The organism is Streptomyces sp. NPDC054872 (assembly GCF_053610705.1).
Genome location: NZ_JBSGYY010000004.1, coordinates 54,893 through 280,443, shown reverse-complemented (window position 1 = coordinate 280,443; position 225,551 = coordinate 54,893). Strand labels below are relative to the sequence as shown.

The 225,551-nt window shown below is 70.0% G+C and carries 208 protein-coding genes, 3 tRNA genes and 1 riboswitch (2 of these 212 running past the window's edge); of the genes, 91 read left to right on the top strand and 120 right to left on the bottom strand.

The window, feature by feature from the left end:
- Positions 1 to 549, top strand: the 3' portion of a protein-coding gene (locus ACWGIH_RS07145; RefSeq protein WP_453449973.1) for an AIM24 family protein. The gene continues 258 nt to the left of window position 1, outside the view; the window shows 549 of its 807 coding nt (coding positions 259–807); its start codon lies off the left edge, out of view; its stop codon occupies positions 547 to 549.
- Positions 550 to 669: 120 nt separating this feature from the next.
- The gene (locus tag ACWGIH_RS07140; RefSeq protein WP_363209318.1) at positions 670 to 1,146 is read left to right on the top strand and encodes a MarR family winged helix-turn-helix transcriptional regulator; all 477 of its coding nucleotides are present in this window, start codon (positions 670 to 672) and stop codon (positions 1,144 to 1,146) included.
- Between the two features lie 3 nt (positions 1,147 to 1,149).
- Here ACWGIH_RS07140 and ACWGIH_RS07135 read toward each other — a convergent pair whose 3' ends face one another.
- Both ACWGIH_RS07135 and ACWGIH_RS07130 read right to left on the bottom strand, forming a co-directional pair.
- Positions 1,150 to 2,583 carry an ATP-binding protein gene (locus ACWGIH_RS07135; RefSeq protein ID WP_453449926.1) on the bottom strand — a complete coding sequence of 478 codons (1,434 nt, stop codon included), beginning with the start codon at positions 2,581 to 2,583 and terminating at the stop codon, positions 1,150 to 1,152.
- The gene (locus tag ACWGIH_RS07130; protein WP_453449925.1) at positions 2,580 to 3,266 is read right to left on the bottom strand and encodes a response regulator transcription factor; all 687 of its coding nucleotides are present in this window, start codon (positions 3,264 to 3,266) and stop codon (positions 2,580 to 2,582) included. Before ACWGIH_RS07130 ends, ACWGIH_RS07135 begins: the two co-directional genes overlap by 4 nt.
- 146 nt (positions 3,267 to 3,412) lie before the next feature.
- Here ACWGIH_RS07130 and ACWGIH_RS07125 point away from each other — a divergent pair, with 146 nt between their 5' ends.
- The gene (locus ACWGIH_RS07125; protein WP_453449924.1) at positions 3,413 to 4,141 is read left to right on the top strand and encodes a PepSY domain-containing protein; all 729 of its coding nucleotides are present in this window, start codon (positions 3,413 to 3,415) and stop codon (positions 4,139 to 4,141) included.
- A 347-nt stretch (positions 4,142 to 4,488) separates the two neighbouring features.
- Here the strand turns inward: ACWGIH_RS07125 and meaB are convergent, their stop codons facing one another.
- Both meaB and ACWGIH_RS07115 read right to left on the bottom strand, forming a co-directional pair.
- Positions 4,489 to 5,445, bottom strand: a complete 957-nt coding sequence (gene meaB / locus ACWGIH_RS07120) for a methylmalonyl Co-A mutase-associated GTPase MeaB (RefSeq protein ID WP_453449923.1) — start codon at positions 5,443 to 5,445, stop codon at positions 4,489 to 4,491.
- 61 nt (positions 5,446 to 5,506) lie between these two features.
- Positions 5,507 to 6,709, bottom strand: coding sequence for an acetyl-CoA C-acetyltransferase (locus ACWGIH_RS07115; RefSeq protein ID WP_453449922.1), 1,203 nt, complete (start codon positions 6,707 to 6,709; stop codon positions 5,507 to 5,509).
- Between the two features lie 136 nt (positions 6,710 to 6,845).
- Between ACWGIH_RS07115 and mce the strand changes: the two genes are divergently transcribed.
- From mce to ACWGIH_RS07090, 5 genes are all read left to right on the top strand, one after another.
- A complete protein-coding gene (mce, locus tag ACWGIH_RS07110; RefSeq protein WP_135330222.1) occupies positions 6,846 to 7,286 on the top strand; it encodes a methylmalonyl-CoA epimerase in 441 nt (146 codons plus the stop codon).
- Positions 7,287 to 7,518: 232 nt separating this feature from the next.
- Positions 7,519 to 11,436: a polarized growth protein Scy gene (scy, locus tag ACWGIH_RS07105; protein ID WP_453449921.1), complete on the top strand. Its 3,918-nt coding sequence runs from the start codon at positions 7,519 to 7,521 to the stop codon at positions 11,434 to 11,436.
- A 182-nt stretch (positions 11,437 to 11,618) separates the two neighbouring features.
- A complete protein-coding gene (locus tag ACWGIH_RS07100) occupies positions 11,619 to 12,554 on the top strand; it encodes a coiled-coil domain-containing protein (protein ID WP_190081912.1) in 936 nt (311 codons plus the stop codon).
- Positions 12,555 to 12,626: 72 nt separating this feature from the next.
- Positions 12,627 to 13,619 (top strand): ABC transporter ATP-binding protein, encoded by a 993-nt coding sequence (locus ACWGIH_RS07095; RefSeq protein ID WP_453449920.1) that lies wholly within the window; start codon positions 12,627 to 12,629, stop codon positions 13,617 to 13,619.
- Positions 13,620 to 13,622: 3 nt separating this feature from the next.
- The gene (locus tag ACWGIH_RS07090; protein WP_453449919.1) at positions 13,623 to 14,393 is read left to right on the top strand and encodes an ABC transporter permease; all 771 of its coding nucleotides are present in this window, start codon (positions 13,623 to 13,625) and stop codon (positions 14,391 to 14,393) included.
- On the opposite strand, the gene ACWGIH_RS07085 is transcribed toward ACWGIH_RS07090, so the two are convergent.
- Positions 14,374 to 15,246, bottom strand: a complete 873-nt coding sequence (locus tag ACWGIH_RS07085) for a hypothetical protein (RefSeq protein WP_453449918.1) — start codon at positions 15,244 to 15,246, stop codon at positions 14,374 to 14,376. The genes ACWGIH_RS07090 and ACWGIH_RS07085 overlap by 20 nt on opposite strands.
- 276 nt (positions 15,247 to 15,522) lie before the next feature.
- Here ACWGIH_RS07085 and ACWGIH_RS07080 point away from each other — a divergent pair, with 276 nt between their 5' ends.
- The 3 genes from ACWGIH_RS07080 (at position 15,523) to ACWGIH_RS07070 (ending at position 18,653) form a co-directional block, all read left to right on the top strand.
- Positions 15,523 to 16,410, top strand: coding sequence for a hypothetical protein (locus tag ACWGIH_RS07080; protein WP_453449917.1), 888 nt, complete (start codon positions 15,523 to 15,525; stop codon positions 16,408 to 16,410).
- Positions 16,411 to 16,521: 111 nt separating this feature from the next.
- Positions 16,522 to 17,709, top strand: coding sequence for an ABC transporter ATP-binding protein (locus tag ACWGIH_RS07075; RefSeq protein ID WP_453449916.1), 1,188 nt, complete (start codon positions 16,522 to 16,524; stop codon positions 17,707 to 17,709).
- A gap of 107 nt (positions 17,710 to 17,816) precedes the next feature.
- Positions 17,817 to 18,653 (top strand): ABC transporter permease, encoded by an 837-nt coding sequence (locus ACWGIH_RS07070; RefSeq protein ID WP_453449972.1) that lies wholly within the window; start codon positions 17,817 to 17,819, stop codon positions 18,651 to 18,653.
- 37 nt (positions 18,654 to 18,690) lie between these two features.
- Here ACWGIH_RS07070 and ACWGIH_RS07065 read toward each other — a convergent pair whose 3' ends face one another.
- Positions 18,691 to 19,023: an ATP/GTP-binding protein gene (locus ACWGIH_RS07065; protein ID WP_453449915.1), complete on the bottom strand. Its 333-nt coding sequence runs from the start codon at positions 19,021 to 19,023 to the stop codon at positions 18,691 to 18,693.
- Between the two features lie 209 nt (positions 19,024 to 19,232).
- On the opposite strand from ACWGIH_RS07065, the gene ACWGIH_RS07060 reads away from it, so the two are divergent.
- Positions 19,233 to 20,285 carry an LLM class flavin-dependent oxidoreductase gene (locus ACWGIH_RS07060; protein WP_453449914.1) on the top strand — a complete coding sequence of 351 codons (1,053 nt, stop codon included), beginning with the start codon at positions 19,233 to 19,235 and terminating at the stop codon, positions 20,283 to 20,285.
- 70 nt (positions 20,286 to 20,355) lie between these two features.
- Here the strand turns inward: ACWGIH_RS07060 and ACWGIH_RS07055 are convergent, their stop codons facing one another.
- Positions 20,356 to 20,748 carry an SCO5389 family protein gene (locus ACWGIH_RS07055; RefSeq protein ID WP_453449913.1) on the bottom strand — a complete coding sequence of 131 codons (393 nt, stop codon included), beginning with the start codon at positions 20,746 to 20,748 and terminating at the stop codon, positions 20,356 to 20,358.
- A 212-nt stretch (positions 20,749 to 20,960) separates the two neighbouring features.
- Here ACWGIH_RS07055 and nucS point away from each other — a divergent pair, with 212 nt between their 5' ends.
- Complete coding sequence (gene nucS / locus ACWGIH_RS07050) at positions 20,961 to 21,632, top strand: endonuclease NucS (RefSeq protein WP_361833648.1); 672 nt, start codon at positions 20,961 to 20,963, stop codon at positions 21,630 to 21,632.
- A gap of 60 nt (positions 21,633 to 21,692) precedes the next feature.
- Here nucS and ACWGIH_RS07045 read toward each other — a convergent pair whose 3' ends face one another.
- The 4 genes from ACWGIH_RS07045 to ACWGIH_RS07030 all read right to left on the bottom strand — a co-directional run bounded on the left by ACWGIH_RS07045 (position 21,693) and on the right by ACWGIH_RS07030 (position 26,548).
- Entirely contained in the window at positions 21,693 to 24,188 is a 2,496-nt protein-coding gene (locus tag ACWGIH_RS07045; RefSeq protein ID WP_453452193.1) for an ATP-binding protein, read from the bottom strand.
- 235 nt (positions 24,189 to 24,423) lie between these two features.
- Positions 24,424 to 24,747, bottom strand: coding sequence for an STAS domain-containing protein (locus tag ACWGIH_RS07040; RefSeq protein ID WP_453452194.1), 324 nt, complete (start codon positions 24,745 to 24,747; stop codon positions 24,424 to 24,426).
- Positions 24,748 to 24,910: 163 nt separating this feature from the next.
- Positions 24,911 to 25,759, bottom strand: coding sequence for a 3-hydroxyacyl-CoA dehydrogenase family protein (locus ACWGIH_RS07035; protein WP_453452195.1), 849 nt, complete (start codon positions 25,757 to 25,759; stop codon positions 24,911 to 24,913).
- A gap of 147 nt (positions 25,760 to 25,906) precedes the next feature.
- Entirely contained in the window at positions 25,907 to 26,548 is a 642-nt protein-coding gene (locus ACWGIH_RS07030; protein WP_453452196.1) for a TetR/AcrR family transcriptional regulator, read from the bottom strand.
- A gap of 84 nt (positions 26,549 to 26,632) precedes the next feature.
- On the opposite strand from ACWGIH_RS07030, the gene ACWGIH_RS07025 reads away from it, so the two are divergent.
- Genes ACWGIH_RS07025 through ACWGIH_RS07015 form a run of 3 tightly spaced genes read left to right on the top strand, consistent with a single transcriptional unit; the run spans position 26,633 to position 28,795 of the window.
- A complete protein-coding gene (locus ACWGIH_RS07025) occupies positions 26,633 to 27,415 on the top strand; it encodes an ABC transporter ATP-binding protein (protein ID WP_453452197.1) in 783 nt (260 codons plus the stop codon).
- A 38-nt stretch (positions 27,416 to 27,453) separates the two neighbouring features.
- The gene (locus ACWGIH_RS07020) at positions 27,454 to 28,209 is read left to right on the top strand and encodes an ABC transporter permease (RefSeq protein WP_453452198.1); all 756 of its coding nucleotides are present in this window, start codon (positions 27,454 to 27,456) and stop codon (positions 28,207 to 28,209) included.
- Between the two features lie 13 nt (positions 28,210 to 28,222).
- Positions 28,223 to 28,795, top strand: a complete 573-nt coding sequence (locus tag ACWGIH_RS07015; RefSeq protein ID WP_453452199.1) for a cob(I)yrinic acid a,c-diamide adenosyltransferase — start codon at positions 28,223 to 28,225, stop codon at positions 28,793 to 28,795.
- On the opposite strand, the gene ACWGIH_RS07010 is transcribed toward ACWGIH_RS07015, so the two are convergent.
- Positions 28,792 to 29,364 carry a hypothetical protein gene (locus tag ACWGIH_RS07010; protein ID WP_453452200.1) on the bottom strand — a complete coding sequence of 191 codons (573 nt, stop codon included), beginning with the start codon at positions 29,362 to 29,364 and terminating at the stop codon, positions 28,792 to 28,794. The two genes, ACWGIH_RS07015 and ACWGIH_RS07010, sit on opposite strands and share 4 nt — an antisense overlap.
- Positions 29,365 to 29,517: 153 nt before the next feature.
- Here ACWGIH_RS07010 and ACWGIH_RS07005 point away from each other — a divergent pair, with 153 nt between their 5' ends.
- From ACWGIH_RS07005 to ACWGIH_RS06995, 3 genes are all read left to right on the top strand, one after another.
- Positions 29,518 to 30,708, top strand: coding sequence for a sensor histidine kinase (locus tag ACWGIH_RS07005; protein WP_453452201.1), 1,191 nt, complete (start codon positions 29,518 to 29,520; stop codon positions 30,706 to 30,708).
- A complete protein-coding gene (locus ACWGIH_RS07000; protein ID WP_453452202.1) occupies positions 30,705 to 31,361 on the top strand; it encodes a response regulator in 657 nt (218 codons plus the stop codon). Before ACWGIH_RS07005 ends, ACWGIH_RS07000 begins: the two co-directional genes overlap by 4 nt.
- A 190-nt stretch (positions 31,362 to 31,551) precedes the next feature.
- On the top strand, positions 31,552 to 33,387 hold the full coding sequence (locus ACWGIH_RS06995) for a glycosyl hydrolase family 18 protein (protein ID WP_453452215.1): 1,836 nt from the start codon (positions 31,552 to 31,554) through the stop codon (positions 33,385 to 33,387).
- Positions 33,388 to 33,460: 73 nt separating this feature from the next.
- Here the strand turns inward: ACWGIH_RS06995 and ACWGIH_RS06990 are convergent, their stop codons facing one another.
- The 11 genes from ACWGIH_RS06990 to ACWGIH_RS06940 form a co-directional block, all read right to left on the bottom strand.
- The gene (locus tag ACWGIH_RS06990) at positions 33,461 to 33,910 is read right to left on the bottom strand and encodes a DUF2550 domain-containing protein (RefSeq protein ID WP_453452203.1); all 450 of its coding nucleotides are present in this window, start codon (positions 33,908 to 33,910) and stop codon (positions 33,461 to 33,463) included.
- Positions 33,911 to 34,040: 130 nt separating this feature from the next.
- The gene (locus tag ACWGIH_RS06985; RefSeq protein WP_361049993.1) at positions 34,041 to 34,415 is read right to left on the bottom strand and encodes a F0F1 ATP synthase subunit epsilon; all 375 of its coding nucleotides are present in this window, start codon (positions 34,413 to 34,415) and stop codon (positions 34,041 to 34,043) included.
- A gap of 109 nt (positions 34,416 to 34,524) precedes the next feature.
- The gene (gene atpD / locus ACWGIH_RS06980) at positions 34,525 to 35,967 is read right to left on the bottom strand and encodes a F0F1 ATP synthase subunit beta (protein ID WP_453452204.1); all 1,443 of its coding nucleotides are present in this window, start codon (positions 35,965 to 35,967) and stop codon (positions 34,525 to 34,527) included.
- On the bottom strand, positions 35,967 to 36,884 hold the full coding sequence (locus ACWGIH_RS06975; RefSeq protein ID WP_365820567.1) for a F0F1 ATP synthase subunit gamma: 918 nt from the start codon (positions 36,882 to 36,884) through the stop codon (positions 35,967 to 35,969). Before ACWGIH_RS06975 ends, atpD begins: the two co-directional genes overlap by 1 nt.
- A 20-nt stretch (positions 36,885 to 36,904) precedes the next feature.
- Positions 36,905 to 38,503 carry a F0F1 ATP synthase subunit alpha gene (gene atpA, locus ACWGIH_RS06970; protein WP_453452205.1) on the bottom strand — a complete coding sequence of 533 codons (1,599 nt, stop codon included), beginning with the start codon at positions 38,501 to 38,503 and terminating at the stop codon, positions 36,905 to 36,907.
- 127 nt (positions 38,504 to 38,630) lie between these two features.
- On the bottom strand, positions 38,631 to 39,452 hold the full coding sequence (locus ACWGIH_RS06965) for a F0F1 ATP synthase subunit delta (RefSeq protein WP_453452206.1): 822 nt from the start codon (positions 39,450 to 39,452) through the stop codon (positions 38,631 to 38,633).
- Positions 39,449 to 40,003: a F0F1 ATP synthase subunit B gene (locus tag ACWGIH_RS06960; protein WP_453452207.1), complete on the bottom strand. Its 555-nt coding sequence runs from the start codon at positions 40,001 to 40,003 to the stop codon at positions 39,449 to 39,451. Before ACWGIH_RS06960 ends, ACWGIH_RS06965 begins: the two co-directional genes overlap by 4 nt.
- Positions 40,004 to 40,044: 41 nt before the next feature.
- Positions 40,045 to 40,290 (bottom strand): ATP synthase F0 subunit C, encoded by a 246-nt coding sequence (gene atpE / locus ACWGIH_RS06955; RefSeq protein WP_453452208.1) that lies wholly within the window; start codon positions 40,288 to 40,290, stop codon positions 40,045 to 40,047.
- A gap of 70 nt (positions 40,291 to 40,360) precedes the next feature.
- Positions 40,361 to 41,131 carry a F0F1 ATP synthase subunit A gene (gene atpB / locus ACWGIH_RS06950; protein WP_453452216.1) on the bottom strand — a complete coding sequence of 257 codons (771 nt, stop codon included), beginning with the start codon at positions 41,129 to 41,131 and terminating at the stop codon, positions 40,361 to 40,363.
- A 276-nt stretch (positions 41,132 to 41,407) separates the two neighbouring features.
- Positions 41,408 to 41,845, bottom strand: coding sequence for a hypothetical protein (locus ACWGIH_RS06945; RefSeq protein WP_453452209.1), 438 nt, complete (start codon positions 41,843 to 41,845; stop codon positions 41,408 to 41,410).
- 260 nt (positions 41,846 to 42,105) lie between these two features.
- A complete protein-coding gene (locus ACWGIH_RS06940; RefSeq protein WP_453452210.1) occupies positions 42,106 to 43,428 on the bottom strand; it encodes an MraY family glycosyltransferase in 1,323 nt (440 codons plus the stop codon).
- 734 nt (positions 43,429 to 44,162) lie between these two features.
- On the opposite strand from ACWGIH_RS06940, the gene ACWGIH_RS06935 reads away from it, so the two are divergent.
- Positions 44,163 to 44,555: a hypothetical protein gene (locus tag ACWGIH_RS06935; RefSeq protein ID WP_453452211.1), complete on the top strand. Its 393-nt coding sequence runs from the start codon at positions 44,163 to 44,165 to the stop codon at positions 44,553 to 44,555.
- 83 nt (positions 44,556 to 44,638) lie between these two features.
- On the opposite strand, the gene ACWGIH_RS06930 is transcribed toward ACWGIH_RS06935, so the two are convergent.
- The 15 genes from ACWGIH_RS06930 to ACWGIH_RS06860 all read right to left on the bottom strand — a co-directional run bounded on the left by ACWGIH_RS06930 (position 44,639) and on the right by ACWGIH_RS06860 (position 61,259).
- A complete protein-coding gene (locus tag ACWGIH_RS06930; protein WP_453452212.1) occupies positions 44,639 to 45,895 on the bottom strand; it encodes a serine hydroxymethyltransferase in 1,257 nt (418 codons plus the stop codon).
- Between the two features lie 116 nt (positions 45,896 to 46,011).
- Positions 46,012 to 46,653 carry an arsenate reductase/protein-tyrosine-phosphatase family protein gene (locus tag ACWGIH_RS06925; protein ID WP_363209286.1) on the bottom strand — a complete coding sequence of 214 codons (642 nt, stop codon included), beginning with the start codon at positions 46,651 to 46,653 and terminating at the stop codon, positions 46,012 to 46,014.
- Positions 46,650 to 47,297, bottom strand: coding sequence for an L-threonylcarbamoyladenylate synthase (locus tag ACWGIH_RS06920; RefSeq protein ID WP_453452213.1), 648 nt, complete (start codon positions 47,295 to 47,297; stop codon positions 46,650 to 46,652). The genes ACWGIH_RS06925 and ACWGIH_RS06920 overlap by 4 nt, the downstream gene beginning before the upstream one ends.
- Before the next feature lie 47 nt (positions 47,298 to 47,344).
- Positions 47,345 to 48,190 (bottom strand): peptide chain release factor N(5)-glutamine methyltransferase, encoded by an 846-nt coding sequence (gene prmC / locus ACWGIH_RS06915; protein ID WP_361050016.1) that lies wholly within the window; start codon positions 48,188 to 48,190, stop codon positions 47,345 to 47,347.
- Positions 48,191 to 48,226: 36 nt separating this feature from the next.
- A complete protein-coding gene (gene prfA, locus ACWGIH_RS06910; protein ID WP_365820548.1) occupies positions 48,227 to 49,303 on the bottom strand; it encodes a peptide chain release factor 1 in 1,077 nt (358 codons plus the stop codon).
- A 135-nt stretch (positions 49,304 to 49,438) separates the two neighbouring features.
- Positions 49,439 to 49,657: a 50S ribosomal protein L31 gene (gene rpmE / locus ACWGIH_RS06905; RefSeq protein WP_363209283.1), complete on the bottom strand. Its 219-nt coding sequence runs from the start codon at positions 49,655 to 49,657 to the stop codon at positions 49,439 to 49,441.
- A 168-nt stretch (positions 49,658 to 49,825) separates the two neighbouring features.
- A complete protein-coding gene (locus ACWGIH_RS06900; protein ID WP_453452214.1) occupies positions 49,826 to 50,950 on the bottom strand; it encodes an LCP family protein in 1,125 nt (374 codons plus the stop codon).
- Positions 50,951 to 51,277: 327 nt separating this feature from the next.
- Complete coding sequence (gene rho / locus ACWGIH_RS06895; RefSeq protein ID WP_453444286.1) at positions 51,278 to 53,347, bottom strand: transcription termination factor Rho; 2,070 nt, start codon at positions 53,345 to 53,347, stop codon at positions 51,278 to 51,280.
- Positions 53,348 to 53,719: 372 nt separating this feature from the next.
- A complete protein-coding gene (gene thrB, locus ACWGIH_RS06890; RefSeq protein WP_453444284.1) occupies positions 53,720 to 54,637 on the bottom strand; it encodes a homoserine kinase in 918 nt (305 codons plus the stop codon).
- Positions 54,638 to 54,945: 308 nt separating this feature from the next.
- The gene (gene thrC / locus ACWGIH_RS06885; protein ID WP_363209279.1) at positions 54,946 to 56,004 is read right to left on the bottom strand and encodes a threonine synthase; all 1,059 of its coding nucleotides are present in this window, start codon (positions 56,002 to 56,004) and stop codon (positions 54,946 to 54,948) included.
- 6 nt (positions 56,005 to 56,010) lie between these two features.
- Positions 56,011 to 57,303 (bottom strand): homoserine dehydrogenase, encoded by a 1,293-nt coding sequence (locus tag ACWGIH_RS06880; protein ID WP_453444283.1) that lies wholly within the window; start codon positions 57,301 to 57,303, stop codon positions 56,011 to 56,013.
- 198 nt (positions 57,304 to 57,501) lie between these two features.
- A complete protein-coding gene (gene lysA / locus ACWGIH_RS06875; RefSeq protein ID WP_453444281.1) occupies positions 57,502 to 58,893 on the bottom strand; it encodes a diaminopimelate decarboxylase in 1,392 nt (463 codons plus the stop codon).
- Complete coding sequence (locus tag ACWGIH_RS06870; protein ID WP_453444280.1) at positions 58,890 to 59,039, bottom strand: hypothetical protein; 150 nt, start codon at positions 59,037 to 59,039, stop codon at positions 58,890 to 58,892. Before ACWGIH_RS06870 ends, lysA begins: the two co-directional genes overlap by 4 nt.
- A 20-nt stretch (positions 59,040 to 59,059) precedes the next feature.
- Positions 59,060 to 60,328: an ArgS-related anticodon-binding protein NrtL gene (gene nrtL / locus ACWGIH_RS06865; protein WP_453444279.1), complete on the bottom strand. Its 1,269-nt coding sequence runs from the start codon at positions 60,326 to 60,328 to the stop codon at positions 59,060 to 59,062.
- Positions 60,329 to 60,740: 412 nt separating this feature from the next.
- Positions 60,741 to 61,259: a response regulator gene (locus ACWGIH_RS06860; protein ID WP_453444277.1), complete on the bottom strand. Its 519-nt coding sequence runs from the start codon at positions 61,257 to 61,259 to the stop codon at positions 60,741 to 60,743.
- Positions 61,260 to 61,424: 165 nt separating this feature from the next.
- Here ACWGIH_RS06860 and ACWGIH_RS06855 point away from each other — a divergent pair.
- Positions 61,425 to 61,496, top strand: a tRNA-Arg gene (locus ACWGIH_RS06855).
- 258 nt (positions 61,497 to 61,754) lie between these two features.
- On the opposite strand, the gene ACWGIH_RS06850 is transcribed toward ACWGIH_RS06855, so the two are convergent.
- Positions 61,755 to 63,527 (bottom strand): HNH endonuclease, encoded by a 1,773-nt coding sequence (locus ACWGIH_RS06850; protein ID WP_453444276.1) that lies wholly within the window; start codon positions 63,525 to 63,527, stop codon positions 61,755 to 61,757.
- A gap of 450 nt (positions 63,528 to 63,977) precedes the next feature.
- On the opposite strand from ACWGIH_RS06850, the gene ACWGIH_RS06845 reads away from it, so the two are divergent.
- Positions 63,978 to 64,556, top strand: a complete 579-nt coding sequence (locus ACWGIH_RS06845) for a dihydrofolate reductase family protein (protein WP_453444274.1) — start codon at positions 63,978 to 63,980, stop codon at positions 64,554 to 64,556.
- Here ACWGIH_RS06845 and secD read toward each other — a convergent pair.
- The 3 genes from secD to ACWGIH_RS06830 form a co-directional block, all read right to left on the bottom strand.
- Positions 64,528 to 66,822, bottom strand: a complete 2,295-nt coding sequence (gene secD / locus ACWGIH_RS06840) for a protein translocase subunit SecD (protein WP_453444304.1) — start codon at positions 66,820 to 66,822, stop codon at positions 64,528 to 64,530. The two genes, ACWGIH_RS06845 and secD, sit on opposite strands and share 29 nt — an antisense overlap.
- 911 nt (positions 66,823 to 67,733) lie before the next feature.
- On the bottom strand, positions 67,734 to 68,393 hold the full coding sequence (locus ACWGIH_RS06835) for a response regulator (RefSeq protein ID WP_453444273.1): 660 nt from the start codon (positions 68,391 to 68,393) through the stop codon (positions 67,734 to 67,736).
- On the bottom strand, positions 68,380 to 69,492 hold the full coding sequence (locus tag ACWGIH_RS06830) for a HAMP domain-containing sensor histidine kinase (protein WP_453444271.1): 1,113 nt from the start codon (positions 69,490 to 69,492) through the stop codon (positions 68,380 to 68,382). The genes ACWGIH_RS06835 and ACWGIH_RS06830 overlap by 14 nt, the downstream gene beginning before the upstream one ends.
- 298 nt (positions 69,493 to 69,790) lie before the next feature.
- Between ACWGIH_RS06830 and ACWGIH_RS06825 the strand changes: the two genes are divergently transcribed.
- From ACWGIH_RS06825 to ACWGIH_RS06815, 3 genes are all read left to right on the top strand, one after another.
- The gene (locus ACWGIH_RS06825; RefSeq protein WP_453444269.1) at positions 69,791 to 70,126 is read left to right on the top strand and encodes a TraR/DksA family transcriptional regulator; all 336 of its coding nucleotides are present in this window, start codon (positions 69,791 to 69,793) and stop codon (positions 70,124 to 70,126) included.
- 81 nt (positions 70,127 to 70,207) lie between these two features.
- Positions 70,208 to 70,579 carry a TraR/DksA family transcriptional regulator gene (locus tag ACWGIH_RS06820; RefSeq protein WP_453444267.1) on the top strand — a complete coding sequence of 124 codons (372 nt, stop codon included), beginning with the start codon at positions 70,208 to 70,210 and terminating at the stop codon, positions 70,577 to 70,579.
- Between the two features lie 19 nt (positions 70,580 to 70,598).
- On the top strand, positions 70,599 to 71,228 hold the full coding sequence (locus ACWGIH_RS06815) for an Rv1733c family protein (RefSeq protein WP_453444265.1): 630 nt from the start codon (positions 70,599 to 70,601) through the stop codon (positions 71,226 to 71,228).
- Positions 71,229 to 71,261: 33 nt separating this feature from the next.
- Here the strand turns inward: ACWGIH_RS06815 and ACWGIH_RS06810 are convergent, their stop codons facing one another.
- The 3 genes from ACWGIH_RS06810 to ku form a co-directional block, all read right to left on the bottom strand.
- Entirely contained in the window at positions 71,262 to 72,605 is a 1,344-nt protein-coding gene (locus ACWGIH_RS06810; protein WP_453444264.1) for a DUF1254 domain-containing protein, read from the bottom strand.
- 116 nt (positions 72,606 to 72,721) lie between these two features.
- Positions 72,722 to 72,988 (bottom strand): type B 50S ribosomal protein L31, encoded by a 267-nt coding sequence (locus tag ACWGIH_RS06805; RefSeq protein WP_453444262.1) that lies wholly within the window; start codon positions 72,986 to 72,988, stop codon positions 72,722 to 72,724.
- 172 nt (positions 72,989 to 73,160) lie between these two features.
- On the bottom strand, positions 73,161 to 74,255 hold the full coding sequence (gene ku, locus ACWGIH_RS06800) for a non-homologous end joining protein Ku (RefSeq protein ID WP_453444261.1): 1,095 nt from the start codon (positions 74,253 to 74,255) through the stop codon (positions 73,161 to 73,163).
- 69 nt (positions 74,256 to 74,324) lie between these two features.
- Here ku and ligD point away from each other — a divergent pair, with 69 nt between their 5' ends.
- Positions 74,325 to 75,230, top strand: a complete 906-nt coding sequence (ligD, locus tag ACWGIH_RS06795) for a non-homologous end-joining DNA ligase (protein ID WP_453444259.1) — start codon at positions 74,325 to 74,327, stop codon at positions 75,228 to 75,230.
- Positions 75,231 to 75,248: 18 nt separating this feature from the next.
- Here the strand turns inward: ligD and ACWGIH_RS06790 are convergent, their stop codons facing one another.
- On the bottom strand, positions 75,249 to 76,052 hold the full coding sequence (locus ACWGIH_RS06790) for an NERD domain-containing protein (RefSeq protein WP_453444257.1): 804 nt from the start codon (positions 76,050 to 76,052) through the stop codon (positions 75,249 to 75,251).
- Between the two features lie 346 nt (positions 76,053 to 76,398).
- Here ACWGIH_RS06790 and ACWGIH_RS06785 point away from each other — a divergent pair, with 346 nt between their 5' ends.
- From ACWGIH_RS06785 to ACWGIH_RS06755, 7 genes are all read left to right on the top strand, one after another.
- On the top strand, positions 76,399 to 76,692 hold the full coding sequence (locus tag ACWGIH_RS06785; RefSeq protein WP_453444256.1) for a hypothetical protein: 294 nt from the start codon (positions 76,399 to 76,401) through the stop codon (positions 76,690 to 76,692).
- Between the two features lie 36 nt (positions 76,693 to 76,728).
- Complete coding sequence (locus tag ACWGIH_RS06780; RefSeq protein ID WP_453444255.1) at positions 76,729 to 77,388, top strand: class F sortase; 660 nt, start codon at positions 76,729 to 76,731, stop codon at positions 77,386 to 77,388.
- A 100-nt stretch (positions 77,389 to 77,488) separates the two neighbouring features.
- Positions 77,489 to 78,289: a hypothetical protein gene (locus ACWGIH_RS06775; protein WP_453444253.1), complete on the top strand. Its 801-nt coding sequence runs from the start codon at positions 77,489 to 77,491 to the stop codon at positions 78,287 to 78,289.
- On the top strand, positions 78,286 to 79,587 hold the full coding sequence (locus ACWGIH_RS06770; RefSeq protein ID WP_453444252.1) for an ATP-binding protein: 1,302 nt from the start codon (positions 78,286 to 78,288) through the stop codon (positions 79,585 to 79,587). Before ACWGIH_RS06775 ends, ACWGIH_RS06770 begins: the two co-directional genes overlap by 4 nt.
- A gap of 128 nt (positions 79,588 to 79,715) precedes the next feature.
- Positions 79,716 to 80,078 (top strand): SH3 domain-containing protein, encoded by a 363-nt coding sequence (locus tag ACWGIH_RS06765; RefSeq protein ID WP_453444251.1) that lies wholly within the window; start codon positions 79,716 to 79,718, stop codon positions 80,076 to 80,078.
- Between the two features lie 63 nt (positions 80,079 to 80,141).
- Positions 80,142 to 81,506 carry an FtsW/RodA/SpoVE family cell cycle protein gene (locus ACWGIH_RS06760; RefSeq protein WP_453444250.1) on the top strand — a complete coding sequence of 455 codons (1,365 nt, stop codon included), beginning with the start codon at positions 80,142 to 80,144 and terminating at the stop codon, positions 81,504 to 81,506.
- A complete protein-coding gene (locus tag ACWGIH_RS06755; protein WP_453444249.1) occupies positions 81,503 to 82,963 on the top strand; it encodes a peptidoglycan D,D-transpeptidase FtsI family protein in 1,461 nt (486 codons plus the stop codon). The genes ACWGIH_RS06760 and ACWGIH_RS06755 overlap by 4 nt, the downstream gene beginning before the upstream one ends.
- On the opposite strand, the gene ACWGIH_RS06750 is transcribed toward ACWGIH_RS06755, so the two are convergent.
- Positions 82,950 to 83,546: a Uma2 family endonuclease gene (locus tag ACWGIH_RS06750; protein WP_453444248.1), complete on the bottom strand. Its 597-nt coding sequence runs from the start codon at positions 83,544 to 83,546 to the stop codon at positions 82,950 to 82,952. The two genes, ACWGIH_RS06755 and ACWGIH_RS06750, sit on opposite strands and share 14 nt — an antisense overlap.
- Positions 83,547 to 83,647: 101 nt before the next feature.
- Positions 83,648 to 84,763, bottom strand: a complete 1,116-nt coding sequence (locus tag ACWGIH_RS06745; protein WP_453444247.1) for a ferritin-like domain-containing protein — start codon at positions 84,761 to 84,763, stop codon at positions 83,648 to 83,650.
- Positions 84,764 to 84,970: 207 nt separating this feature from the next.
- On the opposite strand from ACWGIH_RS06745, the gene ACWGIH_RS06740 reads away from it, so the two are divergent.
- From ACWGIH_RS06740 to ACWGIH_RS06725, 4 genes are all read left to right on the top strand, one after another.
- On the top strand, positions 84,971 to 85,909 hold the full coding sequence (locus ACWGIH_RS06740; protein WP_451206205.1) for an AurF N-oxygenase family protein: 939 nt from the start codon (positions 84,971 to 84,973) through the stop codon (positions 85,907 to 85,909).
- A gap of 59 nt (positions 85,910 to 85,968) precedes the next feature.
- On the top strand, positions 85,969 to 86,697 hold the full coding sequence (locus tag ACWGIH_RS06735) for a TetR/AcrR family transcriptional regulator (protein WP_453444246.1): 729 nt from the start codon (positions 85,969 to 85,971) through the stop codon (positions 86,695 to 86,697).
- Positions 86,698 to 86,730: 33 nt separating this feature from the next.
- Entirely contained in the window at positions 86,731 to 87,009 is a 279-nt protein-coding gene (locus ACWGIH_RS06730; protein ID WP_453444245.1) for a hypothetical protein, read from the top strand.
- Positions 87,010 to 87,159: 150 nt separating this feature from the next.
- A complete protein-coding gene (locus ACWGIH_RS06725) occupies positions 87,160 to 88,353 on the top strand; it encodes an NlpC/P60 family protein (RefSeq protein WP_453444244.1) in 1,194 nt (397 codons plus the stop codon).
- A 28-nt stretch (positions 88,354 to 88,381) separates the two neighbouring features.
- Here the strand turns inward: ACWGIH_RS06725 and ACWGIH_RS06720 are convergent, their stop codons facing one another.
- The 5 genes from ACWGIH_RS06720 to ACWGIH_RS06700 are packed head-to-tail and all read right to left on the bottom strand — an operon-like array spanning position 88,382 to position 94,022.
- The gene (locus ACWGIH_RS06720; protein ID WP_453444243.1) at positions 88,382 to 89,614 is read right to left on the bottom strand and encodes a styrene monooxygenase/indole monooxygenase family protein; all 1,233 of its coding nucleotides are present in this window, start codon (positions 89,612 to 89,614) and stop codon (positions 88,382 to 88,384) included.
- Positions 89,615 to 89,655: 41 nt separating this feature from the next.
- A complete protein-coding gene (locus tag ACWGIH_RS06715; protein WP_365820479.1) occupies positions 89,656 to 90,285 on the bottom strand; it encodes a GTP-binding protein in 630 nt (209 codons plus the stop codon).
- On the bottom strand, positions 90,266 to 90,670 hold the full coding sequence (locus ACWGIH_RS06710) for a DUF742 domain-containing protein (protein ID WP_363271471.1): 405 nt from the start codon (positions 90,668 to 90,670) through the stop codon (positions 90,266 to 90,268). The genes ACWGIH_RS06715 and ACWGIH_RS06710 overlap by 20 nt, the downstream gene beginning before the upstream one ends.
- Complete coding sequence (locus ACWGIH_RS06705; RefSeq protein ID WP_453444241.1) at positions 90,667 to 91,194, bottom strand: roadblock/LC7 domain-containing protein; 528 nt, start codon at positions 91,192 to 91,194, stop codon at positions 90,667 to 90,669. Before ACWGIH_RS06705 ends, ACWGIH_RS06710 begins: the two co-directional genes overlap by 4 nt.
- A gap of 8 nt (positions 91,195 to 91,202) precedes the next feature.
- Entirely contained in the window at positions 91,203 to 94,022 is a 2,820-nt protein-coding gene (locus ACWGIH_RS06700) for a sensor histidine kinase (protein ID WP_453444240.1), read from the bottom strand.
- Between the two features lie 356 nt (positions 94,023 to 94,378).
- On the opposite strand from ACWGIH_RS06700, the gene ACWGIH_RS06695 reads away from it, so the two are divergent.
- The gene (locus tag ACWGIH_RS06695) at positions 94,379 to 95,224 is read left to right on the top strand and encodes a protein phosphatase 2C domain-containing protein (RefSeq protein ID WP_453444238.1); all 846 of its coding nucleotides are present in this window, start codon (positions 94,379 to 94,381) and stop codon (positions 95,222 to 95,224) included.
- A gap of 38 nt (positions 95,225 to 95,262) precedes the next feature.
- Here the strand turns inward: ACWGIH_RS06695 and ACWGIH_RS06690 are convergent, their stop codons facing one another.
- Entirely contained in the window at positions 95,263 to 95,751 is a 489-nt protein-coding gene (locus ACWGIH_RS06690) for a MarR family winged helix-turn-helix transcriptional regulator (protein WP_453444236.1), read from the bottom strand.
- Positions 95,752 to 96,031: 280 nt separating this feature from the next.
- On the opposite strand from ACWGIH_RS06690, the gene ACWGIH_RS06685 reads away from it, so the two are divergent.
- Positions 96,032 to 96,874, top strand: a complete 843-nt coding sequence (locus tag ACWGIH_RS06685; RefSeq protein WP_453444235.1) for a lysozyme — start codon at positions 96,032 to 96,034, stop codon at positions 96,872 to 96,874.
- Between the two features lie 72 nt (positions 96,875 to 96,946).
- On the opposite strand, the gene lon is transcribed toward ACWGIH_RS06685, so the two are convergent.
- Both lon and ACWGIH_RS06675 read right to left on the bottom strand, forming a co-directional pair.
- Complete coding sequence (lon, locus tag ACWGIH_RS06680; RefSeq protein WP_453444234.1) at positions 96,947 to 99,370, bottom strand: endopeptidase La; 2,424 nt, start codon at positions 99,368 to 99,370, stop codon at positions 96,947 to 96,949.
- Positions 99,371 to 99,478: 108 nt separating this feature from the next.
- Positions 99,479 to 100,243, bottom strand: coding sequence for a rhomboid-like protein (locus ACWGIH_RS06675; RefSeq protein WP_453444233.1), 765 nt, complete (start codon positions 100,241 to 100,243; stop codon positions 99,479 to 99,481).
- Positions 100,244 to 100,407: 164 nt separating this feature from the next.
- On the opposite strand from ACWGIH_RS06675, the gene ACWGIH_RS06670 reads away from it, so the two are divergent.
- The 5 genes from ACWGIH_RS06670 to ACWGIH_RS06650 all read left to right on the top strand — a co-directional run bounded on the left by ACWGIH_RS06670 (position 100,408) and on the right by ACWGIH_RS06650 (position 107,405).
- Positions 100,408 to 101,112: a spermidine synthase gene (locus ACWGIH_RS06670; protein ID WP_453444231.1), complete on the top strand. Its 705-nt coding sequence runs from the start codon at positions 100,408 to 100,410 to the stop codon at positions 101,110 to 101,112.
- A 65-nt stretch (positions 101,113 to 101,177) separates the two neighbouring features.
- Positions 101,178 to 101,918, top strand: coding sequence for a response regulator transcription factor (locus ACWGIH_RS06665; protein WP_055555160.1), 741 nt, complete (start codon positions 101,178 to 101,180; stop codon positions 101,916 to 101,918).
- A 13-nt stretch (positions 101,919 to 101,931) separates the two neighbouring features.
- Positions 101,932 to 103,017, top strand: a complete 1,086-nt coding sequence (locus ACWGIH_RS06660; RefSeq protein ID WP_453444230.1) for a HAMP domain-containing sensor histidine kinase — start codon at positions 101,932 to 101,934, stop codon at positions 103,015 to 103,017.
- A gap of 259 nt (positions 103,018 to 103,276) precedes the next feature.
- Positions 103,277 to 107,086, top strand: coding sequence for a multifunctional oxoglutarate decarboxylase/oxoglutarate dehydrogenase thiamine pyrophosphate-binding subunit/dihydrolipoyllysine-residue succinyltransferase subunit (locus tag ACWGIH_RS06655; RefSeq protein ID WP_453444228.1), 3,810 nt, complete (start codon positions 103,277 to 103,279; stop codon positions 107,084 to 107,086).
- A 136-nt stretch (positions 107,087 to 107,222) separates the two neighbouring features.
- Positions 107,223 to 107,405 carry a DUF6104 family protein gene (locus ACWGIH_RS06650; protein WP_003961784.1) on the top strand — a complete coding sequence of 61 codons (183 nt, stop codon included), beginning with the start codon at positions 107,223 to 107,225 and terminating at the stop codon, positions 107,403 to 107,405.
- A gap of 19 nt (positions 107,406 to 107,424) precedes the next feature.
- On the opposite strand, the gene ACWGIH_RS06645 is transcribed toward ACWGIH_RS06650, so the two are convergent.
- Entirely contained in the window at positions 107,425 to 108,264 is an 840-nt protein-coding gene (locus ACWGIH_RS06645) for a hypothetical protein (RefSeq protein WP_453444226.1), read from the bottom strand.
- Positions 108,265 to 108,433: 169 nt separating this feature from the next.
- On the opposite strand from ACWGIH_RS06645, the gene ACWGIH_RS06640 reads away from it, so the two are divergent.
- On the top strand, positions 108,434 to 109,372 hold the full coding sequence (locus ACWGIH_RS06640; protein ID WP_453444224.1) for a DUF4097 family beta strand repeat-containing protein: 939 nt from the start codon (positions 108,434 to 108,436) through the stop codon (positions 109,370 to 109,372).
- A gap of 1 nt (position 109,373) precedes the next feature.
- Entirely contained in the window at positions 109,374 to 110,474 is a 1,101-nt protein-coding gene (locus ACWGIH_RS06635; RefSeq protein WP_453444222.1) for a helix-turn-helix transcriptional regulator, read from the top strand.
- Between the two features lie 32 nt (positions 110,475 to 110,506).
- Here the strand turns inward: ACWGIH_RS06635 and ACWGIH_RS06630 are convergent, their stop codons facing one another.
- From ACWGIH_RS06630 to ACWGIH_RS06615, 4 genes are all read right to left on the bottom strand, one after another.
- Positions 110,507 to 111,124, bottom strand: coding sequence for a Clp protease N-terminal domain-containing protein (locus ACWGIH_RS06630; protein WP_453444220.1), 618 nt, complete (start codon positions 111,122 to 111,124; stop codon positions 110,507 to 110,509).
- The gene (locus ACWGIH_RS06625) at positions 111,124 to 111,333 is read right to left on the bottom strand and encodes a helix-turn-helix domain-containing protein (RefSeq protein WP_361833496.1); all 210 of its coding nucleotides are present in this window, start codon (positions 111,331 to 111,333) and stop codon (positions 111,124 to 111,126) included. The genes ACWGIH_RS06630 and ACWGIH_RS06625 overlap by 1 nt, the downstream gene beginning before the upstream one ends.
- Positions 111,334 to 111,426: 93 nt before the next feature.
- On the bottom strand, positions 111,427 to 112,392 hold the full coding sequence (locus ACWGIH_RS06620) for a zinc-binding dehydrogenase (RefSeq protein WP_453444219.1): 966 nt from the start codon (positions 112,390 to 112,392) through the stop codon (positions 111,427 to 111,429).
- Between the two features lie 181 nt (positions 112,393 to 112,573).
- Positions 112,574 to 113,788 (bottom strand): NAD(P)-dependent malic enzyme, encoded by a 1,215-nt coding sequence (locus ACWGIH_RS06615; RefSeq protein ID WP_453444217.1) that lies wholly within the window; start codon positions 113,786 to 113,788, stop codon positions 112,574 to 112,576.
- Positions 113,789 to 114,434: 646 nt separating this feature from the next.
- Here ACWGIH_RS06615 and ACWGIH_RS06610 point away from each other — a divergent pair.
- The 4 genes from ACWGIH_RS06610 (at position 114,435) to ACWGIH_RS06595 (ending at position 118,903) form a co-directional block, all read left to right on the top strand.
- Entirely contained in the window at positions 114,435 to 115,931 is a 1,497-nt protein-coding gene (locus tag ACWGIH_RS06610; protein ID WP_453444215.1) for an IS200/IS605 family accessory protein TnpB-related protein, read from the top strand.
- A 277-nt stretch (positions 115,932 to 116,208) separates the two neighbouring features.
- Entirely contained in the window at positions 116,209 to 117,171 is a 963-nt protein-coding gene (locus ACWGIH_RS06605) for an ABC transporter substrate-binding protein (RefSeq protein ID WP_453444213.1), read from the top strand.
- Between the two features lie 35 nt (positions 117,172 to 117,206).
- Positions 117,207 to 118,145 (top strand): amino acid ABC transporter permease, encoded by a 939-nt coding sequence (locus tag ACWGIH_RS06600; protein ID WP_453444212.1) that lies wholly within the window; start codon positions 117,207 to 117,209, stop codon positions 118,143 to 118,145.
- Positions 118,142 to 118,903 carry an amino acid ABC transporter ATP-binding protein gene (locus ACWGIH_RS06595; protein ID WP_453444210.1) on the top strand — a complete coding sequence of 254 codons (762 nt, stop codon included), beginning with the start codon at positions 118,142 to 118,144 and terminating at the stop codon, positions 118,901 to 118,903. The genes ACWGIH_RS06600 and ACWGIH_RS06595 overlap by 4 nt, the downstream gene beginning before the upstream one ends.
- Before the next feature lie 63 nt (positions 118,904 to 118,966).
- Here ACWGIH_RS06595 and ACWGIH_RS06590 read toward each other — a convergent pair whose 3' ends face one another.
- Entirely contained in the window at positions 118,967 to 119,728 is a 762-nt protein-coding gene (locus ACWGIH_RS06590) for a class I SAM-dependent methyltransferase (protein ID WP_453444209.1), read from the bottom strand.
- Between the two features lie 104 nt (positions 119,729 to 119,832).
- Here ACWGIH_RS06590 and ACWGIH_RS06585 point away from each other — a divergent pair, with 104 nt between their 5' ends.
- A complete protein-coding gene (locus ACWGIH_RS06585; protein ID WP_453444208.1) occupies positions 119,833 to 120,462 on the top strand; it encodes a CGNR zinc finger domain-containing protein in 630 nt (209 codons plus the stop codon).
- On the opposite strand, the gene sodX is transcribed toward ACWGIH_RS06585, so the two are convergent.
- Positions 120,366 to 120,806, bottom strand: coding sequence for a nickel-type superoxide dismutase maturation protease (gene sodX, locus ACWGIH_RS06580; protein ID WP_453444206.1), 441 nt, complete (start codon positions 120,804 to 120,806; stop codon positions 120,366 to 120,368). The genes ACWGIH_RS06585 and sodX overlap by 97 nt on opposite strands.
- A gap of 144 nt (positions 120,807 to 120,950) precedes the next feature.
- Here sodX and sodN point away from each other — a divergent pair, with 144 nt between their 5' ends.
- A complete protein-coding gene (sodN, locus tag ACWGIH_RS06575) occupies positions 120,951 to 121,346 on the top strand; it encodes a superoxide dismutase, Ni (RefSeq protein WP_160507177.1) in 396 nt (131 codons plus the stop codon).
- Between the two features lie 66 nt (positions 121,347 to 121,412).
- Here the strand turns inward: sodN and ACWGIH_RS06570 are convergent, their stop codons facing one another.
- Positions 121,413 to 121,706, bottom strand: a complete 294-nt coding sequence (locus ACWGIH_RS06570) for a hypothetical protein (protein ID WP_453444204.1) — start codon at positions 121,704 to 121,706, stop codon at positions 121,413 to 121,415.
- 206 nt (positions 121,707 to 121,912) lie between these two features.
- Between ACWGIH_RS06570 and ACWGIH_RS06565 the strand changes: the two genes are divergently transcribed.
- Complete coding sequence (locus ACWGIH_RS06565; RefSeq protein ID WP_453444202.1) at positions 121,913 to 123,934, top strand: GTP-binding protein; 2,022 nt, start codon at positions 121,913 to 121,915, stop codon at positions 123,932 to 123,934.
- Between the two features lie 22 nt (positions 123,935 to 123,956).
- Here the strand turns inward: ACWGIH_RS06565 and ACWGIH_RS06560 are convergent, their stop codons facing one another.
- Positions 123,957 to 124,874: a sigma-70 family RNA polymerase sigma factor gene (locus tag ACWGIH_RS06560; RefSeq protein WP_453444200.1), complete on the bottom strand. Its 918-nt coding sequence runs from the start codon at positions 124,872 to 124,874 to the stop codon at positions 123,957 to 123,959.
- 72 nt (positions 124,875 to 124,946) lie between these two features.
- Between ACWGIH_RS06560 and ACWGIH_RS06555 the strand changes: the two genes are divergently transcribed.
- Positions 124,947 to 125,414: a pyridoxamine 5'-phosphate oxidase family protein gene (locus tag ACWGIH_RS06555; protein WP_453444199.1), complete on the top strand. Its 468-nt coding sequence runs from the start codon at positions 124,947 to 124,949 to the stop codon at positions 125,412 to 125,414.
- A 43-nt stretch (positions 125,415 to 125,457) separates the two neighbouring features.
- Here ACWGIH_RS06555 and ACWGIH_RS06550 read toward each other — a convergent pair whose 3' ends face one another.
- From ACWGIH_RS06550 to ACWGIH_RS06520, 7 genes are all read right to left on the bottom strand, one after another.
- Positions 125,458 to 126,615: an HAD-IA family hydrolase gene (locus ACWGIH_RS06550; RefSeq protein ID WP_453444197.1), complete on the bottom strand. Its 1,158-nt coding sequence runs from the start codon at positions 126,613 to 126,615 to the stop codon at positions 125,458 to 125,460.
- On the bottom strand, positions 126,612 to 127,136 hold the full coding sequence (locus ACWGIH_RS06545; protein WP_453444196.1) for a hypothetical protein: 525 nt from the start codon (positions 127,134 to 127,136) through the stop codon (positions 126,612 to 126,614). Before ACWGIH_RS06545 ends, ACWGIH_RS06550 begins: the two co-directional genes overlap by 4 nt.
- A gap of 47 nt (positions 127,137 to 127,183) precedes the next feature.
- Positions 127,184 to 127,420 carry a hypothetical protein gene (locus ACWGIH_RS06540; protein WP_453444194.1) on the bottom strand — a complete coding sequence of 79 codons (237 nt, stop codon included), beginning with the start codon at positions 127,418 to 127,420 and terminating at the stop codon, positions 127,184 to 127,186.
- 80 nt (positions 127,421 to 127,500) lie between these two features.
- Positions 127,501 to 128,265: an ANTAR domain-containing protein gene (locus ACWGIH_RS06535; protein ID WP_453444192.1), complete on the bottom strand. Its 765-nt coding sequence runs from the start codon at positions 128,263 to 128,265 to the stop codon at positions 127,501 to 127,503.
- A 65-nt stretch (positions 128,266 to 128,330) separates the two neighbouring features.
- Positions 128,331 to 128,951 carry a GNAT family N-acetyltransferase gene (locus ACWGIH_RS06530; RefSeq protein WP_453444190.1) on the bottom strand — a complete coding sequence of 207 codons (621 nt, stop codon included), beginning with the start codon at positions 128,949 to 128,951 and terminating at the stop codon, positions 128,331 to 128,333.
- Between the two features lie 230 nt (positions 128,952 to 129,181).
- Entirely contained in the window at positions 129,182 to 130,228 is a 1,047-nt protein-coding gene (locus ACWGIH_RS06525; protein ID WP_453444302.1) for a family 2 encapsulin nanocompartment cargo protein polyprenyl transferase, read from the bottom strand.
- A gap of 117 nt (positions 130,229 to 130,345) precedes the next feature.
- Positions 130,346 to 131,752: a family 2B encapsulin nanocompartment shell protein gene (locus tag ACWGIH_RS06520; protein WP_453444188.1), complete on the bottom strand. Its 1,407-nt coding sequence runs from the start codon at positions 131,750 to 131,752 to the stop codon at positions 130,346 to 130,348.
- A gap of 254 nt (positions 131,753 to 132,006) precedes the next feature.
- Here ACWGIH_RS06520 and ACWGIH_RS06515 point away from each other — a divergent pair, with 254 nt between their 5' ends.
- The 3 genes from ACWGIH_RS06515 (at position 132,007) to ACWGIH_RS06505 (ending at position 133,993) form a co-directional block, all read left to right on the top strand.
- Entirely contained in the window at positions 132,007 to 132,255 is a 249-nt protein-coding gene (locus ACWGIH_RS06515) for a hypothetical protein (protein WP_363209205.1), read from the top strand.
- Between the two features lie 138 nt (positions 132,256 to 132,393).
- Positions 132,394 to 132,984, top strand: a complete 591-nt coding sequence (locus tag ACWGIH_RS06510) for an N-acetylmuramoyl-L-alanine amidase (RefSeq protein ID WP_453444187.1) — start codon at positions 132,394 to 132,396, stop codon at positions 132,982 to 132,984.
- 70 nt (positions 132,985 to 133,054) lie between these two features.
- A complete protein-coding gene (locus ACWGIH_RS06505; RefSeq protein WP_453444185.1) occupies positions 133,055 to 133,993 on the top strand; it encodes a 1-aminocyclopropane-1-carboxylate deaminase/D-cysteine desulfhydrase in 939 nt (312 codons plus the stop codon).
- On the opposite strand, the gene ACWGIH_RS06500 is transcribed toward ACWGIH_RS06505, so the two are convergent.
- Entirely contained in the window at positions 133,972 to 135,570 is a 1,599-nt protein-coding gene (locus tag ACWGIH_RS06500; RefSeq protein WP_453444184.1) for a Na+/H+ antiporter, read from the bottom strand. The two genes, ACWGIH_RS06505 and ACWGIH_RS06500, sit on opposite strands and share 22 nt — an antisense overlap.
- A 46-nt stretch (positions 135,571 to 135,616) precedes the next feature.
- Here ACWGIH_RS06500 and ACWGIH_RS06495 point away from each other — a divergent pair, with 46 nt between their 5' ends.
- The 3 genes from ACWGIH_RS06495 (at position 135,617) to ACWGIH_RS06485 (ending at position 137,590) form a co-directional block, all read left to right on the top strand.
- A complete protein-coding gene (locus tag ACWGIH_RS06495) occupies positions 135,617 to 135,877 on the top strand; it encodes a UBP-type zinc finger domain-containing protein (RefSeq protein WP_453444182.1) in 261 nt (86 codons plus the stop codon).
- Between the two features lie 247 nt (positions 135,878 to 136,124).
- Positions 136,125 to 136,538, top strand: a complete 414-nt coding sequence (locus ACWGIH_RS06490) for an ATP-binding protein (protein ID WP_135332116.1) — start codon at positions 136,125 to 136,127, stop codon at positions 136,536 to 136,538.
- Positions 136,535 to 137,590 carry an RNA polymerase sigma factor SigF gene (locus tag ACWGIH_RS06485; RefSeq protein ID WP_453444181.1) on the top strand — a complete coding sequence of 352 codons (1,056 nt, stop codon included), beginning with the start codon at positions 136,535 to 136,537 and terminating at the stop codon, positions 137,588 to 137,590. Before ACWGIH_RS06490 ends, ACWGIH_RS06485 begins: the two co-directional genes overlap by 4 nt.
- Positions 137,591 to 137,659: 69 nt before the next feature.
- Here the strand turns inward: ACWGIH_RS06485 and ACWGIH_RS06480 are convergent, their stop codons facing one another.
- Positions 137,660 to 138,112 (bottom strand): hypothetical protein, encoded by a 453-nt coding sequence (locus ACWGIH_RS06480; RefSeq protein WP_453444179.1) that lies wholly within the window; start codon positions 138,110 to 138,112, stop codon positions 137,660 to 137,662.
- Positions 138,113 to 138,204: 92 nt separating this feature from the next.
- On the opposite strand from ACWGIH_RS06480, the gene ACWGIH_RS06475 reads away from it, so the two are divergent.
- Together ACWGIH_RS06475 and ACWGIH_RS06470 are read left to right on the top strand one after the other, a co-directional pair.
- Positions 138,205 to 139,173: a diacylglycerol/lipid kinase family protein gene (locus tag ACWGIH_RS06475; protein WP_453444178.1), complete on the top strand. Its 969-nt coding sequence runs from the start codon at positions 138,205 to 138,207 to the stop codon at positions 139,171 to 139,173.
- A 318-nt stretch (positions 139,174 to 139,491) separates the two neighbouring features.
- A complete protein-coding gene (locus tag ACWGIH_RS06470; protein WP_016639615.1) occupies positions 139,492 to 139,749 on the top strand; it encodes a WhiB family transcriptional regulator in 258 nt (85 codons plus the stop codon).
- 165 nt (positions 139,750 to 139,914) lie between these two features.
- Here ACWGIH_RS06470 and ACWGIH_RS06465 read toward each other — a convergent pair whose 3' ends face one another.
- A complete protein-coding gene (locus tag ACWGIH_RS06465; protein WP_453444300.1) occupies positions 139,915 to 141,381 on the bottom strand; it encodes a sensor histidine kinase in 1,467 nt (488 codons plus the stop codon).
- A gap of 411 nt (positions 141,382 to 141,792) precedes the next feature.
- Positions 141,793 to 142,389: a TetR/AcrR family transcriptional regulator gene (locus ACWGIH_RS06460; protein WP_453444176.1), complete on the bottom strand. Its 597-nt coding sequence runs from the start codon at positions 142,387 to 142,389 to the stop codon at positions 141,793 to 141,795.
- Between the two features lie 93 nt (positions 142,390 to 142,482).
- Here ACWGIH_RS06460 and ACWGIH_RS06455 point away from each other — a divergent pair, with 93 nt between their 5' ends.
- Positions 142,483 to 143,253, top strand: coding sequence for an SDR family oxidoreductase (locus tag ACWGIH_RS06455; RefSeq protein ID WP_453444175.1), 771 nt, complete (start codon positions 142,483 to 142,485; stop codon positions 143,251 to 143,253).
- A gap of 338 nt (positions 143,254 to 143,591) precedes the next feature.
- Positions 143,592 to 144,377 (top strand): glucosamine-6-phosphate deaminase, encoded by a 786-nt coding sequence (gene nagB / locus ACWGIH_RS06450; protein WP_453444298.1) that lies wholly within the window; start codon positions 143,592 to 143,594, stop codon positions 144,375 to 144,377.
- Positions 144,378 to 144,495: 118 nt separating this feature from the next.
- On the opposite strand, the gene ACWGIH_RS06445 is transcribed toward nagB, so the two are convergent.
- The 4 genes from ACWGIH_RS06445 to ACWGIH_RS06430 form a co-directional block, all read right to left on the bottom strand.
- Positions 144,496 to 146,007, bottom strand: a complete 1,512-nt coding sequence (locus ACWGIH_RS06445; RefSeq protein ID WP_453444174.1) for a glycoside hydrolase family 3 protein — start codon at positions 146,005 to 146,007, stop codon at positions 144,496 to 144,498.
- Positions 146,008 to 146,014: 7 nt separating this feature from the next.
- On the bottom strand, positions 146,015 to 146,821 hold the full coding sequence (locus ACWGIH_RS06440) for a carbohydrate ABC transporter permease (RefSeq protein WP_453444297.1): 807 nt from the start codon (positions 146,819 to 146,821) through the stop codon (positions 146,015 to 146,017).
- A 47-nt stretch (positions 146,822 to 146,868) separates the two neighbouring features.
- A complete protein-coding gene (locus ACWGIH_RS06435) occupies positions 146,869 to 147,849 on the bottom strand; it encodes a carbohydrate ABC transporter permease (protein ID WP_453444172.1) in 981 nt (326 codons plus the stop codon).
- Between the two features lie 108 nt (positions 147,850 to 147,957).
- Positions 147,958 to 149,238, bottom strand: coding sequence for an extracellular solute-binding protein (locus tag ACWGIH_RS06430; protein WP_453444170.1), 1,281 nt, complete (start codon positions 149,236 to 149,238; stop codon positions 147,958 to 147,960).
- A 276-nt stretch (positions 149,239 to 149,514) separates the two neighbouring features.
- Between ACWGIH_RS06430 and ACWGIH_RS06425 the strand changes: the two genes are divergently transcribed.
- From ACWGIH_RS06425 to mctP, 5 genes are all read left to right on the top strand, one after another.
- Positions 149,515 to 150,321: a GntR family transcriptional regulator gene (locus ACWGIH_RS06425; protein ID WP_453444295.1), complete on the top strand. Its 807-nt coding sequence runs from the start codon at positions 149,515 to 149,517 to the stop codon at positions 150,319 to 150,321.
- Between the two features lie 97 nt (positions 150,322 to 150,418).
- On the top strand, positions 150,419 to 152,572 hold the full coding sequence (locus ACWGIH_RS06420) for a carbon starvation CstA family protein (RefSeq protein ID WP_453444169.1): 2,154 nt from the start codon (positions 150,419 to 150,421) through the stop codon (positions 152,570 to 152,572).
- Complete coding sequence (locus ACWGIH_RS06415; RefSeq protein WP_453444168.1) at positions 152,569 to 152,766, top strand: YbdD/YjiX family protein; 198 nt, start codon at positions 152,569 to 152,571, stop codon at positions 152,764 to 152,766. Before ACWGIH_RS06420 ends, ACWGIH_RS06415 begins: the two co-directional genes overlap by 4 nt.
- Before the next feature lie 121 nt (positions 152,767 to 152,887).
- Entirely contained in the window at positions 152,888 to 153,157 is a 270-nt protein-coding gene (locus ACWGIH_RS06410; protein WP_453444166.1) for a DUF3311 domain-containing protein, read from the top strand.
- A complete protein-coding gene (mctP, locus tag ACWGIH_RS06405) occupies positions 153,154 to 154,803 on the top strand; it encodes a monocarboxylate uptake permease MctP (protein ID WP_453444165.1) in 1,650 nt (549 codons plus the stop codon). Before ACWGIH_RS06410 ends, mctP begins: the two co-directional genes overlap by 4 nt.
- Before the next feature lie 77 nt (positions 154,804 to 154,880).
- Here the strand turns inward: mctP and ACWGIH_RS06400 are convergent, their stop codons facing one another.
- A complete protein-coding gene (locus ACWGIH_RS06400; RefSeq protein WP_453444163.1) occupies positions 154,881 to 155,612 on the bottom strand; it encodes a hypothetical protein in 732 nt (243 codons plus the stop codon).
- 99 nt (positions 155,613 to 155,711) lie between these two features.
- Positions 155,712 to 155,835, top strand: a riboswitch (cobalamin riboswitch).
- A 137-nt stretch (positions 155,836 to 155,972) separates the two neighbouring features.
- Here ACWGIH_RS06400 and ACWGIH_RS06395 point away from each other — a divergent pair.
- From ACWGIH_RS06395 to ACWGIH_RS06385, 3 genes are all read left to right on the top strand, one after another.
- The gene (locus ACWGIH_RS06395) at positions 155,973 to 158,375 is read left to right on the top strand and encodes a ribonucleoside-diphosphate reductase subunit alpha (protein ID WP_453444162.1); all 2,403 of its coding nucleotides are present in this window, start codon (positions 155,973 to 155,975) and stop codon (positions 158,373 to 158,375) included.
- Entirely contained in the window at positions 158,375 to 159,397 is a 1,023-nt protein-coding gene (locus ACWGIH_RS06390; RefSeq protein WP_453444160.1) for a ribonucleotide-diphosphate reductase subunit beta, read from the top strand. The genes ACWGIH_RS06395 and ACWGIH_RS06390 overlap by 1 nt, the downstream gene beginning before the upstream one ends.
- 242 nt (positions 159,398 to 159,639) lie before the next feature.
- Entirely contained in the window at positions 159,640 to 160,656 is a 1,017-nt protein-coding gene (locus ACWGIH_RS06385) for a helix-turn-helix domain-containing protein (RefSeq protein ID WP_453444159.1), read from the top strand.
- On the opposite strand, the gene ACWGIH_RS06380 is transcribed toward ACWGIH_RS06385, so the two are convergent.
- The 10 genes from ACWGIH_RS06380 to ACWGIH_RS06335 form a co-directional block, all read right to left on the bottom strand.
- Positions 160,610 to 161,959, bottom strand: a complete 1,350-nt coding sequence (locus ACWGIH_RS06380; protein ID WP_453444157.1) for a bifunctional albaflavenone monooxygenase/terpene synthase — start codon at positions 161,957 to 161,959, stop codon at positions 160,610 to 160,612. The genes ACWGIH_RS06385 and ACWGIH_RS06380 overlap by 47 nt on opposite strands.
- The gene (cyc1, locus tag ACWGIH_RS06375) at positions 161,956 to 163,077 is read right to left on the bottom strand and encodes an epi-isozizaene synthase (protein WP_453444293.1); all 1,122 of its coding nucleotides are present in this window, start codon (positions 163,075 to 163,077) and stop codon (positions 161,956 to 161,958) included. Before cyc1 ends, ACWGIH_RS06380 begins: the two co-directional genes overlap by 4 nt.
- 305 nt (positions 163,078 to 163,382) lie before the next feature.
- Complete coding sequence (gene def, locus ACWGIH_RS06370) at positions 163,383 to 164,033, bottom strand: peptide deformylase (RefSeq protein WP_453444155.1); 651 nt, start codon at positions 164,031 to 164,033, stop codon at positions 163,383 to 163,385.
- Between the two features lie 64 nt (positions 164,034 to 164,097).
- A complete protein-coding gene (locus tag ACWGIH_RS06365) occupies positions 164,098 to 165,078 on the bottom strand; it encodes a tetratricopeptide repeat protein (RefSeq protein ID WP_351163657.1) in 981 nt (326 codons plus the stop codon).
- A gap of 102 nt (positions 165,079 to 165,180) precedes the next feature.
- Positions 165,181 to 166,551 (bottom strand): HD-GYP domain-containing protein, encoded by a 1,371-nt coding sequence (locus ACWGIH_RS06360; protein WP_453444154.1) that lies wholly within the window; start codon positions 166,549 to 166,551, stop codon positions 165,181 to 165,183.
- Complete coding sequence (locus ACWGIH_RS06355) at positions 166,452 to 167,804, bottom strand: HD-GYP domain-containing protein (protein WP_453444153.1); 1,353 nt, start codon at positions 167,802 to 167,804, stop codon at positions 166,452 to 166,454. The genes ACWGIH_RS06360 and ACWGIH_RS06355 overlap by 100 nt, the downstream gene beginning before the upstream one ends.
- Positions 167,805 to 168,018: 214 nt before the next feature.
- Entirely contained in the window at positions 168,019 to 168,363 is a 345-nt protein-coding gene (gene rsrA / locus ACWGIH_RS06350; protein ID WP_453444152.1) for a mycothiol system anti-sigma-R factor, read from the bottom strand.
- A complete protein-coding gene (locus ACWGIH_RS06345; RefSeq protein WP_336605886.1) occupies positions 168,360 to 169,040 on the bottom strand; it encodes a sigma-70 family RNA polymerase sigma factor in 681 nt (226 codons plus the stop codon). Before ACWGIH_RS06345 ends, rsrA begins: the two co-directional genes overlap by 4 nt.
- A 221-nt stretch (positions 169,041 to 169,261) precedes the next feature.
- On the bottom strand, positions 169,262 to 169,927 hold the full coding sequence (locus ACWGIH_RS06340; RefSeq protein WP_453444151.1) for an alpha/beta hydrolase family protein: 666 nt from the start codon (positions 169,925 to 169,927) through the stop codon (positions 169,262 to 169,264).
- A 1-nt stretch (position 169,928) separates the two neighbouring features.
- On the bottom strand, positions 169,929 to 170,744 hold the full coding sequence (locus ACWGIH_RS06335) for an SOS response-associated peptidase (RefSeq protein ID WP_453444149.1): 816 nt from the start codon (positions 170,742 to 170,744) through the stop codon (positions 169,929 to 169,931).
- Positions 170,745 to 170,805: 61 nt separating this feature from the next.
- On the opposite strand from ACWGIH_RS06335, the gene ACWGIH_RS06330 reads away from it, so the two are divergent.
- The 4 genes from ACWGIH_RS06330 to ACWGIH_RS06315 all read left to right on the top strand — a co-directional run bounded on the left by ACWGIH_RS06330 (position 170,806) and on the right by ACWGIH_RS06315 (position 174,347).
- Positions 170,806 to 171,528 (top strand): M50 family metallopeptidase, encoded by a 723-nt coding sequence (locus ACWGIH_RS06330; protein WP_453444292.1) that lies wholly within the window; start codon positions 170,806 to 170,808, stop codon positions 171,526 to 171,528.
- Positions 171,529 to 171,569: 41 nt separating this feature from the next.
- Entirely contained in the window at positions 171,570 to 172,886 is a 1,317-nt protein-coding gene (gene aroA / locus ACWGIH_RS06325; RefSeq protein WP_453444148.1) for a 3-phosphoshikimate 1-carboxyvinyltransferase, read from the top strand.
- 15 nt (positions 172,887 to 172,901) lie between these two features.
- Complete coding sequence (gene rsgA / locus ACWGIH_RS06320; RefSeq protein ID WP_453444146.1) at positions 172,902 to 173,915, top strand: ribosome small subunit-dependent GTPase A; 1,014 nt, start codon at positions 172,902 to 172,904, stop codon at positions 173,913 to 173,915.
- 108 nt (positions 173,916 to 174,023) lie between these two features.
- Positions 174,024 to 174,347, top strand: coding sequence for a DMT family transporter (locus tag ACWGIH_RS06315; RefSeq protein WP_344525002.1), 324 nt, complete (start codon positions 174,024 to 174,026; stop codon positions 174,345 to 174,347).
- Positions 174,348 to 174,360: 13 nt separating this feature from the next.
- On the opposite strand, the gene ACWGIH_RS06310 is transcribed toward ACWGIH_RS06315, so the two are convergent.
- The gene (locus ACWGIH_RS06310) at positions 174,361 to 174,966 is read right to left on the bottom strand and encodes a TetR/AcrR family transcriptional regulator (protein ID WP_453444144.1); all 606 of its coding nucleotides are present in this window, start codon (positions 174,964 to 174,966) and stop codon (positions 174,361 to 174,363) included.
- Between the two features lie 162 nt (positions 174,967 to 175,128).
- Between ACWGIH_RS06310 and hisN the strand changes: the two genes are divergently transcribed.
- Entirely contained in the window at positions 175,129 to 175,929 is an 801-nt protein-coding gene (gene hisN / locus ACWGIH_RS06305; RefSeq protein WP_363209172.1) for a histidinol-phosphatase, read from the top strand.
- A gap of 168 nt (positions 175,930 to 176,097) precedes the next feature.
- Positions 176,098 to 176,496: a CBS domain-containing protein gene (locus ACWGIH_RS06300; protein WP_453444142.1), complete on the top strand. Its 399-nt coding sequence runs from the start codon at positions 176,098 to 176,100 to the stop codon at positions 176,494 to 176,496.
- Between the two features lie 72 nt (positions 176,497 to 176,568).
- Here ACWGIH_RS06300 and ACWGIH_RS06295 read toward each other — a convergent pair whose 3' ends face one another.
- Positions 176,569 to 178,038 carry a catalase gene (locus ACWGIH_RS06295; protein WP_453444291.1) on the bottom strand — a complete coding sequence of 490 codons (1,470 nt, stop codon included), beginning with the start codon at positions 178,036 to 178,038 and terminating at the stop codon, positions 176,569 to 176,571.
- A gap of 175 nt (positions 178,039 to 178,213) precedes the next feature.
- On the opposite strand from ACWGIH_RS06295, the gene ACWGIH_RS06290 reads away from it, so the two are divergent.
- The 4 genes from ACWGIH_RS06290 to ACWGIH_RS06275 all read left to right on the top strand — a co-directional run bounded on the left by ACWGIH_RS06290 (position 178,214) and on the right by ACWGIH_RS06275 (position 181,684).
- Positions 178,214 to 178,630: a Fur family transcriptional regulator gene (locus ACWGIH_RS06290; protein WP_453444140.1), complete on the top strand. Its 417-nt coding sequence runs from the start codon at positions 178,214 to 178,216 to the stop codon at positions 178,628 to 178,630.
- 198 nt (positions 178,631 to 178,828) lie between these two features.
- Complete coding sequence (locus ACWGIH_RS06285) at positions 178,829 to 179,632, top strand: ABC transporter ATP-binding protein (RefSeq protein WP_453444139.1); 804 nt, start codon at positions 178,829 to 178,831, stop codon at positions 179,630 to 179,632.
- A complete protein-coding gene (locus ACWGIH_RS06280) occupies positions 179,629 to 180,504 on the top strand; it encodes an ABC transporter permease (RefSeq protein ID WP_453444138.1) in 876 nt (291 codons plus the stop codon). The genes ACWGIH_RS06285 and ACWGIH_RS06280 overlap by 4 nt, the downstream gene beginning before the upstream one ends.
- Positions 180,505 to 180,541: 37 nt before the next feature.
- Positions 180,542 to 181,684: an ABC transporter substrate-binding protein gene (locus ACWGIH_RS06275; RefSeq protein ID WP_453444290.1), complete on the top strand. Its 1,143-nt coding sequence runs from the start codon at positions 180,542 to 180,544 to the stop codon at positions 181,682 to 181,684.
- A gap of 60 nt (positions 181,685 to 181,744) precedes the next feature.
- Here ACWGIH_RS06275 and ACWGIH_RS06270 read toward each other — a convergent pair.
- From ACWGIH_RS06270 to ACWGIH_RS06255, 4 genes are all read right to left on the bottom strand, one after another.
- Positions 181,745 to 181,818 (bottom strand) — tRNA-Met (locus tag ACWGIH_RS06270).
- Between the two features lie 193 nt (positions 181,819 to 182,011).
- Complete coding sequence (locus ACWGIH_RS06265; RefSeq protein WP_453444137.1) at positions 182,012 to 183,832, bottom strand: sel1 repeat family protein; 1,821 nt, start codon at positions 183,830 to 183,832, stop codon at positions 182,012 to 182,014.
- A 219-nt stretch (positions 183,833 to 184,051) separates the two neighbouring features.
- Positions 184,052 to 184,125, bottom strand: a tRNA-Met gene (locus ACWGIH_RS06260).
- A gap of 50 nt (positions 184,126 to 184,175) precedes the next feature.
- A complete protein-coding gene (locus ACWGIH_RS06255) occupies positions 184,176 to 187,115 on the bottom strand; it encodes a UPF0182 family membrane protein (protein WP_453444135.1) in 2,940 nt (979 codons plus the stop codon).
- A 125-nt stretch (positions 187,116 to 187,240) separates the two neighbouring features.
- On the opposite strand from ACWGIH_RS06255, the gene ACWGIH_RS06250 reads away from it, so the two are divergent.
- Positions 187,241 to 187,780, top strand: coding sequence for a PPA1309 family protein (locus ACWGIH_RS06250; RefSeq protein ID WP_453444134.1), 540 nt, complete (start codon positions 187,241 to 187,243; stop codon positions 187,778 to 187,780).
- A 53-nt stretch (positions 187,781 to 187,833) separates the two neighbouring features.
- Here ACWGIH_RS06250 and ACWGIH_RS06245 read toward each other — a convergent pair whose 3' ends face one another.
- The 4 genes from ACWGIH_RS06245 to ACWGIH_RS06230 all read right to left on the bottom strand — a co-directional run bounded on the left by ACWGIH_RS06245 (position 187,834) and on the right by ACWGIH_RS06230 (position 191,036).
- Entirely contained in the window at positions 187,834 to 188,922 is a 1,089-nt protein-coding gene (locus ACWGIH_RS06245; RefSeq protein WP_453444132.1) for a YlbL family protein, read from the bottom strand.
- Positions 188,923 to 188,990: 68 nt separating this feature from the next.
- Positions 188,991 to 189,197 (bottom strand): hypothetical protein, encoded by a 207-nt coding sequence (locus ACWGIH_RS06240; RefSeq protein ID WP_453444130.1) that lies wholly within the window; start codon positions 189,195 to 189,197, stop codon positions 188,991 to 188,993.
- Between the two features lie 150 nt (positions 189,198 to 189,347).
- Positions 189,348 to 189,812 (bottom strand): molybdenum cofactor biosynthesis protein MoaE, encoded by a 465-nt coding sequence (locus tag ACWGIH_RS06235; protein WP_365820340.1) that lies wholly within the window; start codon positions 189,810 to 189,812, stop codon positions 189,348 to 189,350.
- A 111-nt stretch (positions 189,813 to 189,923) separates the two neighbouring features.
- Positions 189,924 to 191,036, bottom strand: coding sequence for an SDR family oxidoreductase (locus tag ACWGIH_RS06230; RefSeq protein WP_453444129.1), 1,113 nt, complete (start codon positions 191,034 to 191,036; stop codon positions 189,924 to 189,926).
- A 191-nt stretch (positions 191,037 to 191,227) separates the two neighbouring features.
- Between ACWGIH_RS06230 and ACWGIH_RS06225 the strand changes: the two genes are divergently transcribed.
- Positions 191,228 to 192,709, top strand: a complete 1,482-nt coding sequence (locus ACWGIH_RS06225; protein ID WP_453444127.1) for a zinc-dependent metalloprotease — start codon at positions 191,228 to 191,230, stop codon at positions 192,707 to 192,709.
- Positions 192,706 to 193,230, top strand: coding sequence for an NUDIX hydrolase (locus ACWGIH_RS06220; RefSeq protein WP_453444125.1), 525 nt, complete (start codon positions 192,706 to 192,708; stop codon positions 193,228 to 193,230). Before ACWGIH_RS06225 ends, ACWGIH_RS06220 begins: the two co-directional genes overlap by 4 nt.
- A 96-nt stretch (positions 193,231 to 193,326) precedes the next feature.
- Here the strand turns inward: ACWGIH_RS06220 and ACWGIH_RS06215 are convergent, their stop codons facing one another.
- The 4 genes from ACWGIH_RS06215 to ACWGIH_RS06200 all read right to left on the bottom strand — a co-directional run bounded on the left by ACWGIH_RS06215 (position 193,327) and on the right by ACWGIH_RS06200 (position 197,172).
- Entirely contained in the window at positions 193,327 to 194,082 is a 756-nt protein-coding gene (locus ACWGIH_RS06215; RefSeq protein ID WP_453444123.1) for an AIM24 family protein, read from the bottom strand.
- A gap of 16 nt (positions 194,083 to 194,098) precedes the next feature.
- Complete coding sequence (locus tag ACWGIH_RS06210) at positions 194,099 to 194,779, bottom strand: AIM24 family protein (RefSeq protein ID WP_453444121.1); 681 nt, start codon at positions 194,777 to 194,779, stop codon at positions 194,099 to 194,101.
- Between the two features lie 11 nt (positions 194,780 to 194,790).
- A complete protein-coding gene (locus tag ACWGIH_RS06205) occupies positions 194,791 to 196,458 on the bottom strand; it encodes a TerD family protein (RefSeq protein ID WP_453444119.1) in 1,668 nt (555 codons plus the stop codon).
- 117 nt (positions 196,459 to 196,575) lie between these two features.
- Entirely contained in the window at positions 196,576 to 197,172 is a 597-nt protein-coding gene (locus tag ACWGIH_RS06200; RefSeq protein ID WP_453444117.1) for a M48 metallopeptidase family protein, read from the bottom strand.
- Between the two features lie 205 nt (positions 197,173 to 197,377).
- Here ACWGIH_RS06200 and ACWGIH_RS06195 point away from each other — a divergent pair, with 205 nt between their 5' ends.
- Positions 197,378 to 198,535 (top strand): ThiF family adenylyltransferase, encoded by a 1,158-nt coding sequence (locus ACWGIH_RS06195; RefSeq protein WP_453444116.1) that lies wholly within the window; start codon positions 197,378 to 197,380, stop codon positions 198,533 to 198,535.
- A 41-nt stretch (positions 198,536 to 198,576) separates the two neighbouring features.
- Complete coding sequence (locus tag ACWGIH_RS06190) at positions 198,577 to 199,935, top strand: ABC1 kinase family protein (RefSeq protein WP_453444114.1); 1,359 nt, start codon at positions 198,577 to 198,579, stop codon at positions 199,933 to 199,935.
- 13 nt (positions 199,936 to 199,948) lie between these two features.
- Here the strand turns inward: ACWGIH_RS06190 and ACWGIH_RS06185 are convergent, their stop codons facing one another.
- From ACWGIH_RS06185 to ACWGIH_RS06165, 5 genes are all read right to left on the bottom strand, one after another.
- A complete protein-coding gene (locus ACWGIH_RS06185; RefSeq protein ID WP_453444113.1) occupies positions 199,949 to 200,149 on the bottom strand; it encodes a hypothetical protein in 201 nt (66 codons plus the stop codon).
- Positions 200,150 to 200,281: 132 nt separating this feature from the next.
- On the bottom strand, positions 200,282 to 200,605 hold the full coding sequence (locus ACWGIH_RS06180; RefSeq protein ID WP_453444111.1) for a hypothetical protein: 324 nt from the start codon (positions 200,603 to 200,605) through the stop codon (positions 200,282 to 200,284).
- Positions 200,602 to 200,970 (bottom strand): WhiB family transcriptional regulator, encoded by a 369-nt coding sequence (locus tag ACWGIH_RS06175; RefSeq protein WP_453444109.1) that lies wholly within the window; start codon positions 200,968 to 200,970, stop codon positions 200,602 to 200,604. Before ACWGIH_RS06175 ends, ACWGIH_RS06180 begins: the two co-directional genes overlap by 4 nt.
- 167 nt (positions 200,971 to 201,137) lie before the next feature.
- Positions 201,138 to 201,527, bottom strand: a complete 390-nt coding sequence (locus ACWGIH_RS06170; protein WP_453444107.1) for a hypothetical protein — start codon at positions 201,525 to 201,527, stop codon at positions 201,138 to 201,140.
- A gap of 163 nt (positions 201,528 to 201,690) precedes the next feature.
- Complete coding sequence (locus tag ACWGIH_RS06165) at positions 201,691 to 204,030, bottom strand: ATP-dependent DNA helicase UvrD2 (RefSeq protein WP_453444106.1); 2,340 nt, start codon at positions 204,028 to 204,030, stop codon at positions 201,691 to 201,693.
- 27 nt (positions 204,031 to 204,057) lie between these two features.
- Between ACWGIH_RS06165 and ACWGIH_RS06160 the strand changes: the two genes are divergently transcribed.
- Positions 204,058 to 204,297: a mycoredoxin gene (locus tag ACWGIH_RS06160; protein ID WP_344522160.1), complete on the top strand. Its 240-nt coding sequence runs from the start codon at positions 204,058 to 204,060 to the stop codon at positions 204,295 to 204,297.
- Here the strand turns inward: ACWGIH_RS06160 and nudC are convergent.
- The 6 genes from nudC to ACWGIH_RS06130 form a co-directional block, all read right to left on the bottom strand.
- Positions 204,294 to 205,241, bottom strand: coding sequence for an NAD(+) diphosphatase (nudC, locus tag ACWGIH_RS06155; protein ID WP_453444104.1), 948 nt, complete (start codon positions 205,239 to 205,241; stop codon positions 204,294 to 204,296). The two genes, ACWGIH_RS06160 and nudC, sit on opposite strands and share 4 nt — an antisense overlap.
- A gap of 57 nt (positions 205,242 to 205,298) precedes the next feature.
- Positions 205,299 to 206,720 (bottom strand): dipeptidase, encoded by a 1,422-nt coding sequence (locus tag ACWGIH_RS06150; protein WP_453444102.1) that lies wholly within the window; start codon positions 206,718 to 206,720, stop codon positions 205,299 to 205,301.
- 10 nt (positions 206,721 to 206,730) lie between these two features.
- Positions 206,731 to 210,345, bottom strand: a complete 3,615-nt coding sequence (locus ACWGIH_RS06145) for a UvrD-helicase domain-containing protein (RefSeq protein WP_453444100.1) — start codon at positions 210,343 to 210,345, stop codon at positions 206,731 to 206,733.
- A gap of 81 nt (positions 210,346 to 210,426) precedes the next feature.
- Entirely contained in the window at positions 210,427 to 211,122 is a 696-nt protein-coding gene (locus ACWGIH_RS06140; protein ID WP_453444098.1) for a hypothetical protein, read from the bottom strand.
- Between the two features lie 122 nt (positions 211,123 to 211,244).
- Positions 211,245 to 214,688 (bottom strand): ATP-dependent helicase, encoded by a 3,444-nt coding sequence (locus tag ACWGIH_RS06135; protein WP_453444096.1) that lies wholly within the window; start codon positions 214,686 to 214,688, stop codon positions 211,245 to 211,247.
- Positions 214,689 to 214,855: 167 nt separating this feature from the next.
- The gene (locus ACWGIH_RS06130) at positions 214,856 to 215,296 is read right to left on the bottom strand and encodes an MGMT family protein (RefSeq protein WP_453444094.1); all 441 of its coding nucleotides are present in this window, start codon (positions 215,294 to 215,296) and stop codon (positions 214,856 to 214,858) included.
- A gap of 161 nt (positions 215,297 to 215,457) precedes the next feature.
- Between ACWGIH_RS06130 and ACWGIH_RS06125 the strand changes: the two genes are divergently transcribed.
- The 3 genes from ACWGIH_RS06125 to ACWGIH_RS06115 all read left to right on the top strand — a co-directional run bounded on the left by ACWGIH_RS06125 (position 215,458) and on the right by ACWGIH_RS06115 (position 221,688).
- Entirely contained in the window at positions 215,458 to 218,379 is a 2,922-nt protein-coding gene (locus ACWGIH_RS06125; protein ID WP_453444093.1) for a lysylphosphatidylglycerol synthase domain-containing protein, read from the top strand.
- Between the two features lie 89 nt (positions 218,380 to 218,468).
- On the top strand, positions 218,469 to 220,013 hold the full coding sequence (locus ACWGIH_RS06120) for an alpha/beta hydrolase (protein WP_453444092.1): 1,545 nt from the start codon (positions 218,469 to 218,471) through the stop codon (positions 220,011 to 220,013).
- 109 nt (positions 220,014 to 220,122) lie between these two features.
- Positions 220,123 to 221,688 (top strand): alpha/beta hydrolase, encoded by a 1,566-nt coding sequence (locus tag ACWGIH_RS06115; protein ID WP_453444090.1) that lies wholly within the window; start codon positions 220,123 to 220,125, stop codon positions 221,686 to 221,688.
- A gap of 88 nt (positions 221,689 to 221,776) precedes the next feature.
- Here ACWGIH_RS06115 and moeZ read toward each other — a convergent pair whose 3' ends face one another.
- The 4 genes from moeZ to ACWGIH_RS06095 form a co-directional block, all read right to left on the bottom strand.
- On the bottom strand, positions 221,777 to 222,955 hold the full coding sequence (gene moeZ / locus ACWGIH_RS06110) for an adenylyltransferase/sulfurtransferase MoeZ (protein WP_363209138.1): 1,179 nt from the start codon (positions 222,953 to 222,955) through the stop codon (positions 221,777 to 221,779).
- Positions 222,956 to 223,018: 63 nt separating this feature from the next.
- The gene (locus ACWGIH_RS06105) at positions 223,019 to 223,768 is read right to left on the bottom strand and encodes a spherulation-specific family 4 protein (RefSeq protein WP_453444088.1); all 750 of its coding nucleotides are present in this window, start codon (positions 223,766 to 223,768) and stop codon (positions 223,019 to 223,021) included.
- Positions 223,756 to 224,709, bottom strand: coding sequence for an NAD-dependent epimerase/dehydratase family protein (locus tag ACWGIH_RS06100; protein ID WP_453444086.1), 954 nt, complete (start codon positions 224,707 to 224,709; stop codon positions 223,756 to 223,758). Before ACWGIH_RS06100 ends, ACWGIH_RS06105 begins: the two co-directional genes overlap by 13 nt.
- A 157-nt stretch (positions 224,710 to 224,866) precedes the next feature.
- On the bottom strand, positions 224,867 to 225,551 hold the 3' portion of the coding sequence (locus tag ACWGIH_RS06095; protein WP_453444085.1) for a hypothetical protein. 554 nt of this gene lie beyond the right edge of the window; only the last 685 of its 1,239 coding nucleotides appear in the window; its start codon lies beyond the right edge, outside the window; its stop codon occupies positions 224,867 to 224,869.

The following is a 225,551-nucleotide window of genomic DNA, read 5'->3' as shown; positions in this document are numbered from 1 at the left end:
GCCGACCGGGCCTTCGACGTGAATTCGTACGACCTCGAAGACGGCAACCTGACCATTCGCTCGGGCAACCTCCTCGCTTTTCAGCCAACTCTCGCGCTGAAGCAATCCATCGTTCCGGGTTTTCTGACCCTGATCGGAACCGGAAAGTTCGTGGCCGCGTCGAACGGCCCGGTGGTCTTCATGGAGCCGCCGATCCGGGTGGATCCGCAGGCCCTCGTGGGCTGGGCGGACTGCCCTTCGCCCTGCCATCACTACGACCACGGATATCTCACCGGGGTCATCGGGGGCATGCGGGCACTGACCGGGATCGGCGGAACCTCCGGCGAGGAGCATCAGTTCGAGTTCGTGGGTGCGGGCGCGGTGCTCCTGCAGTCCTCGGAGGCCCTCATGGCCGAGCACGCGACGGGCGCGGTGCCGCACCAGGCGGGCGTTCCGGGCGGGCAGGGCGTGCCGGGGCAGCAGGGCTCGCATGGTCAGCACGGCCAACAGCCGGGACAACCGCGCCTTCCCGGACAACTGGGGGACCTCCAGCGTCGCTTCGGCCTGTGAGCGGTAGTCTGCGGAGTGTGACGGGCGAACGCCTGTGCCCCTCTGACAACTGGGGGTCAGAGGCGCGTGTCACACACCGACATTCGTTCACCTTTCAACTTCTTAGGTAGAATCGATTCCATGGAGACCGATACGGCCCCGCAGTGGCTGACCAACGAGGAACAGTGCGCCTGGCGCACCCACGTAGAGGTCAACAGGATGCTGACCTATCAGCTCGAGAAGGACCTCCAGCCGTTCAACCTGACCATGAACGACTACGACATCCTCGTGCACCTCTCCGAATCCGAAGAGAAGCGGATGCGTATGAGCGATCTCGCGGCCGCCACACTGCAGTCCAAGAGCCGCCTGTCCCATCAGATCACCCGCATGGAGAACGCGGGCCTGGTCCGCCGGGAGAACTGTGAGTCCGACCGGCGCGGGCTCTACACCGTCCTCACGGACGAGGGCATGGAGACCATGCAGCGAGTCGCCCCGCACCACGTGGACTCGGTCCGCAAGCACTTCGTCGACCTGATCTCACCCGAGGCGCTCGGCGAACTCCACAAGGCCCTGACCCCGATCGCGGAACACCTCCGCGCCCAGCGGGGCAAGCCCTGACCCTCACCGGGTGGCGGCGGGGACCCTGAGCTCGAAGAGCGCTCCCCCACCGGGAGCCTCCTTGACCGTGAGGGTCCCGCCGTGCCGCGCGGCGACGTCGCGCGCGATGGCGAGGCCCAGACCCGCCCCACCGTCATCCCTGGTGCGGGCGTCGTCGAGGCGGACGAAGCGCTCGAAGATCCGGTCGCGTTCGCCGTCCGGCACACCGTCTCCGTCGTCGGAGACCTCAAGGACCGCCCATGCGCCGTCGGCGCGGGTGGCGACCGTGACGTGCGAGCGCGCGTGGCGCTGCGCGTTGTTCACCAGGTTGCCGAGCACGCGCGCCAACTGGCTCCGGGAGCCGGTGACGTCGACGTTCCTCAGATCCATGCGGACGTCGACACGGTCCCGCGTGCGCTGCGAGAGCTCCTCGCGGGCGAGGGCCGCCAGGTCCACCTGCCCGCCGCCCGGCTTCTCGCCCGCGTCGAGGCGGGCCAGGAGGAGCAGGTCGGCGGCCAGTTCCTGAAGTCGTACGGTGTCCTCGACCGCACCGTCCACGTCGAGCAACTCCGGGTGGGCCGCGCCCACTTCGAGCTGCGTACGCAAGGAGGCGATCGGGCTGCGCAGTTCGTGCGAGGCGTCGGCCACGAAGCGGCGCTGACGTTCCACCGAGCTCTGCAGGGCGGCCAGCGTCTCGTTCGTGGTCGTGGCCAGGCGGGCGATCTCGTCGTGCGTGTCCGGCTCGGGCACGCGGCGCGCGAGGTCCTCCGACGCGGTGATCGCCGCCATCTCGGAGGTGATCGCGTCCACCGGGCGCAGGGCGCGGCGCGTCACCAGCCAGGTCACCAGGGCGATGACGGCCAGGAGCAGCGGGAAGCCGATGAGCATGGACGTCAGTGCCGTGGACACCGCGCTCCGCTGGGCGGCGAGCGAGGCGCCCGCGTAGACGGTGAGGTCGCCCTTGTTCTCCACGTTCACCTCGACCGCGGCGAAGCGGTAGTCCTGCGTCTCGCCGTCGATGGTGGCGGAGCCCGCGGTGACGCCGGCCGGGTCGTCGGAGACCTCCCCGAGGTCGAGCGCGTCGGCCTCGCTCGCGTCGTCGTCATCGTCGTCGCTCTTGGGGGGCGTGGTGGAGCCCTTCTGGGGCTTGACGGCGTCCACGCCCGTGCCGCTGATCCGCTGCAGGTCCTCGGTGGCGGCGACGAGCCGTCCGTCGCCGTCGACGACCTGGACGGGGTGATCCTCGTCGTCCAGGTCCAGATCGCCGTACGCCGTGTTCGCGGCGAGCTGCGAAGCCACCCCGCGGGCGGCGGACTCGGCCTGGCCGCTCGCCTGGTCGGTCAGGTTCGCGCGCAGCGAGAGCAGGACGGCGGCGCCCGCGGCGACCAGCGCGACGGCGACGACGAGCGTGGCGCCGAGGGTGGCGCGGGCCCGTACGGAACTGAGGAAGCGCTTCATCGGGGGGTCTCCAGGCGGTATCCGGCGCCGCGCACCGTCTTGATCAGCGGCGCGCCGAGCTTGCGCCGCAGCGCGCTGATGTAGACCTCGACGATGTTGGGGTCCCCTTCGTAGGCGAAGTCCCAGACGTGCTCCAGGATGTCGCCCTTGGAGACCACCTCGCCCACGCGCAGGACGAGCTGCTCCAGGACCGCGAACTCCTTGGCGGTGAGCGTCACTTCACGGTCACCGTCGTCACCGTCACCGTCACCGCGGAAGACGCGGCGCGCCGCGGTGTCCACCTTGAGGTCGCCGAGGGTGTGGACGGGGGACGGGCCCGCGTTGCCGCGGCGGCGCAGGAGCGCCTTCACCCGGGCGACGAGCACGACGTACGAGAACGGCTTGGTGAGGTAGTCGTCGGCGCCCGTGTCGAGCCCCTCGGCCTCGTCGTACTCCCCGTCCTTCGCGGTGAGCATCAGGATCGGTACGTCGTGTCCCGCGGCACGCAGGGTCGAGCAGACGCGGTAGCCGTTCATGCCGGGCAGCATGATGTCGAGGATGACCAGGTCGTACGTGCCCTCGCTCGCCCGGTGCAGTCCGTCGACGCCGTCGTGCACGACGTCCACGGCATAGCCCTCGGCCGTCAGTCCCTTGGCCAGGGACAGCGCGAGGCGCTTTTCGTCTTCCACGATCAACAGGCGCATGCGTTCAGGGTGGCAGAGCCAAGCTGAAGAGTTCTTCAGGTGGCTTCAGCCTGGCTTCAGGGTCGTTCAGCCAGATTGGTCCTTGTCGAAAGCGAACGGCAGCGGCCCACCGGCCGCACAGCCAACGACTCGGGAGGAACCCCCTTATGAAGCGCAACATCGTCATCGCCACCGTCGCAGCCATGGCCCTCGTCGGGGGCGGCACCGCGACAGCGCTCGCCACCACCGGCGACGACGAGTCGTCGGCAGCCGCCAAGAAGTCCAGCGTTCAGCTGAAGGACCACGACCGGGACAATGACCGTGACGACGACCGGGACAACGACCAGGACGATCGGAACGACGACCGGGACGACGCCAAGGAGAACACCGCCGAGGTGAAGGCCGCCAAGGTGACGGCTGCCGACGCGATCAAGGCGGCGCTGGCCGACAAGTCCGGTACGGCGGTCTCCGCCGAGCTGGACGACGAGGACGGCGGCCTGGTCTGGGACGTCGACGTGCTCGGCAAGGGCAGCACGTGGCACAGCGTCCAGATCGACCCCGGCACCGGCAAGGTGCTCGGCTCGCACACCGAGAAGGACGACGACGGCGACGCGAAGCGGGTTGCCGCCGCCCTGAACGGTGCCTCCGTCAACGCCGAGGACGCGGCGAAGGCCGCCGCCGCCAAGGGCGCGGTGACCTCCGTGGACCTGGACGACGACGGCACGGCCAAGGCCTGGGAGGCGGAGACGGCTTCCGGCAAGGGGGCGGACTCCGACTGGAAGGTCGACCTGCAGTCCGGCAAGGTCACGGCTGACAAGTCGGACAGCCACGATGACTCCGACCAGGGCTCGGACGACGACGACTCGGACGACGACTCTGACGGCTCCGACGACTGATTGGTCCCCGTCCCCCCGGGAGAGCAGGCCCCCGCAGGATTTCCCTGCGGGGGCCGGCTCGCGTCGTGCGTGTGCCCTGAGCCGTCGCTTCGCGTCGTGCGTGCGTCCTGAGCCGTCGCTTCGCGGCTCGTCACAGCCTGAACCGCCGCTTCGCGACGGGTTTTTCCCGCCCACCCACCCATTACCCCGGGGTGATCGGGTGGGTGGGCGGGAAAGATTCGCCGCGAAGCGGCGGCCAGATCGACCGCCGGGCCAGCCAAGCCCCCGCAGCAGCGAAGCACTCGACCGCCGGGTCAGCCAAGCCCCGGAGCAGCGAGGCCCCCGAAAAAAGACCCGGAGAGATCACCTCACCCCGAAGTCAAGCTCTCGATCAGTTCGTCCGCCGCCGAGTACGGATCCAGCTCCCCCGCCACAATCCGTTCCGCCAGCGCCGAAAGCCGCGCGTCCCCGTGCAGGTCAGCAATGCGCTCCCGCAAAGCCGTGACCGCGATCGTCTCGATTTCCCGCGCGGCCCGCGCGGCCCTGCGCTCCCCGAGGACGCCCCGCTCCTCCATCCACGCCCGGTGCTTCTCCAGGGCCTCGACGACCTCGTCGATCCCCTCGCCCCGCGCGGCCACCGTTTTCACGATGGGCGGGCGCCAGTCCCCCGCGCCGCGGGACTCCCCGAGCCCCAGCATGTGGTTCAGCTCGCGCGCGGTCGCGTCCGCGCCGTCCCGGTCCGCCTTGTTGACGACGTACACGTCACCGATCTCCAGGATTCCGGCCTTCGCCGCCTGGATCCCGTCCCCCATCCCGGGGGCCAGCAGCACCACCGAGGTGTCCGCCTGCGAGGCGATCTCCACCTCGGACTGGCCGACGCCGACCGTCTCCACCAGGATCACGTCGCAGCCCGCCGCGTCGAGGACACGGATCGCCTGCGGCGCCGACCACGCGAGGCCGCCCAGGTGGCCGCGGGTGGCCATCGAGCGGATGTAGACCCCGGGGTCGGACGCGTGCTCCGACATCCGGACCCGGTCGCCCAGCAGCGCGCCCCCGGAGAAGGGCGACGAGGGGTCGACGGCAAGGACGCCGACCCGCTTGCCCGCACGCCGGTACGCCGACACCAGCGCCGACGTAGAAGTCGACTTGCCGACACCGGGAGATCCGGTGAGGCCCACCACGTACGCGTGGCCCGCCAGCGGAGCCAGCGCCGCCATGACCTCGCGGAGCTGCTCGGACGCCCCCTCCACCAGTGAGATCAGCCGGGCCACGGCCCGTGGCCTGCCCTCGCGGGCCTGCGCCACCAGGGAGGGGACGTCCTGCATGTCAGACAGCTCCGTTCCAAGACGTTTGCGAGACAGGGAAGGCTTGCACGCGCGAAACGCGTCAGGCCTTCGCCACCTTCACGATCAGCGCGTCGCCCTGCCCGCCGCCACCGCAGAGTGCCGCGGCACCCACGCCGCCGCCCCGCCGCTTCAGCTCGAGGGCCAGGTGCAGGACGACACGTGCGCCGGACATCCCGATCGGGTGACCCAGGGCAATGGCGCCGCCGTTGACGTTCACCTTTTCCGAGGACACCCCGAGGTCCTTCATTGACTGCACGGCGACCGCGGCGAACGCCTCGTTGATCTCGATCAGGTCGAGGTCGGCGACGTCCAGGCCCTCCTTCTTCAGGGCGTGCTGGATGGCGTTCGACGGCTGCGACTGGAGCGAGTTGTCGGGGCCCGCCACGTTGCCGTGGGCGCCGATCTCCGCGATCCAGTCGAGCCCGAGCTCCTCGGCCTTGGCCTTCGACATCACCACGACCGCGGCGGCGCCGTCGGAGATCTGCGAGGACGTGCCCGCCGTGATCGTGCCGTCCTTGCTGAAGGCCGGGCGCAGCTTGCCGAGCGACTCGGCGGTGGTCTCGGCGCGGATGCCCTCGTCCTTGGAGAACAGGACCGGGTCGCCCTTGCGCTGCGGGATCTCCACCGGGGTGATCTCGGCCTCGAAGGTGCCGTTCTTCTGGGCGGCGGCCGCGCGCTGGTGGGAGGCGGCGGCGATCTCGTCCTGCTCGGGCCGTGCGATGCCCAGGCGGGTGTTGTGCTTCTCCGTGGACTCGCCCATGGCGATGTTCTCGAAGGAGTCGGTCAGGCCGTCGTACGCCATGGAGTCGAGCATTTCGATGGCGCCGTACTTGTAGCCCTCGCGGGACTTCGGGAGGAGGTGCGGCGCGTTCGTCATCGACTCCTGGCCGCCGGCGACGACGACGTCGAACTCGCCCGCGCGGATCAGCTGGTCGGCGAGCGCGATCGCGTCGAGCCCGGAGAGGCACACCTTGTTGACGGTGAGTGCCGGGACGTTCATGGGGATGCCCGCCTTGACGGCGGCCTGACGCGCCGGGATCTGCCCTGCCCCGGCCGTGAGCACCTGCCCCATGATCACGTACTGGACCTGGTCGCCGCCGATCCCGGCCCGGTCGAGCGCGGCCTTGATCGCGAAACCGCCCAGGTCCGCACCGGAGAAGGACTTGAGGGAGCCGAGCAGGCGGCCCATGGGCGTGCGCGCGCCCGCGACGATCACTGAGGTGGTACCGGTCGTTCCAGACATGTGCCACGGCCCCTTGGGAGGAGGAGTTAATGAGGGTTTACTTGAATGTACTGAGCGGTACGCCGCGCGTCATCGGGCGTTCGGTGTGATCGCGCGCACGTTGCGTAATCACCGCCGGAAGGGCTGCACTTAAAACATGCTGACGCGAATCGATCACATCGGGATCGCCTGTTTCGACCTCGACAAGACCGTCGAGTTCTACCGGGAGACATATGGCTTCACGGTGTTCCACACCGAGGTCAACGAAGAGCAGGGCGTACGCGAGGCCATGCTCAAGATCAATGAGACGAGTGACGGCGGCGCCTCGTACCTGCAACTCCTCGAACCCACCCGCGACGACTCCGCGGTGGGCAAATGGCTGGCCAAGAATGGTGAGGGCGTGCACCACATCGCCTTCGGCACCGCGGACGTGGACGGTGACGCCGCGGCCATCAAGGACAAGGGCGTACGCGTCCTCTACGAGGAGCCCCGGATCGGGTCCATGGGCTCCCGCATCACCTTCCTGCACCCCAAGGACTGCCACGGCGTCCTGACCGAACTCGTCACCTCGGCAGCTCAGGAGTCACCGGAGCACTGACCTCCGCATACTTGGGCCGGTAGGGTTGGGGGCGGCCGTCCGAAGTTTCGGGCGGCCGGTCGTCCGTACGCTGGGCGGCCGCTTGCCGGGGTCCGGGTTTCGGGGGACGAGCGTCAGGGCAGCAGCCCATGCTCTGCTGTTGATCTGACACCATTCCCCGTGGGCCCCGTTCGGCGGATGGACAGGGCTCGTAAGAAGAGACTTGCGACCAGGGGACGGATGGGACCGCGCAGTGCGGGGCTACGAACGCCAAGAGAGCTCGCGGGCTGAGACGGACCATCTTTCGCGGTTCGAGGCCGAGATGGACCGGCTGAAGACCGAGCGAGAGAAGGCTGTTCAGCACGCCGAAGACCTCGGCTACCAGGTCGAGGTGTTGCGCGCCAAGCTGCACGAGGCGCGCCGCAACCTCGCGTCCCGCCCTGCCTATGACGGCGCGGACATCGGCTACCAGGCCGAGCAGTTGCTCCGTAATGCCCAGATCCAGGCCGACCAGCTGCGCCAGGACGCCGAGCGGGAGCTGCGCGACGCCCGTGCGCAGACCCAGCGCATCCTCCAGGAGCACGCCGAGCAGCAGGCCAGGCTCCAGTCCGAGCTGCACTCCGAGGCGGTGTCACGCCGTCAGCAGCTCGACCAGGAGCTGTCCGAGCGCCGCCAGACCGTCGAGTCGCACGTCAACGAGAACGTGGCGTGGGCCGAGCAGCTGCGGGCCCGCACCGAACAGCAGGCGCGCCGCCTGCTCGACGAGTCGCGCGCCGAGGCCGACCAGGCCCTGGCCGCCGCCCGCGCCGAGGCCGAGCGTGTGGCCGAAGAGGCCCGCCAGCGCATGTCGAGCGACGCCGAGTCGGCCCGTGCCGAGGCCGAGGCGATCCTGCGCCGGGCCCGCTCGGACGCCGAGCGCCTCCTGAACGCGGCGTCCACGCAGGCGCAGGAGGCCACCGACCACGCGGAGCAGCTGCGTTCGTCCACGGCCACCGAGTCCGAGCAGGCACGCCGGCAGGCCACCGAGGCGAGCCGGGCCGCCGAGCAGCGCATGGCGGAGGCCGAGACGGCGCTGCGCGAGGCGCGCGCCGAGGCCGACAAGGTCCTCGCCGAGGCCAAGGAACTGGCGTCCAAGCAGCTCTCGGCCGCCGAGGGGGCCAACGAACAGCGCACGCGTACGGCCAAGGAGCAGGTCGCGCGTCTTGTCGGCGAGGCCACCAAGGAAGCCGAGGCCACGAAGTCCGAGGCCGAGCAGCTCGTCGCCGACGCGCGCGCCGAGGCCGAGAAGCTGATCAAGGACGCCGCCGAGAAGGCGCGCACGATCACCGCCGAGGAGACCGCGGGCCAGCTCGCCAAGGCGGCCCGTACGGCGGAGGAAGTGCTGGAGAAGGCGTCCAAGGACGCCAAGGACACGACGAAGGCCGCCACCGAGGAGGCCGAGCGGATCCGCAGCGAGGCCGAGGCCGAGGCGGACCGGCTGCGCGCCGAGGCGCACGACATCGCCGAGGGGCTCAAGGGCACGGCGAAGGACGACACCAAGGAGTACCGCGCCAAGACCGTCGAGCTGCAGGAGGAGGCGCGCAGACTGCGCGGCGAGGCCGAGCAGCTGCGGGCCGACGCGGTCACCGAGGGCGAGCGGATCCGGGGCGAGGCCCGGCGCGAGGCCGTCCAGCAGATCGAGGAGGCGGCCAAGTCCGCCGAGGAACTGCTCGCCAAGGCGAAGGCCGACGCGGACGAGCTGAAGTCGGCCGCGACGACCGAGAGCGAGCGGGTCCGCACCGAGGCCATCGAGCGCGCCACGAGCTTGCGCAAGCAGGCCGAGGAGACCCTGGAGCGCACCCGCGCGGAGGCCGAGCGGCACCGCGAGGAGGCTGCCGAGCAGGCCGAGGTCACGAAGTCCGAGGCCGAGGACGCCGCGCGGGCCCTGCGCGAGGAGACCGAGCGGGCGATAGCGGCACGTCAGGCCGAGGCCGCCGACGAGCTGGCGCGCCTGCACACGGAGGCCCAGGAGCGGCTTGCCTCCGCCGAGCAGGCCCTCACCGACGCCCGCGCCGAGGCCGAGCGCATCCGCAAGGAAGCCGCGGACGAGACGGACCGCCTCCGTTCGGAGTCCGCCGAGCGGATCCGCACCCTTCAGTCGCAGGCCGAGACCGAGGCCGAGCGACTGCGCACCGAGGCCGCCGCCGACGCGTCGCAGGCGCGCGCCGAGGGCGAGAACGTGGCGGTGCGGCTGCGCTCGGACGCCGCCGCCGAGGCCGAGCGCCTCAAGACCGAGGCCCAGGAGTCGGCCGACCGGCTCCGCTCGGAGGCCGCAGCCGCCGCCGAGCGCGTGGGCGCGGAGGCCGCCGAGGCGCTGTCCGCGGCCCAGGAGGAGGCCGCGAGGCGCCGCCGGGAGGCCGAGGAGACCCTCAGCTCCGCGCGCGGAGAGGCCGACCAGGAGCGCGAGCGGGCCCGCGAGCAGAGCGAGGAGCTCCTCGCCTCCGCCCGCAACCGCGTCGACGAGGCACAGGCCGAGGCCGTCCGTCTCGTCGAGGAAGCCGACCGCAGGGCGACCGAGATGGTCTCCAGCGCCGAGCAGACCGCCCAGTCCGTACGGGATTCCGTGGCCGGCCTCCAGGAGGCGGCGCAGGAAGAGATCACGGGTCTGCGCAGCGCCGCCGAGCACGCGGCGGAGCGTACGAGGACCGAGGCGCAGGAAGAGGCGGACCGGGTCCGCGCCGACGCGTACGCCGAGCGGGAGCGCGCCGCCGAGGACGCCACCCGCGCCCGTCGTGAGGCGAGCGAGGAGGCCGAGGCCGCCAAGTCCCTGGCCGAGCGCACCGTTTCGGAGGCGATCGCGGAGGCCGAGCGGCTGCGTTCGGACGCTTCGGAGTACGCCCAGCGTTCGCGTACGGAAGCCTCGGACGCGATCGCGTCGGCCGAGCAGGACGCGTCCCGCACCCGTGCCGACGCCCGTGAGGACGCCAACCGCATCCGCAGCGACGCCGCGAGCCAGGCCGACCAGCTGATCGGTGAGGCGCGCAGCGAGGCGGAGCGGCTGCAGAACGAGACGGTCGCGGAGGCCGAGCGGCTCCAGGCCGAGACCATCGCCGAGGCCGAGCGGGTGCGCGCCGAGACGGCCACGGAGGCCGAGCGGGTGCGCGCGGAGTCGGTGGCCAAGGCCGAGAAGCTCATCTCGGACGCCACGGGCGACGCCGAGCGGCTGCGCGCGGACGCGGCCGAGACGGTCGGCTCCGCCCAGCAGCACGCCGAGCGCATCCGGTCCGAGGCCGAGCGCGTCAAGGCGGAGGCGGCGGCCGAGGCCGAGCGGCTCACCTCGCAGGCGCGGGAGGAGTCCGAACGCACCCTGGACGAGGCGCGCCAGGCGGCGAACAAGCGCCGTTCCGAGGCGGCCGAACAGGTCGACACGCTCATCACGGAGGCCGCGGCCGAGGCCGAGAAGCTGACGAGCGACGCCCAGGAGAAGGCGCTCAAGGCCACCACGGACGCGGAGGCGCAGGCCGACACGATGGTCGGCGCCGCCCGCACGGAGGCCGACCGGCTTGTCTCCGAGGCGAGGGTCGAGGGCAACTCCCTGGTGGAGAAGGCCCGTACGGACGCGGACGAACTGCTCGTCGGCGCCCGTAGGGACGCGACGGCCATAAGGGAGCGTTCCGAGGAGCAGCGCGACCGCCTCACCGCGGAGATCGAGGAGCTGCACGAGCGTGCGCGCCGCGAGTCCGCGGAGGCGATGAAGACCGCCGGCGAGCGCTGCGACGCGCTGGTGAAGGCCGCGGAGGAGCAGCTCGCCGAGGCCGAGGCCAAGGCCAAGGAGCTGGTGTCGGACGCGAGTTCCGAGGCCGGCAAGGTCCGTATCTCGGCCGTGAAGCGGGCCGAGGCGCTGCTCAAGGAGGCCGAGACGAAGGTCGCCGAACTGGTGCGCGAGGCCGAGCGAGTCAAGGCGGAGGCGCAGGCCGAGGCCGAGCGTACGGTTGACGAGGGCAAACGCGAGCTGGAGGTTCTCGTCCGGCGCCGCGAGGACATCAACGCCGAGATTTCCCGTGTCCAGGACGTGCTGGAGGCGTTGGAGTCTTTTGAGGCCCCACCGATTCCCGGCCCGAAGGACGGTGGAGTCAAGGCCGGTGCGGCGGCGGGCTCAACTCGATCGGGTGGCAAGCCGTCTGAGGGCTAGCCAAAGAACATCTCACGTGCTTTGTAAGGACCTTCGGCACTGTCGCTGGCAAGTGCTCCGGCGGTTAGCCACTCAAAAGGGGTGTCATTCTCCAGATCAAACGGGCATCTGCTCGATGACACGCCGCTTGGACCCCTAGGATTCCCTCTATCACCTCACCGGTCTCATTCGACAGGAACCCCATGAGCGACACTTCCCCCTACGGCTTCGAGCTTGTGCGGCGTGGGTACGACCGCGCTCAGGTGGACGAACGTATCTCCAAGCTCGTCTCCGACCGTGACAGCGCTCTTGCTCGTATCACTGCTCTGGAAAAGCGCATTGAGGAGCTGCACCTCGAGACGCAGAACGCGCAGGCGCAGGTAGCCGACGCCGAACCGTCGTACGCGGGCCTCGGCGCGCGTGTCGAGAAGATCCTCCGCCTCGCCGAGGAGGAGGCGAAGGACCTGCGCGAGGAGGCTCGTCGCGCAGCCGAGCAGCACCGCGAGCTCGCCGAGTCGGCGGCCCAGCAGGTGCGCAACGACGCCGAGTCGTTCGCGGCCGAGCGCAAGGCCAAGGCGGAGGACGAGGGCGTCCGTATCGTCGAGAAGGCCAAGGGCGAGGCGGGCGCGCTGCGCAGCGAGGCGCAGAAGGACGCGCAGCAGAAGCGCGAGGAGGCGGACGCCCTCTTCGAGGAGACCCGCGCCAAGGCCGCCCAGGCCGCGGCCGACTTCGAGACGAACCTCGCCAAGCGCCGCGAGCAGTCGGAGCGTGACCTGGCCTCGCGTCAGGCCAAGGCCGAGAAGCGCCTCGCGGAGATCGAGCACCGCGCCGAGCAGCTCCGCCTGGAGGCCGAGAAGCTCCGCACGGACGCCGAGCGTCGCGCTCGCCAGACGGTGGAGACCGCTCAGCGTCAGGCGGAGGACATCGTCGCCGACGCGAACGCCAAGGCGGACCGGATTCGCTCGGAGTCCGAGCGGGAGCTCGCCGCCCTGACGAACCGTCGGGACTCCATCAACGCGCAGCTCACCAACGTGCGCGAGATGCTGGCCACGCTCACGGGTGCGGCGGTGGCCGCCGCCGGTTCGCCCGCCGAGGACGAGCCGGTCTCTCGTGGGGTGCCTGCCCAGCAGACCCGATAGGGCTGTCGGACGCTCTCAGAGCCCTCTGCCGCTCCGGTGGCAGGGGGCTCTGTCCCGTTTTAGCGTGGCCGCATGATCGAGCTCGAGGGGCTGACCAAGCGGTACGGCGAGAAGCTGGCCGTCAACAACCTCACCTTCACCGTGCATCCGGGCATCGTCACCGGCTTCCTCGGGCCCAACGGCGCCGGCAAGTCCACGACGATGCGGATGATGCTCGGGCTCGACAACCCCACGGCGGGCGCCGCGCGGATCGACGGCAAGCGGTACGCCCAGCTGAAGGACCCGCTCAAGTACATCGGCGCCCTGCTCGACGCCAAGGCCATGCACGGCGGGCGCAGCGCCTTCAACCATCTCCTGTGCCTCGCCCAGAGCAACGGCATCCCGCGCGCCCGCGTCCATGAGGTCCTGGACACCGTGGGCCTGACGCAGGTCGCCAGGAAGAAGGCCAAGGGCTTCTCGCTCGGCATGGGGCAGCGGCTCGGCATCGCGGGCGCGTTGCTCGGCGACCCCGAGATCCTGATGTTCGACGAGCCGGTCAACGGGCTCGACCCCGAGGGCATCCACTGGATCCGGAACCTGATGAAGTCCCTGGCCTCGCAGGGCCGCACGGTCTTCGTGTCCTCGCACCTGATGAGTGAGATGGCGCTGACCGCCGACCATCTCGTCGTCATCGGCCAGGGGCGACTCCTCGCCGACACCTCCATGGCGGACTTCATCCAGCAGAACTCACGCAGTTACGTCCGGCTGCGCTCCCCGCAGCGCGAGCGTCTCCTCGACGTGCTGCACCAGGAGGGCGTCACCGCGGTCGAGGCGGGCAACGGCGCCGTCGAGGTCGACGGCACCTCGGCGGAGGACCTGGGTGAACTCGCCGCCCGCCATCAGCTCGTACTCCATGAACTGAGCCCTCAGCGGGCCTCGCTCGAAGAGGCGTTCATGCAGCTCACCGCGGAGTCCGTGGAGTATCACGCGCACGCCGACCACGCGGGCTCCGGCGCCGCCCCGCCGCCCCCGGCGCAGGCAGCCGGCTGGGGCGAGAGCTGGCAGCAGCCGAAGAGGGGGGCCTGAGCGATGGCCGCGACGCAGGTACTGAAGTCGGAGTGGACCAAGATCCGCTCGGTCTCGTCGACCGTGTGGACGCTGGGTCTCGCGCTGGTCGTCACGGTCGGGCTCGGTCTGCTGATCAGCATTCTGGCGAAGAACGACTACGACAGCCTCAACGCCCAGGACCGCCGGGTCTTCGACCCGACCTTCACCAGCTTCGCCGGCATGAGCCTCGGCCAGCTCGCGATGATCGTCTTCGGCGTCCTCGTCGTGTCGAACGAGTACAGCACCGGCATGATCCGCACCTCGCTCTCCGCGGTCCCGCAGCGCGCCACCTTCATGGCCAGCAAGGTCGCGGTCGCCACCCTGCTCTGCCTGGTGGTGGGCCTGGTCACGAGCTTCATCGCGTTCTTCGCCGGCCAGGCGATGCTCGGCGAGCACAAGGCGCTGATCGGCGATCCCGGCGTGCTGCGCGCGGTGATCGGCGGCGGGCTCTACATGACGCTCATCGCGATGTTCTCGATGGGCGTCGCGACGATGCTGCGCAGCCCGATGCTGTCCCTCGGCATCCTGATGCCGTTCTTCTTCCTCATCTCCAGCATCCTGGGCAACGTCTCGGCCACAAAGAAGATCGGCCGCTTCCTCCCCGACCAGGCCGGCAGCAAGATCATGCAGGTGAAGACCCCCCTGGACGACGACACCCCGTACGGACCGTGGGGCGGCCTAGCGATCATGGGGGTATGGGTGGTGGTGGCGCTGCTCGGCGGCTACGCACTACTCAAGAAGAGGGACGCGTAGCGCCCTCGTCCGGCGGCAGCAGCTCATCGAAGCCGCGCCAGCCGTCCCACTCCCACACATCACGCTGCAGATCCGGTTCGAGCGGCACGAAGCGGCCCAGCTCGAAGTCCTCGGGCCCGACCTTGAACCACCGCTCGTCCGCGACCTCCGTCCCCAGGCCCACGGTCCGCGCGGTCAGCCGCACCATCAGCTCCACACCGGCCGACTGCGACAGGTCCTTGCCCTGGATGTGGGTGAACGGCAGCCGCGGCACCGGAGCGTCGACCGGGATCCACACGGTGAACGGGGCACCCCGCTCGACGGCGAGCCAGCAGCGCTCCTCGGCCGGTTCGCCCTTCTCGTCGAGCACATGGAGCCACTTCTTGTAGATGACGAGGCTGCCGTCATGCGGCGAGCGTTCGAGGTAGCGGAGGTGGGCGCGGGCGTGCAGGTCGACGACGGAGAGATTGTCGAAGCGGTTGTAGAACCGGATCGCGATGATCGCGTCCTCGCTCTGCGCGTGGGTGCGCCGGTACCCGGGGAAGTCGGCGGTCCACGCATGCGAGATGGACGCCCGGCGTCGCCAGACGAACGGCCGCAGCGCGAACATCTTGATCAGTACGAAGCCGAGGAGCACGGCGGGCGCGAGTGCGCCGATCACCGAGGCCATGGTCGCCATGAGCTGCTGCGCGGTGCTCCCGGCCTGGGGATCGAGGTTGTCCGTGCCGACGCACGCGCGCAGCGCGGACAGCACGAGGTCGAACAACCGTTCAGAATCACCGAACCGCTCGCTCAGGGAGCGCGGCGAGTCCTCGGCCACCGTCCACAGCACGGCGATCACGGCGGAGACCCCGGCGAGCACGGTCAGGGTCATGAGCAGCAGGGCGTGGACGGACCGGCCCGCGATCCATCCTCGCGCAGACGTCCGATACCGCGGGTGCGCGCCACCCCTGCGAGGCCATCTCACCAAGGACCCCAACTCCCCTCCCCCGTACCGGACTTCATCCGGCCCCCCACGGTGGATTGGCTTCTTTCCCGCAACCGGCCGGGGTTAACCCGTCGGTCGATGAGCGGTGAAGCGGCGGCGCGGGTACGTGTTCCCGTGGAAGGCTGTCCCCGCACCGCGTGACCATCCCCGAAGGGCGCCATCGTGAGGACCGAGGACCGAAGCCTGGAGTCGCTGGGGCTGGACGGCGTACCGGCCAGAGAGCCACTGACCTACCCCGGCCGCCCCACCCCCGCTCCGTCGCTGCTCGACGGCGGCGAGCTGCTCCGGCTCGACGTACGGGCCGAGCGGCTCGGCGAGTGGTACGTGCAGGAGCCGGTGCGGCGCCGCCTCGACGAGGCACTGCTGGACCGGGGCCAGGCCGTCACCGGCCGCCGCCACCCGGTGATCGCCGTGGGGTCGAACGCGTCGCCCGGCCAGGTCGCGTACAAACTGACCCGGCTCGGCATCCCCGCCGTCGTGCCCATGGTGCCGGTCCGGGTGCGCGGCATCGCGGTCGGCTGCTCCGGGCACATCAGCCCCGCGGGCTATGTCGCGGGCACCCCGTACGTGGACCGGGACGCGGAGACACCGCTGGTGGTGACCTGGCTGGACGCCACGCAGCTCAAGGCGGTCGACGACACGGAGTTCCCCGACTACCGCAGGGCCATCCTGCCGGGCGACGACTTCGAGATGACCATGCCGTCCGGTGAGCGCCTCGGCGGCGCGTACATCTACTTCAGCGCGCACGGCGTCCTCGCCGACCCGGTGACCGAACGTCCTCGGGCCGGCGGCGGCGACCAGGCGGAACTGCTCGCCGCGCTCCTGAAGGACGCGCCCCGCCTGAGGGAACTGCTCGGTCCCGACCCGGCGAGCTGGGTCGCGGCGGCGGGATCCTCGTCCCGGCTGCGTGAGCTGGGCACGCACGTCTTCGGCGAGGAGGGCTGGGTGCTGCCGCAGACCGACTTCCTGCCGTACGTCGACGAGTCGAGCCGGCTGCGCGTGTACGACGAGTTGCCCGCGCTGGAGGGCTCCCTGCCTTCGGCTCGGTGAGGATCGAGCCCTTTACTCACTCTTGGCCGGAACCGTCAACGCTCGGATACCCTCCTAACCCTTACGGGGGCGTGTGCCCCGACGTCCTGAACCATTCGATGGGTGCGGAGAATGATCGAGGCAGTCGGCCTGACGAAGCGCTACGGCGCCAAGACAGCCGTGTACAACCTTTCCTTTCAGGTGCGACCCGGCACGGTCACCGGCTTCCTGGGCCCGAACGGCTCCGGCAAGTCGACGACCATGCGCATGATCCTCGGGCTCGACCAACCCACCACGGGCCAGGTGACGATCGGCGGCTACCCGTACCGCAAGCTCCCCAACGCCCCCCGCCAGGTCGGCGCGCTGCTCGACGCCAAGGCGGTGCACGGCGGGCGGCACGCCCGTAACCACCTCCTGTGCCTCGCGCAGCTCTCCGGCATCCCGGCCCGCCGGGTCGACGAGGTGCTCGGTGTCGTGGGCCTCCAGGAAGTGGCGAAGAAGCGCTCCAAGGGCTTCTCGCTCGGCATGGGCCAGCGCCTCGGCATCGCCGCCGCCCTGCTCGGCGACCCGCAGGTGCTGCTCTTCGACGAGCCGGTCAACGGCCTCGACCCCGAGGGCATCCTCTGGGTCAGGAACCTGATGAAGTCGCTCGCCGCCGAGGGCCGCACGGTCTTCGTCTCCTCGCACCTCATGAGCGAGATGGCCCTCACCGCCGAGCACCTGATCGTCATCGGCCGCGGGCAGCTGCTCGCGGACATGAGCGTCAAGGACTTCATCTCGCACAACTCGGCCGACTTCGCCCGGGTGCGTACGCCGGAAGGCGATGTGCAGCAGCGCGAGAAGCTGTCCGCCGCGTTGAGCGAGGCCGGCGGCCAGGTCATGCCCGAGCAGGACGGCGCGCTGCGCGTGACCGGCCTTCCACTCCCCCGCATCAGCGACCTCGCGCACGACGCGGACGTCCGCGTGTGGGAGCTCTCCCCGCACCAGGCCTCGCTGGAAGAGGCGTACATGCGGATGACGCAGGGCGCCGTCGACTACCGCTCGACCGTCGACCAGCGCGCGGGACTGCAGCAGCAGCTGCCGCCGGGCGCGATGCCGCCGCAGCAGATGCCGGTGCCCGGCCAGGGCCAGCCCGGGTGGTACGCACCGCCGCCGCCCCAGCAGGGCGGCCAGCCCTTCGCGATGCCGCAGGGCGCGCCCCAGGGGATGCCTCAGGGAGCCCCCGGCGCGCCGCAGGGCACCCCGAACCCGTACGCGGCCGCCGCCCCGCAGGCGCCCGCCCCTGACATGACCAAGCGCGACAGCGAGGACCCCCGATGACCACGCCTCCGACTCCGCAGCCGCAGGCGCAGCCCCAGCAGGCACCCCAGCACGCACCCCAGCAGGCTTACGCACAGGCCGGCGCCCCCGTGCCGCAAGGCGCCCCGATGGCTCCCCCGCCGGCCGCCCCCGCGCCGCCCTCGGCGTGGCAGCAGGCGATGAACAACGCCTACACCTCGCCGATCCCGGTCAGGAAGACCCACCTCGGCAACGCCCTCGCGTCCGAGTGGACGAAGATCAAGTCGGTCCGCTCGACGATGTGGACCCTCGGCGTCTTCTTCCTCCTGGTCGTCGGCATCGGCCTGCTGGTGGCCGGCCAGACCCAGGACCGCGACTACGCGGACGTGCCGTTCACCATCCCGGCGTTCTTCGGTCTCGTCCTCGGCCAGATCTGTCTGATCACGCTCGGTGTCCTGGTCACGTCGTCCGAGTACGGCACGGGCATGATCCGTACGACGTTCACGGCGTCCCCCCAGCGCTACCGCGTGCTCGCCGCCAAGATCCTGATCTTCTTCGTGATCGCCTTCGTCGTCTCGGCGGGCTCCATCCTGCTCGTGGGCCTGATGACGTCGGGGATGCACAGCGGTCCCGAGGCCGGCGACGTCGACTGGTCGGGCACGGTCCTCAAGGGCGGGCTGTACGTCTCGCTCCTGGGCGTCCTGGCGCTCGCCGCCGGGTCGATGCTGCGCCACTCCGCGGGTGCGATCACCGCGATGCTCGGCGTGGTCCTGGTCCCCGCGATCCTGCCGGTGTTCCTGATGATCTCGGAGGGCACCCGCCCGCTGGGCGAGAAGATGATGGACTACAACGCCATCAACTCGCTCGCCAAGATCTTCGAGATGGACGGGGAAAGCGGCGGCACCTCGCAGCTGCTGCTGCTCGTCGGCGTGACGGCGGCCGCGATCGTCGGCGCCTTCGCGCTCCTGGAGAAGCGCGACGTGTAGCCCCGTACAGCCACATCGCCGTACTGCCGTACAGCCGTCAGTACCTGGGCGCGTTCCGGGACCGCTGCACCCGCGTGGTGCGGCGGTCCTTCGCGTTCCAGCAGGCCTTGTGCCAGTGCCTGCGCTCGTCGACCCCGGAGTGCTCGGGCCAGGCCACCACATGCGCGAGCCCGGAGGGGATCTCCTGGTCGCAGCCGGGGCAGCGGTAGGTCTTGCCGGCCGCGCTCGCGCCCGCGACATGGCGCAGACTCCACTGCTCACCACGCCAGCTCTCGGTGGACTGGAAGCCGCCGTAGCGGCCCGTCGTTTCCCCGTCCATGCGCGGACTGTCTTCTCCGGCGCCTTTCGGGCGGTTGCGACGCGGGGACACGGGACACCTCACGGGATGTACGGGGCCAGGGTGAGTCCAGCCTACGCGGAGCGGACCCGGGTAGTCGTCCAGCACCAACCCCCACAGATCCCCCCTGCATTTCGCAGAAAATCCGTCAACCTTCATGCCAAGCCGTGCCTTTGGCACGTGTCATGCGTTGTTGCCCGTAGGGGGAGTGCCTGCGTCGGCGCCAAGGAGGCAGGAGTGCGATGCGTGTAGGTAGTTTTGTTCTGGCCGCCCAGTTCCCCGGACAGGGGCAGGGGGAGGCACTGCACCGTGCGGTGCGGTCCGCCGAGGTGGCCGAGGAGGCAGGGCTCGATTCGGTCTGGCTCGCCGAGCACCACTTCGTGCCGTACGGCACGTGTCCGTCCGCCGTGACGCTGGCCGCGCTCCTTCTCGGGCGTACGCGGCGCATCCGGATCGGCACCGCCGTGAGTGTCCTGCCGACGGTTCATCCCGTCGCCCTGGGCGAGCAGGCGGCCCTGCTGCACCTGACGTCCGGCGGGCGCTTCTCGCTGGGAGTGGGGCGCGGCGGACCGTGGGTGGACCTGGAGGTCTTCGGGTCGGGCCTCGAAGCGTACGAGAAGGGCTTCCCGGAGTCGCTCGACCTGCTGCTGCGGTGGCTGACCGAGCCCCGGGTCGCGAGCGACGCGGACCGCTTCCCGTTCCGCGAGGTCGCCGTGGTGCCACGGCCCCAAGAGGCGCTGAGCGGTTCGGGCGAGGATGCCGGAGAGGTGCCCGGCGGGCCCGAGGTGATCGTCGCCTGCACCTCACCGGCCAGCGTGCGGCTCGCCGCGCAACGCGGGCTGCCGATGCTGCTCGGCATGCACGTCGGCGACGAGGAGAAGGCCGAAATGGTGGCGTTGTGGCGGAGGCACGCGCGCGCCGCGGGGCGCACGCCGGAGGAGGTCCTGAGGGCCGCGCACGTCTCCGCCGGGGTCGCGCAGATCGCGGACCGGCGCCTGGACGCGGCGGAGACGCTGCAGAAGGCGATGCCGGGGTGGCTCAGGCAAGGGCTCGACGCGCACGTCACGGTCGACGGCCGGGCACGGGCCATACGAGACCCGCTCGCGTACACGGAGCTGCTCTGCGGCCTGCATCCGGTGGGAACCCCGCAGCTGTGCGCCGACCGGATCGCGGCGACCTCGGAGCGCACCGGGATCACCCGCTTCGCGCTGCTCGTCGAAGGCTCGGGCGATCTGGCGACGACGGAGGAGAACGTCCGCAGGCTGGGGGCCGAAGTGCTGCCCCAGCTCGGCTGAGCCGCCGGGGCGGGGAGCTGCCGCTCCTGTACCAGAACACCTCCCGCGTACGGAGCGGCAGCAAAAAACCTCAGCAGTCCCGCAGTTCGGGCGACTGGTTGAGCAGCTGGCCCCGGATCGAGGTGAACCGGGCGAGCCTGTCGTCCGAGGATGCATCCAACGGGAACACCGCCACACGGTGGCAGTTCTGGAATGCGAGACGCACTCCGAAGTGGCGCTGCAGAGCGCCGCGAATCGCGTCACTCGCCAGCGCCCGCAGGAGCTGTCCGCGTGCCTGCTCACTCGGCGGCGGCGTCTGGTTGTCGGCGAACTCGCCACCGTCAACCTTCAGCTGAGCCACGAGGGAGCTGATCATCTCCCAGGCGTAAGGCAGGGAGGTCCTGACGCAGTCGACGAATTCCGCTTCATCGACCTCGCCTCGCTCGGCCTGTTCCAACAGTGCCGGTGAGACGTCGAGCGACATGGGTTCTCCTCTCGCACCCCCGGGGAGCGGGGGCTTCCGGACAGGGCAGGGGCCCATGCACGCAGCGTGCATGCATGGCGACCTCCTGCTTATACGGTAAGCACCGGACCCGCGCTGCACCAGGAGATTGGGAACATAACCGGCCAGGATCGAACAGGGCCATCGCCGGAGGAATCGCGCGGACCACCTGGGGTCGAGTAGCGTTGCGCCCCATGCGTCTCGTCATTGCCCGATGCTCCGTGGATTACGCGGGCAGGCTCACAGCCCATCTCCCGTCGGCCCCCCGCCTGATCCTTGTGAAGGCGGACGGCAGTGTCTCGATCCACGCGGACGACCGGGCCTACAAACCTCTCAACTGGATGTCCCCGCCCTGCACCTTGAAGGAGGGGACGGGGGACGACGCGGGCGTGTGGACCGTCGTGAACAAGGCGGGCGAGAAACTCATCATCACGATGGAGGAGATCCTGCACGACTCCTCGCACGAACTGGGCGTCGATCCCGGCCTCATCAAGGACGGCGTGGAAGCACACCTTCAGGAGCTCCTCGCCGACCGGATCGAGACGCTCGGCGAGGGCTATTCACTGATCCGGCGCGAGTACATGACGGCGATCGGGCCGGTGGACATCCTCTGCCGCGACGCCGACGGGCAGACCGTCGCCGTCGAGATCAAGCGGCGCGGCGAGATCGACGGCGTCGAGCAACTCACCCGTTATCTGGAGCTGTTGAACCGCGACCCGCACCTGGCTCCCGTCAAGGGCATCTTCGCCGCCCAGGAGATCAAGCCGCAGGCCCGCGTGCTCGCCACGGACCGCGGCATCGGGTGCGCCGTCCTCGACTACAACGCGATGCGCGGCATCGAGGACGACAAGCTGCGGCTGTTCTAGAAGTTTTCCGTACGAGAGAGGGCCGGGTCCGACGGGACCCGGCCCTCTCTCGTCCGTGCGTCAGATCGTCGACGCCGAGCCCGACGCGCCCTCGCTCGTCGCCGGGCCGCTCACCGAACTGCTCGCCGAGTCCGAGGTGTCCGGGGTCGACGGCGGGTCCGGAGTCGGATCCGTGCTCGGCGGCGTAGTGCTCGGCGGCGGGGTCGTCGGCGGCTTGGTCGTGGGCGGCTTCGTGGTGGGCGGCTTGGTCGTCGGCGGCTTCGTCGTGGGTGGCTTGGTGGTCGGCTTGTCCGTCGGCTTCGCCGTCGGCTTGTCCGAGGTGTCGTCGGACGGCTTGCCGCTGTCGCTCGGCTTGTCCGACGGGTCGTCGCTCTCGCTCGGGGTGCCGTCGTCGGCGGTGCCCGGGATGTTGTCCGGTCCGTCGCTGTCCGGGCGGCTCGTCGAGTCCTCGGCCGGCTTGTCGGCGGTCAGGCCGTCGTCGTCCTGGTCCTCGCTCGCCGACTGCTCGGTCTTGACCTTGTCGGGCGGGTTGTCGTTCTTGTCCGACGTCGCGCCGAGGGTCACCACGGTGCCGAGCACCGCGGCGAGGAGGGCTCCCGCGCCCGCCGCCACGAGGTTGCGCCGGGTGCCGTTGACGATGGAGCGCCGGGTCGGAGCGGGGCTCGCGCCCACCGCGGGCGCGGCGTTGCGGGTGACCAGGGTCTCGGGCTCGGGAGGCGGTGCGGGCAGCGCGAACGCCGCCGGTACGCCGCCGGGGGGCGACGCCGACTCGTCGTGGCGCGCGTCGGGCATCTCCTCGCCCGCCGCCGGGCTCGCGCCCGGAATGAGGCCGCCCGAGCGGTCGGCGACCAGGGCGAGGGCCCTGCGGCCCGCGATCGTGCCCCGCTTGTCGGCGAGCGCGCCGCGCAGGCCGACGGAGGCCTCCAGCTCGACGCGGGCCCGGTCGAGCTGTCCGCCGCAGAGCGCGAGGATGCCGAGTTCGTGGTGGAAGTACGCCTCTTCGGCGACCTCGCCCGCGGTCCGTGCGGCCTCCTGGCCCGACCGCAGGGCACGCTCCCAGGCGCCCCAGTCGAGCCCTCCCGCGAAGGCGGGCGCGACCGTACGGGCGAGCAGCACCGCGGCGCTCTCCTCACCGCCGACCGATGCTCCCGATGCGGACTGCCCCGCCACCAGGACCCCGAGGGCCGCGAGCACGGCGTCCGCCTCGGCCACCACCCGCTCCGGGCCGACCGAGGGGTGCCCGGCCCACCAGGCGTAGTGCTGGGCGGCGCCCTGTGCGCGCTCGGCGGCGTCGTCCGCGTACCCGGAGGCCTCCAATTGCGTACGGACCCCGGCGGCGAGCCGGTAGTGCGAGCCGACGGGTGTGACGAGCGCGGTGGAGACCAGCTCGGCGAGGGCCGCGTCCGCGTGGGTGTCCCCCACGAGCGCGGGCAGATGCGCCTGGTGCGGCAGTTCCCCGCCGAGTGCGACGGCGAACCGCAGTGTGGTGCGCGCCGACGGGCTCAGGCGGGACGCGAGCAGCACCGCGGGCGCCGCGCCGTCGGCGAGCGAGGGCAGCGGTACGTCGTGGCCCTCGGCGTCGAACGGCGCGTCGACCGGTCCCTCGGCGTAATAGCCGTACTCGTCGAAGGCGTTCGGGTCGGCGCGCAGCTGGTCACGCTGGCGCAGCAGGGCGCCCGCCTGGACGAAGCGCAGGGGCAGCCCCTCCGACTCGAACCAGAGGTCGCCGGCCCAGCCCGCCTCGTCGTCCGTGAGGACGCGGCCGACGGCGCGCTCCAGGAGTTCGAGGCCGCCGCTGCGGCCGAGGCCGCCGAGGAAGACCTCTTCGAGGTGCGAGTCGGGCGACGGCGCCGCGACGTCGGGGGTCGCGGAGATCAGGAAGGCGCACTCGGGCGTGGCGTCCAGCAGCTCTTCCAGGGCCGCGGCGCCGAACTCACAGTCGTCCAGGACGACGACGGCGCCGATGTCGTGGACGAGTTCGAGCAGCAGGGCGCGGTCGGGGCGGTGCAGCGGGGCGTTGTAGACCGAGCCGAAGAGGTCCTGGAGCAGGTCGGCCGGCGTCTTGTGGTACCCGGAGAGCCGTACGACGCCGTCCGGTGCGAGGTCCGCGCAGTCCTCCGCGACGGCGTTCAGGAGCGACGTGCGCCCCGAGCCCGCGGGTCCGGTGAGGCGCACCGAGCGCCCGCGTGCGAGCAGGCGTACGAGCCGCTCGCGCTCCTCCTGGCGCTCCAGGAGCGGCAGCCGGGGCAGTGCGGGCCCCGGCGGCACGGGCGGCGCCGAGGCGCGGCGCACCTCGGCGCGCTCGGCGGCGGTGCGCTTGACGGGCCGTTCGGGGCGCTCGCCGGGCGGGCAGGGTTCGATCTCGCTGCCGTCGACGGGGTTCACGGTGAGCAGGAAGTCGCCCGAGACGAGCTGCACGGTGCGGGCGAGCGCGGGCGCGGGCTGTCCGAAGTCTGGTGTCAGAGGATCACGCGGTGGACGCACGGGACGCGCCGAATCGTCGTCGTTGTTGCCGTCATGGCCGTACTCTTCCGGTCCCCGGTTCATCGGGTCCATGGTCAAAGCCCCCCAGATGCGTCGTGTACACAGCCCCCTCCGGCCTTGTGCACACTGCGCTGTCGCTTCTGGTCCGGTGCCCCCGCTCGGGCGTCTGTCGTCATGACGGTGGGCGACCGAACCCTAGACCTTCGCTCAGTATCTACGAACGGGCGGGGTACCGCGCCGTCCGAGACGTCACAGCTTCGTGAGGATTGTGCGCGAGTTCCCCGTCACACGCGGGGAGAGTTCCCCGTCACACGCGGGGAAGCGATTCGACCCCGATGCCGCCCTCGATGGCAAGGATCCTGTGCAGCCGGGTGGCCACGAGCAGGCGCTTCATCTGCGGCGGCACACTGCGGAGCACGAGCCGGCGTCCGCACCGTCCCGCGCGCCGGTGCGCGCCCATGATGACGCCGAGTCCCGTGGCGTCCCACGAGTCGAGTTCGGACAGGTCGAGCACCAGGTCGCCGGCGCCGTCGTCGACGGCCGAGTGCAGGACCGTTCGGGCGTCCGCCGCGCTGCGTACGTCGAGGCGTCCCCCGACGACCAGCTGGGCCTGGTCGCCCCTGATGTGCATATGCGCTCCCCGAGAGTGCTGAGTTTCGTGTGACGTCTGTTCCGTATGGCGTCTGCGTATGTCACTGCAACTGACTGCCGCATGGGCAAGGAAGTTGCCGTCTGTAAGCGAACCGATACCGAATTCACTCCGAGGGGTGACCCCGCGGAGGAGGAAACAGACGTCAGTGCTTGTAGAAGCCCTGCCCGCTCTTGCGTCCGATGTCACCGGCGTCAACCATCCGGCGCATCAGCTCGGGCGGCGCGAACTTCTCGTCCTGGGACTCCGTGTAGATGTTGCTCGTGGCGTGCAGCAGGATGTCGACGCCCGTCAGGTCGGCGGTCGCGAGCGGCCCCATGGCGTGCCCGAAGCCGAGCTTGCACGCGATGTCGATGTCCTCGGCGGTGGCGACGCCCGACTCGTACAGCTTGGCGGCCTCGACGACGAGCGCCGAGATCAGACGGGTCGTCACGAACCCCGCGACGTCGCGGTTCACGACGATGCAGGTCTTGCCGACGGACTCGGCGAACTCACGCGTGCGGGCGAGGGTTTCGTCGCTGGTCTTGTAGCCGCGCACGAGTTCGCACAGCTGCATCATCGGCACCGGCGAGAAGAAGTGGGCGCCCACGACGCGCTCCGGACGCTCCGTCACGGCTGCGATCTTCGTGATCGGGATGGCAGAGGTGTTCGACGCGAGCACGGCGTCCTCGCGCACGATCTTGTCGAGCGCACGGAAGATCTCGTGCTTGACCTCGAGCTTCTCGAAGACGGCCTCGACGACGATGTCCGCGTCGGCGACGGCGTCCAGGTCGGTGCTCGTCGTGATGCGCCCGAGCGCCGCCTCGGCGTCCTCGGCGGCGAGCTTGCCCTTGCTCACGAACTTGTCGTACGACGCCTTGATCCCGTCGGTGCCACGGGTCAGGGCCTCATCGGTGACGTCACGCAGGACGACGTCCCAGCCTGCCTGGGCGGAGACCTGTGCGATGCCGGACCCCATGAGTCCGGCTCCGATGACGGCGAGCTTCCGTGCCACTGTTCCGACTCCCCTACCGCTTATCACGCCTGGCTTACACGCTGTTTACGTTTGCCTCTGCGGCGGACATTAGCGCTCGTGAGCGCGACTGTGGCCGTGAAGTAACGCGCGTCACGTCTCAGATGACGGACATCACACCGGTACGCCTCATTCGGCTTCGCGCACCGCGTAGTTGAGGACCTTCTCGCCGAGCAGGTCCTCCATCTCGTCGAGCAGGACGAGGGCATCACGCGACACTTCCGCGGGTTTGCGGCACTTGGTCATCTCGTCGCCGATCCACGCCATGAGGGTGCCGTGGACCCACGAGAGCTGACCCGCGATCAGGCCGGGCATGGGGTCGTCGTCGGCGGCCTTCATCTCGTCGGCGAGGGTCTTCCTGAGGTGGTCGAGCGCCTCCTGCTGGATCTCCCAGAGTCGCGAGCGCAGGCCGTGGGCGTCGGTGATGACCTTCATGAAGTCGGCCCAGCCCGTGAAGAGGCCGATGGAGGGCGACACGCCCTCCACGTCCGAGCGCAGCTCGCGCAGGACGGCGGCGGCCGCGGACTCCCCGGCGCGACGGCCGCGTACGTAGCCGGAGAGCCGGTCGATGACGGCCTCGCCCCGGTCGAGGAAGAGGTCCTCCTTGACCGGGAAGTAGTTGTAGACGGTGTTCACCGAGACGTCGGCGGCCTCCGCGACGTCCGCGACGGTCACCGTGACGAAGCCGTGCTCCAGGAAGAGCCCCGTCGCGATGTCCGAGATCCGCTGCTTCGTCTGCCGCTTCTTGCGCTCCCTGAGTCCTTCAGCCATGACCTCACTTTACGACCACTGGCTAGGGCAACTGAAAACTTGGAGTGATTGCAAAATTTAAGCGACTCTGTTTTTGTGGTCGCCATGGCAATCATCAGCACGGCCGGACTCACCCAGACCTTCCGGACCAAACGCGGCACCGTCGAAGCCGTGCGCGGCATCGACCTGACCGTCGCCCCCGGCGAAATCCTCGGCTTCCTCGGACCGAACGGCGCGGGCAAGACGACGACGCTGCGCATGCTCACCACGCTCCTCGCGCCCACCGGCGGCGCCGCCACCGTCGCGGGCTGCGACCTGGCCCGCGACCCGGCCTCCGTACGGCGCAGGATCGGGTACGTGGCGCAGTCCGGCGGCGTCGACCTCAACATCTCCGTACGCGAGGAACTGGTCACCCAGGGGCGCCTCTACCGCCTGACCAAGCCCCAAGCAGCCGACCGTGCGGCGGAGTTGGCCACGGACCTGGACCTCACCGACCACCTCGACCGCAAGTGCGCGACCCTCTCCGGCGGCCAGCGGCGGCGCCTCGACATCGCCATGGGGCTCATGCACCGGCCCGAGGTGCTCTTCCTCGACGAACCGACCACGGGGCTCGACCCGGGCAGCAGGGCCGACCTGTGGGCCCTTGTGCGGCGGCTGCGCGACGAGCACGGCACCACCGTCGTCCTGACCACGCACTACCTCGACGAGGCCGACGCGCTCTGCGACCGCCTCGTCGTCATCGACAAGGGCGTCGTGGTCGCCGAGGGCACACCGAGCGCGCTCAAGCTCCGGTACGGGGGCTCCGTCGACGCCTCGCTCCAGGACACGTTCCTCGCCGTCACCGGGCGCGACCTCACCCCCAAGGACACGGCGCCGGTCGCCGTCTGAACGCCCACGATCTCCCCTCGGACCCCAGGACCTCACTCATGTCTGCGTTTCTCTCCGACACCGCACTGATCTTCGGGCGGTACGCCCGCCAGACCCTGCGCTCCAAGTTCCAGATCCTCTTCGGCGTCCTGATGCCGCTGCTCTACCTGCTCTTCTTCGGCCCGCTCCTGACCGACCTGCCGCTCGGCTCGCGCGGTGACTCCTGGCAGGTGCTCGTGCCGGGCCTGCTCCTCCAACTCGGCCTGTTCGGCGCCTCGTACAGCGGATTCGCGATCATCATCGAGAAGCAGTTCGGCGTGGTGGAGCGGATGCGGGTGACGCCGATCAGCCGGCTCGCGCTGCTGCTCGGGCGGGTGCTGCGCGATGCCGCGCTCTTCGTCTTCCAGGCGGTGCTGCTCGTCCTCGCGGCCGTGGTCATGGGGCTGCGGGCGCCGCTCGCCGGCATCCTCATCGGCTTCGCCTTCGTGGGGGTCCTGACGGTCGTCCTCGCGTCGCTGTCGTACGCGCTCGCCCTGCTCGTCTCCAAGCCGCACGAGTTCGGCCCCGTCATCAACGCGGTCAGCATGCCCTCGATGCTGCTCTCCGGTCTGATGCTGCCGATGGCGCTCGCGCCGGGCTGGCTGGACGTGCTCTCGCACTTCATGCCCTTCCGCTATCTCGTGGACGCGGTGCGGTCCGCCTACGTCGGCGAGTACGCGGGTACGGCAATGCTGTACGGCGTCCTGATGGCGGCCGCGCTCACGCTCGGGGCCGTGACGGTCGGCACACGTGTCTTCCGGAGGGCGGGCGCGTAACTAGGCTGACCTCATGGTCAATCTGACGCGCATCTACACCAGGACCGGCGACCAGGGCACGACGGCCCTCGGCGACATGAGCCGGACCGCCAAGACCGATCCGCGGATCTCGGCGTACGCCGACACGAACGAGGCCAACGCCGCGATCGGCACGGCGATCGCCCTCGGGCAGCTCGACGAAGAGGTCGTGAAGGTCCTGGTCCGGGTCCAGAACGACCTCTTCGACGTGGGCGCCGACCTGTCGACGCCGGTCGCCGAGGACCCGGAGTACCCGCCGCTGCGCGTCGAGCAGTTCTACGTCGACAAGCTGGAGGCGGACTGCGACCGGTTCAACGGGGAGCTGGAGAAGCTGCGCAGCTTCATCCTGCCGGGGGGCACCCCGGGCGCCGCGTTGCTGCACCAGGCGTGCACGGTCGTGCGGCGGGCTGAACGGTCCACCTGGGCCGCTTTCGAAGTCCACGGGGAGGTCATGAACCCGCTGACCGCCACGTACCTGAACCGGCTGTCCGACCTCCTGTTCATCCTGGCCCGGACGGCGAACAAGGAGGTCGGGGACGTGCTGTGGGTGCCGGGCGGCGAGCGTTAGAGCTTGCTGAGGGAGCTCGGCCTCTCCTCGCCGTCCCGCACCGCCGGCGCCTTCTTCGGGAAGACCGTGTAGGTCGCCGCGATGATCACGTTGATGCCGATCAGCCACAGCATCCTCTGCTGCCACATCCGCAGTGAGTCGGTGTCGCCGTTGTCGCCCACGTACCAGGCCGCCCCCTGCAGCAGCGCCATCGCGATCAGACCGGCGAGGATCCAGCGGGCGGCGATCTTCCACTCGTCGATCGCGCGAGCCATGCCGTAGAGCTTGACGGGCGGCGGGCCACCCGCGAAGCGGTGGGCGACGCGGACGTCCACCCACTTGATCGTGTAGTGGCCGAGCGCGATGGAGTAGCCGATGTAGACGGCGGCCAGGCCGTGCTTCCAGTCCGGCTCCGCGCCGTTCTTCAGGTCGATCGCGGTGACGACGAACAGAACGACCTCGAGGATCGGCTCGCAGAGCAGTACGGCGATGCTCGCGCGCGGCATCTTCGCCCAGTACCGCAGGGCAAGGCCGCCCGCCAGCAGCAGCCAGAATCCGACCTCGCACATGATGATCAGCGTGACGATCACGGTTCGCTCCTCTCGGTCACCCCTCCAGGCTCCCGCCGGACCGGCCGCGGTCCATCGTCGTCAGTGACGAAGTGGGACTGCATCCTTCGATGTAGCGCGCGGTTCCTCCCTCAGGATCAGGCATCGCCACGGCGCGCCGTGTTGGATGGACGCATGGCCCTGTCCCTCCCCCGCCCGGACCGCGTCGACGTACAGATCGCCGTGGCGAGCGTCCTCGCCGGGCTCGCGCTGTGGGGCCTCGGGCTGCCCATGCAGACGGACCGGCTGCTCGGCCTCAACTGGTCACTGGTCCCGCTCTTCGTCCTGGGCGGACTCGAACTGCTGCGCCGGAGCATGCCCCGGACCGCGCTGATCGGCGCCACGCTCGCGCTGACCTTCGACCAGTTCACGGCGGGCAACCTGGCGTCGGTCCTGATGTTCACGGACATCATGTACGCGGCCGTCGTGTACGGGACACCGGCCTCGGCCCGCCGCATCCCGCTCACCACCGGTGCGATCACGGTGGCCCTGACGATCGGCCTGCTGGCGTGGTGGCGGGAGCCGGAAGCGGTGCTCCTCGGCGTGGTCACCGGCATCGTCTCCTTCGGTCCCGCGGCCACCGGCGTCCTGGTGCGCAACCACCGCGAGGCCGCCGCCGCGGCCAAGCTGCGCGCCGAACAGACCGCGCTGCTGGCCGAGATGGACCGCGTACAGGCCATCACGGCGGAACGCGCCCGGATGGCCCGCGAGCTGCACGACATGGTCGCCAACCACCTCTCGGCGATCGCCATCCACTCCACGGCCGCGCTCTCCCTGGACGACCCGAAGACCACTCACGACGCCCTCGCCGTCATCCGCGAGAACAGCGTCGAGGGCCTCGCCGAGATGCGCCGCCTCATCGGGATCCTGCGGGACGCGGGCGACGACCGGGAGCCGTCGGTCGCGCCCACCCTGGACGGTCTCCGCTCCCTGGTCGACAACGCCCGTACCAATGGTCTGGACGTCGCCCTCGACGACCGCCGCGAGCCGGACGGCCCCAAGCTTCCCGCGCCCGTCGAGCTCGCCGCGTACCGCATCGTCCAGGAATCCCTGACCAACGCCCTCAAACACGCGTCGCCCGGCCTGGTCACGGTGACGCTCACCCAGCACCCCCGTTCCCTCGCCGTCCACGTGACCAGCCCGTACGGCTCCCCCGCCGGGCCCCGCGCACCCGGCTCCGGAGCAGGTCTCGTCGGCATGCGCGAACGCACCGAACTGCTCGGCGGCACCTTCGAGTCGGGCCCCGAGAGCACCACGGACGGCAAGGTCTGGGACGTCCGTGCCGCCCTTCCCGTCGACCCCGCAGACCAAGGAGCTTCCGCATGATCCGAGTGCTCGTCGCCGAGGACCAGTCCGCCGTACGGGCGGGGCTCGTCCTGATCCTGCGCAGCGCGCCGGACATCGAGGTGGTCGGCGAGGCGTCGGACGGCGAAGAAGCGGTGGCGCTCGCCCGTGAACTGCGGCCCGATCTGGTGCTCATGGACATCCAGATGCCGCGCCTCGACGGGGTCTCGGCGACCCGTCAGGTCGTCGCCGAGGCTCTCGCGGATGTGCTCGTCCTGACCACCTTCGACCTCGACGAGTACGTCTTCGGCGCGCTGCGTGCCGGCGCCTCCGGCTTCCTCCTGAAGAACACCGAGGCCAAGGATCTCCTGGAGGCGGTCCGTGCGGTCGGCCGCGGCGAGGGACTGATCGCCCCGGCCGTCACCCGGCGGCTGATCGCCGAGTTCGCCGCCCCGAGGACCACAAAGCCCGTGCGCCGCGAGAACGGGCCCGATCCCGCCATCCTCGACACCCTCACCCGGCGCGAGCGCGAGGTGCTCGCGTGCCTCGGCGAAGGAATGTCGAACGCGGAGATCGCGGGACGCCTGGACATGGCGGAGGCGACGGTGAAGACGCACGTCAGCCGACTGCTCGCCAAGCTGGAGCTGCGCAGCAGGGTGCAAGCCGCCGTACTCGCGCAGGAGTTGGGTGTATGAGCCCGGCTCCGGTGTGCCCGACCGGCGCGATCCGGCCAATGGTTCAGACCTCTTGACCGCTGGTCCAGACCTTTCTATTCTCACCGCACTGCGGTGAGCACTCCCCCACGTGTTCCACGTGCTCACGGGCGGCGCAGGGATCCACCTCCTAGACCCCCGGATCTCACCCGAGGAGCACACCTTGCGCACCTTGCGCTTCAGACACAGAGCCGTGGCAGGCCTCACCACCCTGCTGCTCCCGCTCGCCACCCTGGTCGCACTCGGCGGTTCCGCCGAAGCCGCGCCGGAAGCCGCCCCCGCGGCCACCGCCACGTACGCCAAGACCCAGGACTGGGGCAGCGGCTTCGAGGGCAAGTGGACCGTCAAGAACACCGGTACCACCAGCATCAGCTCCTGGGCCGTCGAGTGGGACTTCCCCACCGGCACGAAGGTCTCGTCCGCCTGGGACGCCACCGTCACCAACTCCGGCAACCACTGGACCGCCAAGAACCTCGGCTGGAACGGGACGCTCGCCCCCGGCGCCTCTGTCTCCTTCGGGTTCAACGGCTCGGGCCCCGGCTCCCCCTCCAACTGCACGCTCAACGGCGCCAGTTGTGACGGCGGCAGCGTCCCCGGCGACAACCCCCCGTCGGCCCCGGGCACCCCCACCGCGTCCGACATCACCAACACCTCGGCGAAGCTCTCCTGGAAGGCCGCCACCGACGACAAGGGCGTCAAGAACTACGACGTCCTGCGCGACGGCGCCAAGGTCGCCACGGTGACCGGCACCACGTACGCCGACAGCGGCCTCACCGCCGGCACCGACTACTCGTACACGGTCCAGGCCCGCGACACCGCGGACCAGACCGGACCGGCCTCCGGCGCCGTGAAGGTGCACACCACGGGCGGCACCGACCCGGGCCCCGGCCCGGGTGACAAGGTCAAGCTCGGCTACTTCACCCAGTGGGGCGTCTACGGCCGCAACTACCACGTGAAGAACATCGACACCTCGGCCTCCGCCTCCAAGATCACGCACATCAACTACGCCTTCGGCAACGTCCAGGGCGGCAAGTGCACGATCGGCGACGCCTACGCCGACTACGACAAGGCCTACACCGCCGACCAGTCCGTCGACGGCAAGGCCGACACCTGGGACCAGCCGCTGCGCGGCAACTTCAACCAGCTGCGCAAGCTCAAGGCCAAGCACCCGAACCTCAAGGTGCTGTGGTCCTTCGGCGGCTGGACCTGGTCCGGCGGCTTCACCGACGCCATGAAGAACCCGGCGGCCTTCGCCAAGTCCTGCCACGACCTGGTGGAGGACCCGCGCTGGGCCGACGTCTTCGACGGCATCGACCTGGACTGGGAGTACCCCAACGCCTGCGGCCTGACCTGCGACACCAGCGGTCCCGCGTCGATGAAGAACATGATGCAGGCGTTCCGCACCGAGTTCGGCAAGGACGCCCTGGTCACCGCCGCTATCACCGCCGACGGATCGAGCGGCGGCAAGATCGACGCGGCCGACTACGGCGGCGCGTCGCAGTACGCCGACTGGTACAACGTCATGACGTACGACTTCTTCGGCGCGTGGGCGGCCAAGGGCCCGACGGCCCCGCACTCCCCGCTCACCTCCTACCCGGGCATCCCGCAGGACGGCTTCAACTCCGCCGACGCGATAACGAAGCTGAAGGCGAAGGGCGTACCCGCCGCGAAGCTCCTGCTCGGCATCGGCTTCTACGGCCGCGGCTGGACCGGCGTCACACAGAAGGAGCCCGGCGGCACGGCGACCGGCGCCGCGCAGGGCACGTACGAGGCGGGCATCGAGGACTACAAGGTCCTGAAGAACTCCTGCCCCTCGAACGGCACCATCGCCGGCACGGCCTACGCCCACTGCGGCAACAACTGGTGGTCGTACGACACCCCGGCGACGGTCAAGAGCAAGATGGCCTGGTCGAAGCAGCAGGGCCTGGGAGGTGCCTTCTTCTGGGAGTTCAGCGGTGACACCACCAACGGCGAGTTGGTGTCCGCCATCAATGACGGCCTGAAGTAACCCACCCCAGGACGAAGCCGGGGAGAACAGGTACGCCCCCTGTTCTCCCCGGCTTCTTCATGCCTTCGGGTACCTACGCCACGTTGACCCGCTGGCCCGGAGGCGCCGCCTCGAGCCAGGCCAGGAAACCCGTGAGCGCGTCCTCGCCCATCGCGAGCTCCAGGCGGACGCCGCGGTGCAGACAGCCGAGGACGATCGCGTCGGAGAGCAGCGCGAGCTCCTCCTCGCCGTCCGGCGAGCGACGGTCGACGACCTCGATGGCCGAGCGCTCCAGGGTCCGCCGAGGACGGGGAGCGTACGAGAAGACGCGGTACCACTCGATCCGGTCACCGTTGTAGCGGGCGACCCCGTACCCCCAGCCCTTGCCGGAGGTGTCGCCCTTCTCCGGGGCGTCCCAGCGCAGGCTGCAGTCGAAGGTGCCGCCGGAGCGCTGGATGAGCCGGCGCCGCAGCCCGAAGACGAAGAGTCCCACCAACACCAGAACGACCAACACGAGTCCGCACACGAGCAGAGTGAGAATCATCGGCACCGACCTCCTCGCCTCTTCGTAACGGACCAACAGAATTGCACCCGCATCGCCTCAGCCGCGACCCGGTCCGGATTGCTCCGGACCTGGCCGCGGCTGAGTCACGTCAAACGCCGTCGCGCCGGTTTCAGCGCGACGACACCGCCCGCAGTCGGACGTCCGCACGACGCTCGGCGGAGGCGTCGGCCTCCGACTTCGCGCGCTCGAGCGCCCGCTCCGCACGCTGGACATCGATCTCGTCCGACAGCTCGACGATCTCAGCAAGCAGTGACAGCTTGTTGTCCGCGAAGGAGACGAATCCTCCGTGGACGGCGGCGACGACAGTGTTGCCGTCACTCGTACGAATGGTCACCGGGCCCGACTCCAGCACACCCAGAAGCGGCTGGTGACCGGGCATGACGCCGATGTCGCCGGACGTGGTGCGCGCGACGACCAGGGTGGCCTCGCCGGACCAGACACTGCGGTCCGCGGCGACCAGCTCGACATGCAGCTCAGCAGCCAAGGGTGGCTCCTCGGGTCACCACCCGGCGGCTTCGCCGGGTGTTGGGTCAAATTCTAGTGGGCGTATCAGGAGGGGTGGGACTCGCCCACCCCTCCCGTGAGTCACGGACTCAGGAGACGCCGAGCTCCTTGGCCTTCGCCTTGAGGTCCTCGATGCCACCGCACATGAAGAACGCCTGCTCGGGGAAGTGGTCGTACTCGCCGTCGATGATCGCGTTGAACGCGGCGATCGACTCGTCGAGCGGCACGTCCGAACCGTCGAGACCGGTGAACTGCTTGGCCGCGTGGGTGTTCTGCGACAGGAAGCGCTCGACGCGGCGGGCACGCTGGACGACCAGCTTGTCCTCCTCGCTGAGCTCGTCGATGCCGAGAATCGCGATGATGTCCTGGAGGTCCTTGTACTTCTGCAGGATTCCCTTGACGCGCATGGCGGCGTCGTAGTGGTCCTGCGCGATGTAGCGCGGGTCCAGGATGCGGGACGTCGAGTCCAGCGGGTCCACCGCCGGGTAGATGCCCTTCTCCGAGATCGGACGCGACAGCACGGTCGTCGCGTCGAGGTGCGCGAAGGTCGTGGCCGGGGCCGGGTCGGTGAGGTCGTCCGCGGGGACGTAGATCGCCTGCATCGAGGTGATCGAGTGACCACGCGTCGAGGTGATGCGCTCCTGGAGGAGGCCCATCTCGTCGGCCAGGTTCGGCTGGTAGCCCACCGCGGAGGGCATACGGCCGAGCAGGGTCGAGACCTCGGAACCGGCCTGCGTGAAGCGGAAGATGTTGTCGATGAAGAACAGCACGTCCTGCTTCTGCACATCGCGGAAGTACTCCGCCATGGTCAGACCGGCCAGGGCGACGCGCAGACGCGTGCCCGGCGGCTCGTCCATCTGGCCGAAGACCAGGGCGGTCTTGTCCAGAACGCCCGACTCTTCCATCTCGTCGATGAGGTCGTTGCCCTCACGCGTGCGCTCGCCGACACCGGCGAACACGGAAACGCCCTCGTGCAGCTTGGCCACACGCATGATCATTTCCTGGATGAGGACGGTCTTGCCGACGCCCGCTCCACCGAACAGACCGATCTTTCCACCCTTGACGTACGGGGTGAGAAGGTCGACGACCTTCAGGCCGGTCTCGAACATCTCGGTCTTGGACTCGAGCTGGTCGAAGGCCGGGGCCTTGCGGTGGATCGGCCAGCGCTCGGTGACGTCGGCCTCGGCCTCGGGGTGGTTCAGGATCGCGCCGAGGGTGTTGAACACCTTGCCCTTGGTGATGTCACCGACGGGGACGGTGATGCCCGCGCCCGTGTCGGTCACCGCGGCCTGGCGGACCAGACCGTCGGTGGGCTGCATCGAGATGGCGCGGATGATGCCGTCGCCGAGGTGCTGGGCGACCTCGAGCGTCAGCGTCTTCTTCTCGCCGTCCTTGGCCGGGTCGGCCACCTCGACGTGAAGCGCGTTGTAGATCTCCGGCATCGCGTCGACGGGGAACTCCACGTCGACGACCGGGCCGATCACCCGGGCGACGCGGCCCGTGGCAACGGCCGTATCAACAGTGGTCGTCATTACTTGTCACTCCCCGCGGAAGCGTCGGCCAGGGCACTGGAGCCACCGACGATCTCGCTGATTTCCTGGGTGATTTCGGCCTGGCGGGCCGCGTTGGCAGAACGGGTGAGCGCGTTGATCAGGTCACCCGCGTTGTCGGTCGCCGACTTCATCGCGCGGCGCGTGGCGGCGTGCTTGGAAGCAGCCGACTGGAGCAGCGCGTTGTAGATACGGCTCTCGACGTAGCGCGGCAGAAGGGCGTCGAGGACGTCCTCCGCCGACGGCTCGAAGTCGTACAGCGGACGGGCCTCGTCACTCTGGCCCGCCTCCTCCGCGACCTTGTCGAGGCTCAGCGGGAGCAGCCGGGAACCGGTCGCTTCCTGCGTCATCATCGAGATGAACTCGGTGTAGACGATGTGGAGTTCATCCACGCCGCCCTCGGCCGTGTCCGTCTCGATGGCCTCGATCAGGGGTGCGGCGATCTCCTTGGCATCCGCGTAGGAAGGGGCATCGGTGAAGCCCGTCCACTGCCCGGAGATCTTCCGCTCACGGAAGTTGTAGTGCGCGATGCCACGGCGGCCGACGATGTACGTGTCGACCTCCTTGCCCTCGCCCCGCAACTTCTCCGTGAGCTTCTCCGCGCCCTTGATGGCGTTGGAGTTGAAGGCGCCGGCCAGACCGCGGTCGCTCGAGAGGAGCAGGACAGCGGCCCGGGTCGGAGCCTCGGCCTCGGTGGTCAGCGGGTGCTTGTCGTTCGCACCCGTGGCCACCGCGGTGACCGCGCGGGTCAGCTCGGTCGCGTACGGAGTGGAGGCGGTCACCTTGCGCTGTGCCTTGACGACACGCGAGGCGGCGATCATCTCCATCGCCTTGGTGATCTTCTTGGTCGCGGTGACGGATTTGATGCGACGCTTGTAGACCCGGAGCTGGGCTCCCATGAGTCAGGTCCCTTCCGTCGTCACTTGGACGCGTCGACGGCGGCCGGAGCGTCCTCGCCGAGCAGCTTGCCGTCCGAGGTCTCGAACTGCTTCTTGAACTCGGCGACGGCGTCGGCGATGGCCGTGATCGTGTCGTCGGACATCTTGCCGCCCTCCTTGATGGAGGTCATCAGGCCCTGCTCCTTGCGGTGCAGGTACTCGAGCAGCTCACGCTCGAAGCGCCGGATGTCGGCGACCGGGACCTCGTCCATGCGGCCCGTGGTGCCGGCCCAGATGGAGATGACCTGGTCCTCGGTGGCCATCGGCTGGTACTGAGCCTGCTTGAGCAGCTCGACCATCCGCTGACCGCGCTCGAGGGAGGCCTTCGACGCGGCGTCCAGGTCGGAACCGAAGGCGGCGAACGCCTCGAGCTCGCGGTACTGGGCGAGGTCCACGCGAAGACGGCCTGACACCTGGCGGATCGCCTTGTGCTGGGCGGAGCCACCGACACGGGAGACCGAGATACCGACGTTCAGGGCCGGACGCTGACCGGCGTTGAACAGGTCGGACTCCAGGAAGCACTGACCGTCGGTGATGGAGATGACGTTGGTCGGAATGAACGCCGACACGTCGTTCGCCTTGGTCTCGACGATCGGGAGACCCGTCATCGAGCCCTTGCCCATCTCGTCCGAGAGCTTCGCGCAGCGCTCGAGCAGACGCGAGTGCAGGTAGAAGACGTCACCCGGGTAGGCCTCGCGCCCCGGCGGGCGGCGGAGCAGCAGGGACACGGCGCGGTAGGCGTCGGCCTGCTTCGAGAGGTCGTCGAAGATGATGAGGACGTGCTTGCCCTCGTACATCCACTGCTGGCCGATGGCCGAACCGGTGTAGGGCGCCAGGTACTTGAAGCCCGCCGGGTCGGACGCCGGGGCGGCGACGATGGTCGTGTACTCAAGCGCGCCGGCCTCTTCGAGGGCACCGCGCACGGAGGCGATGGTGGAGCCCTTCTGACCGACGGCGACGTAGATGCAGCGCACCTGCTTGTTCACGTCGCCCGAGCGCCAGTTGTCGCGCTGGTTGATGATCGTGTCGACGGCCAGGGCGGTCTTGCCCGTCTGGCGGTCGCCGATGATCAGCTGACGCTGGCCACGGCCGATCGGGGTCATCGCGTCGACGGCCTTGTAGCCGGTCTCCATCGGCTCGTGGACCGACTTGCGGTCCATGACCGTGGGGGCCTGCAGCTCGAGGGCGCGGCGGCCGGACGTCTCGATCTCGCCGAGGCCGTCGATCGGGGCGCCGAGCGGGTCGACGACACGGCCGAGGTAGCCCTCGCCGACCGCGACGGACAGGACCTCGCCGGTACGGGTGACCGGCTGGCCCTCTTCGATGCCGCTGAACTCGCCGAGTACGACGGCGCCGATCTCGCGCTCCTCAAGGTTGAGGGCGAGACCGAGGGTGCCGTCCTCGAACTTCAGCAGCTCGTTGGCCATGGCCGAGGGCAGGCCCTCGACCTTCGCGATGCCGTCACCGGCAACGGTGACCGAACCGACCTCCTCGCGCGAGGCCGCGTCCGGCTTGTACGCCTGGACAAAGTTCTCCAGTGCGTCCCGGATCTCCTCCGGCCGGATCGTGAGCTCCGCCATCTGGGTTCCCTGCTCTCCTTGTTGGGCCCGAAGTTTCACTTTGGGGGTCTGGGGACTCCCCCCAAGTAAGAGGTGAATCCTCTGCACGGCCCAACTAGGGCCGTCATTCCTACGTTTTTAGTTACTGCTAGCGCGCCATGCGGCGGTGCGCGTCCTCGAGGCGGTCCGCGATGCTGCCGTTGATGATCTCGTCGCCGACCTGCACCGTGATCCCGCCGAGGACCTCGGGGTCCACGTCGAGGTTCAGGTGCATCTGGCGGCCGTAGACCTTCGCGAGGGCGGCACCGAGACGCTGCTTCTGCTGGTCCGAGAGCGGAACAGCGGAAGTGACGACGGCGACCATCCGGCTGCGGCGATCCGCGGCCAGCTTGGAGAGGGACTCGAGTCCCGACTCCAGGCTACGTCCACGGGGCGCGGTCACGAGGCGCTCGACGAGCCGCTCCGTGACCTCGTTGGCCCGGCCACCGAGCAGGCTGCGCAGCAGCTCACTCTTGGCGGCACCCGAGGCGGCGCGGTCGGTCAGCGCGGACCGGAGCCCGGTGTTCGAGGAGACGATCCGGCCGAAGCGGAACAGCTCGTCCTCGACGTCGTCCAGCGCGCCGGACTTCTGCGCACCGGTCAGCTCGGCGAGGTTGGTGAGCTCCTCGAGGGCGTCCACCAGGTCACGCGACTGCGACCAGCGCGAGCGGACCAGGCCGGCCACCAGGTCGGCGGTCTCGCCGCCCACCTGCCCGCCGAGCAGGCGCCCGGCGAGCTCTGCCTTGGCCTCACCGGACTGCGACGGGTCGGTCAGGATCCGGCGCAGCGACACCTCGCGGTGCAGCAGCGCCGTGACCGAGGCCAGCTCGTCCGCCAGCTGCCGTACGTTCACCGAGGTGTTGTCGGTCAGCGCGTCGAGACGCTCCCGCGCGGCCGCGAGGGCCTCGCGGCTGGCTCCGTGCGCTGTCATCGAGCCGCCTCGGCCTTCTCCTCGAGCTCGTCGAGGAAACGGTCGATGGTGCGGCTCTGCCGGGCGGAGTCCTCGAGGGACTCACCGACGAGCTTGCCGGCCAGGTCGGTGGCCAGCTGGCCCACGTCCTGACGCAGCGACTGCGCGGCGGCCTTGCGGTCGGCGGCGAGCTGCGCGTGACCGGCGGCCACGATCTCCTCGCGCTGACGCTGGCCTTCGGCACGCATCTCGGCGATGAGCTGGGCGCCCTGCTCCTGCGCCTCCTGGCGCAGACGCGCGGCCTCGTGCCGTGCCTCAGCGAGCTGAGCCTTGTACTGCTCGAGCACGCTCTGGGCCTCGGTCTGAGCGGCCTCGGCCTTCTCGATACCGCCTTCGATCGACTCCCGGCGCTCGTCCAGAACCTTGTTGATGTTCGGGAGGAGCTTCTTCCAGAAGAAGAAGAAGACGATGGCGAAGGCGATGGTGCCCACGAGCAGCTCGGGGCCTGGCGGAATGAGCGGGTTCTGCTCCTCCGCGTGCTCGGCCGCCAGCTGTACCAGGTTGGCGATCACATCATTGCCTTTCGTCGAACGGGACTAATCGTCTTGGGCGATCAGGAGCCGTAGACGAACGGCATGACGATGCCGATGAGGGCGAGCGCCTCACAGAAGGCGAAGCCGAGGATCTGGTTGGCACGGATCAGGCCAGCGGCTTCGGGCTGCCGGGCCAGGGCCTCGGTGCCCTTACCGAAGACGATGCCAACACCGATGCCGGGGCCAATCGCGGCGAGACCGTAGCCGATGGAGCCGAGGGCCTTGAGGTCACCGGAGACGGCGGCGAGTTCGAGAGTCGCGGACATGCCGTTACTTCCTTCTCTTTCATGGACCGGTGGGGGTTGGCCACCGGGCGCTTAGGGGGTTGTGAGGGGCTCAGTGGTGCTCGGCGAGAGCGCCCTGAATGTACGAGCAGGCAAGGAGCACGAAGACGTACGCCTGAACGGCCTGCACGAAGAGTTCGAAGAGGATCATGCCGATCGTCATCGCGAAGGAGACACCGGCGGCGGGGATCAACCAGCTGTTCAGCAGGTACCAGGAGGCGACAGTGAACATCACCAGCATCAGGTGACCGGCGAACATGTTGGCGAAGAGTCGCACCGCGTGCGTGAAGGGACGCACGAGCAGGTTCGAGAAGAATTCGATGAACGACACGAGCCACTTGATGGGACCGAGCGAGTTGTCGTAACCCGTGATGTTCTTCCAGCCACCGACGAAGCCGTGCTTCTTGAAGGTGAGCGGCACCCAGATCAGGTAGACGATGACCGCCAGAACCACCGGGTACGCGAAGATCGACGCGACCGGGAACTGGGCCAGCGGAATTACCGACCAGATGTTCATGATCCAGATGAAGAAGAACAGCGACACCATGAGCGGGACGTACTTCTCGCCGTCCTTCTTGCCCATCGTCTCGTAGACGATCCCGCGGCGAACGAAGTCGTAGCCGGCCTCGCCCACCATCTGCAGCTTGCCCGGGACAATCTTGGCCCTACCGAACGCCGCGTAGAAGAAGGTGATCACGACGAGCGTGGACAGCAAGGCAAGGAGCATCACCTTGTTGAACTCGAACCCACCGACGGTGAAGATCGGCTTGAAGAGGAACGAGTGCAGGCCCGGAGCCGGGAAGCCGCAGCCGTTGTCGGACATGATCCGACAGCTCCAATTGAAGGCGAGCTCAGTTTGGTCAGCACTCACCGCGGGCTCCTTCGGCGTGACGCATAGGTACGGCAACCTCGTTGTCGTGTCGGCGCGGCGCGCAGCCGCGATTCGGCACCAGACTGGTGTTTCGGATGTGGGCGCGGCGTTCAGGCATCGAGCCTCGCGATCGTGCAGGCGTCAGCTCAGATGCCCGCGCCGGCAGTGCCGCAGTTGGCACCGGACGATAGCAGCATCTCGAACGCGCATTTATCCCGGCCCTACCCTTCACGTCGAGGACCCCGACTTCTCCGGCTTGTCGCTCTGCGCGGAGTCGGGTTCAACGTAAAGGATCTTGGCCTTCATGTGTGCACGAGCCTGTGAGGCCATCCATGCGATGGTCGCCACGACGAGCGCGAGGGCGAAGGTCTTCGGATTGAAGAGCGTGGTGTCCTTGAACAGGCCCATGAAGATGAGGAGCAGCAGAAGCTGGGCGACGTAGAGCATCATGCCCATCGCCTGGAACAACTGCGGAAGCGATTTCGCCGTCCGTTGCAGCACGAACATGCCGAGCCCCATGAAGGCGATGACCACTGCGGTGCCAATGACAGCACCGAGAGCGCCCTTGCCACCCGCGACCACACCACTCACCACGGCGACGATCGCGCCGACGGCAGCAGTAGGCACAGCGGACTGCAGGAGATTTCGGGTGTCTTGAGACGGCATGGCGGCGCTCCGCTTACTGATGGGGGCAGGGTGTCGTCATGGACGAGCGTAGTCCGGGGTCGAGAGTGTCCCTCGGGCCAATGGACCGTCGCACTACGGTCCTTCGGCTCTATCCCCTGGTTTCGTGAACGGTATCACAAACTATTTGATGAGGTCTTTACCTGCTAGGTGTGCTCGCTGTCACACATGAGAGTTAATCCGCGCGTATGTGCAGGCAGCACGGCAACTTGTCTGCTATTGGGCGAGTTTGACGGCGGCCGTCAACTCGACGAGCCGGCCTTGCGTCGACCCTCGAAGCGCGAGCGGGTGCCAACGGCCGTCGCCCCGTTGACGTCTGCCTCATCCAGAGGCTGGTCTTCCACGTCCGCCCCGTCGTCCACCGCGTCGACCGCGGGCACGTCCGTCGCGGCCCCCTTGCGCCGCCGGTAGCGAGGCGGCACGAAGGACTCCGCCCAGCGCGGGATGTGCGGCCTGAACCGCGGCAGCATGAGCAGCACGAGGCCCACCGCGCTCAGGGCGACGATCACCAGCAGGATCCACATGCTGGCCGAGTGGACCGAGTACGCCACCGTGCCGAATCCGATCAGCGCCGACCAGAAGTACATGATCAGTACCGCGCGGCTGTGGGAGTGGCCGATCTCGAGGAGACGGTGGTGCAGGTGCCCGCGGTCGGCGGCGAACGGCGACTTCCCGTTCCACGTACGCCGCACGATCGCGAGGACCAGGTCGGCGAACGGGATCGCGATGATCGTCAGGGGCATCAGGAGCGGGATGAAGACCGGGAGCATCGCGTGCGTGGCATCGCGGGTGCCCCCGAAGTTCAGGCTCAGGGCGTCACCGTCGATCTGACCCGTGGCGGAGATCGCGCCCGCCGCGAGCACCAGACCGATCAGCATCGAGCCCGAGTCCCCCATGAAGATCCGGGCGGGGTGGAGGTTGTGCGGCAGGAAGCCCAGGCACATGCCCATCAGGATCGCGGCGAAGAGCGTGGCGGGGGCCGCGGCCTCGATGCCGTAGCCGTACCAGATGCGGTAGGCGTAGAGGAAGAACGCCGTGGCCGCGATGCACACCATGCCCGCGGCGAGGCCGTCCAGGCCGTCCACGAAGTTCACCGCGTTGATGGTGATCACGACGAGCGCCACCGTCAGGAGCGTGCCCTGGCCCTGATCGAGGAGCACCATGCCGTAGCCCGGGACCGGGATCCACAGGATCGTCAGGCCCTGGAGGACCATGACACCGGCGGCGATCATCTGGCCGCCCAGCTTGATCAGGGCGTCGATCTCGAACTTGTCGTCCAGGACACCGATCAGCCAGATCAGCGCGGCGCCGGAGAGCAGCGCGCGCGGTTCGTTGGACCGCTCGAAGACATCGTTCAGATTCGGCAGATGGTCGGCGACCAGAAGTCCGGCGCACAACCCGAAGAACATCGCGATACCGCCGAGCCGGGGCGTTGGCTCCCGGTGCACGTCGCGAGCGCGGATCTCCGGCATGGCGCCGGCCACGATCGCGAACTTCCGCACCGGGCCGGTCAGCAGGTAAGTCACCGCGGCCGTGATGCAGAGCGTAAGGAGGTATTCACGCACGGGCTTCCCCACAGATATCGCTGGCCATCTCAGCCCCACACCCTAGCTTCGTGTGCCTGGCGGTTGCGCCGGCTCGCAGTCTTGATACGGCTACATCTCCATCGTCAGAAGGTAGCTGACGGCAACGGCGCTCTCGCTCTCCCCCACATCGTGCCAGCACCTGCGCTCTTCACCTGCTGGCAGTGGAGCGCGCGCAGACCATGACCTCGCCGTTGGCGCAGTCTCCGAGCGGCGGAGTCCGACTCCGGAGCGAGCCGTCACTGTCTCTGCCGCTCGACCCCGCCCGCTCAAGTTGACACAAGGGAGCACGCCGGAGGTCACGCATCTGACGTCGCCCGAGGGGCAGGCGCAGTGTTCCGACATGCCCAGCCTCGAGATTCAGGCCGATCGCCCCCATACGTTGCAGCCCCGCCCTGAGTTTGCAGTCGCGGCTCGACACGCCCGGAGCGCTCGGTCAAATTCGCCATCCTCGCTCGCGACTCCCCTTCTACACAATCGGAATAGCGGTATGCACAAGTCCTCCACCTGCCCACCGTCGGGTGAACCTCAACCTCCGATCGAGCGATTAGGCATCCCGCAAGGTTAATTCAAGACACTGATCAAGAGATTTACCCATCAACTAGAAGAATCGCATTGATTAACTTTGTGAGCGCGCGATAGAAATATCGAGCAAACGGGGGTCGACGCAGTTCGAAAAACATGTCGATGCCTTCTCTGATGACCAAAGGAGAAGAATGCGCAAGGCAATAGGCGCCGCTCTGACGACAGCGGTGGTCGCAGGTTCCCTGGGGATCGCGGTCCCAGCTTCCGCCGATTCGAGCACCGGCACCCGCTCTGTCGCGCAGAAGACTCAGGCTTCCGCCAAGAGCGGGACCGACGCCGAAGTCCAGCGGTTGAGGTGCGGCGGCACAATCAAGCGACTCTCGGCAGGCCCCGGCCCGCTGGGAAACAAGCGCTGGAACATCTACTACAAGAACTGCAGCGGCAACAGCGTGAAGCGGAAGGTCGACATCAAGTTGGCAGCCGACCTCCCCTGCAAGACGATCAAGGCAAACAAGACAGGGAAGTGGTACTACGAAACGGGCTACTTCGGCCCTGACAGCCCCCGCAAGGTAAAGAAGTGCTGACGCTCTCGCGACGCGCTTTTTAGCGAACAAGTCCGGCTTGGATCTCGGTTTCTTTTTCCAAGCCGGACTGCTCTTCGTACACTTCAGTACGGAGAAAACTCACTTGCCAGTTCGCGCGCAAGTTCTCGTACCTTGACGCTTTCCATGTCCTCACGGACCGCTGCGTCGAAGAGCCTCGTGATGCGCACCATCTCGGCCTCCGTCATGCCCTGCGTCGTGACGGCCGCGGTGCCGAGCCTTAGTCCGCGTGCCTCGCCATGGGGCAGCGCGCAGGTGTCCAACACAATCCCGGCCGCCGCGAGTCTGCCGCAGGCCCTGTGAGCCTCGACTTCCACAGGTGCGGGGTCTGCCAGAACAAGATGTGTGTCGGTACCGCCTGTGGCGATCCCGAAGCCCGCTGCCGCAAGGCCGTCCGCGAGGATCCGCGCATTGGTGACGACCTGGTGGGCGTACGCGGTGTAGGCCGGGGTTTCCGCCTCGCCGAACGCGACGGCCTTGGCGGCGATCGTGTGCATCTGGGCGCCGCCCTGCGTGAAGGGGAACACCGCCCGGTCGATGCGTGACGCGAGTTCGGTCCCGCACAGGATCAGGCCGCCGCGCGGGCCGCGGAGCACCTTGTGGGTCGTGGCGCAGACGACGTCGGCGTACGGCACGGGGCTGGGGGCCGCTCCGCCCGCGATCAGGCCGATCGGGTGGGCGGCGTCGGCGATGAGGTACGCGCCGACGTCGTCGGCGATGTCGCGGAACGCCGCGTAGTCGATGTGCCGGGGGTAGGCGATGGAGCCGCAGACGATCGCCTTCGGCCGGTGCGCGCGGGCCAGGGCCCGGACCTGGTCGTGGTCGATGAGGCCGCTGTCCGGGTCGACGCCGTATCCCACGAAGTCGAACCAGCGGCCCGAGAAGTTCGACGGCGAGCCGTGCGTGAGGTGTCCGCCGTACGGCAGGCCCATGGCGAGCACGGTGTCGCCGGGGCGCAGCAGGGCGGCGTAGGCGGCGAGGACCGCGGAGGAGCCGGAGTGCGGCTGCACGTTGGCGTGCTCGGCGCCGAAGAGGGCCTTGGCGCGGTCGACGGCGATGCGCTCGGCGACGTCCACCAGCTCGCAGCCGCCGTGGTGACGGGCGCCGGGGTACCCCTCGGCGTACTTGTTGGCGAGCGGTGAGCCCAGTGCGGCGAGCACCGCAGGCGAGGTGAAGTTCTCCGCGGCGATGAGCTGCAGGCTGGACGCCTGCCGGTCCTGCTCGGCGAGGAGGATCTCCGCCATCTGGGGGTCCGCGCGGCGGAGCGCGTCGAAGTCAGCGGGCGCCGTCGGGGCGGCGGTGGGTGCGGTGCTGACCGGCATCTTGGGCTCCGGGCCTCACGAGGGGTGCGGGTCCCTCCAATGTAGGCCTGCCACACCAAGCCCGCGCGGCGTCAGCTCGATCCTCCGAAGGGACTCGATCTGTCGAAGAGAAAGGTTTACGCCTTGGCCCGCACGCCGGTCAGCGCCGTCACCACCGGGTCGAGCGCCTCGTTGATCTCGTCGCCCACCGAGCGGAAGAACGGCAGCGGCGCCCCGTAGGGGTCGTACACCTCGTCGGCCTCCGCCGTGGGCGCCAGGAGCCAGCCCCGCAGCGCCGCGGCGGCCCGCACGAGGGCCCTGGCCCGCTCCACCACTCCCCCGTCGGGATGCGGCAGCGTCGCCGGATCTATGGCCCGCACGAGCCGCGTGAACTCCTTGAGCGTGAACGTACGGAGCCCCGCCGAGTGGCCCATCGAGATGACCTGCGCCCGGTGGTCCCGGGTGGCCGTCAGGACGAGGTCCGCCCGGATGACGTGCTCGTCGAGGAGCTCGCGCCCCTTGAAGCCGGAGGCGTCCGCGCCGAAGTCGGCGAGCACCGCCTCGGCGTTGGTCTCCATGGGGGCGCCCTCGTGCCCCCACGTACCCGCGCTCTCCACGATCAGACCGCCGGTGAAGGGATCACCCAGGCGGTCGGCCAGGGCATGCCTGGTCAGCCGCTCAGTGATCGGCGAGCGGCACACATTTCCGGTGCTGACGTGGAGGATGCGGAACGAATCGGGATAAGCCGCTATGCCACGCCCCGTCTCAGGGGCTGTCAATTCGCCACCTCGAGGTCGGGTACCACCTTGCGGAGCTCCTCCGCGGTCAGGGCGCCCGCGCGCAGCAGCACCGGAACCTGCCCGGTGACGTCCACGATCGAGGAGGGGACGATGCCCGGCGTCGGGCCGCCGTCCAGGTACACGGAGACGGAGTCGCCGAGCATCTCCTGCGCGGCGTCGCAGTCCTCGGGGGACGGGTGTCCCGTGAGGTTCGCCGAGGAGACCGCCATGGGGCCGACCTCGGTGAGCAGTTCGATGGCGACGGGGTGCAGCGGCATCCGGATGGCGACGGTCCCGCGGGTGTCCCCGAGGTCCCACTGGAGCGACGGCTGCTGCTTCGTGACCAGGGTCAGGGCCCCGGGCCAGAAGGCGTCGACGAGCTCCCAGGCCGACTCGGAGAAGTCGGTGACCAGGCCGTGCAGCGTGTTCGGGGAGCCGATGAGGACAGGCGTGGGCATGTTGCGGCCACGGCCCTTGGCGTCGAGCAGGTCGGCGCACGCCTCCGGCGTGAAGGCGTCGGCACCGATCCCGTAGACGGTGTCGGTGGGCAGGACGACCAGCTCGCCACGGCGGACGGCCGACGCGGCCTCGCGCAGACCGGTCGCACGGTCGGTCGCGTCATTGGTGTCGTATCGCCGTGCCATCTAGCGGGCCTCCTCGTACACGTACTGCTGGCTTGAAGTGGTGGGGCTCACGGCATCGCCTTGCGGGCTGTCGCGAACCTCGGCCTGTTGTTGAGGTCGGGGTGGTCGGCCGCGTCGGCCCAGCCCCGCTCCTCGGTGAAGATCCACGGCACCTGGCCGCCCTGGGTGTCCGCGTGCTCGATGACAACGACGCCGCCGGGCCGAAGGAGGCGGTGGGCGGTGCGCTCGATGCCCCGGATCAGGTCGAGGCCGTCCTCGCCGGAGAAGAGCGACAGCTCCGGGTCGTAGTCGCGGGCTTCCGGAGCGACGTACTCCCACTCGGTGAGCGGGATGTACGGCGGGTTCGAGATGAGGAGGTCGACCTGACCGTCGAGCTCCGGAAGGGCGTCGCGCGCGTCGCCCTGGGAGAGCTTGACCCTGGACCCCTCGACGTTCTTCCGCGTCCACTTCAGGGCGTCCTCGGAGAGCTCCACGGCGTGCACACGCGAGCGCGGGACCTCCTGCGCCATGGCCAGGGCGATGGCCCCGGAGCCCGTGCAGAGGTCGACGATGAGCGGCTCGACGACGTCCATCGCACGCACGGCGTCTATGGCCCACCCCACGACGGACTCGGTCTCGGGCCGCGGCACGAAGACGCCGGGCCCCACCTGCAGTTCGAGGTAGCGGAAGAAGGCGCGCCCGGTGATGTGCTGGAGCGGCTCGCGGGCCTCACGGCGCGCGATCGTCTCCCAGTAGCGGGCGTCGAAGTCCGAGTCCTTGACGGAGTGCAGCTCGCCCCGCTTCACGCCGTGCACGAAGGCCGCGAGCTCCTCCGCGTCGTTGCGCGGCGAGGGCACGCCGGCGTCGGCCAGCCGCTGGGTGGCCTGAGCCACTTCCGCGAGCAGCAGGTTCACGCTGGTCCTCCGGGGGGCAGTGCGGTTGTCGGGTGCTTACGCGGCCGCGAGCTTGGCTGCGGAGTCCGCGTCGACGCAGGCCTGAATGACCGCGTCGAGGTCTCCGTCGAGCACCTGGTCCAAGTTGTACGCCTTGAAGCCGACACGGTGGTCCGAGATCCGGTTTTCCGGGAAGTTGTACGTCCGGATCTTCTCGGAGCGGTCGACGGTGCGGACCTGGCTGCGACGGGCGTCCGCGGCCTTGCTCTCCGCTTCCTCCTGCGCCGCGGCAAGGAGCCTGGAGCGCAGAATACGCATCGCCTGCTCCTTGTTCTGCAGCTGGCTCTTCTCGTTCTGGCAGGACGCCACGACGCCGGTGGGCAGGTGCGTGATGCGCACCGCGGAGTCGGTCGTGTTGACGGACTGGCCGCCGGGGCCCGACGAGCGGTAGACGTCGATGCGCAGGTCGTTCGCGTGGATCTCGACGTCGACCTCCTCGGCCTCCGGCGTCACGAGGACACCGGCCGCGGAGGTGTGGATGCGGCCCTGGGACTCGGTGGAGGGCACACGCTGCACGCGGTGCACGCCGCCCTCGTACTTGAGTCGCGCCCAGACGCCCTGGCCGGGCTCGGTCGCGCCGTTGCCGCCCTTGGTCTTCACGGCGACCTGGACGTCCTTGTAGCCGCCGAGCTCGGACTCGGTGGCATCGATGATCTCGGTCTTCCAGCCCACGCGCTCCGCGTACCGCAGGTACATGCGCAGGAGGTCGCCGGCGAAGAGCGCCGACTCGTCACCGCCCGCGCCCGCCTTGACCTCGAGGATGACGTCCTTGTCGTCGCTGGGGTCGCGGGGCACCAGGAGAAGCCGCAGCTTCTCGGTGATCTCCTCGCGCTGCTTGTCCAGCTCCTTGACCTCCGCGGCGAACTCCGGGTCCTCCGCGGCCAGTTCACGGGCCGTCGCGATGTCGTCGCCGGTCTGCTTCCAGGCGCGGTACGTCGAGACGATCGGGGTGAGCTCGGCGTAGCGCTTGTTGAGCTTGCGCGCGTTGGCCTGGTCGGCGTGGACCGAGGGGTCCGCGAGCTTCGTCTCCAGATCGGCGTGCTCGCCGATCAGTTCCTCGACCGCCTCGAACATCGGGGTCTCCTGAGTTTTCTACGCGAAGGTACTGCGCAAGGGTTCTACGCGAAGGTGGCTGCTGCGATCAGACGGCAAAGCGCCGGTCCCAACCGCCCCCTCCCGGGGGCGGCCGAAGACCGGCGCAGTGGCTCGCTACTTGTTGGCTGCAGCCTTGCCGAAGCGGGCCTCGAAGCGGGCCACGCGGCCACCGGTGTCGAGGATCTTCTGCTTGCCCGTGTAGAACGGGTGGCACTCGGAGCAGACCTCGGCACGGACGGTGCCGCTGGAGATCGTGCTGCGGGTGGTGAACTCCGCGCCGCAGGTGCAGCTGACCTGGGTCTCGAAGTACTCGGGGTGGATGTCGCGCTTCAAGGTGTCTCCTAGTTTCGGGAGGGCGCCGGGTCGTACGTGCGGATTGCTCGTACGTGAACCGGGGCCGACGTACCAGTCTGCCAGGACTGGTCGCATCTGCCCAAACCGGGGTGGGCGCCGTTCTATTCCCGGCGGGCCGCCGAGGGCGCCGGGAACGGGTCGGGGCGGCTAGTCGCTGGTCACGACATCGCTCGCGTCGCCCTTGTCGCCGGCGGACTTCTCGGTGGCGGACTTGGGGATGGGCTTGTCGGCCTTGAGCGCGTCCCAGACCTGCCGGTCGGCCTTCTCCAGGGGCAGGACGCGGTTGGGGTCCGCCGGGTCGTACTGGACGGGCATCGTGACCATCTTCATGTCGCCCGCGCCGATGCCCTTGAGGCCGCCCGCGAAGCCCGCGAGGCTCTTGACGTCGTTCAGGTCGGAGTCGGTGGTGATGGCGCTGGTCGCGTCGTTCGCCAGGTCGTAGAGCTTCTTCGGGTTGCTGAAGACGCCGACGTCCTTGACCTGGTTGATCAGGGCCTTGATGAAGGCCTGCTGCAGCTGGATGCGGCCGAGGTCGCTGCCGTCGCCGACGCCGTGCCGGGTGCGGACCAGGCCGAGGGCCTGCTCACCGGTGAGCTGGTGCGTGCCGGCCTTCAGGTTGAGGTGGCTGTCCTTGTCGTTGATCGCCTTCTTGGTGGTGATCTCGACGCCGCCGAGGGTGTTGATGAGCTTCTTGAAGCCGGAGAAGTCCACTTCCACGTAGTGGTCCATCCGGATGCCGGACATCTTCTCCACGGTCTTGACGGCGCAGGCGGGGCCACCGACCTCGTACGCCGTGTTGAACATCTGCCGCTGTCCGCCCGGGTCCGTCTTGCCGTCGTCCGTCTGGCACTCGGGGCGGGATATGAGGGTGTCGCGGGGTATCGAGACGACGCTGGCCGTCTTGTGGCCCTTGTTCACGTGCACGACCATCGCCGTGTCCGAGCGGGCGGCGCCCTCGTCCTTGCCGTACTTGGCGTTGTCGCCGGAGCGGGAGTCCGAGCCGAGGACGAGGATGTCCTGGGAGCCGTTGTCGACGTTCTCCGGGCGGTCCGTGCCGAGCGCCGCGTTGATGTCGACGCCCTTGATGTTGCCGTTGAGCTTGAAGTACACGAAGCCGAGGCCCGCGCCGCCGAGGACGACCACCGATGCCGCGGTCCACGCGGTGACGACGAGGACCTTGCTGCGCTTCTCGCGCGGCTTGCGACGCCGACCGCCACCGCCTCGGGCGCGTTTGGGTGCCGTATCCGCCGCGGGTGCGCTCTCGTCGGTCATGTGCTCCTCAGTCCTCGTCGGGTCGGCTACCCCCTGCTTTCAGGGTCAGGCGTGGTCTGGCGTCATTGGTCAGACGTGGAAACCGAAAGAAGGGTTGCACAGCGATTTGTGAGCGCCCCTGCGCGCACATGTGACGCATCGTGCACTCCTTTCCCACCCTTTTAGCTTCTCACCTGCGGTTTCTTCCGTCACGGTGCTACTGCCCGTGACCATAAGGATCTCTTAGACGTGTGGCCAAGGTCATTCCGCGCTCGTCGCGCGCCCCCTACGACGCGAAGGGCCGCCCCCGTCGGATGACGGGGGCGGCCCTTCGCGATGCCGCGGGGACTAGTCGTTGCCGTTGCCCGGCGTCGGGGTCGTCTTCGCGATCTGCATGAGGAACTCGGCGTTCGACTTCGTCTGCTTCATCTTGTCGAGAAGCAGCTCGATGGCCTGCTGCGAGTCGAGCGCGTGCAGCACCCGGCGCAGCTTCCAGACGATCGCCAGCTCTTCGCTGTTGAGCAGGATCTCTTCCTTGCGGGTGGAGGACGCGTCGACGTCCACCGCCGGGAAGATGCGCTTGTCGGAGAGCTTCCGGTCGAGCTTGAGCTCCATGTTGCCGGTGCCCTTGAACTCCTCGAAGATCACCTCGTCCATGCGCGAACCGGTGTCGACGAGCGCCGTGGCGAGGATGGTCAGCGAGCCGCCGTCCTCGATGTTGCGCGCCGCACCGAAGAAGCGCTTCGGCGGGTAGAGCGCGGTCGAGTCGACACCACCGGACAGGATGCGGCCGGAGGCCGGAGCCGCCAGGTTGTACGCACGGCCCAGACGGGTGATGGAGTCGAGCAGGACGACCACGTCGTGACCCAGCTCCACGAGACGCTTGGCGCGCTCGATGGCCAGCTCGGCGACCGTGGTGTGGTCCTCGGCCGGACGGTCGAAGGTCGAGGAGATGACCTCGCCCTTCACCGACCGCTGCATGTCGGTGACCTCTTCCGGACGCTCGTCGACCAGGACGACCATCAGGTGGCACTCGGGGCTGTTGGTGGTGATCGCGTTCGCGACCGCCTGCATGATCATGGTCTTGCCGGTCTTCGGCGGAGCCACGATCAGACCGCGCTGGCCCTTACCGATCGGCGACACGAGGTCGATGATGCGGGTGGTGAGCACGCCCGGGTCGGTCTCCAGACGGAGCCGGTCCTGCGGGTAAAGGGGCGTCAGCTTGTTGAACTCCGGTCGCCCGCGCCCGGATTCGGCCGCCATGCCGTTCGCCGAGTCGAGGCGGACGAGCGCGTTGAACTTCTCGCGGCGCTCGCCGTCCTTGGGCTGGCGGACGGCGCCGGTGATGTGGTCACCCTTGCGCAGACCGTTCTTGCGGACCTGGGCGAGCGACACGTACACGTCGTTCGGACCCGGGAGGTAGCCCGAGGTACGGATGAACGCGTAGTTGTCGAGGATGTCCAGGATGCCCGCGACGGGGATCAGTACGTCGTCGTCGGCGACCTGCGGCTCGCTGGCGCCGCCGAACTCGTCACGGCCGCGACGGCCACGGCGGTCGCGGTAGCGGCCACGACGGCCGCGACGGCCGCTGCCGTCGTCGTCGAAGTCGTCCTGCGGTCCGTTGTCGCGCTGGTCGCGCTGGTCCCGCTGCTGACGGTCCTGGCGGTCGCCGCGGTCCTGACGGCCGCCGCCCTGCTGACGGTTGCCGCCCTGCTGCTCGTCGCCCTTGTTGCCACGGCGGTCGCGGTCGCGGCCACGGCCCTGGCGGTCACGGCGGTCACGGCGGCCGTCGGCGTTGTTGTCGCCGGAGCCGTCGCCCTTGGCCTCGGACGCGTCCGTCCTGGCGTCGTTCTTGTCGGCCTTGGCGTCGTTCTTGGGCTCGCTCTTCGCCTCGGCGGTGACCGTCTCGGGGCTGCCCGCGTCGGCGGTGGCACGGCGACGGCGGCGCTCGCCCTTGTCGGCACCCGCGGGCTGGCCCGGGATGTCGATCTGCTGCTGGGCGGCGTCATCGGCCTTGGCCGGCTGCTCGGCCTTGTCGGCCTTGCTCGCCTTGGTGGCCTTGTCGGCGCCCGTCGAGCTCGCGGCGGTGTCCTCGCCCGTCCGGGCCTTCGAGGTGGCGCGGCGCTTGGGCTTCGTCTCGCCCTCAGCGGCGGAGGCGGGCGCGGCGCTCTTGGCGGAGGCACCCCCTCCGGCCTGCGCCTCCTTGATGACCTCGATCAGCTGGCTCTTGCGCATCCGCGCGGTGCCCTTGATACCGAGGCCGGATGCGACCTGCTGCAGTTCCGCCAGCACCATGCCATCGAGGCCGGTGCCGCGGCGCCGCCGGGACCCGGCCGAAGCACCGGTGGCAGGCGCCGCAGAGGCGTCCGTGGCGGGCGTGTCGGCAGTCACGCCCATCAGATCGGTGGTGTCGCTCACGAAGGGTCCTTCCCTGGAGCGGACGTCGGCCTGTCTGGCTCGGCGACCGGTTGTGCTGTCCGGAGGTCCTTTGGTGTGTGGACCGTGCCGGGGCGGTGGTCCGCCAACGCGCGGCGGAAGAATTCACTGGTGATGGCGAGTCCCGGTGAGGTGCCACTGAGGTGCGGTGTCACTCGGCTCGGTCACGCCGGTTCCGGAGCGTGCTCGGCACCGCTCAGTGCGAGGCACAGAGCAGTTTGGGAGGCTCCCGGAAGGATGGATGTCCCGGACGGGGACACGAAGCACCTCGCCATGGTGGGGTCGGGTGCAGACTTGAGGTTAACACTACCGGATCCAACAAACATTCCCCCTCTTCTAACCGGCTAACGGGTGTCAGGGCGCAAGCGGCAACACGCTCGCGCCGGACGCGTCGAGTGCCAGACGGTTGGCCGCCCAGCCCTCGCCGGCAAGGCGTGCGACCTTGTCCGCCGCACTCTCGTCGGCCAGCGCGAGGACCGTGGGTCCCGCGCCGGAGATCATCGCCGGTACACCGTCCGCGCGCAGGCGCTCGACCAGGGCGGCGCTCTCGGGCATGGCGGGTGCGCGGTAGTCCTGGTGGAGACGGTCCTCGGTCGCGGGGAGCAGCAGCTCGGGGCGCCTGGTCAGGGCCTCTACGAGCAGCGCGGCCCGGCCCGCGTTGGCGGCGGCGTCGACGTGCGGGACGGTGCGCGGAAGCAGTCCGCGCGCGGTCTCGGTGAGGACGGGCTTTCCCGGTACGAACACCACCGGAACGACGGACTCGGCGGGCTCCATCCTGATCGCCCGCGCCGCTCCCCCGTCCATCCAGGAGAGCGTGAAACCGCCGAGCAGACAGGCTGCGACGTTGTCCGGGTGGCCCTCGATCTCGGTGGCGAGCTCGAGCAGGGCGTTGTCGTCGAGCCGGGCGTCGCCGCCTATCGTCACGGCGCGCGCGGCGACGATGCCCGCGCAGATGGCGGCGGACGAGGAGCCGAGGCCCCGGCCGTGCGGAATGCGGTTGGCGCAGACGATCTCGAGCCCGCGCGGCTGTCCGCCGAGCAGGTCGAAGGCGGTGCGCAGGGAACGTACCAGCAGATGTGACTCGTCGCGTGGGAGCGTCTCGCTGCCCTCACCTGCGATGTCGATGTTCAGTCCGGTGTCGGCCACCCGCACGACGACGTCGTCGTACAGACCCAGCGACAGGCCGAGGGCGTCGAAGCCCGGGCCGAGGTTGGCGCTGGTGGCGGGGACGCGCACCCGGACGGCGGCGGCGCGGAACGCGGGACCGGCCATCGCTCGATGACTCTCCTTGAGCTGCGATCTTTTGAGGACTTGCCACGTGATGAGGCACTACCCGAAGGCCGCTCTGCGGCAGCACCGCGGCATATGCGGCGGGGCGGGTTCGGTACAGCCTATCGAAGGAAGGTTCTGTGGCGACATAGGGCGCACAGGAGGCGCACGATGCGTGTCGTAAGCCCCCTGTGCACCCCCTATGCGGAGTTGCGGGTTTTCCAGGCGGTTATGCCCGCCGTCCGGTTGCGGTTATCCCGGACCGGCACGGTTATGCCAGATCCGGGACGCTCGCGCCAGACCGGATTCGGCTACGCCAGACCCAGACGCTCGGCCGCGGCGGCCGAGTCGACCGGAACCGTGACCGGCTGCGGTGCGCCGGCGACGGCCCAGTCCGGGTCCTTGAGGCCGTTTCCGGTGACGGTGCAGACGATGCGCTGCCCCTTGTCGACCTTGCCCTGCTCGGCCGCCTTCAGCAGACCGGCGACGGAAGCGGCCGACGCCGGCTCGACGAAGACACCCTCCTGGGACGCCAACAGCTTGTAGGCGCGCAGGATCTCACGGTCCGTCACCTCGTCGATGAAGCCGTCCGACTCGTCGCGCGCGTCGAGGGCGTACTGCCACGACGCGGGGTTGCCGATGCGAATCGCGGTGGCGATGGTCGACGGGTCCTTGACGATCTCGCCGCGCACGATGGGCGCGGAACCGGAGGCCTGGAAGCCCCACATACGAGGAGTGCGCGTCGAGATCGAGTCGGCGGCGTACTCCTTGTAGCCCTTCCAGTAGGCCGTGATGTTGCCCGCGTTGCCCACCGGAAGCACGTGGATGTCGGGGGCGTCACCGAGCGCGTCGACGATCTCGAACGAGGCGGTCTTCTGGCCCTCGATGCGGAACGGGTTGACCGAATTGACCAGCGCCACCGGGTAGTTCTCGGAGAGGGCGCGGGCGAGGTTCAGGCAGTCGTCGAAGTTGCCGTCGACCTGGAGGATCTTCGAGCCGTAGACGAGCGCCTGGCCCATCTTGCCGAGCGCGATCTTGCCCTGCGGCACGAGGACGGCGCAGACCATCCCGGCGCGTACGGCATAGGCGGCGGCCGAGGCCGACGTGTTGCCGGTGGAGGCGCAGATGACGGCCTTGGCGCCCTCCTCCTTGGCCTTCGTGATCGCCATCGTCATGCCGCGGTCCTTGAAGGACCCGGTCGGGTTGGCACCCTCGACCTTGAGATGCACCTCGCAGCCCGTGCGCTCGGAGAGCACCTGCGCGGGCACGAGCGGCGTGCCGCCCTCGCGGAGCGTCACGACCGGCGTCGTGTCGGAGACGGGGAGACGGTCCCGGTACTCCTCGATGATTCCGCGCCATTGGTGGGTCATTGCTGGTTACTCTCCTTCAACCCGCATGATGCTGGCGACACCACGCACGGTGTCGAGATTCCGCAGCGCCTCGACGGTGCCGGTGAGGGCGGCGTCGGGCGCGCGGTGGGTGACGACGACGAGGGAGGCCTCGCCGTCCTTGCCCGTCTGACGGACCGTATCGATCGATACGCCGTGCTCGGCGAAGACCGTCGCGACCTGGGCGAGGACACCCGGCTTGTCGGCCACGTCGAGGCTGATGTGGTAGCGCGTGACCACCGCGCCCATGGAGCTCACGGGCAGCTGGGTGTACGCGGACTCGCCGGGCCCGGTGGCCTCGCCGATCTTGTTGCGGCAGACGGCGACGAGGTCGCCGAGAACGGCCGACGCGGTGGGGGCGCCGCCCGCGCCGGGCCCGTAGAACATGAGCTGACCCGCGGCCTCCGCCTCCACGAACACGGCGTTGTACGCCTCGCGGACCGACGCGAGCGGATGGCTGAGCGGAATCATCGCGGGGTGCACGCGCGCGGTGACGGACCCGCCGTCGGCGGCGCGCTCGCAGATGGCGAGCAGCTTGATGGTGCAGCCCATGCGCTTCGCGGACGCGAAGTCTGCGGCGGTCACCTCACTCATGCCCTCGCGGTAGACGTCGTCGAGACGCACGCGCGTGTGGAAGGCGATACCGGCGAGGATCGCGGCCTTGGCCGCGGCGTCGAACCCTTCGACGTCGGCGGTCGGGTCGGCTTCCGCGTACCCGAGAGCGGTGGCCTCGTCGAGGGCTTCCTGGTAGCCGGCACCGGTGGTGTCCATGGCGTCGAGGATGAAGTTGGTGGTGCCGTTCACGATCCCGAGAACGCGGTTCACCTTGTCCCCGACGAGGGACTCCCGCAGCGGCCGGATGAGCGGGATGGCACCGGCGACGGCAGCCTCGTAGTAGAGGTCCCGCCCGTGCTCCTCGGCGGCGGCGTGCAGCGCGGCGCCGTCCTGCGCGATGAGCGCCTTGTTGGCGGAGACGACGGACGCGCCGTGCTCGAAGGCGGTGGTGATGAGGGTCTTGGCGGGCTCGATGCCCCCGATGACCTCGACGACGACATCAATGTCACCACGTTTGACCAGCGCGGTCGCGTCCGTGGTGACGAGTGAAGGATCGATTCCGTCCCGCACCTTCGACGGCCGGCGCACGGCCACCCCGGCGAGTTCCACCGGGGCGCCGATCCTGGCCGTGAGGTCGTCGGCGTGCGTCGTCATGATGCGCGCCACCTCTGAGCCGACAACCCCACAGCCCAGCAGCGCCACCTTCAGCGGACGCGTACGCATCATCCGACCTCACTTCTCATACATCTACAGTGGGACCAGTCTCACCCACCGGATCGTGGTTTCTATCCACTGTCCGGACTGTGAGACATCTATTTCACTGGCCGATACTCGCCAGTCGCGCTTCTCGACGTTATCCCGAGTTGCCCCGACCGATTGTTTCCACGGTTGTTTCCACGGTCGGCCTCAGGTTGTTCCGCTTGTTCAGCCGACATCGAGACGCAGGAGATCTTCCTCCGTCTCGCGCCGGACGATGACCCGCGCCTCGCCGTCCCGCACGGCGACGACCGGCGGGCGCAGGGCGTGGTTGTAGTTGCTCGCCATGGAACGGCAGTACGCGCCGGTCGCGGGTACCGCGATCAGATCGCCCGGCGCGAGGTCCGCCGGAAGGAACGCGTCCTTCACCACGATGTCCCCGCTCTCGCAGTGCTTGCCGACGACGCGCACGAGCATGGGCTCGGCGTCGGACTCACGCGAGACCAGCGCGACGCTGTACTCGGCGTCGTAGAGAGCCGTACGGATGTTGTCGGACATGCCGCCGTCGACGGAGACGTAGGTACGCAGTCCTTCGAGGGGCTTGACGGTGCCGACCTCGTAGAGGGTGAACGCGGTGGGCCCGACGATGGCGCGTCCGGGCTCGACGGAGATACGAGGGGTGCGGAGGTTCGCCGACTCGCACTCACGCGTGACGATCTCGCTCAGCGCCTTGGCGATCTCGTGCGGCTCACGGGGGTCGTCCTCGGAGGTGTAGGCGATGCCGAGGCCACCGCCGAGGTCGATCTCGGGCAGCTCGATGCCGTGCTCGTCCCGCACCTCGGCGAGCAACTGCACCACGCGCCGGGCGCTGACCTCGAACCCTGCCATGTCGAAGATCTGCGACCCGATGTGCGAGTGCACGCCGATGAGCTCGAGCCCGTCGAGCTGCAGAGCCCTGCGCACGGCTTCGGCGGCCTGCCCGCCGGCGAGGGCGATGCCGAACTTCTGGTCCTCGTGCGCCGTGGCGATGAACTCGTGGGTGTGGGCCTCGACGCCGACGGTCACGCGGATCTGCACGCGCTGACGGACGCCGAGCCGGTCGGCGATGTGAGCGACGCGCACGATCTCCTGGAAGGAGTCGAGCACGATGCGCCCGATGCCCGCCTCGATCGCCCGCTCGATCTCGCTCTCGGTCTTGTTGTTGCCGTGGAAGGCGATGCGGTCGGCGGGCATGCCGGCGGCCAGGGCGGTGGCCAGCTCGCCGCCACTGCAGACGTCGAGGTTGAGCCCCTCCTCGTGCAGCCACCTCACGATGGCCCGCGAGAGGAAGGCCTTCCCCGCGTAGAAGACGTCGGCGTCGGAGCCGAAGGCGCCGCGCCAGGCGTGGCAGCGGGCACGGAAGTCGGCCTCGTCGAGGAAATAGGCGGGGGTGCCGAACTCCTCGGCGAGCCGGGTCACCTCGACGCCGCCGACGGTGACGACACCGTCGGCGCTGCGCCCGACGGTCTGGGACCAGACCTTCGGGTCGAGGGAATTCAGGTCGTCGGCCGGGGCGGTGTAGTGCCCCTCAGGCACTACGTCGGCGTGGCGGGGCCCGGCGGGGTGTGCGGAACGGCTCATGTCGCGGTCGTCTCTCTCACTTCGGTCACGTCAGTCACGTCGGGGGCGTCGGGCGCGTCGGGCACGTCAGCCATGTCGTCGATGGCTGGCGCGTCGGTTGCGTCGGGCGCGTCGGTTGCGTCGGCCGCTTCGCCCATGTCTGTCACGTCGGTCGCGTCCCTACGTGTCACAAGTACTCGGGGGCACTGATGCCGAGCAGGGACAGGCCGCCGGCAAGCACCGTCCCGGCGGCTTCGGCGAGCGCGAGCCGGGCGCGGTGGGCGGCCAAGGGTTTCTCGTCACCGAGCGGCAGAACGTCGGGCTGAAATGCGAGGAAGGCATCAGCGATGACGACGAGATGCCGGGCAAGCCGATCGGGCGCACGGTGCCGGGCGGCCGCGGCGAGGATCCGGGGCTGGTCGACGAGGGCGTCGAGCAGATCCCACGCCTCCGGCCCGGCTATGTCCCCGGGCTCGGCGCGGAAACCGAGGGCGGCGGCGTTGCGGATGAGGGCACGGACGCGGGAGTGGGCGTACCGCACACGGAAGAGGGGATTGCTCGCACGCTGGACCAGGTGCTCGTCGCTGATACGGGGCCGATCGTGACCGGCGGGACTGAGCAGGGCCCAGCGGGCGGCGTCGGAGCCCAGGGGGATGGGGCCGGCGGGGGCGGGGCGGGGGCGCAGGATCTCGGCGCCCGCCGGCGGCTTCCCGCAAGCATCGACGTACACACCGAGCCCGTCGGCCACCATCCAGCTGGGGTCGGGGGCGTCGTCGCAGGTGAGGCGTACGGGGATGCCCTGGGTACGGAGGATGCGGCGGAGGGCGTCGGCTTGGACGGCGGCGCGGGGTTCGTGGGGGAAGTGGAGGGTGAGGGGGGAGCTGGGGGTGGTGGGGGCGGTGGGGCTGGTGGGGCTGTCCGCCGGGTCGGGGAGGACGTGGCCGTAGTGGGCGCCGCGCTCCAGTACGTCCCGTACGAGGGCGGCGCTGCCGTTGCTCTGCTGGTGGGGGGCGGGGGTGCCGGGGTCGAGGGAAATGTCGCCCTGATCGAGGACGCTGCTGCCGGGCCGGCTGGTGCGGGGGCCACCGCGATCGAGGGTGATGTTGAGGAACCCGGGCCCGGTGATGTCGATGGCCGCGATGCCGGGCTCCATGGCGAGCCGCGGGGAGAGCACCTCGGCGACTTGCCGAGGCGAACGTCCGGCGGCGCGGGCGATCTGCAGGGCGACGTTGGTGGCGTAATCCCCACACCCACCGGGACGAGGCCGCTCGACGACGACTCGCCAGGACGAGCCGCCACCGCTCCCAAGGTCACCGAACTCCTCGAGACCACTCCGCTCCCCGAGACCACTCGTCCCACCCGGACCGCAGAGCTCTCCAAGCCCACTGAGCTCGCCGTCATCGACGGCACGACGCATGGCGCGCAGCACGGTGCGGGAGAGCTCGACGGGGGTCACGGGTCAAGCGTATGGGAGGAGGGGGGTGGGGACGCGACCTGGTTTCCCTGATGGTCCGGGATGTGGACGGGGGTGGTCTTTAGGGCGTGGTCTTCGGGGGGTCGTCTTGAGGACGGCGACTGAGACGATCTGGCGGAGTGTTGGTGGGGGCCCGGCCGGGGGGGCCGCTGGGGTGACCCGGCGGGGCGCGCTACGGGCGAAGGTGGTGAGGCGCTGGGGGCGAAGGTGGTGAGGGTCAGCGCGGGAGCCGAGCCGAGAAGTCCGAGCCGGTCGGGGCGGCCACCTTCGGGGCGGGTGGGGAGGGCTGTTGCGGCGGGCGGGGGCCGGCCGCCGAGCCGGTCGGGGTCAGCCACTGGGGCAGGCAGGGCCAGTTGCCCCGGCGGGCGAGGCCCAGCTACCGGGAGGGCAGGGATCAGCCGCCGGGGCGTCCGGCACGCTCGGCTTCATCGGCGGCGGCGCCAAACTCACCGCCGAGCGACCCACCGCCACTCGCGGTCCCGCCACGCCTGCCGCTCTCCATCAACTGCCTTACGATGCGGAGCAGTTCGGCAGGCTCGAAGGGCTTGGCCAGGAAGGCGTCGACGCCGACCTCGAGCCCGTTCTCCACCTCGTACTGGGTGCAGGCGCTGACGATGACGACGGGCAGATCGCGGGTCCGCGGATCGGACCGCAGCCGAGCCGCAGTACGCAGCCCGTCAAGGCGGGGCATCACCACGTCGAGCGTGACGACATCAGGTCTGACCTGGTCGACCACATCCAGACATTCGGCACCATCAGCCGCGGTCACGACCTCGAAGCCCTCCAGCTCGAGGTTGACCCTGATCAGCTGCCGGATGACCTTGTTGTCGTCCACAACAAGCACGCGGCCTGACACGCCTGACACAACTCGAGAGTAGGTCCGCGCCCACCACCGCGTCCGGGTTTTCCCCACTTCCGCCCCGCACGGGGGATCGCGCGGCGGAGCCAGGGGCGACCTCTGGGACGCAGGGTGCGGATGCGCCCGCCCTCACGCCCGCGGAGTGCGGAAATACCTGTTCATGGGGAGCCGTTAGGAGCTGGTAGGGTTCTACACGTCGCCGCGCAAACCGGCCGACACGCCCCCGTAGCTCAGGGGATAGAGCAACGGCCTCCGGAGCCGTGTGCGCAGGTTCGAATCCTGCCGGGGGCACACTGTGCAAGTGTGTCCAAGACCCCGTCACCAGCGGAAACGCTGAGGCCGGGGTCTTCGCGTATCTACAGGCGCGTGCAGCCGTGTGCCGCCCTGAGTGGCCCTATGTCAGAGTCTGCGGACTATCAGTTCCCACAAACGACGAGGGCCCCCAGACAGGTCCAGGGGCCCAGCGTTACGACGCGTGCGGTCGATCAGTCAGTCGTAAAGGAACTGTATGGCGGCCAGCCTCGCCTGCTGTCGCGAGTGCGGTGCCGCTCAAGGGGCCCTTGGAAGGGTTCGTTCAGGTATATCCCTGCCGCATAGTGCGCGGTGGTAGCGAACGTGCTCTTCGCTGATCTGATGGGCGGGGTGTCGGCGGAGCTCGCCGATGGGCTCGTCATTCGTGGTTTCGCGGACGATGCCATCGGTGCCGATATAGAGCGCCAGGCTGTCGAATTGGACGTGGTGGTTGGGGCACAGGACCAGCAAGTTGGGCTGTTCGTCGGGGCCGTCGTGAGGGCGGCCGAGGCCTCGAATGTGAGCAGCCTCGCTGTAGGTGCCGAACCGGGTCGACAGCTGCAGGCCACAGACCTGGCAGTGATCGGCGTGCAGCCTCTCCACTCTGGCTGTCAGCACGGTGTCCCGGATGATGCGGGAGGAAGCCGTCGTGCGACGTGCGGCGGGTCCTGTCTCCTTCCCCTGATCCTCTGTCGCGCTCCCGACGCCGCTGGCGCTTTCGTAGCCGGCCAAGCCCAGCCGATCCATCAGGGCGTGCTGGTCTGTGCCGGCGAGGTAAGTCTCGCGCAATACAGCGATCGCTTGGGATCGTACGCAAGCGTCCCCCAGCAGTCGTTCGGCCTGCGCGGTCACTCCGCCCTCGGGGTTGAGTCTGTCGAACGTCGCCGCCTGCGCTACGGCAGCGTGCTGGGGTGGGACACCGTGGACGTCCCACAAGCGACTCGTCTGCAAGTGCCAGAACGGGTACTCGGGAGTGACGGCGGAATCGGGTTGGCCAAACTCTGCCAGCAGCCCTCCCACCTCTTCACGAAACTGTCGCCACGGCGCCAGTGGAGACTTTCCCGTGGCCACCCTGGAAATGCCCCACAGCAGAGCCAACGGCTTGTGCCTGCTTGGCCGACCGTTTCTCTTGTGGACCTTGAGGCTCCTGAGCCTTTCCATGAGCACATCCACCGTGAGGTCATCCGACGTCACAGTTGTTGCAGAGGAGCCCGAACCACGCTCTCGCCGTGGCCGGGGGACGGGAAACAGGGCATCGGATTCACGATCGTCGTCGGAACCGTGCTGATCGGAGCCGTTGCCTTCGTTGCGGTGAGTAGTCCGGCTTCTCACCTGGTGCAGCGCGGCATTCCCCCGCTCCACCCACTGACGCCAAGAAGAGGGAGCGAACTCCACTGCTTCTGCAGCTGAAATCGCAGGGTTGCCTCGCGCCTCGATCCAAGCCCAATCCAGCAGACCGTCTTCTGCGCTCAGGTCCAATACGGCAAGCTCGTAGCGATAGTTGGGGTAGGCCTTCCCGTCCGCCTGTTGCTCGACTTGCTCAACGCCTTCGATGACTGCCACGCCGCAGAACTGGACGTATCCCTTGGGCGTCTTGTTGCGCGTGACGGAGGCGAATACCAGAAGTGGCACAGCCAGCGCGCGCTGCTCGGCCGTGGCCACCCTGTGTTCGGCCAGCGCATCCAGCAGCACCGCATTGCCCTGGGTCTTCCCCAATGGCTCAGTGTGGTCGACCCGGTGATCCCCGAAGTAACGTACGCGGCCCTTGTCGAGGTCGAACACGTCGTGCCAGGGGGTCTCGACTGTGCCGGCCTTCCACGGGCTGGAGCGGATAAGGATCGACGGTCGACGCCACCCTTCGGGGACCTTGACCTTGGCGGTCGGGTTGATCCCCTTGCTGAGCTGAACCGGAGCGAGAGTCTCAGAGGCCGTGGTGTGATGGATGTTCGCGTAACCATCGATGATCTTTACGGCGGGATCTCTGTTTCGAGCGGACCGGTACACCTCGCCGACACGCAACTGGCTGCCCACTGAGCCTCCCCCTGATGCCACTGTTCTGCCTCACTGATCCTGCCAGGTTGGTCGAGTTGCTGCTTCTGCACCTGTGGTTCCAGTAGGCGCCTGAGACCCCGTCAGCAGCAGAGACGTTACGGGCAGGCATGCTCCTGTGTATGTGGTGATGCCGAGCTCGTGGCCCAGGTTCTGTTGCGTGCCGCTGAGCGTGGGCGTCGCGTCGCCGGGGCCTGAGTGCGGGGTGGGTTCCTTTCGGGGATGCGGTTCGCGGGTCGTGGCCTTAGGGCCTCGGGCTTCGGGGCCTCGGGCTTCGGGGCCTCGGGCTTCGGGGCTTGCGTTGCGGGTTTCAGGGGGCGGTTGGGTCGATCAGTGGGTCTCGGTGGGTGTGTCGTTGTGGCGATTAGTTTTGTTGTGCGCGGCGGTCTGTATTGGTGACGTGTTCGATCAGCCAGGGATTTGGGGATCATCATGGCCGTTACCTACACCTTTGACGTCTTCTCCAGCCTTGATGGCTTTGGGGGCGCCGGTGGTGACTGGACCGGGTACTGGGGCAAGCAAGGGCCCGAGCTTCTCGATCACCGCCTTGCTCTTTATGGCGCAGAGCAGCGGATGGTTTTTGGGGCCAATACGTATCGCGCCTTCTCTCAGATGCTGGCTGCCAGTACCGAGGAGTCCGAGGTTCGTGATCCATGGGTCGCGCGGATGATCAATTTGCCGGCGACGGTGGTGTCCACCACCTTGGAAGAGCCTCTCGACTGGGCGGATGCGAACGTCGCGGGCGGTGACGCCGTTGATGTCGTCGCCCGGCTCAAGAAGGAGTCCGCCGTGCCGTTGCGCTCGCACGGCAGCCTGTCGATGAACCGGGCGTTGATGGCCGCCGGCCTGGTTGATCGGGTCCAGGTCACGCTCTTTCCCGTGATCACCGGTCGGAGCGGGTTGGATCCGATCTTCCAGGGTGCGGACGACTTCGATCTCGAGTTGATGGAAAGCCGTGTGCTCGACGGTCGTACTCAGGAACTCATCTATCGACCCTCCCTGCACCGCTGAGAGCTGTGAGTTCTATGGCCAGGGGGGTGGCCGTGAACATCGAGGAGTAGGTGCCCACGACCAGGCCGATCAGGAGCGCCAGGGCGAAGTCCGTGAGAGGGGGGCCTCCCAACGTCGCCAACGCCGTGAGGATGAATGCCGCACCCATTCCCGTGTTGATGGTTCTGGGGAGGGTTTGCAGCAGCGCCTTGTTGGTCGTTTGGGGGTAGGTGGTTGAGGTGGTGGCTTTTTTTGTCAGTTCTCTCACTCTGTCGAAAACCACCACCGAGTCGTTTACCGAATAGCCGATCACCGTCAGGAGTGCGGCAAGAAAAATGCCGTCTATCGGTTTGCCCAGCCACGCGAAGATGCCGACGAGGATGACCACGTCGTGAGCCAGGGCTGCGACTGCCGCTGCGCCCAGGAGCCAGCGGAATCTGGCCGCCAGGTAGGCGAGTTGCGCGGCCAGCGCCACTCCGAGGGCGATCAGGGCGCCTTGCCGTAGTTCCTTGCCGAGGCTGGGGCCGATCGATTCGTCGCGGAGCTTTGTGGGTGGTTCCTCTGTGAGGGTGCCGATCGTGGTGGTGATCCTTTCCGCCTGGGAACTCGTCAAGGCGTGGGTGCGGATTGTGAGGTGGTGGAGGGTGCGGGACTTGGCTGGGGTGGGAGCGGTGGGGGTTTTGGTTTTGGGGGCGTTTGTTGATTGGACCTTTGCGTCTGGGAATCCTGCCTTTGCCAGTGCCGTTCGGGCTTTTTCCGGGGTGACGGGAGTCTCGGTGGCGTATTCGATTACGCGGCCGCCCGTGAATTCGATGCCGAAGTCCAGGCCCTGCGAGGCGATTCCGGTGATCGCCAGGAGCAGCGCGGCCGCGGAGGCTGCCAGCCATCTGCGGGGGTGGCGCATCAAGTTGGGGTTTGCGCGAGTCAGGCGGGCCCGGATCGTGCCGATGCCCGCGATGCCGGTCAGCGCCGGCCGGCGGCGAATGGCTGGGCGTGCCGCCACGTGGTCAGCCAGGGCGCGGGTGATGACCAGGGCGCTGAACATCGAGGCCAGGACGCCGATGCCCAACGTGACGCCGAAGCCTCGTACCGGGCCGGATGCGAGGAAGAAGAGCAGGCCGGCGGCGATGAGCGTGGTGATGTTGGAGTCCGCGATCGCGCTGAACGCGTTGCGGAAACCTGCGGTCAGCGTCGACCGGGGTGTCGGGCGCGCTCGGGCTGCGTACTCCTCGCGGGCACGTTCGAAGACGAGGACGTTGGCGTCGACCGCCATGCCGATGGCCAGGACGAAGCCGGCGAGGCCGGGGAGCGTCAGGGTGGCGCCCAGTGCGGCGAGAGTGGCGTAGGAGATCAGGCCGTAGGCGGCCAGTGCCACGGCGGCGAGGACGCCCATGAGCCGGTAGACGGCGATGATGAAGAGCCCGGTCAGTGTGGTGCCGATGGCTGCGGCCCAGATGCCGGCCGTGATGGCTTGCGCGCCGAGGCTGGCGCCCACCGTGCGTTGCTCGATGATCTCCACCGGTACGGGGAGGGCTCCCCCGCTGATCAGCAGCGCCAGTTCGCGGGCTTCACTGTCGCTGAATGAGCCCGTGATCTGTGTCGCGCCGCCGCTGATTCCGGACCGGCAAGTGACCGATGGGTCTACCTGTGGCGAGGAGATGATCTTGCCGTCCAGGACGATGGCGACCCTGCGGGACGGGTCGCCTGGCGGGTGGCAGGCGGCTTCGCCCGTCAGCCGGGCCCAGGCGTCGCGTCCTGGCCCCTTGAAGTCGACGGCCACGTGCCAACCGGCGCCGCCCTGCTGGTCGAAGCGGTTGGTGGCCGTCTCGACCTGCTTGCCTGTGAGTGAGGCTGCCTCCAGGTGCAGGGGGATGCCTGACTCGTCGGCCAGGGTTTGCTGGTGGGGGCGGGACGGCGGTGTGGGGTGATCAGGGGTGTCGCCGGTTTTTTCAGCTGCGCCGATCACCTGGTGGAAGGTGAGCTCGGCTGTGCGGCCGAGCATGTCCGCCGCCTTGGTCGGGTCCTGGGCGCCGGGCAGCTCCACGACGATCCGGTTGTCCCCGGAGCGGGCGATGGTGGGCTCGGCGACACCTAGCGCGTCGATACGGCCGCGCAGCACCTCCATGGTGCGGTCGGTGGCCTCCTTGCCTGCTTCGGAGGTGGAGGTGGGACGGGTTTCCAGTACGAGTTGCGTGCCGCCGCGTAGGTCGAGCCCCAGGTGGACGGGCACGGTCAGGGCTACGTAGAGGGACAGGACTACTGCCGCCAGGGCCAGTAGGGCTCTGATGAGTTGGGGGCGGGGGGTGGATTGGCGTGGGGGGTTGGCGGTGGTTGATCGGTGCGGGGAGTGCGAGGTGGGGCCGCGTTGAGGTTTCTTTGCGTCGGGGCGTGGGGGGTGATTCGCGTCGGGGCGTGGGCGTGGTTCGTGCACAGCGGGCCTCCGGCAGGCACACCGCGGCCACGCATGTGGCCGTGGCCGCGGTCAACGGGGAAGAAGGGCGTGTCAGGTGCCGGGAGGTGGGGGCGGTGCGCGTACGCCGGGTGGGCCGGCTGCTTGCAGGGATGCGGGCGGACGTGGCGCCGACAGGGGTGCCCACGCGGGCTGATCCAGGGCGGCAGTTGTGCAGTGCCTGGTGGGGGTGACCGGGGGCGGCGGTGACGGGCGCTCGCCGGTGACATCGCGTTGAACGCGGGTGGCGACGCTGGAGACTGCGGGGCCCACGTCGTCTGCGTGCGGTGCGCTGATTAGGGCTGCGGTACCGGCTGGTGCGGGCTCGTATGTGTTGCTGCTGTGCTCAGGTGGCCCCAACAGGGCGGTCAGAACCGCGAGCAGTACGGCTAGCAGTGCTGCCGGACGCGGGGCGAGGGTGCGCGGGGTGCGCGAAGTGAAGGTGCGCGGGACGGTGTGCGACGCGCGTGCCACAGGCCGTCCCCCTCTTCGTATTGGTGGTTGGTGGTTGGCGGTCTGCGTACGTTCAAGCCTCAAGGCCCGGCCGGGGAGTGGCGGCTGGGCCTTGAGACGGTCAGGGAGGGCGGGGGCGAGAGGAGTGAGTCGGGCAGGGCGGGCAGATGTGCGGAACGCACCCGGGTAGGCGGGCCGGGACAAGCCGGTGACTGGGCGGCCGGGCAGCCTTCGGGGAGCGCGGGTCCCTCACGCTTCGGAAAGGCTTGGATCCGTCACGCTTCGGGAACGTCCGGTCAGGGTTCGATCAGGCCCGCTCTGATCGCGTAGCGCGTTAGTTCCAGGCGGTTGCGTAGGCCCAGTTTGTGCAGCAGGTTCGCTCGGTGTCTGTGGACCGTTTTGATGCTGATGAAGAGCATTTCCGCGATCTCCTTCGAGGAATGGCCCTCGGCCACGAGTTTCAGGACCTCCTCCTCCCTCGCCGTCAGCACCTGGTCCGGCGGTTCCTCGCCCTGGCGGACCCGGTCGAGGTAGTTGCGGATCAGTGCGGTGACCGCGCCGGGGTAGAGGAAGGGCTCGTCCCGCATCGCTGCGCGGCAGGCGGCCACCAGGTCCCGATCGGCCACCGACTTCAGCACGTATCCGCTCGCGCCCGCCTTCAGCGCCTGGAAGAAGTACTGCTCGTTGTCGTGCATCGTCAGCATCAACACGCGTACGCCCGGCTTCAGCGCCGCCAGTTCGCGCGCGGCCTGCAGACCGGTCATCCGGGGCATCGCGATGTCCAGTACCGCCAGGTCGACCTCGTGCGTGCGGGCCAGCGCGATGGCCTCCGCGCCGTCACCTGCCTCGGCGACCACCTGGAGGTCCGGCTCGCCGTCCAGGATGAGCCGCACCCCCCGTCGTACCAGCGCGTGGTCGTCGGCCAGGAGGATGCGGATCGGCTTACTGGCGGTCATCGCGGTCATCATGGTCACCGTTGTCATCGGCGCTTTCCGAAGGGGGCGGAGGTGGTGCTGCGGACGGTGCCGGAGGCGCGGAGCTTGCGGAGTCGGCGCCTGGAGCATCCGCCCCGGAGCAGGCAGAAGAGGTCGGCACCGTCAGTCGTACCTCCGTGCCGGGTGCCTCCGTGCCGCCGGCCTCCGTCCCGGCGACCTGCGGGCCTGACGTGACGTCCAGCCTCGCCCCGATGAACAACGCCCGTTCTCTCATCCCCCGGATCCCCGCCCCCTCGTGGGCGACCCCGGTCCCCCGGCCGTCGTCCACGACGGACAGCACCACCGCGCCGTCCGACCTGGTCAGGATCACCTCGACCCGGCCCGCCTCTGCATGGCGGGCCGCGTTGGTCAGTGCCTCCTGGGCCACCCGATACAGGACCAGTTCCGCCTGCTGATCCAGCGGAGGCAGGGACGAGTCGAAGCGGCGTACCACTCGTAGCCCGGCGTGTGTGGCGAACTCCGTGGTCAGAGAGGTCAGCGCGCTGATCAGACCGAGGTCGTCCAGCACGCCCGGCCGCAACCTGCGCACCAGGCGGCGTACTTCGTCCAGGCTCCCCCGCGTGATCTCCTGCGCCTGGCGCAACTCATCGCGCAGGGGTTCGTCCGCCGCGTCCGACGCCCGCTTGAGGGCCAGCAGGACCGCGGTCATCGTCTGGCCGACCTCGTCGTGGAGCTCCTGGGCGATGCGGCGCCGTTCCGATTCCTGCGCCAGCAGTACGCGAGCGCTGCTGGCGGCCCGTTCCTGCTCCAGCCGTTCGAGCATGGCGTTGAACGTGCGGATCAGTTCGGCGGTCTCGCCTCTGCCCTGTTCCGGCAGACGGTGGCCGGGACGCAGCAGGTCGACCGTTGTCATCAGGCGGGTGAGCCGTTCCAGCGGGGCGAGGCCGATCCGCAGCAGGGCCGCGTTGGCGACCAGCATGACGCCCAGGCCGGCCACGAGGATGACCGCCTCGGTCAGCACGACCGGTACGGAAACGGTCACCGGCGCCCACAGAAGCAGCGCTGTGGCGCTTCCCAGCACCACCGCGTTGAGCGCGAAGATCCGCCAGAACAGGGACAACGGGGTGGCGCCTCTCTTTTGTGTGGGTGACGTTTCTCAGGAAGGGAAAGGCCAGGTCAGGTCAGGTCAAAGCAGGCCAGGTCAGGGCATGCGTCAATCTTGCTTCGTCTGCCGTCCAGCCTGCCCGCTTCCGTTCTCTCCGTCGATGGGGCCCAATGCCCATTTCCTCACCTCGGCCTGCCCATGGTCCGCCCGCGCCCCGTCACTGCCCCACCGTTACGGGATGGGCCCCCGGAGCCGCCGTAGATGGGTATCGCGCCCGATGGGCTTAACGTCCCGTACCGGCGACGGTGGAGACATGTTCGCGCCGCCCTCCCTGGCGGCCGCCTCGCCGGAAGAAGGACCCGCCATGTCGCACGACGCGCACCTGCGCCTGGAACACGAACGAGATTCCCGGCTGACCCAGTTGCAGGCCATCGACGGAGCCGGGCACGAGGCCGAGGAGCAGGTGATGCTGGCGCAGAAGGACACCATCGAGCGGGTGCTCAAGGAGATCGAGGCCGCTCTCGCCCGCGTCCGCGACGGCAGCTACGGAACCTGCCCCACCTGCGCCAAGCCCATCCCGGCCGAGCGCCTGGAGATCCTGCCCTACACGCAGTTCTGCGTCCCCTGCCAGCGCAGGACCACCGGCTGACCCCCGGCGACGCCCGCCCGCTCACCGTCTCAGCGGCACCGCCGCTCCCCGTCTCTCCCGCCCTGCCAGAGGGGTGAAGTGATGAACCGCCAGATCATCGACGACCGCGGCACGCATTTGTCGCCCGCGGACCTCGCCACCCTGAGCGAGAACCTCCGCGAGCAGTTCCTGTTCCGCCGCGAGCAGTTGCAGCAGCTCTCCGCCTCCGCGCTGACCCGTACGGACGCGCTCCTCGACCGGCAGAGCGCGTCCCGGACCGAGGTCCGCATCAAGCTCTCCGCCTCCGCCCGCATGGTCCTCGCCGACGTCGAGGCCGCCCTGCGGCGCATGGACCGCGGTGACTACGGTGCCTGCCACCTCTGCCGGCACCCCATCGAGCGCGAGCGCCTGATGATCGTGCCGCAAGCCCGCTACTGCGCACGCTGCCAGCAGGTCCGAGGAGCCGATCGATGACCGTGACACCCAACTGACCATGGCAGCCGACCGACCACGCCAACCGCCCCTCCCCCTCTCACAACCCCGCCCCCGTCCCCTCCTATGGCGCCTGCGCCGCAACCCCCTGCGTCGCCGCACCGACCTCGTCCAGGGATGGATCGCCGTCGGCCTGTTCGTTGCCGTCCTGACCGCCACCCCGGCCGCCGTCGTCCTGGTCGGCGACGCGGTCCGCCGCCACACCGAACAGATCGCCCGGCATCAGACCGACACCCGGCACCGCACCACCGCCGTCCTCGTTCACGACGCGCCCCGCCACGCCGAGCCCGGGTCGGTCGAGGCGAGGAACGTCCTGTACCCGGTCACCGTCCGCTTCACCGACCGTCACGGAGACACCCGTACCGCGCAGAAGGACGTCGAGCCCGCCACGTCCGCCGGGAGCACCGTCCCCGTATGGGTGAGTGACGAGGGAAAGCTCACCGACCCGCCCCTCACCGCGGGCGAGGTACGCGACCACACCGTGGGCTACGCCGTCATGGCCGCCATCGCCGTCCCGCTCCTCGGCGGCGCCGCGTACGCCTGTGCCCACCGCAGGCTCGAGCGGATCAACCTCGCCCGTTGGGAAGCGGACTGGGCCGTTGCCGCCGCTCGATGGGCCACCTCTGCATAGGGTCCTCCTCCCGCGGAGGTCCGTCAGAAAGGTCTAGGCCCGGCGGATCGGCGGCAGCTCGTACGTCCCGTCCAAGACCGCTGCGTGGGGCGTGTACATGCGCAGGATCGGGCGGAAGCGGCCCTCCGGAGTGGGCAGCCAGTTCGCCGCCGTCTTGTCGTCGGCGGGGCGTTGTGGCTGGAGCAGGAGCGTGAGGGAGCCGTCGTCGTCGTAGTTCAGGCCCGGGGTGCGGTCGCCCATGGAGTGGCGCTCGGCGGGGTCGGCGACCAGGTGCCGGTCCGGCAGGCCGTACATCGTCACCGACCAGAACGCGTCCACCGGCGGCGGCTTCTCGAAGCGCAGGGTGTACGACTGTTCGCCCTCCAGCGGCCGGCCGTCGCCGTCGTCCCACGCCAGCGCGTACGCCGCTTCGTAGCCGTGCTCGCCCCAGAGCGCGGTGTGCTCCGAGGTGGCGCGCAACATGCGGCCCGAGTCCCGGTCGGCGCAGATCCATTCCGGGTCCCTGAGCGTGCCGGTCTCGAAGTGGTCGGCGTTGTAGTCGAAGGCGTGATATGCGAGTTCCCAGCCGTTCTGCCGCGGTCCACTCCCCTCCGCGGCCGCCTGCTCGACCCGCTCCTTGCCCGCCGCGAACCCCGCGCGCAGCGCTTCGGCGAGTTCCGGCTCGGGCTGCGTGTACGGGCTCTGCGCGTCCAGCAAGCCCAGTGGCGCGAACCGTTGCTGATACGCGAGGTCGGGCTGCGCGGGCGGAAAGGCGGCCATGCGGGCCCGCAGTTTCTCGTAGAAGAGGATCTCCGGCTCACCGTCGGGGACGTACGTGTGGGTCGGCAGCCCGTGGGACTCGCCGGTTGCCGTCCAGTACGGCTCCAGGAGAGTGTCCTCCTGGAGCTCCCGCACCGCCGCCACGTCATCCGGTCCCGTGCACGCCCACCGCCCCACGATCGTCGCCACCTCTGTCGGCACGGCGATCCGGGTGGCGCCCAGCGGGACCTCCTCGTCCCAGCCGGGTGGCGTGAGCAGGTAGCTGGCCTCGTCGGTGCCGGTGGCGCGGCGGCCGACGTAGGCGAAGTTGTTGGTCCACGCGTCCACGAACTGCAGGACGTAATAGCGCCCGCCGGTGTCCGGGACGGTCAGGAGCAGGGCGCCGCCGGACAGGTCCAGCTGCGCCAGGGAGCAGATCGTGTCCGTGTCGGAGTCAGGGCCGTCCTGGGGGCCTGCGAGCCTGCTGCCGTGGCTGAACTCGTTGAACGGCGCGGAGGGCACGGAGCCCTTGCCGTCGCGGGAGACGCGGTCGACTTCGTCGAGGTTGAGCACCAGTGGGTGGCCGTAGATGTACGCCTCGGCCGCCAGCGCCTGGAGATCGGTCGTGCCGTCGGTCATGCCCGCCGCCTTTGCGTGATCAAGCTCGTTCGTCGTTCGTGATCAAGGTTCTAGGGCCATCGTCGGGCCGCCCTGCCCCTCCTGCCACTCCTGCCGCACACCGGCGTGGCGGCGGATCACTCCGGCGCGCCCGGCGGGGCCTGGTCGCCGTAGCGACGTTCGAACTTGGCGACCTGGCCCTCGGAGTCCACGACCCGGGCGCGGCCCGTGTAGAAGGGATGGCTCTCGGAGGAGATCTCCACCTCCACCAGCGGGTACGTCTCGCCGTCGTCCCACTCGATGGTCCGGTCGCTCTCGGCGGTGGAGCGGGTGAGGAAGGCGTAGCCCGCCGAGCGGTCCCGGAAGACGACGGGCCGGTAGTTGCTGTCCTTGTCCTGGGTCATGACCCCAGGTTCCCCGCGCGCGAACACGACGGCGACCCCGAGGACGCCACGCGAGCTACGGCGCCACGATCGCCGCCGCCCTAGGCTCGGGTTCGGGCCGCCCTAAGTCCGGGCTCCCCGCCCCACCGAGGCCCAGGCCCAGGCCCGGGCTCGTGCCGCTGCCACTGCCGCCCTAAGCCCGGGCCCGGTTCTTCGCCGTCGCCTTTTTCGCGGGGGGCTTTTTCGCCGCCGTACGCGCACTCGCCGTACTCGCCTTACCCGTACTCGTACTCGCCGTCTTCGAGGTCGACTTCCTCGCCGTCGTCGTCTTCGCCGCCGCCCCCGTCGCCTTCTTCGCCGTCGACTTCTTGCCGCCCACATCCTTCGGGGTCGACTTCGCCCGACCGGACGAGGCCGCGGACGAGGCGGCCGTCCGCTTCGATGTGGCCGCGGCCCTCTTCCGTCCGCCGCGCTCCAGCGGAGTCACCTCCGCCACCGCTCCGTCACCCCGCGCCGTCTTCGCCGCGCGCACGCTCTTCTCCAGTGCCGCCACCAGGTCGATCACCTTGCCCCCGCCGGAGTCGGCGTCGGCGGCCGGTGCCGCGGGGGTCACGCCCTCGGCCTTGGCGGTGAGGAGTTCCTCCAGCGCCGCGCGGTAGTCGTCGTGGAGGGTGGAGACGTCGACCTCTCCGAGCGTGTCCATCAGGGCGTCCGCCAGGTCGAGTTCCGCGTCCCGGACCTTGACCTGGGTGTCCGGAGCCACCCCCTCCGGCGACCGGATCTCGTCCGGCCACAGCAGGGCGTGCATCGCGATCACGTCGTCCACGACGCGCAGCATCCCCAGCCGCTCCCGCCCCCGCAGCGCGTACCTCGCGATCGCCACCTTCTCGCTCCGCTTCAGCGCCTCCCTCAGCAGCGTGTACGGCTTGGTGGCGGGCACCCCGTTGGCCGACAGGTAGTAGGCCGTGTCCATCTGCATCGGATCGACCCCGCCCGCCGGCACGAAGGCCACGATCTCGATCGTCTTGGCCGTCGGAAGCGGCAGGGACGCCAGATCCTCGTCGGTGATGGGGATGACCGAGCCGTCCGGGTCCTCGTACCCCTTGCCGATCTCCGCGGAGGTCACCTCCCGCTCCTCCAGCTCGCACACCTTGCGGTAGCGGACCCGGCCGCCGTCCTCCGTGTGGATCTGCCGGAAGGACACCGAGTGGTTCTCGGTGGCGTTCATGAGCTTGATCGGGATGCTGACCAAGCCGAAGGAGATCGCACCGTTCCATATGGATCGCACGTCAGGCACCTCTCAGCAGCCGAGCACCGTTTCAGGGTGTTTCATCCCCATTCGTGGGATTCTCATCGTATGACGCCGATCACCGAGGTGGAGGGGCGGCGGCTCTCCCTCAGCAATCTCGACAAGGTCCTCTACTCCGCATCCGGCTTCACCAAGGGCGAGATGCTGCACTATTACGCCAGCACGGCCGACGCCCTCCTCCCCCATCTGCGCAACCGGCCCCTCTCCTTCCTCCGCTTCCCGGACGGGTGCGACGGTCAGCAGTTCTTCGCCAAGAACGTGCCTCCGGGCACCCCCGACTGGGTGCACACCGCCGAGGTGCAGCGCTCGGACGGCAACACCCGGCAGATCGTCGTGGACGACCTGGCGAGCCTGATGTGGGCGGGTAATCTCGTGACCGAGTTCCATACCCCCCAGTGGCAGGCGGACGCTCCCGCCATGGCCGACCGGCTCGTGCTCGACCTGGACCCCGGTGCGCCCGCCACCATCGTCGAGTGCTGCCGGGCGGGCCTCTGGCTGCGCGAGCGCCTCCAGGCGGACGGTCTGGACGTCTACGCGAAGACCTCGGGCTCCAAGGGCCTGCATCTGCTCTGCCCCTTGGAGCCGACGCCCTCCGCGCAGGTCACCGCGTACGCGAAGGCGCTCGCCCAGGAAGCCGAGGCCGAGCTGCCCGACCTGGTCGTCCACCGGATGACCCGCAGCCTGCGCCCCCGCAAGGTCTTCGTGGACTTCAGCCAGAACGCCGCGGCGAAGACCACCGCCACCCCCTACACCCTGCGCGCCCGCCAGGAACCGACGGTCTCCGCACCCGTGACCTGGGAGGAGGTCGAGGGGTGCGACGACCCGGCGGACCTCGTCTTCCTGGCCGCCGACATCGCGCCCCGCCTTCAGCGGTACGGGGAGCTGCTGGCCCCGCTCACCGACCCGGACCAAGGCCGTCCGCTTCCGCGCGGGCTCCCCCGGCCGGGGGAGTGAGATCCGTCAGAAAGAGCCCTAGACCCGCCGCCACGTATGACGGTCGCGGGCCATCGCGTGCAGCGCCTCCACATCGGCCGGTTTCAGTACGCCGCCGACGCCCGCGAGGGCCGACACCTCCCCGTCGCGCACGATCCGCACCTCGCGCGGCGGGGCCGTCACGTCGAGGTCCGCCGCCCCGACGAGGGCGAGGACCGGGCGGATCTCGGCGGTCAGCGCGAAGGACGCCCGGTCGGCGTCGGCGCGGATCTCCCTCAGGAGTGGACGCGGGTCCGCGCGGCCGACCGTGACCATCGGGTCGGCGACGCGCACCCGCTGCTTGCGGGCGGAGAGCGTGTGGACGCTGAACAGACCGCCGGGGCCGATCAGGAGGTGGTGGAGGCGGGCGCCGCCCGGCAGCGGCACCGAGTGCAGGGTGCGCCAACCCGCGCCTTCGAGCCCGTCGAGCACCTCACCGATGGTCTGCTCGGCGGTGAGTGCCCGCTGCCGCGGATCGGTGCGCAGCCTGCGGGCGGGAGCCGGTTCGCGGTCCAGGGCGATCAGGAGGGCCTCGCCGGGGCGGTTCGGCGCGAGGTCGTCGTCCGGGTGGAGGGCGAGGCGGGCCAGCTCGGCGGGGGTGGGGGCGGGCGGCGGGCCGATGGAGACGCCGCCCGTGATGAAGGGGGCCAGGGCACGCAGGACCGCTTCCCTGTGGTCGTCGGCCAGCAGGGTCACGCGGGACGACTCCCTCTCGTACCACGCCACATTTCTGCCGTCCGTGCGACAGACGTACAGCCGCTCCTGCCCGTGCCGCCAGGCCGGTATGACGCGCAGTCCGCTCATGCACCATCACCCCACGGACCATGGGAGCAGCAAGGACATGCCTTGGGCAAGAACCTGGGCGCCGCGGAGAGAAGTTGAGCCACTCGTAACAGTGCCCCTGACGGCGCCCCTCACTGCGCCCCTCACTGCGCACGTGGCAGCACCCGGGGCCGGGCCGCCTCCGCAGTGATGGCCCGCTGTTACATTGCCGACGAATTGCCGCAATGGCGGACATCTAGCTTCAGAGATGTCCCTTTCGCTTCCTCGCAGCGATCCGCCTCCGGCCAGCAGGCTCCCTCCGACCATCGGGCTCCCTCCGGCCCCAGCACCCGCCGGCCATGCCCTCAGCCGTAAGGACCGTCCGCTCATGAGCAGCCCCCGCCGCCGCACCGTCCTCCGTTCCGCCGCCGTGACCGCCGTCGTCGGCGGCGCGCTCCTCACGCCGGCCGTGGCCGCCGTCGCGGACACGCCTTCGCAGGCCGAGGGCACCCGGACCGTGGCGCCTGCCGCCCCCGGCACCCCCGAGGGCGGTGTCAGGGCCGGCACCGAGGGATTCCACAGCGGCGACCCGGTGTTCATCGCCGCCGGTGGCGCCATGGCGGCCGCCGGTGCCGCGGGCCTCGGGTACGCGATGCTGCGCCGCGGCCGCACCGACGCCTGAGCCCCCTCCCCCACGCCACCACCCGCAGGAGCCGCTGTGAGCACCCCCGCCGACGAAGCACCCGCCCCCGCGTCCGCCCCCGCAAAGCGCCGTCACACCACCCGCATCGTGGCCGCCGCCACGCTGACCGCCGCCCTCGGCGTCGGCCTCATCGCCTGCGGCCAGGGCTCCGGCGGCAGCCCCGCGCCCGACGTCAGGGTCGACGACGCCACCGCCGCACCGGCTGCCGGTCCGCACCCCCCGATGGAGAAGTCCCGGCCGACGGGCCTGCGCATACCGGCGGCCGGGGTCGACGCGAAGTCGATGCTCGACCTCGGCGTGGGCGCGGACGACGCACTGGAGGTGCCGCCCGTCGACAAGGCGGACGAGCCGGGCTGGTGGACCGGGGGCGTGACCCCCGGCGAGAAGGGGGCGGCCGTCCTGGTCGCGCATTACGACACCGCGGAGGGGCCCGCGCTGATGCGGCACGTGGGAAAGGTGAGAATGGGGGACACGATCTCGGTGCCGCGAGCGGACGGAAGTACGGCGACGTTCAAGGTGCGCGAGATGGAACAGGTGGACAAAAAGAACTTCCCCACCCATAAGGTGTATGGGGCGACCGACCGGCCCGAGCTCCGCCTGCTGACCTGTGGCGGCCCCATCAGGGACGGTCACCGCACCGACAACATCATCCTCTACGCCGACCTCGCGCCGTAGCCGGCCCCGGGCACCGGGACCCGGACCCCGCGGCGCCGCAACCGAACCTCGCGCCGCAGCCGAGCAGCCCCGGGCCGCTCCACCGGCAGGCAGGAGTGCAGTGCACCGGAGCCGTCTCGCGCTCGCCGCAGGACTCGTGCTGCCCGCCGTCCTGCTGGCCGGCGGCTGCGGCGACCCCGGCGACCTGCGCGGCGCCGGCTCCACGCCCACCGCCGAGGCCCCCACCCGCTTGTGGCCGAAGCTGCCGCCCCCGTCGGCGCCCGCCGAGGACTACGGCACGATAGAGAGCCTGCCGGTCAAGGGCGTGGACGTACCGGGCGGCGACCTGCACAAGGTGAACCCGGTGACGGTCGCCAAGGCCGACTTCGACAAGAACCCGGGGATGTACAGCCGTTCGGACGCGGTCTACAAGCAGACGGCCGAGAAGCTCGACGCGTGCGCCACCCAGGACGCCGGTGACGCCGACGACGCCGAGTGCCCCGTCCTGCAGGCCTACTACCGCGACCTCACCGGCGACGGCAGGGACGACCTCATCATCGGCATCCGGCTGGCCCGCGGGCACGCCGAGAACCTCGACATACGCGCCTACGCCATGGAGAAGCGGCAGTTGACGCAGATCATGGAGATGGGGGACGCGGTGCTCGGTGTCGAACTGGCCGGCCATGAGGTGATCGTCCGCGCCGTCTCGGGCATGCCGGGGTACGAGTACCGCACCGTCTGGTCCTGGGACGCCCACCAGAAGTCCATGCTGCCGACGACCGACGAGATCGTGCGCTCCCCGGACGCGCCGAAGGGCAAGCCGTCGCGCAAGCCCGAGCCCGCGGCGAGCTCCCGTCCCGTGCCCTCTCCGAGCGACTCCCCCGGCGCATCGCCCGGCGCGTCCCCGAGCGGGGACCGATGAGCCACCGGCTGCCGCGCGGGCCGCGGCTCCCCGCCTGGACGGCGACCCTGACCTGGAAGGCCGGGGTCTTCATCACCGTCATGTGCTGCGCGCTCGCCGCGCTGCTCGGCGCGCTCGTGCACGTCTCGGTGACCAACCAGACCGTGGGCCAGGCCCGCGAGCACGCCCTCACCCGGCTCGACGACGCCACCGAGGCGTTCGAGGCGGGCGACGATCTCGGCCCCGGCGCGGGGGTCGACCCCGAGGGTCTTCCCGAGCGGCTGCGGGATCTCGCCGTGGGCGGGGAACGCGGGACGATGGTCGCCGCACAGGACTCCCGGCCGACGATGTGGGCCGCGGGGCCCGCCACGGACCGGCGCGCCATCGCCGTACGGGTCGACTACGCCCAGGGCGCCCGCACCATCGACGGGCTCGACCGGGCGATCCTCGGTTCCTCGGTGCTGGCCATCGGGGCGACGCTCCTGGTCGGGGCGTTCTCCGTGACCCGTGTGACGCGGCGCCTGCACCAGACGGCGACGGTGGCCCGCCGGATCAGCGCGGGTGACCTCGACGCCCGCGTGAACGATCCGCGCACCCGTGAGCCGTCGCGCAGCCAGGACGAGGTGGCCGCGGTCTCCGGCGCGCTCGACACGATGGCGTCCTCGATACAGGGCAAGCTCCAGAGCGAGCAGCGGTTCACCGCGGACGTGGCGCATGAGCTGCGTACGCCGCTGACGGGTCTGCACGCGGCGGCCGAGCTGCTGCCGCCGGGCCGCCCGACGGAGCTGGTGCGCGACCGCGTCGCCGCGCTGCGCACCCTCACCGAGGACCTTCTGGAGATCTCCCGCCTCGACGCGAAGAGCGAGCGCGTCGAGCTGGACGACCACCATCTCGCCCCATTGGCCGAGCGCGCCGTGCGGGGTTCGGGCATCGACGCCGAGTTGGTCGTCGTACGCGACGTCTGCGTGGTGACCGACCGGCGCCGCCTGGAGCGGGTGCTCGGGAATCTCATCGCCAACGCGGACAAGCACGGGCGTGGGCCCGTCGTGCTGACCGTCGACGGGCCCACGCTGTCGGTGCGCGACCACGGCGACGGGTACCCGGACTATCTGGTGGCGCACGGCCCGCAGCGGTTCCGCACGGAGGGCACGACCAGGGGCCACGGGCTCGGTCTGACGATCGCGTTGGGCCAGACGGCGGTGCTCGGCGCACGCCTCACGTTCGCGAACGCGGCGGACGGCGGGGCGGTGGCGACGCTGACGCTGCCGTACGAGGAGACCGCGGACGCCGATTGCAGGGGCGCCGACGGGGCGGTCTGACGGGCGGTTTGACGCCGTGTGAGCTTTTGCGCGCCCAGCGTGCCGATTTTAGTGTGAATTGCGGCCTATGACCCAGGTTCCAGGGGCTTGCGGGCCGTATCGCATCCGCCCTTTCCAGAGGAGACCCCATGTCCCTTCGGTCCACCGCAATCGGCACCCGGCTCGCCATACTCGTCGCCGGCGGCGCGCTCGCCGCCTGCACCCTCACCAGCCCCGCCGTCGCGGCCGACGACACCGGCGCGAGCGGCCACCCGCGCGTCTACAAGGGCCGCGTCATCGCCAAGCACGGACTGCTGCTGCGCACCTCCCCCCACCGGGGCGCCAAGGTGATCCGGAGCGTGCCGTACGGCAAGGTCGTCAACATCTACTGCAAGACGACCGGTGACCACGTGGCCGGCAACAACCGCTGGTACCTGCTCACCAACGGGACCTGGGCATGGGGCGCCGCGCACTACATCTCCAACATCGGGCCCGCCCCGCGCTGGTGCTGACGCACCACAAGGGAACGGTGACATAAGCGGACATTGAGGCCTATCGCTTGCTACGTTCCGGGCATGACCGGAACAGCGACGGCGCCCCCCTCCGTACCCGCTGTTCGCGTACCCCGGCGCCGTGGCACCGAAGTCGCGCTGATCGTCGTGGCCGTCCTGCTCTCGGTCTACGGCTACTGCGACGTCGGCCTCGCCAAGAACGGCACCGTCCCGCCCGGCGCCGCCGGTTACGGCGCCGGGCTCGGCGTGCTCGCGCTCCTCGCGCACCTCGCGGTCCGCTTCCGGGCGCCCTACGCCGATCCGCTGCTCCTGCCGATCGCCGTGCTCCTCAACGGCCTGGGGCTCGTCCTGATCTATCGGCTCGACCTGGAGACCCCGGGCGACGAGGCGGCGCCCACGCAACTCGTCTGGTCCACCGTCGGCGTGACGCTCTTCATCGCCGTCGTGTTCTTCCTGCGCGACCACCGGGTGCTCCAGCGGTACGCGTACATCTGTGTCGTCGCCGCACTCGTCCTGATGATCGTGCCGATCTTCTTCCCGGCCGTGAACGGCGCCCGCATCTGGATCAGGATCGGCGGATTCTCCATCCAGCCGGGCGAGTTCGCGAAGATCCTGCTCGCGATCTTCTTCGCCAGCTATCTCGCCGCCAACCGCAACGCGCTCGCCTACACCGGCCGTACGGTCTGGAAGCTGACGAAGCTCCAGCTGCCCACCGGGCGCGTGCTCGGACCGATCGTGGCGATCTGGCTCCTGAGCGTCGGGGTCCTCGTCCTCGAACGGGACCTCGGCACCTCGCTGCTCTTCTTCGGCCTCTTCGTGATCCTGCTGTACGTGGCCACCGGGCGCACCGGCTGGATCGCGGTCGGCCTGGTGCTTGCCGCGGTCGGGGCGTACACAGTCGGCTCGCTCGAACCCCACGTGCACAGCCGGGTCGAGGACTGGCTGCACCCCTTCGCCTCCATCGACGCGGGCGAGGGGCCCAACCAACTGGCCCAGTCCCTCTTCGCCTTCGCGGCCGGCGGGATGCTCGGGACCGGGCTCGGGCTCGGCCACTCGATCCTCATCGGCTTCGCCGCCAAGTCCGACTTCATCCTGGCGACGGCGGGCGAGGAACTCGGCCTCGCGGGGCTCGCCGCGATCTTCCTGCTCTACGCGCTCCTGGTGGAGCGCGGCTACCGGGCGGGGCTAGCGCTGCGGGACGCCTTCGGGCGGCTGCTCGCCGTCGGGCTCGCCTCGATCGTCGCGCTCCAGGTGTTCGTGATCGCGGGCGGGGTGAGCGGGCTGATCCCGCTGACCGGCATGGCGATGCCGTTCCTCGCGCAGGGCGGTTCCTCGGTCGTCACCAACTGGATCATCGTGGCGCTGCTCATCCGGCTGAGCGACTCGGCGCGGAATCAGCCCGTGGGGCCGCTGCGGGAGGACGCGTGACCCGGTACATCCGGCATGCCGCCGCGTTCTGCGCGCTGCTCCTGATCGCCCTGCTCGTGAACGCCACCCGCGTCCAGGTCGTCCAGTCCGAGCACTTCGACGAGAACCCCGCCAACCGCCGCCAGGCCATCGCGCGCTTCGGCCAGCCGCGCGGCGACATCATGGTCGACGGGCGCGCGGTCACCGGGTCCAAGGACACCGGGGAGCAGCTCCGCTACGAACGGACGTACAAGAACGGCCCGTTGTACGCCCCGGTGACCGGGTACGCCTCGCAGGTCTACGGCACGACCCTGCTGGAGAACGCCGAGGACGACATCCTCTCCGGCACCGACCCGATGCTCGCCCCGCTCCCCCTGTGGAACGACATCAGCCGTGCGCAGAACCCCGGCGGCATGGTGCGGACCACCATCAGGGCCGCGGCGCAGCAGGCCGCGTACGCGGGGCTCGGCGGCAAGAAGGGGGCGGTCGCCGCGATCGAGCCGTCGACCGGGAAGATCCTCGCCCTGGTCAGCACCCCCTCGTACGACCCCGAGCGGCTCTCCGGCACCAGTGGGCCGGTGGCGAGGTCCTGGGCGTCGCTGAACGGCAGCGCGGACAAGCCGATGCTGAACCGGGCGATCCGCCAGACGTACCCGCCGGGGTCGACGTTCAAGGTGGTGACGGCGGCGGCCGCGCTGGACTCCGGCACGGTCACGGACCTGGACGCCGCCACCAAGTCCCCCGCCCCGTACACACTGCCCGGCACGAGCACGCGGCTGACGAACGAGGTCGAGGGCTGCAAGAACGCGACCCTGCGCTACGCCTTCCAGTGGTCCTGCAACACGGTCTTCGCCAAGCTGGGCGTGGACACCGGGCTCGGCGACATGCTGGACACGGCGAAGAACTTCGGCTTCAACGACAGCGGCCTCGAGATCCCCTCGTCGGTGGCGGCGAGCAATTTCGACACGTCGATGGACAAGGCGCAGCTGGCGCTCTCCTCGATCGGCCAGTTCGACACGCGGGCCACGCCGCTGCAGATGGCGATGGTCTCGGCGGCGGTGGCCAACGGCGGGCAGGTCGAGTCCCCGCATCTGGTGGACGAGACCACGACCGACGACGGCGACGTGGTGCGCAACACCGGCACCAGCTCCCTCCACCAGGCCATGAACCCGGCCACGGCCATGCAGCTGCGGGAGATGATGACCGAAGTCGTCGAGAAGGGCACCGGCGGCAACGCGGCGATCCCCGGCGTGACGGTCGGCGGCAAGACGGGCACGGCCCAGCACGGCATCGACAACACCGGCACGCCGTACGCCTGGTTCATCTCCTGGGCACAGAACGCCGACGCCGCCCAGCCATCGGTGGCGGTGGCGGTCGTGGTGGAGGACGCGGCGGCGGACCGGGGCGACATCAGCGGGGGCGGGAGCGCGGCACCGGTCGCTAAGGCGGTGATGGAGGCGGTGCTCAGCGGCGGCTGAGGGTGGTGAGGTCGACGTCGAGGGGGAACGGGACGGTCAGCTTGAGGCGGTCGTGAAAGATGCCGGCCAGGCTGTACGACCGGGCCACGGGGTCGAGTTCGTAGACGTAGACCACTGGCAGGCCTCGGTTCTGTTCGACCAGCCAGTAGTGCGGAATACCCGCCTGGGCGTACTTGCGAGGCTTGACCTCGCGGTCGCGGTCCTCCGAGTCCTCGGAGACGACCTCGACGGCGACGACCACGTCCTCGGGGAGCAGGCGGGTCTCCTTCGGGCCGAGGTCGGCACCGGTGCGCACGACCAGGACGTCGGGCTCGGGGCGATTGCGTCTGTTCAGCGTGATGGTGAATTCGCGGAACACGTCGAACTCGTCCGGCGCCTGGTCGAGCAGGGAGTTCTCCAGCAGCCTGATCGTACGCATGTGGAAAGCGGTCTGCGGGCTCACGAAGATCAGGCTCCCGTCGAGCAACTCCGTGTGCGGAGGAAGGTTCGGAAGCTCGTCCAGGTCGTCAGCCGTCCAGCCGCCCTCCGGCGGGCGGGGCCACTCGTCCTGGTCGCCATGCCCGTACTCGCGTGCGGCGCTCATACTTGCTCCCATGGGGCAGACCTTGCCTGATACGGCCAGCGTACCCAGCGAGTACCCCGGATCGCCCGCCCATCGAGTGGCCCCCGAACGCCGCGTTGACCTCAGCCCGCGCCACCCGAGCCGCCCGAGGCGATCATCTCCTCGACCTCCGCCACCCGTTCACCCTCCTCCGCCGCGAATCGTTCCGCGTCCAGTTTCTCGGCGATCTCCTCGTCCTGGGCCATCAGCTGGTCGAGGTTGGCGTTGCCCATCTCGAACACGCCCATGTCGACGTACGCCTCCTGGAGGCGCTTGCCCCACAGGCCGATGTCCTTGACGCACGGGACGATGCGGCTGAAGAGCAGCTGCCGGAAGAGGGCGAGGAACTCGGAGTTCTCGCTGCACTCCTCGGCCTCCGCCTTCGGGATGCCGAAGTTCTCCAGGACCTCGACGCCGCGAAGGCGGTCACGCATCAAGTAGCAGCCCTCGATGACGAATTCCTCGCGCTCGCGCAGTTCCGCGTCGGAGAGCTGCTGGTAGTAGTCCCGCAGCGCCATGCGGCCGAAGGCCACGTGCCGGGCCTCGTCCTGCATGACGTACGCGAGGATCTGCTTCGGCAGCGGCTTGTCCGTCGTGTCGCGGATCATGCCGAAGGCGGCGAGCGCGAGGCCCTCGATGAGGACCTGCATGCCGAGGTAGGGCATGTCCCAGCGGGAGTCGCGCAGGGTGTCGCCGAGCAGCGACTGGAGGTTGTCGTTGATCGGGTAGAGCATGCCGATCTTGTCGTGCAGGAAGCGGCCGTAGACCTCGGCGTGCCGCGCCTCGTCCATGGTCTGGGTCGCGGAGTAGAACTTCGCGTCCAGGTCGGGCACGGACTCCACGATGCGCGCCGCGCACACCATCGCGCCCTGCTCGCCGTGCAGGAACTGGCTGAACTGCCAGGAGGCGTAGTGCTTGCGCAGTTCGCCCTTGTCGCGGTCGGTCATCTTGTCCCAGTGACGGGTGCCGTAGAGCGACATGGACTCGTCGGGGGTGCCCAGGGGGTCGTACGGGTCGACCTCCAGATCCCAGGCGATGCGCTTGGCACCGTCCCACTGCTTGTCCTTGCCCTTCTGGTAGAGGGCGAGCAGCCGGGCACGGCCTTCGTCGTACTCCCAGCTGAAGCGGGCCGCGCCGTTCGCCGGTATCTGCCAGATGTTTCCGTCCGGGGCGTGCGTGTAGAGCTCATGCGTGGACACTGACGGCTCCTAGGTAAGTGGCCTCGTTCTCTCCGTCGTCCCCCCGTGCTGTTTTCGACTGCTGTGTACCGGTTGGTAGTTGGAAGGCTCACACGTTCGTAGACGTGGGGTCAACAAGTCGCGCACAAGGGATTGACGCCCTTGCTGACAAGCAGTCTCATAATTCGTGACCGCCGGTAACTCTGACGACGAGGCAGGGGCAGAGTCATGACGACCACCACGGAGGACGCGGCGATCGAGGGGCTGCGGGACGCGCTGGGAGCGCTCAAGGACCGTGAGCAGGTGGCCGAGCGGCTCCTCGACTCCTCCGCCAAGCACTCCTTCGACCCCGACAAGGAGCTGGACTGGGAGGCGCCCTTCGAGGAGGGCAAGTGGTTCTGGCCCCCGGAGCTGCTGTCCCTGTACGGCACGCCGATGTGGCGGCGGATGAGCGAGGAGCAGCGCATCGCGCTCTCCCAGCACGAGGCCGCCGCGCTCGCCTCGCTCGGCATCTGGTTCGAGCTGATCCTCATGCAGCTGCTCGTACGGCACATCTACGACAAGCCGGCCACGAGCGCGCACGTGCGGTACGCCCTGACCGAGATCGAGGACGAGTGCCGGCACTCGAAGATGTTCGCGCGCCTGATCACCCGCGGGGACACCCCCTACTACCCGGTCAGCGCCGTGCACCGGAACCTGGGCCGCCTCTTCAAGACCATCTCGACGACACCGGGTTCGTTCACGGCGACGCTGCTCGGCGAGGAGATCCTCGACTGGATGCAGCGCCTGACGTTCCCGGACGAGCGCGTCCAGACCCTGGTGCGCGGTGTCACGCGGATCCACGTGGTGGAGGAGGCGCGCCATGTCCGGTACGCCCGTGAGGAGCTGCGCCGCCAGATGGTGACGGCGCCGCGCTGGTCGCAGGAGTTCACCCGCCTCACCTCGGGTGAGTTCGCCCGCGTCTTCTCCATCGCCTTCATCAACCCCGAGGTCTACACGAACGTCGGCCTGGACAAGCGCGAGGCCATGGCCCAGGTCAAGGCGAGCGCCCACCGCCGCGAGATCATGCAGACAGGGGCCAAGCGCCTCACGGACTTCTTGGACGACATCGGGGTGCTGCGGGGCGCCGGGCGGCGGCTGTGGAAGAGCTCTGGACTTCTGGCGTAACGAAGAGGGTACGCAGGGTTCCGGGGCGCTTGTTCGAAAGGGCGGATACGCTGCGGGGCATGACCTCGCCTGCTCCCACCCGCGCGTACCGGCGCCTCAGTGTCGAAGAGCGGCAGCGGCAGCTCAAGGAGGCCGCCCTGTCCCTCTTCGCGGTGCGCGCACCCGACGAGGTCTCCCTCGACGACGTCGCGGAGGCGGCCGGAGTCTCCCGGCCGCTCGTCTACCGCTACTTCCCGGGCGGCAAGCAGCAGTTGTACGAGGCCGCGCTGCGCTCCGCCGCCGACGAGCTCGAGCAGTGCTTCGCCGAGCCCCCGGAGGGTCCGCTCACCCAGCGCCTCGCCAACGCGCTCGACCGCTACCTCGCCTTCGTGGACCAGCACGACGCGGGGTTCAGCGCGCTGCTCCAGGGCGGCAGCGTCGTGGAGACCTCGCGGACGACCGCCATCGTGGACGAGGTACGCAGGACGGCCGCCGAGCACATCCTGGCCCACCTGGAGGTCGTCGGCGCCACGGGCCCGCGGCTGCGGATGACCGTACGGATGTGGATCACCTCCGTCGAGGCGGCGTCCCTGATCTGGCTGGACGAGGAGAAGCAGCCGCCGCTCGACGAGCTGCGGGACTGGCTCGTCGAGCAGTTCATGGCGGTTCTCGTGGCCTCGGCCGGCCGCGACCCGCAGACCGCGGAGGCCGTACGGGGCGCACTGGCCATGGAGACGTCCGACGGCCCCGCGGGCTCGCTGGCCCGGCGGGTGCTTCCCGTGGTGAGCGACGCGGCGCACCTGCTGTGAGGCGCGGCGGCCGCCTGCTGTGACACTGGCCGGGTGAAGAGCGAAGACACCCCCTTCGTGGGCGGCCCCCTGGACGGACGCGTACTGCCCATCCTGCTCGGCCCGACCGGCCACCCCCCGAAGGTGTACCGGGTCCCGGTGCCGGACGAGGCGGGCGGACCGGCGACCGTGCTGGTGTACCGCCGGGTGGCCAGGGCCGGGGGCAAGCGGCTCGGCCTGCACCAGGGCTGGACGTACGAGTACGACCCGGAGGGCGACAAGGCCGGGCCCGGCCTGAAGTGGCCGTGGTCGAAGCCGGGCGGGGCGACCTGAGCCTCGGCTCCGCAAGGGCGGCGCGCCGTCGGGCCCTGGACGAGTGACCGCATTGCGCCAACCCGCGCACCTTCCGGAGGCGGGCCGCGCCGGGGCCGCTGATGCTCGCGGTGCGGGGCGGAGCCGCCGCCGCGCGCCGGAGGTGATGGCATGTCAGGCAGGCTGCTGCGATGGGTCGGTACGGGTGTGGTGGTCGGCGCTCTGCTGGCGCCGGCCTCCCCGGCGTACGCCGAACCGGGGCCGGACGACACCACCGAGCGCCCGGTGGCCGAGCTCCTGAGGGACCTTCAGGAGCTGTACCGGAAGGCCGAGGAGTCGACGGAGACGTACAACGCGGCCGCGGAGAAGCTGAAGGAGCAGCGCGCCGAGGTCACCCGTCTGAACGGCAGCCTGGCCCGCGCCCGCACCTCGGTCCGCGACAGCCGGGTCGCGGCGGGCCGTTTCGCCCGCCAGCAGTACCAGGGCAGGACGGAGATCTCCCCCTACGTACGCCTGCTCCTCGCCCGCGACCCACAGCGGGCCCTCGACCAGGGCCATGTGATCGGGCGGGCGGCGGCGGAGCGCGCCGCGACGGTGGATCGTCTGATCGGCGGCGAGCAGCGGGCCTCCGAGCTCGCGGCCTCGGCGAAGAGCGCCCTGAAGACCCAACTCTCCCTCGCCGAGCGGCAGAAGGAGGCCCGGGACACGGTCAAGGGGCAGCTGAAGGAGGTAGAGGAGCTCCTCGCCTCGCTGAGCACGGAGCAGCTGGCGGATCTCGCGCGGGCCGAGGAGGAGGGGATGGCCGCGGCGCAGCGAAGGTTCCTCGCGTCGGGCTCACTGGGCGACTCGGCGGGCGCGGAGGGGTCGGGGGGCGCAGAAGGCTCAGGGGGCTCCGCACCGTCACGGCCGCCGTCCCGGCACGGGGACGAGGCGCTCGACTACGCCGTGCGGCAGATCGGGAAGCCGTACAAGTGGGGCGCGGAGGGACCCAAGGCCTTCGACTGCTCGGGGCTGACCTCGCAGGCGTGGGCGGCGGCAGGGAAAACGATCCCCCGCACATCACAGGAGCAGTGGGCCCAGCTGCGCCGCGTCTCCCTGCGGAAACTGCGCCCGGGGGACCTGATCGTCTACTTCCGCAAGGCCACGCACGTGGCCCTCTACCTGGGCGACGGCATGGTCGTCCAGGCACCACGCCCCGGAGCGAAGGTCAAGGTCTCCCCCATCGCCGCTAACCCGGTCCTGGGCGCCGTACGCCCCGACCCCGCATCCAAGCCGATGAAGAACTACGTCCCCCCGAAGCTGCCGCGCGGGGCGATGAAGGGGGACGACGCGGGGTACGGCCGGGCGGGCGCGCCCACGAAGTGACACCGCCCGGCCGCACCGCGCGGCGGGATCAGCCCGTCAGGCCCTGCAGGTACGCGCCCGTCTTCTCGGGCTCGTAGAAGAAGTTCTCGAAGTCCGACGGGTCGTTGAAGCCGTTGGCGAAGCGGTCCGCGGCCGGCTGGAGTTGGCCTGCCGCGCCGATCAGGTTCAGGACGTGCTCCGGGGGCGGCGACAGCATCGCGTTCGTCCACTTGGTGACGTGCTGAGCCGTCTCCCAGTAGCGGTCGAACGCCGACTGCATCCACTCCTCGTCGAACGGCTTGTCGCCGTGCGAGACGATCGAGGAGAGGTATGAGGCGGCGCACTTCGAGGCCGAGTTGGAGCCCTGGCCCGTGATCGGGTCGTTGGCGACCACCACGTCCGCGACGCCGAGCACGAGGCCGCCGCCGGGCAGCCGGCCGATCGGCTTGCGCACGGTGGGCGCGTACCGGCCGCTCAACGTGCCGCCCGCGTCCGTGAGTTCGACCTTGGTCGCCCGCGCGTACTCCCACGGCGTGTACTTCTCGAGGAGTTCGAGGGTCAGCGCGAGGTGCTCCGAGGGGTCCTTGACGCCCTGGAAGACGTCCAGCGGGCCGCCCGGGACGCCCTCCCAGAAGAGGATGTCCGCGCGCCCCGACGTGGTGAGGGTCGGCATGACGAAGAGTTCACCGACGCCCGGCACGAGATTGCACCGCACCGCGTCGAACTCGGGGTGCTCGGGCCGCGGGCCCATCCCGTGGACGTACGCGACGGCCAGCGCGCGCTGCGGGGTGTCGTACGGGGAGCGGGAGGCGTCGCGCTCGAACATCGAGACGAGCTCGCCCTTGCCCGCGGAGACGAGCACCAGGTCGTACGTGCGGGAGAAGTAGTCGAGGTCGGAGACCGCCGCGCCGTGGATGACCAGCTGGCCGCCACGCTGCGCGAACGTCTCCATCCAGCCCGCCATCTTCACGCGCTGGTCGACGGACTGGGCGAAGCCGTCCAGCTTGCCGACCCAGTCGATCACGCGGGAGGAGTCGGGGCCCGCGACCGAGACGCCGAGGCCCTCGATCTTCGGGGCCTGCGACTCCCAGAAGTTCAGCTGGAGGTCGCGCTCGTGCTGCAGCGCCGTGTGGAACATGCACTGCGTGGACATCACACGCCCGGACCGGACCTCGTCCGCCGTGCGGTTGGACATCAGGGTAACCTCGTACCCCTGCGACTGGAGTCCGAGAGCGATCTGGAGCCCGGCCTGACCGGCTCCGACGACGAGTATCTTCCGCATGCGGCGTCTTCTCCTACGTGCTGAAAAGCTTAAGGTTAAAGCTATTCGGGGGTTGCTGCGAGGGCGTGGCCGACCAGGGAGAGCAGCGACTCGATCACCGAGATCCGCTGCCTCGCGTCCATGATGAGCACGGGTATGTGCGCCGGGATCGTCAGCGCCTCACGGACGTCCGCGGGCTCGAACTCCTCGGTGCCGTCGAAGTGGTTGACGGCCACGATGTACGGCAGGCCGCAGCTCTCGAAGTAGTCGAGCGCGGGGAAGCAGTCGGGGAGCCTGCGGGTGTCGGCGAGGACGACGGCGCCGATCGCGCCGCGCACCAGGTCGTCCCACATGAACCAGAAGCGCTGCTGCCCCGGCGTACCGAAGAGGTAGAGCACGAGGTCGTCGTCGAGCGTGATCCGGCCGAAGTCCATGGCGACCGTGGTCGTGGTCTTGTCCGGGGTCGACGTGAGGTCGTCCGTGTCCTCGCTCGCCTGCGTCATCAGCGCCTCCGTCTGGAGGGGCGTGATCTCGGAGACGGCGGTGACCAGCGTCGTCTTGCCGACGCCGAACCCGCCCGCGACCACGATCTTCGTCGCGATCGGGGCGCGGGTGCGGTCCGTCTGCCAGGCTTGCAGGTTCTCGTCCGGGTCGGGGCCCGGGATACGGAGGTCAGAGACGGCGGAGTCCACTGAGCACCCTTTCCAGCAGTGCGCGGTCCGGCTGTCCCGGGCCGTGGCCCGTTCCGTACACGCGGATCTTTCCCTGGTCTGCGAGGTCGCTGAGCAGTACGCGGACCACTCCGAGCGGCATCTTCAACAGCGCGGCGATCTCCGCGACCGTACGCATGCGGCGGCAGATCTCGACGATGGCCCGCAGCTCCGGCATGACGCGGGTGGAGAGGTTGCCCTGCGGCAGTTCGAGACGCTCCTCGGGGGCCTCGAGCGCGGCCACGAACGTCTCGACGAGCAGGACGTGGCCGAAGCGGGTGCGCCCGCCGGTGAGCGAGTACGGGCGCACTCGGGCGGGTTTGCGGTCGCCGCCCCGCTGGGGCAGCTTGCCGGGCTTACTGCTCATCGGACGCTCTCCATCGACTGGCGCAGCTCGCTGCGGAGTTCGGGGGTGAGGACATGCCCGGCGCGTCCGACGAAGAGCGCCATGTGGTACGCGACGACGCTCATGTCGCAGTCCGGGGTGGCGTGCACGCCGAGCAGCGAGCCGTCGCTGATCGACATGACGAAGAGGCTGCCCTCCTCCATCGCGACGACGGTCTGCTTGACGGCTCCCGCGTCCATCAGCTTGCCGGCGCCGATGCAGAGGGACCCGAGGCCGGACACGATGGTGGCGAGGTCGGCGCTGGAGCCCTTGGGTCCCGAACTGTTGTCCACCGCCTGCGCGTTGTTGCGCGCGGGGTCGGACGAGAGCAGCAGCAGGCCGTCGGAGGAGACCACCGCGACCGAAAGCAGCCCCGGCACCTCCTCCACGAGATTCGTCAGCAGCCAGTGCAGGTTGCGGGCTTCGCTGCTCAGTCCGAATCCGGCGGGAGTGCCGCCGGCGGTGGGGCTGGGTTTGCTGCCGGTGGAAGAACTGGGCGAGCGCATGGGCGCAGTCAACTGCTTGCCTCCTCGACTGTGTCCCCCATGTTTTTGGTCTCTTCGTTACGTTCGGTCAGCTCGGCCTCTACGTCGCGACGGCCGCTGATGGCCCCCTGGTGAAACCCTCCGAGGCGCTTGCGCAGCGCCTCGGCGTCGACGGAGCCGCTGCGCGCCTTGGGCACGGTGGGCTCGGGCGCGGAGATCTTCGGCGTGCGCTTGGGAAGCCCCTTGTCGGTGACGCGCTCCCACTTGGGGGCGGGGGCGGGCTCGGCTTCGGGCTCGGCTTCGGGCTCGGCTTCGACTTCGGCTTCGGTCGCGGGAGCCTCGGCTTCCGGAGCTTCCGGCTCCTCCGGGGCGGGCGGAACGGCGAGTTCCATGGTCGTCTCGGCCGAAACCTCGGGCGCGGCATCCACGTCCGCGTCCACCTCCGCGTCCCGCACCGTCCGCTCGGCGGCCGCGATCAGCGGATCCTCACCGGCGGACGTGGACACCACCGCGGCAGGACCGGCCGAACGCCCCGGCAGCACGTTGGAGTTCGCCTCGGCCTCGGACCCGGGCAGATGCACCGCGGGCGCGGCCCCGGCCACCGGAACGCCGACCGGCGGAGCGCCCACCGCGGGTGCCGCGGCGAGGATCGCCTTCGGCAGGACCACGACCGCCGCGACACCGCCCTGCTTCTGCTCGCGCAGCCGGACCCGCGCCCCGTGCCGCGCGGCGAGCCGGGCCACGACGTAGAGGCCGAGCCCGAGTCCGTCCCCGCTCTCCTGGTCGTACGCGTCGTCGGGACGGAAGTCCGCGAGGCGGGAGTTGAGCTCCTCCATGCGGTCCTCGGTGACCCCTATGCCCTCGTCCTGCACGGAGAGCATGACCTCGCCGCTCTCCAGGAGCCAGCCCGAGACCTCCACGGAGGCGTCCGGCGGCGAGAACGAGGTCGCGTTCTCCAGGAGCTCGGCGACCAGGTGGCTGATGTCGTCGGCGGCGAAGCCCGCGACATGCGCGTGCGGCGGCAGCGTGGCGATGCGCACCCGCTCGTACCGCTCGATCTCGCTGACGGCGGCGCGTACGACGTCGACCAGCGGGACGGGGCCCGGGTGCTGGTGGCCGTGCTCGGCACCGGCGAGGACCAGGAGGTTCTCGCTGTGGCGGCGCATGACCGTGGCGAAGTGGTCGAGCTTGAAGAGCGTGGCGAGGCGGTCGGGGTCCTGCTCGCGGTCCTCCAGGTTCTCGATGACGGCGAGCTGCCGCTCGACGAGGCCGAGGGTGCGCAGCGCCAGGTTGACGAACGTGCCGTGGATGGACTGCCGGACCCGCTCCAGGTGGGCGGACGCCTCGGCCAGTTCGGCGCGCAGCGTCTCCCGCTCGTCGGCCATGGACTGGCGCCGGCCGATGAGGTGCTTGCGGTCGGCCTCAAGGGTGGTGAGGCGCTCCGTGAGGGCCGCCGCGTGCTCGTGCAGCGCGTTGACGGACCGTACGACCTGGGCGAACTCGTCGTCGCGGCCCGTGAAGCGGATCGGCTCCTGGGGCGCGGGCTCATGGGCGAGGCGGGCCGAGCCGATGCGCAGGACGGCGAGCGGGCGGGTCAGGCTGCGGGCCATGGCCATGGAGACGCCGACGGCCACGAGCAGCGTGACGCCGACGAGCGCGACGCGGATCTCGAGGGCCGTCACGTCGTCGTCGCGCAGGTCGGTGAGGTTCTTGGTGCGCTGCACCATGAGCGCGGACTCGGCGCCGCGCATCATCTCGATGCGGGCGGAGAGCGCGGCGTCGAGCTTCTCGCGGTCGAAGGCGAGCTCGGCGGTGGAGAGCGTGGGCTGGTCGGTGAGGCGGGTGAGGTACTTCTCGGCCGTGGTCACCTCGTGGCCCGTGACCGTCGAGTCGTACGTCGTGCGGGCGCGGTCCGTGGCCGCGTCCCGGAAGTCGGCGAGGGAGGCCTGCGCGCGTACGTGGGCCTGCTGGCCGGCGGCGCTGAGGGCGTCGCGGCTCTTGCCGGCGGCGGGCGACTCGTCGACCACCGTGGTGGGAAGCCCGGTCACGGGGTCGATGCTCGTGCTCGTCTCCGTGGAGCGCGGGACGGCGAGGGTGGCGAGGAGCAGGCCGCGGGCGCTCGCCGCCTGTTCGACGGCGTGGTCCAGGTCGGCGAGCGCGTAGGCCCCGGAGCCCGCGCGGGGCGGGGTCTCCTCGGCGAGTTCGCGGGTGAGGCCGTGCAGTTCGGTGATGACCTTCGAGTACGCCGTGTGGGCTTCCAGGGCGCTGCTCTTGCCGGTGAGCGCCGCTCGGCGTACGGCCCCGATGTCGGAGAGGTCCTTGCGCAGTGCGGCCGGGGCGTCGGCCGTGCGCAGCTCCTCGATCTGGCGGTCCACGCGGGCGCTGCGGCTTTCGGAGAGCCCCTTGCCCTGCGGGCGGCCCGCGGCGATGAACGAGGTGACCTGGTCGCGCTCGTCGGCCAGCGAGTGGCCCAGGGACACCGCGTCCTGGGTGCGCTCGGCGAGGGTCACCAGCTGCTGTGCGTCGCTCAGTTGCCCGGAGGCGGCGATGACGGCGGGCGCTCCGGCGCCGGCGATCGCGGCGGCCACGACGGCGACGGCGACGATGAGCCGGTTGCGCACGCGCGCGGTGGGCTTGGAGTTGACCGATTTCACGGGCTTGGCGGGCTTCGAGCCGTCAGGAGGGGCCACCGCGGGGGCGGTGTGTTCTCCCGCCGCCTGCTCGGGGTTCTCTCCCGCTGTGGGCTCGGGCGAACGCTCCGAGGGGGTGGTCGCGCCCGGCGTGGCCCCTTCGGGAGCCGTCTGCTTGCCCTTGCGCCCAGGCCGCATCTTCTGCACCGGTGCTCGCATTCTTGTTTTCCGTCTGCCCATGGGCCCGGGTGACGATCCGTCAACACACGCGCCCCCCGGTACGGCTCCAGACCCTTCCAGTGCCGATGGGTGGCAGTCGTGCATCACATGCCTGGCCACCCGAAGGAGTGAACATCGGCGGGGAGTTGGCGAGCAAGTCCCGCCGCGGGCCGAAAGTCCCGGTCACGGTGCGCCGGTTGGACGTCGACCGCAGGCTTTGGCAGGATGCGCCGCCACACGCCGCCGGAAGCGATTATTCCGACTGAAATCCGGCGTCTGACCTGCTGGTCCGGGCCAACCCCCGTTGTTTTGCGCCTTCCGGACGGCCTTGTGAAGGCCTCGTGCAGACTGGCCGGATGCGTATCGAACTCGCCACCGAGCCCGGAGACCCCGCGCGCCCCAACGAGGACTATGCCGCGGTGATCCTTCCCGCAGCCGGACAGGGCGGATCGCTCGTCCTTCTGGATGGGGTGACTCCGCCTGCCGGGGATGACGGCTGTCTGCATTCCGTCCCTTGGTTCACGGCGCGACTTGGCGGCGCACTGGGAGAACTGTCCGTTTCGCGACGGGATATGACGCTCTCCGAGATTCTCGCGGCGGCGATCGTGCGCACCGCGGAAGCCCATGATCAGACTTGTGACCTTTCTCACCCGCGTACGCCTCAGGCAACCGTGATTCTGGTGCGTTGGGACGACGAGCGGGTCGAGCATCTCGTCCTGTCCGACTCCGCGCTCCTGGTGGCGGGCCCGGACGGGCGCGTCACGCCGGTGCTCGACGCACGCCTCGCGGAACTGCCCCCGAGGATTCGCGCCATGCGCGACGCGGTCCGCGCGCTGCCGCGCGGCACCGCCGAGCGCGAGGAGGCGGGCCGGGCGTACGGCGCCGCCGTCGAGGCCCTGCGGAACGCGGAGGACGGCTTCTTCACCGCGGCCGCCGATCCGTCGGCCGCCGCGCGTGCGGTCACCGGTACCTGGCCGCGCGCCGAGGTGACAGCGGTGGCGGCCCTCACGGACGGCGTCGGCCGCTGGGTCGAGACGTTCCGGGAGGGCGACTGGGCGGAGTGCTTCGCGCTGTTGCGCAAGGACGGCCCGCAGCGCCTCGTGGACCGGGTGCGGGAGCTGGAGCGCGCGGACCCCGAGGGCGTCATGTTCCCGCGGGGCAAGCTGCATGACGACGCGGCGGTGGTCTACGCGGAGCTGTGACCCGGCGACGCCCACGGCAATCGGGGGACGGCGGCCCGTCAGGACTCCGGCGACTCGTTCAGCTGCCGCAGCAGGCGGGCAAGCTCCGCGACCTCCGTGCGGTCCCACCCGGCCAGCTTGCGCACGTACCGCTCCCGCCGCCCCGCCCGCACCGTACGGAACCGCGTGCCGCCCTCCGTCGTGAGGTGGACCAGCCAGGCCCTGCCGTCGGCGGGATCGGGCTCGCGGGCGACGAGCCCCAGTTCCTCGAGGGCCCGCAGCTGGCGGCTCATCGTCGCCTTGCCGACGCCGATGTACGCCGCGAGGTCGGTGGCCCGCTGCGGGCCCGAGTCGTCGAGGCAGACCAGGAGTCCGTACGCGGCCGGCTCCAGGTCCGGGTGGACCTGACGCGCCATCTCGCCGGACGAGGCTCGCGCCCGGCGCAGGAGCAGCGACAACTCGCGCTCCAGGGAGAGGAACTCACGGTCGACCCCCCTGTTCACGTCGACGCCGCCGTCGTTCTCGCCCTCGTGCACTTCAGCACCCATGGCACGCTTTCTTTCCGGATCAGAGAAGTTTTCCGCCCCGCACGGCGGCAGACATCCGCGTCGGCCCATCGCCGCAGCTCGACCAGTATTTCGTAACGCCCCGACGGCCCACGCCGAGGACACCGCCGCTGGAGTAGACCAACGGCAGACACCGGACCCCCTTCCCAGCCCCGGGTCTACGTGCGTAGCGTCGTACATGACATGTTCACACCACGAGCATTGTCGACAGGTCCCCCCACGAGCTCCATCGAGCTCAATCGAGGCCTACGGAGGCACGCCCATGCCCGTGCACAGACCCGGAAAGCCCCGCCGCTCCCGCTGGTCGGCGGCCGCAATCCTGCTCTCAGTCCTCTCCGCCCTCTCCCTCCTCCTCACCCTGCCGGGCGCCGCGCAGGCCGCCGGCGACGACGACGCCCCCGCCCGCGGCTCCGCCCGGATGGGACAGGGCGTCGTCGAGCACGACGGGCAGGGCAGTCTGCCGCCCAGCGGCGACGCCGTACAGACCGAAGGCGTCGACGTCAGCAGCCATCAGGGCAACGTCGCCTGGTCGACGCTCTGGAACAGCGGCGTGAAGTGGTCCTACGTCAAGGCGACCGAGGGCACGTACTACAAGAACCCGTACTTCGCCCAGCAGTACAACGGTTCGTACAACGTGGGCATGATCCGCGGCGCCTACCACTTCGCGACGCCCGACACCTCCGGCGGCGCCGCCCAGGCCAACTACTTCGTGGACAACGGCGGCGGCTGGTCGCGCGACGGCAGGACGCTGCCGGGCGCCCTGGACATCGAGTGGAATCCGTACGGGGCGGCCTGCTTCGGCAAGTCCCAGTCCGCGATGGTCACCTGGATCCGGGACTTCCTGAACCAGTACAGGGCGCGCACCGGCCGGCACGCGGTGATCTACACGGCCACCAGCTGGTGGAAGCAGTGCACCGGAAACTACGGCGGCTTCGCGGTCAACAACCCGCTGTGGATCGCGCGTTACAACACCTCGCCGGGTGAGCTGCCCGCCGGATGGGGCTTCCACACGATGTGGCAGTACACCTCGACGGGCCCGACGGTCGGGGACCACAACAAGTTCAACGGCGCGCTCGACAGGGTCGTGGCGCTCGCCAACGGCTGAGTACGCCCCGCTCGGCACGCAGGCCCGGGACCCCTCGCGGGGCCCCGGGCCTGTGCCTACCGGCCACCTCCGTCACGCGGCGGCCGGAACCCTCACCTCGGCCTCCGTCAGGGCCAGTTCGAGCACCTGGCGGACGTCCGTCACCGGGTGCACGTCCAGCTTCTGCAGGATCTCGGCCGGGACGTCGTCCAGGTCGGCCTCGTTCCGCTTTGGGATGATCACCGTGGTGATCCCGGCGCGGTGCGCGGCGAGCAGCTTCTGCTTGACGCCGCCGATCGGCAGGACGCGCCCGGTCAGCGAGACCTCACCGGTCATGGCCACATCCGTACGGACCAGACGGCCGCTGAGCAGCGACGCGAGAGCGGTCGTCATGGTGACGCCCGCGCTCGGCCCGTCCTTGGGGACCGCGCCCGCCGGGAAGTGGATGTGCACGCCGCGTTCCTTCAGGTCGGCGACGGGCAGCTCCAGTTCGGCGCCGCGCGAGCGCAGGAAGGAGAGCGCGATCTGGGCGGACTCCTTCATCACGTCGCCGAGCTGACCGGTCAGGGTGAGGCCCGCGGCGCCGGTCTCCGGATCGGCGAGCGACGCCTCGACGAACAGGACGTCGCCTCCCGCGCCGGTGACCGCGAGCCCGGTCGCCACGCCCGGTACCGCCGTGCGCCGCTCGGCCGGGTCCTGCGCCGACTCGGGCACGTGGTGCGGGCGTCCGATCAGGCCGCGCAGGTCGTCCTCGCCGACGGTGAACGGCAACTCCTGCTCGCCCAGTTCGTGCTTGGCCGCGACCTTGCGGAGCAGCCGCGCCACGGACCGCTCCAGGTTCCGCACGCCCGCTTCCCGGGTGTACTCCCCCGCGAGCTTGCGCAGCGCGCTCTCGTCCAGGGTCACCTCGTCCGTCTCCAGACCGGCCCGCTCCAGCTGGCGCGGGAGGAGGTGGTCACGGGCGATGACGACCTTCTCGTCCTCGGTGTACCCGTCGAGCCTGACCAGCTCCATACGGTCGAGCAGGGCCTCGGGGATGGATTCGAGGACGTTCGCCGTCGCCAGGAACACCACGTCGCTGAGGTCGAGCTCGACCTCCAGGTAGTGGTCGCGGAAGGTGTGGTTCTGCGCCGGGTCGAGGACTTCGAGGAGCGCCGCGGCCGGGTCGCCGCGGAAGTCGGAGCCCACCTTGTCGATCTCGTCGAGGAGCACCACCGGGTTCATGGACCCGGCCTCCTTGATGGCCCGCACGATGCGGCCGGGCAGCGCCCCCACGTACGTACGCCGGTGTCCGCGGATCTCCGCCTCGTCGCGTACGCCGCCGAGCGCGACCCGCACGAACTTGCGGCCCATAGCGTGCGCGACGCTCTCGCCGAGGCTGGTCTTTCCGACGCCGGGCGGACCCACCAGGGCGAGCACGGCACCGCCCCGACGGCCGCCGACGACCCCGAGGCCACGATCGGCGCGCCGCTTGCGCACCGCGAGGTACTCGGTGATGCGCTCCTTCACGTCTTCCAGACCGGCGTGCTCGGCGTCCAGGACGCTCTGGGCGCCCTTGATGTCGTACGCGTCCTCGGTGCGTTCGTTCCAGGGCAGTTCGAGGACGGTGTCGAGCCAGGTCCTGATCCAGGAGCCCTCGGGCGACTGGTCGCTGGAGCGCTCCAGCTTGTCGACCTCCTTGAGGGCGGCCTCGCGGACGTTCTCCGGCAGGTCGGCGGCCTCGACACGGGTGCGGTAGTCGTCGGACTCCTCGCCGTCCTTCTCACCGTTGATCTCGCGCAGCTCCTTGCGCACGGCGTCGAGCTGGCGCCGAAGGAGGAACTCACGCTGCTGCTTGTCGACACCTTCCTGGACGTCCTTGGCGATGGACTCGGCGACGTCCTGCTCGGCGAGGTGCTCGCGCAGCTGCTCGGTGGCGAGCTTGAGGCGGGCGACCGGGTCGCCGGTCTCCAGGAGCTCGATCTTCTGATCGGTGGAGAGGAAGGGCGAGTATCCGGAGTTGTCGGCAAGCGCGGAGACGTCGTCGATCTGCGTGACGCGGTCCACGACCTGCCAGGCGCCGCGCTTCTTCAGCCAGCTGGTGGCGAGCGCCTTGTACTCCTTGACGAGCTCGGTCACGGAGCCGGGCAGGGGGTCGGGCACGGTCTCGTCGACCTTGACGCCCTCCACCCAGAGCGCGGCACCGGGCCCGGTCGTCCCGGCGCCGATGCGCACGCGGCCACGGCCGCGGATCAGGGCGCCGGGGTCGCCGTCGGAGAGGCGGCCGACCTGCTCGACGGTGCCGAGGACGCCGGTCGCGGCGTACGTCCCGTCGATCCGCGGAACAAGAAGGACCTGCGGCTTGCTGCTCCCATCGGAACGGGCGGCAGCCTGGGCCGCCTCGACCGCGGCACGCACCTCGGTGTCGGACAGGTCGAACGGAACCACCATGCCGGGCAGGACAACCTCGTCGTCGAGCGGCAGCACGGGAAGTGTCAGCGGTGTGGACGGCTTCGACTCGGCGGACTCAGTAGTCATGATCTCCCCTTCGGCATTCAAGTTGAGCTATGTGGACTCAATGCTTGTGAGTTCATGGATGTTCCCCAAGGGGTGTTCGCTGTGAGCGATCACTTCGATACGAGGTGATCAGGCGGTCCCGCGCCACCGTCGTACCAGTGGCCATGTGGCGATGCCGATCGACAGGGCGAGCAAGTGGCCCCAGTTCGTCATCGGGTCCGTGAAGGCGATGAGGTCGTCGATCAGCATGCCGCCGAAGCCGGCGAGCACCAGCCATCGCAGCCATGGCCTGAAGAGCCCGGCCAGCGCGCCGACGCTCGCCGCGACACCGAAGCTGATGCCGTAGTCGAGGCGGTGCAGGGAGGTGTCGGGCAGGTGCCCCGCGAGGACCGAGAGGCCCACGGGGATCTCGGTCGCGAGGGTGGCCACGACATGGCCGAGGAGGAAGACGCCCGCCGTGCGCAGCGCGCCGATGCGGCGCTCGAGGGCCGTGAGGACCAGCAGGAAGCCGATCGCGTACGGCGACGCGATGCCGCCCGCGATCCACAGCGCGCTGGCCACCAGGACGAGCAGCGGCTGCTGCGTCAGGTGTGCGACGTCCGTGCTGGAGTGCCGGTGCAGGTCCGAGATCAGGGACGGGTCCGCGTACTGCGTCAGGAGCGACGTCAAGGCGAGGACCGCGGCGTAGCCGAACGTGAAGGGCGTACCCGTGGGGGTCGGCAGGACGCGCCGGAGGCGGGGGCGGAGGCGCCGACCGATCGAAGCCGTCTCGCGGGCGGCCGCCTCGGGGGCGGTCGCTCCGGGCGCGCGGTCCCGTTGTCGCGGGATGCCGTCCAGGCCGGGCGGGGCCGTCTCCTCGGGCGCCGTGGGGGCGGCCGACGCGCTCGGGTCCAAGGTGAGACGCTCCTTCCGTCATGTCCACCCTTTGCCGATCTTTCCGGCACTGTCTATGACCCGTGCCACGCCCCGCGCCACGTGAGACACGAATCACAGCAACCCGCGAGGCCGTATCCGCGTCCGCCCCGAACCGCGCCCCCGGCGGTCATACCCTGACCGCCATGCACACCCACACCACCGCCCCCGTCGTCATCGACCGGCGCGAGGGGCCGTACGGCGAAGTCGTACTGCGGCGCCACGGTGCGCTTCTGCAGATCATCGCCAACGGCTGTTTCCTGATGGACACTTCGGACGGCCGGTCGGAGCGGCTGCTCGTCGACGCGGCGTACGACGCGCTGGACGACCCCCGGGAACCCGCCCTGCTCATCGGCGGCCTGGGCGTCGGCTTCTCCCTCGCCCACGCGGCGGCCGACCCGCGCTGGGGCCACATCACGGTCGTCGAGCGCGAGCAGGCCATCATCGACTGGCACCGCGCGGGCACGGACGCCCCGCTGGCCGCGCTCTCCGGCGCCGCGCTCGCCGATCCGCGCACCGAGATCCTGCACACAGACCTGGTGGCGCACCTCTCCGGCGCCGACGCCTCCGACGGCGCCCCGCGAACGTACGACGCGCTCTGCCTGGACATCGACAACGGGCCGGACTGGACGGTGACGGAGGACAACAACTCCCTCTATTCTCCGGCCGGTCTGGCGGCCTGTCAGGCTCGCCTCAACCCTGGCGGAGTGCTGGCCGTGTGGTCCGCCCAGCCCTCGTCCGCTTTCGACTTCGCTCTACGGAATGCCGGGTTCCAGTCGGTACGGACGGAAGAGATCCCCGTTGCCCGAGGCGTACCCGACGTGGTTCATCTCGGCGTATGCGCTGCGTAGCCGAGGTGCCTTCGCGACCCGTACCCTGCTGGTCGAACACAAGCGATCAGTGTCAGGGGCGGGCGATGGAGCAGACACACACCTCCCACAACGGTGCGACGGCGGCGATGCCAGGCGCTCAGCGCCGGGTTCTGGTGGTCGAGGACGACCCGACGATCGTCGACGCCATCGCCGCCCGGCTACGCGCCGAGGGTTTCGTAGTGCAAACGGCGGGCGACGGTCCTTCGGCGGTCGACACCGCACAGGCTTGGCAGCCCGATCTGCTGATCCTGGACATCATGCTGCCGGGCTTCGACGGGCTTGAAGTGTGCCGCCGGGTGCAGGCCCAGCGGCCGGTACCGGTCCTCATGCTGACGGCGCGCGACGACGAGACGGACATGCTGGTCGGTCTCGGTGTCGGTGCGGACGACTACATGACCAAGCCGTTCTCCATGCGGGAGCTCGCGGCCCGCGTGCACGTCCTGCTGCGCAGGGTCGAGCGTGCCGCCCTTGCCGCGACCACCCCGCGCAGCGGCATCCTGCGGCTCGGCGAGCTGGAGATCGACCACGCCCAGCGGCGGGTCAGGGTCCGCAGCGAGGACGTCCATCTGACGCCGACGGAGTTCGACCTGCTGGTCTGCCTGGCCAACACCCCGCGTGCGGTGCTCTCGCGCGAGCAGCTGCTCGCCGAGGTGTGGGACTGGGCGGACGCGTCGGGCACCCGGACCGTCGACAGCCACATCAAGGCCCTGCGCCGGAAGATCGGCGCCGAGCGGATCCGTACGGTGCACGGCGTCGGGTACGCCCTGGAGACCCCGACCCCCTGAGGTGAGCCGTCCGATGACAGGTCCCTTCGGCGGGCTGCGGCCGTTCTCCATCAAGACCAAGCTCGGCACCCTGGTGGTCGTCTCGGTCTTCATCACCACGGGTCTGCTGATGGTGGCGATGAAGACGGAGACGGAGCTGCGCTTCATCACCGTCTTCTCCGTGATCGCCACGCTGCTGATCACGCAGTTCGTGGCGCACAGCCTCACCGCCCCGCTCGACGAGATGAACTCCGTGGCGCGCGCCGTCTCGCACGGCGACTACACGCGCCGGGTGCGCGGCGCGGACCGCCGTGACGAGCTGGGCGACGTGGCCACCACGATCAACCGCATGGCGGACGACCTGGAGGCCCAGGACCAGCAGCGCAAGGAGCTGGTCGCCAACGTCTCGCACGAACTGCGCACCCCCATCGCGGGCCTGCGCGCGGTCCTGGAGAACGTCGTCGACGGAGTCTCCGCCGCCGACCCGGAGACCATGCGTACGGCCCTGAAGCAGACGGAGCGGCTGGGGCGGCTCGTGGAGACCCTGCTCGACCTCTCCCGCCTCGACAACGGCGTCGTACCGCTGAAGGCCCGCCGCTTCGAGGTGTGGCCCTATCTGTCGGGCGTCCTGAAGGAGGCCAACATGGTGGCCTCCGCGCGCGCGGGCATCGCGTCGGGCTCCGGCAGCCACACGCGCACGGACGTCCATCTGCATCTGGACGTCACGCCGCCCGAGCTGACCGCCCACGCGGACGCCGAGCGCCTGCACCAGGTCGTGGCCAACCTCATCGACAACGCGGTCAAGCACAGCCCGCCGCACGGCCGCGTCACCGTACGCGCCCGGCGCGGTCTCTACCCCGAGTCCCTGGACCTGGAGGTCCTCGACGAGGGCCCCGGCATCCCCAAGTCGGAGTGGCACCGGGTCTTCGAGCGCTTCAACCGCGGCAGCCACGCCAACACGCCTCCGTCGGGCCCCGGCAGCGACGGCGGCACCGGGCTCGGGCTCGCCATCGCGCGCTGGGCGGTCGATCTGCACGGCGGTCACATCGGTGTGGCCGAATCCCCTCGTGGCTGCCGGATCCAGGTCACCCTTCCGGGCCTGTCCGAACTGAGAAGTTGACGTAGGGTTCGAAACGGAAGCGATTCGCGGGCGCATCGGAAGCGCGCCCGGGTGAAGCCACCGCGCCGGCCACGGCCCGCGCGGCCGTCCTGCGTTCCGGAACCCCGCTTGTTTCCCGCCATTTATGCCGCCGAAACCATCCGTCCAATGTGACTTACGCGACGGATGACCGGCCCGGCCTGCACCTGGCGGCGATGGAGGCGTAGCCTTGATTCCCGCTGTCCATCACCTTGTGAAGCGGAAGAGGGCGGTTACCGCCGTGTCGTCACAGTCCCCCAGTAGCTCGAGCATCTCGACCGACCAAGACGGGCAAGGCAAGAGCCCTGCTGCGGCCTTCGGTCCCAATGAGTGGCTCGTCGACGAGATCTATCAGCAGTACCTCCAGGACCCGAATTCGGTCGACCGAGCCTGGTGGGACTTCTTCGCCGACTACAAGCCGGGAGCGGGAGCGTCACCTGCCGCCGCCCCGGCCAAGCCGGCGGGTGACGCAGCCGCGGGGGCTGCGGACACCACGTCCCCCGCGACTCCCGCCGCACCCGCAGCCGCTCCGGCCGCGCCCGCGGCCCCCGCAGCGCCTGCCGCGCCCGCAGCTCCGGCTGCGAAGCCCGCGGCCGCCGCTCCGGCCCCCGCCGCGAAGCCCGCGGCCGCGAAGCCCGCCGCCAAGGCGGAGCCCGCGGCCCCTGCTGAAACGGCCCCGGCAGGACCCGAGTACGTGACGCTGCGCGGCCCCGCCGCCGCGGTCGCGAAGAACATGAACGCCTCCGTGGAGGTCCCGACGGCGACGTCGGTCCGCGCGGTCCCGGTGAAGCTGCTCTTCGACAACCGCATCGTCATCAACAACCACCTCAAGCGCGCCCGCGGCGGGAAGATCTCCTTCACGCACCTCATCGGGTACGCGATGGTGCAGGCCATCAAGGCCATGCCGTCGATGAACTACTCCTTCGTGCAGAAGGACGGCAAGCCGACGCTGGTCAAGCCGGAGCACGTGAACTTCGGCCTCGCCATCGACCTCGTGAAGCCCAACGGCGACCGCCAGCTGGTCGTCGCGGGCATCAAGAAGGCCGAGACGCTGAACTTCTTCGAGTTCTGGCAGGCCTACGAGGACATCGTCCGCCGCGCACGCGACGGCAAGCTCGGCATGGACGACTTCACCGGCGTCACGGTCTCGCTGACCAACCCCGGCGGCCTCGGCACCGTCCACTCGGTCCCCCGCCTGATGCCCGGACAGTCGGTCATCATGGGCGTCGGCTCGATGGACTACCCCGCGGAGTTCCAGGGCACGTCCCAGGACACTCTGAACAAGCTCGGCATCTCGAAGGTCATGACGCTCACGTCGACCTACGACCACCGGGTGATCCAGGGCGCCGCCTCCGGCGAGTTCCTGCGGATCGTCGCGAACCTGCTGCTCGGCGAGAACGACTTCTACGACGAGATCTTCAAGGCGCTGCGGATCCCGTACGAGCCGGTCCGCTGGCTCAAGGACATCGACGCCTCGCACGACGACGACGTCACGAAGGCCGCCCGCGTCTTCGAGCTGATCCACTCCTACCGCGTCCGCGGCCACGTCATGGCCGACACGGACCCGCTGGAGTACAAGCAGCGCAAGCACCCCGACCTGGACATCACCGAGCACGGCCTCACCCTGTGGGACCTGGAGCGGGAGTTCGCGGTCGGCGGCTTCGCCGGCAAGTCGATGATGAAGCTGCGCGACGTCCTCGGCGTCCTGCGCGACTCGTACTGCCGCACCACCGGCATCGAGTTCATGCACATCCAGGACCCGAAGCAGCGCAAGTGGCTCCAGGACCGCATCGAGCGCACCCACGCCACGAAGCCCGAGCGCGAGGAGCAGCTGCGCATCCTGCGCCGGCTGAACGCCGCCGAGGCCTTCGAGACGTTCCTGCAGACGAAGTACGTCGGCCAGAAGCGCTTCTCCCTGGAGGGCGGCGAGTCCGTCATCCCGCTGCTCGACGCCGTCATCGACAGCGCCGCCGAGTCGCGTCTGGACGAGGTCGTCATCGGCATGGCCCACCGCGGCCGCCTGAACGTCCTCGCGAACATCGTGGGCAAGTCGTACGCCCAGATCTTCCGCGAGTTCGAGGGCAACATGGACCCCAAGTCCATGCACGGCTCCGGCGACGTGAAGTACCACCTGGGCGCCGAGGGCACCTTCACCGGCCTGGACGGCGAGCAGATCAAGGTCTCGCTCGCGGCGAACCCGTCCCACCTGGAGACGGTCGACCCGATCATCGAGGGCATCGTCCGCGCCAAGCAGGACATCATCAACAAGGGCGGCACGGACTTCACGGTCCTGCCGGTCGCCCTGCACGGTGACGCGGCCTTCGCGGGCCAGGGTGTGGTCGCCGAGACGCTGAACATGTCGCAGCTGCGGGGTTACCGCACCGGCGGCACCGTCCACATCGTCATCAACAACCAGGTCGGCTTCACCGCCGCCCCGGAGTCGTCGCGCTCCTCCATGTACGCCACGGACGTGGCCCGCATGATCGAGGCGCCGATCTTCCACGTGAACGGCGACGACCCCGAGGCCGTCGTCCGCATCGCGCGGCTCGCGTTCGAGTTCCGTCAGGCGTTCAACAAGGACGTCGTGATCGACCTCATCTGCTACCGCCGCCGCGGTCACAACGAGTCGGACAACCCGGCGTTCACGCAGCCGCTGATGTACGACCTGATCGACAAGAAGCGCTCGGTGCGCAAGCTCTACACCGAGTCCCTCATCGGTCGCGGCGACATCACCCTGGAAGAGGCCGAGCAGGCCCTGCAGGACTTCCAGGGGCAGCTGGAGAAGGTCTTCACGGAGGTCCGCGAGGCCATCTCGCAGCCCGCCGAGGCCGAGGTCCCGGCCCCCGAGGCCGAGTTCCCGGTGAACGTCGACACGTCGATCTCCCAGGAGGTCGTCAAGCGGATCGCCGAGTCCCAGGTCAACATCCCCGACCGGGTCACCGTCCACCCGCGTCTGCTGCCGCAGCTGCAGCGCCGCATGTCGATGGTCGAGGAAGGCACGATCGACTGGGGCATGGGCGAGACCCTCGCCATCGGTTCGCTGCTCCTCGAGGGCACGCCGGTCCGTCTGTCGGGCCAGGACTCGCGCCGTGGCACGTTCGGTCAGCGCCACGCGGTCCTCATCGACCGTGAGACGGGCGAGGACTTCACGCCGCTCCTGTACCTCTCGGACGACCAGGCCCGCTACAACGTCTACGACTCGCTGCTCTCCGAGTACGCGGTGATGGGCTTCGAGTACGGCTACTCGCTGGCCCGCCCCGAGTCCCTCGTCATGTGGGAAGCGCAGTTCGGTGACTTCGTCAACGGCGCGCAGACCGTGGTGGACGAGTACATCTCGGCCGCCGAGCAGAAGTGGAACCAGCACTCCGGCGTCACGCTGCTGCTTCCGCACGGCTACGAGGGCCAGGGACCGGACCACTCGTCCGCCCGCATCGAGCGCTTCCTCCAGCTGTGCGCGCAGAACAACATGACGGTCGCGATGCCGACCCTTCCGTCGAACTACTTCCACCTCCTGCGGTGGCAGGTGCACAACCCGCACCACAAGCCGCTGGTGGTCTTCACCCCGAAGTCGATGCTGCGCCTCAAGGCGGCGGCCTCGAAGACGGAGGAGTTCACGACGGGTGGCTTCCGCCCGGTCATCGGCGACGACTCGGTCGAGGCGTCGGCGGTCCGCAAGGTCGTCTTCTGCTCCGGCAAGCTGTACTACGACCTCGAGGCCGAGCGGAAGAAGCGCGAGGTCACGGACACCGCGATCATCCGCATCGAGCGCCTGTACCCGCTGCCGGGTGCCGAGCTCCAGGCCGAGATCGCGAAGTACCCGAACGCCGAGAAGTACCTGTGGGCGCAGGAGGAGCCGGCGAACCAGGGCGCGTGGCCCTTCATCGCCCTCAACCTCATCGACCACCTGGACCTGGCGGTCGGCGCGGACATCCCGCACGGCGAGCGCCTGCGCCGCATCTCGCGGCCGCACGGCTCGTCCCCGGCGGTCGGCTCGAAGAAGCGCCACGAGCAGGAGCAGGAACAGCTCCTGAGCGAGGTCTTCGAGGCGTAGGCCCCGAGCGGTTCGTGCGCAGGTGGGCCCGGCCCCGAGTGCTTGTCACCCGGGGCCGGGCCCACCGGCGTATCGGCTTATCCTGAATGTCCTGAGCACATCGCTCGTCAGTCGTTCTTGAATCGCGGAGCCTGTCTTGTACTTCACCGACCGTGGCATCGAGGAGCTGGAGAAGCGGCGCGGCGAGGAGGAAGTCACCTTCGAGTGGCTCGCCGAACAGCTCCGCACCTTCGTGGACCTCAACCCGGACTTCGAGGTGCCGGTGGAGCGCCTGGCGACGTGGCTGGCCCGCCTGGACGACGAGGACGAGGACGAGTAGGACGCGTCACCCGCCGGTCTCAGCCCCGCGCCGACCCGGCGTCAGCCGCCCGCACCCTGTCGTAGGCCAGCCCCAGGGAGCCGTGGATCAGCAGGAGTGCGCCGGCCACGGCCCATCCCCCGCTGCGGCGCCGTACCGCCCACGCGGCCAGCGGCAGTCCTGCGGCCATCTGCGCCACCGCCAGGGCGCGCGCCCGCGGTCCCCGCAGCCAGGGGCCGAAGGGGCCCCGCTCCACCACGTCCAGCTCCGCCCGCACCGCGTCCCGCCACCCGGACCACTCGACCTCCCGCACTCCCGGCGCCATGCCTGCCACCGCGCGCAGCCGGTCCGCGGGTTCACCGGGGCCGAGGCCGGCCGGGAGGGCCACCTCTGCCCGCGCGAGGACGGCGAGCAGCGCGAGGAGCCGCGCGCGGGCGTCGGCCTCCGTGTCGGGGCGTCCCAGGGCCTCGAGGGCCTGCATGTCCAGGACGGGGTCGAGGCCCAGCCGGGCGGCGAAGGTCCGTAGCGCCTCGTCCTCACCCACGGGCGTCCCGTTCGCCAGCCATACGTACTCGACGGTGCGCCGGAAGCCCGCGGCGAGGGTGCAGCCCGAGCGGTCGGAGTCCCACCACAGCGCGAGTACGGGCCAGGCCGATCCGACGGCGAGCGCGGTGGCCCAGCCCGTGAGCACCCGGTCCACCGGTTCGTCACCGTGCACCCAGGGTTTGCCCTCGGGCACGAGCACGCTCCACCCGTGCCCCCCCGGGGCGAGCAGCATCTGTTCGCGCAACAGGCGGGCGGCGGGCTCGACCACGTCGGGTTCGGCCCGGCAGAGCAGCAGCGCACCGGCGGCGGCGTGCTCGAAAGCTTCGGACGACATGGCCCCACGCTAGGTCAAACCGGCATATTTGGCGCAGAGAAGAGAGAGTGTCTTGACTTTCCGCAACCGCGATATATCGTGTGTTGCAGAGACGCGATATGGCGCGTTGCCGTACGGGCTTCGGCCCTCCCGTCCACAGCAGCCCGGTCCGCCCGAGGAGGTCAGCCCGATGTCAGAGTGGTCCGTCGCCGAGCCCCAGAAGCTCACGTTCGACGCCCCCGTGAAGACCCTCCACGTGCGCGTGGTCAACGGAACGGTGAACGTCGTGGGCACCGACGAAGTTTCCGCCCGCCTCGAGGTGTCCGAGATCGAAGGGCCGCCCCTGGCCGTCACGCAGACCGACGGCGTACTGACCGTCGCCTATGACGACCTGCCCTGGAAGGGCTTCCTCAAGTGGCTCGACCGCAAGGGCTGGCGCCGCAGCGCGGTGGTCTCCCTGGCCGTCCCCGCGGGCACCCGCGTCGAGGTGGGCGTGGTCGGGGCGGGCGCCGTGGTCTCGGGGATCGAGGGGAGCACGGAGGTCAAGGGGGTCACCGGAGACACGACCTTCGTCGGCCTCGCGGGCCGGATCCGCGCCGACACGGTCTCGGGCAGCGTGGAGGCACAGGGCATCACCGGCGACCTGCGCTTCAACTCGGTCTCCGGCGATCTGACGGTCTTCGAGGGAGCGGGCTCATCCGTCCGGGCCGACTCGGTGAGCGGCTCGATGATCGTGGACCTCGACCCGGCGGGCGTGCCGGCCGACATCAGCCTGACGAACGTCTCGGGCGAGATAGCGATCCGGTTGCCCCATCCGACGGACACGGACGTCGAGGCGAACACCGCGAGCGGCGCGGTGTCCAACGCGTTCGAGGATCTGCGGGTCAGCGGCCAGTGGGGGGCCAAGAAGATCACCGGCCGCCTGGGATCGGGCAGCGGAAAGCTCAAGGCGACGACGGTGTCGGGGTCCATCGCGCTGCTGCGCAGGCCGCCGACAGAGGAAGATCCTTCCGACGAGGTCCCGCCGGCCGCCTCCCCGACAGACCCGCCGGACCCCTCGGACCCGACGGACCCGACGGGCACTCCCCCGTCCGACGACGCCGCCCCGACAGACAAGAAGGTGCTCTGAGATGGCCCCCGTGTTCGCCCATGGCCGACTGCGCCTGTATCTGCTGAAGCTCCTCGACGAGGCGCCGCGCCACGGCTATGAGGTGATCCGCCTCTTGGAGGAGCGCTTCCAGGGGCTGTACGCACCTTCGGCAGGCACGGTCTACCCGCGCCTGGCGAAGCTGGAGGCCGAGGGCCTGGTCACGCACACCACAGAAGGCGGCCGGAAGGTGTACGCCATCACGGACGCGGGCCGCGCCGAACTGGCCGACCGCAGCGGCGAGCTGGCCGACCTGGAGCTGGAGATCCGCGACTCCGTCGCCGAGCTCGCCGCGGAGATCCGGGACGGCGTGCGGGGCGCGGCCGGTGAGCTCCGCCGGGAGATGCGGGAGGCGGCCAAGGAGGCACGCGCTTCCGGCGGCAAGGCCGAGGGCAGGAGCGGCGCGGGTTCCGGCACCGGCTCCGGCAGGCCGTTCCCCGACCCCGCGGACTTCTTCGACGGAGCCTGGGGTGACAAGGAGGGCTGGCGTCAGGCCAAGGAGGAGTTCAAGCGCGCCAAGACGGAGTGGAAGGAGCAGGCCCGGCGGGCGAAGGACGAGACCCGCAAGGCACGCGAGGACGCCCAGCGCGCCCGCCGCCAGGCCCAGGACGCGCAGGAAACGGCGCGCGCCCAGGTCCAGGAGGAGGTGCAGCGCATCGCCCGGCGCGTCCAGGACCAGGTGCAGGACCACTTCACGCGGGGTGACTGGCCGACCGGGGTCCGCGAGGGCCTGACGGAACTGGCCAAGGAGTTCGGCGACTTCGGAAAGGACCTGGGCAAGGACTTCGGCAAGGACTTCGGCGACTTCGGCCGCAAGGGGCCGCGAACCACCGCCGAGGAGCCCAAGTTCACCTCCGCCCCCGAGGACGGGGTCCCCACGGAGTACGTCCCGGAGTGGGCCCAGGAGGACACCACGGGCGATCCGGCACGGGACTTGGACCGCCTCCTGGACCGCTTCCGTGACGACATCCGCGACGCCGCCCGGGACCACGGCGTGACGGAGGACCAACTGCGCGATGCCCGCGGCCACTTGTCGTCGGCCGCGGCCCACATCGCCGCGACACTGCGCACGCCGAAGGGCTGACCTGGGGACGCGACGCCGAGGCCGCCGGCTGCCTACTCGGGGCCGGGGCCAGTGCCGGGGCCAGTACGGGGGCCAGTGCCGGGGCCGGGGCCCGCCGCCCCGCCGTACAGCACCCGATCCACCGACTCGTGGGTCACGCCATGGTCCGCGAGCACCTCGCTGACGATTCCGGGGCGGACGGTCAGGGCGAACAGGATGTGCTCGTCGCCGATCTGCCGGTCCTTGCGGGCGGTGGCCATCCGCAGGGACTTCACCAGGGTGTCCTTGGCCTCGCGGGTGAACGGCCGGTGCCCGCCCCAGCCCCGGCCGGGGCGCCCGGCCTTGCGCCCGCCCGCCAACGCACCCGCGCCATGGGCCTCTTCGACCCGGGAGACGATCTCGGACACGTCGATGCCGAGTCCGGCCAGCGCCTCCGTGTCGGCCTGCGAGAGGCCCCCGCGGCGCCGTGCCTCGCCCAGTGCGCCCTCGATCGAGTCGCGGCGGCGCGTGGCCCCGAGCGAGGCCAGGGCGAAGGACGCCCGGCTCGCCTCGCGGTCGAGCAGCGCGAGGAGCATGTGCCCGTCGTCGACGGAGGCCGCACCTTCCCCCTCGGCATGCTCGACCGCGCCCTTGACCACAGCGCGGGCGTCCTTCGTGAACCGCTCGAACATCACTGCCTCCCGTACTTCTTGTGCACGGCCTGCCTGCTCACTCCGAGCTCCGCGGCGATCCCCTGCCACGACCAGCCCTGCCGGCGCGCACTGCGCACCTGCACGGCCTCCAACTGCTCCACCAGCCTCCGCAGCGCGGAAACGGCCCGCAGTCCGACTCGTGGGTCACGGTCACCCGCACGCTCGGCGAGATCCGTAGCTTCGGTCATGCATGTCAACTTACGTTGACAAGAAGCGGCTGTCAATCAAAGTTGACATCCGTGATGGGGGCGCGGTTCCTCCGGGACTCCGACTCCCCGGCCTCAGCCGACTTCCAGCACGATCTTCCCGAACAGATCGCCGGACTGCAGGCGCTCGAAGCCCTCGCGGGCCCGGTCGAGCGGCAGCACCTCGTCGATGACGGGACGTACGCCCGTGGCCGCGCAGAAGGACAGCAGGTCCTCCAGTTCGTCCTTGGACCCCATCGTCGAGCCGACGATCTTCAGCTCCAGGAAGAAGACCCGGGTCAGCTCCGCGTGCGAGGGCCGGTCACCGCTGGTCGCCCCGGAGATCACCAGGGTTCCGCCCGGCTTGAGGGACTTGACGGAGTGCGACCACGTCGCCGCCCCCACCGTCTCGATGACGGCGTCCACCCGCTGCGGCAGCCGTGCGCCGGACTCGACGGCCTCCACCGCGCCCAGCTCCAGGGCCCGCTTCCGCTTGGCCTCGTCGCGGCTCGTGGCGAAGACCCGCAGCCCCGCGGCCTTGCCGAGCACGATCGCGGCGGTCGCGACACCGCCACCGGCACCCTGGACGAGGACCGAATCCCCGGGGCGCACCCCGGCGTTGGTGAAGAGCATCCGGTACGCGGTGAGCCACGCGGTCGGCAGGCAGGCCGCCTCGGCGAAGGACAGCTCCTTCGGCTTCGGCAGCAGGTTCCACGTAGGTACGGACACCTGCTCGGCGAACGTCCCCTGGTACTTCTCGGTCAGGATGGAGCGGCCCTCCGCGGGGCCGACCCCGTACCCGGTCTGGCCGATGACGGAGTGCAGGACGACCTCGTTGCCGTGCTCGTCGATGCCCGCGGCGTCGCAGCCGAGGATCATCGGCAGCCTGGCCTCGGGAAGACCGACTCCGCGCAGGGACCACAGGTCGTGGTGGTTGAGAGAGGCGGCCCGGACGTTCACGGTCGACCAGCCCGGCCTGGCGTCAGGGGCGGGACGCTCCCCCAACTCAAGGCCACTGAGCGGCTGGTCACGGTCGATGCGGGCGGCGTAGGCGGCGAACATGAGGCGACGATAGGCCGCGGGCCCGCCTGGACGTAACCACGCACGACTGTGACGCGCGCCGCGCTCCCACCCCGCCCTACGCACCGGCCCTACGCACCCGCACCGAACGCGCCGCGCCCCCGCCCGGACGCAACACGTGCGTACGAGACGGGGGCACGGGTCACGCCGTGCGGCGCACCGCTCAGCGGCGGGCGACACCCTCCGCGCGGGCGGCCGCCGCGACAGCAGCGGTGACCGCCGGGGCGACCCGCTCGTCGAACGGCGAGGGAATCACGTAGTCGGCGGACAGCTCGTCGCCCACCACACCGGCCAGCGCCTCAGCCGCGGCGATCTTCATCGTCTCGGTGATACGCGAGGCCCGCACCTGCAGCGCGCCCGCGAAGATGCCGGGGAACGCGAGCACGTTGTTGATCTGGTTCGGGTAGTCCGAGCGCCCGGTCGCGACGACGGCCGCGTACTTGTGGGCGATGTCGGGGTGCACCTCGGGGTTCGGGTTGGCCATGGCGAACACGAACGAGTTCGGCGCCATGGAGGCGACCGCGGGCTCGGGGACGGTGCCGCCCGAGACGCCGATGAACACGTCCGCACCCGCGAGGGCGCTCTCCAGCGAACCGCTGAGGCCTGCCTTGTTGGTGATCTCCGCGAGCTCACGCTTGACCGGCGTGAGGTCGTCCCGGTCCCGGCTCACGACGCCCTTGCGGTCCGCGACCGCCACATCGCCGAGGCCCGCCTCAAGGAGGAACTTGGCGATGGCGACACCGGCCGCGCCGGCGCCGGAGATCACGGCACGCAGCTCGCCGAGCGTGCGCCCGGTCAGCCGTGCCGCGTTCCGCAGCGCGGCGAGCGTGACGACCGCCGTGCCGTGCTGGTCGTCGTGGAAGACCGGAATGTCGAGCCGCTCCTGGAGCTTGCGCTCGATCTCGAAGCAGCGCGGCGCCGAGATGTCCTCGAGGTTCACGCCACCGAACGACGGCGCCATGCGCACGACGGTCTCGACGATCTCGTCCGCGTCCGTCGTCGCGAGCGCGATCGGAACCGCGTCCACGCCGCCGAACTGCTTGAAAAGAATGGCCTTGCCCTCCATCACGGGGAGGGAGGCCTCGGGGCCGATGTCACCGAGGCCGAGCACGGCCGTGCCGTCGGTGACCACGGCCACGACGTTCGACTTCCATGTGTAGTCGTTCACCAGCTCCGGCTGCTCGGCGATCGCGGTGCACACTTTCGCGACGCCGGGCGTGTACGCCAGGGACAGGTCGTCCTTGTCCCGCACGGGCACGGTGGCCTGGACGGCCATCTTGCCGCCACGGTGCAGCGCGAACGCCGGATCGAAGGGCTCTTCCGCGCCTTCGTGACCCGTATTGCTGTCGCTGCGAGGATTGACGATCTCCGCTGCCACTTGTCTTACCCCTTAAGTCTTAAATCATCAGTTGAGGGTGTCCACTCCTGGTTGAGAAGTGGGCGGGCACCGCGTCTGTTCCCCGCCTGTCGGCGGAGGGAGGTACAGACACGCGAACGCGCCGCACACGCGCTCTGGGCCCCGGATGAGGGGTGTAGCCAACCTTTCTACCTGAAGGCAGCAGGCGCGGGCGAGTGACATTGGTTTCAGTGACTCCGCAGGTAGCACCTGAAGCCGGAACAGATGTTCTTGATCCGGACGGGTGACCTTCCTCGGTCGGCTTCGTTGAGCTGTTCGACGTGGGAAGAAGCGGCCGGACGAAGGACTGGACATGGCGGGCACGAGAGCGGGCGTGGCGACCGGGCCGAGAGGGCGGAAGCCGTTGCGCCCGCTGGCCTCTCCGGTAGCGGTGCCCGTTCCGACGGGGTGCTCGATCCAAACCCGGCTCCATGTCTCCGCCGAGGAGTCGGGGCTCCTGTGGGAGCTCGGGTGCTTCTTGGGTTCACTGGCCTGCAGGGATCTGGCGGCCAGATGCCGTGACGGGCGGGACGAGCAGTTTGCTGATCGTTCACGCCGGTGGGCGGAGCGCAAGCGGTCCCTCACGGAGGTCACGTCGTCTCGATGGGCCGGGTCGATCACCGGTTGGGTGAACGGGCAGTACGCAGCCCGGCGCGAGGCCCAGGCCGGGGAGGTCGCCGAGCTCCGGCGGGCCATCGGTCTGATCGAGCAGCGGCTTGCGCTCCCGCTCAGGAGCAGGGGATCCAAGGGACGCTCCGGCGGGTACCGGTCCAAGTCGGAGCGCAGGGGCAAGCAGATCCGGCTGGCTCACCTCACGGCCCGCCTGTGCCGAGTCGAGGCAGATCGTGCGGCCGGCGCGGTGCGCATGGTGCGTGGTGGACGGCGCCGGGCGAATGCCCGACACCACCTGCCCGATGGCAGTGGAGCCCTCACGGCCTGGCGTACGGAGTGGGAAGCGTCGCGCTTGTTTCTGCAGGCGGACGGTGAGGCGGGCAAGCCCGGCGGGAACGAAACGATCCGAATCGACGGTGGGGGCCGGGTCTCGATCCGTTTGCCCAAGGCACTGGAGCACTACGCGAACGCACCGTACGGCCGCTATGTCCTCGATGCCCCGGTACGGTTCGCCTGGCGCAGCGGTGAGTGGGCCGAGCGGCAAGCGGCGCGCGCCACGCTGGCCTATCGAATCACCTTCGATCCCACGCGGGACGGCCGGTGGTACCTGACATGCTCCTGGACGGCAGCGCAGACGGCCGCTCCCGGACCTCGGAGCCCCCAGCCGAACGGCGACGAAGCCGCTTTGAAGGCCGCCTTGGCTCATGGTGCTGCCGGGATCGACTTGAACGCCGACCACCTGGCTGTGTGGCGGCTCGACGAGCACGGCAATCCGGTGGGCCGCCCCAAGGACTTTCCCTTCGACTTGTCGGGAGCCGGCTCGCACCGCGATGCCCAGATCCGTCAGACGATCACCAGGCTGCTCCAGTGGTGCGGGAAGCACGACGTGAGGGCTCTGGTCATCGAGGACCTCGATTTCACCGACTCCAAGTCCCGCGACAGGCATGGCCACAAGAAGTTCCGGAATCTGATCTCCGCCTTCCCCACCGCGATCTTCAAGCGGCGGCTGCGGGGCATGGCGACGCGAGCCGGGATGGTTTTGGTGGCGGTCGACCCTGCGTACTCGTCGGTCTGGGGCGATCAGCACTGGCGGACACCGACATCTACGTCGACCCATGAGACCACCCGTCACCAGGCCGCCGGCTTGGTGATCGGACGGCGCGCCTTCGGATACAGCGCGCGACGACGCAGGCCTGTCCTGGCCCCCGCGAGTGCCAGGACAGGAGCGGCCCACTGTCACCGGAGTGATGGCAGCGGACACCGCGACCGTGCGGCGAGCAGGTATCCGGTGGAGCGAGGAGACCCCGCACCCGTCCCCGTCCCTGGTGGGCCGGGCAGACCGGGGCCGAGCCCTGGTCCGGGGACCGCGCACGCGATGCGCAGGCCCCAACGGGAGGATCCAAGATCGAGAAATGGGGGAACCAGCCTGCCCGCAACCGTTCAGGGCAGGCCGCTGACCAGCACTCAGGGGTCCCGGAGTCCGCTGGCCGCTCAGCGATCAAGAACGGTGTAACGCACCTTTCAGGCGTCCGACCCGTCACCGGTCCACATCGCGAGATTCACCCGGGATTCACCGAAAATCTCAGATGGCGGTACTTCGTTCCGGGCCGGTACGGCCCTGTTGTCCCGGCCTGTCTGGGTTGCCAGGTCACCCGTTATCCGATTTTGACATCTCTGGCACCCAGAATCGGACGGTCCGAATGGCAAGATGCGGTCATCACACGAGGTCGCGACACCCGAAGGTGTGTGCACGACCGCTCGGCAACTCCCTCATCCGCCGGAGGACCCTCATGACCGCACGCTCCATTTGTCGTACCACCGCCGGTAAGTCCGCGAAGTCCCGGATGGCCACGGTCGGCGCGATCGCGGTCGCCGGCGCGCTGCTGCTGACCGGCTGCGGTGACCAGACCAAGAGCAAGGACGGGGGCGGCGAGAAGGTGAGCAACGCGCCGCTCGCCGACAAGCTCCCCAAGGACATCCGTGACGCGGGTGTCATCAAGGTCGGTTCGGACATCGCGTACCCGCCCGTCGAGTTCAAGGACAAGTCGGGCAAGACCGTCGGCATCGACCCCGACCTCGGCGACGCCCTCGGCAAGCAGCTCGGCGTGGAGTTCCAGTTCGACAACGGCACCTTCGACACCCTGCTCGGCGGTCTGCGCTCCAAGCGCTACGACCTCGCGATGTCGGCCATGACCGACACCAAGAACCGCCAGGAGGGCGTCGACGAGGAGACCGGCAAGAAGATCGGCGACGGCGTCGACTTCGTCGACTACTTCACGGCCGGCGTCTCGATCTACACCAAGAAGGGCGACGACCAGGGCATCAAGACCTGGAGCGACCTCTGCGGCAAGAAGATCGTCGTCCAGCGCGGCACCGTCTCGCACGACCTGGCCAAGGCCGAGTCGAAGAAGTGCAAGAGCGGCAAGAAGATCACCATCGAGTCCTTCGACAACGACCAGCAGGCCCAGACCCGGCTGCGCTCCGGCGGCGCGGACGCGGGCTCGTCCGACTTCCCGGTCGCCGCGTACGCGGTGAAGACCTCGGGCGGCGGCAAGGACTTCGAGCTGGTCGGCGAGCAGGTCGAGGCCGCTCCGTACGGCATCGCGATCTCCAAGAAGAACCCCGAGCTGCGGGACGCGGTCAAGGCCGCGCTCGACGCGATCATCAAGAACGGCGAGTACGACAAGATCATCGCGAAGTGGGGCGTCGAGGACGGCGCGGTCAAGGAAGCCCGGATCAACGGCGGCAAGTGACCGCGCAACCGTCTCGCCGCTGAAAGGCCACTCCCGTGACAACCGACATCTCCAAGAAGGGGCCGGAGGACACACCCCCGTCCTCCCGCCCTGAGGCCATCAAGGCCATCCCGGTCCGGCACTACGGCCGGTACGTCTCCGCGGTCATCGCCATCGGTGCGCTCGCCTCGATCATCTACGCGTTCGCGCAGGGCGACATCAACTGGAACGCGATCCCCGAGAACTTCTTCGACGAGCGCATCCTCAAGGGCGTCCGGGAGACCCTGCTCCTGACCTTCCTCTCGATGCTCATCGGCGTGGTCGGCGGCGTCCTCCTCTCGGTGATGCGCCTGTCGAAGAACCCGGTGACCTCGTCGATCGCCTGGTTCTACATCTGGTTCTTCCGGGGTACGCCGGTCCTGGTCCAGCTCTTCATCTGGTTCAACCTCGGCTTCGTCTTCGAGTACGTGAATCTCGGCCCGTTCTACAAGGACGAGTGGTCGGACTTCATGACGCCGTTCCTGACGGCGCTGCTCGGCCTGGGTCTCAACGAAGCCGCGTACATGGCGGAGATCTGCCGCGCCGGTCTGCTCTCGGTCGACGAGGGCCAGACGGAGGCGTCCCACGCGCTCGGCATGAGCCACGGCAAGACGCTGCGCCGGGTCGTGCTTCCGCAGGCGATGCGCGTGATCGTGCCGCCGACGGGCAACGAAGTCATCAACATGCTCAAGACGACGTCCCTGGTGGCGGCGGTCCAGTACTTCGAACTGCTGCGGTACGCCCAGGACATCGGCACCTCGTCCGGTGCCACGGTCGAGACCCTGCTCCTTGCCGCGGCCTGGTACCTGATCATGACGTCGATCCTCAGCGTCGGTCAGTTCTACCTGGAGCGTTACTACGCACGCGGTTCGTCGCGCGCGCTGCCGAGCACGCCGTGGCAGAAGATCAAGGCCAACATGCTGTCCCTCAACAGCCCGCGGGGAGGCACCGCATGACCGCCATGGTGAAGTCCGAAGGCGTCCACAAGTCCTTCGGCAACGTCGAGGTCCTCAAGGGCATCGACCTGGAGGTCAAGTCGGGTGAGGTCTTCTGCCTCATCGGCCCGTCCGGCTCCGGCAAGTCGACGTTCCTGCGCTGCATCAACCACCTGGAGAAGATCAACGCCGGCCGGCTGTACGTCGACGGCGAACTGGTCGGCTACCGGCAGAAGGGGGACAAGCTGTACGAGCTCAAGGACAGCGAAGTCGCCCTCAAGCGCCGGGACATCGGCATGGTCTTCCAGCGCTTCAACCTCTTCCCGCACATGACGGCCCTCGAGAACGTCATGGAGGCGCCGGTCCAGGTCAAGGGTGAGACGAAGTCGGCGGCCAGGGAGCGTGCCGGGCAGCTTCTGGAGCGGGTCGGCCTCGCCGACAAGGCGAAGAACTACCCCTCGCAGCTCTCGGGCGGCCAGCAGCAGCGTGTGGCCATCGCCCGCGCGCTCGCGATGGAGCCGAAGCTGATGCTCTTCGACGAGCCGACGTCGGCGCTCGACCCGGAGCTCGTCGGTGACGTGCTCGACGTCATGCGCGACCTCGCGGAGTCCGGCATGACGATGGTCGTCGTCACGCACGAGATGGGCTTCGCGCGCGAGGTCGGCGACAGCCTCGTCTTCATGGACGAGGGCGTCGTGGTCGAGTCGGGCATCCCGCGTGACGTCCTGACGAACCCGCAGCACGAGCGGACGCAGTCCTTCCTGTCGAAGGTCCTGTAACGCGCCACGCACGCGGAAGGGGCGGTACGGATGCACGATCCGTACCGCCCCTTCGTGTTCCCGCTACTTGAGGCCGAGCACCATCGCGTCCGACGGCGATGACCACACCGTCCGCGCCTCGCCGAAGCCCGCGTCGCGCAGGGTCCGCGCGTGCCACTCGGGCGAGGGGGTGTCGCCGTCCGCGTGCTCGCCGTAGATCTCGAAGCGCTTGGCGGTGGGCCCGGCGAGCACCGGGTCCTTGGCGGCGAGGTCCCACCAGTCGCGCCAGTCCAGGGCGCCCTCGGCCTTGGCCCGGTCCATGCGGGCGTGCCGCTGGGCCCGGTCGGCGTCGTTCAGGCGGGGCGTCGCGGGGTCGGGCATGTGGTCGGCGTTCAGGAAGACGCCGCCGTCCCTGACGAGTCCGGCGAGTTGGCCGTAGAGGACGGTGAGGGGCTCGCTGTGCAGCCAGTGCAGAGCGGTGGCGGTGAGGACGGCGTCGTACGAGTCGTACGGGAGCTGCGCGGTCCAGTCCGGGTCCTTGAGGTCGGCGGTCACGAACGTGACGCGGTCGTCCCCGGCGAAGGTGCCCTCGGCGATGGCGAGGAGCGCGGGGTCGAGGTCGACGCCCGTGCTGACGGCCTTTGGGAACCTCTTGAGCAGCCGGTCCGTAATACTCCCCGTACCGCACGCGAGGTCGAGGACGCGCGGTTCGGTGCCGACCACTGCCTCGACCATGTCCAGCATGACCCTGAACCGCTCCTCGCGGTCGGGCAGGTACCACTCCTGCTGCCGGTCCCAGCTGTCCTGCCAGGCACGCCAGTCGGCCTTGGACACCGTTTCCGTCATGAGAAGCCCTCCCGTACGTAATACGCTCTCGTAATACCCTAGAAGCGCGCGCAACTGTTACTCACGCACCTGACGAAGATAGCCCGCCCCGGTAAGGACTACAAGTGGAACTGGCCTATTACTCGGACTACGCCGTACGTCTGGTCAACAGCGAGGAGCCGGGTCGCAACAAGGACACGCTCACGTCGGTCGAGGCGGTCCGTGAGCTGTTCGGAGGCAGTTCGCAGGCGGCACGGCGCGCCACGGACTCCGATGTCACCCGCTTCCGTTCGGTGCGGGCCAGGCTCAGGGCGGTCTTCGAGGCGGCCGACGGCGGCGACGAGACGCTCGCGGTCGACCTGCTGAACTCACTCCTCATGGAGTTCCCGGTCAGCCCGCAGATCTCCGGCCACGACCATCGCGACGACGACGGCCACCCGCTGTGGCACATGCACCTGGCCGACCACCCGTCGAACGCGACGTCCGGCTACGCGGCGATCGCCGCGATGGGCCTGGCCTTCCACCTCACCGAGCACGGGGTGGACCGCCTGGGCCTGTGCGAGGCGGCACCGTGCCGCAACGCCTATCTCGACACGTCGACGAACCGCTCCCGACGCTACTGCTCGGACCGCTGCGCGACCCGCGCCAATGTCGCCGCCTACCGCGCCCGCAAGCGCCTGGAGACGGAGCGGTCGGCCAGCACCGGCCGCGCGGCCGACACGGCCCAGCGCAGCAGGCTGAACGGCGAGCGCTGACCGGAGCCGAACCGGGGCGGGCGGTAGCGGAACCACACCTTCCCCAGGACGAGTTCCTCGGGCACGGTGCCGTAGTCCGTGCTGTCCCCTCCCGCGTACGTGTTGTCCCCGAGCACCCACCAGCCGCCCTCACGCCGCTCGGCGGCCCGCTTGACGACCAACAGGTCCTGCTGGAACGGATGGCGGAGCACCACCACGTCACCCACTCGGACCCGTGCGCCCCACTGCACCACCAGGCGATCCCCGTGGTACAGCGTGGGCACCATCGACGGGCCGGTCACCTCGGCCGCGCCCCACGGCAAGACGGCCCTTCCGCGCTCGCTCTCCTGCGACAGCTCCGGCATCCCCGCACCTCCCCGGTCCAATCCTCCACCAGTCCCAGTCTGACCCTGGACTTTTGACCTAAGCCCATGGGGGCACTCGCGAAAAGCCGTCTCTCACGGAGTAATGTCCCACCTGAGAAGACGATCACGAGGAAGGACCGCTGCATGCTTTCCCGCCTGTTTGCCCCCAAGGTAAAGGTCAGCGCCCACTGCGACCTCCCCTGCGGCGTGTACGACCCGGCCCAGGCCCGCATCGAGGCGGAGTCGGTCAAGGCCGTCCAGGAGAAGATGGCCGCCAACGACGACGCGCAGTTCCAGACGCGCGCCATCGGCATCAAGGAGCAGCGCGCTGAGCTCGCCAAGCACCACGTGTCGGTGCTCTGGAGCGACTACTTCAAGCCCCCGCACTTCGAGAAGTACCCGGAGCTGCACCAGCTGGTCAACGACACCCTGAAGGCCCTCTCGGCCGCCAAGGGCTCGTCGGACCCGGCCACGGGCCAGAAGGCGCTGGACTACATCGCCCAGATCGACAAGATCTTCTGGGAGACCAAGAAGGCCTGAGCCTTCGCGTCACGTCAGCTGAAAGCACCCGGCATCCGCGCGGAGCCGGGTGCTTTCCGCGTTCCGTCAGCCCTGCAGGGCCGCAATGCCTTTCTGCAGGTCCTCCGCGTTCATCACCGGGTAGATCTCGATCTCCGCACCGAGCTCCAGGAAGAAGGGCTCGGCGATGGACGGCATGTCCGAGCTGTCCTGCATGTCGAAGACGAATGTGGCGGCCCGGCCACCGTCGCTGGGACCGAAGTAAGCCGCCTCGGGCTTGATCTTCTCCGCCACCGCCTGCATCAGCTTCGGCAGCGTGCCGTTCTTGATGGCCTCATTCGAGATCTGGGTGTCCAGACGTGCTCTCAGCATGACTCTCATGGCATTCACTTCCTCCCTTCCAGAGTCCCGCATCAGGCCCGGTCGTGCAGTGCCAGGCCCCCCGCGCGGCCGGATATTCAGTTGCCGCGGCGATCTGCGCCTGGTGCACTCTGCGTACGCCTAGACCCGTCGAGGAGACGCAATGCGCCGTTCGTTCATGTCCAGCCAGAAGGGAATTGCCATCAACCCAGAGGACATGACACTCAGTGCATACGTCGAGCACGTGCAACACCCTGAACCTGGGAATCCTGGCGCATGTTGACGCCGGCAAGACCAGCCTGACCGAGCGGTTGCTGCACGCCGCCGGTGTCATCGACGAGGTCGGTCGCGTCGATGCGGGAAACACCCAGACCGATTCACTGGCCCTGGAGCGGCAGCGCGGCATCACGATCAAGTCCGCCGTCGTCTCCTTCGCCGTCGACGACGTCACCGTCAACCTCATCGACACCCCCGGTCACCCGGACTTCATCGCCGAGGTGGAGCGGGTCCTGAGCGTGCTCGACGGTGCCGTGCTGGTCATCTCCGCCGTCGAGGGCGTCCAGGCGCAGACGCGGGTGCTCATGCGGACGCTGCGGCGGCTGCGGATTCCCACGCTCGTCTTCGTGAACAAGATCGACCGACGCGGCGCGCGCCACGAGGAGTTGCTCCGCGAGATCGCCGAGCGGCTCGTCCCGGACATCGTGCCCATGGGGGCACCTCGCGGCCTCGGTGGGCGCGACGGGGCCTTCGTGCCCTTCGACGACGGTGACCCCTCCTTCACCGCCCGACTCGTCGACGTACTCGCCGCGCACGACGACGCCCTGCTCGCCGCGTACGTCGAGGACGAGGACGGGCTCTCCGGCCGGCGGCTCCGCGGCGAACTCGGCACGCAGACCAAGAAGGCGCTGGTGCACCCGGTGTTCTTCGGCTCGGCGGCCACCGGCGCGGGCGTCGGTGAACTCATCGCGGGCATCCGGGAGTTGTTGCCCTCCGAGGACGGTGGCCCGCTCGCCGACGACCCGGCGTCCGGCAGTGTCTTCAAGGTCGAGCGCGGGGACGCCGGGGAGAAGATCGCGTACGTACGGATGTTCGCGGGGACGATCCGCGCGCGGGACCGGCTGCCGTTCGGCGGCGGGCGCGAGGGCAAGGTCACCGCGGTGAGCGTCTTCGACCGCGGCTCCGCCACCCCGCGCGAGGGTGTCTCCGCGGGGCAGATCGGGAAGTTGTGGGGGCTCGGCGACATCCGGATCGGCGATGTCGTGGGCGTACCGCGCGCGAGGAGGGGCGGAGAGGGACAGCACTTCTTCTCGCCGCCCACCCTGGAAACCGTCGTCGTGCCCGCCCGTCCCGGCGACAGGGGCGCCCTGCACCTCGCGCTCGCCCAGCTCGCCGAGCAGGACCCGCTGATCGACCTGCGGCAGGACGACCTCCGCCAAGAGGTCCACGTGTCGCTCTACGGAGAGGTCCAGAAGGAGGTCATCCAGGCGACCCTCCTCGACGAGTACGGCGTCGACGTCACGTTCCGCGAGACCACGACCATCTGCGTGGAGCGGGTGACCGGCAGCGGGTCGGCCTTCGAGATCATCGACAAGGACGACAACCCCTTCCTCGCCACCGTCGGTCTGCGCGTCGATCCGGGCCCGCCCGGTTCCGGCGTGGAGTTCCGGCTGGAGGTCGAGCTCGGCTCGATGCCGTACGCGTTCTTCCGCGCCGTCGAGGAGTCCGTGCGGGATGCCCTGCACCAAGGGGTCCACGGGTGGGAGGTCGACGACTGCGTCGTCACCATGACGCACTCCGGGTACTGGCCACGCCAGAGCCACGCGCACGGCACCTTCGACAAGAGCATGTCGAGCACGGCAGGGGACTTCCGGCAGCTGACCCCGCTGGTCCTCCTGAGCGCGCTGCGGCGGGCGGGCACCGAGGTGCACGAGCCGCTGCACCGCTTCCGGCTCAGCGTCCCGGACGACGTGTTCGGGACGCTCCTGCCCGCGCTCTCCCGGCTCCGCGCGGTCCCGCACACCCAGACGGCGCGCGGTGCCTCGTACGTGGTCGAGGGGGACATCCCGGCGGCCCGCGTGCACGAACTGGAGCAGCTGCTGCCCTCGCTGACGCGCGGCGAGGGCGAGCTGGAGTCGGCCTTCGAGCGGTACCAGCCGGTCCGGGGCGAGGCCCCGGACCGGCCGCGTACCGACCGCAACCCGCTCTGCCGCAAGGAGTACCTGCGGGAGGTGGCGGGTGTCCGGCGCTAGGGAGAGGGGGCCGTGGTCCCGGTCAGCGCCGGAACGCGGGCAGACCGAGGGCGCGCACGCGAGCGGGGTCGACGAGGATGTTGAGCTCGACGATCCTGCCGCCGGTGATCGTGAACTCCATGACGGAGACGACCTCGCCGTCCGGCACTCCGACCATGCCGAAACGGCCGTTGACGAGCGCGATCTCGGTGGTCGGCGCCGCCTTCGAGAACATCGCGGCCTGCCCCGCCACCACCGACGCGCCCCGCACCAGCTTCGAGAGCCCGGAGGCCACTTCGCCGGTGTCGGCCCGCAACACCACATCGGGGTCGAGCAGTTCGAGCAGCGCGTCGAAGTCGCCGCCCCGCGCCGCCGCGAGGAAGGCGTCGACGATCTCGCGCTGACGTACGGGATCGTTGTCGGGGGTGGGCGCGACGCCCTGCACCCTGCGGCGGGCCCGGCTCGCCAGCTGGCGGGTCGCGGCCGGGGTGCGCTCCACGATCGGGGCGACCTCGTCGAAGGGCACGGCGAACATGTCGTGCAGCACGAAGGCGAGGCGTTCGGCGGGTGCCAGCGTCTCGAGGACGACGAGCAGCGCGAGGCCGACCGAGTCGGCGAGCAGCACCTCCTGCTCGGGATCGACCACGTCTCCCCAGCTCACCACCGGGTCCGGCACATGGGTGTCCGGCGACACCGACAGGGAGTCCTCGCGCCGCGCCTGCCGCGTACGCAGCATGTCGAGGCATATCCGGCCGACGACCGTCGTCAGCCAGCCCCCCAGGTTCGACACCTCGCTGATGTCGGAGCGGCTGAGCCGGATCCAGGCCTCCTGGACGGCGTCGTCGGTCTCGCCGAGCGAACCGAGCATGCGATACGCGACCGCCTTCAGATGCGGCCGGTGCTCCTCGAATCGGGCCGCCAGCACGTCATCCTGATCTACTGCTGCTTCGTTCAGATCCATTTGTCACATTCCCTCGTCGCGGTACGTCACAGCAATGACGCACCGTGCCAGCGCACTTGGAGGAGAACAGTAATGAGCACCGACACGACAGGCCCGCGCGCACCCGAGCAGCGCAAGCGCGACGTCCTGCACCGCCTCGCCCACGACATCGACGCGTGGGTGGCGACGGCCGACGCGGACAGCGGAACCCCGTACCTGGTCCCGCTGTCCTTCCTCTGGGACGGCGAGAGCCTGCTGGTGGCCACTCCCGACGCCAGCGTCACCGGCCGCAACCTCCGGGCGACCGGGCAGGCGCGGGTCGGCATCGGGCCGACCCGTGACGTCATCCTCGTCGAGGGGGCCGTACGCGCCCTGGGCGAGGACGAGTTGACCCCCGAGGACCGTGACGCCTTCGCCGAGAAGACGGGCTTCGACCCGAGCAAACTCGACACCCTCTACACCTACTTCCGCATCACCCCGCAGCGGCTCCAGGCCTGGCGCGAGGCCGACGAACTCGAGGGCCGGGAGCTGATGCGGGGCGGGCGGTGGACGGTGCGGTAGGCGGGGGGCATGGTGCGGTGGGCGGTGGGCCGGGCGTCCGGGGTCAGTCCCTGCCGAGCACCGGGGCCAGCGCCTCCCTGAGGTCGTCGGGGCCGGTGTAGTGGAGTCCCGCCATGCCGAGCGCGACGGCCGCGTCCACGTTCTCCTTGCGGTCGTCCACGAACAGGCAGCGCTCGGCGGGGACTCCCGCGCGCTCCACGGCGATCTCGTAGATCCGTCGGTCGGGCTTGACGATGCCGACGTCGGCGCTGCTGACCACGGTGTGCGCGAGGTCGGCGATGCCGAGCTCGGCCAGGTCGTCGTCGAGCCACGGGGTCGCGTTCGTCACGAGCGCCACGTGCAGATGGGCGCGGGCCCGTCTGAGCAGGTCCACCACGGTGGCGTCGGCGGAGAAACCGGCCCCGGCGAGCGCGGTGCCGAGGGCGTGCCCGCGCTCGTGGGGCACCCGGTCGGCGAGGCCGTGGGCGATGGCCCCCACCCACTCCTCCTTGCCTATGCGCCCGAGCATCAGCGGCTGATCGGTCTCGGGCGCGAAGGCGATCTCGGCGGTGCTGCCGTGGGGAAGTCCGGCGGCGCGCTCCATCTCCTCCACCTCCGTCATGTCGTAGAAGCGGATCACGCCGTCGAGATCGCAGAGCACGGCGTCGAACGGCAGCGGCGGCACCTGCCAGGCGAAGCGCAGCTTCTCCTTGGCGTCGGCGCCGATCCGGCCGTAGAAGCGGATCGCCCCCTCGTTCCACGCGGGCGTCTGCCACTGGACCTCGGTGAGGCCGAGGCGACGGGCCTCCGCGGCCACCGCATCCGTCAGGCGCTCGCCGAGGCCGAGGCCCCGGTGGCCGTCACGCAGGAAGAGGCAGTCCATGTGGAGGTACTCGGCGCCGTCCCAGGTGGAGATCTCCGGCGCACATGTGGCGTAGCCGACGACGTCACCGCCGGGCAGTTCGGCCACCAGACAGCGCAGCCGCGGGTCCGGCACCCCGAAGAGCAGGGCCTGCAGGCGCTGTTCGAGGCCGGGGGCGGGCGGGGCGCCCTTCTCGTACGCGGCGTGCTCGGCGACGAGTTGCACGACGCGGGGGAGGTCGGCGGGGCGTGCGTGGCGGATGCGGGGTGCTTCGCCGTTGTACGACGTCGGGTCTTCGTACGACCTCGGGTCCTCGTACGCTGTCGGGCCTTCGTACGACGTCGGGTCCTCGTACGTCATCGCAGGTCCCCCTCGATGACGTCCCGGCCCCACGCGGTGAGCCGCTCCGTGAGGCTTCCGGTCCCGTCGAGCACGCGCCGCACGTACGCGTCCCGCTCGTGCGTGAGCACGGCTGCCTCCCACACGCAGGGCGCGAGCCCGGCCCGTCCCGGCCTCAGCTCACCCGGCTCCCCGGCGGGGCCGACGAAGACCGCGAGGTCGGACATGTACCCCTCGATCCAGCTCTGCACGAGGACGTAGTCCCCGTCACCGCCCGCGTGCACGATCAGCACGGCGAGCCCGGCCGACCCGCGAGTGCTGCCGAGCCCCAGATGCGCTCCCGCGATCGCGAGTGCGGACTCCTCGTCCCGCCCGGTCACCTTCCGTCCGGGGGCCTCGACGGCGTACACCTTCACGAGATGCCCGCCGGCCTCGCGGACGCCGAGAGGCCGTGCGGTGCGCGCGTGATGGCCGTCGGCGAGCGCAAGCAGCCGCTCACCGTCGACGGCCGACGGAAGTACAACAAGCTCGGTCATGTCCATGCGCCCATGATGCAGATGTCCCGCGCATCATGGGGACGCGGATGTCCTCAGTCGTCGTCGGAGCGCGCGGGCGCGGGCTCCACCTCGGCCTCGGCCCCCTTCGCCGCGGGTTCGTCGACGCACGCGTCGCATCGCGGGTTGTGGCAAGGGCCGGGGCCCCACACGGGGACGTACGCCCCGAGCACCTTGCGTCGCTTGATGGCCGTCCCGACAGGCCGTCCGCAGCTCGCGCACACCGGCTCGCTCCGCGGGCGGGGGCCGGACCGGCTCCCGTCACTGCCCATACGCCCAAGGTAGAGCGGACCGCCCCGGCCGGGAAGCCCGACCACCGGCACTGGTCGAGGTGCGGTACGGCGCGACCGCGTCACCCCCGGCGGATTCCCTCCGTGTCGAACTCCCCCGCCACCACCTGCCGCGCGCACTCCGCGAGCCGCAGCCGGTTCGAGCGGGCGTGGCGCCGAAGTGCCGCGAACGCCTCGTCGACCGTGCAGCTCCAGCGCTCGGCGAGCACACCTTTCGCCTGCTCGATGGCGATCCGGCTGATGAGCGCCTCCTGCAACTGGCCGCGCTCCGTCTCGCTCTGCTCCAGTGAGCGCCGCTGGAGTATCGCGATCGTGGCGACATCCGCGAGGGCCTGGGCGAGCGCGATCTCGTCGGGCCCCATCACCTGCGGCCGCGCCTGGAAGAGATTCAGCGTGCCGACCGCCTGATCACCCTGGTGCAGGGGCAGCACCTGCGTCATGGTGTAGCCCGCTTCCTTGGCCCGCGTCGCGAACTGCGGCCAGGCGATGTTCGCCTCCAGGCCGGTGAGCGCGAGGTTCGTGTACGCCGCGCCGGAGCGGTAGCAGTCCAGCGACGGCCCCTCCTCCTGCTGCAGGGCGAACAGATCGAGCACCCAGGCGTGCTCGCCGGAGGCGGCGACGAGCTTCAACTCGTCCTGGGAGTCCGCCAGCAGGACACCCACGGCCGAGACGCCGAGCAGTTCCACACAGCGCGCGGCGAGGCTCTGCAGGAAATCGACGACCTCGAAATCGTGGCTCACGGAGTCGGCCATCTCCACGAATGCCTCCGCCAGAAGTCGCTCGCGGGACGTGTCGCCGGACACCGCACTGGTCATCTTGCGGGACATGGGGCTCGTCCCCCCTTCGTTGTGCCTACGGCCAACACAGCGGCGCTACAACGACCTTAGGCGAATCAGCCGGTGGCGCCACCGCCCATGTCGAAAGGTCGCGGCTCCCGCCACATCGGCCACAACTGCGGGCCGTCCGGCAGATCGACGGCGTTCCCCGTGAAGTGGAATCCGAGCCGGGCGTACAGCGCGCGGCTGCGGCTGCTGCTCGCCTCCAGATAGGCGTGCAGCCCTTCCTGGTCACAGCGATCGAGTACGGCCGAGATCAGCGCCGAGCCGAGTCCCTCGCCCTGCCGCTCCGGACTCACGGCGATCATGTGCAGGTACTGGTGGGGCCGGTCGGTCGGGTGCGCCTCGCCGGTCAGCCGGCCGATCTCCTCGATCCGCGCGTTGCCGGGATCGACGGCGGCGCGCAGCTGTGCGGGGCCCTCTTCGGCGCCCTCGTCCTCGCCCGCGGGGACGGACCACCACAGCGCGACGGCCGAGCCGTCCTCGGTGATGTCGACGTAACCCATGCTCAGCGCGAGGTCGAGGAAGGCGTTCATCAGAGCGCCGTGCGTACGGCGGCGGTACTCCGCGTCGGGAAAGACCCAGCCGCTCACCGGGTCGTCGTGGAACGCCTCGTCGAGCAGCCGGACCACGTCCGCCCTGTCGCTCTCCCCGGCTCTCCGGATGCCTACGCCCACAGCCCGCCCCTCCACCCCTCGACCACGCTCAACTGCGTGTACCGCCCCACTGGTTGCTTCCGTTGCAGCCTAGGCGATCGGGGCCCCGACACGCGGGCGAGCCCCGCACCCTGACCGGATCTCGGTGGGGTGCGGGGCACGGGCGCGGGGTGCACGGCGTCACGGTCCGCGGACGACCGCGTACGGGCGACCGCATACCTGACGGCCGCGTCCGTACGAGACGGCCTACTTCAGTGCGTACGCCGGGTCACGAACTCCGCGAGCGCCAGCAGGCTGTCCGCGGCCTCCGGAACCGGTACCGCGCCGGCGAGCTGGTTGATCGCGCGGGACATCCGGTCGCCCGCCTGCAGCAGCGCCCAGTCCCTGCCGCCCGCCGCCTCGACGGCGTGCGCCATGCGGTCCAGGTCGCCGTCGACCGACGGTCGGCCGTACAGCTCGGCCAGTTCGGCCCCGGCCGGGGTGCCCGAGGCCAGGGCGGCGACCACCGGCAGGGACTTCTTGCGGGCCGCGAGGTCGGCACGGGCCGGCTTGCCCGTGCACCCGGGATCGCCCCAGATGCCGATCACGTCGTCGATCAGCTGGAAGGCGAGCCCCGCCTCGCGGCCGAACCCGTCGAGCGCCTCCACCTCACTTGGCCCCGCCCCCGCGTACAGCGCCCCCAGCGCACAGGCGCAGCCGAGCAGCGCCCCCGTCTTGGCCTCGGCCATGGCGAGGCACTCGTCGAGCGTGACCTCGTCGGCGCCGCGCCGCTCCAGCGCGCCGTCCGCGTGCTGGCCCTCGCAGAGCTCCATCACGCAGGCGGCGAGCCGGGCGGCCGCCGCCGGGGCCCCGGGGTGGGGGTCCTCGGCGAGCAGCCGCTGCGCCAGTGCCTGGAGCGCGTCACCGGCCAGGATCGCGTCGGGTTCGCCGAACACGGTCCATGCGGTGGGCCGGTGCCTGCGGGTGGCATCGCAGTCGATGACGTCGTCGTGGAGCAGGGTGAAGTTGTGGGTCAGCTCCACCGCCGCCGCGGCCCGCACCGCCCTGGCCTGGTCCCCGCCGAGGGCCCGCACCGCGGCGAGCACGAGCGCGGGCCTGATCGCCTTGCCCGCGTGCCCGGCCGCCGGTGTGCCGTCCGCGTGTTCCCAGCCGAAGTGGTAGAGCGCGATACGGCGCATCATCCCTGGCAGCGAGTCGATCGCCCGGCGCAGCTCCGGGTCGACGCACGCGCGCGCCGAGGCCAGGATCTCCGCCGCTTCGGACGCATCGTGCCCCGCGTGCTCCTCGTACTCCGTCATGTTCGTCGTCGTGTCCGTCATGGACTCACCCCGGAGAGGATGCGAACGGTGGCGGTTTCTGGGCCTGCGGGCGCGTACGGAAGGGGTCTACCCGGACGCGCGCCCACAGACACGACCTCATCGCCAGCGGCCGATCTCGACGTTCTCCAGCACGCCCAGCGCGTCCGGCACCAGGACCGCCGCGGAGTAGTAGGTCGACACCAGGTACGAGATGATCGCCTGCTCGCTGATGCCCATGAAGCGCACGGACAGGCTCGGCTCGATCTCGTCCGGGATGCCGGCCTGGTGCAGGCCGACGACACCCTGCTCCTCCTCGCCCGTACGCATGCAGATGATCGAGGTGGTGCGGGCCTCGGTGACCGGGATCTTGTTGCACGGGAAGATCGGCACCCCGCGCCAGGTGGGGATGCGGTGGCCGCCCATGTCGATGGTCTCCGGCACCAGACCGCGCTTGTTCAGCTCACGGCCGAACGCGGAGATCGCGCGCGGGTGGGCCAGGAAGAGCTTCGACCCGCGCCTGCGGCTGAGCAGCTCGTCCATGTCGTCCGGGCTCGGCACGCCGTCGTGCGGCTGCAGCCGCTGCTCGTACTCGCAGTTGTTGAGCAGCCCGAACTCGCGGTTGTTGATCAGCTCGTGCTCCTGGCGCTCCTTGAGCGCCTCGACCGTGAGCCGCAGCTGCTGCTCGGTCTGGTTCATCGGCTGGTTGTAGAGATCGGCCACGCGCGTGTGGATGCGCAGGACGGTCTGGGCGACGCTCAGTTCGTACTCACGCGGTGCCGATTCGTAGTCGACGTACGTGCCCGGCAGCACGGCCTCGCCGATGTGTCCGGCGGAGAGGTCGATGGGCGCCTCGCCGAACTTGTTGGTGCGCTGGGCCGGGATGGACCGCAGCCGCCGCAGGTGCTCGCGCAGGGAATCCGTGCGCTCGGCGACCTGCTCCAGGTCCTGGCGGGGCAGGGTGAGCACGGTGCACGCGGTCACCGCGCGCGTCGTGTACTCCCAGATGGCCTCCGGGTCGAGCAGTGCCTGCTCGCCGAAGTAGGCGCCGTCGGCGAGCGACTCGAGGACCGTGTCGTCCCCGTAGGGCCCGGTGCCGATCTTCTCGACCCTGCCGTGCGCGAGCAGGAACACCTCGTCCGCCTGGCTGCCGAAGGAGGTGATGACCTCCCCCGCGGCGAACTCCCGCTGCTGGCAGCGCTGGGCCAGCTCCCCCAGGACCTCGGCGTCCTCGTAGTCCCGCAGGGTCGGCAGTTCGCCGAGCTCCGCGGGGATGACCTGGACCCGGTCCCCGGTTTTCACGAACGTCACCCGGCCGTCACCGACCGAGTAGCTCAACCTCCGGTTCACTCGATACGTACCGCCCTGCACCTGCACCCACGGCAGCGTCCGCAGGAGCCAGCGGGAGCTGATCTCCTGCATCTGCGGCGCGGACTTGGTGGTGGTGGCCAGATTCCGCGCGGCCGACGTACCCAAGCTCTGCTGCTGCTCGGCCTGTTCCGCCCGGACCTCTTCGCCTACCGACATTGGCTATGCCCTCCCGATCAAGCGCTGATCTGCGCCGACAACCCTTCCAGCACGGTGCGTGTCGGCGCCATTACACAAACGAGCGGGAATGGAACAGGCGAGACGGGGCACTCACCCGCGTACCAGGACAAGGGTTCGCGAGGGTGGGGAACTCCAAGATCCGTGCATCCGTTGAACAGGACACGACGGCCGATACGCTTCATACCGGTATGTACAGATCAGCACCAATCCGCACCTATGCGTAGGAGACGGCAATGGCAGGCTTCCTGGATCGCGCCAAGGAACAGGCGCAGCGCGGGCTCACGCAGGGCAAGCAGAAGATCGACGAGGTCCAGGCGCAGCGCACCGGCGGCGACCTCCTGAAGAAACTGGGCGCCGCGTATTACGCGCAGCAGCACGGCACGGGGACCCCTCAGGCCACGCAGCAGGCCCTGCAGGCGGTCGAGGCGCACATCGCGACGAACGGCGACGCGTTCCTGCACGGCGGCGACCACCGCGGCTGACCAAATCGGCTCGCACGGTGCCCGAACAAGCCACGGAATCCGTCCGAACGGCTGGTTCAGGCACCGTGGTTCCGGTAAAAGCGGACATACAAGACGGTCCGCGACAGGCGGCCGTCGTGCTCCGCAAAGGAGTCGGCCATGGCCCCACCCATGTCCGCGGGCAGCTTCATCGACGTGCTCAAGGACGAAGGGGTGACGGTCGTCGAAGTCGGCGACTGGATTCACCACAACCGCAACCACAAGGGGCCGTGGGGGCCCGTGCACGGCGTGATGATCCACCACACGGTCACGTCGGGCAGCCAACGGACCGTGGAGATCTGCCGTGACGGCTATGCCTCACTGCCCGGTCCGCTCTGCCACGGCGTCATCACCAAGGACGGCCGTGTCCACCTCGTCGGGTACGGCCGCGCCAACCACGCGGGCCTGGGCGACGACGACGTCCTGCGCGCGGTCATCGCCGAGAAGGCGCTCCCGTCCGACAACGAGGCGAACACCGACGGAAACCGCCACTTCTACGGCTTCGAGTGCGAGAACCTCGGGGACGGCGAGGACCCGTGGCCCGACGAGCAGCTGGACGCGATCGAGCGGGTCTCGGCGGCCATCTGCCGGCACCACGGCTGGACCCATCGCTCGGTGATCGGCCACCTCGAATGGCAGCCGGGCAAGATCGACCCCAAGGGCTTCACCATGAACGCGATGCGGGAGCGCATCGAGGAACGCCTCAAATAGGGATACGCCTCAGGCGGGCGGACGTACCCGTGGCCGTGCCCGGCGGCACGGCGGCGGGCAGAATGGCGGGGTGAGTACCACCCCGCCGACCACCCCGCGCCCCCGGCTCCCGTCCCCGCTCCAAGAGCTCAGGGACGAGCGGTTCACGCGGCGCGGCGTCACCCTCACGCTCAAGCGGGACGACCTCATCCACCCGGACCTCCCGGGCAACAAGTACCGCAAGCTCTTCCTGAACCTGGACGCCGCCGTCGAGGCCGGGCACGAAGCCCTGCTGACGTTCGGCGGCGCCTACTCCAACCACCTCAGGGCGACCGCCGCGGCGGGCCGCCTCCTCGGCATGGACACCATCGGCGTGGTCCGCGGCGACGAACTCGCCGACCGCCCCCTGAACCCGTCGCTCACGCAATGCACGGCCGACGGAATGCGCCTGCACTTCATCGACCGGGCGACGTACCGCAGGAAGACGGACCCGGAGGTCTTGGCCGCCCTCCTGCACGCGACAGGCGCCAGGAATCCCTACGTCATCCCCGAAGGGGGCAGCAACTCCCTGGCCGCACAGGGCTGCACGGCCCTGGGCGAGGAACTGCGCGGCCGCACCGACACGGCGGCCGTGGCCTGCGGCACCGGCGGAACCTTGGCCGGAATGGCCGCGGGCCTCGCCCCGGACCAGCACGCGCTCGGCATACCGGTGCTCAAGGGCGGATTCCTCGGCCCCGAGATACGGGCACTGCAGCAGCGGGCCTTCGGCGCTCCCACCGCCAACTGGCGTCTGGACGAGCGCTTCCACTTCGGCGGCTATGCCCGTACGCCCCCCGAACTCACCGCGTTCGCAAACGACTTCGAGGACCGGCACGGCCTCCCCGTGGAGCGCGTCTACGTCGCCAAGCTGCTCTACGCGCTGACGGCCCTCTCCGAAGAGGGCGCGTTCCCCCCGGGCAGCAAGGTCACCGCGGTGATCACCGCGACGGAACCGGCGGCCCCCACGGCTCACTCCTCGACCTCCCGGTAGGCCGCGGCCTCCTCCAGGTCCAGCTTGCGAAGGAGCGTCCGCATCATCTCGTCGTCGATGCGCCGCTCGTCCCGCATCGTCACGAACACCTCCCGCTCCGCGGCGATCGCCTCCCGGGTGAGCCTGCGGTAGGTGTCGTCGGCGGACTCCCCCGTGACCGGGTTGGACTGGCCCAGGCGTTCCCACACGGAGTTGCGGCGCCGCTCCAGGACGGTGCGCAGGCGGTCCTGGAGGGGCTCTGGGAGGCGATTGCGCTCGTCCCGCATGAGTTCGTCCACCCGCCGCTCCGCGGCCTGTGAGGCGGCGTTCTGCGCCTGCGCCTCCGCGAGCGTCTCCGCCTGCGTGTCACGCCCCGGCAGCTTCAGGACCCGGATCAGCCACGGCAGCGAGAGCCCCTGCACGACCAGCGTGCCGATGACGGTGGTGAAGGTCAGGAACAACACGAGGTTGCGTGCGGGAAACGGCTCCCCGTCGTCCATGACGAGCGGGATCGAGAAGGCGATCGCCAGCGACACCACACCGCGCATGCCGGCCCAACTGACGATCAGCGGCCGCCGCCAGTCCATGTCGCTCTCGCGCTCCTTGATGCGCTTCGACAGGATGCGCGGCAGATAGGTCGCCGGATACGACCACACGAAGCGCACGAGGACGACCAGGAAGAAGACCCCCAGCGCGTACCAGGCCGCCTCCAGGCCGCTGTACTCGCCGAGCCCCTTGAGCACGAGCGGCAGTTGCAGGCCGATGAGCGCGAAGACCGCGGACTCGAGGATGAACGCGACCACCTTCCACACGGCGGCCTCCTGGAGCCGCGTCTCGAAGTCGACCTCCCACGAACGGTGGCCGAGGAAGAGGGCGACGACGACCACGGCGAGCACTCCGGAGGCGCCCACCTGCTCGGCGGCCGCGTACGCGACGAAGGGGATCAGCAAGGAGAGGGTGTTCTGCAGCATCGCCTCCCTCATGTGCCGCCGCAGCCAGTGGATCGGCACCATGAGGACAAGGCCGACGCCGACACCGCCGACCGCCGCCACCAGGAATTCCTGGATCCCGCCCGCCCAGCTCGCTCCCTCCCCGACCGCCGCCGCCAGGGCGACCTTGTAGGCGGTGATCGCGGTCGCGTCGTTCACCAGCGACTCGCCCTGCAGGATCGTGGTGATCCGTGACGGCAGCCCCACCTTCCGCGCGATGGCCGTCGCCGCCACCGCGTCCGGCGGCGCGATCACCGCGCCGAGGACGAGGGCGGCGGTCAGCGGCAGATCGGGGATCAGCAGATACGCGAGATACCCGACGGCGACGGTCGCGAACAGCGTGTAGCCGACCGAGAGCAGCGCCACGGGCCTGATGTTGGCGCGCAGATCGAGGTACGAGCTCTCCAGGGCCGCGGTGTGCAGCAGGGGCGGCAGGATCAGCGGCAGCACGATGTGCGGGTCCAGGTGATAGTCCGGCACCCCGGGCACGTACGCGGCGACGAGGCCCGCCGCGACGAGCAGCAGCGGCGCGGGCACCGGTGTGCGGCGCGCGGCTCCGGCCACCGCGGCACTCGCCGCGATCAGTGCCACCAGGGGCAGTACGTCCATCGGTCAGGCCCTCCGCGATACGCGTTCCCGTCGTAATCTGGCAATCATGAACGAGTGCCCGCATGTCGCAGCGCTGCCGCACCCTGAGCCCGCACCGCTGAGCGAGACCTGCCTCGAGTGCCTCGCGGCCGGCAGTCACCCCGTGCAACTACGCCTCTGCCTGGACTGCGGGCATGTCGGCTGCTGCGACTCCTCGCCCTTCCGGCACGCGACGGAGCACCACAAGGACAGCGGGCACCCGGTGATGAGGACCTTCGAACCGGGCGAGAGCTGGCGTTGGTGCTTCGTCGACGGTTCGATCGTCTGACGCCTGGGTACGTCAACCCGACGCCCGTACTCTCCAATTGGGACCGCGAGACCCCTAGCCACTCTCCGTACCCTTAGGCTTACTATGAGTGACAGCAACGGAGCGGGGTCCCCGGGACACGGAACTGGGGAGCGCGGTAGCGTCACCGCATAACTACGTGGTGCGTTACCCGTGTGACGCAGTCCGGTCCGCCGCTCGACGGCGGACCTGGAGCCCCGAAAGTGCTTGTACCACCTTGGAGGTGAGGGTGTCCCAGATCGCAGGCGAGCCCGGGAATCAGGACTTCGTCGAGGTCCGCCTTCCGGCTGCGGGTGCCTACCTGTCGGTGCTGCGTACGGCCACGGCCGGTCTCGCGGCGCGTTTGGACTTCACTCTCGACGAGATCGAGGACCTTCGCATCGCGGTCGACGAGGCGTGCGCGATCCTGCTCCAGCAGGCCGTGCCCGGTTCGGTGCTCAGCTGCGTCTTCCGGCTCGTCGACGACTCCCTGGAAGTGACCGTCTCGGCGCCGACCACTGACGGCCGGGCCCCGGAGCGGGACACCTTCGCCTGGACAGTGCTGTCCGCCCTCGCGGGTCAGGTCGACTCCTCCGTGGCCGAGGACAACACCGTCTCGATCAGTCTCTACAAGAAGCGCGGCGCGGGACCCGGGCCGGCGTGAGGGACGGGGAGGGGCCGGTGCGGGACGAAGAGCGCGGCACACGGGGTCTGCCCGGTGGCCGGGGAGGGACGCCCACGAGCAGGCGCGCGGCTCCGGTGGAGCCGCCCCTGACGGGCATCCCCGAGCAGCAGGCCAGGCCGCACCCGGAGGACCCGGAGCAGCCGGGTCCGTCGACTGTGGCTGACGCGTCGGAGCAGGCAGAGCCGACCGCCCAGGAGGAGCGCGCAAAGCCCTCCGTCCGGGGCGGCGCGCAACGGGCGGGATACATGAGCGAGCAGCAGCACACCCGGCACGATCCGCAGGACCGCAGCGGTGCACGCGCGATGTTCATCGAGCTGCGCGAGCTGAAGGACGGCAGCCCTGAGTACGCGGATTTGCGCAACAAGCTGGTCCGCATGCACCTGCCGCTCGTCGAGCACCTGGCCCGCCGCTTCCGCAACCGCGGCGAGCCCCTCGACGACCTGACGCAGGTCGCCACCATCGGCCTGATCAAGTCGGTGGACCGCTTCGACCCGGAGCGCGGCGTGGAGTTCTCCACGTACGCGACACCCACGGTCGTCGGCGAGATCAAGCGTCACTTCCGCGACAAGGGCTGGGCGGTCCGGGTCCCGCGGCGTCTCCAGGAGCTGCGGCTCGCGCTGACGACGGCGACGGCCGAGCTGTCCCAGTTGCACGGCCGCTCGCCCACGGTGCACGAGCTCGCCGAGAAACTGGGCATCTCCGAAGAGGAGGTCCTGGAGGGCCTGGAGTCGGCCAACGCGTACTCCACGCTGTCCCTGGACGTCCCGGACACGGACGACGAGTCCCCGGCGGTCGCGGACACCCTGGGCGCGGAGGACGAGGCCCTGGAGGGCGTCGAGTACAGGGAGTCCCTCAAACCGCTCCTGGAGGACCTTCCACCACGCGAGAAGCGCATCCTGCTGCTGAGGTTCTTCGGCAACATGACGCAGTCGCAGATCGCCCAGGAAGTCGGCATCTCGCAGATGCACGTCTCCCGGCTTCTCGCCCGCACACTCGCGCAACTGCGCGAGAAGCTCCTCGTCGAGGAGTGACGAAGGAGCAGGCCGCCCCTCCTGGCCTGCTCCTTCGGCAAGCCGGCCGGTCGGTCCCGTGCGGGACGGCTACTTCACGTCGTCCTGTACGTTCCCCGGGCCCCTGATGCCGAGGGCCTCGGTCGTGGCGGGATTGACCAGCAGGACGAGCGCGGCGACCGCGACGGCGGCGAGCGCGATACCGGCGGGGATGGCCATGCTGTCGGCCTGCAGCAGCTGCCAGGCCACCGGCAGCGCCATGATCTGCGTGATGATCGCGGGCCCCCGGCTCCAGCTGCGGCGGAGCAGGAGACCGCGCGCGGCGAGCAGGGGCAGCAGCGCGAGGACGATCAGCGTGACGCCGCCCGTCGTGGCCTGTTCCGGGTTGTCGGGGTCACCCGCGAGGCCCATCACGAGCATGTAGACGCCGGCGGCGATGAGTGCGACGCCCTCCAGCGCGGCAAGGGCCGCGGCGGCCGTCAGACGTCCGGGACGCGGGCCGGGCTCCGGCGCTTCGGGGGTGGGGTTCCGCTCAGTGCTCACCCTTGCAGGGTAGCTGTGCGTATCCGTGCTCCGGTGCCCGGTCCGACCCCTCGGTCTGTGTCGGGCAAAGAGGGCTGGGTACTCTGCTTCGCATGCGTGCACTCCTTGTGGTCAACCCAGCGGCAACCACCACCAGTGCGCGCACGCGTGACGTACTGATCCATGCGCTGGCGAGCGAGATGAAGCTCGAGGCGGTCACCACGGAGTACCGCGGCCATGCCCGGGACCTCGGCAAACAGGCCGCGGAGAGCAAGGACATCGAGCTGGTCGTCGCCCTCGGCGGGGACGGCACGGTCAACGAGGTCGCCAACGGCCTGCTGCACAACGGCCCCGATCCGGCCCGGCTGCCGCGCCTGGCCGTCGTGCCCGGCGGTTCCACCAACGTCTTCGCGCGCGCCCTCGGTCTGCCCAACGACGCCGTGGAGGCGACCGGCGCACTCCTTGACGCGCTGCGTGAGGGAAGCGAACGGACAGTGAGCCTCGGTCGTCTGGCCGGCACCCCTGGGACCGAGGACGAGACGATCCCCGCACACTGGTTCACTTTCGCCGCCGGCTTCGGTTTCGACGCCGGGGTCGTCGGGCGGGTCGAACAACAGAGGGAACGCGGGAAGCGGTCCACGCATGCGCTGTATTTGCGCCAGGTGGTCCGTCAGTTCCTCGACGAGCCGCACCGCAGACACGGAATGATCACGCTGGAACGGCCCGGACAGGACCCGGTCACCGATCTCGTGCTTTCCATAGTCTGCAACACCTCTCCGTACACCTACCTGGGCAATCGCCCGATGTACGCGTCCCCGCAGGCCTCCTTCGACACGGGCCTGGACGTGCTCGGTCTGAGCAAGCTCTCCACCACGGCGGTGGCCCGGTACGGGACCCAGCTCCTGACGTCCACGCCGGATCGCGGACCTCACGGCAAGCACGCGGTTACGCTCCATGACCTCACCAACTTCACCTTGCATTCGAAGGTGCCGCTCCCCCTTCAGATGGACGGTGACCACCTGGGGCTGCGCACGAGCGTGACGTTCACAGGCGTTCGCCGTGCACTGCGTGTGATTGTGTGAGTAGAAGGGCCCAAAGTCCTTTCACTCGAACGTTTAGGCCAGGGTCCACCCCATGGAAGTACGGCTGTGACCCAGTCGACACTGAGGAATCAAAAAAAACTTTCCGGAAGGGGTTGTATCCGCCGCCGAGGTTTGCGAATCTCTACATGGCGATCGGGACGGCCCGCAACATCGGCCCCACAGACCGCCAGAACCCCCTCCTCAACGCATAGGACATCGTCGCGTATGTGACGAAAGTCCCTTCCGTCGTCGAGGGATTCGTGAAAGCGTTCACATTCACAAGCAACCTGCATGTAATACCAAGGAGAGGTAGCAGCCATGGACTGGCGTCACAACGCCGTTTGCCGCGAGGAAGACCCCGAGCTCTTCTTCCCCATCGGCAACACCGGTCCTGCGCTGCTGCAGATCGAGGAAGCCAAGGCCGTCTGCCGCCGCTGCCCCGTCATGGAGCAGTGCCTGCAGTGGGCGCTCGAGTCCGGCCAGGACTCCGGCGTCTGGGGTGGCCTCAGCGAGGACGAGCGCCGCGCAATGAAGCGCCGCGCCGCTCGCAACCGTGCTCGCCAGGCAAGTGCCTGACGCTCACGCCCCCTAACGAGCCTTAGCCCGGCGGCGCGTACAGCGAGTACGCATCTCCCGCCCCCGAGCCGCAGCCGCGCAGTACCCCCGATGCGCAACGCAACGTGAGCAGTGAGCCCCGGACCACTTCGGTCCGGGGCTCACTGCTTTCTGTTCGCGTGTGCGCTACTTGTCGGCGCGTACCGGGATGTCGAGGACGACCTGCGTGCCGCGCTCCGGGGCCCGCACCATGTCGAAGGTGCCGCCCATCTCGCCCTCGACCAGAGTGCGGACGATCTGCAGGCCGAGGTTGCCCGAGCGGTGCGGGTCGAATCCCTCGGGCAGACCGACGCCGTCGTCCTGCACGGTGATGAGGAGCCGGCCGTCCTTGCTGGTGCCGCCGCGCACGGCGGAGACCTCGACCGTTCCGGTGTCGCCTTCCTGGAAGCCGTGCTCCAAGGCGTTCTGCAGGACCTCCGTCAGGACCATCGACAGCGGGGTGGCGACCTCGGCGTCCAGGATGCCGAAGCGTCCGGTGCGCCGGCCGGTGACCTTGCCGGGTGAGATCTCGGCGACCATCGCGAGGACGCGGTCGGCGATCTCGTCGAACTCCACGCGCTCGTCCAGGTTCTGGGACAGCGTCTCGTGCACGATGGCGATGGAGCCCACGCGGCGCACGGCCTCCTCGAGCGCCTCGCGTCCGGCGGCCGAGTCGATCCGCCGCGCCTGGAGGCGCAGAAGTGCGGCGACGGTCTGGAGGTTGTTCTTCACCCGGTGGTGGATCTCCCGGATGGTCGCGTCCTTGGTGATCAACTCCCGCTCGCGTCGGCGCAGTTCGGTGACGTCGCGGAGCAGTACGAGTGAACCGATGCGCGGGCCCTTGGGTTTGAGGGGGATCGCGCGGAGCTGGATCACGCCGTCGCCGCCCTCGATCTCGAACTCGCGGGGTGCCCAGCCGCTTGCGACCTTGGCGAGCGCCTCGTCGACCGGGCCGCGGGACGGGGCGAGTTCGGCGGTCGCCGTGCCGAGGTGGTGGCCGACCAGGTCGGCGGCGAGACCGAGGCGGTGGTAGGCGGAGAGCGCGTTCGGTGAGGCGTACTGGACGATGCCGTCGGCATCCAGCCGGAGCAGACCGTCGCCCACGCGCGGGGACGCGTCCATGTCGACCTGCTGGCCGGGGAACGGGAAGGACCCCGCCGCGATCATCTGGGCCAGGTCGGACGCCGACTGGAGGTAGGTCAGTTCGAGGCGCGAAGGGGTGCGCACCGTGAGCAGGTTCGTGTTGCGGGCGATGACCCCGAGGACACGTCCTTCCCTGCGTACGGGGATGGACTCGACCCGCACCGGAACCTCTTCGCGCCACTCGGGGTCGCCCTCGCGCACGATGCGGCCCTCGTCGAGGGCGGCGTCGAGCAGCGGGCGGCGGCCGCGCGGGACGAGGTGGCCGACCATGTCGTCCTGGTAGGAGGTGGGGCCGGTGTTCGGCCGCATCTGCGCCACGGAGACATAGCGGGTGCCGTCGCGGGTGGGGACCCACAGCACGAGGTCGGCGAAGGAGAGGTCGGAGAGCAGCTGCCACTCCGAGACCAGCAGATGCAGCCACTCGAGATCGGAGTCACCGAGAGCGGTGTGCTGGCGTACGAGGTCGTTCATGGAGGGCACGTGTGCGAGCGTACCTGGCACGTACGGCGGGTCCGCTCCGGGAGAATCCCGATCCGCTTCGGGAGATTCCCGATCAGCTCGGGGAGAATCCCGACCCGCTCGGAGAGATTCCCGACGAGCCGCGGCGCCAGGGCGGGACCCTCAACCCACCCACGGCACCGCAGCCCTTCAGGAACACCGACCACCGGAATGTGCGGTACCGGACGGCCGATCGGAGGATCCGACACGGTCAGGGCAGAGAGTGCCGGTTCCTCGGTCCACCCTCCTGTGCGGGAAGGGCGGATGCTTTACCCACGCATTGTGGACTAGACCATTCTCCTGTGTCTATGCGTCGGCAGATGTTTGTTGTTGTCTCTTTCTCCCGCTCATCTTCTCCCGCCGGACCCTCGCCGCCCACCAGGGTCACGCATCGGGCCAGACCCGCATGGCGAGCTCGGCGACCGCTTCCAGCTCCTGCCGGCTCGCGCCGTCGCGGGACTGCTGGGACATGCCCTGGAGTACCGCACCCGTGTAGCGGGCGAGGGCGGGGGCGTCCGTGTCCGCGGGGAGCTCGCCGGTGGCGACGGCGGCCCTGATGCGGGACTCGATGGAGCTGATGTTCGCGTTGCGCCGCTCGCGCAGGCCGGCCTCGACCTCCGGAGTCGTGCAGTTCGTCGCCGCGCAGATGACCAGGCAGCCGTGCGGGTGTCCGGCCTCCGTGTACTTGTCGGCGGCCTCGTGCAGCATCCGCGCGACTCCGCCGCGGACGGTCGGCTCCTCCGCGAAGGCGCGCTCACCGAAGGAGCCGTGCGTCTGCCCGTACAGCAGCACGACCTCCTCGAACAGTGACTGCTTGTCACCGAAGGCCGCGTACATGCTGGGGGCGCCGATGCCCATGGCCCGGGTGAGGTCCGTGACCGACGTCGCCTCGTACCCCTGGTCCCAGAAGGTGCGCAGGGCCTGCTCCAGGGCGGTCTCGCGGTCGAAGGAGCGAGGGCGGCCGCGCTGTTTCGTCGCCATGGAGTGAATTGTATAGCGGCCGCTAGAAAAACGGCTGCGGGTCCGCTACGGTTACTTCTGTAACGACCACTAGAGAAACAGGGGGCGGCTCTCATGGGTGCGCTTGCAGGGAAGCTCGCGGGCAGGACGGCGCTGGTCACGGGCGGCAGCCGTGGCATCGGGCGGGGCATCGCCGAGCGGCTGGGGCAGGACGGCGCACGGGTGGCCGTGCACTACGGCAGCAATGAGGCGGCGGCGAAGGAGACGGTCGCGGCGATCGAGGGGGCGGGGGGCTCCGCTTTCACCCTCGGCGCGGAGTTGGGCGTCCCCGGCGACGCCGAGGCGTTGTGGGCGGAGTTCGACCGGCATGCCGACGGCCTGGACATCCTGGTGAACAACGCGGGGATCGGCACGTCCCGCCCCTTCTCCGAGGCGAACGACGCGGAGTACGACAGGCTGTTCGCGGTCAACGCCAAGGCACCGTTCTTCATCACGCAGCTCGGCGAGCACCGGCTGCGGGACGGCGGGCGGGTCATCAACATCTCCTCGGGCCTCTCGCGCGCCGCGGTCATGCCGGAGATCTTGACGTACGCCATGACCAAGGGCGCCCTGGACGTGTTCACCCGGAACCTGTCCAAGATCCTCGGCCCCCGGGGCATCACGGTGAACTCGGTGGCGCCCGGCATCGTGGACACGGATGTCAACGCCGCCTGGCTGCGCGGCGACGAGAACAAGGAGGCGTGGGCGGGCGCGGCGGCGATGTCGGCGCTCGGCCGGGTCGGCACCCCGGCGGACATAGCCGACGCCGTCGCCTTCCTCGCGTCGGACGACGGGCGCTGGGTCACCGGCCAGTGGTTGGACGTGACGGGAGGGTCGCTGGCGTAGGGGGTGGCCGCTCGACAGGCGGGGGGGGTGCTCGACGGGAGGGGGAGAGGGGGAAAGGGGACAGTTGACGGGAAGGGGGGGGCGGTTTCCGGCAGGCGGGGTGGTTTTTAGTAGGCGGGGGCGGGTGCCCGGCAGGCGTGCGGTTCCCGACAGGCGGGGGGCGGTCGCAGAGTCGAGCATGGGATGCGGGGACTGTGCGGGGACTTCGTACAGCGGGGCCGAGAACCTGGGCCGCGGTGGGTCAGCTCTGCTAGATTGGTCTATACCACATAGTCCAACAGTTCCCCGTGGACTCTCACTTCGGGTCCGCGAGCCCCCTCCAGATCGGCAGGCCCAGCGTGGAAGTTGTCATCGTCCCGGACGCCAAGGCAGGCGGCGAGCTCATCGCGGAGGCCATGGCCGCCTTGGTGCGCCGTAAGCCTGACGCCCTGCTCGGTGTCGCCACCGGATCCACCCCGCTGCCCATCTACGAAGCCCTGGCCGCCAAGGTCGCCTCCGGTGCCGTGGATGCCTCGCGGGCGCGGATCTGCCAGCTCGACGAGTACGTGGGGCTGCCCGCCGGGCACCCCGAGTCCTACCGCTCCGTGGTGCTGCGCGAGGTCGTCGAGCCGCTCGGGCTCAGCGAGAAGTCCTTCATGGGGCCGGACGGCACCGCGCAGGACGTGCAGGCAGCCTGCGAGGCGTACGACCAGGCGCTCGCGAACGCCGGCGGGGTGGACCTCCAGCTGCTCGGGATCGGCACGGACGGGCACATCGGGTTCAACGAACCGTGCTCCTCGCTCGCCTCGCGCACCCGGATCAAGACGCTGACGGAGCAGACGCGGGTGGACAACGCGCGCTTCTTCGACGGGGACATCGAGCAGGTGCCGCACCACGTGATCACGCAGGGGATCGGGACGATCCTGGAGGCGCGGCACCTGGTGCTGCTCGCCACCGGTGAGGGCAAGGCGGACGCCGTGGCCGCGACGGTGGAGGGTCCCGTGGCCGCGGTGGTTCCGGCCTCGGCTCTGCAGTTGCATCCGCACGCGACTGTCGTCGTGGACGAGGCGGCCGCCTCCAAGCTGAAGCTCGGGGAGTACTTCCGGGCCACGTATGCGGCGAAGCCGGCCTGGCAGGGTCTGTAGGTTGCGCGAAGGTGCCGGGTGCCTCCTGCTGGGGCGCCCGGCACCTTCCGTTTGTCGTCTCTCCGCGGGTGCGTGGGGGCCTGTTGCGCTGTCCCCCGCGCCCCCTACGGGGCGCTGCCTATGCCCCCGTGATGACCTCTGCCGCCGCCAGGCCGCACACCCTCGCCGCGCCGTGCGTCGCGATGTGCAGGGAGCCCGTCGGGGGTGACTGGGGGACGCCCATCTCGACCACGATCGTGTCGGGGCGGGCGGACAGGAGGGTGTTCAGAGACTCTGCCATCCATGCGTGACGGTGGGCGTCGCGGACGACGGCCACCACCCGCCGCTCCCCTGCCTCGGCGAGGGCCAGCGCACCGGCGTCGGCACCCGTGAAGCTGCCCGTCTCCGTACCGGGGAGCAGGCGCTCCAGCTCCGCGGCCACACCCCACGGGGTCTCGTCGCCCACCGCGATGTTGGCCATCGGAGTGAAGGCGGCGACGAACGGAGCTTCGGTGAGCGGGGCCGCGTAGGACTCGCCCCGGGTGACCGTCAGGGCGCGGCGGGCCGCGACCAGGCCGATCTCGGTGCCGGGCGCGCCCCCCGAACGCTCGGCCGCGCCCGACACCGAAGTCCAGTGGGCAAGCGCCCGCACGCGCGTGGCCGCGTCGGCGAGGCGCTCCTCGGAGAGCTCGCCCGAGCGGACCGCCCCGACCAGCGCGTCACGCAGGCGCAGGACCGTCTCGTCGTCCGCGAGGCCGCCGCCCACGCAGATCGCGTCGGCGCCCGCGGCGATGGCGAGGACGCTGCCGCGCTCGATGCCGTAGGTGGCGGAGATGGCCTGCATCTCCATGCCGTCGGTGACGATCAGGCCGTCGTAGTTCAGTTCCTCGCGCAGGATGCCCGTCAGGATGCGGTGCGAGAGCGTCGCCGGGTACTCCGCGTCCAGGGACGGCACGAGGATGTGCGCACTCATCACGGCGCGCGAGCCCGCGGCGATCGCGGCCCGGAACGGCGCGAGGTCACGCGCCCGGAGCACCTCGGGGTCCACCCCGATGCGCGGCACGTCATGGTGCGAGTCGACCGCGGTGTCGCCGTGCCCCGGGAAGTGCTTGGTGCAGGCCGCGACGCCCGCGGACTGCAGCCCCTCGACGTACGCGGCGGTGTGCCGGGCCACCAGGAGGGGGTCCGAACCGAAGGACCGTACGCCGATGACGGGGTTGTCCGGGTTCGAGTTGACGTCGGCGGACGGCGCCCAGTTGAGGTTGACGCCGCACGCGGCGAGCCGGCGGCCCAGCTCGGCGGCCACGTCCCGGGTGAGGCCCGTGTCGTCGATGGCGCCGAGGGCGTGGTTGCCGGGGAAGGAGGAGCCGGTGCGGACCTCAAGGCGGGTCACGTCACCGCCCTCCTCGTCGATGGCGACCAGGACGTCGTCACGCTCGGCACGCAACTGGGCCGTCAGAGCGGCCAGTTGTTCGGGCGAGGCGATGTTGCGGCCGAAGAGGCCGACCGAGGCGAGCCCTTCGCCGATCCTGCGCAGCAGCCAGTCCGGCGCGCTGGTCCCGACGAAGCCGGGCTGCAGGACGGTCAGGGCGTCGCGGGTCAGGCCATCTTTTGGATTGAACGCAGTGGTGGGGCTGGTGAGTGTCGTCATATGGCGGTTATCCCTTCACGGCACCGTCGGTCAGACCGCTGACGGCCCTGCGCTGCAGGAAGACGAAGAGGACGAGGATCGGGATGGCGAAGAGCGAGGCGGCGGCCATGGTGGCGCCCCAGTCGTCGCCGAAGGCGGTCTGGAAGCCGGACAGCCACACCGGGAGCGTCTTGGCCTCCGCCTCCTTGTTGAGGACAAGGACGAGCGGGAATTCGTTCCAGGCGGTGATGAAGCCGAAGAGCGAGGTCGACATCAGGCCGGGTGCGAGCAGCGGCAGGATCACCCGGCGGAACGCCTGCATCCGGGAACAGCCGTCGACCATCGCCGACTCCTCCAGCTCGCGCGGCACCGCGGCGACGAAGCCGCGCAGCGTCAGGAGCGTGAAGGGCAGGATCATCACCATGTAGAAGAGGGTGAGGGGAACGAGGCTGTTCAGCATGTCGGCGTCGCGCACGATGATGTAGATCGCGATGACCATGACTTCCCAGGGCGCCATCTGGGCCAGCATGAAGCCGATGATGAAGCCCTTGCGGCCCTTGAAGCGCATCCGGGCGAGCGCGAACGCCGCCGCGAGGCCGATGATCAGCGAGAAGATCACGGCGAGGAGCGTGACGGTGAGCGAGTTGCCGACCATCGTCCAGAAGTGCTCGGCGTTCACGGCCGTCTTGAAGTGCTCGAACGTGGCGTCGGTCGGGAACCACACCGGGTCCTCGCTGATGATGTCGCCGGTCGGCTTGAAGGCCGTGGCGAACATCCAGTAGACCGGGAAGACGAGGCCGATGAAGAGCACGACGGCCACCGCGTTGGGCCAGATGCGACGGACCACCGACGAACGCGACGACCTCGACGAAGCGGTGCGGTTCACAGCTCGTCCTCCTCTTGCTTGAGCACGATCCGCAGGTAGAAGGCGGTCAGGGCCAGCAGGATGACGATGGTGAGCAGCGCGATCGCCGCACCCATGCCGAAGTGCTGGTTGCCCATGCCCTCGATGTAGGCGTAGACGGGCAGGATCTCGGTGAGCCGGTCGGGGCCGCCCTCGTTGAGCGCCATGACCTGCGCGAACGCCTTGAAGACCCAGATGATCTCCAGGAACGTCGTCGCGTAGAGGAAGGGCCGCAGGTAGGGCAGCGTGACGTTCGTGAAGCGTTTCCAGGCGCCGGCGCCGTCGAGCGACGCGGCCTCGTAGAGCTCCTTGGGGATCACCGTCGTCGCGGCGTACAGGTTGATCGCCACGAAGGGGACCGACATCCAGACGATGAGAGTGATGACCACGAAGAACGTGGAGTACTGGGTGCCCATCCAGTCGTAGTCGGCCATCGAGTGCCAGCCGGCCTTGTCCAGGACCCAGTTGACGACGCCGAAGCGCTGGGCGAACAGCCACTGGTAGACGGTCGTCGCCGCGATGACCGGCATCGCCCAGGCGAGCACGAGACCGACCAGGAGGAACGTTCGCATCCGCTTGCCGAGCCGTGCGAGCAGCAGGCCCACCAGGGTGCCGATCAGCATGATCAGTGCGACGTTGATCGCGGTGAAGGCGATCGAGCGGCCTGTGACGCGCCAGAAGTCCTCGCCGCTGAGGACCTCCTTGAAGTTGTCGATCCCGTTCCACTCCGTGAGGTGGAGGATGAACTGCCTCATGTTGAGGTTCTGGAACGACAGCATCCCGTTGTTGACCAGCGGCCAGCCGAGGAACAGCAGGGTGGCCGCGAGCGCGGGAAGCAGCAGCAGGTAGGGACCGAGCGACCGGGCCCCCGTGCGGGGCTTACCCGGATCCGCCGGCCGACTGTCCGATTTCAGATCCTCCGTCGGGCCGGAGGGCGGCCGTTCGGTCTGCACGGTCATGCTTCGCCATCTCTTTCGTGGGCATCGCGGAACGCAGCGCTGAGCCGGGGCACCGGGCCCGGGGTGGTGAAGACACCCCGGGCCCGGGGCCCCGGCGGGAGCGCGTCCTTACTGCTTCTGCGCCAGGCGCTTGTTGAGCTCGCCCTCGACCTGCTTGGCCGCGGCGTCGTTCGACTTACCGTTCAGCACCGCGGTCATGTAGTTCTTGATCGGGTTCGGCGGGTTCTCCACCGCGGCCCACTCCGGGATCAGCGGGGTGGTGCCGCCACCGGCGGTCGCGGGGGCCATGGCCTCGGCGGCCGGGTTGCCCTTGAGCTGGGCCTCCAGGGCCTGCTTGTTCGGGATGACGCCGCCTTCCTTGGCGAGCGCACCCTCGAACTTGTCGTTCAGCGCGATCTTCAGGAACTCCTTGGCGAGCTCCTGCTTCTTGCTGGTCGCGGCCACGGCGAGGTTCGATCCGCCGAGGAAGACGCCCTCGGGCTTGTCGGCCGTGGCACCGGGGATGGTGAAGTAGCCGATGTTGTCCTTGAACTTCTTGTCCTTGCTGGCCTCGATCGCGGTCGCGGCCTCCCAGCTCATGCCGATGAAGGCGCCGGTCTTGCCCTTGGCGAAGACCTCGGCCTGCTGCGGGGTGGCCTCGTCCTTGTTCTTGGGGGCCTTGGAGAGGTCCGCGAACTGCTTGTACGTCTTCATGGCCGCGGCGACCTTGGGGTCGGTCAGGTTGGAGACGTACTTGTCGCCGTCCTTCTTGACCAGCTCGGCGCCCTCACCGATGGTCAGGCCGACGAAGTGGTACCAGTTCTGGCCCGGCAGGTAGATCGGCTCGGCGTCCGTCTTGGACTCGATCGTCTTGAGGTCCTTGAGGAACTCGGCGCGGGTCTTGGGGGTGTCCTTGAGGCCCGCGTCGGCCCAGACCTTCTTGTTGTAGATGACGACGCGGTTCAGGACGAACCACGGGGCGGCGTACTGCTTGCCGTCCACGACCGAGGACTTGTTGATCGACTCGGTCCAGTCGGCGCCGACGCCTTCCTTGAGGTCGCTGAGGTCGGCGAGGCCGCCGGTCTTGGCGTACGCGGCGGTCTGGGTGTTGCCGATCTCGAAGACGTCCGGCGGGTTCTCCTCGGAGAGGGCCGTCGTCAGCTTCTGCTGGATGCCGTTCCACTGCTGGACTTCGAGCTTCAGCTTGGCGCCGGTCTTCTTCTCGAAGGCGGCCTTGACGTCCTTGGTCCAGCCTTCGGGCGTGGAGCCGTCCATCGCCCAGAGCGTCAGGGTCTCCCCCTTGAAGCCGTCCGCCCCGGTCTTCGCGTCGTCCTTGTCGTCGCTGCCACAGGCCGCGATCGAGACCAACATGCCCGCGACACCGATGGCCGCTATGAGCTTGCGCTTCACGTCACCCTCCTCAAGGGATGCGCCAGTCAACCCCCCACCCGCAGCGACCAAATGGACCGAGATCTGCCCGTGGGACTGGAACCTGGTCTTTAATGGTGTAGACCAGTACGGGGAGCTTGGCCTAGACCTTTAGGGGTGTCAAGGGTGTATAAGAAGGGCTGTCAGGTCCGTTATCGGACCGACACCTGAGCGGGCACAGTAAGCCCGGCCCGGTACGTGCCACGATGTGAGCCGCGACAGACGGAGGAGCCGGTGACGGCAGCAGGAAGGCGGGCCATGGGCACCGAGGCGGGGAGTACGGAGACCGAGGCGGGTACGTCAGCGCCCATGGAGGCCCCGGACACCGGCTCGGCCGCGGCAGTCGGCCGCACCGCACGCGTGCCCAAGTACTACCGCCTGAAGCGGCACTTGCTCGACATGACGGAGACCCTGCCGCCCGGCACCCCGGTCCCTCCGGAGCGCACCCTGGCCGCCGAGTTCGACACCTCGCGCACGACGGTGCGCCAGGCCCTGCAGGAGCTGGTCGTCGAGGGCCGCCTGGAGCGGATCCAGGGCAAGGGCACCTTCGTGGCCAAGCCGAAGGTCTCCCAGGCGCTGCAACTCACCTCGTACACCGAGGACATGCGGGCCCAGGGCCTCGAACCCACCTCGCAGCTCCTGGACATCGGGTACATCACCGCCGACGACACCCTCGCCGGACTGCTCGACATCTCCGCGGGCGGCCGGGTGCTCAGGATCGAGCGCCTGCGGCTTGCCAACGGCGAGGCGATGGCCATCGAGACGACGCACCTCTCCGCCAAGCGCTTCCCGGCCCTGCGCCGCTCCCTGGTGAAGTACACCTCGCTCTACACCGCACTCGCCGAGGTGTACGACGTCCACCTCGCGGAGGCCGAGGAGACCATCGAGACCTCGCTCGCCACCCCGCGCGAGGCCGGCCTGCTCGGCACGGACGTGGGCCTGCCGATGCTGCTCCTGTCACGGCACTCCCTGGACGGCGGCGGCCAGCCGGTGGAGTGGGTCCGCTCGGTCTACCGCGGCGACCGCTACAAGTTCGTGGCACGCCTCAAGCGCCCCACGGACTGACCCGTTCCTCCCAAAGGACTCTTCCGGGGTCTGGCGCAGATCACCTTGCTGCTCTACGTTCCTCCCGTCATCGCATGATGAACGGGAGGACGAGCCGGTGCGCACAGCGAATCCCCGATCCATCGTCATCTGGACCCTCGTCGGGCTGGTCGGCGCCGCGGGCTGGACCGTCCTCGCGCTCTCGCGCGACGAGGAGGTGTCGGCCGCCTGGATGGTGGCCGCGGCCCTCGGCTCGTACGCCATCGCCTATCGCTTCTACTCCAAGTTCATCGTCGTCCGCGTCCTGAGGGTCGACAAGAAGCGGGCCACCCCGGCGGAGCGCCTGGACAACGGCATCGACTTCCACCCGACCGACCGCCGTGTCCTGCTCGGGCACCACTTCGCGGCGATCGCGGGCGCGGGGCCGCTGGTGGGGCCCGTCCTTGCCGCGCAGATGGGGTACCTGCCGGGCACCATCTGGATCATCGTCGGAGTGATCTTCGCGGGCGCCGTGCAGGACATGGTCGTCCTCTTCTTCTCCACCCGGCGCGACGGCAAGTCGCTCGGTCAGATGGCGCGCGAGGAGATCGGGCCCTTCGGCGGGGCCGCCGCGCTGCTCGCCGCGTTCGCCATCATGATCGTCCTGCTCGGAGTGCTCGCGCTCGTCGTCGTCAACGCGCTCGCGGACTCACCGTGGGGCACCTTCTCCATCGCGATGACCATTCCGATCGCGCTCTTCATGGGCTTCTACCTGCGGATCCTGCGCCCCGGCCGGGTCAGCGAGGTCTCCCTCATCGGGATCACCCTGCTGCTCCTCGCGCTCGTCGCCGGGCGCTGGGTCGCCGAGTCGTCCCTCGCGGACACGTTCACGCTGGCGCCCTCGACGCTGGTCATCTGGCTGGTGGCGTACGGATTCATCGCCTCGATCCTGCCGGTGTGGATGCTGCTCGCGCCGCGCGACTACCTCTCCACGTTCATGAAGATCGGCACGATCCTGCTGCTCGCGCTCGGCGTCGTCATCACGCTGCCGACGATGAAGATGGACCCGGTGACCGACTTCGCCTCACGCGGCGACGGGCCCGTCTTCGCCGGGTCGCTCTTCCCGTTCGTCTTCATCACCATCGCCTGCGGGGCCCTGTCCGGCTTCCACGCGCTGATCTCCTCGGGCACCACACCGAAGATGGTCCAGAAGGAGACGCAGATCCGGATGATCGGCTACGGCTCCATGCTGATGGAGTCGTCGGTCGCGGTCATGGCGCTCGTCGCGGCCAGCATCATCGACCCCGGGCTGTACTTCGCGATGAACGCGCCCGCCGGCGTCATCGGGGACAACGTCCAGGCAGCCAGCCAGGCGGTCGCGAACTTCGGGTACTCCATCTCCCCCGAGGAACTCGCGCAGGCGGCCAAGAACGTCGAGGAGTCCTCGCTGCTCTCGCGCACCGGTGGTGCACCCACGCTCGCGGTCGGTGTCTCCGAGATCTTCTCGAAGGTCACCGGCGGCTCCATGAAGGCGTTCTGGTACCACTTCGCGATCATGTTTGAGGCGCTGTTCATCCTGACCGCGCTCGACGCGGGCACGCGCGTGGGCCGGTTCATGCTGCAGGACATGCTCGGGAACGTCTACAAGCCCTTCAAGAACGTCAGCTGGAAGCCCGGTCTCATCATCACGAGCGCGGCCGTCACCGGCCTGTGGGGCTACTTCCTGTGGGTGGGCGTGCACGAGCCGCTCGGCGGGATCAACCAGCTCTTCCCGATCTTCGGCATCTCCAACCAGCTCCTCGCCGCGGTCGCGCTCGCCGTCTGCACGACGCTCCTGGTGAAGTCCGGGCGCCTCAAGTGGGCCTGGATCACGGGCATTCCGCTCGCCTGGGACGCCACGGTGACGCTCACCGCGAGCTGGCAGAAGGTGTTCTCCAGCGACCCGCGTGTGGGCTTCTTCCAGCAGCGCTCGAACTACCAGGACGCCATCGACGCGGGCAAGGTCCTGCCACCGGCCAAGAACATGGACGACATGCACACCGTCGTCACCAACTCCACCGTGGACGGCGTCCTTTCGGCCGCTCTCGCCCTGCTCATCATCGTCGTGATCGCGGACGCGGCACGGATCTGCGTGAAGCACGTCCGCAACCCGCAGTCGTCGAAGCTGAGCGAGGCCGAGTACGTGGAGTCGAAGCTGACCGCGCCCGCCGGGCTCATCGCGACACCGGAGGAGAAGGCCGAACTGGCGGCGGCGAAGGCAAGGTCGTCCGACGACGCGCAGGTCCCGTCATGACGTGGGTGCTGCGCGGCCTGCGCTGGGTGCGGTGGTACGCCCGGGAGTTGACCGATGAGTCCGCGTACGACCGTTATGTGGAGCACACGCGGAGGACCCATCCCGGGGCATCCGTCCCCTCCCGGCGGGAGTTCGAGCGAATGCGGACGGACCGCCAGGAGTCCGACCCGAGGCAAGGGTTCCGCTGCTGCTGAGCCCGCGCCGACCAGGCACATCGACGCGTCCGGTATCCGGACGGGGGTTCCATAGATCAATCCTCTCGCTTAGATTTCCCGCACGTTAAAGGTGGGATAAGCGAGGGAGCGGAGCCGCGAAGTGTCAGATGCGCCTGAAGTGAGCAGACCGGTGATCACGCCGGTCCGGGTGGTCGTTGCCCTCTGTCTCGTCGCGCCGTTCGTGGCGATGCTCTGGGTGAGCTCCTACGCGAAGGTCGAACCGACCTTCATAGGCATCCCGTTCTTCTACTGGTACCAGATGCTGTGGGTGGTCATCTCGACCGCTCTCACCATGATCGCCTACAAGCTGTGGCAGCGTGACCAGCGCGCCCGCAAGGCCGAGCAGGCCCAGGGGGGTGCGACCCGATGAACGAGCTCGCAGCGGACACGGGCGGCGTCAACGGCATCGCCCTCGCCGTCTTCATCTTCTTCTTCGCCGCCGTCACGGCGATGGGCTTCCTGGCCGCGCGCTGGCGCAAGGCCGAGACCGAGAGCCTGGACGAATGGGGCCTGGGCGGCCGGTCGTTCGGCACCTGGGTCACGTGGTTCCTGCTCGGCGGCGACCTCTACACGGCGTACACCTTCGTGGCCGTCCCGGCGGCGATCTACGCGGCGGGCGCGGCCGGCTTCTTCGCGGTGCCGTACACGATCCTCGTCTACCCGCTGATCTTCACCTTCCTGCCGCGCCTGTGGTCCGTCTCGCACAAGCACGGATACGTGACCACCTCCGACTTCGTGCGCGGACGCTTCGGTTCCAAGGGGCTCTCGCTGGCCGTCGCGGTCACCGGCATCCTCGCCACGATGCCGTACATCGCGCTCCAACTGGTCGGCATCCAGGCCGTGCTCGACGTCATGGGCGTCGGCGGCGGCCCGGACACGAACTGGTTCATCAAGGACCTGCCGCTCCTGATCGCGTTCGCGGTGCTCGCCGCGTACACGTACTCGTCGGGCCTGCGCGCGCCCGCGCTGATCGCGTTCGTCAAGGACGGTCTGATCTACCTGGTCATCGCCGTGGCGATCATCTACATCCCGATCAAGCTCGGCGGCTTCGACGAGATCTTCCAGGCCGCGAACGACAAGTTCTCGGCGGCGAACGACGCGGCGGGCAAGCCCGTCGCGGGTCTCGCGCCGGGTGAGGCCGGGCAGTGGACCTACGCCACGCTCGCGCTCGGCTCCGCGCTCGCGCTGTTCATGTACCCGCACTCGATCACGGCGACGCTCTCCTCCAAGAGCCGCGACGTGATCCGCCGCAACACCACGATCCTGCCGCTGTACTCGCTGATGCTGGGTCTGCTCGCGCTGCTCGGCTTCATGGCGATCGCGGCCGGGGTGAAGGTCGAGAACGGCCAGCTGGCGATCCCGCAGCTGTTCGAGAACATGTTCCCCGACTGGTTCACCGGCGTCGCGTTCGCGGCGATCGGCATCGGCGCGCTCGTGCCGGCCGCCATCATGTCCATCGCCGCCGCGAACCTCTTCACCAGGAACATCTACAAGGACTTCCTCAAGCCGGACGCGACACCCGCGCAGGAGACCAAGGTCTCCAAGCTGGTCTCGCTCCTGGTGAAGGTCGGCGCGCTCGCCTTCGTCCTCACCATGGACAAGACGGTCGCGATCAACTTCCAGCTCCTGGGCGGCATCTGGATCCTGCAGACCATGCCCGCGCTCGTCGGCGGCCTGTTCACGCGGTGGTTCCACCGCTGGGCGCTGCTCGCGGGCTGGGCGGTCGGCATGGTCTACGGCACGGCCGCCGCGTACGGCGTCGCCTCGCCCACCCAGAAGCACTTCGGCGGCTCGTCCGACGAGATCCCGGGCATCGGCGAGATCGGCTACATCGGCCTCACGGCGTTCGTCCTGAACGTGGTGGTCACCGTGGTCATGACCTTCGTCCTGCGCGCCATGAAGGCCCCTGACGGCATCGACGAGACGTCTCCCGGCGACTACACGGCGGACGCGGGCGACCCCGGCGTCGTGGAGGAGCTGCCGCCGGCCACGGTGGGAGCGCCGGGCGGGCACTGAGTCCTCTCCGTACGTACGTGACGCGGGCCGCCGGATCCGACTCCGGCGGCCCGCTGTCGTGTGCGGATCAGGAGGTCTTACGAGGCCTTGTAGAGCCCGGTCCTGACCCGCCCCGCCGCCTTGGCCGCGGAGGAGATCACCAGGTCCTTGTGCGGGCCCGCGTCCACCAGGACGAGCACGCCGCCGACCCGCACCTCGGCCTTGTAGTACCGGGTCTCCTCGTCGTAGTCGTCGCCGCCCTCGTACCGCGTGCTCTCCAGGATCGCCTCGTCGCCGATGCCCGGCAGGTCCTCGGCCACGTGATGCTCCACCACCGGGGCCGCCTCGGTGTCCACGGTGACGCTGGGGCACACCTTGTGGAGTTGTCGGCGCAGTTCGACGTGGCGCTCGGCCCGCGCGTCCGGCATCGAGACCAAGGTCTGGGAGAGGACGGGGTCCCCCTCGTCGGCGATCGCGCCGGGGAAGGGAAGGATCATGTGGCCGGCGCTGGTTCCCCGCATGCCGGACAGCTCCGCGCTCGCCCCGCGGCCGGCCTCGCACCCGCCCCAGTCGCCGCCCCCGTAGTGCTGGTTGAAGCCGCCCGTGGTGCCGTTGACCACCTTGGCCCGCGCGCCGACGGCCTTCGCCGGCAGCAGCGCCGCCTTCAGCTCGGCGTCCGTGAAGACCTTGCCGGGGTCCACGTCTCCGTCGACTCCGGCCGCCGTGGCCGGGGGGCGCGCGGGCTTCGTCTCCGCCTTCTCGCCGCCCTCCCCGCACCCGGTGAGCAGCATCAGCACCACCGCCGCACAGCCCGCGCCCCGCCCTCGCACGCCGTCTCCCCCTGGTCGCCCATCAGTTCGGCGCCACCCTAGGGGATACGCGCGCCGACACAAGATGTGGGGCTGACTCCCAGAGCCAGCACAAGATGTATGCTCGTGCTCGCTGTCGCCGCAGGGGAATCCGGTGCAAGTCCGGAACTGTCCCGCAACGGTGTATGAGTGCGCATTTGTCGTGCTCTCTAGTCCGAAGACCTGTCGACAGCGCATCCGTTCCGACCGGTCCGGGTGCCGACGACGTCCGGGCCTCGTGGAATGGGCTGGTGGACGCGGAGCGCAGCCCTGCCCAGGGCGGGCCCCCGTGTGTCACTCACCCCTCCCCAAGGCCCTGAGCCGAGCGAGGGAGTGCTCCACGTGACCATCGCGCCAGCCGAACCTGCGTCAGCGCAGAACACCGGCGGTCAGCAGACCGCCGACGGCCCAGGAACCGCGCTGCTGCGTACCCTGACCGACCTCACCGCCGACCTCCCCGACGCCGACCCCGGCCGGGTCGCCGCCGCCGCGCTGCGGGGCCGCTCGGCCAAGGCTGATGTGGCGGAGCTGCGGGAGCTTGCGACCGAGGCCGCGGCCGGCCTCATCTCCGAGGACCCGACGTACTCGCAGCTCGCGGCCAGGCTCCTCAGCCTCAGCATCCGGGACGAGGCCGCGTCGCAGGGCGTGCGGTCCTTCTCCGACTCGGTCGCCGTGGGGCACCGCGAGGGTCTGATCGCGGACCGTACGGCCGCGTTCGTCACCGATCACGCGGAGCGCCTCGACGGTCTCGTGGAGGCCGCCCTCGAGGACGGCGCCGACTTCCGTTTCGGCTACTTCGGCCTGCGCACCCTGCACAGCCGCTATCTCCTGCGCCACCCGATCACCCGGCACGTCATCGAGACCCCGCAGCACTTCATGCTGCGCGTGGCGAGCGGTCTGGCCGAGGACGGCTCCACGCGCTCGGTGGACGAAGTCGCCGCGCTGTACCGCCTGATGAGCCGCCTGGACTACCTGCCGTCCTCGCCGACGCTCTTCAACTCCGGCACCCGGCACCCGCAGATGTCCTCCTGCTACCTCCTCGACTCCCCGCTGGACGAGCTGGACTCCATCTACGACCGCTACCACCAGGTCGCGCGCCTCTCCAAGCACGCGGGCGGCATCGGCCTCTCGTACTCCCGCGTCCGCGCCCGCGGTTCGCTGATCCGCGGCACGAACGGGCACTCCAACGGCATCGTTCCGTTCCTGAAGACCCTGGACGCCTCCGTCGCCGCCGTGAACCAGGGCGGCCGTCGCAAGGGTGCCGCCGCTGTCTACCTGGAGACGTGGCACTCCGACATCGAGGAGTTCCTGGAGCTGCGCGACAACACGGGTGAGGACGCGCGCCGCACGCACAACCTCAACCTGGCGCACTGGATCCCGGACGAGTTCATGCGCCGGGTCGCCGCCGACCAGGACTGGTCGCTGTTCTCCCCGGCCGACGTGCCCGAGTTCGTGGACCTGTGGGGCGACGCGTTCGACGCGGCCTACCGCAAGGCCGAGGCCGCCGGGCTGGCCCGCAAGACCATCCCGGCCCGCGAGCTGTACGGCCGCATGATGCGCACCCTGGCGCAGACCGGCAACGGCTGGATGACCTTCAAGGACGCCGCCAACCGCACCGCCAACCAGACGGCGGAGCCCGGCCACACCGTCCACTCCTCCAACCTCTGCACGGAGATCCTGGAGGTCACGGACGACGGCGAGACGGCAGTCTGCAACCTGGGCTCGGTGAACCTCGGCGCGTTCGTGGACACGGCCGCCGGTGACATCGACTGGCAGCGGCTCGACGAGACCGTCCGTACCGCCGTCACCTTCCTCGACCGCGTGGTCGACATCAACTTCTATCCGACCGAGCAGGCCGGGAAGTCGAACGCCCGCTGGCGCCCGGTGGGCCTGGGCGCCATGGGTCTGCAGGACGTCTTCTTCCAGCTGAAGCTGCCCTTCGACTCCCCCGCCGCGCGTGCCCTCTCGACGCGTATCGCCGAGCGCATCATGCTCGCCGCGTACGAGGCGTCCGCCGACCTCGCCGAGCGCAATGGCCCCCTGCCCGCCTGGGAGAAGACCCGCACAGCGCGCGGCGTCCTGCACCCCGACCACTACGGCGTCGAGCTGACCTGGCCGGAGCGCTGGGCGGCGCTGCGGGAACGTATCGCCGCGACCGGTATGCGCAACTCGCTGCTTCTCGCCATCGCGCCGACCGCCACGATCGCGTCCATCGCGGGCGTGTACGAGTGCATCGAGCCGCAGGTCTCCAACCTGTTCAAGCGCGAGACGCTGAGCGGCGAGTTCCTCCAGGTCAACGCCTACCTGGTGGAGGAGCTGAAACGGCTCGGCGTCTGGGACGCCCAGACCCGCGAGGCGCTGCGCGAATCCAGCGGCTCCGTACAGGGCTTCAGCTGGATTCCCGCCGAGGTGCGCGAGCTGTACCGCACCGCGTGGGAGATCCCGCAGCGCGGCCTGATCGACATGGCCGCCGCGCGCACGCCGTTCCTGGACCAGGCGCAGTCCCTGAACCTGTTCCTGGAGACGCCGACCATCGGCAAGCTCTCCTCGATGTACGCATACGCCTGGCAGCAGGGTCTGAAGACCACGTACTACCTGCGTTCGCGCCCGGCGACCCGCATCGCCCGCGCGGCGGCCGGCAAGAGCGCCGAGTCCGCTCCCGCCCCCGTTCCCGCACAGGTCTCGGCCGAAGAAGCCGTCGCCTGCTCCCTGGAAAACCCCGAGTCCTGCGAGGCCTGCCAGTAATGAGCTCCACCACGAACGCCGAGAAGAACCTCCTCGACCCGGGCTTCGAGCTGACCCTGCGCCCGATGCGCTACCCGGACTTCTACGAGCGCTACCGCGACGCGATCAAGAACACCTGGACCGTCGAGGAGGTCGACCTCCACTCGGACGTCGCCGACCTCGCCAAGCTCTCGCCCGGCGAGCAGCACATGATCGGCCGCCTGGTCGCGTTCTTCGCCACCGGCGACTCGATCGTCTCCAACAACCTCGTGCTCACGCTCTACAAGCACATCAACTCCCCCGAGGCCCGGCTCTACTTGAGCCGTCAGCTCTTCGAGGAGGCCGTGCACGTCCAGTTCTATCTGACGCTGCTCGACACCTATCTGCCCGACCCGGAGGACCGCGCCGCGGCCTTCGACGCGGTCGAGGAGATCCCCTCCATCCGCGAGAAGGCCGAGTTCTGCTTCCGGTGGATGGACTCCGTCGAGAAGATGGACCGCCTGGAGACCAAGGCGGACCGGCGTCGCTTCCTGCTGAACCTGATCTGCTTCGCCGCGTGCATCGAGGGGCTCTTCTTCTACGGCGCCTTCGCCTACGTCTACTGGTTCCGCTCGCGCGGTCTGCTGCACGGCCTGGCCACCGGCACCAACTGGGTGTTCCGCGACGAGACGATGCACATGAGCTTCGCCTTCGACGTCGTCGACACCGTCCGCAAGGAGGAGCCGGAGCTCTTCGACGACGCGCTGCAGACGCAGGTCACGGACATGCTCAAGGAGGCCGTCGAGGCCGAGCTGCAGTTCGCGCGCGACCTGTGCGGTGAGGGCCTGCCCGGCATGAACACCGACTCCATGCGCGAGTACCTGCAGTGCGTCGCCGACCAGCGGCTCCAGCGGCTGGGCTTCGCTCCCGTCTACGGCTCCTCAAACCCGTTCTCGTTCATGGAACTCCAGGGAGTCCAGGAGCTGACCAACTTCTTCGAGCGGCGCCCTTCGGCCTACCAGGTCGCGGTCGAGGGTTCGGTCTCCTTCGACGACGAGTTCTAGGGCCTCAGACTGCCGCGAGCTGCGTGGGGCGCGGGGGGCCTCACGCAGTTCGCGGTCGATCCGGCGGTCGTGGACGTACCCGACGAGCGAGGGCGCGGCCAGCAGGAGGAGGACGGCCAGGACGGTCACGTATCCGAGGAATGTGTTCATGTCCTCACTGTCCTGCGCGCCGGGCCCGCGCGTCAGTGGCAGGACTGCCACACACCATCGACTTACTGCCACTCCTGCGGCACACTGGCGACATGCTGAAGGCCGGGACCCTGAAGAACGTGGCAGCCGTGCTGCTCGACGGCGTCAATCCCTTCGAACTCGGTGTCGTCTGCGAGGTGTTCGGGCTCGACCGGAGTGACGCGGGCCTTCCCGCGTACGACTTCGCGGTGGTCGCCGCGGAGAGCGGGCCGCTGAGCAATCACGCCGGGTTCACGATCACCACTCCGTACGGCCTCGACCGGCTCGAAGAGGCCGACCTCATCACCGTTCCCGCAGGCCAGGCGTTCGTGGACCGCGAGTACCCCGAGGACCTGCTCGACGCCCTGCGCCGGGCGGTGGACCGCGGGGCCCGCGTCCTGTCCGTCTGCTCCGGCGTCTTCGTGCTCGGCGCCGCGGGACTCCTGGACGGCCGCCGCTGCGCCGTGCACTGGCGGCACGCCACGGAACTCGCGGTGCGGTATCCGCTCGCCCGGGTCGAGCCCGATGTCCTGTACGTGGACGAGGGGCCGGTCATCACCTCGGCCGGGACCGCCGCCGGGATCGACGCCTGCCTGCACATCGTGCGTCAGGCACACGGCACCGAGGTCGCCAACGCCATGGCCCGGCGCATGGTCGTGCCGCCCCATCGCGACGGCGGACAGGCCCAGTTCGTGGAGCGGCCGCTGCCGCGCACGGCGTGCGACACCGTGGGCGGGGTGCTCGCCTGGATGGAGCGCCATCTGGACACGGACATCACCGTCGAGCGGCTCGCCGAGCGCGCGCACATGTCGCCGCGCACCTTCGCGCGGCGCTTCCAGCAGGAGACCGGCACCACGCCCTACCGCTGGCTCCTGCGCCAACGCGTGCTCCTGGCGCAGGAGTTGCTCGAAGGCTCGGACGAGACGGTGGACGCCATCGCCGGGCGTGCCGGTTTCGGCAACGCGGCGGCGATGCGCCACCAGTTCCTGCGGGCGCTCGGGACCACGCCGAACGCCTACCGCCGCACCTTCCGCGGCCCCGCCGTCAGCGTCGCTCGGCCCGCAGGACCAGACGCTTCGGCTGTAGCGTGATGCCGATCTTCGTGTCGGCGTCGGTCTCGTCGACCGGCGCCAGGTGCCACTTCGGGGCCACCGTCGCCAGGATGATGGCGAGTTCGGCCAGACTGAAATGGTCGCCCGGGCACTTGCGGTTGCCGGTGCCGAACGGCATCATCGCGAACTCCGGTACGTCTTGCGCTCGTTCCGGATTCCAGCGGTCCGGGTCGAACCGGAGATGTTGCTCGAAGGAACGCGGATCGCGCTGCATCGCGTACACGCTGTAGACGATGTCGGCACCGGCCGGAATGCGGTAGCCACCCAGGGTGGTTTCTCCCACCGACCGGCGGGTGAATATCCAGGCCGCCGGTTGTATACGCATGGCCTCCGTGACGACATTCCGGGTGTGCGGAAGGTCCCCGAGGTCGGCGAATGTGATCTCCCGGTCCGGCGCGACGGAATTTACCTCTTCAACCAATCGCCTTTCCTGCTCGGGGTGTTCGGCCAGCAGATGGAAGGTCCATGCCAGTGTCGCCGCGATATTCTCGGCGCCCGCCACGACAAGGGAGATCACATGGTCGTGAACCTCCTGATCGCTGAGCGGCTGCCCTGATTCATCGCGCGCCCGCAGCATTTCGGCCAACAGGTCGTCCTGATCTCCGCCCGCCGCCCTGCCTTCGGCGATGATCTCGTCGACCAGTGCGTGCAGATCGGCGAGCGCGCTCTGGAAGCGGCGGTTGCCCTGGGTCGGCACGCGGTACAGCGGCCCGACCGAGAGCACCATCCTGCGGTAGAGACCCTCGAACACGGTGTGCAGCGATTCGGCGATGCGGTCCGCCTTCTCGCTGATCGCCTCGACCTCCAGGAGCGAGCGCGAGACGACGCGCACGGCGGTGCGGAACATCTCCGCGTTGATGTCGATCGTGTCGCCCGGCCGCCAGCGCGCGGCGGTCGTCCGGGCCTCCTCCTCCATCACCTTGGCGTAGTCGGCGATCCGCTCGGGCCTGAACGAGGGCTGCATCATGCGCCGTTGACGCCGGTGCAGCTTGCCGTTGCTGGTCGCGACCCCCTTGCCGAGGAGCACTTCCAGGGTGTCCCAGAGGGGTCCTCCGACGATGTAGTCGGGGCTCCTGAGCAGCTTGCCGACCAGCTCCGGATCGCAGACCGCGTACGCGGTCTTGGGTCCCAGCCTGATGCGTACGAGATCACCGTGATCCCGTAGCGCGGCGAGGAAGCCGAGCGGGTCGCGCACCAGGTTCCAGGCGTGGCCGATGAGCGGGGCACCGCCGCTGACGAGCGGCGGAGTCGTTGTCGCGGACACCGCGGATTCGACGCTCATTCCTCACCCACCAATTCAGTTTCGGCCAAGTCGCTCATTACCGCGTCGCTCACGTACGGGGGAATTGACCTGTCGTCCCAGCTGTCCACCCGATAGCGACCGGATTCGTGATGGAACCAATACACGGAAGAGAACCAGTTCCGCATATTGGTGATGCACGATTCCACCGCGCCCGAGAGCGCCCTGCCCTGCACGCTTCCGTCGGCCAATTGCCCGGCGATGTGGAGCACTTCTTTTTCTGCCACCAGGAAATCCGAGATGCAGCCGACGACCCGCCGGTGGACTTCCGCCACTGCCTCTTCCAGGGAAAGTCCCTCGTGCTGGATCAGGCTGATCCCGAGATTGTGCAGTTCATCTCCCGCGAGTTCTTTGGGGAGCGAGCACAGGTCGTTGTACCAGGCGGAGAAATCCTGCGTGGCGAGCGCCGCCCGCCGATATGCGGGATGCTTCCGCACGGCCGTCGGCAGTTCCTGTCGCGCGGTCGGTTCGAGCAGGTCGATCCAGGTCCAGTGCGCGAACGTCAGCCGGCGCAGCTCGATGTAGGCCTCGACCGTCGGGACGGTTCCGGTCCTGCGGTTCCTGAACTCCAGGTCGTACGCCTCGATCACGCTGTGGAAATGCCGCGCGAACCGGGCGTTCCAGCCCGCCCCGAGGTGCGAGTACAGCCGCAGGACGCAGTCCGCGAACCCCGCCACCAGGGGGTCACGGTGGTGCAGTTGCTGCCGGGGGGCCCGGAGTGTCTCGTGGAGCCCGCGGCACAGTCGGCGCCACTGCGCCGCCCTGCCGTGCACCGAGTCGCGGTCGTGCCGGTCGTCCCACGCGAAGAACCAACTGCTGAGGTCGGCTATCGCGCAGAGCAACTCGTCCGGCGCGCCAATGTAGTAGCCGGCCACCAGATCCGTGTAGCAGAGGCTGTCCGCGTACCGCTCGACCTTGTCCGCGGGCATGAGGCGCATTTCGCGCAGCCACGTCCTGGACTTCTCCTGGAGCTGCGGCCAATACGGGTGCAGCTGGCGAGGAAACCCTGACTCGATCACCGGAAGTGCCAACGCCGGTGGCACGGATACCACCCGTACATGTGTCTGTGTCGGTGAAATGCCATGTGAATATGCAGGCACGGACAAACCCCTCTCAGCCGCGTGAGGACGCACGCCCCTCCCGCCGTACCGGGCGCGCGCCGTTGCGTATCCCCGCGCTTTCCATTCAGCACCACAACTGACCGTTCAGGGAACAGATTTGCGCCATTCACTACCCCCCAGTGCCGAGAAAATCCCCGTACGTGACTGATTATGGATCACCAAGAGCCTGATTCGATCGCACAGCTGACCGGTTCGGGTCGGTTCATGCGAACGGCCCCTGGCCGGGAGGGAGTTCCCGGCCAGGGGCCGCAGGTGACTCGCGGTGCGCGCGAGTCCGGAGTCGACTAGTCGTTCGGCACGACGGGGTAGCGCGGGGTGCCCTCTTCCATCTGCCGCAGCGCGTCCTTGCGCTCACGCTTGGAGAGGCGGTCGATGTAGAGGTAGCCGTACAGGTGGTCCGTCTCGTGCTGGAGGCAGCGCGAGAAGTACCCGGTGCCCCGCACCTTGATGGGGTTGCCCTTCTCGTCCTGCCCGGTGACCTCGGCGAAGTCCGGGCGGGCCAGCTCGGCGTAGGCCGTGGGCACGGAGAGGCAGCCCTCGTTCGAGTCGTCCAGGCGGCGCCGGTCCGCGGGGAGCTCGCGCACGACGGGGTTGCAGACCGCGCCGACGTGCCGCCTGCCCTCGTCGTCCATGCAGTCGTAGACGAAGACCTTCAGGTCGACGCCGATCTGGTTGGCGGCCAGGCCCACGCCCTCGGCGGTCCGCTGGCTGGCGAACATGTCGGCGACGAGCTGCTCGAGCTCGGCGTCGAAGGCGGTGACGTCCTTGCACTCCTTGTGCAGCACGGGGTTGCCGACGACCGTGATGGGCCGGGACGTGCCGCGCTCGCGCCAGGCCGTCTCCCGCTCCTCGCAGTCCTCCGTGTCGATGACGAAGCCCTCGTCGTCGACGGGGAGGACCCCGCCCGAGGCCTGCTGCTCAGTGTCCTGCGCCATTGTCCGACGTACGCCTTCCTGGGAACCCACGAGAGATAGTGCCGGTACAGCCTACGGCCAGGAGTCAGCAGACCTCTTCCAGATCCCGCCAGTCGCGGGAGTCCGGGCTGTCCGCGACCCAGCCGTCGAGCAGCCCGCGCACCAGGGCGGCGGGCGCCGCGATGCCGCACTCCCGCTCGGGCACCCACAGGGCGCCGGGGCTGCGGTGGCCGAGCGGGCCGGGGTGACCCGGCTCGCTGTGGTCGTGCGGGTCCAGGTGCTCGCCGTCGCCCTCGTCGCTCGGCATGCGGCTCTCGGAGCACATCCGGCAGAGCAGCCGCACGGACGAGGACCAGTCCTCGGCGGCGAAGCCCGCGTCCGCGGCGAGCTTCTCCAGGGCGTCCCGATCGTCCTCGGTGGCGGCCTCCAGGAGGACCACCCAAGTGGGGACGGGTGAGGGAGCCCACAGCTCGATCTCGTCGAAGACGGGATACGAGTCGCCCGCGCCCGTCGTCCGCTCGCCGTGCGGAACGCCGTCGTGCAGCACGACCTCGCCCCAGCGGCGCCCGGAGGACGGCAGCGGGATGGAGAGCACCTCGATGCGGGCGGGATCGAGCCTGCGCCCCCACACGACCTCGGCCTCGCCCTCGGGCGAGAGCCGCACGGCGGCGCTGCCCAGGTCCATGCCGGTGGGCTCCCCGGAGGCGGCCACACCGCCGGGCACCTTCAGGCCGTACGCCTGCCAGGCACGCCGGGCCAGGGGCCAGTCCTGCAGGGCGGTGGCGGCGATCCCCACGTTCCACCAGTCGGGGGCGCCCGCCGACCGGTCGAGCAGCGCGACGGCCCGCAGGCCCGCGGCCCGCGCCTGCTCCCAGTCGTGCCGGAACTTGTGGAGCAGCGCGAGGTTGAACCAGGACTCCGAGAGCCACGGCTCGAGATCCGCCGCGCGGGTCAGGAGTGCGCCCGCGTCCTCGTACCGCCCGTCGCCGATCAGCGTGAAGGCGCGGTCGGTGGCCTGCCGCCATGAGGCGGAGGGCCGGTGCCGTCCCTTGCCGAAGATCCTCACGATTCCCGCCTGCCGATGCTCAAGTTCCTGTGTTCCGCTGTGCCCGAGGGCCCTCTTCGCATCCAACCACGTACGGTCGGACGGCCGCTCATTACCCATGGGTTACCCAACCGGCGGCAAGCTATGACCGCCCCGCGAAAGCACTCGGGCCAGGGCTTCCACCACTTCGGGCTGGTAGTCGCGGCCGGTGCCGAGGCGCAGCCGCTCCAGAGCGTTGAGAGGGCCCCCGGGACCTTCTCCCCTGGCCATCTCGTCGTACGCGTTGGCGGCCCGCACAATACGGGCGGTGAGCGGCTGATCGCGGTACGGGTCGGCCTGCCGCTCCACGACCACGGCGACGTCGCCGTTCACCCCCGTCTGACGGACGACGGCGCCCCCGAGCAGGGCGATCCGCCGCTGTTCCGCGTCCGGCAGGGCGGCGGTGGCGCCCGCGGGCACGGGATCGACGAGGGAGAGCTGCCCGATGTCGTGCATCAGGGCCGCGTGCTCCAGAACGGCCAGGTCCGGCGTGGAGAGTCCCAGCTCACGCCCTACGGCCCGGCTGAGCGCGGCCACGCGGCGGGCGTGGCCCTGCGGGGTGTACCCGGCGATCTCGGTGGACCGGGCGAGCGAGGTGATGGTCTGCCGGTAGGTGGTCCGCACCGCCGCGTACCGCCCGAAGGACAGCTGGGTCAGGAGCAGCGGCAGGCTGAACACCGGCAGCGCCCAGAGCCCCGCCACGGCCACCGCGAGCGCCATCACGGCCCCGGTCGCGCAGACGGCGGACCCGATGCCGAGCATGGCCCGCAGTTCGTCGCGCAGGAGCGGTCCGAAGGGCCAGCGGGTACGGGCGTGTGCCATGGCCGCGGCGAGCACGGCGTCGCAGAGGGCGGTCAGGACGAGCAGCGCCACGATGACGGCGGCGAAGGCGGGCCCATGGCCGACCCACTCCCCCAACTTTCCCGCGTTGTAGAGCGGTTGAAAGCAGGCGGCGGCGAATCCGACGGTGAGCACGCGCCGGGCCACGTGGTCGAGGGCGGGCCCCTTGCCGAGCGCCACATGCGGCACGGCCCCGACGAGCGCGGCCGCCACGACCACGGCGATCACCTGGAAGACGCCGTGATGCGTGGCCTGTCCGCCGGCCTCCCCGAGCAGCGCGTACGCCAGCGCCCCCGCGGCCCCGAGCGGCGCGGGCTCCCGGTCGCTGCCTCCCGTACCCCACCGGGCCAGCTCTCCCACGGTGACGAGCCCTCCGAAGGCGAGCGCGATGCCCCCTTCGGCGACGCCGTGCCAGAGGGTCCAGCCGAGACCGAGCAGGGTGAGCAGCGCGGCGGCGCCGTACACGCAGGCCGCCACCGTGGTGCCCACCCTGCCGGGTCCCGGCGGAGAGGCGCTCACCGTGCTCCCGCCCCCGGCCCTGTGGGCACGCCGGGTGCCCCCTGCCGGGGTGACGGCACGCTGTCCGCGGGATCGGCGGTGACCGCGGGGTGCCATCCGTGCCGGTCGAGCGCCTGCCGCAGGGCGGTGACCATCGCGGGGTCGAACTGCGCCCCCGCGCACCGGGACAGCTCGGCCACGGCGGCGGCGACGGGCCGCCCCCGCCGGTAGGACCTCGTGGACGTCATGGCGTCGAACGCGTCCGCGACGGCCACCACCCGGGCGAACTCCGGGATCTGCCGTCCGACGAGCCCGTAGGGGTACCCGCTCCCGTCCATCCGCTCGTGGTGGTGGAGGATCGCCGCCCGCGCCTCCCCGAGGAAGCCGATCCCGCGCACCATCTCGTGCCCGTACTCGGGATGCAGCTCGATGATCCGCCGTTCCTCGGGGGTCAGCGGCCCGTCCTTGCGCAGCAGCCGGGTCGGTACGCCGAGCTTGCCGACGTCGTGCAGGATCCCGGCGAAGCGCAGGCTCTCCACCCGCTCGTCCGCCATCCCCAGCTCCCGCGCGATCATCACGGAGGCCCGCCCCACGCGCTCGCTGTGCCCGCGGGTGTAGCGGTCCTTGATGTCGACGGCCTGCACGAGTGCCCGGATGGTGGCCTGGTGGGCGGCGCGCTCGCGGTGGTACTGGGCGAAGACCCAGCAGGAGACCCCCATCGGCAGCAGCACCAGGAGCGCGGCGAGCGGCCCGTACGGACTGCGCCAAAGGACCGCCATCATCAGGCCGGCGAGGCCGTGCACGGCGACCGGCGCGAACGACCGCAGGAAGAGCCCCCGCCACGCGCTCCGCACGGGCACCCGTTCCGCCGTGGCGAGGATGCCGCCGTCGAGGACGGTCAGTACGACGGAGAAGGCGAGGACGGCCGCTCCCGCGGGCACGAGCGCGTACGGGAAGTCGGGCGCGGCCACGGCCTCGCGCCCGCCCAGCGCGTCGTGCGTCCACGCGGCGGTCCAGGCCGCCAGGGCGAGTTGGGACGCGCGCCAGAGCCTGCGCACCCACCGGGGGCGCCGCTCCACGCGGGCGAGCAGCGCGCCCGGCACCGCGACGAGCGCGGCGGCCGCGGGCGGCAGCAGGAAGACGGCGGCGAGCAGCACGGGGAAGAAGGTGCCGAGGCCGTTGGCGGGGGCTCCGGCGCGGCGGCCGATGATCCGGCAGCGGGTGATCTGCTCGCACCCGGCGTAGAGCACGGCGAGCAGCGCGAGCGCGGCCCACGGCGTGCGCGAGCCCGCCGCGGGCGCGGCGCAGGCGGCGGCCGCCAGGGCGGCGCACAGGATGTAGGCGCGCGCCCATGGAGCGATGGACCGCATGGCGCTGCCTCCTCCCCCGCGACCGTCCTCGGTCCCCCGTGACCGTCCCCAGGGACCACGTTCCAAGGTCCGGAGACTAGAACGACTGCCGCCCGCTCCGAGCCCCGCGCGCGGAAATTGGCACGTACGAGTGACGGTGAACGAGGGGGCACAGCAAAAAGCAGGCCGTGACGGACATCCCGTCACGGCCTGCTCACGCTCAACTACCGGCAGGTCAGGCTTCCTTGGCCCGCAGGCTCTTCGCGGACACGCTGCCCTCGGCGGTCACCGTCTCCACCGTCACGTCGTGCTCGGGCACGGCCTCGCCCGAGCGGATCAGATCGATGCGTCCCATGACCTTGGCGCGCAGGTCGACCGGCACGTCGTCCGAGCCGCAGCAGCGCTTCACCAGCTTCTTGACCGCCTGCTCGAGGCCGTACTTCTCCAGGCACGGAGAGCACTCCTCGAAGTGCGTCTCGAACTTGGTGCAGTCGCTGTCCGGCATCTCGTGGTCCAGGAACTCGTACAGATGGTCCAGGACTTCACTGCAATCCGTCTCGTGCGGCTCTCCGCAGCTCATGAGCCTGAGCCTTTCGCTTCGTTCGACGACTCTGACGCGGCGCCGGCGGGGACGAGGCCGCGGTCACGGGCGTAGTCCTCGAGCATGCCGCGCAGTTGGCGACGGCCGCGGTGCAACCGGGACATCACCGTACCGATGGGTGTCCCCATGATGTCCGCGATCTCCTTGTACGCAAAGCCCTCTACGTCGGCCAGATAGACGGCGATGCGGAATTCCTCGGGGATCGCCTGCAGTGCGGACTTCACGTCCGAGTCCGGCAGGTGATCGAGCGCCTGCGACTCGGCGGAGCGCAGACCGGTGGACATGTGCGACTCGGCACGCGCGAGCTGCCAGTCCTCGATCTCCTCGGCGGCGCTGCGCTGGGGCTCGCGCTGCTTCTTGCGGTACGAGTTGATGAACGTGTTGGTGAGGATGCGGTACAGCCACGCCTTGAGGTTGGTGCCCTCACGGAACTGGTGGAACGACGCGTACGCCTTGGCGTAGGTCTCCTGCACCAGGTCCTCCGCGTCCGCCGGGTTGCGCGTCATGCGCAGCGCCGCCGAGTACATCTGGTCGAGGAAGCCCAGGGCGTCCCGCTCGAAGCGGGCCGTGCGCTCCGCCGACGTCTCAGCGCTTCCGTCGGGTCGCTCCGCCTGGCCGTTCTCGGCCCCTGCGTCGGTCCCAGTGACCGGACCCACCTCCTCCAAAGACGTGGCGAGACCGAAAGCAGTCCCACTCGAATCGGAGGATAGACGACGATCCGGTCCCGCCGCCGCCCGAATAGGAGCGGTCTTGGGCGCGCTCAGCACCGTCCATTCCAGGTCAGAGGCGCTGGAGCGGGCCGGGCATACTGTCGAACCCATGCGGCGGACTTCCTCTCGTACGAACAGCGTTTAGCGTCTGTTCGGCACAACAGAGGTCACGCACCCAACATTCCCGCCCACCGGATGACGCCATCCGTGATGCGCGTCATGGCCTCGGCCTCGGTGAGGTCCGCGCGCTTGGGGATCGCGAAGCCATGATCGCCGTACGGAATCTCGACGATTTCGTACGCCCCTTCGGGGAACTCCGCGGGCTTCCCGAAGGGGTCGTTCCCGCCCTGCACGACCAGCGTGGGGACCCCGGCGCCGAGCAGTTCCTCCGCGCGCGACTTCTCCGGCTTGCCCGGCGGGTGCAGGGGGAAGCTGAGGGCTAGCACGGCGGCGGCGCCCAGTTCGGTGGCGGTGCGGCACGCGACGCGGGCTCCGGCGCTGCGGCCGCCCGCGATCACCGGGAGGCCGGGCTTCGCCAGAGCGGGCCACAGGCCGCGCCAGCCCACGTCCAGCGTCTTCGGCGCGGGCGCCAGCTTCTTGCCCGCCACGCGCCAGGGCTGCTCCACGAGGGCGACGGTGACGCCGTGCGCCGGCAGGGCGGCGGCGATGGCTCGCAGGTCACGGGCCTCGATGCCGCCTCCGGCGCCGTGACTCACGGCGAGCACCATGCGGGCCTTGGTCTTCGGGGCGGGGTGCCAGGTGATGCGCGCCTCACCGGCGTCGGTCTCGACGATCTCGCTCTTGGTCCCGCTCTTGATCTCGCTCTTGGTCACGTCAGAAGAGTGTGCCCTCTTCGGGGCCGTCCAGCTCCTTGAGCAGCTCCGGCCCGTTGTTGCGGACGTTGCTGACCGCCGTCGACACCGGGAAGGCCCGCATCAGGCCGTGCGGCGGCGGCTCCAGGAGCGTCCGCAGGTCCTCGGGGTCCGTGCGCGAGGGGTCGAGCCAGGCGTCCCAGCGGTCCGGCGTCAGCATCAGGGGCATCCGCGGGTGGATGTCGTGCAGCGAGCGCGGGCCTTCCTCCGGGGCGACCGCCAAGGGCGCGGTCTCCGCCTCCGTGGTGATCACCGTGCACGTCACCCACCAGGCGAGGGGGTGCTCGTCGGGGAGCGTCTTGTCGCGCCAGAACTCGTACAGGCCCGCCATCGCGAAGACCGAGCCGTCGGCGGGCGTCACGAAGTACGGCTGCTTGCGGGGGCGCTTCTTCTTGCCCTCGACCTCCAGATCGCGCTCGCCGGTGCCGGTGACCCACTCGTAGTAGCCGTCGGCCGGGATGACGCAGCGGCGGGTGGCGAAGGCCCGGCGGTAGGACGGCTTCTCGTGCACCGTCTCCGCGCGGGCGTTGATCATCCGGGCGCCGCCCTCGGGCGTCTTGGACCAGGACGGCACGAGTCCCCACTTGAGTGTGCGCAGCTGGCGAACCGGGGCCGGGTCTTCCGCGTCTTTCACTGGACGGTCGAGGACCGCGTAGACCTCCTTGGTCGGAGCCACGTTGAAATCGGGAGCCAGCGCCTCCTCCGGCTCCCACTTCTCGATCTCAAAGATTCCTGCGAGATCCTCGGGCCTACGACTCGATGCATACCGTCCGCACATACGTGCCAGACTGCCAGACCCCGTACGACCAGAGGAGCCGGTCCTGAAGATGGCCCACGCAATGCAAGGCACCGCGAACGCCAGCCTGACCGACCTCTGGGACCGGGTCTTCGGCACGCAGGCCGCCCCCGACGAGTGGCTGGTGATCGCCACCGGCGTCGTCGCCCTCGCCGTCGTCGTCCCGCACGGGATCTGGCGGGTCGCCCGCAACGCCATCACCATCGCGCACGAGGGCGGCCACGGGCTGGTCGCCCTGCTGACCGGCCGCCGCCTGGACGGCATCCGGCTGCACTCCGACACCAGCGGCCTCACCGTCTCCCGCGGCAAGCCCACCGGCCTCGGCATGATCCTGACCGCGGCGTCGGGCTACACCGCGCCGCCCCTGCTCGGTCTGGCGGGCGCCGCGCTTCTCGCCGCCGACCACATCACGGCGTTCCTGTGGATCGCGACGGCGCTGCTCATCGTGATGCTCGTCATGATCCGGAACGCGTACGGCGCCCTCACGGTGGTCGTCACCGGCGGCACCTTCCTGCTGGTCTCCTGGCTGACCAGCTCACAGGTGCAGGCGGCTTTCGCGTACGCGGTGGTGTGGTTCCTGCTCCTGGGCGGCGTACGTCCCGCCTTCGAGCTGCAGTCCAAGCGCAGGCGCGGGGGCGCGGGCGACTCGGACGCGGACCAGCTGTCGCGGCTCACGCATGTCCCCGCGGGGATGTGGCTCTTCCTCTTCCACGCCGTCTCGCTGTGCTCGCTGATAGGCGGCGGACGCTGGCTGCTCGGCCTCTGAGCAGCCACGACCCCTCGCCTCTCTGCCACTAAAGTGGGGGCATGACCGTTAACCCAGCGCACAGCACCCTCTGGCCAGCCCCGCACGCGAGCGCAGCCGTCGCCGCGACGGTCCATGTGCCCGGGTCCAAATCGGTCACCAACCGCGGCCTCGTCCTCGCCGCCCTCGCCGCCGAGCCCGGCTGGCTGCGCCGGCCGCTGCGCTCCCGCGACACCCTCCTGATGGCGGGCGCCCTGCGCGCACTCGGCGTCGGCATCGAGGAAGGCGTCGGCCCGGACGGCTCCGGTGAGGCCTGGCGGATCATCCCCTCCGGCCTGCACGGCCCCGCCACGGTCGACGTCGGCAACGCCGGCACGGTCATGCGCTTCCTGCCCCCGGTCGCCGCCCTCGCCGACGGCGCGATCCGCTTCGACGGCGACCCCCGTTCGTACGAGCGTCCGCTGCACGGCGTGATCGACGCCCTGCGCGCGCTCGGCGCCCGTATCGACGACGACGGCCGCGGCGCGCTGCCGCTGACCGTGCACGGCGCGGGCGCCCTGGACGGCGGCCCGGTCGAGATCGACGCCTCCTCGTCCTCCCAGTTCGTCAGCGCCCTGCTGCTCTCGGGCCCGCGCTTCAACCAGGGTGTCGAGGTACGCCACACCGGCTCCGCGCTGCCCTCCATGCCGCACATCCGGATGACCGTCGACATGCTCCGCGCGGTCGGCGCCCAGGTCGACACCCCGGAGTCGGGCGGCGAGCCGAACGTGTGGCGGGTCACCCCCGGCGCCCTGCTCGGCCGCGATCTGACCGTCGAGCCCGACCTCTCCAACGCCCAGCCGTTCCTGGCGGCGGCCCTGGTCACCGGCGGCCGTGTCACCGTCCCCGACTGGCCGGCGCATACCACGCAGCCCGGCGACAAGCTGCGGGAGATCTTCACCGAGATGGGCGGTTCCTGCGAACTGACCGAGCAGGGGCTCGTGTTCACCGGCTCCGGCTCGCTGCACGGCATCGACGTGGACCTGAGCGAGGTCGGTGAGCTGACCCCCGGCATCGCGGCCGTCGCGGCCCTCGCCGACTCCCCCTCGACCCTGCGCGGCGTCGCCCACCTGCGGCTGCACGAGACGGACCGCCTGGCGGCCCTCACCAAGGAGATCAACGAACTCGGCGGCGACGTCACCGAGACCGCCGACGGCCTGCACATCCGTCCGCGCCGCCTGCACGGCGGGATCTTCCACACGTACGACGACCACCGCATGGCCACCGCGGGTGCCGTCATCGGCCTGGCGGTGGAGGGCGTACAGATCGAGAACGTCGCGACGACGGCGAAGACGCTGCCCGACTTCCCCGACCTCTGGACCGGAATGCTCGGGAACTGACGGGCTGATCCAGACATGCGCCGCTACGGAAAGAACCCCGACGAGGACGACATCCGCGTCCGCCCCAACCGCAAGGGCAACCGCCCTCGCACGCACATCAGGCCCAAGCACGAGGACGCCTCCGACGGCATGGTCCTCACCGTCGACCGGGGCCGCCTCACCGTCCTGGTCGACGACCGGATCGTACTGGCCATGAAGGCCCGCGAACTGGGCCGCAAGGCCGCCGTGGTGGGCGACCGGGTCTCGCTCGTCGGTGATCTCTCCGGCAAGAAGGACACCCTCGCGCGCATCGTGCGCATCGCGCCGCGTACGTCGGTCCTGCGGCGCACGGCCGACGACGACGACCCCTACGAGCGCGTGGTCGTCGCCAACGCCGACCAGCTGGCCATCGTCACCGCACTCGCCGATCCGGAGCCGCGCACGCGCCTGATCGACCGCTGCATCGTGGCGGCGTACGACGGCGGTCTCACCCCGCTCCTCGTCCTGACCAAGTCCGACCTGGCGTCCGCCGACAAGATCCTGGAGACCTACTCCACGCTCGACATGCCCTACGTCGTCACCAGCCGCGAGGAGTTCACCGACGACGCGGAGCTCGCCCGGGTGCACGAGGTGCTCGACGGCAAGGTCACCGCGTTCGTCGGGCACTCCGGCGTGGGCAAGACGACGCTGGTGAACGCCCTGGTCCCCGAGGAGCGCCGGCGCAGCACCGGGCACGTCAACGCCGTCACGGGCCGCGGCCGCCACACCACCACGTCGGCGCTCGCCCTGCCGCTGGCGGACTCGTCCGGCGGCTGGGTGGTCGACACGCCCGGCGTGCGCTCCTTCGGCCTGCATCACGTCGACCCGTCCCGCGTCATCCTCGCCTTCCCCGACCTGGTGCCGGGGACGGAGGAGTGTCCGCGCGCCTGCAGCCACGACGAGCCGGACTGCGCGCTGGACGCGTGGGTGGAAGGGGGGCACGCGGATCCCGCGCGGCTCTATTCGCTGCGCAGGCTCCTCGCCACCCGTGAGCGACGCGACGACGACTGACCTCGCCGTTGTTTGCGCCCGCGGCGCGGCGGCAAGGGCATAATCGCACCAAGCCTGATCCAAGGCAGGCGAAGCGGTCACCGAACGTATGGTTGCGGAGGCACAGACATGGCGTGGCTGCTGGTCATCGTCGCGGGGTTCCTGGAGACCGGTTTCGCGGTCTGCCTCAAGCTCTCGCACGGCTTCACCCGACTCTGGCCGACGATCACTTTCGCGGCCTTCGCCCTCGGCAGCTTCGGCCTTCTCACGCTCGCGCTGCGCAAGCTCGACGTGGGTCCGGCGTACGCGGTCTGGACGGGAATCGGTGCCGCGGGCACCGCGATCTACGGAATGATCTTCCTCGGTGACGTGGTCTCCACGCTCAAGATCGTCTCCATCTCGCTGGTGATCGCGGGCGTCATCGGCCTGCAGCTGTCCGGCTCCGCCCACTGACCGGCCGCGGGCCTCAGGCGCCGGCCCAGTGCCCCAGGACCCCGCGCACCAGTTCCACGGGATCCTCGCCCGCGGGCGAGGGCGCGACGACGTACGACAGCGCCATGCGCACAGCGCTCTCGCAGGCCATGGCCAGCTCTTCCGTGTCCTTCGGCCGCGCCCGGCCGTTCAGCGCGTTCACCGCCTTGTCCCGGACGAGGGCGAGCAGTTCGGCGGGCGAGGGGACGCCCGCGTCCGCGCGCCGCTGCGCCGGTACGGGTGACGCGGAGACACCGGGCCTGGTCGGCGCGGGCAGCCGTTCGCTCCAGCAGCCGGTGAGCATGGCGCGGGCGAGTTCGTTCTCGCGGGCGGCGGCGATCGTCCACACGCTCACGGCGGTGAGCCGGTCCACCGGGCCTCCCTCCACGGCCAACGCGCGCTCGACGCCGTGCAGATACGCGTCGGTCTCGCGCCGGAGCAGGGCGCGCGCGAGGCCGTCCTTGCTGCCGAACTCGTTGTAGAGGGTCTGCCGGGACACCCCGGCGGTGGCCGCGACGTCGACCATGCGGACGCCCGGCCACGGTCGTCGGGCGAGCGCCATGTTGGCCGCGTCCAGTAAGGATTCCCGCGCTGCAGGCATCGTTGCCTCCCGGGGCCGAAGCGGCTCTGCGGCCAGAGTTGACGTGCTCGGAGGCGGTGTCAATACTCCCGGCGCGACCTGGCACGGTATGCGTCATGTCCCGGAATGGCCCGGACATACGGCGCTGTGGCTCAGGCACAACGAGATCGATACTGTTCACTCATGCCCGACTACCACGATGATCTGCGTCTTGCCCATGTCCTCGCGGACGCCGCCGACGCCGCGACGATGGACCGGTTCAAGGCTCTCGACCTCAAGGTCGAGACCAAGCCGGACATGACGCCGGTGAGCGAGGCGGACAAAACGGCCGAGGAGCTGATCCGGTCGAACCTGAAGCGGGGACGTCCGCGCGACGCGATCCTCGGCGAGGAGTTCGGCGTCGAGGGCACGGGCCCGCGCCGCTGGGTGATCGACCCGATCGACGGCACCAAGAACTACGTGCGCGGGGTGCCGGTCTGGGCCACGCTGATCTCCCTGATGGAGGCGGGCGAGGGCGGCTTCCAGCCGGTGGTGGGTGTCGTGTCGGCGCCCGCGCTCGGCCGCCGCTGGTGGGCGGCCAAGGGCGCCGGGGCCTACACCGGGCGCAGCCTGACCTCCGCGACGCGGCTCCACGCCTCGAAGGTCTCGCGGCTCCAGGACGCCTCGTTCGCGTACTCCTCGCTCACGGGCTGGGAGGAGCAGGGCCGCCTCGACGGGTTCATGGACCTCACGCGGGCGGTGTGGCGTACGCGGGGGTACGGCGACTTCTGGCCGTACATGATGGTCGCCGAGGGCTCGGTCGACATCTGCGCGGAGCCCGAGCTCTCGCTCTGGGACATGGCGGCGACCGCGATCATCGTGACCGAGGCGGGCGGCACCTTCACCGGCCTGGACGGCACTCCGGGCCCGCACAGCGGCAACGCGGCGGCGTCGAACGGCCTGCTCCACGAGGAGCTGCTCGGCTACCTCAACCAGCGCTACTGAGGCGTACGCCCCACACGTCCGAGGCGCACACCCTTGATGCGCACGCCCTGAACCGGCCGCACGCGCCCCCTTGTTGACTCCCCGCATGGCTGCGACTCTGAGAGTTCCCCCACTTGTGAACTTGTGAATCGCTTCTCTTGCGGTCCACTCAGGAGGTGGCTCAAGCCCATGCTCGTCCGCGACGCCATGAGCACGATGGTCCTCACCATCGGTCCCGCCCACACACTGCGCCAGGCGGCCCGGCTGATGTCGGCGCGCCGCGTCGGCGCGGCCGTCGTCCTCGACGCCGACACCAGCCTAGGAATCCTGACCGAGCGCGACATCCTCGTCTCGCTGGGCCTCGGCCAGAACCCCGACACCGAGACCGCAGGCACCCACACCACGACCGACGTCGTCTTCGCCGCACCGTCCTGGACCCTGGAGGAGGCGGCCGACGCCATGTCCCACGGCGGCTTCCGGCACCTGATCGTGATGGACGACAACGAACCGACGGGCATCGTCTCGGTCCGCGACATCATCCGCTGCTGGGCCCCCAGCAGGCAGCCCGCCCCCACGCTCACGGTCTGAGCGCTCCCGGACACGGCAGCGGGCCGGACCCCCGAGGGGATCCGGCCCGCCTTTTCCCTACGACAAGCGGTCTCAGCCGCGCAGGGCCTGGACCGCGGCCTCCAGACGCTTGCCGAAGTCACCGTCCGCCTGACGGAAGTTGTTGATCGCGCGCTCGGCGATGTCGTCGCGCGAGACACCCGCGATGTTGCCCGCGAGGTTCTCGATCAGACGGCTCTTCTCGTCCTCGGACATCTTGCGGTAGAGATTGCCCGCCTGCACGAAGTCGTTGTCCTCGGCGTGCGAGGGGGCCTCGTGGTTGCCCGTGCCGCCGCTGACAGGGGTGGTCACCCAGAGCGGCCGGTCCGTCTGGAACGGGCCGCCGAAGGAGTTGGGCTCGTAGTTCTTCGCACCCTTGTGGCGGCCGTCGTACAGCGCGCCGTCACGCGAGTTGGTGCGCGCCTCGGTGGCGTGCGGGCGGTTCACCGGCAGGTGGTCGGCGTTGATGCCGACGCGGTAGCGGTGGGCGTCGCCGTACGCGAAGAGGCGGCCCTGGAGCATCTTGTCCGGGGAGGGACCGATGCCCGGCACGAAGTGGGCGGGGCTGAAGATGGACTGCTCGACCTCGGCGAAGATGTTCTCCGGGTTGCGGTTGAGCTCCAGCTTGCCGATCTCGATCGGCGGGTAGTCCTCGTGCGGCCACACCTTGGTGAGGTCGAACGGGTTGAAGCGGTACGTCGACGCGTCGGCCGCGGGCATGATCTGCACCTGCACGGTCCAGGACGGGAACTCGCCGCGCTCGATGGCCTCGCGCAGGTCGCGCTGGTGGGAGTCGGGGTCCTCACCCGCGAGCTTCGCCGCGTCGGCCGCCGTCAGGTTCTTGATCCCCTGGTCGGTCTTGAAGTGGTACTTGACCCAGAAGACCTCGCCGGCCTCGTTGTTCCACTGGTACGTGTGCGAGCCGTACCCGTTCATGTGGCGCAGTGTCGCCGGGATGCCGCGGTCACCGAAGAGCCAGGTGACCTGGTGGGTCGACTCGGGGCTCAGGCCCCAGAAGTCCCACACGTTGTCGGCTTCCTGCGAGCCCGTGTACGGGTCGCGCTTCTGCGTGTGGATGAAGTCGGGGAACTTGATCGCGTCCTTGATGAAGAAGACGGGGGTGTTGTTCCCGACCAGGTCGTAGTTCCCCTCCTCCGTGTAGAACTTCAGCGCGAAGCCACGGGGGTCACGCACCGCGTCGGCCGAGCCGAGGTTGCCGGCGACGGTGGAGAACCGGAGGAAGGTCTCCGTCTGCTTGCCGACCTCGGAGAGGAACTTCGCACGCGTCCACTGCGAGACGTCGCGGGTCAGCGTGAAGGTGCCGTACGCACCGGCGCCACGTGCGTGGACGATGCGCTCCGGGATGCGCTCACGGTTGAAGTGCGCGAGCTTCTCGAGCAGCGCCTGGTCCTGGACCAGGACCGGACCGCCGGCACCAGCGGTCTCGCTGTTCTGGTTGTCGGCGACCGGCGCGCCGGCCTCCGTGGTGAGCGGTCCCTGCGTCACGTGCGCCTCCTGCGTCATTTCCTGCAAGTCCTGTCCTTTGGCGTTGCCCTTGGCTTCGCCTTGTCCTTGGCTCACGCCGAGTCCCTTGGCTTCTGCCGTACTCGATCCTACGATAGACATTGTCTAAGTCAAGTAAGCATCCAAAACCACACCTCGTCGGGACTTAGGCTTCCTACCTGTTAGGCTGGTTCTCATGAGCGACCTGTTGGAACGACTGCGCGGACGCGGCTGGCGCATGACCGCGCAGCGGCGCGTCGTGGCCGAGGTCCTCGACGGGGACCACGTACACCTGACGGCGGACGAGGTGCACGCCCGCGCCGTCGGCAAGCTGCCCGAGATCTCCCGCGCGACCGTCTACAACACGCTGGGTGAGCTGGTGACCCTCGGCGAGGTCATCGAGGTCTCGACGGACCGCAGGGCCAAGCGGTACGACCCCAACGCCCACCGCCCCCACCAGCACCTGGTGTGCGCGCAGTGCGGCACGATCCGGGACGTCCATCCCACGGGCAACCCGCTGAGCAGCCTCCCCGACTCGGAGCGCTTCGGCTTCACGGTCGAGGGCGCGGACGTCACGTACCGGGGCACGTGCCCGAACTGCGCGAAGGCATAGCACTTCTCCTTACGTTCACGAAGTCTGCGACCCGACCCGAGACCTGCCCCCGATGCCTGATGGCGCCGGGGGCTTTCGCGTGCATTGGGTTTGCGGGCGGCAGCGAATCTCAGCCAGGGCAGGCCCCTTCCGGAATCTGACGACCCGTCATATGGTCGGCGGCGCCCAATATCCGCCTGCCCTCCGCAAGGAGACCCCGTGGGAGACCCGCACCCGAAACTAGAAGCCCACGCAGTAACGAGAACGTTCGGCCGGGGCGCCAAGGCCGTGGCCGCCCTGGGCCCGGTGGACCTCACCATCGCCCCGGGCGAATTCACCTGCATCGTCGGCCCCTCCGGCTGCGGAAAGTCGACCCTGCTCCGCATAGCCGCAGGCTTGCTGCGGCCCAGCAGGGGCGAGCTGACCATCCGCACGGCCGCACAGCGACCCGCAGCGATGATCTTCCAGGACTACGGCATCTACGACTGGAAGACCGTCCAGGCCAACGTCCGCTTCGGCCTGGACATCCAGAAGATTCCCCGCCGCGAGGCGAACGCCCGCGCCACGGCCTTGCTGACCCGCCTGGGCCTGGCCGACTTCGCCGACGCCTACCCCGCCACCCTCTCCGGCGGCATGCGCCAGCGCGTGGCCATCGCCCGCGCCCTGGCCGTGGAGCCCGAGATCCTCCTGATGGACGAGCCGTTCGCGGCCCTGGACGCCCAGCTCCGCACGATCCTCCAGGACGAGCTCCTCGACCTCACACAGACCACCCGCACCACCACCCTCTTCATCACCCACAGCCTCGAAGAGGCGATCGTGCTCGGCGACCGCGTCCTGGTCATGTCCGCCCGGCCGGGCCGCATCATCGCCGAACACCGCCCGCCGTTCCCGAGGCCCCGCAGCGGCGACGTACGCGCGACGCCCGAGTTCACCGCCCTCAAGGGCGAGTTGTGGGAGCTGCTGCGCGGCGAGGTGGTGCGCGACGACGCGCGGGACGCGCACGACGAGGCGGTCCCGGCATGACGACGACCACCCCGCGCAAAGCGGCCGCCCCCGAGGACGGCGTGCTCGTCCGCAGGCCCGGCCCCCAGGAACTGCACCCCGCCCGCACCCACCGCAGGCGCCGCACCCTGGAGACCGGCCTCGCCGTGGCCGTTCCCCTCGTCCTGCTCCTCCTGTGGCAACTCGCCGCCACCCAGGCCTGGATCGACGACCGCGTCTATCCCGCTCCCCAGACCATCCTGGAGGACGGCTGGGAGCGCGCGGCGGACGGCGACCTGTGGCCCGACGTCTGGGCCACGCTCAAGCGCGTGCTCGCCGGCTACGCGATCGGCACGGTCACCGGCTACGCCCTCGGCCTCCTCATGGGCTCGCTGTCGCTCGTGCGCGCGGCGCTCGAACCGCTCCTGGACGCGCTGTACGTCGTACCGAAGCTGGCCCTGCTGCCCGTCTTCCTGAACATGTTCGGCCTCGGGGAGGGCCCGCAGATCGCGCTCGTGGCGGCCACCGTCTTCTTCTTCGTCTGGATCTCGACGATGGCGGCGGTGCTCGCCGTGCCCTCGGGACACCGCGACGCGGGCCAGGTCTTCGGGGCGTCGCCGTGGCAGATGTTCCGCCATGTCCTGCTGCCCGCCTCGCTGCCCGCCGTGCTCGTGGGCGCGCGGATCGCGGCGGGCGTCGCGGTCCTGGTGATCGTGGCCTCCGAGCAGATCGCGGCGTCGAACGGGCTCGGGCACCTGATCTTCGACTCCCGCGCCCTGTTCCAGAACGACGTGATGTTCGTCGGCATCGTCTGCGTCGCCGTGCTCGGCGTCGTCTTCTCCGAACTCGTGCGGATCGCGGGCCGGTTGCTCACCCCGTGGGCCCCGCGCGACCGCGGCAGAAGCCAGTCATGAGCCAGCCATGAACCATTCGTACGCGTACGGAGGCTCCATGCACACCCGCATCCGCATGTTCATCCTGCTCGTGGCGGGCTCCCTTCTCGCCTCCGCGGGCTGCGCGAAGGAGGACGACGCCCCGGACTCGGCGGCGCCCGCGAAACCCCGTGCCGTCAAAGCGGTCCCCGGCTGCGGCAAGGGCAGCTGGACGGATCCGTCCGACCTCGCCGAGGACCGCGCGCCCGCCCGCTGCGACAAGGGCGCCCCCGCCCCGCGCCCTCTGCCGAAGGAACGCGACCTCACCATCGCCACGGGCACGCTCAGCGCCGAGTACGTCGCGCCCCTCCAAGTGGCCGTCCAGAAGGGCGAGTTCAAGAAGGAGGGCCTGAACGTCCACCTCAAGGTACTGCCGACCCCCGACGCCCTCCCCCTCCTGGCCAAGGGCGACATCGACGCCCAGTGGGCCGCGCCCGAGGCCGCCGTCATGAACGGCATCACGGGCGGCTTCACCATCAAATGGGCGGCCGGGAACTTCTCCCCCGACCCGGAGTCCAAGAGCGGGCTGTGGGTGAAGCTGAAGAAGGGCGAGAGCGCGGGCCACGTCCCGATGGCGGGCCGCAAGCTCGGCACCATGATCGGCAAGGGGTCGGTCATCTCGTACCCCATGGGCAGAGCCCTGAAGAAGCACGGCGGCGGCCTCGACAAGATCCAGTTCCAGCAGCTCGGTTCGGCGGACGTCCTGACGGCACTGCAGAACGGCGGCACCGACTCCGCCTGGCTCCTCGACCCGGTCTGGCGCAAGGTCGACGGCGACGAGCAGTACGCCTTCCTCGGCGGCCAGCCCCGGGGCGAACCGCTCGGCGGTCTCCTCTTCGGCCCCAATCTCCTGACCGAGGACCCGGACGCGGGCGTCGCGCTGCTGCGCGCGTACATCAGAACCGTGAACACGTACTTCGCCGGTGACTACAAGGCGGACAAGACCTTCGTGGCCGACCTCGCGAAGCTCCTGAAGATCGACGAGGCGGTCCTGAGGTCGACGCCGTCACTGCGCATGGACTGGGAGATCCGGGCCGGCACGACGGACCGGCTCCAGGCGGCGTACGAGGCCGCGGGCGTCGCCGAGGGCGAGAAGGTCCCGGAGGAGAAGGCGGTGGACCGCAAGCTGTACGAGGAGGCAGTGGGCCACAAGCCGTCTTGATCACGTGACCGGACGCACCAGAGGCCGGGAAGCTATTGCTTCCCGGCCTCTGGCCTTTAGTAGCGGGGACAGGATTTGAACCTGCGACCTCTGGGTTATGAGCCCAGCGAGCTACCGAGCTGCTCCACCCCGCGCCGTTGTGTTGCAACCGTACGTCAATCGCCTCGACCAGCGCAAATCCGTTCCGAGGCAGCGCTGTGGGCAGCCGTTCCGAGGCAGCGCTGTGGGCAGCCGTTCCGCGCCGCTGTGGGCAGGCGTTCCGCAGGGCGGAACGGGACGGGTGGGCGCAGCCCACCCACGGCCCGCACCCGCCCGACAGCCGCAGGGCTACGCAGTCAGCTCCTGCTGAAGCGCCTCGCGCAGCCTCGCCGCCCTCTCGGAAACCTCAGCGGGCCCAAGATCAACGGCACGAGAAGCCCACCGCTGCCCCTCCACCAGCTGCCCGCGCCGGGCGTAGAGCAGCGCGAGCCGAAGCGCGGCCCGTCCGTGCCCCGCGTCAGCGGCCCGGGTCCACCAGAGCGCGGCCTCGGGCTCACTCCCCTCCCGCGCGAGCAGCAGCCCCAGATTGAACGCGCCGTTCCGGCTGCCCGCGTCCGCCGCGAGGCGGTACCACCGTGCCGCCTCGACGACGTCCCCGCGCCCCGCGGCCAGCATCCCGACCCGCACCTGCGCACGCCGGTGACCCTGCTGGGCAGCCCGCTCGTACCACTCCTCGCACTCCGTCTTCTCGGCGGCGGGCTCCCCGAGCGCGGGCGGCCCCGCGGCGGACCGACGCGCGTCGAGCACGGTGCCGAGGCGGTACGCCGCCTCCGCGCTGCCGCCACCTGCAGCGCACCGCAGATGCCGCTCGGCGTCCTGCTCGTCGCCCTCCCGCAGCCGCGCGGTGCCGACCTGGAGCGCGGCCTCGGTGTGCCCGGCGGCCGCCGCACGCTCGTACCAGGGCAGGGCGGAGTCCTCGTCGTCCCGGGAGGCGTACAGGATCCCGAGGTTGAAGGCCGCGTCCACGCTGCCCGCCTCGGCCGCCTTGGAGAACCACGGCTCGGCGCCCGCCGCGTCGCCGCCCTGGAGCAGCAGCACGGCAAGGGCGTTGGCGGCCTCGCGGTGACCGGCGTACGCGGCGCGCCTGTACCACTGGTCGGCCTGCACGGTGCGCCCCTGCTCGGCGCAGAGCAGACCGAGGTTGTACGCGCCGTTCACGTCCCCCGCGTCCATGGCGGCTCTGTACCAGCGCTCGGCGGTCTGGGTCTCGCCCCGCTCGGCGTGCAGCGCGCCCAGGGCGTTCGCGGCGTTGCCGTCGCCGTCCTGGGCTGCTTTCAGCCACCAGACGGCGGCGCTCTCCTCGTCGCCCGCGTCACGCAGCAGGAAGCCGAGGGCGCAGGCGGCGCGCGCCTCCCCGTCCTTCGCGGAGTTCAGGTACCAGCGCCCGGCCTCCTTCAGCTCGCCGCGCTGTTCCAGGATCGCGCCGAGGTGCAGCGCGGCCCGCCGGTGTCCGCGCGCGGCGGCCTGGCGGTACCACTGCTCGGCCTCGGCGGCGGCGGAACGTGCTCCTTTGACGTCGGCCTTCGCGGTGGCCTTGCCGCCGGTGCGCTCGGCGGTGGCACGCCGGTCGAGGGCGCGGGCGATGCGGTACGCGGCCTCGCGGTGACCGCGCTCGGCCGAGGCCCGCATCCAACGCTCGGCGCCGACGTCACCGCGGTGCTCCAGAAGATCGGCGAGGGCGTACGCGCCCAGGGCGTGGCCCTGCTCGGCGGACTGCCGCAGCCAGTACTCCGCGGCGGGCTCGTCGCCCCGCTCGCGGTGATGACGCCCGAGCGCGTGCGCGGCGGCGGCGGATCCGGCCACGGCGGCGACCCGCCACCAGCCGGCCGCCTCGTCGGCGTACCCGCGCTGGTGGAGGAGGACCCCGAGGTTGTTGGCCGCGGCACGGTCGCCCTGAGCGGTCGCCGCGCGCAGCATGGACTCGGCACCGTCGAGATCACCGCGGCGCAGCAGAAGGCTTCCGAGAACGCTCATCGCGTCGACATCTCCGGCCTCGGCGGCCAGCCGATGGCGCAACTCTTCGGCGGCCGCCCCGGGATCCTCCCGGTCGGCCGGCTGCACAAACCGCCCTGTCTCCAACAGAGTTGCCTTGTCCCCCATAACGTCCATCGTCGCACCACCTGCAACCTGGGTACACCTGGTATACCGCAGCCAGTGAGGTCACTTCAGCGTTTTGTCGACATGCCCACAGAGAGATAAGTCAAACACGGATTGCCCAACTCCCCCCGGGCGAAGCACGGTTCGCACAGACCAGCGCACGACGCCACGGACCTCACCCGCACACGACGAAGGCCCGGATCCGATAAGGATCCGGGCCTCTGCCTTTAGTAGCGGGGACAGGATTTGAACCTGCGACCTCTGGGTTATGAGCCCAGCGAGCTACCGAGCTGCTCCACCCCGCGCCGTTGTGTTGCAACCGTACCACGGCGCGGAGGGGGTGTTTCGCAGCTGGTCAGCCGCCCTTCTTGTCGCCCTTGTCGTCGCTGTTCTTGTCGCCGCTCTTGTTGCCCTTGTCCGCCTTGGCCTGGGCGTCCTCGGCTCGCTGCAGGGCTTCCTCCAGCTTCTCCTGCGCTTCGCCGTAGGCCTTCCAGTCGCCGTCCTTCAGGGCCGTCTGCCCGTCCTCGAACGCCGTCTGGGCGTCGTCGAGGGCAGCCTGCACCGTCGGGTCGTTCGACTTGGGCGGCTCGGTCGGTTCATCCGTGTCGCCGTCGTCAGCCGGTGGCTTGGTGGTCCCTTCGGCGCCGAAGACCTGATTGAGGCCGTCGCTCAGGGAGTCCGCGAACGCGGTCTCCGTGCCGTAGGACACCGCGACCTTCTTCAGGAGCGGATACGCCGATTTACGTCCCTGTACGTACACGGGCTCGACGTAGAGGAACCCGTCGTCCAGTGGCACCGTCAGCAGATTTCCGTACAGGACGTCGGAGTCGGCGCCCTTCATGTCCCGGACGAAGTTGCCGACCTCGGTCATCGAGTTCAGCTTGTTCTGGACCTGTTCCGGGCCGTCCACGTCGCCCGTGACTCTCAGCAGTTTCATCTTGCCGAAGTCCTTGCTTCTGGCGTCGGCGTCGACCGTCATGAAGGCGCGCAGATTGGGGCGCCCGCTCGGGGTGAACGTCGTCGTCAGTGCGAACTGCTGCTGCGTCTGACCCGGCGTCTTCATGGACAGGTAGTACGGCGGAACCGCGCTGTTGTCCTTCTTCGTCGGGTCGTTCGGCACCTGCCAGGCGTCACTCGCGTTGTAGAACTGGCCGGCGTCCGTGACGTGGTAGAGCGTCAGGAGCTCGCGCTGCACCTTGAACATGTCCTGGGGATAGCGCAGGTGGTCCATCAGGGCCTTGGGGATCTCGCCCTTGTCCTTGACGGTGTCCGGGAACGCCTTCTTCCAGGTCTTCAGGACCGGGTCCTTGTCGTCCCAGGTGTAGAGCTTGACCTCTCCGGTGTACGCGTCGACGGTCGCCTTCACCGAGTTGCGGATGTAGTTGACCCGGTTCTGCTGGGCCACCACCGCGCGCGCGTCGTCGGACTCCGACAGCGAGTCGGCCGTGGTGTCGCCGAGCGTGGTCCGCGAGGCGTACGGATAGCCGTTGCTCGTCGTATAGGCGTCGACGACCCACTGGATCTTGCCGTCGACGACCGTCGGATACGTGTCGCCGTCGATGGTCAGCCAGGGAGCCACCGACTCCACGCGCTCCTTGGGCGTGCGGTTGTAGAGAATCCGCGACCCCTCGCCGATCGCGCCCGAGTACAGCATCTGCGGTTCGCCGAAGGACACGGCGTACGCGGCTCGGTTGATCGGGTTGGAGAGGTTGACCCCACTGTCGCCCTTGTAGCTGTAGGTCTTCTGGCCGCCGCCGTCCTCTTCGTAGTCGAGCTCCTTCTGGGGCCCGCCGACGATCGAGTACTGGGTCGTCTTCTCGCCGTAGTAGATCCGCTGCTCGTACTCGCCGAGGTTGCCGGCGGTCGGCAGGCCGAAGTTCGTGAAGTCCGGGGCGCCCTTGGAGCCCTTCTTCGTCTCCGTGCCCTTGGCCGTGACCATGCCGTAGCCGTGGGTGTAGGCGAAGTGGTCGTTGATCCAGTTGCGCTTCTCGAGCTTGTCGAGGCTCAGCTCACGCAGACCGACGACGGTGTCCTGGCCGTTGTAGCGGTCCACGTCCAGGGTCGTCGGGAAGCGGTAGTACTCGCGCTCCTGCTCCAGCTGCTGGAACGTCGGCGAGACGATGTTCGGGTCGTTCAGCCGGTAGTTGGCTGCCGAGTCCGCGTCGTCGCGCTTCTTCTCGGGATCCTCGTCGGCCTTGCCCGCGCCCTTGTAGTCCTCGGGCTTCACGCCGCTGATGCCGTACGCGTCGCGCGTCGCCTTGATGTTCTTCTCGATGTACGGCGCTTCCTTGGCCTGCTCGTTCGGCGAGACCTGGAACTTCTGCACGATGGCCGGGTACAGACCGCCGATGAGGATGGCGGAGAGGACCATCAGGCCGAAGCCGATGACCGGCAGCTGCCAGGTGCGCCGCCACAGCGTCCCGAAGAAGAGCAGCGCGCAGATGACGGCGATGCAGAACAGGATGGTCTTCGCCGGCAGGTACGCGTTCGCGTCCACGTAGCGAAGGCCCGTCCAGTCGCCCGTCGCCTTGAAGTCGCTGGACTTCACCGCGAGGCCGTACCGGTCGAGCCAGTACGCCACCGCCTTGAGCGTCACGAAGACGCCGAGCAGCACCGACAGGTGCCCGGTGGACGCCGCCGTGGCGCGCGCGCCGGGGCTGGTGACCCGCAGCCCGCCGTACAGGTAGTGCGTCAGGGCGGCGGCGATCAGGGAGAGCACCGTGGCCGCGAAGCCGAAGCCGAGCAGGAAGCGGTACCAGGGAAGGTCGAACGCGAAGAACGACACGTCCAGGTGGAACTGCGGGTCCTTCTGACCGAAGGAGACGCCGTTCACCCACAGCAGCCATGTGCGCCACTGGCCCGCCGCGGACGCGCCCGCGATCAGGCCGACGAGCGTGGCGATGCCGAGCAGCAGCCACTTCTTGTACGGCGCGATGCTCATGCGGTACCGGTCGAGGCTCTGCTGCTCCATCGACATGGCGCTCAGCGGCGGGCGCAGCCGGTGCGCCAGCCAGATGTTCAGTCCGACCGCGGCCGCCATGAGGAGGCCGAAGACGGAGAACAGGCCGATCTTGGTCCACAGTGTCGTCGTGAAGACCGACGAATAGTTCACCGAGCGGTACCAGAGCCAGTCCGTCCAGAACCCCGCGAACATGACGAACACCATGGCGAGTACAGCCAGGATGCCCAATGTCATGAGCAGGGTCCGGACGCGACGGGACGGTCGGCCCACTCTGATCCGTGGCCCCGTCGGGCCTCCGCCGCGGTCCGGCATCTGGAAAGCCAAGGTGCGCACCTCGAAGTTCGATGTTGATTCTGTTGATCCGTCAGGGCCCTGTGATCGTGGACCCACACCTATGCAACTTACCTACGCTTTACTCGGTTCCCGTTTCTCGGGACTAACGAGGCAGGATTGTGACCATGTCCAACACTCCCATGGCAGCGAGCCCCCTCACCCGTGCCGTTCTCGAGATCGACGAGTACGCGTCCGGCCTCGGCTGGGACCGGCCCGCACGCCTCTTCGCGCTCGTCGATACGGCGCGACTGCGCTCCCAAGAACCCGGCCTCGCCCATCAGCTCGGCCTCGACAACTCCCCCGAGGAGACCGGCCTCACACCCATCGAGCAGGAGGAGATCCCGGAGGGCAAGCCGCTGGACGAGTTCCTCGGCACCATCGCCTGGCCGGACGCCGTGGCGGGTTGCGCGCTCACGGTGGAGCGCCTGATGCTGCCGCCGTCCGCGGAGACGTCCGTCCCCGAAGGGCTCAGCGAGGCTCAGCTCGCGAAGTGGGTGGCCGAGCACCCGGACCGCCAGGAGGTCCGCATGACGGTCGCGGTGCTGCGTGACGGTGCGCGTGAGTCGGCCCTGCGGCTGCGCGAGAAGGACTCGGCCACCGAGGTCCTGACGGGGTCCGACCTGGTTCCGGGCCTCGCGGAGGCGCTGGCGGCCACGTTCGCCTGAGACCGCGCCGTTCTCGTACGCGGGTGGGCTCTCTCCCGCCCGCGTACGTCCGGCTACTTCTTCACCGTGCACTGCGGCAGGTCGGCGGTGTCGCCCTTGCGGATGGCGTCGAGGGAGTCGACCGCGTCGTCGATGGTGTCCACCTTGACCAGCGTGAGGCCGTCCGGAACGTCCTTGGCGGCCGTGGCGCAGTTGTCCTTCGGCGTCAGGAAGTACTCCGCGCCCTTGGCCCGCGCACCGACCGTCTTCATGCCGATGCCGCCGATCGGTCCGACCTTGCCGTTGTCCTCGATCGTCCCGGTGCCGGCCACGAAGTTGCCGCCGGTGAGGTCGCTCGGGGTCAGCTTGTCGACGATGCCGAGAGCGAACATCAGTCCGGCGCTGGGGCCGCCGACGTCGGCGAGCTTGATGTCGATCGTGAACGGGAACGTGTGATCGGTGCCGGCCTGGATGCCGACGATCGCGCGGCCGTCCTTCGCCTTCTCGGTGGTGATCTTGACGTCCTCCGTGCGGGTCGGCTCCTTGCCGGCCTTCTCGGCGGCGGCCGCCTCCTTCACGGGGACGAGGCTGAAGACGACGTCCTGGCCCGGCTTGTGCTCGGTGACCAGCTTGGCGACGTCCGTCATCTCCTTCACGGGCGTTCCGTCGACCTTCTTGATGACGTCGCCCGCGTGGAGCTTGCCCTCGGCAGGGCTGTTCTTGAAGACGGTGGAGACGACGACCTGGGACTTCACCGGGATGTCCAGTTCCCTGAGCGCGGCGACCTTGGCGCTCTCCTGGGACTGGCTGAACTCCTCGGCGTTCTCCTGGCTCGACTGCTGCTCGGTCTTGCCGTTCGGGTAGAGGGTGTCGTGCGGCACCACGATGTTGTCGTGGGCCATCCAGCCGTACACGGCCTCCGCGATGTTCATGTTGTAGTCGGCACTCGTGACCCGGACCGTCGTCATGTTGAGGTGACCGGTCGTCGGATACGTCTTGTGGCCGGAGATCTGCAGCACCGGCTCGCCGCCGTGGTCGCCGAGGGTGTTCACCGTCGGACCCGGGGACATCTCCGAGTACGGCACTTTGATGAGGACTCCGGCGCAGAGCAGCGCGATCAGCATCAGGGTGGAGGCGAGCATCGTCGCGGTGCGGCGTGGCATGGAACGACAGTACGGGACCTGTCTGTCAGTGCACCCCTGGGGCCAGTCCGTACGGGGCTCACAGCGCCTCAGGAGGCCTTCTGAGCCCCTTCGGGGACTGCGGCCTCAGTACCCGAGTGGGACTTCTCCATCGCCTCGCGGAAGGCCGCGTAGCCGTTCAGCTCGGAGTTGTCCCCGGTCTTGCCGGACTTCCGGTTGCGCGCCGCCAAGGCGGCCCACAGCCCCGCACCGACGGCTGCCGCGAACGGAATCAGCAACCAGGCAAGTGATGCCATGTCGACCTCCCGACCCCTTGAGCGACCGCAACTGACTGATCAGCAGATTAACCATCCGCTGCGTCAACGCTCACGCCAGGGGTCGGGTTACGCAACCGGAGGCTTCTTGGGCCAACTGGCCCGATGGGACGGCAACCGATCAACGGCCGGTCAGCAGGCGCCGACCCACTCCTCCTGCCCGTCGGAGAATCGTTGGTGCTTCCAGATCGGCACCTCGTGCTTGAGGTCGTCGATCAGCTTGCGGCAGGCGGCGAAGGCCTCCGCCCGGTGCGGGCAGGAGACCGCCACGACGACCGCGAGATCGCCCACGGCCAGGTCGCCCACGCGGTGCACGGCGGCCAGGGCACGGACCGGGAATTCGGCGACGACCTTCTCGGCCACCCGGCGCATCTCGGCCTCGGCCGTCGGATGGGTCGAGTAGCCGAGCTCGTCGACGTCCGCGCCGCCGTCGTGATTGCGCACGGTCCCCACGAAGAGTGCCGTGCCGCCCGCGGCGTCGTCGCCGACCGCCCGGAAGACCTCGTCCAGGGAGAGCGGTGCGTCACGGATCGCGAGAAGCCTGATGGGGTCCTGTGCGGCCTGCTCGCCGGGGTGGTCGTTCGTGGTGCGTGCCATGCGGCCATGGTGCCGCACGGCACGGACATCACGGAATAGCGCTTTCGCCCGGCACGCGCGCGTGCCGCGTTGGAGCTCTCTACAGGCCGACGGCCGGGCCCGGGACACGTCTCAGATCCGGCGCCGCGCCTTCCGGGCGCGCCGCACCACCGCCGCGGCACCCAGCAGAGCGACCGTCGCACCCGCGGCACCCGCTGCCGTCGCGTCCTTGCGGCCGAGCCTGCGTCCCGCGACGGTGCGGCGCCCCGCGACCTCCTCGAGGAGCTCCCCGAGGACCTCCTCGTTGGTCCACCGCGGACGCCAGCCCGCGTCGTGCAGCCTGCTGACGCTGACCACCCACGGGTACATCGTGTACGCCAGGTCCCCGGCCGGGGACGGGGTGAGACCGATCCGATGCAGCCGCGCGGCCGCGCCCAGGGCGACCGTGGAGGGCAGCTCCATGCGCCGGATCTCGCTGAGCTCCTCGACCTCTTCCTGTTCGAGCCAGCCGTCGCAGCCGACGGCCAGCTCCCCGTCGACCTTCTCCAGGACGGCGTACTCCAGGGCGCTGCACAGGTCCTCGACGTGGCAGAACTGCCAGGCGGGGCGCGAGCCCGCCACCACGAGCAGCCGGGGCGACTCGAAGTACCGCGTGAGCGCGGTGTCCGTGCCGCCCACCAGGATCGCGGGCCGCACCACGGTGACGTTCAGGCCGGGATGGGCCCGGGGAGCGCGCCGGGCGAGGCGCTCGACCTCCAGGAGGTCGCCGACACCGGTGGCCTCCGCGGTGGCGCGCAGTTCGGCGTCTTCGGAGAGGGGCAGTTCGTTGTCGTCCAGCGCTCCGTAGACCATCGCCGACGTGCAGAGCACGACGCGGTGGACGCCGGCCGCGGCGGCGGCGGTCAGCACGGTCTGCGTGCCGCGCACGTTGTACGCCGTACGGGCCGCGGGGTCCGTCTCCAGGTCGAGATCGAGCGCGAGGTGGACCACGACGTCCGCGCCCCGCAGCTTCTCGGCGATGGCCGGGTCCCTGACGTCCAGGATGTGCCACTGGGCCTGGGCGCACTCGCCCCGCCGCTCGTCGATGGCGATGACCTGCTTGATCTCCTCGGACGCTGCCAGGCGCTCGGTCAGCAGCGCGCCCACGCCGGAGGCGGCGCCGGTGACGGCGACCACGGGCCCTCGGACGGGGGCCGGTGTAGAAAGGTTTCGCGCTGCGCGAACCTGTGGATCTGGGGAACTCACCAGGCGTCTCCAGCGGTTGTCTTCAGTAGATACGCGAATGACGCGTACGTACCAGGTGGCATCCATCCTGCCGCAGGCCATGAGTCGGCGGAGCACTGAGGCCCGATCCCGTCACGGTGTCTACGCTGGGTGGTGTTGTAGGGCAGCCGCCGCCGGAACCGTACCGGCGGCCTGACGAGCCGAGGAATCCCGTGAGTGACACCCCATTCGGATTCGGCCTTCCGCCGGAGGAGCCGGAGAACGGCGACGAGGGCAAGAAGAAGGACAGCCCCGGAGGGGGACAGGGTGCAGGTGGCCCTGGGAACCCATTCGGCTTCGGCGGCCTGCCCGGCGCGGGCGGCCCCGGCGGTGACAACCCGTTCGCCGCGATGTTCGGTTCGATGAACCCGAACGACCTGGGCGCCGCGTTCCAGCAGCTCGGCCAGATGCTCTCGTACGAGGGCGGCCCGGTGAACTGGGACATGGCCAAGGACATCGCCCGCCAGACCGTCTCCCAGGGGACGCCCGACGGCACCAAGGACGCGAGCGTCGGCCCCACCGAGCGCGGCGCGGTCGAGGAGGCCGTCCGCCTCGCGGACCTGTGGCTCGACGACGCGACGTCCCTGCCGTCCGGCTCGGGCGTGGCCGTGGCCTGGAGCCGCGCCGAGTGGGTCGAGGCGACCCTCCCGGTGTGGAAGGAGCTGGTCGACCCGGTCGCCGAGCGCGTCGGCCTCGCCATGGGTGACGTGCTTCCCGAGGAGATGCAGGCCATGGCGGGCCCGCTGATCGGGATGATGCGCTCCATGGGCGGCGCCATGTTCGGCCAGCAGATCGGCCAGGCCGTGGGCGTGCTCGCGGGCGAGGTCGTCGGCTCCACGGACATCGGCCTGCCGCTCGGCCCGGCCGGCAAGGCCGCCCTCCTGCCGGTGAACGTCGAGGCGTTCGGCAAGGACCTGGGCATCGCCCAGGACGAGGTCCGGCTCTACCTGGCGCTGCGCGAGGCCGCCCACCAGCGGCTCTTCGCCCACGTGCCGTGGCTGCGCTCGCATCTGTTCGGCGCGGTCGAGGGGTACGCCCGCGGCATCAAGGTCGACACGGCCAAGCTGGAGGACGTGGTCGGCCAGCTCGATCCGCAGAACCCCGAGCAGCTGCAGGAAGCGCTCCAGCAGGGCATGTTCCAGCCGGAGGACACCCCCGCGCAGAAGGCGGCCCTGGCCCGCCTGGAGACGGCTCTCGCGCTCGTCGAGGGCTGGGTGGACGCGGTGGTGCACGCGGCGGCCAAGCCCCGTCTGTCGTCCGCCGACGCCCTGCGCGAGACGCTGCGCCGCCGCCGTGCGACGGGCGGTCCCGCGGAGCAGACCTTCGCCACGCTCATCGGTCTGGAGCTGCGTCCGCGCCGGCTCCGTGACGCCTCGCGCCTGTGGGCCTCGCTCACGGACGCGCGCGGCGTGGACGGCCGTGACGGACTGTGGGCCCACCCGGACATGCTGCCGACGGCCTCGGACCTGGACGACCCGGACGGCTTCGTGCACCACGAGCAGCTGGACTTCTCCGAGCTGGACAAGATGCTCGGCGAGGCCGCGGGCGGCTCCGGCTCCGCCAAGCCGGACCTCAAGAAGGACGCCGAGGGCACGAAGGCCGAGGAAGCCGACGACGAGGCCGACAAGGGCGACAAGGGCGACGACGAGAAGTGAGTCTGTACGACGACGCGGTCCTCGTGCTCAAGGGCTACGAGGACCAGGAAGAGCTGCGCCAGTACTACCTGGACCACCTCGCCGCCCACGCCGAGAACGGCATGTGGAAGGCGTGCACGGACGGCCATGTGACGGCCAGCGCCCTGGTGATCGATCCGGAGCGCGGGCGCGTGCTGCTGACCCTGCACAAGAAGCTGCGGATGTGGCTGCAGATGGGCGGCCACTGCGAGCCGGGCGACCCGACCCTGGCCGCCGCCGCGCTGCGCGAGGCCACGGAGGAGTCGGGGGTCCCGGGCCTGACGCTCCTGCCGGGAGGCCCGGTCCGTCTGGACCGCCACCCGATTCCGGGCCCCTGCACCCAGCACCTGGACGTGCAGTACGCGGCGCTGGCCCCGCGCGACGCCGTCGAGGCGATCAGCGACGAGTCCCTTGACCTGCGCTGGTTCGCGTACGACGAGGTGGCAGGGGTGGCCGATGACTCGGTCGTACGCCTGGTGGAAGCAACGAGGGCACGGCTGTAGCCGTGCCCCGTAAGGGGCGTGGGGAACTGCGCGACCAGCCTCAACCGGCCAGCGGTTCCCCACGCTCCTCCTGGTTCTGCCTCACCTGGAGAGGCTTCAGCTCCAGACGTTGCCTTGGTTCTGCCCCCGAGCGCCCTGCTGTCCGACGCCGAACTGGGCGCGCGCGCCCTGCCCGATGACGGCGTTCTGGGGCGGCAGCATCTCACTCGGCTGGACGAGCGCGTAGCCCTGGCCCATGAAGCTGAGCTCCCAGCCCTCACCGGTGTTGCCGCGCCGCCGCCACACTCCGGAGGAGTGCGTCTGGGCCTGCATCTGCACCCGCAGTCCGTTGGACCAGGCGACGATCGCGTCGGCGTCGGCGTTCACGTACTGATCGGGCGTGACCTGGAGCATCAGCGGCTGCCCCGAGGTCATCAGGGCGACCTTGCCGCGACCCGTGATGTTGAGCTGGTACTTGCCGGAGCCGGAGATGCCGTACTGGCTGTCCACGGCGATGACCTGGTGGGTCAGCGACGAGTCGAGCGCGAGAACATAGCTGCTGTCCACGGTCAGACCGTCCTGGTCCACATCCACCACGTGGATGTACTGGGCGAGGTTGGCGAGATAGACCGTGCCCTGCCCGTGGCAGCGCATCAGGTCCAGGCCCTCGCCGGTGTGCGCGCGGGCCCGCTGGTTGCCCTGGCTCTGGTACTCGGCGTCGAACTCGATCAGACCCTGGTAGGCGACCATGGCACCCTTGCGGGCCAGGATGTCGTCGTGGCCCGCGAGGGCGACCCGCAGCATCTGCGGGTTCTGGACGGTGTAGCGCTCCTGAGTCTGCTGCTCGGTGTGCGCGAAAAGTGGGCTCTGCATGGTGTGTTGCTCCCCCTCAGCCCCGGGCTCGGAGACGGTCGGTGCTGTCCTCGCTGGGCTGTACGACGACGATGCCCTCCCCGGAGAAGCCCATCTGGTAGGCCTCGCCGCTGCCGCGCCCGATGAGCGAACCGGCCTTGAAGCTGCGCTTGCCCTTCACCTTGAGGTTCGGGGACCAGGCGATCAGGGCGTCCGGGTCGACGTACGTCTCGTCGTCGCCGCGGCCGCAGTCGACGACGACCGGGGTGCCGCGGGAGGTCAGCGCCACCCAGCCCTGGCCGGAGATCTTGATGTTCCACAGGCCCTGGCCCGCGAACTTGGCGAGGCCCTTGACCCGCTCGACGCCCCACTGGAGGTTCGCGTCGAAGGCCAGCAGGTTCGTGCCGTTCACGGAGAGCGAGTCGCCCGCCAGATTGATGACGACGACGTCGGCTCCGTAGTCGGCGAGATAGAGCAGGCCGTCTCCGGAGCACTTCATCAGAGGTGCGCCTTCGCCGGTCATCCACTCCCGCGCGATCTGCCGCACGGCGGGCGGATTGGGCTCGTACTGCACGAACCCTTCGTAGGCGACCATCGAGCCCACGCGCGCGAGGAGGTCGTTTCCGGTCTGCATCGCCACCTTGACCATGTGATGGCCGTGGTTCTCCATACGGGCGGCGACGGGCGCGGCGGCGAAGCCCGCGAGTTGCTGATTCATGACGGGCTCCCTCAGACCTCGAACGGCTGGACGATGATGAAGTTGCCGGGAGCGCCCCGGAACTGGAGGTTCACGCTCTCCCCCGTGGGGCCCGCGGACGCGTTGCTGCGCAGCCGCACCTGGCTGGAGACGATCGCCTGGGACGCGGCCGACCAGGCGACCACGGCGTGGCAGTCGGCGAAGGTCGTCGGGGTGACGGGCAGGACGACGGGCACACCGTGCGTCTTGACGATGACCGTGCCGGTGCCCTGGAACTGCATCACGAACAGCGCGCCGCCGGGGATGCCGTGGCCCTCGATCCTGCGGACCTCGTGCTGGAGGGACTCGTCGAACGCGAGGACGTTCTCCGCGGAGACACAGATCGCGTCCCCCTGGAGCTCGATGGGGTGCAGATGCGTGGCTTCCTCGGCGAGGAAGACCTGGCCGCGGCCGGAGCAGCGCATCAGCTGCATCTCCTGGCCGGTCGAGTTGCCCACGACGCGGCCCGCGAAGCCCGCGCCCTTGTAGCTGAACTCGACCTTGCCCTGGTAGAGCACCATGCTGCCCTGCCGGGCGAGCACGGCCTGCTCGCTGACGCCGAGGTCGACGCGGATCATCTTCTCGTTCTGCTGCGTCCAGCGCTGCCCGGTGGGGGCCTCGCGGTACGCGGCGAGAGCCGCCGCCACGCCGCCGGCCTGCGGGGCACCCTGGGGGGCGCCTGCTCCGTACAGGGACGGGGCCGCGGGCTGGCCAGGGAACTGACCGGGGGGCTGCTGGCCGTAGCCGGGAGGCATCGGGGCGCTCGGCTGCTGGCCGTAACCGGGCGGCGGGGGCGCCGATGGGCCGGGGACCTGGCCGAACTGCGGCTGCTGCGGCGGCTGGCCGGGCTGACCGTACGGGGCAGGGGCCGGCGGGGGCGGGACCGTACCGCCCTGCGGCTGGTTCATCGGCGCCACGATGGTCTGCGCGGCGTGCACCGAGGGGTCCGCCGGGGCGGGGGCCGGCGGCGCGAAGTTCTGGGCCGGGGCGGGTGCAGGGGTGGGGGCGGGTGCGGGGGCCGGGGGCTGCGCGGGTCCGGCGGGGGCGCCGAACGCGGGCGGTGCGGCGGCCTGGCCGGGCGGGGCGAAGGCCGGGGCGCCCGCTGCCTGCGGTGCCTGCGGCTCGGGCTCCTCCTCGGCGACCTCGCCGCCGAAGTTCTTCAGGAGCGCGTCGAGACCGCCGTCGAAGCCCTGGCCGATCGCGGCGAACCGCCAGACGTCCTTCATGTAGAAGTCGCCCAGCATCACGGCACGCTCGGTGGAGAACTCCGCGCCGTCGAAGGAGTAGCGGGCCACTTCCTCGCCACCCGCGACGATCCGGATGTACCCGGGGGCGACCTGCGACATCTGTCCGGCGCCGTCGATCGTCGCGGTGAAGGACAGCTTCTTGATCTGCGTCGGGATCCGGTCGAGCGTGACCCGGAAGGACTCCGTGTCACCGGCCTGCGCACCGAGGAGCTGGATGGACTCCTCGGGCGACTTCGGCTGGTTGAAGAAGATGAAGTAACTGTCGTCCGACAGGCGCTCGTCCGCGTCCAGGCCGAAGCAGCTGATGTCGAAGCTCAGTCCGGGGGCGGAGATCTGCACGCCTACGTACAGATCGGTGCCCGCGGTGAGGTCACTGATCTTGGCCTTGTGGCCGCGTTGGAATTCCCTGGCCATACGTAACGACCGTCCCCCATCCCGAATGTAAATGCGTCGCGCCAGGCTAACCGCAATCCGCGACAGCGGACCAAGCCGGTACAGACCCGGTACACAACCTCCGCGCGCGGCGGAAGTTCACTCGTCGCGGGCAGCCGGCAGGTGGGGCAGGCGGTCGGCCGCGACCACACCTTCGAGGTACCCACGAGCCCGTTCCGTCCGGGGGTACGCCTCGAGGAGCTGCCAGAAGTTGGGGCCGTGTCCGGGGACGAGGAGATGCGCGAGCTCGTGGACGAGGACGTAGTCGACGACGTACTCGGGCATCCCCTGCAACCGGTGCGAAAGGCGGATGCTGCCTTCCGACGGGGTGCACGAGCCCCACCGGGTGTTCTGGTTCGTGACCCAGCGAACGGAGGTGGGCCTGGCCCGGCTGTCGAAGTACTGCTCGGAGAGTCGCTCGGCGCGCTCGGCGAGCTCCGCGTCGCCCAGGACCCGCTTGCTCTCCTGGGCGGCGAGCTTGTCGAGCATGACGTTGACCCAGCGCTGTTCCTCGGCCTCGGACATCCGGGCGGGGATGAGCACGACGGTGCGATCGCCCTCTCGGTACGCGGAGACCGTTCTGCGGCGGCGGGCGCTCCGTCTGACCTCGACCGCGCTCGCCACCGAGCCGGGTGACGGCGGGCTGGTCATGCTGCGCTGTGGGTTTCCGGCGCGGTGCAGTGGGTCGGCGGGCACGCCACGACGTTACCCGCTGGGTGTGGGGGAAGTCCCGCCTCCGGGACGGTTCGGCGGGGTATCGCTCCCCGTGCGATCGATTAGTACGACGAATACCCCCTGCCTGTGGACAACGCTGCGCGGCTGTTCGCCGGGCCGGGCATTCTGGCTGTCGACCGGTGATGCGGACGGAGACAGCGCCGGAGAACCACGGGGGACGAAGACCATGCATCCGATCTTGAAACCGGCGCTGCGGCGCGGCTGGCGCGCTCTGAACACGATCCAGTTCGGCGTGGCGCCCGCCCATGCTCTGGTGCTCGGTCCGGTGGACACGGCGACAGGCAGCTTTCTCCAGCTCCTGGACGGGACACGGGGGCTGCCGCTCCTGCGCGACGAGGGCAAGCGGATGGGGCTGCCCGACGAACACGTGGACAAGCTCGTGCGGCGGCTTTCGGCGGCCGGGCTCCTCGACGACGCGACGGGCGGCGGCGCGGCGGCGGACGCCCTGCGCAAGAGGACATCGACCATGGACCGGCTGCGTCCGGATCTGGCCTCCCTGTCGGTCGTGACGCCCGGGCCGGGCGACGGGATGCGGAAGCTGGCGGCGCGCCGCGCGACGCGGGTACAGGTCCGGGGAGCGGGCCGGGTGGGGGCAGTGGTGGCCGCGGTCCTCTCCGGGGCGGGCGTGGGGCAGGTCGACGTGATGGAGGGAGGAGTCGTCGAACCCTGGGACGTGGCGCCGGGCGGCCTGCCCGCGGAGTCGGTCGGCCACCGGAGGGACACGGCGGCGCGGCGGGTCGTGCGGCAGTCGGCTCCGGACCGCCCGCCGCGGCGCGGCCGGAAGGAGGCGGGCGCGCCGGAAGAGCCGGGCGAAGACGATCCGGGGCTTGCCCTCGTGATCATCGCCCCGCGGGACGGACTCGACGTCCACGCGCCCGACCCGCGCACCGCCGAGCCACTCGTGGCCGCCGGGACGCCGCATCTCTATGCCGGTGTGATCGAAGGAACCGGAGTGGTCGGACCGCTCGTCTTGCCGGGGACGACAGCCTGCGCGAACTGTCTGGCACTGGATCGCGCCGACCGGGATCCGACCTGGCCGCGCTTGCTGGCGCAGTGGCGTTCGGGGCGGGCACGTCATGTGACCGCATGCGATCTGGCGCTGTCGACCACGGTCGCCGGCCTTGCCGCGGCGCATGCCCTGGCCTTTCTGGACGGGGCGGCACCGGCGAGCGCGGGCGCTCGCTGGGAGGCGTCGGTGCCCGGATTCGACTGGCACGCACGGCCGGTGCCACCCCATCTCACGTGCCCGTGCGGGGCGGGTGTGGTGGATAAGGGGGAACACCCCGCCGGGGACAAGAGGCCGCACGACACAATGGCCGGGTAACCGCCTGCGAAGGCGTGGCTGTCTGGGACTTGGAGGGGCGCATGTCTGATCTTCCCCGGAAGGCGGTAACCCGTACCGCCAAACTGGCCGCGCTGCCGCTCGGCTTCGCCGGGCGGGCGACCTGGGGGCTCGGCAAGCGGATCGGGGGCAAGTCGGCGGAGATCGTCGGCCGTGAGCTGCAGCAGCGCACGGCGGAGCAACTGTTCAAGGTGCTCGGCGAGCTCAAGGGCGGGGCCATGAAGTTCGGCCAGGCGCTGTCGGTCTTCGAGTCGGCGCTGCCGGAGGAGGTCGCGGGGCCGTATCGGGCCGCGCTGACGAAGCTGCAGGAAGCGGCTCCGCCGATGCCGACGCGTACCGTGCACGCCGTGCTCGCCGAGCGGCTCGGCGAGGACTGGCGCGAGCTGTTCCTGGAGTTCGAGGACAAACCGGCCGCAGCCGCCTCGATCGGCCAGGTCCACCGGGCGGTGTGGGAGGACGGGCGCGAGGTCGCGGTCAAGGTGCAGTACCCGGGGGCGGGCGAGGCGCTGCTCTCCGATCTGAACCAACTCAGCAGGTTCGCCAAGCTCCTGGGGCCGCTGATCCCCGGCATGGACATCAAGCCGCTCATCGCGGAGCTGCGCGACCGGGTCTCCGAGGAGCTCGACTACAGCCTGGAGGCACAGGCGCAGCGTGCGCACGCCGAGGAGTTCGCGGACGATGCGGATGTCGTGGTTCCCGACGTGGTGCATCAGTGCGAGCAGGTCCTGGTGACCGAGTGGATCGACGGGATACCGCTCTCGGACGTGATCGCGGACGGCACCCAGGAGCAGCGGGACCGGGCGGGACAGCTCCTTGCCCGTTTCCTCTTCTCGGGCCCCGCGCGCACGGGTCTGCTGCACGCCGATCCGCACCCGGGGAACTTCCGGCTGCTGCCCGACGAGAAGGACGGCTGGCGGCTCGGGGTCCTGGACTTCGGCACGGTGGACCGGCTGCCCGGCGGGCTCCCCCCGACCATCGGCCGCTCCCTGAGGATGACGCTCGACGGCGAGGCCGACGCGGTTTACGCGATGCTGCGCGAGGAGGACTTCGTCCAGGAGTCCGTGGAACTCGAACCGGACGCGGTGCTCGACTATCTGCTGCCGATCATCGAACCGATGCTGGTGGAGGAGTTCACCTTCACTCGCGGCTGGATGCGCGGGCAGGCGGCGCGAGTGGCCGATCCCCGCTCCCCCGCCTACCAGTTGGGCAAGCGGCTGAACCTCCCGCCGTCGTATCTGCTGATTCACCGGGTGACGTTGAGCACGATCGGGGTGCTCTGTCAGCTGGGGGCGACGGTGCGGATGCGGGACGAACTCGAGGAGTGGCTGCCGGGCTTCCTGGAGGAGGAGCCGCAGGACGAGGAGGACCGCACCACGGGGTAGGCCTCACCGGGGATCACCACCACGCGGAGTCGAGCCGTCCCTCGATGGCCCTGAGGTTCTCGCGGGCGCAGGTGTCGCAGAAGTAGCGTCTTGCGCCGTTCTCCACGGAGCAGGTCCAGGTGGGCGGCGCGCCTTCGGCAACCGTGCCGCAGCGGGAGCACACGAGATTCTCGGCATTCTCGTTGCCCGAGGGCTGAGGAGTCTGCTGGTCCACCCGGCGACCCTATCGCCGCTCCCGGAGGTTCGCCCGGCACAACGCACCGCGGGGGCCGGTCCGTTCGGACCGGCCCCCGCGGGCATCGTGGTGTGGCTCAGTGTGTGGCTCAGTCGACGCGCGGCCGACTCGTCACTGCATGACGGCGATGGCGAGCGCGCGCCTGGCGCGCAGCGACGCGCGCTCGGCGCGGCGCTGCATGCGGCGGGCAGCCATCAGGCGGGCGGCCGGGCGCTGGGCCTCGGCCTCACGCATGCGTTCGTGCATATGCGCACGAGCCAGGGCTTCTGGGATGAGTTGCATCTCGCGGGTCCTGTTCTGGCGCGAGTCGTTCGCGCCGGTGGTGGTGAAGTCCGGGGTGGCGGAGCCTGCGGGCTCGGCGGTGGCTGCCTTCATCGGGGCCTGCTTCTTGGGGTCGTGCGTCAGGGGGCGATCGATCGTTCCGGTCGTGTTCATGCCGCAACCGGGTTCTTGCGCGGACGGCCACGCGGCCGCTTGCGGGCAACGACGACACCCTGGACGAAGAGCTCGCCGCCCCAGACGCCCCACGGCTCACGCCGCTCCTTGGCGCCGGCGAGGCAGGCCTCCATCAGCGGGCAGGTACGGCAGAGGGACTTGGCGTACTCGACGTCGGCGGGCGACTCGGCGAAGAAGACCTCGGGGTCGTAGGCACGGCAGGGGACGGGTACGCCGAGGTTCTCGATGGCGTCGTCGAGCGCGGTGAGCGCAGTCAGGGGGGTCAAGGTCGGGTCCTCCGTGGGAGCGGGCGGGGCGAGAGTCTCTGAAGGCGGTACGGACGGGGCGTGCGCTTCGAGTTGCACGGTGGTGTTTTCCTCGTCTGGTCGTGCCGGCCTGGGTCGGCCGGTTGGCGGCTGGTACCGGGTCTTGCTCGGCCCCTTCGCTCTGTCATCCCGTTTTCGGGAAAACAAAAGGGCCGCGGATCCCGGGTGGGGTTCCGCGGCCCTGAAGGCGCCGGTCTGATCGAGGATCAGACTGGATCGCTCCAGGGTTCGAGCCCACGGAAGGCCCACATCGTGTGGTGCTGCTGCGTCTGGTGCTGCGTCGTCTGCTTCTTGGATCCGGCACCGGCTGCGGCAAAGGCATAGGCCTGCGCCTGTGCCGTCACTACTGCTTCCGGTGCCTTGGTCGCTCGCTCGCTGCCTTCATTGACCTCACGCATCGGCAGCACGTTGAGAGCGGTGCGAGCGTTGCGCGGGAGGGACAGAGGCAGGACAGAGGACTCCGGACGGACGGCGGCGGCAGCGATGCCACCGGACAGACCGGTGCCCAGGTTCGAGAAGCCGAGCAGGCAGGAAGCGACGACCGAGCGATCGGTCATTTTGACGGTGCTGATGAAGCTCTCGTTGATGCTGATCACTGGAATCGCCTCCTCTCGGCGTCTATGGGATCGGCCGGGACCGATCCTGCGGGCTATTAAGTACAGCACGGGGCGAGGGCTTCGGAGAAGCCGCCGTTCCCGTGCTTAAGAACCTATGGGTCTTCCTTGCGCATGCGCAAACTATTTTTTCGACGAGTTTGAATCAGTTGCCATCGGCGCCCCTTACACGTTCCTCACCTGCACAAATGGCGAGGACGTCAGATCCAAAGCGATTGAGCTTGCGCACGCCGACGCCCGGGATCCGGGCCAGCTCGCCCTCCTCGTCGGGTGAGGCCTCCGCGATGGCGATCAAGGTCTTGTCCGTGAACACGCAGTAAGCGGGCTGCCCGAGGAGCTCCGCCTGGCCCGAGCGCCACTCCCGCAGGCGTTCGTAGAGCCCTTCGTCCATGTCGGACGGGCAGTCCTCGCAGCGCATCAGTTTCATCTCGCCCGCTTCGGTCAGGGACCGCCCGCAGACCCGGCACCGGGCCGGGGACCTGCTCGTCCTGCGGCGGCTCCTGGCGCCACCGCCGGCCTCCCCGCCACCGCCGCCGTTGCCGCGCTCGACGCCACCGGGCCCGCCGCCCGCGGCACGCGCTCCGGCGCCCGCCCCCGAGCCCGGCCGCAACCCGTCCAGGAAGCGGCTGGGGCGGCGTCCCCCGCGGCCTCCCGGCGAACGCGACAGCGCCCAGGAGAGGGAGAGGTGGGCGCGGGCACGCGTGACGCCCACGTACAGGAGGCGGCGCTCCTCCTCCACCTGCTCGTCGGTCTTGGCGTACGTGATCGGCATCATGCCCTCGGCGAGACCGACCAGGAAGACGGCGTCCCACTCCAGGCCCTTGGCGGCGTGCAGCGAGGCAAGGGTGACGCCCTCCACGGTCGGGGCGTGCTGGGCGTTCGCGCGCTCGTCGAGCTCCCCCACGAGATCGGAGAGCGTCGCGCCGGGCTTGACCCGCGCGAAGTCCTCGGCGAGGCGCACCAGGGCGGCCAGGGACTCCCAGCGGTCGCGGGCCGCGCCGGAGCCCGCCGGGGGCTGGGTCGTCCAGCCCTTCGTGGAAAGGACGGCACGCACCTGCGAGGGCAGGTCGACGACGTCGTCGAGCAGGGAGTCGTTGCCCCCGAAGCGGGCCGCGCCGCGCAGCGCGGCGCCCGCCTCCCTGACCTCGGTGCGCTCGAAGAAGCGCTCGGCGCCCCGCAGCTGATAGGGCACCCCGGCGTCGGCGAGCGCTTGTTCGTAGATCTCGGACTGGGAGTTCGTGCGGAACAGGACGGCGATCTCGCTCGCCGGGACGCCGTCGGCGATGAGGGCACGGATGCGGCGGGCGGCGCCCTCGGCCTCGGCGGGCTCGTCCGCGTACTCCGTGTAGAAGGGCTCGGCTCCGGCGTCGCGCTGGGAGATCAGTTCGAGGCGGTGGTCCGCGGCGCGGCCGCGGGCCTGGGAGAGCAGGCCGTTGGCGAGGTGGACGACCTGGGGCGTGGAGCGGTAGTCCCTGACGAGCTTGACGACCGTCGCCCCCGGGTGGCGGGTGCGGAAGTTCAGCAGGTGGTCGGGGGTCGCGCCGGTGAAGGAGTAGATCGTCTGGCTGGCGTCGCCGACGACGCAGAGGCTGTCGCGGTCGCCGAGCCACAGCTCGAGGAGGCGCTGCTGGAGTGGGCTGACGTCCTGATATTCGTCGACCACGAAGTGCTGGTACTGGGCGCGGACCTGGTCGGCGATGTCGTGGCGGTCCTGGAGGATGCCGACGGCAAGGAGCAGGACGTCCTCGAAGTCGATGACGGAGCGGTCGCGCTTGAGGTCCTCGTACGCGCCGTAGATCTGGGCGATCTCGGCCGCGTCGCGGGGGATGAGGCGGCCGGACTTGGCGGCGGCGGCCGCGTAGTCGGCGGGGACGGTCTGGGTGACCTTGGACCACTCGATCTCGCTCGTCACGTCGCGCAGTTCGTTGCGGTCGAGGCGGATGCGGGACGAGGCCGCCGCGTCCGCGACGAGCTTGATCTTGCGGTCGACGATCCGGGGCAGCTGGCCACCGACGGCTTTCGGCCAGAAGAACTGGAGCTGGCGCAGGGCGGCGGAGTGGAACGTGCGGGCCTGGACCCCGGAGGCGCCGAGCTGGCGGAGGCGGCCGCGCATCTCGCCCGCCGCGCGGTTGGTGAACGTGACGGCGAGCACGCTGGCCGGCTGGAGGATTCCGGCGCGCACGCCGTAGGCGATCCGGTGTGTGATCGCCCGGGTCTTGCCCGTCCCGGCGCCCGCCAGGACACACACCGGCCCGTGCAGGGCGGTTGCCACCTCGCGCTGCTCGGGGTCGAGCCCGGCGAGCACCGCGTCGGCAGAGTCCGGGACCTGCGGGAAGAGGGTGGAGTGCGTTGCTGCTGTCACCCCGCCATGCTGCCAGGTCGCCGGAGGCGCGTGAGCCGGTTGTCCACAGGGAGGCCGGTGCGGTCGTACAAATACGGGAATGGTGGCCGGGTCGCGTACGTTCGAGTCTTTGCGATGACGCATGCCGAGCAACAAAGGAGCGCGAGACACATGCCGGGCACTGTGACGATGTACAGCACCACGTGGTGCGGCTACTGCCGCCGGCTCAAGGGCCAGATGGACCGCGAGGGCATCACGTACAACGAGATCAACATTGAGCACGACCCGGACTCCGCGGCCTTCGTCGAGAAGGCGAACGGCGGTAACCAGACGGTTCCCACCGTTCTCTTCCCGGACGGCTCGACGCTGACGAACCCGTCGCTGGCCCAGGTGAAGCAGAAGCTGGCCTAGCCGACGGTGCCCGGCTTCGGCAGGGGCTTTCCGTACCAGAGCTCGATCAGTCGGGCCGCAATCGAGATCCCGTAGGGAGGCAGGACCTCCCCGGACTCGAATGCGGCCCGCAGGTCTTCCCGGGAGAACCAGCGGGCCTCGGAGATCTCCTCGCCGTCCACGTTGATCTCGTACGACGTGGCGCTGGCCATGAAGCCCAGCATCAGGCTGGAGGGGAACGGCCAGGGCTGGCTCGCGACGTACTCGACGTCGCCGACCGTGACGCCGGCCTCCTCCCAGACCTCGCGCCGCACCGACGTCTCGATGGACTCGCCCGGCTCCACGAAGCCCGCGAGCGTCGAGAAGCGGCCCTCGGGCCAGTGCACCTGGCGGCCGAGGAGCGCGCGGTCCTGGTCGTCCGTCACGAGCATGATCACGGCCGGGTCCGTACGCGGGTAGTGCTCCGCGCCGCACGCCTGGCAGCGGCGGATGTGTCCTGCCGCCGCGATGACCGTGCGCTCGCCGCAGCGCGAGCAGAAGCGGTGCAGGCGCTGCCAGTTCTCCAGGGCGACGGCGTGCACCATCAGGCCCGCGTCACGGGGCGACAGAAGGAGCCCGGCCTCGCGCAGGCCCGCGGGGCGCGCCTGCTGGTCCATGCGGCCCGGCAGGGAGTCCTTCTGCAGTGCGAAGTAGCTGACGCCGTCGTCGTCCGTGCCCAGGAAGTAGCGGTGGGCCTCGGTGAGGGGCGCCTCGAAGGTCGGCGTCATCACCAGTTCGGTGCTGCCGTCCGGTGTCTCGTCGATGAGTACCTGGCCGCCGGAGACCACGAAGACCCGTGTCGTGGGGTGGCTCCAGGCGGCGGCGAGCCAGGCCTCGTCGAGGCGGTGGTGGGCTGCGCGATCGATGCCGCTCGGTGCGGTGAGCGAGACGGGACGGTCAGCGGTGCGGTCGGTCCAGGTGGTCACAGGTGCTTCCAACTCCCCCGATGGAATGGGTGGTGCGGCAAGGTCGACAAGGCGGACTCAGTGTGCATCGCGCCAGTGCTCGGCGAGATCGCCCCACAGGTAGGCCGTCGTCTCGACTCCCTTGAGGAGCAGATCGAGTTCGACCTTCTCGTTCGGCGCGTGCCAGCCGTCGGACGGCACGGAGATGCCGAGGAAGAGCACGGGGGCGGCGAGTACGTCCTGGAGGTCGGCCGCCGGTCCCGAACCGCCCTCTCGGGTGAAGCGGATCGGCTGTTCGAAGGCCTGGCCCATCGCCCGTACGACGGACTGCAGGGCGGGGTGGTCGAGCGGCGTCAGGCACGGGCGCGTGGCGGCGCCGAAGGTGATCGTGTGGCTGATTCCGTTCGGCAGCCGGTCGGCGACCCAGGTGCGTACGGCCTCTTCGACGCGGTCCGGGTCCTGGCCCGCGACGAGGCGGAAGGAGAGCTTCAGGAAGGCGGACGACGGGACGATCGTCTTGCCGCCCGGCCCTTGATAGCCGCCGCCGATGCCGTTCACCTCGGCGGTGGGGCGGGCCCAGATGCGCTCCAGGGTGGTGTGGCCCGCCTCCCCGTGGGTCGCGTGGGACTTGGCCGTGCGCAGCCAGCGCTCCTCGTCGAAGGGCAGCTCGGCGAAGAGTTCGCGCTCACGGTCGGTGAGTTCGGTGATGCCTTCGTAGAAGCCGGGAACGGCCACGCGCGCGTGCTCGTCGTGCAGCGCCGCGACGAGGCGGGCGGCAGCGGTCGCCGGGTTCGGGACGGCGCCGCCGAAGGAGCCCGAGTGGATGTCCTGGTCGGGGCCGCGCAGCTCGATCTCGCAGTCGGCGAGGCCGCGCATGCCTGTGCACACCGTGGGGGTGTCCTCCGCCCACATGCCGGTGTCCGAGACGATCACCGCGTCCGCCGCGATGCGCTCCTTGTGCTCCTCGATCAGCGCGCGGAAGTGCGGGGAGCCCGACTCCTCCTCGCCCTCGATCAGGAGCTTCAGGTTCACGGCGGGGGCGGTGCGGCCGGTGGCGGCGAGGTGGGCGCGGACGCCGAGTGTGTGGAAGAACACCTGGCCCTTGTCGTCGGCCGCCCCGCGCGCGTAGAGGCGGTTGCCCTGGACGACGGGCTCGAAGGGGTCGGTGTGCCAGCCGTCCTCGCGGGCCGCGGGCTGCACGTCGTGGTGGCCGTAGACCAGGATCGTGGGGGCCTGCGGGTCGCCTGAGGGCCACTCGGCGAAGACGGCGGGAGCGCCGGCCGTCTGCCAGACCTCGGCGGTCGGGAAGCCGGTCTCCTTGAGCTGTGCGGCAAGCCAGTCCGCGCTGCGCCGCACGTCCGGTGCGTGGTCGGGCTGTGCCGACACCGAGGGGATGCGCAGCCACTCGGCGAGGTCGTCGAGGAAGGCGGCACGGTGGGACTGAATGTACGTACGAACGGCGCTGACGCCACTGACGTCACTGTCAACGGACTGGCTCATGGTCACGAGCCTAGCCGCCCCCGGGAGCCGGATCGTCCGGTGGTTCGTCACCCGGCTGCCCGTCCGGTTCCGCCAGCATGATCCGCTCCAGTTCGGCCCGCCCGGGCAGGTGCGCGGGGCGCGACGTCTCGCCGCTGCGCACGTACAGGAACAACGCCTTCACGGACTCCGGGGGCACGTCGTGCAGCTCGGCCCAGGCCAGCCGGTAGACGGCGAGCTGGAGGGGGTCGGCGGTGCGGGTGCGGCTGGTCTTCCAGTCGACGATCTCGTACGTCACGTCGTCGCCGTCCACTTCCTTGTAGACCGCGTCGATCCGGCCGCGGACCACACGGCCGGCGAGCGTCAGCTGGAAGGGCACCTCGACGCGGTGCGGGGTGCGGTGGGCGTACTCGGTGCGCTCGAAGGCCTCCTTGAGCGCGTCCAGGTCGCGTTCGTCGGCGATCTCGGCCTCTCCGGGGCCGCCGCCCGGCAGGTCTTCGGGGCCGAGCAGCGGGAGGCGCAGCTCCTCGAAGCGCGTCTCGATCCAGGCGTGGAAGCGGGTGCCGCGCCGGGCCGCGGGCTGCGGCGGGCGTGGCATGGGGCGCGCGAGCTCCTGCGCGAAGCCCTCCGGGTCGGCGGCCAGGCGCAGCACTTCGGAGGCGGTGAGCGACGCCGGTACGGGGATGTCCCTGACTGCTTCACGCGCGCGCAGGAGTTCGCCGGTGAGGGCGTCCAGGTCGCGGTCCCAGGAGGCGAGCGTGCGGGCCTCCTCGGGGGTGAGGCGGGCGCGCTCCGGGGTGGCTTCGGGCTCTCGCGGCGGGGTGGCTTCGGGTTCCGGCGGGTGCGGGCGGGCCTCAGGCTCGGGCGCCTGGTGCGGGACGAGCGCCTGGTGCGGGTCTTCTTCGGTGCCGGTGGGGAGGTGCACGCGCGCGTGGGGCAGCGCGGGGCGTTCCTGGGGCAGGTCGTCCCACTCGTCCGGGGCGACGTCCGGGAAGCCGGCCTCGTCGAACGGCGGCTCTTCGTCCTCCGGGGGCGGCGGCCAGTCGGGGTCCTCCGAAGGAGGCACGTCGTCGTACGCCGACGGGTGGGGCTCCTCGTGCGAGCGGGCGTCGTCCTGCGTCCCCTCGACCGTCGGTTCCCCCGTCAGGCGGTCCAGCTGCGTGAGGACCGTCCGGGCGGCGGCCCTTCGGCGGGCGAGGGACGTGTCGTCCAGTGGGAGCGGCCACGCGTGCTCGGCGGCGCCTTCCGCCAGGGCGGGGTTCTCCTCGCCCTCCTCCGGTTCGTCGGCCCAGGCCTCGATCTCCCCGTGGCCCACCGCGCAGTGGTCGTACAGCGCCCGGAGGAAGTCCGACGGGCCGCGCGGCTTCTTCTGCGAGGGGCCCCACCAGTGGCCGGAGCCCAGGAGCAGCGAGCGGGGCCGGGTGAAGGTCACATAGCCGAGGCGGAGCTCCTCGGTGCGCTGGTGCTCCTTCATGTCCTCGTGGAAGGCCTTCATGGACCGGGAGTCCCATGCCTCTATGTCCGGCAGGGTCGCCGCGTCGCCGCGCAGTGCGTGCGGGACGACCTTGCCCTGGGCCGTCCACTTCTCGCGGCCCTGAGTGCTCGGGAACGTCCCGGTGACCAGGCCGGGGACAGCCACGACGTCCCACTCCAGGCCCTTCGACTTGTGAGCGGTGAGCACCTTGACCGTGTTCTCGCCGCCGGGCAGGGCGTTGTCCAGGCCCTTCTCGTACTGCGCGGCCGTCCGCAGGAAGGCGAGGAAGGCAAGCAGGCTCGCCCCGCTGTCGTTCGCGGCGAAGGACGCGGCGACGTCCAGGAAGTTCGAGAGCGTCTCGCGGCGGCGGGCCGCGAGGGCGTGCGGTGACGCGGAGAGTTCGACCTCGAGGCCCGTGACGGCGAGCACCCGGTGCAGCACGTCCATCAGCGGGTCGGCAAGCGAGCGGCGCAGATCGCGGAGTTCGGCCGCGAGGCGGGCGAACCGCACCCTCGCCTCCGGTGAGAAGGGCAACCCGTCGTCCTCGGTGTCCTCCTCAAAAGGCGTCTCAAGGAAGGTGTCGAGCGCGTCCGCGAGCGATATCACCTCGGCGGGGTCGACCCCCTCGACCGCTTCCGCGAGCCGCCGGTCCGGGTCGTCGTCCGGGGCCGCGTGCCCATGGCGTACGAGAAGGCGTGCGCGGCGGCCGAGGAGGGCGAGGTCGCGCGGGCCGATGCGCCAGCGCGGGCCGGTCAGCAGGCGCACCAGGGAGGCGTTGGCGCCCGGGTCCTGGAGCACCTCGCAGACGGCGACCAGGTCCGCGACTTCCGGGAGGTGCAGAAGCCCGGAGAGGCCGACGACCTCCACGGGGACGTCGCGGGCCACCAGCGCGCCCTGGATCTGCGCGAAGTCGGTGGCCGTGCGGCACAGGACCGCGATCTCGCCGGGGGCCTTCCCGGTGCGCACGAGGTGCGCGATGGAGTCGGCCATCCAGTCGATCTCCTCGGCGTGCGTGCGCAGCAGGGCGCAGCGCACCACGCCGTCGCGCTCGGCGCCGGGTGCGGGCCGCAGCGCCTCCACGCCCGCGTGCATGGCGCGCAGGGGCTCCGCGAGGCCGTTCGCGAGGTCCAGGAGGCGGCCGCCGCTGCGGCGGTTCTCGCTGAGGGAGTGGCGGGCCGCGGGGCGCCCGTCGGCGTGCGCGAAGTGCTCGGGGAAGTCGTCCAGGTTCGCCACGGACGCGCCGCGCCAGCCGTAGATCGCCTGGCAGGGGTCGCCGACCGCCGTCACGGGGTGGCCCGTGCCGCCTCCGAAGAGGCCCGCCAGGAGGATGCGCTGGGCCACCGAGGTGTCCTGGTACTCGTCGAGCAGGACGACCCGGAACTCCTCCCGCAGGATCTCGCCGACCTCCGCGCGGGTGCGGGCCAGCATCGCGGAGAGGGCGATCTGGTCGCCGAAGTCGAGGAGGTCGCGGGCGCTCTTCGCCTCCCTGTAGCGGCCGACGAGCTCGGCCAGTTCGAGCCGGGCGGCCGCCGTCTCCGGCACCTTGCGCAGGTCGGCGTTGGAGAGTTTGGCGCCCTCCAGGGCGTGCAGCAGCTCGGTGTCGTACGCGCGGAGCTTCTCGGGACGTACGAGGTGTTCGGCGAGCTCGCTGTCGAGCGCGAGGAGGTCGCTGACGAGGTCGGGGAAGGAACGGGTCAGCGCGGGATACGGGCCCGGTGCCTCGCGCAGCACGCGTGCGGCGAGCTGGAAGCGGGTGGCGTCGGCCAGCAGCCGGGCGGTGGGTTCGAGCCCTATGCGCAGCCCGTGGTCGGTCAGGAGGCGGCCCGCGAAGGCGTGGTACGTGGAGATGACCGGCTCGCCCGGAGGGTGGTCCGGGTCAAGCACCTCGGGGTCGGTGACCCCGGCCTTGATCAGCGCCTGGCGCACCCGCTCGGCGAGCTCGCCGGCCGCCTTGTTCGTGAACGTCAGGCCTAGAACCTGCTCGGGGGCGACCTGCCCGGTGCCCACCAGCCACACCACGCGGGCCGCCATCACCGTCGTCTTGCCCGACCCGGCTCCGGCCACGATCACCTGCGGGGCGGGCGGCGCGGTGATGCAGGCCGTCTGCTCCGGGGTGAACGGGATACCGAGGAGCTCTTTGAGCTGCTCGGGGTCGGTGAGGCGAGGTGACACGTCAGAGAGGCTAGCGGCGGCCACTGACAATCGGGGCCTGCCCGGTCGTCAGTGGCCGCTGTCACTCATGGCGTCAAGGTGTCAGGACTTCATGAGCTCTTCCATGTCCATGACGTCGCCCGGAGCCGGGGCCTTGACGGCGACGGGCTTGCCGTAGTCGGTGAAGTTCATCGTGCCCGGGTCTTCCTTGCCCGAGGTGACGATCTTCAGGAAGTACGGCTTGCCCTCGGCGGCGACGTAGAAGGTGGTCTTCTTGCCCGAGTCGTTCTTCGTGAGGACGGCCGCCTTCTTGCCGTCGACCTCGGAGTCCTTCTCGCGCTCGAGCTTCTTGAGCTCCTTCGACTGGAACATCGCGTCCGGGTCACAGACGCCGCCGTTCCCGCCGCTCGGCGCCTTGACCCACTTGTCCTTGAGGGCCGACGCCTTGCCGCTGCCGCCCATGGCCTTCTTCCAGTACGCCTCGTCACCCTTGATGTACTGGGTCTTGTCGGACACGAGCAGCTCGGCGGTGCCACCCGCGCCGCCGCCCACCTTGCCCTTGCAGTCACCGGACTTGGCGATCGAGAAGTCGACGTTGACCGTCTCGGTGCCCTGCTTGCCCTCGCCGGACACCCGGAAGGAGCCCGCGTCCTTGGACGCGTCGGCCGCCTTCTTGGCGATCTTGTCGGCGCTCATCCCCTCGAAGGGGTCCTTCTCCTCGCTGGAGCAGCCCGTGATGCCCACGAACGCGGCGGCGCAGACGACTGCCGCGGCCAGGATCTTCCGGTTGGCTGCCATGTGTGTTTCTCCTCAAAAGACGTTGAGCTTTGCCGCGACTTTAGATGGCCTGTGCGGCTGCTATGAACGCGTACAAAGAAGGGTGACGTTGGCCACTGGCGCCCCGGGGTGTCACTCTGGCGTCACTCCACGACCTGTCGGCCCTCCGGCCGCGCGCTGCACGAGGCGCGGAAGGCGCAGTGCGTGCAGTGCTGGCCCGTGGTGGGCGAGAAGCGTTCGTCGAGGACCTTGCCGGCCGCCGTGGCGAGCAGGTCGCCCACCCACTCCCCGGCGAGCGGCTCCTGCGCCTGCACCTTGGGGAAGCTCTCGCCGCCCTCCTTCTTGGCGGCGCCCTGGCGCAGCTGCACCAGTTCCGCGCCGCCCGCTTCGGGACGTACGCCTTCGAAGGCGTCGTCGACCGCACCCTCGCGCAGGGCGAGCTGGTAGACGGCGAGCTGCGGGTGGCGGGCCACTTCGGCGGCGGTGGGGGTCTGCTTGCCGGTCTTGAAGTCCACTACGTAGGCGCGGCCTTGCGCGTCCTGCTCGACGCGGTCCATGGAGCCGCGTACACGTACTTCGTAGGGCCCCGCTTCGAGGGTGACGTCGAAGTCGTGCTCGCTGCTGACGGGGGTGCGGCTCGCGCGGTCCATCACATGCCACTGCAGGAAACGTTCGAGCGCCACGCGCGCGTGCTCCTTCTCCTGCGCCGACTTCCATGGTGCGTCGAAGGCCAGCGCGTCCCAGACCGAGTCGAGGCGCTCCATGAGGACGGCGAGGTCGGCGGGTGTCCTGCCGGACGCGACCTCGTCGGCCAGGACGTGCACCACGTTGCCGAAGCCCTGGGCGGCGGTCGCGGGGGCGTCCGCCTTCACCTCGCGGCCGAGGAACCATTGCAGGGAGCAGGTGTTGGCGAGCTGGTCCAGGGCGCTTCCGGAGAGGACGACGGGCTTGTCGCGGTCCCGCAGGGGGACTTCGCTCGCCGTCGGCTCGTACATGCCCCACCAGCGGTACGGGTGCGCGGACGGCACCAGGGGGCGCCCGTCGGCATCACTCAGCGCGGCGAGCTTGGCCAGGCGGTGCGCGGCGGCCTCGCGCAGCGGTTCCGAGACCCGGGGGTCGACGGTGGTGGAGCGCAGCTCGGCGACGAGCGCGGAGACGGAGAGGGGGCGGCGCGGGCGGCCCGTGACGTCCTTGGGCTCCACGCCGAGTTCGGTGAGGAAGCGGGAGGGCTGGTCGCCGTCGTCCGCGGGCGCCTTGACGGCGGTGACGACGAGGCGTTCGCGCGCGCGCGTGGCGGCCACGTAGAACAACCGGCGTTCTTCGGAGAGGAGCGCTCCGGGGGTGAGGGGCTCGGCGAGGCCGTCGCTTCCGATGCGGTCGGCCTCCAGGAGGGAGCCGCGGCGGCGCAGGTCGGGCCAGAGGCCTTCCTGGACACCGGCGACGACCACGAGCCGCCACTCGAGGCCCTTGGAACGGTGCGCGGTCATCAGACGTACGGCGTCGGGGCGTACGGCCCTGCGCATGAGGGTGTCCGCGGCGATGTCCTGTGCCTCGGTCTCCTCCAGGAAGTTGAGGGCGCCGCGCCCTCCGGTGCGTTCCTCGGCGCGCGAGGCGTACGCGAACAGGGCGCAGACCGCGTCGAGATCGCGGTCCGCGTTGCGCCCCGCGGCGCCTCCGCGTCGCGCGGTCCGCTCCAGGCGGCGCGGCCACGGCGTGCCGTCCCACAGCTCCCAGAGCGCCTCCTCGGCGGTGCCGCCGCCCGCGAGACGCTCACGCGCCTTGCGGAGCAGTGCGCCGAGCCGCTGGGCGCCCCGCGCGTACGCGGGGTCGTGCGCGACGAGCCGCTCCGGTTCGGCCAGCGCGCGCGCAAGGAGATCGTCGGAGGGCGGCGGAAGGTGATTGCCCGCGGCACGCTCCTCCGCGCGAAGGGCACGCCCCAGGCGGCGGAGATCGGCGGCGTCCATGCCGGCGAGGGGGGACGTGAGGAGGGTCAGGGCGGTCTCGGTGTCGAGCCAGGCGGGGGCCGTGGCTCGGGCTCCGGGCTCGGGCTCGGTATCGGTTTCGGGCTCGGTATCGGTCTCTGTATCGGCGTCGGCCCCCGGGTCCGCCTCCGGTGCCGGCTCCGGTGCCGGTTCCGGGTCCGCTTCCGGCTCCGGCTCCACCCCCGCAGGCGTCGCCTGCGACACCACCGCCGTCGCGACCACCCGCAGCGCCGTCAGAAGGGGCGTGACCGCCGGTTCGTGGCGCAGGGCGATGTCGTCGCCGTCGATGTCCAGGGGGACGCCGGCCGCGGTGAGGCTGCGGCGGACCGCGGGGATCGTGTGGGCTCCCGCGCGGACCAGGACCGCCATCTCACCCCACGGGACACCGTCCTCCAGGTGCGCGCGGCGCAGGATGTCCGCGATGTTGTCGAGTTCGGCGCCAGCCGTCGGGTAGGTGTACGTCTCCACGCGGCCGCCCTCCCTGACCGCGGCCAGCTCCCGGTGGGCCCGCACCTTGTCCGCGGGCAGCCTGGTGAGCGGCATGCGGCGGGTCAGCAGACGGGTGGCCTCCAGAAGGGCGGCGCCCGACCTGCGCGAGGTCGTCAGCACCTCCACCGGCGCCGCGGTGCCGTCCGCGCGCGGGAAGCGGTCGGGGAACTCCAGGATGCCGTTCACGTCGGCACCCCGGAAGGTGTAGATCGACTGGTCCGGGTCACCGAACGCGACGAGGGACCGCCCGCCCCCGGCGAGCGCGTGCAGCAGCCGCACCTGCGCCGGATCCGTGTCCTGGTACTCGTCCACGAACACCGCGTCGTACTGCGCGCCGAGCGCCCGCGCCACCTCGGGGCGCCGCGCGAGCAGCACCGCGCGGTGCACCAGTTCCGCGTAGTCGAGCACTCCTTGCATGTCGAGTACGTCCAGGTACTCCGCGAGGAACGCCGCCGCCGCGCCCCAGTCCGGGCGCCCCGCGCGGCGGGCGAAGGCATCCAGGGCGTCGGGGCCGAGGCCCAGTTCACGGCTCCGGGCGAGCACCGCGCGCACCTCGTCGGCGAAGCCGCGCGTGGTCAGGCAGGCGCGCAGCTCGTCCGGCCAGCGGACGTGGGAGCGGCCCTCCCCCGCCAGGTCGATCTGGCCCGCGAGGAGCTCGCGCACGGCCACGTCCTGTTCGGGGCCCGAGAGCAGCCGGAGCGGCTCGACGAACAGGTCGGCGTCCTGGTGGGCGCGGATGAGGGCGTAACAGAAGGAGTGGAAGGTCGTCGCCTGCGGGGCGTTGGCCGCTCCTATGCGCAGCGCCATGCGGTCGCGCAGTTCCACCGCGGCCTTGCGGCTGAAGGTGAGGACGAGGACCCGCTCCGGTTCCGTGCCCTTGGCGATCCGCGCGGCGACCGACTCCACGAGCGTCGTCGTCTTGCCGGTGCCGGGCCCCGCAAGGACGAGCAGCGGCCCTCCGGGGTGGTCAACCACCGCACGCTGCCGTGCGTCAAGACCAGGGGGGGCCACGCGGACCGGCGGGGTACGCACCAGCCGATAGGCACCCTGGGTCCCCTGTCGCGCCTGGAGGTGCGACGGGTGCCGGGTGTGCCGGGCGGAAGAAGTGGAGCTCACGTGGGTCGCCGGTCCTGGTGGGTGTACGTGGTGAAGAACGTCTGCGCGATGGCTGCGGGGTGAGAGAAATGCGTGCTGTCGACGCTACGCCAGCGGGCGTGCGGGACGCGTGGCTTCCCCCGTACGGGCCACCGGCCCCCCGCGACGCCGCGGGATGGCCGAAGCTGTCAGGTGTGAGCCTCCGGAGTCCGCGGGTGAGCGGCCTCGCCGCTTCCTGCCGCGTCGTCGCCCGCCGCCTTGCCGCCCCCGTGCGGACCGGCGCCGTCCCAGCGCGCCCGCCGCATGTCGAGGCGCGGCACATGGCCCTGAGCCGCGCGGCTCGCCTCGCGCAGCGGCGTGCCCTCCGCGCGGTAGTGGCTGATCGCACGCAGTTCGTGGCCGGGCAGGAGCACGCCGTCCGAGCGCACCACGCGCCACCACGGAACCGCCCCTCCGTAGAGCGCCATCACGCGGCCGACCTGCCGGGGGCCGCCCTCCTCCAGCCATTCGGCGACGTCCCCGTAGGTCATCACCCGTCCCGGAGGGATCAGCTCCGCGACCTCGAGGACCCGTTCCGCGTACTCCGGGTACTCCGGAAGCTCTTGCTCCGGTCCGCTCTCCTCGCTCATCCGGTCCATCCTGCCGTACCCCACCGACACAGTGAGCGGCCCGCGACAGAGTGTGCGGTACGAGACAAACTGGAGCTCGGTGAACACTTTGCGCCCCCGCATTGCACCCTGATGCCCCCCTCTGTCGGTGGGACATGCCACCATCGTGCGGGCGGTGACTGGTGATACGAGATCAAGAAGAGGCGACGGAGCAGCAGGACGTGCACCCCGATGAGACGGCGGGCACCCCTGCGGCCGAGGCGCACCCGGACACCGGTGGGCACTCCCTGAAGAAGCACGAGAAGTTCGAGAAGGACGGCGGGTCCGACCAAGTCGGGTCCGGGCCGTCGGGGGGCGGGCTTTCCGGAGGCGGGCCTTCCGGAGCCAGGTTTTCCGGAGGCGGGCTTTCCGGAGCCGAGCAGGACATCCACGACGCCTACGTGCCCGATGACTGCGCCGACGAAGAGGAAGCCCACACCGACCGTGTGGCCGGTGACGAACCGCTGCTCGCGGCGCGCGTACACCGTCCCTCCGACCTGATGCGGCTGCTCGTCGGCATCCTCGGGATCGCCGTCGTCCTCGCCATCGCCGCGTTCGCGCACGGCACGACGTCGGGCCTCGCCCAGGACATCGACAAGGGCACGGACCAGGCGCCCGACCTCCTGATCAAGTTCGCGGGTCTCACCGCGAGCATCGGCGTCCTGCTCGTGCCGGTCGCGTTCGCCATCGAGCGGCTGGTCAAACGGGACGGCCTGCGCATCGCCGACGGCGTCCTCGCGGCCGTCCTCGCCCACGGCGTCACGCTGGCCACCGACCTCTGGGTCGCCAAGGCCGCACCGGGGTCCATCCAGGAGGCGCTGACCCGGCCGTCCCCCGGCGATCTGCACGCGCTCACCGATCCCGTCCACGGCTATCTGGCCCCCGTCATCGCGTACATGACAGCCGTGGGGATGTCCCGCAGACCGCGCTGGCGCGTGGTCCTGTGGGTGGTGCTGCTGCTCGACGCCTTCACCATGCTGGTCACCGGCTACACGACGCCTTTCTCGATCATCCTGACCGTCCTCCTCGGCTGGAGCGTCGCCTACGGCACGCTGTACGCGGTCGGCTCACCGAACGTGCGGCCCACCGGCCAGACACTGCTCGCCGGTCTGCGGCACGTCGGCTTCCACCCGGTGAGCGCGGCCCGCGAGGACTCCCCCGACAGCGAGCACGGCGACCGGGGCCGCCGCTACTTCGTCACCCTGGAGGACGGCCCGCCCCTGGACGTCACGGTCATCGACCGCGAACAGCAGGCCCAGGGCTTCTTCTACCGCGTGTGGCGCAGACTCACGCTGCGCGGCATCACCCAGCGCCGCAGCCTCCAGTCGCTGCGCCAGGCCCTGGAGCAGGAGGCCCTCCTCGCGTACGCGGCGATCGCGGCCGGGGCCAACGCGCCCAAGCTGATCGCCACCTCCGAGCTCGGCCCCGACGCGGTGATCCTCGTCTACGAGCACACGGGCGGCCGCACCCTGGACTCCCTGCCGGACGACGTCATCACCGATGAACTGCTGTGCGACACCTGGCGGCAGGTGCAGGCGCTCCAGTCGCGGCGGATCGCGCACCGCAGGCTCGCCGGCGACGCCATTCTGGTGGATCGTTCCGGCACGGTGATCCTGACCGACCTCAGGGGCGGTGAGATCGCCGCGGGCGACCTGGTCCTGCGGATGGACATCGCCCAGCTCCTGACCGCTTTCGGGCTCCGCGTGGGCGCCGAACGCGCGGTCGCGACCGCCGTCGACGTGCTGGGCCCCGACTCGGTCGCCGACTGTCTGCCGCTGCTCCAGCCCATCGCGCTGACCCGCTCGACCCGCGGAACCCTGCGCAAGCTGGCCAGGGAGAGGTCCCAGCGCGAGCGCGAGGCGGTCCTCGAGGCCTCCCGCAAGGACAAGCTGGCCCGCGCGGCGGAGGCGAACGCGGACGCGGCGGCGGAAGCGCTGGAGACCGCCGAGGGGGGCGCCAAGGGCCCCGACCGCAAGACCGTGCGCGCGGAGAAGCAGGCCGAGAAGCAGGCCGAGAAGCAGGCCATAGACGTAGCGCTCGACCAGGCCCGCGAGGAAGATCTGCTCACCCAGATCCGCCACCAGGTGCTGCTGATCCGGCCGCAGGCGCCCGTCGAACCCGCCCAACTGGAGCGGATCAGGCCGCGCACGCTCATCAGCTTCATCGCCGGTGCCATCGGCGCGTACTTCCTGCTCTCGCAGCTCACCCACGTCGACTTCAACACGATCGTCGGCGAGGCCGAGTGGGGCTGGGTCGCCGTGGCCGTGGCGTGCTCGGCGCTGAGCTACTTCGCGGCGGCGATGAGCCTCCTCGGCTTCGTGCCGGAGCGTGTGCCGTTCCTGCGGGCCGTGCAGGCGCAGGTCGCCGGGTCGTTCGTGAAGATCGTGGCGCCCGCCGCGGTGGGCGGCGTCGCGCTCAACACGCGCTTCCTGCAGCGCTCCGGAGTACGTTCCGGCCTCGCGGTGGCGAGCGTCGGCGCCTCGCAGCTCTTCGGGCTCGGCTCGCACATCATGCTGCTGATGATCTTCGGTTATGTGACCGGTACGGAGAAGACGCCTTCCCTGTCGCCGTCCCGGACCGTCATCGCCGGTCTCCTGTCGGTCGCGGTGCTCGTGCTCGTGGTGACCGCGATCCCGTTCCTGCGGAAGTTCGTCGTCACGCGCGTGCGGTCGCTGTTCGCGGGCGTCGTGCCGCGCATGCTCGACGTGCTGCAGCGTCCGCAGAAACTGCTCACCGGCATCGGCGGCATGCTGCTCCTGACGCTGACGTTCGTGCTCTGTCTCGACGCTTCGGTACGCGCCTTCAGCACCACGGAGATGAAGCCGCTGACCCTGGCCAGCGTCGCCGTGGTCTTCCTCGCCGGCAACGCGCTCGGCTCCGCGGCGCCCACGCCCGGCGGTGTCGGAGCGGTCGAGGCGACGCTCACCTTCGGTCTGATCGCGGTGGGCGTGCCCAAGGATGTCGCGGCACCCGCCGTGCTCCTGTTCCGCCTCCTCACCCTGTGGCTGCCGGTGCTTCCCGGGTGGCTGTTCTTCAACCACCTGACAAGGAAGGGCCTTCTCTAGAAGGCGGGGCCTTCCTTAAGAAGGAGGCCTGTTCACGGAAGGCCGAGCCAGCCGTGCGCCCCGTTCGCGCCCCCCGCAGGATGGGGAGCATGCCCAACCTCAAGGCGCGTGCCGCCGCCACTGTCGTCCTGCTGTCCGCAACCCTCGCGGCCTGTGGCTCGGACGACTCCAAGGACTCCGAGGACGAGAATCTCTCGGCCCAGGAGCTCAGCTGGAAGGACTGCCCCGCGCCCACCGCATCCGAGGGTGGCGGCGAGCCCCCGTCCCCGCTGCCCGGCGGCGCCACATGGCAGTGCGCCACCATGAAGGCCCCCCTCGACTGGGACAAGCCCAAGGGGGACACCCTCGACATCGCCTTGATCCGCGCCACGGCGAGCGGCAAGAAGGACCGGCGGATCGGCTCGCTCGTCTTCAACTTCGGCGGCCCCGGCGGCTCGGGCATCACCACGCTGCCCGCCTTCGGCGAGGACTACGCCAAGCTGCGCACTCGCTATGACCTGGTCAGCTTCGACCCGCGCGGCGTCGGCCGCAGCGCGGGCGTGCGGTGCGAGGACGACGAACAGCTCGACACGTACTTCCAGCAGGACTCCACGCCCGACGACGACACCGAGCAGAAGAAGCTCGTCGACAACGTGAAGGGCTTCAACGGAGCCTGCGAGAAGAACTCCGGCGAGATTCTCCCCCACGTACGCACCACCGACGCGGCCCGCGACATGGACCTGATGCGCCAGGTGCTCGGCGACGACAAGCTGCACTACTTCGGCATCTCGTACGGCACCGAACTCGGCGGCGTCTACGCGCACTTGTTCCCCAAGAAGGTGGGCCGTGCGGTCTTCGACGCCGTCGTCGACCCCACCGAGACGGCGGAGCAGGGCTCGCTCGGCCAGGCCGAGGGCTTCCAGCTCGCGCTCGACAACTACGCCGAGGACTGCACGTCGAAGGTCGCGGACTGCCCCGTCGGCGACACCGAGCAGGACGTCAAAGACAAGATCGCGCGGCTCCTCAAGGATCTGGACGCCAAGCCCCTGCCCGCCATCGCGCCGCGCGAACTGACCCAGACCGCCGCCACGAACGGCATCGCGCAGGCGCTGTACTCCAAGGACTTCTGGCCGTATCTCACCGAAGGCCTGGACGAGGCGTACGACGGCGACGGCAAGATCCTCATGGCGCTCTCCGACTCCATGAACGGCCGCAACCAGGACGGCACGTACAGCAACATCCAGGCCGCCAACATCTCCATCAACTGCGCGGACGACAAGGAGCGCTACACCCCGGAGTACGTCGAGCAGAAGCTCCCCGGGTTCCGGGAGGCGTCGCCGCTGTTCGGCGACTATCTGGCGTGGGGCATGGTCGGCTGCACCGACTGGGCGGTGGACGGCGCCGCCGACCACCCGGACGTCAGCGCGCAGGACGCGCCGCCCATCGTCGTCATCGGCAACACGGGTGACCCGGCCACCCCGTACGAGGGCGCGAAGAAGATGGCGGACGCGCTGGGCAAGGGCGTCGGCGTCGAGCTGACGTACAAGGGCCAGGGGCACGGCGCCTACGACAGCAAGAACAAGTGTGTGCGCGACGCGGTGAACGGCTATCTGCTGGACGGCACGGTGCCGAAGGAGGGCACGGTCTGCTCGTGAACGGGGCCGGCCGCTCGTGACGGGGCAAAGGCTGCCAGGCCCGCCAAAGGCGTTGTCAGCGGCCCCACCTACTATGGATTGACTGTCTTCCGAGGGGGGGAAGCGCTCCATGCCGCGTTTCGTACGGTCAGCAGCGGTGGCCGCCGCAGGGGTTCTGGTGGCGGGGCTCGCCGTCGGCTGCGGTGGCTCCGACGGGGGCGGGGGCAAGGACGACGCGAAGCCCGCCCCGACCGGGCCCGAGCAGTCGCCGAAGCCCGACCCCTCCTCCACCCTGCCCGCCTCGCTCACCACCCAGAAACTCGCCTGGGGCGGCTGCAAGGCGACCGGCGGCGACCCCGCCCCCGGCTCCGAGTGGCAGTGCGCGACCCTCAAGGTCCCCCTGGACTACGCGAAGCCGGACGGCGAGACGATCGACGTCGCGCTGATCCGCGCCAGGTCCACCGGTGAGGGCAAGCGCATCGGCTCGCTCCTGTTCAACTTCGGCGGACCCGGCGGCTCCGGTGTCTCCATGCTGCCGTCGTTCTCGGACATGTACGACAAGCTGCGCGAGCGCTACGACCTGGTGAGCTTCGACCCGCGCGGGGTCGCGGGCAGCGAGGGCATCCGCTGCCGCAGCGACAAGGAGACGGAGGCCGCGGAGGCCGTCGACCTCACCCCGGACACCCCGGCCGAGGAAGCCGCGTACTTCAAGGACGCGGCCGACTTCGGCGCGGGCTGCGCCGACGACTCGGACAAGCTCCTCGGTCACGTCTCGACGGTCGAGGCCGCCCAGGACATGGACGTGATGCGCCAGGTCCTCGGCGACGAGAAGCTGCACTACATGGGCATCTCGTACGGCACCGAACTCGGCGGCACGTACGCCCACTTGTTCCCCAAGAAGGTCGGACGGCTCACCCTGGACGCCGTCGTCGACCCGAGCGCGGACTCGATGGGCCACGCCAAGAACCAGGCGCGGGGCTTCCAGCGTGCCCTGGAGAACTATCTGAAGTCCTCGGGCCAGGACCCGAAGGACGGCTCGCAGAAGATAGTGCGCCTCCTCAAGCGCCTCGACGCCGAGCCGCTGCCCGGATCCGGCGACCGCGAGCTGACCCAGTCCCTGGCCCTCACCGGCATCACGGTCACCCTCTACAGCCAGCAGACCTGGCCCGCCCTGACCCGCGGCCTGGAGCAGGCCGAGAAGGGCGACGGCTCGGCCCTGCTGCAGCTGGCCGACACCTACAACGAACGGGACGCCTCCGGGCGTTACAGCACGCAGAGCCACTCACAGCGCTCGATCGCGTGCCGGGACGACAAGACGCGGACGACGCCCGCGCAGGCGAAGGCGCAGCTGGCCGACTTCCGCGAGATATCGCCCGTCTTCGGCGAGTTCATGGGCTGGGACACGGCCGGCTGGTGCCACAAGTGGCCGGTGGCCGGGCTGCACGACTCCCCCGACGTGAGCGCCGACGGCGCGGCGCCGGTCCTGGTCGTCGGCAACACCGGAGACCCGGCGACGCCGTACGAAGGCGCCCGCAGGATGGCGGCCGAGCTGGGCCGCGGTGTCGGCGTCGAGCTGACCTGGAAGGGCGAGGGGCACGGCGCGTACGGCATGGGGAGCGACTGCGTGGACGACACGGTCAACGCCTACCTGCTGGACGGAAAGCCCCCGCAGGACGGCAAGATCTGCGAGAACTGAGCCCCTGGCCCAACCGGCCCAGAACGAGCCGCATGCAAGATGGGCCCGCACCAAGAGGTGCGGGCCCATCTCCGTTCAGGCACTACGCCTAGTAGACCGGCTTCTCGGGCTCGATCTGGTTGACCCAGCCGATCACGCCGCCGCCCACGTGCACCGCGTCGCTGAAGCCCGCGGACTTCAGCACGGCGAGGACCTCCGCGGACCGGACACCCGTCTTGCAGTGCAAGACGATCTTCTTGTCCTGCGGAAGGCTCTCCAGGGCGGTGCCCATGAGGAACTCGTTCTTGGGGATCAGCTTGGCGCCGGGGATCGAGACGATCTCGTACTCGTTCTGCTCGCGTACGTCGATGATCTCGATCTTCTCGTCCGCGTCGATCCACTCCTTGAGCTGCTTGGGAGTGATCGTCGCGCCGAGCGCCGCCTCCTGGGCCTCGTCCGACACGACGCCGCAGAAGGCCTCGTAGTCGATGAGCTCGGTGACGGTGGCGTTCGGGCCGCAGACCGCGCAGTCGGGGTCCTTGCGGACCTTGACCTGGCGGTACTGCATCTCCAGGGCGTCGTAGATCATCAGGCGGCCGACCAGCGGGTCGCCCACGCCGGCCAGGACCTTGATCGCCTCGGTGACCTGGATGGAGCCGATCGACGCGCAGAGCACGCCGAGCACGCCGCCCTCGGCGCAGGACGGGACCATGCCGGGGGGCGGGGGCTCCGGGTAGAGGCAGCGGTAGCACGGACCGTGCTCGCTCCAGAAAACAGACGCCTGGCCGTCGAAGCGGTAGATCGAACCCCATACGTACGGCTTGTTGAGCAGCACGCAGGCGTCGTTGACCAGGTAGCGCGTGGCGAAGTTGTCCGTGCCGTCGACGATCAGGTCGTACTGGCTGAAGATGTCCATCACGTTCTCGGCCTCGAGCCGCTCTTCGTGGAGGATCACGTTCACGTACGGGTTGATGCCGAGGACGGAGTCCTTCGCCGAGGCCGCCTTCGAACGGCCGATGTCGGCCTGGCTGTGGATGATCTGGCGCTGCAGGTTCGACTCGTCGACCTCGTCGAACTCCACGATGCCCAGCGTGCCGACGCCCGCCGCGGCGAGGTACATCAGCGCCGGTGACCCGAGGCCGCCGGCGCCGACACAGAGCACCTTGGCGTTCTTCAGCCGCTTCTGCCCGTCCATCCCGACGTCGGGGATGATCAGGTGGCGGGAGTACCTGCGGACCTCGTCGACGGTGAGCTCAGATGCTGGCTCGACCAGGGGTGGCAGCGACACGGAGACTCCGTTGGTCGGTATGTGGAAACGGTTGTTCTGTCCGTAACACTGCCACGCCCCTCTTCATTCCGAGACACCCGTTCCGATGCGCGAGACGATTTCGTCCCAGTACCCGGGCATCGACTCCCAGGGCTCGTCCCCTCCCCCGCCGTCCACCCGGTCGGTGAAGTAGATCGTCGACGCGCCCTGCCAGCGTGCGATGCGCAGCGCCTCGTCGAGATGGCCGCGGGGCATGCCGTGCACGAAGTGGCAGAAGCGCTCGGGCGGATAGTCGGCGGTCCACTCGGCCACCTGTGACCAGCGGTAATCGCTCCAGGGGCCGGAGAACGTCACCAACTGGTCGGCGGATTCGGCGTATCCGGGATACGGGTGGGTGCCGTGCCCCAGGACGATGTGCGCGTCGTCACAGAGCGCCCGCAGCGTCGTGACCGTTCTGCGCACCTCCGGAAGCGCGGCGCGCTCCGTGGGGCAGCGGTCCAGGGAGAAGCCGTCGACCTGATACCAGTCGAGGTAGCGGTGCGCGTCGGAGATGAGCTCCCCGAAGCCGCGGGCGCCGTACGTCACGTCGAGGTGACCGAGAACACGTACGCCCGCGTTCCGCAGCCGCCCGGCGGCCTCCAGGCAGTGCGGGTCGGGCCGGTCCCCCGGGCCCCTGCTCACATTCAGGACGACCCAGTGCAAAGGGGCACCGGGGCGGGTGAGTTCGGACCATTCGGTGGGCGCGACGAGGGGGTGCGCGAACCCGGGGATGCCGAAGCCGAGACGTATGTCGGTGTGCGCGGTGCCTGTGCCGGTCCTTGTCAGATGCGGCATGCCGCCTCCATCCAGATGTCGGCGAGTGATTCCTCGAGGTTGATGCGGGGGCGCCAGCCGAGCCGGTCGCGCGCGGTGCGCACATCGGCCTGCTGCCAGCTTCCGCACCCGTCGGGGTAGGGATAGGCGGCCGGGCTCCCGTGGTCGGATTCGGCGCGGGGGTGCCCGATGGATTGCCGCAGGCCCACTTGGTCGAGCTCGTGCAGCGCTCCGCCGTACCCGGCGACGCGCGCCAGGACGGCCGCCGCGTCACGCAGCCGCACCGCCCGGCCCGCACCGATGTTGACGATCCCCTGGGCGGCGGAGAGCGAGGCGGCGTGCACGGCGCGCGCCACGTCGCGTACGTCGATGAAGTCCCGCTGGACCCCGAGCCCCCCGAGCTTGAGCTCGCCGTCACCGGCCTGCATCGCCCGCCGCATGGCCTCGGCGAGCCGCCCGAGCGGTGATCCGGCCGGAGTGCCGGGCCCGGCGGGCGAGAACACCCGCAGGACGACCGCGTCGAGACCGGACCCGAGGACCAGTTCGGTGGCCGCGAGCTTGCTGACGCCGTACGGCCCGCCCGGCCTGGGCACGGCGTCCTCGGCGGTGGACGAGCCCGGCTGGCTCGGCCCGTACTCGGCACCGCACCCCAGCTGCACGAGCCGCGCCCCGCATCCGCTGCGGCGCAGGGCCTCGCAGATCGTGGCGACGGCGACCGTGTTGTGCCGGGTCAGCTCGCGGGCGCCGCCACGGGTGGCGCCCGCGCAGTTGATCACGACGCCCGGGTGCACGGCGTCCAGGAAGCGGGTGAGCGCGCCGGGGCTGCCGCTCGCGAGGTCGAACCGTACGTCCGAGTCGTCGCCGCGGCCGAGCGCGGTGAGCTGCACCGCCGGGTCGGCGAGCAGCCGGTCGGCGACGAACCGGCCGAGATATCCGTTGGCTCCGATCAGCAGCACCCTCATCGGGCGGCTCCCGGATCGGATTCTCGGATGCTGGGGGTCCTCATCTGGCGTTCTCCTTCAGGGGGTTGCCGTAATGCACGGGGTAAGGCCCGCGGTGTCGGCCCCGCGGGAGAGTGAGATGTCGAATGGGGCCAGGGGAAACTGGCGGTGCGCATCCTCAGGGCGCTCCGTCGCCGTGTGCGGAGGCCCGGCCGAGCACGCGCAGGCAGTGGAGCAACAGCACGCACGCGGCGGCGCCGCACGCGAAGAGGGGGACGATGCCGGGCCCCCCGGCCCGGACCGCGCCCTCCACCGGAGCCGCCAGCCACGCGCACCCGGGCAGGCGGCCCGCGAACACGGCGGCGAGCGAAGCCGCCTCCACCGCACCGGCGGCCCCCAGCATCAGCAGGGGCGCCCGCGTGAACCCGTACGAGGTGAGCAGCCGGGCGAGGAGCAGCAGCACGCCGAGCGCACCGGCCCCGGCGGTCGCCGGTTCGCCATGGACGGCGGCGGCCCCGACGAGCAGGGCCCCCAGGGCGCACACGTACAGCGCGACGACGCCCAGCAGCAACGGCCTTGCGGAGGCGGTGAATTCCGCGAGCCCGCGGCTGAGCGCAAGCCGTCGCCGCGCCCCCACGGCGAAGAGCCGCACGCACCACATGGCGGGGGCCACGGCGAGCGAGAGCCCTAGGGCCGCGGCGGTCGACGGCGCCCAGGGGCCGTCGGGCCCGCCGGATACGGCGGCCTGCGTGAGCCCGTCGCCGAAGAAGGCGTACGCGACGAGAAAGCACGTCCACGCGCGCGTGGCCGGCACGACATGGTGCGCGGAACGCAACGGTCCGTACCGGAGGGCGGCCCGGAGC

Coding starts and splice junctions, on each gene's coding strand:
- ACWGIH_RS06385 (WP_453444159.1), top strand. CDS start 159,640: ATGCTGAAGGCCGGGACCCTGAAGAACGTGGCAGCCGTGCTGCTCGAC.
- ACWGIH_RS07060 (WP_453449914.1), top strand. CDS start 19,233: ATGCGTGTAGGTAGTTTTGTTCTGGCCGCCCAGTTCCCCGGACAGGGG.
- thrB (WP_453444284.1), bottom strand. CDS start 54,637: ATGGCCGGTCCCGCGTTCCGCGCCGCCGCCGTCCGGGTGCGCGTCCCC.
- ACWGIH_RS06550 (WP_453444197.1), bottom strand. CDS start 126,615: ATGACGTACGAGGACCCGACGTCGTACGAAGGCCCGACAGCGTACGAG.
- ACWGIH_RS06290 (WP_453444140.1), top strand. CDS start 178,214: ATGAGCGACCTGTTGGAACGACTGCGCGGACGCGGCTGGCGCATGACC.
- ACWGIH_RS06535 (WP_453444192.1), bottom strand. CDS start 128,265: ATGTCCCGCAAGATGACCAGTGCGGTGTCCGGCGACACGTCCCGCGAG.
- ACWGIH_RS07095 (WP_453449920.1), top strand. CDS start 12,627: ATGATCGAGCTCGAGGGGCTGACCAAGCGGTACGGCGAGAAGCTGGCC.
- ACWGIH_RS07015 (WP_453452199.1), top strand. CDS start 28,223: ATGGTCAATCTGACGCGCATCTACACCAGGACCGGCGACCAGGGCACG.
- ACWGIH_RS07100 (WP_190081912.1), top strand. CDS start 11,619: ATGAGCGACACTTCCCCCTACGGCTTCGAGCTTGTGCGGCGTGGGTAC.
- ACWGIH_RS06620 (WP_453444219.1), bottom strand. CDS start 112,392: ATGTTCGCCGCCTACGCCGCCCGCATCGACCGTGACCAGCCGCTCAGT.
- atpA (WP_453452205.1), bottom strand. CDS start 38,503: ATGGCGGAGCTCACGATCCGGCCGGAGGAGATCCGGGACGCACTGGAG.
- ACWGIH_RS06605 (WP_453444213.1), top strand. CDS start 116,209: ATGACCGCACGCTCCATTTGTCGTACCACCGCCGGTAAGTCCGCGAAG.
- ACWGIH_RS06390 (WP_453444160.1), top strand. CDS start 158,375: ATGAGCTCCACCACGAACGCCGAGAAGAACCTCCTCGACCCGGGCTTC.
- ACWGIH_RS06105 (WP_453444088.1), bottom strand. CDS start 223,768: ATGCCGCATCTGACAAGGACCGGCACAGGCACCGCGCACACCGACATA.
- ACWGIH_RS06210 (WP_453444121.1), bottom strand. CDS start 194,779: ATGAATCAGCAACTCGCGGGCTTCGCCGCCGCGCCCGTCGCCGCCCGT.
- ACWGIH_RS06595 (WP_453444210.1), top strand. CDS start 118,142: ATGACCGCCATGGTGAAGTCCGAAGGCGTCCACAAGTCCTTCGGCAAC.
- ACWGIH_RS07070 (WP_453449972.1), top strand. CDS start 17,817: ATGGCTCCCCCGCCGGCCGCCCCCGCGCCGCCCTCGGCGTGGCAGCAG.
- atpB (WP_453452216.1), bottom strand. CDS start 41,131: ATGTCCGACAACGGCTGCGGCTTCCCGGCTCCGGGCCTGCACTCGTTC.
- ACWGIH_RS06465 (WP_453444300.1), bottom strand. CDS start 141,381: ATGAACGACCTCGTACGCCAGCACACCGCTCTCGGTGACTCCGATCTC.
- ACWGIH_RS06545 (WP_453444196.1), bottom strand. CDS start 127,136: ATGGACATGACCGAGCTTGTTGTACTTCCGTCGGCCGTCGACGGTGAG.
- ACWGIH_RS06380 (WP_453444157.1), bottom strand. CDS start 161,959: ATGAGCGTCGAATCCGCGGTGTCCGCGACAACGACTCCGCCGCTCGTC.
- ACWGIH_RS06645 (WP_453444226.1), bottom strand. CDS start 108,264: ATGTCGTCCGAAGCTTTCGAGCACGCCGCCGCCGGTGCGCTGCTGCTC.
- ACWGIH_RS06330 (WP_453444292.1), top strand. CDS start 170,806: ATGCAAGGCACCGCGAACGCCAGCCTGACCGACCTCTGGGACCGGGTC.
- rsgA (WP_453444146.1), top strand. CDS start 172,902: ATGCGCCGCTACGGAAAGAACCCCGACGAGGACGACATCCGCGTCCGC.
- ACWGIH_RS07025 (WP_453452197.1), top strand. CDS start 26,633: ATGGCAATCATCAGCACGGCCGGACTCACCCAGACCTTCCGGACCAAA.
- hisN (WP_363209172.1), top strand. CDS start 175,129: ATGCCCGACTACCACGATGATCTGCGTCTTGCCCATGTCCTCGCGGAC.
- rsrA (WP_453444152.1), bottom strand. CDS start 168,363: ATGAGCTGCGGAGAGCCGCACGAGACGGATTGCAGTGAAGTCCTGGAC.
- ACWGIH_RS06120 (WP_453444092.1), top strand. CDS start 218,469: ATGCCCAACCTCAAGGCGCGTGCCGCCGCCACTGTCGTCCTGCTGTCC.
- ACWGIH_RS06740 (WP_451206205.1), top strand. CDS start 84,971: ATGACGACCACCACGGAGGACGCGGCGATCGAGGGGCTGCGGGACGCG.
- ACWGIH_RS06685 (WP_453444235.1), top strand. CDS start 96,032: ATGCCCGTGCACAGACCCGGAAAGCCCCGCCGCTCCCGCTGGTCGGCG.
- ACWGIH_RS06930 (WP_453452212.1), bottom strand. CDS start 45,895: ATGCCGGTCAGCACCGCACCCACCGCCGCCCCGACGGCGCCCGCTGAC.
- ACWGIH_RS06625 (WP_361833496.1), bottom strand. CDS start 111,333: ATGACCGAAGCTACGGATCTCGCCGAGCGTGCGGGTGACCGTGACCCA.
- ACWGIH_RS06475 (WP_453444178.1), top strand. CDS start 138,205: ATGCGTGCACTCCTTGTGGTCAACCCAGCGGCAACCACCACCAGTGCG.
- ACWGIH_RS06700 (WP_453444240.1), bottom strand. CDS start 94,022: ATGCGAGCACCGGTGCAGAAGATGCGGCCTGGGCGCAAGGGCAAGCAG.
- ACWGIH_RS06975 (WP_365820567.1), bottom strand. CDS start 36,884: ATGGGAGCCCAGCTCCGGGTCTACAAGCGTCGCATCAAATCCGTCACC.
- ACWGIH_RS06190 (WP_453444114.1), top strand. CDS start 198,577: ATGTCTGATCTTCCCCGGAAGGCGGTAACCCGTACCGCCAAACTGGCC.
- ACWGIH_RS06515 (WP_363209205.1), top strand. CDS start 132,007: ATGGCAGGCTTCCTGGATCGCGCCAAGGAACAGGCGCAGCGCGGGCTC.
- ACWGIH_RS06990 (WP_453452203.1), bottom strand. CDS start 33,910: ATGATTCTCACTCTGCTCGTGTGCGGACTCGTGTTGGTCGTTCTGGTG.
- lysA (WP_453444281.1), bottom strand. CDS start 58,893: ATGAGCCGTTCCGCACACCCCGCCGGGCCCCGCCACGCCGACGTAGTG.
- ACWGIH_RS06805 (WP_453444262.1), bottom strand. CDS start 72,988: ATGACCCAGGACAAGGACAGCAACTACCGGCCCGTCGTCTTCCGGGAC.
- ACWGIH_RS06510 (WP_453444187.1), top strand. CDS start 132,394: ATGGCCCCACCCATGTCCGCGGGCAGCTTCATCGACGTGCTCAAGGAC.
- ACWGIH_RS06100 (WP_453444086.1), bottom strand. CDS start 224,709: ATGAGGGTGCTGCTGATCGGAGCCAACGGATATCTCGGCCGGTTCGTC.
- ACWGIH_RS06195 (WP_453444116.1), top strand. CDS start 197,378: ATGCATCCGATCTTGAAACCGGCGCTGCGGCGCGGCTGGCGCGCTCTG.
- atpE (WP_453452208.1), bottom strand. CDS start 40,290: ATGTCCGCGACTCTCGAACTCGCCGCCGTCTCCGGTGACCTCAAGGCC.
- ACWGIH_RS06630 (WP_453444220.1), bottom strand. CDS start 111,124: ATGTTCGAGCGGTTCACGAAGGACGCCCGCGCTGTGGTCAAGGGCGCG.
- ACWGIH_RS06695 (WP_453444238.1), top strand. CDS start 94,379: ATGCGTATCGAACTCGCCACCGAGCCCGGAGACCCCGCGCGCCCCAAC.
- ACWGIH_RS07085 (WP_453449918.1), bottom strand. CDS start 15,246: ATGACCCTGACCGTGCTCGCCGGGGTCTCCGCCGTGATCGCCGTGCTG.
- ACWGIH_RS06820 (WP_453444267.1), top strand. CDS start 70,208: ATGAACCGCCAGATCATCGACGACCGCGGCACGCATTTGTCGCCCGCG.
- ACWGIH_RS06275 (WP_453444290.1), top strand. CDS start 180,542: ATGCACACCCGCATCCGCATGTTCATCCTGCTCGTGGCGGGCTCCCTT.
- ACWGIH_RS06180 (WP_453444111.1), bottom strand. CDS start 200,605: ATGAACACGACCGGAACGATCGATCGCCCCCTGACGCACGACCCCAAG.
- mctP (WP_453444165.1), top strand. CDS start 153,154: ATGAACGAGCTCGCAGCGGACACGGGCGGCGTCAACGGCATCGCCCTC.
- ACWGIH_RS07055 (WP_453449913.1), bottom strand. CDS start 20,748: ATGTCGCTCGACGTCTCACCGGCACTGTTGGAACAGGCCGAGCGAGGC.
- ACWGIH_RS06560 (WP_453444200.1), bottom strand. CDS start 124,874: ATGGATCTGAACGAAGCAGCAGTAGATCAGGATGACGTGCTGGCGGCC.
- ACWGIH_RS06315 (WP_344525002.1), top strand. CDS start 174,024: ATGGCGTGGCTGCTGGTCATCGTCGCGGGGTTCCTGGAGACCGGTTTC.
- ACWGIH_RS06640 (WP_453444224.1), top strand. CDS start 108,434: ATGTCAGAGTGGTCCGTCGCCGAGCCCCAGAAGCTCACGTTCGACGCC.
- ACWGIH_RS07135 (WP_453449926.1), bottom strand. CDS start 2,583: ATGAAGCGCTTCCTCAGTTCCGTACGGGCCCGCGCCACCCTCGGCGCC.
- ACWGIH_RS06945 (WP_453452209.1), bottom strand. CDS start 41,845: ATGCCGTCTCAAGACACCCGAAATCTCCTGCAGTCCGCTGTGCCTACT.
- ACWGIH_RS06500 (WP_453444184.1), bottom strand. CDS start 135,570: ATGGACGTACTGCCCCTGGTGGCACTGATCGCGGCGAGTGCCGCGGTG.
- meaB (WP_453449923.1), bottom strand. CDS start 5,445: ATGCAGGACGTCCCCTCCCTGGTGGCGCAGGCCCGCGAGGGCAGGCCA.
- ACWGIH_RS06785 (WP_453444256.1), top strand. CDS start 76,399: ATGAGCAGCCCCCGCCGCCGCACCGTCCTCCGTTCCGCCGCCGTGACC.
- sodX (WP_453444206.1), bottom strand. CDS start 120,806: ATGCCGGAGCTGTCGCAGGAGAGCGAGCGCGGAAGGGCCGTCTTGCCG.
- ACWGIH_RS06460 (WP_453444176.1), bottom strand. CDS start 142,389: ATGGCGACGAAACAGCGCGGCCGCCCTCGCTCCTTCGACCGCGAGACC.
- ACWGIH_RS06810 (WP_453444264.1), bottom strand. CDS start 72,605: ATGACCGACGGCACGACCGATCTCCAGGCGCTGGCGGCCGAGGCGTAC.
- ACWGIH_RS06520 (WP_453444188.1), bottom strand. CDS start 131,752: ATGTCGGTAGGCGAAGAGGTCCGGGCGGAACAGGCCGAGCAGCAGCAG.
- ACWGIH_RS06815 (WP_453444265.1), top strand. CDS start 70,599: ATGGCAGCCGACCGACCACGCCAACCGCCCCTCCCCCTCTCACAACCC.
- ACWGIH_RS07075 (WP_453449916.1), top strand. CDS start 16,522: ATGATCGAGGCAGTCGGCCTGACGAAGCGCTACGGCGCCAAGACAGCC.
- ACWGIH_RS06555 (WP_453444199.1), top strand. CDS start 124,947: ATGAGCACCGACACGACAGGCCCGCGCGCACCCGAGCAGCGCAAGCGC.
- ACWGIH_RS06965 (WP_453452206.1), bottom strand. CDS start 39,452: ATGACAGCGCACGGAGCCAGCCGCGAGGCCCTCGCGGCCGCGCGGGAG.
- ACWGIH_RS06660 (WP_453444230.1), top strand. CDS start 101,932: ATGACAGGTCCCTTCGGCGGGCTGCGGCCGTTCTCCATCAAGACCAAG.
- ACWGIH_RS06935 (WP_453452211.1), top strand. CDS start 44,163: ATGCGCAAGGCAATAGGCGCCGCTCTGACGACAGCGGTGGTCGCAGGT.
- ACWGIH_RS07040 (WP_453452194.1), bottom strand. CDS start 24,747: ATGCACATCAGGGGCGACCAGGCCCAGCTGGTCGTCGGGGGACGCCTC.
- ACWGIH_RS07090 (WP_453449919.1), top strand. CDS start 13,623: ATGGCCGCGACGCAGGTACTGAAGTCGGAGTGGACCAAGATCCGCTCG.
- ACWGIH_RS06710 (WP_363271471.1), bottom strand. CDS start 90,670: ATGAGCAGTAAGCCCGGCAAGCTGCCCCAGCGGGGCGGCGACCGCAAA.
- ACWGIH_RS06310 (WP_453444144.1), bottom strand. CDS start 174,966: ATGCCTGCAGCGCGGGAATCCTTACTGGACGCGGCCAACATGGCGCTC.
- ACWGIH_RS06115 (WP_453444090.1), top strand. CDS start 220,123: ATGCCGCGTTTCGTACGGTCAGCAGCGGTGGCCGCCGCAGGGGTTCTG.
- lon (WP_453444234.1), bottom strand. CDS start 99,370: ATGACTACTGAGTCCGCCGAGTCGAAGCCGTCCACACCGCTGACACTT.
- ACWGIH_RS06760 (WP_453444250.1), top strand. CDS start 80,142: ATGACCGGAACAGCGACGGCGCCCCCCTCCGTACCCGCTGTTCGCGTA.
- ACWGIH_RS06140 (WP_453444098.1), bottom strand. CDS start 211,122: ATGGCAGCCAACCGGAAGATCCTGGCCGCGGCAGTCGTCTGCGCCGCC.
- ACWGIH_RS06825 (WP_453444269.1), top strand. CDS start 69,791: ATGTTCGCGCCGCCCTCCCTGGCGGCCGCCTCGCCGGAAGAAGGACCC.
- ACWGIH_RS06735 (WP_453444246.1), top strand. CDS start 85,969: ATGACCTCGCCTGCTCCCACCCGCGCGTACCGGCGCCTCAGTGTCGAA.
- ACWGIH_RS06205 (WP_453444119.1), bottom strand. CDS start 196,458: ATGGCCAGGGAATTCCAACGCGGCCACAAGGCCAAGATCAGTGACCTC.
- ACWGIH_RS06920 (WP_453452213.1), bottom strand. CDS start 47,297: ATGGCACGGCGATACGACACCAATGACGCGACCGACCGTGCGACCGGT.
- ACWGIH_RS07030 (WP_453452196.1), bottom strand. CDS start 26,548: ATGGCTGAAGGACTCAGGGAGCGCAAGAAGCGGCAGACGAAGCAGCGG.
- ACWGIH_RS06335 (WP_453444149.1), bottom strand. CDS start 170,744: ATGTGCGGACGGTATGCATCGAGTCGTAGGCCCGAGGATCTCGCAGGA.
- ACWGIH_RS06635 (WP_453444222.1), top strand. CDS start 109,374: ATGGCCCCCGTGTTCGCCCATGGCCGACTGCGCCTGTATCTGCTGAAG.
- ACWGIH_RS06900 (WP_453452214.1), bottom strand. CDS start 50,950: ATGACCGACGAGAGCGCACCCGCGGCGGATACGGCACCCAAACGCGCC.
- ACWGIH_RS06470 (WP_016639615.1), top strand. CDS start 139,492: ATGGACTGGCGTCACAACGCCGTTTGCCGCGAGGAAGACCCCGAGCTC.
- def (WP_453444155.1), bottom strand. CDS start 164,033: ATGGCGCAGGACACTGAGCAGCAGGCCTCGGGCGGGGTCCTCCCCGTC.
- ACWGIH_RS06670 (WP_453444231.1), top strand. CDS start 100,408: ATGCACACCCACACCACCGCCCCCGTCGTCATCGACCGGCGCGAGGGG.
- ACWGIH_RS06725 (WP_453444244.1), top strand. CDS start 87,160: ATGTCAGGCAGGCTGCTGCGATGGGTCGGTACGGGTGTGGTGGTCGGC.
- ACWGIH_RS06690 (WP_453444236.1), bottom strand. CDS start 95,751: ATGGGTGCTGAAGTGCACGAGGGCGAGAACGACGGCGGCGTCGACGTG.
- ACWGIH_RS07115 (WP_453449922.1), bottom strand. CDS start 6,709: ATGTCTGGAACGACCGGTACCACCTCAGTGATCGTCGCGGGCGCGCGC.
- ACWGIH_RS06300 (WP_453444142.1), top strand. CDS start 176,098: ATGCTCGTCCGCGACGCCATGAGCACGATGGTCCTCACCATCGGTCCC.
- ACWGIH_RS06790 (WP_453444257.1), bottom strand. CDS start 76,052: ATGAGCGGACTGCGCGTCATACCGGCCTGGCGGCACGGGCAGGAGCGG.
- ACWGIH_RS06590 (WP_453444209.1), bottom strand. CDS start 119,728: ATGACGGAAACGGTGTCCAAGGCCGACTGGCGTGCCTGGCAGGACAGC.
- ACWGIH_RS06415 (WP_453444168.1), top strand. CDS start 152,569: ATGACGTGGGTGCTGCGCGGCCTGCGCTGGGTGCGGTGGTACGCCCGG.
- ACWGIH_RS06720 (WP_453444243.1), bottom strand. CDS start 89,614: ATGCGGAAGATACTCGTCGTCGGAGCCGGTCAGGCCGGGCTCCAGATC.
- ACWGIH_RS06165 (WP_453444106.1), bottom strand. CDS start 204,030: ATGCGTCATCGCAAAGACTCGAACGTACGCGACCCGGCCACCATTCCC.
- ACWGIH_RS06295 (WP_453444291.1), bottom strand. CDS start 178,038: ATGACGCAGGAGGCGCACGTGACGCAGGGACCGCTCACCACGGAGGCC.
- ACWGIH_RS06765 (WP_453444251.1), top strand. CDS start 79,716: ATGTCCCTTCGGTCCACCGCAATCGGCACCCGGCTCGCCATACTCGTC.
- ACWGIH_RS07130 (WP_453449925.1), bottom strand. CDS start 3,266: ATGCGCCTGTTGATCGTGGAAGACGAAAAGCGCCTCGCGCTGTCCCTG.
- ACWGIH_RS06245 (WP_453444132.1), bottom strand. CDS start 188,922: ATGCCACGCCGCACCGCGACGATGCTCGCCTCCACCCTGATGCTGATC.
- ACWGIH_RS06235 (WP_365820340.1), bottom strand. CDS start 189,812: ATGGCACGCACCACGAACGACCACCCCGGCGAGCAGGCCGCACAGGAC.
- ACWGIH_RS06445 (WP_453444174.1), bottom strand. CDS start 146,007: ATGACGACACTCACCAGCCCCACCACTGCGTTCAATCCAAAAGATGGC.
- ACWGIH_RS06355 (WP_453444153.1), bottom strand. CDS start 167,804: ATGCGGTCCATCGCTCCATGGGCGCGCGCCTACATCCTGTGCGCCGCC.
- ACWGIH_RS07125 (WP_453449924.1), top strand. CDS start 3,413: ATGAAGCGCAACATCGTCATCGCCACCGTCGCAGCCATGGCCCTCGTC.
- ACWGIH_RS06495 (WP_453444182.1), top strand. CDS start 135,617: ATGAACGAGTGCCCGCATGTCGCAGCGCTGCCGCACCCTGAGCCCGCA.
- ACWGIH_RS06540 (WP_453444194.1), bottom strand. CDS start 127,420: ATGGGCAGTGACGGGAGCCGGTCCGGCCCCCGCCCGCGGAGCGAGCCG.
- ACWGIH_RS07000 (WP_453452202.1), top strand. CDS start 30,705: ATGATCCGAGTGCTCGTCGCCGAGGACCAGTCCGCCGTACGGGCGGGG.
- ACWGIH_RS06525 (WP_453444302.1), bottom strand. CDS start 130,228: ATGACGGAGTACGAGGAGCACGCGGGGCACGATGCGTCCGAAGCGGCG.
- ACWGIH_RS06570 (WP_453444204.1), bottom strand. CDS start 121,706: ATGAGAGTCATGCTGAGAGCACGTCTGGACACCCAGATCTCGAATGAG.
- ACWGIH_RS07045 (WP_453452193.1), bottom strand. CDS start 24,188: ATGGACCCGATGAACCGGGGACCGGAAGAGTACGGCCATGACGGCAAC.
- ACWGIH_RS07020 (WP_453452198.1), top strand. CDS start 27,454: ATGTCTGCGTTTCTCTCCGACACCGCACTGATCTTCGGGCGGTACGCC.
- mce (WP_135330222.1), top strand. CDS start 6,846: ATGCTGACGCGAATCGATCACATCGGGATCGCCTGTTTCGACCTCGAC.
- thrC (WP_363209279.1), bottom strand. CDS start 56,004: ATGACCCACCAATGGCGCGGAATCATCGAGGAGTACCGGGACCGTCTC.
- ACWGIH_RS06215 (WP_453444123.1), bottom strand. CDS start 194,082: ATGCAGAGCCCACTTTTCGCGCACACCGAGCAGCAGACTCAGGAGCGC.
- ACWGIH_RS06360 (WP_453444154.1), bottom strand. CDS start 166,551: ATGGCACCCCGCGGTCACCGCCGATCCCGCGGACAGCGTGCCGTCACC.
- ACWGIH_RS06435 (WP_453444172.1), bottom strand. CDS start 147,849: ATGACCGTGCAGACCGAACGGCCGCCCTCCGGCCCGACGGAGGATCTG.
- ACWGIH_RS06130 (WP_453444094.1), bottom strand. CDS start 215,296: ATGAGCGAGGAGAGCGGACCGGAGCAAGAGCTTCCGGAGTACCCGGAG.
- ACWGIH_RS06665 (WP_055555160.1), top strand. CDS start 101,178: ATGGAGCAGACACACACCTCCCACAACGGTGCGACGGCGGCGATGCCA.
- ACWGIH_RS06425 (WP_453444295.1), top strand. CDS start 149,515: ATGGGCACCGAGGCGGGGAGTACGGAGACCGAGGCGGGTACGTCAGCG.
- ACWGIH_RS06455 (WP_453444175.1), top strand. CDS start 142,483: ATGGGTGCGCTTGCAGGGAAGCTCGCGGGCAGGACGGCGCTGGTCACG.
- ACWGIH_RS06770 (WP_453444252.1), top strand. CDS start 78,286: ATGAGCCACCGGCTGCCGCGCGGGCCGCGGCTCCCCGCCTGGACGGCG.
- prfA (WP_365820548.1), bottom strand. CDS start 49,303: ATGTTCGAGGCGGTCGAGGAACTGATCGGCGAGCACGCCGATCTGGAG.
- ACWGIH_RS07140 (WP_363209318.1), top strand. CDS start 670: ATGGAGACCGATACGGCCCCGCAGTGGCTGACCAACGAGGAACAGTGC.
- ACWGIH_RS06845 (WP_453444274.1), top strand. CDS start 63,978: ATGGCCGTTACCTACACCTTTGACGTCTTCTCCAGCCTTGATGGCTTT.
- ACWGIH_RS06250 (WP_453444134.1), top strand. CDS start 187,241: ATGTCCAACACTCCCATGGCAGCGAGCCCCCTCACCCGTGCCGTTCTC.
- ACWGIH_RS06240 (WP_453444130.1), bottom strand. CDS start 189,197: ATGGCATCACTTGCCTGGTTGCTGATTCCGTTCGCGGCAGCCGTCGGT.
- ACWGIH_RS06705 (WP_453444241.1), bottom strand. CDS start 91,194: ATGCGCTCGCCCAGTTCTTCCACCGGCAGCAAACCCAGCCCCACCGCC.
- ACWGIH_RS06880 (WP_453444283.1), bottom strand. CDS start 57,303: ATGATGCGTACGCGTCCGCTGAAGGTGGCGCTGCTGGGCTGTGGGGTT.
- ligD (WP_453444259.1), top strand. CDS start 74,325: ATGACGCCGATCACCGAGGTGGAGGGGCGGCGGCTCTCCCTCAGCAAT.
- ACWGIH_RS06835 (WP_453444273.1), bottom strand. CDS start 68,393: ATGACCGCCAGTAAGCCGATCCGCATCCTCCTGGCCGACGACCACGCG.
- ACWGIH_RS06160 (WP_344522160.1), top strand. CDS start 204,058: ATGCCGGGCACTGTGACGATGTACAGCACCACGTGGTGCGGCTACTGC.
- ACWGIH_RS07005 (WP_453452201.1), top strand. CDS start 29,518: ATGGCCCTGTCCCTCCCCCGCCCGGACCGCGTCGACGTACAGATCGCC.
- nucS (WP_361833648.1), top strand. CDS start 20,961: ATGCGTCTCGTCATTGCCCGATGCTCCGTGGATTACGCGGGCAGGCTC.
- aroA (WP_453444148.1), top strand. CDS start 171,570: ATGACCGTTAACCCAGCGCACAGCACCCTCTGGCCAGCCCCGCACGCG.
- atpD (WP_453452204.1), bottom strand. CDS start 35,967: ATGACGACCACTGTTGATACGGCCGTTGCCACGGGCCGCGTCGCCCGG.
- ACWGIH_RS06280 (WP_453444138.1), top strand. CDS start 179,629: ATGACGACGACCACCCCGCGCAAAGCGGCCGCCCCCGAGGACGGCGTG.
- ACWGIH_RS06150 (WP_453444102.1), bottom strand. CDS start 206,720: ATGAGCCAGTCCGTTGACAGTGACGTCAGTGGCGTCAGCGCCGTTCGT.
- ACWGIH_RS06265 (WP_453444137.1), bottom strand. CDS start 183,832: ATGGACGTTATGGGGGACAAGGCAACTCTGTTGGAGACAGGGCGGTTT.
- ACWGIH_RS06750 (WP_453444248.1), bottom strand. CDS start 83,546: ATGAGCGCCGCACGCGAGTACGGGCATGGCGACCAGGACGAGTGGCCC.
- sodN (WP_160507177.1), top strand. CDS start 120,951: ATGCTTTCCCGCCTGTTTGCCCCCAAGGTAAAGGTCAGCGCCCACTGC.